This is a genomic window from Vibrio sp. V15_P4S5T153, assembly GCF_963874485.1.
GTDB classification, from domain to species: Bacteria; Pseudomonadota; Gammaproteobacteria; order Enterobacterales; family Vibrionaceae; genus Vibrio; species Vibrio anguillarum.
The window spans coordinates 653,595-879,837 of sequence record NZ_CAWNHR010000011.1 but is presented as its reverse complement, the minus strand read 5'-3'; the positions used below and the strand labels follow the sequence as shown (position 1 = coordinate 879,837).

Annotated in this window: 199 protein-coding genes, 2 pseudogenes and 1 riboswitch (1 of these 202 running past the window's edge); of the genes and pseudogenes, 102 read left to right on the top strand and 99 right to left on the bottom strand. The window is 43.9% G+C overall.

Going from position 1 to position 226,243, the window contains the following annotated elements; all coding sequences use genetic code 11:
* Positions 1-149: transposase (locus AACT42_RS05905; RefSeq protein ID WP_176432268.1), on the top strand; the 149-nt coding region annotated here is incomplete at its 5' end.
* A gap of 87 nt (positions 150-236) precedes the next feature.
* Here the strand turns inward: AACT42_RS05905 and AACT42_RS05900 are convergent.
* From AACT42_RS05900 to AACT42_RS05890, 3 genes are read right to left on the bottom strand one after another with little or no spacing between them, the layout of a single operon-like run.
* Entirely contained in the window at positions 237-2,876 is a 2,640-nt protein-coding gene (locus AACT42_RS05900) for an MlaD family protein (RefSeq protein ID WP_094134224.1), read from the bottom strand.
* Positions 2,869-4,128 carry a paraquat-inducible protein A gene (locus AACT42_RS05895; RefSeq protein ID WP_013856919.1) on the bottom strand — a complete coding sequence of 420 codons (1,260 nt, stop codon included), beginning with the start codon at positions 4,126-4,128 and terminating at the stop codon, positions 2,869-2,871. The genes AACT42_RS05900 and AACT42_RS05895 overlap by 8 nt, the downstream gene beginning before the upstream one ends.
* A gap of 31 nt (positions 4,129-4,159) precedes the next feature.
* Positions 4,160-5,956: an ABC transporter ATP-binding protein gene (locus tag AACT42_RS05890; RefSeq protein WP_013856918.1), complete on the bottom strand. Its 1,797-nt coding sequence runs from the start codon at positions 5,954-5,956 to the stop codon at positions 4,160-4,162.
* Between the two features lie 91 nt (positions 5,957-6,047).
* On the opposite strand from AACT42_RS05890, the gene AACT42_RS05885 reads away from it, so the two are divergent.
* The 14 genes from AACT42_RS05885 to rmf all read left to right on the top strand — a co-directional run bounded on the left by AACT42_RS05885 (position 6,048) and on the right by rmf (position 26,994).
* The gene (locus tag AACT42_RS05885; RefSeq protein WP_017041971.1) at positions 6,048-6,521 is read left to right on the top strand and encodes a GAF domain-containing protein; all 474 of its coding nucleotides are present in this window, start codon (positions 6,048-6,050) and stop codon (positions 6,519-6,521) included.
* 99 nt (positions 6,522-6,620) lie between these two features.
* Complete coding sequence (gene proQ / locus AACT42_RS05880) at positions 6,621-7,250, top strand: RNA chaperone ProQ (RefSeq protein ID WP_017047653.1); 630 nt, start codon at positions 6,621-6,623, stop codon at positions 7,248-7,250.
* Positions 7,251-7,267: 17 nt separating this feature from the next.
* On the top strand, positions 7,268-9,262 hold the full coding sequence (prc, locus tag AACT42_RS05875; protein ID WP_094133664.1) for a carboxy terminal-processing peptidase: 1,995 nt from the start codon (positions 7,268-7,270) through the stop codon (positions 9,260-9,262).
* Between the two features lie 141 nt (positions 9,263-9,403).
* The gene (locus AACT42_RS05870; protein ID WP_094133663.1) at positions 9,404-10,087 is read left to right on the top strand and encodes a hypothetical protein; all 684 of its coding nucleotides are present in this window, start codon (positions 9,404-9,406) and stop codon (positions 10,085-10,087) included.
* A gap of 210 nt (positions 10,088-10,297) precedes the next feature.
* Positions 10,298-12,904 carry an aminopeptidase N gene (pepN, locus tag AACT42_RS05865; protein WP_094183103.1) on the top strand — a complete coding sequence of 869 codons (2,607 nt, stop codon included), beginning with the start codon at positions 10,298-10,300 and terminating at the stop codon, positions 12,902-12,904.
* A gap of 65 nt (positions 12,905-12,969) precedes the next feature.
* Complete coding sequence (locus AACT42_RS05860) at positions 12,970-13,188, top strand: DUF2835 domain-containing protein (protein WP_013856912.1); 219 nt, start codon at positions 12,970-12,972, stop codon at positions 13,186-13,188.
* Positions 13,189-13,370: 182 nt separating this feature from the next.
* A complete protein-coding gene (locus tag AACT42_RS05855) occupies positions 13,371-18,212 on the top strand; it encodes an NAD-glutamate dehydrogenase (RefSeq protein WP_017041966.1) in 4,842 nt (1,613 codons plus the stop codon).
* A gap of 45 nt (positions 18,213-18,257) precedes the next feature.
* Entirely contained in the window at positions 18,258-19,268 is a 1,011-nt protein-coding gene (gene pyrD / locus AACT42_RS05850; protein WP_094132384.1) for a quinone-dependent dihydroorotate dehydrogenase, read from the top strand.
* Positions 19,269-19,457: 189 nt separating this feature from the next.
* Complete coding sequence (locus tag AACT42_RS05845) at positions 19,458-20,000, top strand: cell division protein ZapC (protein WP_010320557.1); 543 nt, start codon at positions 19,458-19,460, stop codon at positions 19,998-20,000.
* Between the two features lie 476 nt (positions 20,001-20,476).
* On the top strand, positions 20,477-22,606 hold the full coding sequence (gene rlmKL / locus AACT42_RS05840) for a bifunctional 23S rRNA (guanine(2069)-N(7))-methyltransferase RlmK/23S rRNA (guanine(2445)-N(2))-methyltransferase RlmL (RefSeq protein WP_094167904.1): 2,130 nt from the start codon (positions 20,477-20,479) through the stop codon (positions 22,604-22,606).
* Between the two features lie 3 nt (positions 22,607-22,609).
* The gene (locus AACT42_RS05835; protein ID WP_013856908.1) at positions 22,610-22,858 is read left to right on the top strand and encodes a glutaredoxin family protein; all 249 of its coding nucleotides are present in this window, start codon (positions 22,610-22,612) and stop codon (positions 22,856-22,858) included.
* Positions 22,836-24,752, top strand: a complete 1,917-nt coding sequence (locus tag AACT42_RS05830) for an ABC transporter ATP-binding protein (RefSeq protein ID WP_094133204.1) — start codon at positions 22,836-22,838, stop codon at positions 24,750-24,752. The genes AACT42_RS05835 and AACT42_RS05830 overlap by 23 nt, the downstream gene beginning before the upstream one ends.
* Positions 24,753-24,761: 9 nt before the next feature.
* The gene (locus AACT42_RS05825; RefSeq protein WP_094133203.1) at positions 24,762-26,651 is read left to right on the top strand and encodes a DUF3466 family protein; all 1,890 of its coding nucleotides are present in this window, start codon (positions 24,762-24,764) and stop codon (positions 26,649-26,651) included.
* A gap of 169 nt (positions 26,652-26,820) precedes the next feature.
* Positions 26,821-26,994 carry a ribosome modulation factor gene (gene rmf / locus AACT42_RS05820; protein WP_010320553.1) on the top strand — a complete coding sequence of 58 codons (174 nt, stop codon included), beginning with the start codon at positions 26,821-26,823 and terminating at the stop codon, positions 26,992-26,994.
* A 136-nt stretch (positions 26,995-27,130) separates the two neighbouring features.
* On the opposite strand, the gene fabA is transcribed toward rmf, so the two are convergent.
* Both fabA and AACT42_RS05810 read right to left on the bottom strand, forming a co-directional pair.
* Positions 27,131-27,649, bottom strand: coding sequence for a bifunctional 3-hydroxydecanoyl-ACP dehydratase/trans-2-decenoyl-ACP isomerase (gene fabA, locus AACT42_RS05815; RefSeq protein WP_013856904.1), 519 nt, complete (start codon positions 27,647-27,649; stop codon positions 27,131-27,133).
* Positions 27,650-27,720: 71 nt separating this feature from the next.
* Positions 27,721-29,364 (bottom strand): S16 family serine protease, encoded by a 1,644-nt coding sequence (locus tag AACT42_RS05810; RefSeq protein ID WP_013856903.1) that lies wholly within the window; start codon positions 29,362-29,364, stop codon positions 27,721-27,723.
* 164 nt (positions 29,365-29,528) lie between these two features.
* Between AACT42_RS05810 and matP the strand changes: the two genes are divergently transcribed.
* The 4 genes from matP (at position 29,529) to AACT42_RS05790 (ending at position 31,297) form a co-directional block, all read left to right on the top strand.
* Positions 29,529-29,978 carry a macrodomain Ter protein MatP gene (matP, locus tag AACT42_RS05805; RefSeq protein ID WP_026027109.1) on the top strand — a complete coding sequence of 150 codons (450 nt, stop codon included), beginning with the start codon at positions 29,529-29,531 and terminating at the stop codon, positions 29,976-29,978.
* A 14-nt stretch (positions 29,979-29,992) separates the two neighbouring features.
* Positions 29,993-30,310 carry a DUF3634 family protein gene (locus AACT42_RS05800; RefSeq protein WP_013856901.1) on the top strand — a complete coding sequence of 106 codons (318 nt, stop codon included), beginning with the start codon at positions 29,993-29,995 and terminating at the stop codon, positions 30,308-30,310.
* A 128-nt stretch (positions 30,311-30,438) separates the two neighbouring features.
* Positions 30,439-30,774, top strand: coding sequence for a hypothetical protein (locus AACT42_RS05795; protein ID WP_013856900.1), 336 nt, complete (start codon positions 30,439-30,441; stop codon positions 30,772-30,774).
* A 154-nt stretch (positions 30,775-30,928) separates the two neighbouring features.
* Entirely contained in the window at positions 30,929-31,297 is a 369-nt protein-coding gene (locus AACT42_RS05790; RefSeq protein WP_094133202.1) for a phage protein, read from the top strand.
* Between the two features lie 201 nt (positions 31,298-31,498).
* Here AACT42_RS05790 and AACT42_RS05785 read toward each other — a convergent pair whose 3' ends face one another.
* Positions 31,499-31,855 carry a hypothetical protein gene (locus AACT42_RS05785; protein ID WP_094133201.1) on the bottom strand — a complete coding sequence of 119 codons (357 nt, stop codon included), beginning with the start codon at positions 31,853-31,855 and terminating at the stop codon, positions 31,499-31,501.
* A 181-nt stretch (positions 31,856-32,036) separates the two neighbouring features.
* Entirely contained in the window at positions 32,037-32,747 is a 711-nt protein-coding gene (locus tag AACT42_RS05780) for a phospholipase D family protein (RefSeq protein WP_094133200.1), read from the bottom strand.
* A 271-nt stretch (positions 32,748-33,018) separates the two neighbouring features.
* Here AACT42_RS05780 and AACT42_RS05775 point away from each other — a divergent pair, with 271 nt between their 5' ends.
* Positions 33,019-33,165 carry a hypothetical protein gene (locus tag AACT42_RS05775; RefSeq protein WP_176432267.1) on the top strand — a complete coding sequence of 49 codons (147 nt, stop codon included), beginning with the start codon at positions 33,019-33,021 and terminating at the stop codon, positions 33,163-33,165.
* A 334-nt stretch (positions 33,166-33,499) separates the two neighbouring features.
* Here AACT42_RS05775 and AACT42_RS05770 read toward each other — a convergent pair whose 3' ends face one another.
* From AACT42_RS05770 to AACT42_RS05730, 9 genes are all read right to left on the bottom strand, one after another.
* The gene (locus AACT42_RS05770; protein WP_094183102.1) at positions 33,500-34,864 is read right to left on the bottom strand and encodes a zonular occludens toxin domain-containing protein; all 1,365 of its coding nucleotides are present in this window, start codon (positions 34,862-34,864) and stop codon (positions 33,500-33,502) included.
* A gap of 2 nt (positions 34,865-34,866) precedes the next feature.
* The gene (locus AACT42_RS05765; protein ID WP_094131635.1) at positions 34,867-35,211 is read right to left on the bottom strand and encodes a DUF2523 family protein; all 345 of its coding nucleotides are present in this window, start codon (positions 35,209-35,211) and stop codon (positions 34,867-34,869) included.
* Positions 35,211-36,545: a hypothetical protein gene (locus tag AACT42_RS05760; RefSeq protein ID WP_094183101.1), complete on the bottom strand. Its 1,335-nt coding sequence runs from the start codon at positions 36,543-36,545 to the stop codon at positions 35,211-35,213. Before AACT42_RS05760 ends, AACT42_RS05765 begins: the two co-directional genes overlap by 1 nt.
* Positions 36,546-36,679: 134 nt before the next feature.
* Positions 36,680-36,820 carry a hypothetical protein gene (locus AACT42_RS05755; RefSeq protein ID WP_176432264.1) on the bottom strand — a complete coding sequence of 47 codons (141 nt, stop codon included), beginning with the start codon at positions 36,818-36,820 and terminating at the stop codon, positions 36,680-36,682.
* A gap of 28 nt (positions 36,821-36,848) precedes the next feature.
* Positions 36,849-37,079, bottom strand: coding sequence for a hypothetical protein (locus AACT42_RS05750; RefSeq protein WP_176432266.1), 231 nt, complete (start codon positions 37,077-37,079; stop codon positions 36,849-36,851).
* 11 nt (positions 37,080-37,090) lie between these two features.
* Positions 37,091-37,399 (bottom strand): hypothetical protein, encoded by a 309-nt coding sequence (locus tag AACT42_RS05745; RefSeq protein ID WP_094134131.1) that lies wholly within the window; start codon positions 37,397-37,399, stop codon positions 37,091-37,093.
* A gap of 1 nt (position 37,400) precedes the next feature.
* Complete coding sequence (locus AACT42_RS05740) at positions 37,401-38,639, bottom strand: replication initiation factor domain-containing protein (RefSeq protein ID WP_094134130.1); 1,239 nt, start codon at positions 38,637-38,639, stop codon at positions 37,401-37,403.
* Positions 38,632-38,850: a hypothetical protein gene (locus tag AACT42_RS05735; protein ID WP_094134129.1), complete on the bottom strand. Its 219-nt coding sequence runs from the start codon at positions 38,848-38,850 to the stop codon at positions 38,632-38,634. Before AACT42_RS05735 ends, AACT42_RS05740 begins: the two co-directional genes overlap by 8 nt.
* A 2-nt stretch (positions 38,851-38,852) precedes the next feature.
* Positions 38,853-39,086 (bottom strand): hypothetical protein, encoded by a 234-nt coding sequence (locus AACT42_RS05730; protein ID WP_094134128.1) that lies wholly within the window; start codon positions 39,084-39,086, stop codon positions 38,853-38,855.
* Between the two features lie 174 nt (positions 39,087-39,260).
* On the opposite strand from AACT42_RS05730, the gene AACT42_RS05725 reads away from it, so the two are divergent.
* Complete coding sequence (locus tag AACT42_RS05725; RefSeq protein ID WP_094134127.1) at positions 39,261-39,629, top strand: DUF3693 domain-containing protein; 369 nt, start codon at positions 39,261-39,263, stop codon at positions 39,627-39,629.
* Positions 39,630-39,810: 181 nt separating this feature from the next.
* Here the strand turns inward: AACT42_RS05725 and AACT42_RS05720 are convergent, their stop codons facing one another.
* Positions 39,811-40,152, bottom strand: coding sequence for a hypothetical protein (locus AACT42_RS05720; RefSeq protein WP_088732413.1), 342 nt, complete (start codon positions 40,150-40,152; stop codon positions 39,811-39,813).
* Positions 40,153-40,409: 257 nt separating this feature from the next.
* On the opposite strand from AACT42_RS05720, the gene ccoN reads away from it, so the two are divergent.
* From ccoN to ttcA, 11 genes are all read left to right on the top strand, one after another.
* Entirely contained in the window at positions 40,410-41,837 is a 1,428-nt protein-coding gene (gene ccoN, locus AACT42_RS05715) for a cytochrome-c oxidase, cbb3-type subunit I (protein ID WP_026027333.1), read from the top strand.
* 12 nt (positions 41,838-41,849) lie between these two features.
* Positions 41,850-42,464 (top strand): cytochrome-c oxidase, cbb3-type subunit II, encoded by a 615-nt coding sequence (gene ccoO, locus AACT42_RS05710; protein WP_013856896.1) that lies wholly within the window; start codon positions 41,850-41,852, stop codon positions 42,462-42,464.
* A 9-nt stretch (positions 42,465-42,473) separates the two neighbouring features.
* Positions 42,474-42,650, top strand: coding sequence for a CcoQ/FixQ family Cbb3-type cytochrome c oxidase assembly chaperone (locus tag AACT42_RS05705; protein ID WP_010320252.1), 177 nt, complete (start codon positions 42,474-42,476; stop codon positions 42,648-42,650).
* Positions 42,647-43,624 carry a cytochrome-c oxidase, cbb3-type subunit III gene (gene ccoP / locus AACT42_RS05700; RefSeq protein WP_094134126.1) on the top strand — a complete coding sequence of 326 codons (978 nt, stop codon included), beginning with the start codon at positions 42,647-42,649 and terminating at the stop codon, positions 43,622-43,624. Before AACT42_RS05705 ends, ccoP begins: the two co-directional genes overlap by 4 nt.
* Positions 43,625-43,710: 86 nt before the next feature.
* Positions 43,711-44,190: a FixH family protein gene (locus AACT42_RS05695; protein WP_094134125.1), complete on the top strand. Its 480-nt coding sequence runs from the start codon at positions 43,711-43,713 to the stop codon at positions 44,188-44,190.
* Positions 44,191-44,193: 3 nt separating this feature from the next.
* Complete coding sequence (locus tag AACT42_RS05690) at positions 44,194-46,566, top strand: heavy metal translocating P-type ATPase (RefSeq protein ID WP_019282272.1); 2,373 nt, start codon at positions 44,194-44,196, stop codon at positions 46,564-46,566.
* Positions 46,567-46,737 carry a cbb3-type cytochrome oxidase assembly protein CcoS gene (gene ccoS, locus AACT42_RS05685; RefSeq protein ID WP_013856892.1) on the top strand — a complete coding sequence of 57 codons (171 nt, stop codon included), beginning with the start codon at positions 46,567-46,569 and terminating at the stop codon, positions 46,735-46,737. It begins immediately after the preceding gene.
* Positions 46,734-47,414 carry a sulfite exporter TauE/SafE family protein gene (locus tag AACT42_RS05680; protein ID WP_013856891.1) on the top strand — a complete coding sequence of 227 codons (681 nt, stop codon included), beginning with the start codon at positions 46,734-46,736 and terminating at the stop codon, positions 47,412-47,414. The genes ccoS and AACT42_RS05680 overlap by 4 nt, the downstream gene beginning before the upstream one ends.
* A gap of 88 nt (positions 47,415-47,502) precedes the next feature.
* Positions 47,503-48,255: an FNR family transcription factor gene (locus AACT42_RS05675; protein ID WP_010320258.1), complete on the top strand. Its 753-nt coding sequence runs from the start codon at positions 47,503-47,505 to the stop codon at positions 48,253-48,255.
* 127 nt (positions 48,256-48,382) lie between these two features.
* On the top strand, positions 48,383-49,330 hold the full coding sequence (uspE, locus tag AACT42_RS05670) for a universal stress protein UspE (protein WP_094134124.1): 948 nt from the start codon (positions 48,383-48,385) through the stop codon (positions 49,328-49,330).
* Between the two features lie 142 nt (positions 49,331-49,472).
* A complete protein-coding gene (ttcA, locus tag AACT42_RS05665; protein ID WP_013856889.1) occupies positions 49,473-50,405 on the top strand; it encodes a tRNA 2-thiocytidine(32) synthetase TtcA in 933 nt (310 codons plus the stop codon).
* A gap of 66 nt (positions 50,406-50,471) precedes the next feature.
* On the opposite strand, the gene AACT42_RS05660 is transcribed toward ttcA, so the two are convergent.
* The 3 genes from AACT42_RS05660 to AACT42_RS05650 are packed head-to-tail and all read right to left on the bottom strand — an operon-like array spanning position 50,472 to position 52,727.
* Positions 50,472-51,134 carry a DUF2987 domain-containing protein gene (locus AACT42_RS05660; protein ID WP_094134123.1) on the bottom strand — a complete coding sequence of 221 codons (663 nt, stop codon included), beginning with the start codon at positions 51,132-51,134 and terminating at the stop codon, positions 50,472-50,474.
* Positions 51,135-51,136: 2 nt separating this feature from the next.
* A complete protein-coding gene (locus AACT42_RS05655) occupies positions 51,137-51,943 on the bottom strand; it encodes a glucosaminidase domain-containing protein (RefSeq protein ID WP_017044710.1) in 807 nt (268 codons plus the stop codon).
* Positions 51,936-52,727 (bottom strand): membrane protein, encoded by a 792-nt coding sequence (locus AACT42_RS05650; RefSeq protein WP_026028002.1) that lies wholly within the window; start codon positions 52,725-52,727, stop codon positions 51,936-51,938. Before AACT42_RS05650 ends, AACT42_RS05655 begins: the two co-directional genes overlap by 8 nt.
* A 319-nt stretch (positions 52,728-53,046) precedes the next feature.
* On the opposite strand from AACT42_RS05650, the gene potA reads away from it, so the two are divergent.
* The 5 genes from potA (at position 53,047) to AACT42_RS05625 (ending at position 58,098) form a co-directional block, all read left to right on the top strand.
* The gene (potA, locus tag AACT42_RS05645) at positions 53,047-54,183 is read left to right on the top strand and encodes a spermidine/putrescine ABC transporter ATP-binding protein PotA (protein ID WP_010320264.1); all 1,137 of its coding nucleotides are present in this window, start codon (positions 53,047-53,049) and stop codon (positions 54,181-54,183) included.
* Positions 54,167-55,024, top strand: a complete 858-nt coding sequence (potB, locus tag AACT42_RS05640) for a spermidine/putrescine ABC transporter permease PotB (RefSeq protein WP_176429041.1) — start codon at positions 54,167-54,169, stop codon at positions 55,022-55,024. The genes potA and potB overlap by 17 nt, the downstream gene beginning before the upstream one ends.
* Positions 55,024-55,794, top strand: coding sequence for a spermidine/putrescine ABC transporter permease PotC (potC, locus tag AACT42_RS05635; RefSeq protein ID WP_013856883.1), 771 nt, complete (start codon positions 55,024-55,026; stop codon positions 55,792-55,794). Before potB ends, potC begins: the two co-directional genes overlap by 1 nt.
* Before the next feature lie 106 nt (positions 55,795-55,900).
* Positions 55,901-56,935 carry an extracellular solute-binding protein gene (locus AACT42_RS05630; protein WP_029388221.1) on the top strand — a complete coding sequence of 345 codons (1,035 nt, stop codon included), beginning with the start codon at positions 55,901-55,903 and terminating at the stop codon, positions 56,933-56,935.
* A 125-nt stretch (positions 56,936-57,060) separates the two neighbouring features.
* Positions 57,061-58,098 carry an extracellular solute-binding protein gene (locus AACT42_RS05625; RefSeq protein WP_013856881.1) on the top strand — a complete coding sequence of 346 codons (1,038 nt, stop codon included), beginning with the start codon at positions 57,061-57,063 and terminating at the stop codon, positions 58,096-58,098.
* Between the two features lie 31 nt (positions 58,099-58,129).
* Here the strand turns inward: AACT42_RS05625 and cobB are convergent, their stop codons facing one another.
* From cobB to AACT42_RS05610, 3 genes are all read right to left on the bottom strand, one after another.
* Positions 58,130-58,867: a Sir2 family NAD+-dependent deacetylase gene (cobB, locus tag AACT42_RS05620; protein ID WP_013856880.1), complete on the bottom strand. Its 738-nt coding sequence runs from the start codon at positions 58,865-58,867 to the stop codon at positions 58,130-58,132.
* A gap of 169 nt (positions 58,868-59,036) precedes the next feature.
* Positions 59,037-60,257 (bottom strand): ammonium transporter, encoded by a 1,221-nt coding sequence (locus tag AACT42_RS05615; RefSeq protein WP_019281009.1) that lies wholly within the window; start codon positions 60,255-60,257, stop codon positions 59,037-59,039.
* 346 nt (positions 60,258-60,603) lie between these two features.
* Positions 60,604-62,193 (bottom strand): ABC-F family ATPase, encoded by a 1,590-nt coding sequence (locus AACT42_RS05610; RefSeq protein ID WP_017042874.1) that lies wholly within the window; start codon positions 62,191-62,193, stop codon positions 60,604-60,606.
* 236 nt (positions 62,194-62,429) lie between these two features.
* On the opposite strand from AACT42_RS05610, the gene AACT42_RS05605 reads away from it, so the two are divergent.
* From AACT42_RS05605 to AACT42_RS05565, 9 genes and pseudogenes are all read left to right on the top strand, one after another.
* Entirely contained in the window at positions 62,430-63,065 is a 636-nt protein-coding gene (locus tag AACT42_RS05605; RefSeq protein ID WP_013856877.1) for a response regulator, read from the top strand.
* An 8-nt stretch (positions 63,066-63,073) separates the two neighbouring features.
* Positions 63,074-64,693 carry an MASE1 domain-containing sensor histidine kinase gene (locus AACT42_RS05600; protein ID WP_094132806.1) on the top strand — a complete coding sequence of 540 codons (1,620 nt, stop codon included), beginning with the start codon at positions 63,074-63,076 and terminating at the stop codon, positions 64,691-64,693.
* A gap of 87 nt (positions 64,694-64,780) precedes the next feature.
* Complete coding sequence (uhpC, locus tag AACT42_RS05595; protein WP_094132804.1) at positions 64,781-66,112, top strand: MFS transporter family glucose-6-phosphate receptor UhpC; 1,332 nt, start codon at positions 64,781-64,783, stop codon at positions 66,110-66,112.
* 126 nt (positions 66,113-66,238) lie between these two features.
* Positions 66,239-67,273, top strand: coding sequence for an ABC transporter substrate-binding protein (locus tag AACT42_RS05590; protein WP_013856874.1), 1,035 nt, complete (start codon positions 66,239-66,241; stop codon positions 67,271-67,273).
* 109 nt (positions 67,274-67,382) lie between these two features.
* A complete protein-coding gene (locus tag AACT42_RS05585; RefSeq protein ID WP_026027999.1) occupies positions 67,383-69,479 on the top strand; it encodes an ABC transporter permease in 2,097 nt (698 codons plus the stop codon).
* 17 nt (positions 69,480-69,496) lie between these two features.
* Positions 69,497-70,552 (top strand): ferric ABC transporter ATP-binding protein, encoded by a 1,056-nt coding sequence (fbpC, locus tag AACT42_RS05580; RefSeq protein ID WP_017044718.1) that lies wholly within the window; start codon positions 69,497-69,499, stop codon positions 70,550-70,552.
* A 268-nt stretch (positions 70,553-70,820) separates the two neighbouring features.
* A complete protein-coding gene (gene mobA / locus AACT42_RS05575) occupies positions 70,821-71,408 on the top strand; it encodes a molybdenum cofactor guanylyltransferase MobA (protein WP_094133589.1) in 588 nt (195 codons plus the stop codon).
* Positions 71,405-71,917: pseudogene (gene mobB / locus AACT42_RS05570) on the top strand (molybdopterin-guanine dinucleotide biosynthesis protein B); the annotation flags it as partial. The gene mobA and the pseudogene mobB, both read left to right, overlap by 4 nt.
* Before the next feature lie 198 nt (positions 71,918-72,115).
* A complete protein-coding gene (locus AACT42_RS05565; protein WP_026027239.1) occupies positions 72,116-72,391 on the top strand; it encodes a DUF2960 domain-containing protein in 276 nt (91 codons plus the stop codon).
* A gap of 77 nt (positions 72,392-72,468) precedes the next feature.
* On the opposite strand, the gene nagK is transcribed toward AACT42_RS05565, so the two are convergent.
* Positions 72,469-73,380 (bottom strand): N-acetylglucosamine kinase, encoded by a 912-nt coding sequence (nagK, locus tag AACT42_RS05560; RefSeq protein WP_017047631.1) that lies wholly within the window; start codon positions 73,378-73,380, stop codon positions 72,469-72,471.
* Between the two features lie 156 nt (positions 73,381-73,536).
* Positions 73,537-74,268: a tRNA-uridine aminocarboxypropyltransferase gene (locus AACT42_RS05555; RefSeq protein WP_094133590.1), complete on the bottom strand. Its 732-nt coding sequence runs from the start codon at positions 74,266-74,268 to the stop codon at positions 73,537-73,539.
* 92 nt (positions 74,269-74,360) lie between these two features.
* On the opposite strand from AACT42_RS05555, the gene AACT42_RS05550 reads away from it, so the two are divergent.
* A complete protein-coding gene (locus AACT42_RS05550; RefSeq protein WP_019282162.1) occupies positions 74,361-75,152 on the top strand; it encodes a sterol desaturase family protein in 792 nt (263 codons plus the stop codon).
* Positions 75,153-75,189: 37 nt separating this feature from the next.
* On the opposite strand, the gene AACT42_RS05545 is transcribed toward AACT42_RS05550, so the two are convergent.
* Positions 75,190-77,265, bottom strand: coding sequence for a methyl-accepting chemotaxis protein (locus tag AACT42_RS05545; protein WP_094133591.1), 2,076 nt, complete (start codon positions 77,263-77,265; stop codon positions 75,190-75,192).
* A 58-nt stretch (positions 77,266-77,323) separates the two neighbouring features.
* Between AACT42_RS05545 and AACT42_RS05540 the strand changes: the two genes are divergently transcribed.
* Positions 77,324-77,836: a C40 family peptidase gene (locus AACT42_RS05540; protein ID WP_017042506.1), complete on the top strand. Its 513-nt coding sequence runs from the start codon at positions 77,324-77,326 to the stop codon at positions 77,834-77,836.
* A gap of 11 nt (positions 77,837-77,847) precedes the next feature.
* Here AACT42_RS05540 and AACT42_RS05535 read toward each other — a convergent pair whose 3' ends face one another.
* A complete protein-coding gene (locus tag AACT42_RS05535) occupies positions 77,848-78,189 on the bottom strand; it encodes a DUF3802 family protein (protein WP_026027237.1) in 342 nt (113 codons plus the stop codon).
* A 404-nt stretch (positions 78,190-78,593) separates the two neighbouring features.
* Here AACT42_RS05535 and AACT42_RS05530 point away from each other — a divergent pair, with 404 nt between their 5' ends.
* The 3 genes from AACT42_RS05530 to AACT42_RS05520 all read left to right on the top strand — a co-directional run bounded on the left by AACT42_RS05530 (position 78,594) and on the right by AACT42_RS05520 (position 81,444).
* Positions 78,594-79,460, top strand: a complete 867-nt coding sequence (locus tag AACT42_RS05530; RefSeq protein WP_017042505.1) for a fructosamine kinase family protein — start codon at positions 78,594-78,596, stop codon at positions 79,458-79,460.
* Positions 79,461-79,617: 157 nt separating this feature from the next.
* Positions 79,618-79,821, top strand: coding sequence for a CPXCG motif-containing cysteine-rich protein (locus tag AACT42_RS05525; protein ID WP_010320526.1), 204 nt, complete (start codon positions 79,618-79,620; stop codon positions 79,819-79,821).
* Between the two features lie 252 nt (positions 79,822-80,073).
* The gene (locus AACT42_RS05520; RefSeq protein ID WP_026027236.1) at positions 80,074-81,444 is read left to right on the top strand and encodes an MATE family efflux transporter; all 1,371 of its coding nucleotides are present in this window, start codon (positions 80,074-80,076) and stop codon (positions 81,442-81,444) included.
* 78 nt (positions 81,445-81,522) lie between these two features.
* On the opposite strand, the gene AACT42_RS05515 is transcribed toward AACT42_RS05520, so the two are convergent.
* The 9 genes from AACT42_RS05515 to AACT42_RS05475 form a co-directional block, all read right to left on the bottom strand.
* Positions 81,523-82,365 carry a DNA ligase gene (locus tag AACT42_RS05515; protein WP_443084932.1) on the bottom strand — a complete coding sequence of 281 codons (843 nt, stop codon included), beginning with the start codon at positions 82,363-82,365 and terminating at the stop codon, positions 81,523-81,525.
* A 186-nt stretch (positions 82,366-82,551) separates the two neighbouring features.
* Positions 82,552-83,415, bottom strand: a complete 864-nt coding sequence (locus tag AACT42_RS05510) for a patatin-like phospholipase family protein (RefSeq protein ID WP_094133962.1) — start codon at positions 83,413-83,415, stop codon at positions 82,552-82,554.
* Between the two features lie 157 nt (positions 83,416-83,572).
* Complete coding sequence (locus AACT42_RS05505; protein ID WP_094133961.1) at positions 83,573-84,763, bottom strand: tetratricopeptide repeat protein; 1,191 nt, start codon at positions 84,761-84,763, stop codon at positions 83,573-83,575.
* Positions 84,760-85,380: an energy transducer TonB gene (locus AACT42_RS05500; protein WP_013856856.1), complete on the bottom strand. Its 621-nt coding sequence runs from the start codon at positions 85,378-85,380 to the stop codon at positions 84,760-84,762. Before AACT42_RS05500 ends, AACT42_RS05505 begins: the two co-directional genes overlap by 4 nt.
* Positions 85,380-85,784 carry an ExbD/TolR family protein gene (locus tag AACT42_RS05495; protein WP_013856855.1) on the bottom strand — a complete coding sequence of 135 codons (405 nt, stop codon included), beginning with the start codon at positions 85,782-85,784 and terminating at the stop codon, positions 85,380-85,382. The genes AACT42_RS05500 and AACT42_RS05495 overlap by 1 nt, the downstream gene beginning before the upstream one ends.
* Complete coding sequence (locus AACT42_RS05490) at positions 85,781-86,329, bottom strand: MotA/TolQ/ExbB proton channel family protein (protein WP_013856854.1); 549 nt, start codon at positions 86,327-86,329, stop codon at positions 85,781-85,783. Before AACT42_RS05490 ends, AACT42_RS05495 begins: the two co-directional genes overlap by 4 nt.
* Positions 86,329-87,669 (bottom strand): MotA/TolQ/ExbB proton channel family protein, encoded by a 1,341-nt coding sequence (locus AACT42_RS05485; RefSeq protein ID WP_064625229.1) that lies wholly within the window; start codon positions 87,667-87,669, stop codon positions 86,329-86,331. Before AACT42_RS05485 ends, AACT42_RS05490 begins: the two co-directional genes overlap by 1 nt.
* Positions 87,666-88,439 carry a DUF3450 domain-containing protein gene (locus tag AACT42_RS05480; RefSeq protein ID WP_019282153.1) on the bottom strand — a complete coding sequence of 258 codons (774 nt, stop codon included), beginning with the start codon at positions 88,437-88,439 and terminating at the stop codon, positions 87,666-87,668. Before AACT42_RS05480 ends, AACT42_RS05485 begins: the two co-directional genes overlap by 4 nt.
* 155 nt (positions 88,440-88,594) lie before the next feature.
* The gene (locus AACT42_RS05475) at positions 88,595-89,371 is read right to left on the bottom strand and encodes an MBL fold metallo-hydrolase (RefSeq protein ID WP_094133960.1); all 777 of its coding nucleotides are present in this window, start codon (positions 89,369-89,371) and stop codon (positions 88,595-88,597) included.
* Between the two features lie 165 nt (positions 89,372-89,536).
* Here AACT42_RS05475 and AACT42_RS05470 point away from each other — a divergent pair, with 165 nt between their 5' ends.
* The 3 genes from AACT42_RS05470 to AACT42_RS05460 all read left to right on the top strand — a co-directional run bounded on the left by AACT42_RS05470 (position 89,537) and on the right by AACT42_RS05460 (position 92,904).
* Complete coding sequence (locus tag AACT42_RS05470; protein ID WP_017044733.1) at positions 89,537-90,244, top strand: glycerophosphoryl diester phosphodiesterase; 708 nt, start codon at positions 89,537-89,539, stop codon at positions 90,242-90,244.
* Positions 90,245-90,370: 126 nt separating this feature from the next.
* The gene (locus AACT42_RS05465; RefSeq protein ID WP_094133959.1) at positions 90,371-91,204 is read left to right on the top strand and encodes a CPBP family intramembrane glutamic endopeptidase; all 834 of its coding nucleotides are present in this window, start codon (positions 90,371-90,373) and stop codon (positions 91,202-91,204) included.
* Positions 91,205-91,392: 188 nt separating this feature from the next.
* Positions 91,393-92,904, top strand: a complete 1,512-nt coding sequence (locus AACT42_RS05460; RefSeq protein ID WP_013856848.1) for a M28 family metallopeptidase — start codon at positions 91,393-91,395, stop codon at positions 92,902-92,904.
* A gap of 40 nt (positions 92,905-92,944) precedes the next feature.
* Here the strand turns inward: AACT42_RS05460 and maiA are convergent, their stop codons facing one another.
* From maiA to hppD, 4 genes are read right to left on the bottom strand one after another with little or no spacing between them, the layout of a single operon-like run.
* Positions 92,945-93,595, bottom strand: coding sequence for a maleylacetoacetate isomerase (maiA, locus tag AACT42_RS05455; protein WP_094133958.1), 651 nt, complete (start codon positions 93,593-93,595; stop codon positions 92,945-92,947).
* On the bottom strand, positions 93,592-94,605 hold the full coding sequence (locus AACT42_RS05450) for a fumarylacetoacetate hydrolase family protein (RefSeq protein WP_094133957.1): 1,014 nt from the start codon (positions 94,603-94,605) through the stop codon (positions 93,592-93,594). The genes maiA and AACT42_RS05450 overlap by 4 nt, the downstream gene beginning before the upstream one ends.
* A 23-nt stretch (positions 94,606-94,628) precedes the next feature.
* Positions 94,629-95,759, bottom strand: a complete 1,131-nt coding sequence (locus AACT42_RS05445) for a homogentisate 1,2-dioxygenase (protein WP_094133956.1) — start codon at positions 95,757-95,759, stop codon at positions 94,629-94,631.
* Entirely contained in the window at positions 95,752-96,825 is a 1,074-nt protein-coding gene (hppD, locus tag AACT42_RS05440) for a 4-hydroxyphenylpyruvate dioxygenase (RefSeq protein WP_013856844.1), read from the bottom strand. The genes AACT42_RS05445 and hppD overlap by 8 nt, the downstream gene beginning before the upstream one ends.
* 559 nt (positions 96,826-97,384) lie before the next feature.
* Here hppD and AACT42_RS05435 point away from each other — a divergent pair.
* Positions 97,385-98,491, top strand: coding sequence for a M20/M25/M40 family metallo-hydrolase (locus AACT42_RS05435; protein ID WP_026028848.1), 1,107 nt, complete (start codon positions 97,385-97,387; stop codon positions 98,489-98,491).
* Positions 98,492-98,559: 68 nt separating this feature from the next.
* On the opposite strand, the gene AACT42_RS05430 is transcribed toward AACT42_RS05435, so the two are convergent.
* Positions 98,560-99,294, bottom strand: a complete 735-nt coding sequence (locus tag AACT42_RS05430; RefSeq protein WP_017050909.1) for a hypothetical protein — start codon at positions 99,292-99,294, stop codon at positions 98,560-98,562.
* A gap of 19 nt (positions 99,295-99,313) precedes the next feature.
* Positions 99,314-99,472, bottom strand: a complete 159-nt coding sequence (locus tag AACT42_RS05425) for a hypothetical protein (RefSeq protein ID WP_010319274.1) — start codon at positions 99,470-99,472, stop codon at positions 99,314-99,316.
* A 358-nt stretch (positions 99,473-99,830) separates the two neighbouring features.
* A riboswitch (glycine riboswitch) is annotated at positions 99,831-99,924 on the top strand.
* A gap of 123 nt (positions 99,925-100,047) precedes the next feature.
* Here AACT42_RS05425 and AACT42_RS05420 point away from each other — a divergent pair.
* Positions 100,048-101,427 (top strand): alanine/glycine:cation symporter family protein, encoded by a 1,380-nt coding sequence (locus AACT42_RS05420; RefSeq protein ID WP_094133955.1) that lies wholly within the window; start codon positions 100,048-100,050, stop codon positions 101,425-101,427.
* Positions 101,428-101,494: 67 nt separating this feature from the next.
* On the opposite strand, the gene AACT42_RS05415 is transcribed toward AACT42_RS05420, so the two are convergent.
* Positions 101,495-102,133: a LysE family translocator gene (locus AACT42_RS05415; protein WP_017044740.1), complete on the bottom strand. Its 639-nt coding sequence runs from the start codon at positions 102,131-102,133 to the stop codon at positions 101,495-101,497.
* 220 nt (positions 102,134-102,353) lie between these two features.
* Between AACT42_RS05415 and AACT42_RS05410 the strand changes: the two genes are divergently transcribed.
* Positions 102,354-103,835 (top strand): carboxypeptidase M32, encoded by a 1,482-nt coding sequence (locus tag AACT42_RS05410; RefSeq protein ID WP_094167913.1) that lies wholly within the window; start codon positions 102,354-102,356, stop codon positions 103,833-103,835.
* Positions 103,836-103,906: 71 nt separating this feature from the next.
* Here the strand turns inward: AACT42_RS05410 and AACT42_RS05405 are convergent, their stop codons facing one another.
* Positions 103,907-105,310: an MDR family MFS transporter gene (locus AACT42_RS05405; RefSeq protein ID WP_013856812.1), complete on the bottom strand. Its 1,404-nt coding sequence runs from the start codon at positions 105,308-105,310 to the stop codon at positions 103,907-103,909.
* 98 nt (positions 105,311-105,408) lie between these two features.
* Here AACT42_RS05405 and AACT42_RS05400 point away from each other — a divergent pair, with 98 nt between their 5' ends.
* Complete coding sequence (locus tag AACT42_RS05400) at positions 105,409-106,320, top strand: LysR family transcriptional regulator (RefSeq protein WP_013856811.1); 912 nt, start codon at positions 105,409-105,411, stop codon at positions 106,318-106,320.
* An 89-nt stretch (positions 106,321-106,409) separates the two neighbouring features.
* Here the strand turns inward: AACT42_RS05400 and AACT42_RS05395 are convergent, their stop codons facing one another.
* Together AACT42_RS05395 and hrpA are read right to left on the bottom strand one after the other, a co-directional pair.
* Positions 106,410-106,892, bottom strand: a complete 483-nt coding sequence (locus AACT42_RS05395) for a porin family protein (protein WP_013856810.1) — start codon at positions 106,890-106,892, stop codon at positions 106,410-106,412.
* Positions 106,893-106,995: 103 nt separating this feature from the next.
* Positions 106,996-110,931 (bottom strand): ATP-dependent RNA helicase HrpA, encoded by a 3,936-nt coding sequence (gene hrpA / locus AACT42_RS05390; RefSeq protein ID WP_094133727.1) that lies wholly within the window; start codon positions 110,929-110,931, stop codon positions 106,996-106,998.
* Positions 110,932-111,171: 240 nt separating this feature from the next.
* Between hrpA and AACT42_RS05385 the strand changes: the two genes are divergently transcribed.
* Both AACT42_RS05385 and AACT42_RS05380 read left to right on the top strand, forming a co-directional pair.
* Positions 111,172-111,576: a hypothetical protein gene (locus AACT42_RS05385; protein WP_017050533.1), complete on the top strand. Its 405-nt coding sequence runs from the start codon at positions 111,172-111,174 to the stop codon at positions 111,574-111,576.
* Between the two features lie 84 nt (positions 111,577-111,660).
* Entirely contained in the window at positions 111,661-112,104 is a 444-nt protein-coding gene (locus AACT42_RS05380; RefSeq protein ID WP_026027231.1) for a tellurite resistance TerB family protein, read from the top strand.
* Between the two features lie 6 nt (positions 112,105-112,110).
* Here AACT42_RS05380 and AACT42_RS05375 read toward each other — a convergent pair whose 3' ends face one another.
* Positions 112,111-112,641, bottom strand: coding sequence for a 3'-5' exonuclease (locus AACT42_RS05375; protein WP_047689084.1), 531 nt, complete (start codon positions 112,639-112,641; stop codon positions 112,111-112,113).
* 94 nt (positions 112,642-112,735) lie between these two features.
* On the bottom strand, positions 112,736-114,259 hold the full coding sequence (locus AACT42_RS05370) for a sensor domain-containing diguanylate cyclase (RefSeq protein WP_094133728.1): 1,524 nt from the start codon (positions 114,257-114,259) through the stop codon (positions 112,736-112,738).
* A 301-nt stretch (positions 114,260-114,560) separates the two neighbouring features.
* Between AACT42_RS05370 and AACT42_RS05365 the strand changes: the two genes are divergently transcribed.
* The 3 genes from AACT42_RS05365 to AACT42_RS05355 are packed head-to-tail and all read left to right on the top strand — an operon-like array spanning position 114,561 to position 119,944.
* Positions 114,561-115,193, top strand: a complete 633-nt coding sequence (locus AACT42_RS05365) for a DUF2760 domain-containing protein (RefSeq protein WP_094133729.1) — start codon at positions 114,561-114,563, stop codon at positions 115,191-115,193.
* On the top strand, positions 115,193-117,091 hold the full coding sequence (locus tag AACT42_RS05360; RefSeq protein ID WP_094133730.1) for an Hsp70 family protein: 1,899 nt from the start codon (positions 115,193-115,195) through the stop codon (positions 117,089-117,091). Before AACT42_RS05365 ends, AACT42_RS05360 begins: the two co-directional genes overlap by 1 nt.
* 48 nt (positions 117,092-117,139) lie before the next feature.
* Complete coding sequence (locus AACT42_RS05355; protein ID WP_094133731.1) at positions 117,140-119,944, top strand: Hsp70 family protein; 2,805 nt, start codon at positions 117,140-117,142, stop codon at positions 119,942-119,944.
* A gap of 68 nt (positions 119,945-120,012) precedes the next feature.
* Here the strand turns inward: AACT42_RS05355 and AACT42_RS05350 are convergent, their stop codons facing one another.
* A complete protein-coding gene (locus AACT42_RS05350; RefSeq protein WP_017042476.1) occupies positions 120,013-121,215 on the bottom strand; it encodes an iron-containing alcohol dehydrogenase in 1,203 nt (400 codons plus the stop codon).
* A gap of 253 nt (positions 121,216-121,468) precedes the next feature.
* Here AACT42_RS05350 and AACT42_RS05345 point away from each other — a divergent pair, with 253 nt between their 5' ends.
* Positions 121,469-122,101, top strand: coding sequence for an MSHA operon transcriptional regulator (locus AACT42_RS05345; RefSeq protein ID WP_013856799.1), 633 nt, complete (start codon positions 121,469-121,471; stop codon positions 122,099-122,101).
* Positions 122,102-122,210: 109 nt separating this feature from the next.
* Here the strand turns inward: AACT42_RS05345 and AACT42_RS05340 are convergent, their stop codons facing one another.
* On the bottom strand, positions 122,211-122,549 hold the full coding sequence (locus AACT42_RS05340) for a YggL 50S ribosome-binding family protein (protein ID WP_026028717.1): 339 nt from the start codon (positions 122,547-122,549) through the stop codon (positions 122,211-122,213).
* A gap of 330 nt (positions 122,550-122,879) precedes the next feature.
* Between AACT42_RS05340 and AACT42_RS05335 the strand changes: the two genes are divergently transcribed.
* Positions 122,880-125,261 carry a glycoside hydrolase family 2 protein gene (locus tag AACT42_RS05335; protein WP_094133732.1) on the top strand — a complete coding sequence of 794 codons (2,382 nt, stop codon included), beginning with the start codon at positions 122,880-122,882 and terminating at the stop codon, positions 125,259-125,261.
* A gap of 117 nt (positions 125,262-125,378) precedes the next feature.
* Here the strand turns inward: AACT42_RS05335 and AACT42_RS05330 are convergent, their stop codons facing one another.
* From AACT42_RS05330 to AACT42_RS05320, 3 genes are all read right to left on the bottom strand, one after another.
* A complete protein-coding gene (locus AACT42_RS05330; protein ID WP_010319365.1) occupies positions 125,379-125,600 on the bottom strand; it encodes a hypothetical protein in 222 nt (73 codons plus the stop codon).
* A gap of 137 nt (positions 125,601-125,737) precedes the next feature.
* Positions 125,738-126,742 (bottom strand): LacI family DNA-binding transcriptional regulator, encoded by a 1,005-nt coding sequence (locus tag AACT42_RS05325; protein WP_094133733.1) that lies wholly within the window; start codon positions 126,740-126,742, stop codon positions 125,738-125,740.
* 107 nt (positions 126,743-126,849) lie between these two features.
* Positions 126,850-128,286 carry a 6-phospho-beta-glucosidase gene (locus AACT42_RS05320; protein WP_026028850.1) on the bottom strand — a complete coding sequence of 479 codons (1,437 nt, stop codon included), beginning with the start codon at positions 128,284-128,286 and terminating at the stop codon, positions 126,850-126,852.
* Between the two features lie 274 nt (positions 128,287-128,560).
* Here AACT42_RS05320 and AACT42_RS05315 point away from each other — a divergent pair, with 274 nt between their 5' ends.
* The gene (locus tag AACT42_RS05315) at positions 128,561-130,021 is read left to right on the top strand and encodes a DEAD/DEAH box helicase (RefSeq protein WP_094167950.1); all 1,461 of its coding nucleotides are present in this window, start codon (positions 128,561-128,563) and stop codon (positions 130,019-130,021) included.
* Between the two features lie 69 nt (positions 130,022-130,090).
* On the opposite strand, the gene AACT42_RS05310 is transcribed toward AACT42_RS05315, so the two are convergent.
* Positions 130,091-132,538, bottom strand: coding sequence for a molybdopterin guanine dinucleotide-containing S/N-oxide reductase (locus AACT42_RS05310; protein WP_088732484.1), 2,448 nt, complete (start codon positions 132,536-132,538; stop codon positions 130,091-130,093).
* Between the two features lie 22 nt (positions 132,539-132,560).
* On the bottom strand, positions 132,561-133,655 hold the full coding sequence (locus AACT42_RS05305; protein WP_017044754.1) for a NapC/NirT family cytochrome c: 1,095 nt from the start codon (positions 133,653-133,655) through the stop codon (positions 132,561-132,563).
* 566 nt (positions 133,656-134,221) lie between these two features.
* Between AACT42_RS05305 and cspE the strand changes: the two genes are divergently transcribed.
* Together cspE and AACT42_RS05295 are read left to right on the top strand one after the other, a co-directional pair.
* A complete protein-coding gene (cspE, locus tag AACT42_RS05300; RefSeq protein WP_010317961.1) occupies positions 134,222-134,434 on the top strand; it encodes a transcription antiterminator/RNA stability regulator CspE in 213 nt (70 codons plus the stop codon).
* Positions 134,435-134,713: 279 nt separating this feature from the next.
* Positions 134,714-134,923 (top strand): hypothetical protein, encoded by a 210-nt coding sequence (locus AACT42_RS05295; RefSeq protein WP_013856790.1) that lies wholly within the window; start codon positions 134,714-134,716, stop codon positions 134,921-134,923.
* A 50-nt stretch (positions 134,924-134,973) separates the two neighbouring features.
* Here AACT42_RS05295 and AACT42_RS05290 read toward each other — a convergent pair whose 3' ends face one another.
* From AACT42_RS05290 to AACT42_RS05280, 3 genes are read right to left on the bottom strand one after another with little or no spacing between them, the layout of a single operon-like run.
* Positions 134,974-135,447, bottom strand: coding sequence for a response regulator (locus AACT42_RS05290; protein WP_010317964.1), 474 nt, complete (start codon positions 135,445-135,447; stop codon positions 134,974-134,976).
* Positions 135,434-136,771, bottom strand: a complete 1,338-nt coding sequence (locus AACT42_RS05285) for an ATP-binding protein (RefSeq protein WP_017044755.1) — start codon at positions 136,769-136,771, stop codon at positions 135,434-135,436. Before AACT42_RS05285 ends, AACT42_RS05290 begins: the two co-directional genes overlap by 14 nt.
* Before the next feature lie 8 nt (positions 136,772-136,779).
* Positions 136,780-138,198 (bottom strand): SLC13 family permease, encoded by a 1,419-nt coding sequence (locus AACT42_RS05280; protein WP_026028719.1) that lies wholly within the window; start codon positions 138,196-138,198, stop codon positions 136,780-136,782.
* Positions 138,199-138,602: 404 nt separating this feature from the next.
* Between AACT42_RS05280 and AACT42_RS05275 the strand changes: the two genes are divergently transcribed.
* From AACT42_RS05275 to AACT42_RS05265, 3 genes are all read left to right on the top strand, one after another.
* Positions 138,603-140,234 carry a methyl-accepting chemotaxis protein gene (locus tag AACT42_RS05275; RefSeq protein WP_026028720.1) on the top strand — a complete coding sequence of 544 codons (1,632 nt, stop codon included), beginning with the start codon at positions 138,603-138,605 and terminating at the stop codon, positions 140,232-140,234.
* 54 nt (positions 140,235-140,288) lie between these two features.
* The gene (gene alr / locus AACT42_RS05270; protein ID WP_094131947.1) at positions 140,289-141,512 is read left to right on the top strand and encodes an alanine racemase; all 1,224 of its coding nucleotides are present in this window, start codon (positions 140,289-140,291) and stop codon (positions 141,510-141,512) included.
* Positions 141,513-141,654: 142 nt separating this feature from the next.
* Positions 141,655-142,509 carry an EamA family transporter gene (locus tag AACT42_RS05265; protein WP_094124802.1) on the top strand — a complete coding sequence of 285 codons (855 nt, stop codon included), beginning with the start codon at positions 141,655-141,657 and terminating at the stop codon, positions 142,507-142,509.
* A gap of 10 nt (positions 142,510-142,519) precedes the next feature.
* On the opposite strand, the gene AACT42_RS05260 is transcribed toward AACT42_RS05265, so the two are convergent.
* From AACT42_RS05260 to AACT42_RS05225, 8 genes are all read right to left on the bottom strand, one after another.
* Complete coding sequence (locus tag AACT42_RS05260; RefSeq protein ID WP_094131948.1) at positions 142,520-143,506, bottom strand: GGDEF domain-containing protein; 987 nt, start codon at positions 143,504-143,506, stop codon at positions 142,520-142,522.
* Positions 143,507-143,647: 141 nt separating this feature from the next.
* Positions 143,648-144,121: a DUF2947 domain-containing protein gene (locus AACT42_RS05255; RefSeq protein WP_010320690.1), complete on the bottom strand. Its 474-nt coding sequence runs from the start codon at positions 144,119-144,121 to the stop codon at positions 143,648-143,650.
* 65 nt (positions 144,122-144,186) lie between these two features.
* Complete coding sequence (gene rimJ / locus AACT42_RS05250; protein ID WP_017043610.1) at positions 144,187-144,768, bottom strand: ribosomal protein S5-alanine N-acetyltransferase; 582 nt, start codon at positions 144,766-144,768, stop codon at positions 144,187-144,189.
* On the bottom strand, positions 144,765-146,309 hold the full coding sequence (gene tyrR / locus AACT42_RS05245; RefSeq protein WP_013856782.1) for a transcriptional regulator TyrR: 1,545 nt from the start codon (positions 146,307-146,309) through the stop codon (positions 144,765-144,767). The genes rimJ and tyrR overlap by 4 nt, the downstream gene beginning before the upstream one ends.
* 122 nt (positions 146,310-146,431) lie before the next feature.
* Positions 146,432-147,457, bottom strand: a complete 1,026-nt coding sequence (locus AACT42_RS05240; RefSeq protein WP_088732490.1) for a YcjF family protein — start codon at positions 147,455-147,457, stop codon at positions 146,432-146,434.
* On the bottom strand, positions 147,454-148,833 hold the full coding sequence (locus AACT42_RS05235) for a YcjX family protein (protein WP_094134090.1): 1,380 nt from the start codon (positions 148,831-148,833) through the stop codon (positions 147,454-147,456). The genes AACT42_RS05240 and AACT42_RS05235 overlap by 4 nt, the downstream gene beginning before the upstream one ends.
* A 145-nt stretch (positions 148,834-148,978) precedes the next feature.
* The gene (locus tag AACT42_RS05230) at positions 148,979-149,164 is read right to left on the bottom strand and encodes a hypothetical protein (protein WP_010320694.1); all 186 of its coding nucleotides are present in this window, start codon (positions 149,162-149,164) and stop codon (positions 148,979-148,981) included.
* A gap of 103 nt (positions 149,165-149,267) precedes the next feature.
* Positions 149,268-150,788 carry a fumarate hydratase gene (locus AACT42_RS05225; protein WP_010320695.1) on the bottom strand — a complete coding sequence of 507 codons (1,521 nt, stop codon included), beginning with the start codon at positions 150,786-150,788 and terminating at the stop codon, positions 149,268-149,270.
* A gap of 176 nt (positions 150,789-150,964) precedes the next feature.
* Between AACT42_RS05225 and pabB the strand changes: the two genes are divergently transcribed.
* The 4 genes from pabB to AACT42_RS05205 all read left to right on the top strand — a co-directional run bounded on the left by pabB (position 150,965) and on the right by AACT42_RS05205 (position 156,067).
* Positions 150,965-152,356 (top strand): aminodeoxychorismate synthase component I, encoded by a 1,392-nt coding sequence (pabB, locus tag AACT42_RS05220; protein WP_094134089.1) that lies wholly within the window; start codon positions 150,965-150,967, stop codon positions 152,354-152,356.
* 65 nt (positions 152,357-152,421) lie between these two features.
* A complete protein-coding gene (locus AACT42_RS05215; RefSeq protein ID WP_017044764.1) occupies positions 152,422-153,051 on the top strand; it encodes a CoA pyrophosphatase in 630 nt (209 codons plus the stop codon).
* A 299-nt stretch (positions 153,052-153,350) separates the two neighbouring features.
* Positions 153,351-154,604: an aromatic amino acid transport family protein gene (locus tag AACT42_RS05210; RefSeq protein WP_017047579.1), complete on the top strand. Its 1,254-nt coding sequence runs from the start codon at positions 153,351-153,353 to the stop codon at positions 154,602-154,604.
* A gap of 101 nt (positions 154,605-154,705) precedes the next feature.
* The gene (locus tag AACT42_RS05205) at positions 154,706-156,067 is read left to right on the top strand and encodes an L-serine ammonia-lyase (RefSeq protein ID WP_013856773.1); all 1,362 of its coding nucleotides are present in this window, start codon (positions 154,706-154,708) and stop codon (positions 156,065-156,067) included.
* Positions 156,068-156,171: 104 nt separating this feature from the next.
* Here the strand turns inward: AACT42_RS05205 and AACT42_RS05200 are convergent, their stop codons facing one another.
* Positions 156,172-159,909 (bottom strand): M66 family metalloprotease, encoded by a 3,738-nt coding sequence (locus tag AACT42_RS05200; protein ID WP_161441923.1) that lies wholly within the window; start codon positions 159,907-159,909, stop codon positions 156,172-156,174.
* Positions 159,910-160,529: 620 nt separating this feature from the next.
* On the opposite strand from AACT42_RS05200, the gene AACT42_RS05195 reads away from it, so the two are divergent.
* Positions 160,530-161,729 carry an HNH endonuclease signature motif containing protein gene (locus tag AACT42_RS05195; protein WP_094134087.1) on the top strand — a complete coding sequence of 400 codons (1,200 nt, stop codon included), beginning with the start codon at positions 160,530-160,532 and terminating at the stop codon, positions 161,727-161,729.
* A gap of 96 nt (positions 161,730-161,825) precedes the next feature.
* On the opposite strand, the gene queD is transcribed toward AACT42_RS05195, so the two are convergent.
* Positions 161,826-162,185, bottom strand: coding sequence for a 6-carboxytetrahydropterin synthase QueD (queD, locus tag AACT42_RS05190; RefSeq protein ID WP_010320709.1), 360 nt, complete (start codon positions 162,183-162,185; stop codon positions 161,826-161,828).
* A 305-nt stretch (positions 162,186-162,490) separates the two neighbouring features.
* On the opposite strand from queD, the gene AACT42_RS05185 reads away from it, so the two are divergent.
* The 3 genes from AACT42_RS05185 to AACT42_RS05175 all read left to right on the top strand — a co-directional run bounded on the left by AACT42_RS05185 (position 162,491) and on the right by AACT42_RS05175 (position 166,223).
* Positions 162,491-164,122: a methyl-accepting chemotaxis protein gene (locus AACT42_RS05185; protein WP_017048608.1), complete on the top strand. Its 1,632-nt coding sequence runs from the start codon at positions 162,491-162,493 to the stop codon at positions 164,120-164,122.
* Between the two features lie 154 nt (positions 164,123-164,276).
* The gene (asnS, locus tag AACT42_RS05180) at positions 164,277-165,677 is read left to right on the top strand and encodes an asparagine--tRNA ligase (RefSeq protein ID WP_029189815.1); all 1,401 of its coding nucleotides are present in this window, start codon (positions 164,277-164,279) and stop codon (positions 165,675-165,677) included.
* A 246-nt stretch (positions 165,678-165,923) separates the two neighbouring features.
* Positions 165,924-166,223, top strand: a complete 300-nt coding sequence (locus tag AACT42_RS05175) for a hypothetical protein (RefSeq protein WP_017043621.1) — start codon at positions 165,924-165,926, stop codon at positions 166,221-166,223.
* 65 nt (positions 166,224-166,288) lie between these two features.
* On the opposite strand, the gene AACT42_RS05170 is transcribed toward AACT42_RS05175, so the two are convergent.
* From AACT42_RS05170 to queE, 12 genes and pseudogenes are all read right to left on the bottom strand, one after another.
* Complete coding sequence (locus AACT42_RS05170) at positions 166,289-167,362, bottom strand: protein-glutamate methylesterase/protein-glutamine glutaminase (protein WP_017044770.1); 1,074 nt, start codon at positions 167,360-167,362, stop codon at positions 166,289-166,291.
* A gap of 34 nt (positions 167,363-167,396) precedes the next feature.
* The gene (locus tag AACT42_RS05165) at positions 167,397-167,915 is read right to left on the bottom strand and encodes a chemotaxis protein CheD (RefSeq protein WP_094134086.1); all 519 of its coding nucleotides are present in this window, start codon (positions 167,913-167,915) and stop codon (positions 167,397-167,399) included.
* Positions 167,915-168,793 carry a CheR family methyltransferase gene (locus tag AACT42_RS05160; protein WP_094134085.1) on the bottom strand — a complete coding sequence of 293 codons (879 nt, stop codon included), beginning with the start codon at positions 168,791-168,793 and terminating at the stop codon, positions 167,915-167,917. Before AACT42_RS05160 ends, AACT42_RS05165 begins: the two co-directional genes overlap by 1 nt.
* Positions 168,777-169,325: a chemotaxis protein CheW gene (locus AACT42_RS05155; RefSeq protein ID WP_228209078.1), complete on the bottom strand. Its 549-nt coding sequence runs from the start codon at positions 169,323-169,325 to the stop codon at positions 168,777-168,779. Before AACT42_RS05155 ends, AACT42_RS05160 begins: the two co-directional genes overlap by 17 nt.
* A gap of 15 nt (positions 169,326-169,340) precedes the next feature.
* Entirely contained in the window at positions 169,341-170,960 is a 1,620-nt protein-coding gene (locus tag AACT42_RS05150) for a methyl-accepting chemotaxis protein (RefSeq protein WP_017044773.1), read from the bottom strand.
* 35 nt (positions 170,961-170,995) lie between these two features.
* Complete coding sequence (locus tag AACT42_RS05145) at positions 170,996-173,191, bottom strand: chemotaxis protein CheA (RefSeq protein WP_094134084.1); 2,196 nt, start codon at positions 173,189-173,191, stop codon at positions 170,996-170,998.
* A 17-nt stretch (positions 173,192-173,208) separates the two neighbouring features.
* On the bottom strand, positions 173,209-173,520 hold the full coding sequence (locus AACT42_RS05140) for an STAS domain-containing protein (RefSeq protein WP_017043625.1): 312 nt from the start codon (positions 173,518-173,520) through the stop codon (positions 173,209-173,211).
* Between the two features lie 9 nt (positions 173,521-173,529).
* The gene (locus AACT42_RS05135; protein WP_013856759.1) at positions 173,530-173,913 is read right to left on the bottom strand and encodes a response regulator; all 384 of its coding nucleotides are present in this window, start codon (positions 173,911-173,913) and stop codon (positions 173,530-173,532) included.
* A gap of 17 nt (positions 173,914-173,930) precedes the next feature.
* Complete coding sequence (locus tag AACT42_RS05130) at positions 173,931-175,103, bottom strand: methyl-accepting chemotaxis protein (RefSeq protein WP_013856758.1); 1,173 nt, start codon at positions 175,101-175,103, stop codon at positions 173,931-173,933.
* Positions 175,104-175,315: 212 nt separating this feature from the next.
* Positions 175,316-176,347 (bottom strand): annotated as a pseudogene (locus AACT42_RS05125) (IS481 family transposase).
* 288 nt (positions 176,348-176,635) lie between these two features.
* On the bottom strand, positions 176,636-177,331 hold the full coding sequence (queC, locus tag AACT42_RS05120) for a 7-cyano-7-deazaguanine synthase QueC (protein ID WP_176429046.1): 696 nt from the start codon (positions 177,329-177,331) through the stop codon (positions 176,636-176,638).
* Positions 177,332-177,341: 10 nt separating this feature from the next.
* Entirely contained in the window at positions 177,342-178,010 is a 669-nt protein-coding gene (queE, locus tag AACT42_RS05115; protein ID WP_094132065.1) for a 7-carboxy-7-deazaguanine synthase QueE, read from the bottom strand.
* 174 nt (positions 178,011-178,184) lie between these two features.
* Between queE and yidA the strand changes: the two genes are divergently transcribed.
* A complete protein-coding gene (yidA, locus tag AACT42_RS05110) occupies positions 178,185-179,003 on the top strand; it encodes a sugar-phosphatase (RefSeq protein ID WP_017046142.1) in 819 nt (272 codons plus the stop codon).
* Positions 179,004-179,061: 58 nt separating this feature from the next.
* Here the strand turns inward: yidA and AACT42_RS05105 are convergent, their stop codons facing one another.
* The 8 genes from AACT42_RS05105 to AACT42_RS05070 all read right to left on the bottom strand — a co-directional run bounded on the left by AACT42_RS05105 (position 179,062) and on the right by AACT42_RS05070 (position 189,915).
* Entirely contained in the window at positions 179,062-180,486 is a 1,425-nt protein-coding gene (locus AACT42_RS05105) for a bifunctional NUDIX hydrolase/phosphatase PAP2 family protein (protein ID WP_094132066.1), read from the bottom strand.
* 29 nt (positions 180,487-180,515) lie between these two features.
* Positions 180,516-180,998 carry a GNAT family N-acetyltransferase gene (locus AACT42_RS05100; RefSeq protein WP_017046144.1) on the bottom strand — a complete coding sequence of 161 codons (483 nt, stop codon included), beginning with the start codon at positions 180,996-180,998 and terminating at the stop codon, positions 180,516-180,518.
* A 224-nt stretch (positions 180,999-181,222) separates the two neighbouring features.
* On the bottom strand, positions 181,223-183,100 hold the full coding sequence (locus AACT42_RS05095; RefSeq protein ID WP_094125323.1) for a propionyl-CoA synthetase: 1,878 nt from the start codon (positions 183,098-183,100) through the stop codon (positions 181,223-181,225).
* A gap of 27 nt (positions 183,101-183,127) precedes the next feature.
* On the bottom strand, positions 183,128-184,318 hold the full coding sequence (gene prpF / locus AACT42_RS05090; protein ID WP_094132067.1) for a 2-methylaconitate cis-trans isomerase PrpF: 1,191 nt from the start codon (positions 184,316-184,318) through the stop codon (positions 183,128-183,130).
* Positions 184,315-186,921, bottom strand: coding sequence for a Fe/S-dependent 2-methylisocitrate dehydratase AcnD (gene acnD / locus AACT42_RS05085; RefSeq protein WP_094132068.1), 2,607 nt, complete (start codon positions 186,919-186,921; stop codon positions 184,315-184,317). The genes prpF and acnD overlap by 4 nt, the downstream gene beginning before the upstream one ends.
* Before the next feature lie 119 nt (positions 186,922-187,040).
* Positions 187,041-188,168, bottom strand: a complete 1,128-nt coding sequence (prpC, locus tag AACT42_RS05080; protein WP_094125326.1) for a bifunctional 2-methylcitrate synthase/citrate synthase — start codon at positions 188,166-188,168, stop codon at positions 187,041-187,043.
* A 26-nt stretch (positions 188,169-188,194) separates the two neighbouring features.
* The gene (prpB, locus tag AACT42_RS05075; RefSeq protein ID WP_017046149.1) at positions 188,195-189,091 is read right to left on the bottom strand and encodes a methylisocitrate lyase; all 897 of its coding nucleotides are present in this window, start codon (positions 189,089-189,091) and stop codon (positions 188,195-188,197) included.
* 113 nt (positions 189,092-189,204) lie between these two features.
* Positions 189,205-189,915 carry a GntR family transcriptional regulator gene (locus tag AACT42_RS05070; RefSeq protein ID WP_026028009.1) on the bottom strand — a complete coding sequence of 237 codons (711 nt, stop codon included), beginning with the start codon at positions 189,913-189,915 and terminating at the stop codon, positions 189,205-189,207.
* 273 nt (positions 189,916-190,188) lie between these two features.
* Between AACT42_RS05070 and AACT42_RS05065 the strand changes: the two genes are divergently transcribed.
* From AACT42_RS05065 to AACT42_RS05035, 7 genes are all read left to right on the top strand, one after another.
* Complete coding sequence (locus AACT42_RS05065; RefSeq protein WP_094132069.1) at positions 190,189-191,019, top strand: hypothetical protein; 831 nt, start codon at positions 190,189-190,191, stop codon at positions 191,017-191,019.
* A 250-nt stretch (positions 191,020-191,269) separates the two neighbouring features.
* The gene (locus AACT42_RS05060) at positions 191,270-192,241 is read left to right on the top strand and encodes a tripartite tricarboxylate transporter substrate binding protein (RefSeq protein WP_017047673.1); all 972 of its coding nucleotides are present in this window, start codon (positions 191,270-191,272) and stop codon (positions 192,239-192,241) included.
* A gap of 202 nt (positions 192,242-192,443) precedes the next feature.
* Positions 192,444-192,941, top strand: coding sequence for a tripartite tricarboxylate transporter TctB family protein (locus AACT42_RS05055; protein ID WP_010318351.1), 498 nt, complete (start codon positions 192,444-192,446; stop codon positions 192,939-192,941).
* A gap of 9 nt (positions 192,942-192,950) precedes the next feature.
* Positions 192,951-194,477, top strand: a complete 1,527-nt coding sequence (locus tag AACT42_RS05050; RefSeq protein ID WP_094132070.1) for a tripartite tricarboxylate transporter permease — start codon at positions 192,951-192,953, stop codon at positions 194,475-194,477.
* Positions 194,478-194,617: 140 nt separating this feature from the next.
* Positions 194,618-195,319, top strand: a complete 702-nt coding sequence (locus AACT42_RS05045; RefSeq protein ID WP_013856957.1) for a response regulator — start codon at positions 194,618-194,620, stop codon at positions 195,317-195,319.
* 27 nt (positions 195,320-195,346) lie between these two features.
* On the top strand, positions 195,347-196,648 hold the full coding sequence (locus AACT42_RS05040; RefSeq protein ID WP_094132071.1) for an ATP-binding protein: 1,302 nt from the start codon (positions 195,347-195,349) through the stop codon (positions 196,646-196,648).
* 145 nt (positions 196,649-196,793) lie between these two features.
* A complete protein-coding gene (locus AACT42_RS05035) occupies positions 196,794-197,162 on the top strand; it encodes a diacylglycerol kinase (RefSeq protein ID WP_017046154.1) in 369 nt (122 codons plus the stop codon).
* Positions 197,163-197,266: 104 nt separating this feature from the next.
* On the opposite strand, the gene AACT42_RS05030 is transcribed toward AACT42_RS05035, so the two are convergent.
* Entirely contained in the window at positions 197,267-198,358 is a 1,092-nt protein-coding gene (locus AACT42_RS05030; protein ID WP_202599624.1) for an alkene reductase, read from the bottom strand.
* A gap of 123 nt (positions 198,359-198,481) precedes the next feature.
* On the opposite strand from AACT42_RS05030, the gene AACT42_RS05025 reads away from it, so the two are divergent.
* On the top strand, positions 198,482-199,414 hold the full coding sequence (locus tag AACT42_RS05025) for a LysR family transcriptional regulator (protein ID WP_088732345.1): 933 nt from the start codon (positions 198,482-198,484) through the stop codon (positions 199,412-199,414).
* A 93-nt stretch (positions 199,415-199,507) separates the two neighbouring features.
* Here AACT42_RS05025 and mglC read toward each other — a convergent pair whose 3' ends face one another.
* The 3 genes from mglC to mglB all read right to left on the bottom strand — a co-directional run bounded on the left by mglC (position 199,508) and on the right by mglB (position 203,146).
* Positions 199,508-200,515 carry a galactose/methyl galactoside ABC transporter permease MglC gene (mglC, locus tag AACT42_RS05020; RefSeq protein ID WP_013856962.1) on the bottom strand — a complete coding sequence of 336 codons (1,008 nt, stop codon included), beginning with the start codon at positions 200,513-200,515 and terminating at the stop codon, positions 199,508-199,510.
* Positions 200,516-200,525: 10 nt separating this feature from the next.
* Positions 200,526-202,034, bottom strand: a complete 1,509-nt coding sequence (gene mglA / locus AACT42_RS05015) for a galactose/methyl galactoside ABC transporter ATP-binding protein MglA (RefSeq protein ID WP_013856963.1) — start codon at positions 202,032-202,034, stop codon at positions 200,526-200,528.
* 137 nt (positions 202,035-202,171) lie between these two features.
* Positions 202,172-203,146: a galactose/glucose ABC transporter substrate-binding protein MglB gene (gene mglB, locus AACT42_RS05010; RefSeq protein ID WP_026027227.1), complete on the bottom strand. Its 975-nt coding sequence runs from the start codon at positions 203,144-203,146 to the stop codon at positions 202,172-202,174.
* A gap of 551 nt (positions 203,147-203,697) precedes the next feature.
* Between mglB and AACT42_RS05005 the strand changes: the two genes are divergently transcribed.
* Positions 203,698-204,183 carry a NifB/NifX family molybdenum-iron cluster-binding protein gene (locus tag AACT42_RS05005; protein WP_237666833.1) on the top strand — a complete coding sequence of 162 codons (486 nt, stop codon included), beginning with the start codon at positions 203,698-203,700 and terminating at the stop codon, positions 204,181-204,183.
* Positions 204,183-204,386, top strand: a complete 204-nt coding sequence (gene nqrM, locus AACT42_RS05000) for a (Na+)-NQR maturation NqrM (RefSeq protein WP_094133074.1) — start codon at positions 204,183-204,185, stop codon at positions 204,384-204,386. The genes AACT42_RS05005 and nqrM overlap by 1 nt, the downstream gene beginning before the upstream one ends.
* Here nqrM and AACT42_RS04995 read toward each other — a convergent pair.
* Positions 204,383-204,661, bottom strand: coding sequence for a DUF134 domain-containing protein (locus AACT42_RS04995; RefSeq protein WP_026027228.1), 279 nt, complete (start codon positions 204,659-204,661; stop codon positions 204,383-204,385). The genes nqrM and AACT42_RS04995 overlap by 4 nt on opposite strands.
* A gap of 39 nt (positions 204,662-204,700) precedes the next feature.
* Between AACT42_RS04995 and AACT42_RS04990 the strand changes: the two genes are divergently transcribed.
* From AACT42_RS04990 to AACT42_RS04980, 3 genes are all read left to right on the top strand, one after another.
* Entirely contained in the window at positions 204,701-205,108 is a 408-nt protein-coding gene (locus AACT42_RS04990; RefSeq protein ID WP_017042460.1) for a PaaI family thioesterase, read from the top strand.
* Positions 205,109-205,212: 104 nt separating this feature from the next.
* Complete coding sequence (locus tag AACT42_RS04985) at positions 205,213-205,509, top strand: PTS fructose transporter subunit IIB (RefSeq protein WP_017042461.1); 297 nt, start codon at positions 205,213-205,215, stop codon at positions 205,507-205,509.
* A 6-nt stretch (positions 205,510-205,515) separates the two neighbouring features.
* Entirely contained in the window at positions 205,516-206,310 is a 795-nt protein-coding gene (locus tag AACT42_RS04980; RefSeq protein WP_094133075.1) for a PTS sugar transporter subunit IIA, read from the top strand.
* Positions 206,311-206,312: 2 nt separating this feature from the next.
* On the opposite strand, the gene AACT42_RS04975 is transcribed toward AACT42_RS04980, so the two are convergent.
* Complete coding sequence (locus AACT42_RS04975) at positions 206,313-207,215, bottom strand: helix-turn-helix transcriptional regulator (RefSeq protein WP_161441934.1); 903 nt, start codon at positions 207,213-207,215, stop codon at positions 206,313-206,315.
* 327 nt (positions 207,216-207,542) lie between these two features.
* On the opposite strand from AACT42_RS04975, the gene AACT42_RS04970 reads away from it, so the two are divergent.
* Both AACT42_RS04970 and manA read left to right on the top strand, forming a co-directional pair.
* Complete coding sequence (locus AACT42_RS04970) at positions 207,543-209,441, top strand: PTS fructose transporter subunit IIABC (protein WP_094133077.1); 1,899 nt, start codon at positions 207,543-207,545, stop codon at positions 209,439-209,441.
* A gap of 110 nt (positions 209,442-209,551) precedes the next feature.
* The gene (gene manA, locus AACT42_RS04965) at positions 209,552-210,760 is read left to right on the top strand and encodes a mannose-6-phosphate isomerase, class I (RefSeq protein ID WP_094133078.1); all 1,209 of its coding nucleotides are present in this window, start codon (positions 209,552-209,554) and stop codon (positions 210,758-210,760) included.
* Between the two features lie 95 nt (positions 210,761-210,855).
* On the opposite strand, the gene AACT42_RS04960 is transcribed toward manA, so the two are convergent.
* The 3 genes from AACT42_RS04960 to gyrA all read right to left on the bottom strand — a co-directional run bounded on the left by AACT42_RS04960 (position 210,856) and on the right by gyrA (position 215,963).
* Positions 210,856-211,032, bottom strand: a complete 177-nt coding sequence (locus AACT42_RS04960; protein ID WP_017042466.1) for a hypothetical protein — start codon at positions 211,030-211,032, stop codon at positions 210,856-210,858.
* 125 nt (positions 211,033-211,157) lie between these two features.
* Complete coding sequence (locus AACT42_RS04955) at positions 211,158-212,804, bottom strand: methyl-accepting chemotaxis protein (RefSeq protein WP_094133951.1); 1,647 nt, start codon at positions 212,802-212,804, stop codon at positions 211,158-211,160.
* Between the two features lie 357 nt (positions 212,805-213,161).
* Positions 213,162-215,963, bottom strand: a complete 2,802-nt coding sequence (gene gyrA / locus AACT42_RS04950) for a DNA gyrase subunit A (protein WP_094167975.1) — start codon at positions 215,961-215,963, stop codon at positions 213,162-213,164.
* A 294-nt stretch (positions 215,964-216,257) separates the two neighbouring features.
* Here gyrA and ubiG point away from each other — a divergent pair, with 294 nt between their 5' ends.
* From ubiG to yfaE, 4 genes are all read left to right on the top strand, one after another.
* A complete protein-coding gene (ubiG, locus tag AACT42_RS04945; RefSeq protein WP_017044298.1) occupies positions 216,258-216,965 on the top strand; it encodes a bifunctional 2-polyprenyl-6-hydroxyphenol methylase/3-demethylubiquinol 3-O-methyltransferase UbiG in 708 nt (235 codons plus the stop codon).
* Between the two features lie 480 nt (positions 216,966-217,445).
* Complete coding sequence (nrdA, locus tag AACT42_RS04940) at positions 217,446-219,728, top strand: class 1a ribonucleoside-diphosphate reductase subunit alpha (protein WP_017046168.1); 2,283 nt, start codon at positions 217,446-217,448, stop codon at positions 219,726-219,728.
* A 68-nt stretch (positions 219,729-219,796) separates the two neighbouring features.
* The gene (nrdB, locus tag AACT42_RS04935; RefSeq protein ID WP_010318364.1) at positions 219,797-220,930 is read left to right on the top strand and encodes a class Ia ribonucleoside-diphosphate reductase subunit beta; all 1,134 of its coding nucleotides are present in this window, start codon (positions 219,797-219,799) and stop codon (positions 220,928-220,930) included.
* Entirely contained in the window at positions 220,930-221,208 is a 279-nt protein-coding gene (yfaE, locus tag AACT42_RS04930; RefSeq protein WP_013857000.1) for a class I ribonucleotide reductase maintenance protein YfaE, read from the top strand. The genes nrdB and yfaE overlap by 1 nt, the downstream gene beginning before the upstream one ends.
* Positions 221,209-221,275: 67 nt before the next feature.
* Here yfaE and AACT42_RS04925 read toward each other — a convergent pair whose 3' ends face one another.
* Entirely contained in the window at positions 221,276-221,530 is a 255-nt protein-coding gene (locus AACT42_RS04925; protein WP_013857001.1) for a hypothetical protein, read from the bottom strand.
* A gap of 263 nt (positions 221,531-221,793) precedes the next feature.
* Complete coding sequence (locus tag AACT42_RS04920; protein ID WP_094133954.1) at positions 221,794-223,032, bottom strand: CinA family nicotinamide mononucleotide deamidase-related protein; 1,239 nt, start codon at positions 223,030-223,032, stop codon at positions 221,794-221,796.
* A 156-nt stretch (positions 223,033-223,188) separates the two neighbouring features.
* Between AACT42_RS04920 and AACT42_RS04915 the strand changes: the two genes are divergently transcribed.
* The 3 genes from AACT42_RS04915 to AACT42_RS04905 all read left to right on the top strand — a co-directional run.
* Entirely contained in the window at positions 223,189-224,127 is a 939-nt protein-coding gene (locus tag AACT42_RS04915; protein WP_240507690.1) for a DUF3943 domain-containing protein, read from the top strand.
* A 202-nt stretch (positions 224,128-224,329) separates the two neighbouring features.
* Positions 224,330-224,842: a glycine cleavage system protein R gene (locus tag AACT42_RS04910; RefSeq protein WP_013857004.1), complete on the top strand. Its 513-nt coding sequence runs from the start codon at positions 224,330-224,332 to the stop codon at positions 224,840-224,842.
* Positions 224,843-225,201: 359 nt separating this feature from the next.
* A protein-coding gene (locus tag AACT42_RS04905; protein ID WP_026027718.1) for a methyl-accepting chemotaxis protein crosses the window boundary here: on the top strand, positions 225,202-226,243 show its 5' portion. 569 nt of this gene lie beyond the right edge of the window; the window shows 1,042 of its 1,611 coding nt (coding positions 1-1,042); the start codon lies at positions 225,202-225,204; its stop codon lies off the right edge, out of view.

Sequence of the window (226,243 nt, the reverse complement as noted above, 5' to 3'; positions counted from 1 at the left end):
GAAAGAAACTGTGGGGTAATCATTTTTGGGCAAGGGGATACTTTGTTGACACAGTTGGTGTGAATGAAGAAATCATCAGGCGTTACGTAAGGCACCAAGACAAGAAAGATCAAGAATATGAGGCGCAGTTAGAGTTGAAGATAAACTAGCAGCGCAGGGATGCCCCCTTATAGGGGGCTATAAACCAAAGCCGCCTTCTAAGAAGGCGGATTTTTACAAGAATCAAGGTTAACCCTTTAAGGTTTTGGTATGGCTGTTCGCCATTGGCGCCATTCTGGTTTGGCTTCAGGATATAAGTAAAATGCTTGGCCTTGTTTAGCGATAGGCTGTAGCTGTTTTTGCTCTGGAGTGGCAAATGTAATTCCGCCTTTCATGATGCTATCTAACGTGCCTGCTTTTATATTTGCACCAGATAAACCGATGGATACATCGACGCCAGAAGTGTTCCAAAATACGCTATTGCTGCGAACCAGATAAGCGAACTCTTTTTGGATTTCAATGGTAAACATGACGCGGTCTGCAAAGTCTCCTAGAGCAACATGGGTTACTTTGCCTACTTCCATTTCACGGTAGAGAACAGGGCTGTCTTCAGCCACTGATCCTCGTGTTTCACTTTGTAAGGTGAATTCAATACCGAGTGCTTGTTGTGGCTGTTTTTCTAGTTCAAATTGATACTGCACATCGCCAAACCCGGGTTGGACCTCAATGCTGGAACTGAGTAAGTTTTGCAGATTTTCAACACCATTGAAGCCAATCTTAGTTTTCGCTACCCAAAAGTGAGAGCCATTTCTGGCAATGCCTAATGCGTAGCTAGGCTCAATTCTCGCTTGGAGTGTAACTTGGTTTGTCTTGAAATCGGGTGTTACAGAAACAACCTCTCCCACAGTGATATTGTTATATTTGATGGATGTTCCTAGCGTAATGCCAAAGGATGAATCGGCCGTTAAGATGATTTCTTGGCCCGCCTTGCGTGCTTGGTCGTAGTTGTCATAGAGCTTCCACAAATTCTGATCTTTGTTATCAATGCCTTGCAACGAATCAAATGCAATGCCTCCTTGAATTAAAGTTTTTAAAGGAGCGGCTTTGACTTTTACGCCTGCAAGTGTTGCATTAATTTCGATGCCAGAACGGTTCCAAAAAACAGTTTGATTCGTAATCAGATGGCGATATTGATTCTCTATTTTGACCTCGATTTTCACACCTTCTTTAGTAAGCTTAAAGCCAAAAACACTGCCTACTTGAAGGTTACGGTATAGGAGCGGGCTGCCCGGATTGATGGGAGGAAGCTCGTCGGCAAAAAGAGTCAGTGTCTGTGAGCCGCTTTGATTATATTTTGCAAGCTCAGCTAAGGATTTACTTTGATATAGCGGGTATTCATTACTCGCATTTTCAGCGCCTTCGCTGATGAAACTGATTGAGCCGGCGAGCAGTTGTTTGGCAGGAGGGATCGAAACATTAAGGCCTGATTCGGTGAGCTCCGCGGTGGCCGAGCCTGTAATGTAAAAACGATTCTGTGAGCGTATGAGTGATGAGTACTCTTCATCAATCAGCGTATTGAGCACAACACTGTCTTGCTGCAACTTTACGTCAATTACTGAACCTACCGCGATACCTCGATACAAAATCTGGCTGCCCACATCTAAGCCATATGAGCTTTCAGCTGTAAGTTTGATAGCAATCGATTTTGCTTGTGACTGATTAAATTCAAATTGGCGAATTGCAGTGAAACTTCTGGCCTTTTCGCCCTTACCAGGAATGAGTGTCAAGTAATTCCCTTTGATCAAATTACCGATGTTCTCAACTCCAGAGAGTGAGACTTTGGCCTCTTCCAACACAAAACGGCTTCCCGAATTGAGCATATCGCTAAAAGCCGGTTGGATAGCGGCAGAGGCGATGATCTGTTGGTGACTTTTACTGAGCTGCAATTCCGTGATTTGGCCGACTTCTATTCCTCGGTAAATGATGGGGGCACCAGTTTGGTTAATATTATGCTGATCGGGTAGGGTGATTTTCACAGGGATACCACGCCCTGCTGTTTTTAAATCGCGATAGAGACTAAATTGGGTATTTTGTTCAACAGGCTCTCCACCGTCCGGTGAATCGACGGCAATTGAACCACCGATTAATGCACTTAAACTTTCTAAGCGGACGTCAACACCTTCAAAGCCAATGCTTGCACCAACACCGCTGACATTCCAAAAACGGCTTTCATTGGTAATAATGTGGCGATACTCGTCTTTTATCGAGGCTTGAATGAGTACCGACTTTGCATCGTCATCGAGTTTGTAATTAAACACTTCACCAATCGGAATTTTTTTATAGACGATTTGTGAGCCAACAGAAATACCTCCGAGATCGCGAGCCTTTAGAGAAATGATAAGCCCTTGATTAGGCAGTAGATCAGAAGGTGCACCATCTAAAGCACTAAACACTTTATCGTGTTCAGCTGAACTATTTTCGTTACCCGGTTGAATCGCAATATAGTTTCCTGAAACCAACGCATCTAGACCTGAAACGCCAGATAAACTGGCCGTTGGCTTCACTAACCAAAATCGGGTATTGTCATTGAGTAACTGAGTAGCTTCTGGATAAATATCGGCTTCCACATAGATGTTTTCTAATCCTTCGGACAGTTTAATATCTCTTACCATGCCGACTTCGAGCCCTTGGTAGCGAATTGTTGTTCGCCCTGCGACTAAGCCTTGTGCGTCCGAAAAATAGATCTGGATTCGTTCGCCAGCATCGTGAATGGCTTTAACGACTAACCAACCTGCGAGCGCCATGGTGAGTATGGGCAGTATCCACAAAGGTGAGATGCCCCTGTTTCGCTTAACATCGGGAGTGTATGAGGGCTGGCTTGAAATTTGTTTACTCATGTGAAGGCTCGTTTTGGTCTGCGATTTCTGGGTAATTATCCCAGATGAGTCTTGGGTCCATACTTTCCGTGGCGAGCATGGTGAGTACAACCACCAAGCCAAAGGCAACGGCTCCATAACCGGGAGTGAAGTCGAGAATTTGACCGCGATCAACCAGTGTCAACATAATTGAGATGACAAACAGATCCATTACCGACCATTTGCCGATCCATTTAATCGCGAAATAAATGTTCATTCTCTGACGGTGGTAAACCGTTCGCTTAAATTTAATCGCCAGTAATAGATAGGTCAGGCCGAATATTTTTACAATAGGCACGATTATACTGGCCACAAAAATGATGATTGCAATTCCGACCATACCACTATTAATCAGTGACGCAACACCAGAGAAAATGGTGTCTTCTAATCGCTGTCCGTTGGTAATTAAAATCGATATTGGAATCAGGTTCGCGGGGAAAATAGCGACACTTGCTGCAATTAAATAGGCCCAAGTTCGTTGTATCGAGTTGGGTTTCCGGTGATATAATTTTTGCGCGCAACGCACGCAGTGCGTATTTTCTGGTTGTGAAAGATGGCAATGGTGGCAATGCACCTCTTTACGCTCGAAGGCATATTGATTCTCTGGCTGCCACGCTTGCCAATAGCGCCTTACGCTAACTCGAGTCGCTAGCAATACGGTTGCCAGTTGCAGCAAAACTAAACCATACAACCCCACACCGATAAAAATGTCGGAATAATCTTGAAGTTTAAAACAAGATACCGCCACGCTGACTAAAAAAACATCGAGCATTACCCATGCTTTTAATCGCTGAATAATGATCAGTGAGCCACGCAGTAGATGAAACCATCGATAACGCAAGGCGATATGAGCGGTCACTACGGAACCACACACTAAAAGTGGCGCAATAGAGCTGCAAAATAGCACCAATAAAGCGAGCGCTCCAAAGCCCTCTTCAGCCAGCGCAAAGACACCGGATGGCAAGGTGGCGGGGATCATCACCCCAACCAAGCGAATACTGATGAATTCAAAAAAATGAGAGGGGATAAACAGTAACAAGCAAGTGATGGCGACGGCTAAATCCCCAGATAAAGAGGGAGATCCACCGCGGTACAGTTGGGTACCGCAGCGTGGACAATAGGCACTTTTTCCATGCTCAACCTCGACGAGATCAACGGCCAATTCACAGCCGTGACACAACCTCACGCCGTTAGGTGATTGTGGATGTTGAATAAGCGCTGAATGTTGAGACAAACAATCATCCTAATTTATTGTTACCCAATCACTAAACGTACGATTGGAGATTTCCATAAAGGGTCTGATATAACCCATCTTGCTCGACTAATTCTCGATGCGTACCCATTTGGCTAACTTGACCATCTTCCAGCACGTAAATTATATCGGCTTGTTTCACTGCCGAAAGGCGGTGCGCAACAATTAAAGTAGTTCGACCTTTCAAAAATCCAGTCAGAGCATTGTGCAATGCCGCTTCAGTTACCGTATCTAACGCGGATGTTGCTTCATCCAAAATAACAAATTTAGGATTGCTCAGTACCATCCGAGCGATGGCTAAACGTTGACGTTGTCCGCCCGACAAGCGAATACCATTTCGGCCAACTAGCGTTTCTAAACCGTCACTGAGATTCGCAGTCACATCATCCAGTTGTGCAATATGCAGCGCTTGCCATAATTCCTCTTCTGCATATTGACCGCCGAGGGTCAAATTATGCCTTAAGGTGTCGTTGAATAGTATAGGTTGTTGTAATACCACGGCAATGTTATCGCGAATAATATCAAAACTTATCTCTTCAGTGGTCGCACCATTAAAACGGATCTGCCCGGAATTGGGTTGATACACACCAATTAACAGTTGGATCAACGTGGATTTCCCACCACCACTTGCGCCAACCAACGCAACTTTTTTACCCGCCGGAATCGTGAGCGAGAGATCGTTGAGCACACTCTTTTCACTATCGTAGGCAAAATTAACGTGAGAAACCTCAACATCGACCTGGCGGTTATCCGTGAATGGGTTAATTTTGCAAATAGGGCGAGGCTCTTCCTCCAGTGCAAGCAGATCATTAATGCGATGGAAGGCCGCCTTTGCACTGTACCAAGAAAATTGAATACTCAGCAGCTCTTGCACTGGGCCTAACATAAACCACAAATAACCGAAAACGGCGAAAATTTGCCCTATGGTCAAGTCGCTAAAGACCACCATCAGCATCGCGACCGCTCTAAATAGCTCAAAACCAAGTAAAAACAGGAGAAATGAGACGCGCCCTGCAGCCTCTGATTGCCATGCATATTTGTCTGCATTCTCTCGGACTTGGTTGGCTTGCTGTTTGAGTTCATTGAGAAACTCTCGCTCTTTATTAGCGGCACGCAATTGATAAATGCCATCTAATGTTTCGACTAGCCGATTTTGAAAGCGTTCATACGCTTGGTTTTCTCGCTTTTTCAGATGTTTGACTTTGCTTCCGAGTTTACGTGAAAAGTAAATTACAATCGGGTTGACCAATAAAATAAACAGCCCTAAACGCCACTCAAGCCAGAGTAGAACACCCGCTGTGCCTAACACGGTCAGTAGGCTGATGATAAATTTACTGAGTGTGCTACCTATGAATTGATCAATGGTTTCGATGTCGGTGATTAAGTGAGCATTAATACCACCACTGCCTTTGGTTTCGTACTGCCTGATACTGATCCGTCCTAATTTATCAATCATTTTGCAGCGCATTTGGTAAGTGATGGTTTTGGACACCAAAGTAAATTGACGGCTTTGAAGTATGTTGAGCGCTTGGCTGACGCTACGCATCAAGACCACTAGTAATAACGTGAGCGCAATATAGCCTGTTGGGTTTTGCATCGACGTCGGTAGAATAGTATTCATCATCGCCAAACCAGAAGCGGGTTTATTCAGCAGAACTTCGTCGACCATTAATGGCATTAATAGTGGAATAGGGACACTAACCAGCGTTGCAATAACCGCGATCGCATTGGCAAATAGAAGTGTAGGTCGATGTTTTTTTACTTGTTTTATTACCCAAGAGCGGCTAATAGTGTCATTGGAATTAGTCATTATGATGAGAATGCATCCTATTTATCGTGTGAGAAATTGTACGCTGTTCAAAAATAGATGTCTTCCGTTTTCAAAAGGTCGTTGAGTTTATATGAACATAGAAGAATACCGCCGTCTTACCAAGCAGGCGGTGGCACTGGTTGAATCTGAAACGGATTTAATCGCTAATCTTGCCAATTTGAGCGCCTTATTTAACATGGAGCTTGAAGATCTTAACTGGGTGGGTTTTTACCTAATAAAAGAAGAGCAACTGGTTCTCGGTCCCTTTCAAGGAAAACCAGCTTGTGTACGCATTCCCTTAGGAAAAGGTGTGTGTGGTACTGCGGCGGCGACTAACCGTATACAACGTGTTTATGATGTCCATGAGTTTGCTGGTCACATTGCTTGCGATGCTGCGAGCAATTCTGAGTTGGTGGTGCCATTTTCTATCAATGGTCAAGTGGTGGGAGTATTGGATATCGATAGCCCAACAATTGGCCGTTTTTCTGAAATTGATGAGAAAGGGATGGCAGAATTAATGATTGAGATAGAAAAGCTGCTCAATTCACACGCTAACAAGGCATAAATTGGTCATTGCCTGTGGTTTTTCGCATTTAGGTCACTATAATACCGAACATATTTATCTTAATGCCTCGCGGAAAGACCGCATAAACCAGGAATCCTCATGGAAAACACTGAAAAGTTAAAAAACAGCAAAGAAGTTATTGCGTACATTGCTGAATGTTTCCCTAAGTGCTTTACTTTAGAAGGTGAAGCAAAGCCTTTGAAAATTGGTATTTTTCAAGATCTTGCTGAACGCCTAAACGAAGACTCAAAAGTAAGTAAAACACAGCTGCGTGCTGCGTTAAGACAATACACGTCGTCATGGCGTTATCTACATGGTGTTAAACTAGGTGCAACTCGTGTTGACCTTGATGGCAACCCATGTGGAGAGTTAGAAGAAGAACATGTAGAGCACGCACAAGCCGCATTGGCAGAAAGTAAAGCTCGAGTACAGGCTCGTCGTAAAGAGCAAGGACAAAAAGCACGCGAAGAGGCAAAAGCGAAGCAGCCAAAAGCGAAAAAGCCTCAAGCACAAGCTCGTCGTCCTCAAGCGAAAGCGCCAAAATCTGAAAAACCTGTCGAGACGCGCGCTTTAAATGCTGATGAAATGATCACTGGTAAACAAGTGAACGTAAACATGGGTAAAGGAAACATGGCTGCGACCATTGTTGAAGTTAATAAGGAAGATGTGCGCGTTCAACTTGTCAACGGCCTACAAATGGTTGTGAAAGCGGAGCACTTGCGCGCATAAAGGAGAAATTCCTACGCATGAAATGCCGTTCAAAATTAACGTTGATCGCTGCTGGCCTATGGCTAGCAGCGTCATCCGTTCAGGCCTTAGAAGCCACTCTTAGCAAAGAAGATTTACCTCTTCTTGCCCCAGAAATGCAGCATGAAACGGCGAGTAAGCGTGTGACTTCCCGTTTTACTCGTTCTCATTACAAACACTTCAACTTGAATGACGATTTCTCGCAAGCTATCTTCCATCGTTATCTCGAACTGCTCGACTACAACCGCAATATCTTTACTCAGAGCGATATTGATTCCTTTGATACGTGGTCGACACAACTTGATGATCAACTCAAGGCTGGCAATAACCAAATTGCATTTGATGTTTATAACTTATCAATGCAAAAGCGCTTTGAGCGTTTTCAATATGCGCTTTCTCTGCTCGACAAAGAAATTACATTTGAAGCCGATGAATCGATGGAACTTGATCGCTCAAAAGCAGCTTGGCCGAAAGATAAAACCGAGCTCGATAAGTTATGGCAGCAACGTGTCAAATATGATGCACTGAACTTAAAGCTTACGGGTAAAGAGTGGCCGGAAATTAAAGAAACGCTAGGCAAGCGTTATAATAACGCGATCAAACGTCTGTCTCAGACCCACAGCGAAGATGTATTTCAGCTTTATATGAATGCTTTTGCGCGTGAAGTTGATCCGCATACTAGTTATCTCTCTCCACGTAATGCCGAGCAGTTCCAATCAGAAATGAATCTTTCATTGGAAGGGATTGGTGCTGTACTGCAAATGACCGACGACTACACCATCATTCGTTCGTTAGTTGCGGGTGGTCCTGCCTCAAATAGCAAGCAGTTGGGTGAAGGCGATCGTATCATTGGTGTGGGCCAAGATGGCAAAGAGATGGTTGATGTTATCGGCTGGCGTCTAGATGATGTCGTACAACTGATCAAAGGCCCGAAAGGCACTAAGGTGAAGTTGCAAGTTTTGCCGGAAGGTAAAGACGCTAAAAGTCACGTTGTCACTATTGTTCGAGACAAAATTCGTTTAGAAGATCGAGCGGTTAAATCAAAAATCATCGAGAAAAATGGCAAGAAAATCGGCGTGCTTGAAGTCCCTAGCTTCTATGTCGGTTTAGCGCAAGACACGGACAAATTGCTGACTGAACTGAAGCAGAAAAAAGTGGATGGCGTGATCGTCGATTTACGTAATAACGGTGGGGGTGCATTAACGGAAGCGACGGCATTATCCGGCTTATTTATTGAAAGCGGCCCGGTTGTGCAAGTTCGCGATAGCTATGGACGAGTAAACGTTAATAGTGACACGGATGGAAAAATCAGTTATCAGGGTCCTATGACGGTATTGGTGAATCGCTACAGCGCATCAGCCTCAGAAATTTTTGCAGCGGCAATGCAAGATTATGGACGAGCGATCATTGTTGGCGAAAACTCATTCGGTAAGGGAACGGTTCAACAGCATCGCTCGTTGAATCATATCTACGACTTGTTTGATAAAGAATTAGGCTACGTTCAATATACGATTCAGAAATTTTATCGTATTGATGGTGGTAGTACGCAGAATAAAGGTGTTGTGCCTGATATTGCGTTACCCACTGCGATTGAAGCAAAAGATACCGGTGAGAGCGTTGAACCTAATGCACTTCCTTGGGATCAAATTGAGCGAGCTAAATACGACAAGTTACAAGCTAATGAAAAACTGATTGCTAAGTTATCTGCGCAGCATCAAGCTCGTATTGCCAACGATATGGAGTTCGGCTTCATTAACGAGGATATTGCGAAGTATAAAGCGGAGAAAGATGACAACACAATTTCTCTCAATGAATCTGTGCGTAAGCAAGAAAGTGACAAGGCAGATGAATTGCGTTTGGCGCGGATTAACATGCGACAAGTCGCCAATGGTTTGAAGCCCTATAAAACCTTGCAAGATGTGCCTAAAGATTATGAAGCTCCAGATGTTTATTTAGAAGAAGCAGTGGCGATCACTGTTGATATGCTAAATTAGCAACCAGTAGCAATGAAAAGCGAGCCTTAGTGCTCGCTTTTTTGATCTTATTTAAACCAAATAAATAACGTGATATAGATCAAACATTTCGCTTTATCGTACAACCGGTTCTAAGCTTAAGAAAAAAGTGAGGAGCGTGTTATGAAATGGATAAGCATCATTTTTACCTGCATTGTTCTTATCAGCACCAGTGCGGCACAAAGTCAAAGTAGTGGTACGCAGACTCATCAAGACTTAACTCAGTTTGATCTCCCTTTTTTACTTGGTGATTGGTACCTACTTAACCCCAATCCTGACACTTCTTCCGATGATTTTCGTTCTATTAAACTGACCTTGGAATCGAATTATCGTTTCAAGATCGATATTCAAAAGAAAAATTATAATGTGGAGCACTGGGAAGGTGAATTTGACGCCAGCGATAACAGCTTGATTTTGGGGCTTAATTCATCGCAACCTCAAGTTTATCAATACCAAGTGAACCACAACATGCTCAACTTAAACGGCATTATGTTCACTAAAGCTTTACCAAATGCGTTGGCAGGGGTGTGGTCTAGCAAACGGATATTTGGTGAAGATGCGATAGCAACCGACATTAACCAACTTGATCTCGTTTTACAGCCGGATTTTGTATTTATGTTCAGAGTAAGTAGTGTTAATGGTAACGAATCGATCCATAAAGGAGTGTACTACACAGAAGGTGATCATTTGGTGCTCCTTTATGAAGACGGAGAACATGATACTCGCTATACGCTTGTTAGCGATATGTTAACTTTAGAAGTGGAGAATGGTTCCATGTCGGCTGTTTTAGCGCGAGTAAATCCGTAGTCTTGCAATCTTCTATCATAAGAAAGGCAATGAGTGAAATCTGTTGATATATGGGTAAATTGTCAGCGAAATAACGGGGTATTTGTCTTAAATGCCTCGTTTTTCGGTTTGAGGGGTTGTTATTAATGATAACAAGCCTTAGATCTATAGCCATCTTACTGAATGTTTATCAAAAACGTCACATTTCACTCCGTCAACAAGGATTCCGACATGGCTCATACACCCCAAGCCAAGTATCGCAAAGATTATCAATCTCCATCACATACCATTACGGATCTCGAATTAACATTCGATCTCTTTGATACCAACACCACAGTGACTGCCGTTTCTCACGTTAAGCAGCAAAAAGAGAATAACCAATTGGTGCTGGATGGTGAAAACCTTGAGCTGAAATCGCTCAAAGTGAATGGCACCGAATGGCAAGATTTTCAGCTGCTTGAAAGCGGGCTCTCGATCTCATCATTACCTCAAGAGTTTGAATTGGAGATCGTGACACTGATTAACCCTGAAGCGAATACCGCACTAGAAGGGTTATACAAATCGGGTGGTGCGTTCTGTACTCAGTGTGAAGCAGAAGGTTTCCGTCGCATTACTTACTTCCTCGATCGTCCAGACGTTCTTGCAAAATACACAACGACCGTGATTGCTGACAAAAAAGATTACCCATTTTTATTAAGTAACGGTAACCGTATCGAACATGGCGATCTTACAGAAGGGCGTCATTGGGTGAAGTGGCAAGATCCACATCCGAAACCTGCTTACTTATTTGCTCTCGTTGCGGGTGATTTTGACGTATTACGTGATCAATATAAAACCAAGGCCGGTCGCGATGTTGCCCTCGAGATTTTTGTTGATAAAGGTAACCTCGACCGCGCTTCTCATGCGATGACATCACTTATCAACGCAATGAAGTGGGACGAAGAACGCTTCGGCTTAGAGTATGATCTCGACATCTACATGATCGTTGCCGTTGACTTTTTCAACATGGGTGCGATGGAGAATAAAGGCCTCAATATTTTTAACTCTAAGTTTGTGCTAGCCAATGAAAAAACCGCTACCGATACTGATTATTTAGGTATTGAAGCGGTGATTGGCCACGAATATTTCCATAACTGGACTGGTAACCGCGTCACTTGTCGTGATTGGTTCCAATTAAGCTTAAAAGAAGGCCTAACGGTATTCCGTGACCAAGAATTTTCATCTGATTTAGGGTCGAGAGCCGTGAATCGCATTAATAATGTGCGCATTATTCGCGGGCCACAATTTGCTGAAGATGCCAGCCCAATGTCACACCCAATTCGTCCCGATAAAGTGATAGAAATGAATAACTTCTATACATTAACTGTCTATGAAAAGGGCAGTGAAGTGATTCGTATGATGCATACGTTATTGGGTGAAACGAATTTCCAAAAAGGGATGAAGCTCTATTTTGAGCGTCATGATGGCACTGCCGCTACCTGCGAAGATTTCGTGGCAGCGATGGAAGATGCTTCAGGCGTCGATCTTACCCAATTCCGTTTATGGTATAGCCAATCTGGTACACCGATTGTTTCAGTGAGCACTGAATATGACGCACAACAGAAAACCTATGCCTTAACCGTAGAGCAAACAACCGAACCAACGCACGAGCAAAAAGAGAAAGCAGCGCTGCATATTCCTTTTGATGTTGAGTTATACACCGCTCATGGTGATGTAATTGAGTTACAATGTAACGGAAAGCGAATCTCTAATGTACTGAACGTAACACAGGCCAAGCAGACCTTCGTGTTTGAAAATGTGCCAGAGAAACCGATCCCTTCCTTGTTGCGCGAATTTTCAGCACCAGTGAAACTGGAGTATGACTACAGTGATGATGAGCTTATCTTCTTGATGGTCAATGCTCGTAACGAATTTGCTCGCTGGGATGCAGGCCAAATGTTGTTAGCCAAATATATCCGTAGCAATGTGTTTGGAGTGCAGTCGGGTAAGGCGGCGGATTTGCCTGAATCGGTAGTTGATGCATTCCGTGGTGTGTTACTGAGTGAGGCTCTAGAGCCTGCTTTTATTGCGGAAATGCTCTCATTACCTAGCCATAATGAGGTTTCAGGTTGGTATAAACGTGTGGATGTTGATGCCATAGCGACCGTACTTAAAGCGATGAAAGTACAGCTTGCTAACGCATTACAAGACGAGCTCAATGCGGTTTACCACAGTTTAAAACAGACAACATACAGCATTGAACATAGTGCAATTGGTGAACGAGCATTACGCAATACTTGCCTTGCTTATTTAGCTTATACCGACCAAGGCAATGATTTGGTGCTGGCTCAGTATCACAGCGCCAACAACATGACTGACACCATCGCCGCTATGAGCGCTGCGAATAGTGCACAGCTTATGTGCCGTCAAGCACTGATGGATGATTACAGCAATAAATGGAAACACGATGGATTGGTGATGGATAAATGGTTTACATTGCAAGGGACTAACCCCGCGCCAAGTGTTTTGGATACCATTCAACAAACCATGAAACATGAAGCATTTAGCTTAAAAAATCCAAATCGTACTCGTAGTTTAATTGGTTCATTCCTCAGCGCAAACCCAGTTAATTTTCATGCAAAATCGGGTGAGGGATACCGTTTTGCAGGGCAGATACTGCGTGAACTCAATGATAGTAACCCCCAAGTTGCGTCGCGTTTAATTGATCCTTTACTTAAATTCAGGCTCTACGATGAAACTCGTCAAGCAATGATGAAATCGGAGTTGGAGACTTTGAAGTCAATGGATAATTTAGCTCGGGATCTCTTTGAAAAAGTAACAAAAGCGCTCGAATCTTAAGGATCTTAACTCTACTAAGAGCGAGGTGACAGATACGTCTCCTCGCTCTATTTTGGTTAACGGCTATGAAGCAATACTATTTTACTCTCAATATTTCTTATCAAACTTACTTAGCGCACTATTCTGGTGTAGCAAGCTCTGTACAAGTCTACACAGATCAAGGTTTACGCCTTCAGCTACCCGCATCTCGATTTCGTCCATTTCTTAGCCAAATTGGAGTAAAAGGTCGATTTCGGCTGACAACTGACCAAAATAACAAGTTTGTAAAGTTAGAAACTCTGTGAGCCGCTGATTTTCTAGATATTTAAATAGGAATCTTAATCACATTCTCAAACATTTCACCTCAGACCTGTCCTAAAACTGTTAACTATTTGTCAATAAAGCTTTTACAATAAAGCAAGCATTACCAATGGTAAGCGCTATGCTTACCGCATACCCTACAAAAATAATAATCTTGGAGTCTACTATGACTGCGCGTGAAACTTTAGTGCCAGTTCTGCTTGAAAAAGTGTACAAACTGATTCAAGACAAACTCGATCTTGCTCATCAACCGCTCGTGACCCAACTTGCTCAACATCTATTTAGTAACATTTCGAAAGATGATCTGACTGAACGTAATGAATCTGATTTATATGGTGCGATAGTTAGCCTATGGCATCATATTAACGAGAAAAACCCAGAGGAGCGTTCAGTACGGGTATTTAACCCGACAGTAAGCCGCCAAGGTTGGCAGTCAACGCACACGATTGTTGAAATAGTAATCCCTGATAGTCCGTTTCTTGTGGACTCCATTAAAATGGCGCTCAGCCGTTTGGATTTATCGTCACACCTTATGCTCAATGGGCCAACGCAAATCTCGCGCACCGATAACGGTGTTATTACTTCGGTAAACCAAGGTGAGGGTGTTCTGCAATCTCTTTTTCATATTGAAGTCGACCGCCTTAGCAGCAAAGAAGCGATGACACAGTTGAAAAATGAGTTGCTTAGTATTCTGAGCGATACAGCTTTAGTGGTGCAAGACTGGCAACCAATGTCAGAAAAACTGGTGCAAGTGATTGCGCAATTGGAGACACAAAAAGAGTTCATTCCTGTAGAAAGTGATCGTTACGAAGAAACCATCAAATTCTTAAAGTGGATGGGAAATCATAATTTCACTTTCATGGGATACAAAGAATACGACCTCGTGACGGTCGAAGGCGATACTGAACTGAGACCAACAGCAGAAAAAGGGTTGGGTTTATTTTCTGATTCAAAACGTGTGCGCAGCGTAAAATTATCTGACTTTCCTGATTCTGCGCGCCTTGAAGCCAAAAAACCTTTTTTATTGATTGTCACTAAAGGCAATACCCAATCACGTATCCACCGCCCAGCTTATACCGATTATATCGGCGTTAAAAAGTTCGACAAGGCAGGTAAAGTGATCGGTGAACATCGCTTCACTGGCTTGTATACCTCTGCTGTATATAACCAAAGCATCGAAACGATTCCGCTGATCCGCGAAAAAGTAGAACGTATCCTAAAAGCCAGCGGTTATCGTGCAGGCTCGTATTCCTATAAAGCGCTGCACAATATTCTAGAAAACTATCCTCGTGATGAGTTACTGCAAGCACGTGAAGAAGAGATGTTAGAAGTTGGGATGGGCGTAGTGCAAATGCAAGATAGGGATTTGCTGCGTCTGTTTGTTCGTAAAGACCCGTTTGGTCGTTTCTTCAGCTGCATGGTCTATGTGACCAAAGAGCGCTATAACACCGAGCTTCGCCGCCAAACGCAACGAATTTTCAAGCAGTACTTTGGTTGTGAGCAAGATGTTGAGTTCACCACTTATTTTTCAGAAAGCCCATTGGCAAGAACACACTACATCGTACGTGTTGATAATAACAATATGGATGTCGATGTAAAAACGGTAGAGCAGAATTTAATGGAAGCATCATCAACTTGGGATGATCGTTTATCAGATGCGATCGTAGCAAACTTTGGAGAGAGTAAAGGATTGCCATTATCGAAAGAATACATGCGTGCATTCCCTCGTTCTTACAAAGAAGACATGATGCCGGGTTCAGCGGTGGATGATATCCAGCGATTGGAAGCCTTAGATGAAGAGCACAAACTCGGCATGTTGTTCTATCGTCCACAAGAAGAAGCGGCCGATTCAAAAGCGGTGCGCTTAAAACTCTATCACCGTGACGAGCCAATCCATCTTTCTGATGTGATGCCGATGTTGGAAAACTTAGGGCTGAGGGTGATCGGAGAGTCACCTTATGAAGTACGCAAGTTAAATGGACAAACGTATTGGATCTTAGATTTCTCAATGCTGCATAAGAGCGATAAGAGTGTCGATCTTCGAGAAGCGAGAGATCGTTTTCAACAAGCATTTGCGGCTATTTGGGCTGGTGAATTAGAGAGTGATGGCTTCAACCGACTAGTACTCGGTGCTTCATTAACTGGGCGCGAAGTATCGATTCTTCGTGCTTATGCGCGTTACATGCGCCAAGTGGGTTTCCCATTCAGTCAACAATATATTGAAGATACGCTCAGCCATTATCCAGATGTAGCAAAAGGGCTGGTGGAACTATTCTTAAAGCGGTTTGATCCTAAACACAAAGGGGCTCAAAAAGGGCAAACGGATCTTATCAACGCTATTACTGAAGAGTTAGATCGTGTTGATAGCTTGGATGATGATCGTATTATTCGTCGTTATATGGAGATGATCAGTGCGACGATCCGTACTAACTACTTCCAGCTGGATGAAAACAATCAGATCAAACCTTGGCTTTCTTTAAAAATGAAACCGAAAGAGATTTCTGAAATTCCAGCTCCTGTGCCAGCTTTCGAAATCTTCGTTTATGCGCCTGATATTGAAGGTGTTCATTTACGTGGTGGTAAAGTAGCACGTGGCGGATTACGTTGGTCTGATCGCCAAGAAGATTTCCGTACCGAGATTCTAGGGTTAGTGAAAGCGCAACAGGTAAAAAATACTGTTATTGTTCCTGTGGGAGCAAAAGGTGGTTTTGTGTGTAAGAAACAGCACATGTTTACCACGCGTGATGAGATCTTTGCCGAGGGACAACGCTGCTATAAACGTTTTATTCGTGCATTACTCGATGTTTCCGACAATATTATTGAAGGTGAAGTCGTTCCACCTAAGAATGTCGTTCGTCATGATGAAGATGACCCTTACTTAGTTGTAGCCGCGGATAAAGGGACAGCAACATTTTCCGATTTGGCTAACTCAGTGTCAGCAGAATACAATTTCTGGCTAGGTGACGCTTTTGCTTCTGGTGGTTCAAATGGTTACGACCATAAAGCCATGGGGATTACAGCAAAAGGGGGATGGGAGTCAGTCAAGCGCCACTTCCGTGAGATGGGCATTAACTGCCAAACCACAGATTTCACAGCGATTGGCATCGGCGATATGGCTGGAGATGTGTTCGGTAATGGTATGCTGCTGTCTAAACACATCTGTTTGCAAGCAGCGTTTAACCATTTGCATATTTTCATCGATCCAACACCAAATTCAGCAAAAAGTTGGGAAGAGCGCAATCGCTTATTCAACACGCCACGATCTAGCTGGGAAGATTACAACGCAAAGTTGATCTCAAAAGGTGGTGGTATCTTCTCTCGCAAAGCGAAATCGATCACCTTAACGCCTGAAATTCAAAAAATGATCGGCACTAAGAAGGCTTCTGTTGCGCCTAATGAGCTGATTAAGATGATCTTGAAAATGGAAGTGGATCTTCTGTGGAACGGAGGCATCGGCACCTATGTTAAATCATCGAAAGAGAGCCATTCTGATGTAGGTGACCGTGCTAACGATGCTTTAAGAATTGATGGACGCGATCTTCGTACAAAAGTGATCGGTGAAGGTGGTAACTTAGGTATGACTCAACTTGGACGTGTTGAGTATGCATTAACTGGTGGTCGTGTTAATACCGACTTTGTTGATAACGTTGGCGGCGTCGATTGCTCGGATAATGAAGTTAATATTAAGATCTTCTTGAATGGCTTGGTGGCGAATGGTGATCTTACCGTCAAACAACGTAATCAGATCTTAGAGTCGATGGAAGACGAAGTAGGAGGCATCGTTATTGAAGATGCTTACGCTCAATCTGAAGCTATTTCTGTCACTGAGCAACAGGGTGTATCGTTAGTTAAAGAGCAGATTCGTTTCATCCATGCTATGGAAAAAGCAGGGCACCTTGACCGAGCATTGGAATACATTCCAGATGATGAAACTTTGCTTGAGCGTGAGAAGCAGGGATTTGCATTAACCCGTCCGGAGCTATCTGTATTAGTGGCATACGGCAAAATGGTGTTGAAAGAGGAATTGGCTTGTGAAGAGATTTCACACGATGAATTCCATTCGCAGCAGTTGATCAACTATTTCCCTACGGAGTTACGTCGTAACTATTCTCAGCACATGCAACAGCATCCACTTCGTGCAGAGATCATTGCTACGGCTCTGGCCAATCAGATGGTGAACGAAATGGGATGTAATTTCGTGACCCGTCTTCAAGAAGAGACTGGTGCGAATGTTGTCGATATTGCCAATGCTTACACTGCAGCAAGAGAAATCTATGGTTTAGGCCGTGTTCTTGAGCAGGTTCGTTTACTCGACAATAAAGCAGAAGCCGATGCACAGTACGATGTGATTTTCTTAGTACGCCGAACCTTACGCCGCTTATCTCGTTGGTTGCTGCGTAATCGTTCAGGCAAACAATCGGTCAAAGATTTGATTGCGCTTTATCAAACTGACGTCAATGCCGTTTCCGCTGAACTAGATAATATGCTCGTTGCTGAAGAGGTTGCAGAGCATAATGCCATGGCTCAAGTCTGGATTGATAAAGGCATTAACTCAGAACTGGCGAATTACGTTGCTCGTTTATCAAGCCTGTACTCAGCACTGGATATATCTACAGTGGCACGTGATAAAGGTAAGACCGTTGCTCAGACAGCTAAGCTTTACTTTAACTTAGGTGATCGTTTATCACTGCACTGGTTCTTAAAACAGATTAACGGTCAAGCGGTGGATAACAACTGGCAAGCACTAGCTCGCGCTGCATTCCGTGAAGATTTAGACTGGCAGCAGCGTCAACTCACTGCGCAAGTATTGAATTGTACTTGTGCGCCAGAAGAACTCGATGTAATGAAAGCACTGGATGAATGGATTGCTAGTAATGAAGTGTCCTTAATGCGCTGGGAGAGTATCCTCAACGAATTTAAAGTTGGTGCAGTACATGAATTTGCAAAATTCTCAGTAGCATTAAGAGAATTAGTACTTTTAAATTTGAATTGTGCGGCAAATGAGTAAATAATAACGCCCCGTTTATACGGGGCTTTTTATTTCGGAGGCACAATGCTCTACCGCTTAGCCAGGACTGGCTTTTTTCAACTTGATGCCGAAAAGGCACATGATCTCGCCATTGAAAACTTTAAACGTTTCACAGGCACTCCTCTTGATCTCTTCTATCGTCAACACTTACCCAATCGCCCAGTCGAATGCATGGGTTTAACTTTTAAAAACCCTGTAGGTTTGGCCGCTGGCCTAGATAAAAATGGGGAATGCATAGAAGCTTTTGGTGCAATGGGATTTGGTTTTGTCGAAGTTGGTACCGTGACTCCACGTCCTCAATCTGGTAACGATAAACCGCGTTTATTCCGTTTGATCCAAGCGGAAGGTATTATCAATCGAATGGGCTTTAACAACTTAGGTGTCGACAACCTGGTTGAGAACGTTAAGAAAGCTAAATATGACGGCATTATCGGTATCAACATTGGAAAGAATAAAGATACACCGATTGAAAATGGGGCAGATGACTATCTTATTTGTATGGAGAAAGTCTACCCATATGCTGGTTATATAGCAGTGAACATTTCATCCCCCAACACTCCTGGGTTACGAACGTTACAATATGGTGAGGCATTGGATGATTTGCTTGCCGTACTGAAAGCGAAGCAATCTGAATTGGCTAAGCTGCATAATAAATACGTTCCGCTAACATTAAAGATCGCTCCCGATCTTTCTGATGACGAACTTAAACAAATTTGCCAATCGTTACTCAAGCATAGTATTGATGGCGTTATCGCGACTAATACCACATTGGATCGGTCGCTGGTGGAAGGTATGAAATTCGCGAATGAAGCGGGTGGGTTAAGTGGCCGTCCTGTTCAATCAAGAAGTACTGAAGTGATTAAGTGCTTGTACCAAGAGTTGGGTGATAAGCTGCCCATTATTGGAGTGGGTGGTATTGATTCTTGCATCGCTGCAAAAGAAAAAATGTTGGCGGGCGCGAAACTAGTACAAGTCTATTCAGGATTCATTTACCACGGCCCAGGTTTAGTGAGAGATATTGTCAAGAACCTGTAAATAAGTGCGATTTAAAGGTATTTACTCAGAAAAATAAAAAGTGACTGGGTCAAAGTAAGAGGGAATGAGTTATTCATTTCCTCTTTTTTTTTATATTTCTGTTCTTAAAATTACATTCACTAGCTGGCAAAGGTAATTAAGCGTTTTACCTAATAGTTTGATAATTCATTAAAATTAGAGAGTGGAACGATGCTTAAACCAAGTGACAAATGGAGTTGGTATTATTCAGATAGCGAAAGCTGCCTGATGTTGTACCTTGGTGATGAGATGGTTTTTAAGACCAATCTTTACCGTAATCTGCTCGTCGATTGTGCTTTTGCTGAGAATCATTTTTCAGTCGATGATGCGAGTGCTTTCCAAACCTACAAAGAGCAAATTGCCTATTTAGGTTTAAGTGAGCCAAGACAAGCCGAATTAGCACTCTATTGTGTTGCCGCTAAGCGTTTTCATAAACCTGTCCAGCCTAAAAGTTGGTTTTTTGATCATCAAGGCTACGGTTTTGAACCGAGTGAAGGTGACATTGTTCGGTTGGTCAACGGCTACAGCCAAGGTTATTTCATCGTACTTGAGGTAGGGGACTGCGCTAGTCTTTGCGCCTTAGTCGATTTGGATGCGTTCATACTGAATGGTTCCAAACAGCTGGAATTCGGACAGGTCATTAAGGTTATGCATGACCGTATGGCTTGCGCCAATCATATTTTGCTCGAAGAGCACGTTGCTCTTGTGAGTTAACTTTTCCCTAATAGCACAACGTTTCGTTCCTTTGTTTCATTTCCCATCGGCTTAATAGCCGATTTTTTTTGCCTAGAGCTTTTCCCCAACTCAATCCTATCCGTCTGAATTCGATCTTAAATGTGAGATTTGTTCAGGATTCTGATGTTTTTTTCTTCAAAAGTGACGTTATAAACAGTGTCTACATTGCTAGAAATGGCCGACACATTCCCATTTTTAGCTCATTTGTAATTAATTTACACCACAAAAATCAATCTGGTATAGTCCAATTATGCAGTGAATAAATACTCACTTATCCCGTAGGTCTTGCTATATCTAGTGAGATGTTTTTGCAATGCTCGAAGCTTGTCTATTTGTAAAATTGGCGAGTAGTTAAGCAATTGAATGGTTGAGAAGGTGAAAGAGACACTTTGTTTTACTCAAGCGTGGGATTGTCAGGTATAATGCGTGGTCATTTTTATCAGTAAAAGAGCAGTATGAATCAATATCTAGCGGTTACCTCAAACGGTCTTGAGAACCTATTAGTTGAAGAACTAACCAAATTAGGGATTACGGACGCAAAACCCGTGCAGGCCGGGGTAAAATTTAAAGCGTCGAAAGAGCAGATTTATCGCTGTTGTTTGTGGAGCCGTCTAGCATCAAGATTTGTTCGCGTCCTCTCTGAATTTACCTGCCAAAATGATATGGATCTTTACTTGTCAGCAAGTTCAGTGAACTGGGTTAATCATTTTCATAGTTCGAAAAAGTTTGTTGTCGACTTCAACGGCACAAATAACGAAATCCGCAACAGTCAGTACGGCGCGATGAAAGTAAAGGATGCGGTTGTCGACTGTTTCACCAAAAAGAACTTACCGCGCCCTTCGATCGATAAAGATCATGCAGATCTTCGTGTCCATGTACGCTTGCATAAAGATAAAGCCATTTTAGGGATTGATATGGTGGGCGGTGGTTTACATCAGCGCGGTTACCGTACCGAAGCGGGGCGAGCACCACTTCGTGAAACATTAGCAGCGGCTATTATTTTGCGTAGTGGATGGAGTGAAGCGAAGCCACTGCTCGACCCAATGTGTGGTTCTGGTACTTTGCTCATTGAGGCGGCCATGATAGCTGCTGGTATGGCCCCCAGTCTCAAGCGTCCAAAGTGGAGTTTCGAAGCTTTAGAGGATTTTGATGCAGAACTGTGGGCGCAAATAAAATCAGAGGCCAATGTTCAAGCAAGACGTGGTGTCAAGAAAGTTGACTGTAAGTTCTTTGGTTTTGATAACGATGCACGAGTGCTGCAAACCGCGAAAGATAACGCTCGCCGCGCAGGGGTTGAAGAACTGATTACCTTCCAGCTAGGTGATGCGGCACTGATCAAACGTCCTGAAGGGTTTGAGGATGGTGTAGTTATCTGTAATCCACCCTATGGTGAACGTTTAGGTACACATCCTGGTTTGATTGCTTTATACACGGCATTTGGTGGGCAATTAAAGGCTGAATTTGGCGGTTGCCAAGCGTCGATTTTCTCAAGCTCTGACGAATTACTCAGTTGTTTGCGTATGCGCGCTGAAAAGCAGTTTAAGTTAAATAACGGTGCGTTACCTTGTCACCAAAAGAACTACTCAATTTCATTGCGCACGGTAGAGCCGGGAGCGTCTATTTCTCAAGAATCGGTGATTGCTCCTGATTTTTCGAATCGTTTAAAGAAAAATATTGCGAAAATTGGTAAGTGGGCGAAACGTGAATCACTCGATTGCTATCGTATTTATGACGCTGATTTGCCTGAATACAATGTTGCGATCGATGTTTATCTCGACCACCTAGTGATCCAAGAATACGCCGCACCTAAGGATATTCCAGAAGAAAAGGCGAAACGCCGTTTAACAGATATCATTCGTGCCGCGATTCAAGTCACCGGAACAGAAGCAAATAAAGTGGTACTCAAAGTTCGTGAAAAACAGAAAGGGCGCTCTCAATATCAAAAATTAGGGCAAATTTCTGAGACAATGGAAGTGAACGAGTATGGCGTTAAACTGATTGTCAATTTACATGATTATCTCGATACGGGTTTATTCCTTGATCATAAATTGACGCGTCGTCGCTTAGGGCAAATGGCAAAGGGTAAAGACTTCCTCAATCTATTTGCTTACACTGGCTCTGCAACCGTGCATGCCGCTTGCGGTGGAGCAAAATCAACCATGACGGTTGATATGTCTAAAACCTATTTAGAATGGGCTAAAGACAACTTAAAGCTCAACGATCAAGTTGGACACCAGCATCGCTTTGAACAAGCTGACTGTGTGCAATGGCTAGAGACTGCAAAAGAACAATTTGATTTGATATTTATCGATCCGCCGACATTCTCAAATTCCAAACGTATGGAACACACATTTGATGTACAACGCGATCATATTAAGTTGATGGAAAATTTAAAACGTATCCTACGTCCAGAAGGTACGATTGTGTTTTCAAACAATAAACGACATTTTAAAATGGATTTAGAAGCGTTAGCTGAGCTTGGTTTAGTTGCTCAAAATATTTCAGCGCAAACATTGCCACTGGATTTTGAACGCAATAAGCAGATCCACAACTGCTGGACCATTTCCCATGCACGCAGTGAATAGGGAATGAAGTTGTTCACGCTTTACAGTACTGAAGGATGCCATCTCTGTGAGATGGCATTTCAGCTTGTTCAGCAGGCAAACATTGCTGAACAAGTACAACTTGTTGATATTGCATTTGATGATGCGCTCTTCTCTCGTTACGGGGTCACCATTCCGGTTCTTAAATACCAAGAATCCGAACTGAGCTGGCCCTTTGACCAACAAACATTACTTCATTGGTTAGAAAATAATGGCATTAATTACCATCCATAACGGTCAATTAGCATTTGGTGACCACCCATTACTCGATCATGCAGATTTCGCATTACAAGAAAATGAACGAGTTTGTCTCGTCGGCCGAAACGGTGCAGGCAAGTCGACTATGATGAAAGTTCTTTCGAGAGAAATCATCATGGACGACGGAAAAATGCAGATAGAACAAGATGTTGTTGTTTCTCGATTAGAACAAGATCCGCCTAGAGATGAAGCTGGCACCGTTTTTGATTATGTTGCTGGTGGATTAGCGGAAGTTGGTGAGTATCTAAAGATCTATCAAGATCTTTTAGATCTCATCGTTATCGATCCAAGTGAAAGTAATATCAATAAGTTATCTCGTATTCAAGAGCAGCTAGAGCATACAGGGGCATGGCGTTTTGAAGAACGTATCCAAAATGTTCTGGCGGCGTTGAAACTGGATGGTCACACCAAACTAACGGATTTATCCGGTGGATGGCAGCGTAAAGCGGCTCTTGCAAGAGCACTAGTGTGTGATCCTGATGTCCTTTTGCTTGATGAACCGACTAACCACCTTGATGTAACCACCATCGAATGGCTCGAAGGCTTTTTGAAAGATTTTAGAGGCTCGATCATCTTTGTATCGCATGACCGGACGTTCATCCACTCAATGGCGACACGCATTGTTGATCTTGACCGCGGTAAACTCAGCTCGTTTCCTGGTGATTATGATCAGTACCTTGTCGCCAAGGAAGAAGCCTTGCGCGTAGAAGAGATGCAAAATGCCGAGTTTGATAAGAAATTGGCCCAAGAAGAAGTTTGGATTCGCCAAGGCATCAAAGCGCGTCGTACTCGTAACGAAGGGCGCGTAAGAGCACTCAAGAAGCTAAGAGAAGAGCGTAATGATCGCCGTGAGGTACAGGGCAAAGCAAACTTGCAAATCGATGACGCTGCGCGTTCAGGAAAAATTGTCTTCGAAGCGAAGGATATTAGCTATAGCATTGATGGCAAAAACATTGTCTCGAACTTCAGTTTCAATATCATGCGTGGTGATCGCATTGCACTTATTGGCCCTAACGGATGCGGTAAAAGTACGCTGCTGAAACTGCTGTTGGGTGATTTACAACCTCAGAGTGGCAAATTACATTGCGGTACCAAACTTGAAGTTGCTTATTTTGATCAGTACCGTGAGATCCTCGATCCTGAGAAGTCGGTAATTGACAACTTAGCTGACGGAAAACAAGAAGTGATGGTGGCTGGGCGCCCACGGCACGCATTAAGCTACTTACAAGATTTTTTGTTTGCCCCTAAACGTGCGAGAACGCCAGTAAAAGCGCTATCTGGTGGTGAGAAAAACAGACTGTTGCTTGCTCGTATTTTCCTCAAACCGAATAATTTATTGATTTTAGATGAACCAACCAACGATTTAGATATCGAAACTTTGGAACTTTTAGAAGATTTGCTTGCCAACTACCAAGGCACGTTGCTGCTTGTCAGCCACGATCGTCAATTTGTTGATAATACTGTAACAACGAGTTGGATTTTTGAAGGTGATGGCAAAATTGAAGAATTTGTTGGAGGCTATCACGATGCTCAGCAACAAAGAGCTCAAGTTTTGCAGTCACGAGTTGCTGAAAATGTCAGCAATAAAGAAAAAGTGGTTGAGGAAACTCTCAAAACAGCGCCAATTAAGACAAAACCTAAAAAGTTATCTTATAAACTGCAGCGAGAAATGGATGAGTTGCCCGCAATGTTAGAGCAACTTGAGAATGATATTGAAATGCTTCAACAGCAAGTGAACGATCCTGAGTTTTTCATGCAATCAGCAGACAAAACACAGCCCGTTTTAGATAAGTTAACTGCGAAAGAGCAGGAGCTTGAAATTGCTTTCGAGCGCTGGGAAGAGCTCGAAGCAATGCAACAGGAAAGTTAGAGATTATTAATGAGTAGTAAAACATTTAAAATCACCGTAATTGCGGCCAGCATTCTGGCTGCCACTCAAGCTCATGCTGCACTTTACCAAATTGTAGAAGTGACACCCGGTAACTTAGTCGCTAATGAATATTATGGAAGGGCAATACAAAAAGATAACCTTTCAGCAAATCCTCTTGGATGTTTTACGGCCGGAAATAGCTGTAATACTTTTGCGTTTGGTGGCGATACGCTCAATGGTTCTGATGGCATTTCCTATCATGATGAAGTGCCATTCAAAATGGATAATCGTTTTGTTTATCAGGATATTGATGATCTCAAAAACTATTGCTCTAACGAACTCGGTTATTCTACTTGTGAGGCATGGGCTGATAAGCAATGGCATGGTTTTGAGTACAACAATGTTGAAACTGGCGGTTTGAAACGTGAGCGTGATGCTTGGGATAATGGTAGTTATCTACAAAATGCAGCGGCCTTTGTTAATTCATCGCAAGTTGTTTTGACTTTTGGCTCTATTGCAAATACTCAGAATACCGTTTTAACTGGGTTAGACGGTACTTCTGCTTTTGGTATTACGAGCAGCGGTTACACCCAGTCTGGGAGTAATTACGCTCTAGGCTACCGTCAACGTGGTTTTTATCATGGCAATATTTTAAATCCACCAACAGACACCACAATTGTCAAAGACACAAATAATAAAATTGTTGAAAAAATGGGCCGGACGTTCGCTTATGATGTATTCAGTGACGGTACCCATAAGTTTGTGGTTGGTAGTGCATCAGTTAGCCCTTATTTAACGGGTAATGGTGATGATGATAACAAAGACTACAATGGCGATGTTAACACTTGTGTGAGTGATGGTCTCGATCCACAGTTAACTCGTCAGTGTCAAAATTTTGCATTTGCAACGCAAGCTTATATGTGGGATACAGCATCTATCTCGACGGGTTACCGTGTAACAGGGTGGGTCGGTGATGTTGAAGCAAACCGTAGCGGATACTCTGCACAAGCAAGTGTAAGAAGCGCAGCTGTTCCTACATCTGGCAGTTACGCTAACAAGCCAGTTATGGCTGGTTTTAATACCTATCGCGATGATAATGTGTTTAGAATGCAAGCAACAGTATTCTATCCTAATGCAAGTTACGACGTAACAACTCCTAAGCATGATATGTGGAGTAGTAAGGTTATTACTGGCACAGAACTGAAAGTGGATGGAGATGTGATTTACTCCAACTCATTAGCGACAGATATTAATAACCATTTAATCGTGATCGGTGAAACAAAACGTCGAGGCGATAAACCTGAAAGCGGCGCAGCAGCAAACCGTATTTTTGTGTCGGATGCCAATAGCGGAACGCCTGTAGCTAACTATCTATCAGGTGGAATTTTCTTTACTGGTGCTGGCGGTGAAGCGAAAGCGATCAACAATTTCAATGAAATTGTCGGTCAAATCGATGCAGAAAAAGGTCGTGAAGATGGAGGCAAACAACGTCGTCATCGTGGCTTTATCTATCCTTTCAACGGTACAGGGAGTAATGCAGCAAGAATGGCGTTGTTCCAGAACCAAGGTTGGTGGTTAGATGATCTAACCAATGGTGGGGCTTACTCACAACATAATAACCAGTTCCGTATTTTTGAAGCCTCAGATATCAATGATGATGGTGTGATTGCAGCAAGTGCATTTAAATGCACTGGTGGCTATGACGATTTCTCCCATAACTCATACTGTACTTCTGGAAGTGAAAGCGTTGTCGCGATTAAACTGATCCCGATTGCTGGCGCGGCGGCTAGCGATATTGAAGTCCGCAGCACGGCACTTCCACCCGTTGAACGTAAAGGCGGTAGTATGGGGTGGATTACTCTGACACTACTTGCTCTCTTTGGGTTCCGCAGAAAATAATTAAATAGTGTAAAGAATGGCGCAAGTTCACAATTTAGAATCTGCGCCTTTTTTGTAACTTGAGAAAGTCGAATTTTTGAGCAATTCTTAATTGTGGCGTAACAGATATGCCATGTAGATTTAATAGTTGTATGTAAGACACAAGTTACTGTATGAGGACTACACTATGATGAAGAGACAAAAGCGTGATCGCCTTGAAAGAGCACAGTCTCATGGGTATAAAGCTGGCTTAAACGGACGTTCCGTAGAGGCTTGCCCTTATCAACAAACGGACGCTCGTTCATATTGGCTAGGTGGTTGGCGCGATGCCAGAGATGACAAACAAGCTGGTCTCTACAAATAAACTCCCACATACATGCAAAAGGATTTAAGCCCCGGAAGGGGCTTTTTAGTATTTAAGCCACTCTAAAGCACTATAACTAAGTATTTTGATGAGAAAAAAGCGACTCATAGAGTCGCTTATGAATAGTTTAACGTCATTAAAAAGCAGAAGTATCTTGGAAAAGACCTACTTTTAAATCCTTTGCAACGTAAATCTCTTTGCCATCGACAAGAACGCGACCATCAGCTAGGCCCATTACAAGTTTACGGTTAACAACCCGTTTCATCGTGATTTCGTAAGTTACTTTTTTTGCTGTTGGTAGGATCTGACCTGTGAACTTAACTTCACCAACACCTAATGCTCGGCCTTTTCCTTTGCCACCAACCCAGCCAAGGAAGAAACCAACCAATTGCCACATCGCATCTAAACCTAAACAGCCAGGCATTACAGGATCGCCAGGGAAATGGCAATCGAAGAACCATAGATCAGGAGTAATATCTAACTCAGCAAGAATAAGGCCTTTACCATACTCGCCCTCGGTTTCTGACATTTTGGTGATGCGGTCCATCATCAACATATTTGGCGCTGGCAATTGAGGGTAGCCAGGCCCAAAAAGCTCACCTTGGCTAGAGGCTAGCAAGTCTTCACGATTATATGAATCTCGTTTATTCTGCATTATCAGTTACTCCAATTTTTGATAGGGTGCATATTAGGGAACACGTGTACGCTAAACAACTCCGATCAGTGCTACACAAACCAGTTTTTAATGCGCTCTGCAATACTGTGTGATTGGTCATGCCTTTCAAAGTTTTCAATACGTTGAGCAATTTTATTAATGATGCTTTCTTCGTCATCGCCTCTGAATGACGCACCCATAAGGATCGGTACGGCTTCATCAACTGTAGCGACTGGCCAAATATGAAATTCATCATTTTTAATGCTATTGACTACATCTTTATGAAGCGCAAGATGTTTTAGATTTGTTCTTGGTAGAATGACGCCTTGTCCACCCGTGAATCCCTGATGCTTACACACATGGTAGAAGCCTTCAATTTTTTCGTTTAGCCCGCCAACAGCTTGGACTCGCCCGAATTGATCAACCGCACCTGTCACAGCGATTTGTTGGTTAATGGGATGTTCAGATAAAGCGCTTACTAAAGAACATAACTCGGCTAGTGATGCACTGTCGCCATCCACTTCGCTGTATGATTGTTCGAAGACAACTGAAGCAGAATAGGGAAGCGGTGCGTCAAGGTTCATTGAACTGCTTACAAAGGCTTGCATTATCATCATGCCTTTTGCATGCAAATTACCACCGAGCTCGGCTTTGCGTTCGACATCGGTAATATCACCGTCACCAAAGTGCACAACGCATGAGATACGAGCTGGTTCACCATAGGAAAGAGGATGGCCAGCAACATCGATCACCGTTAATCCATTAACTTGGCCGACTTGTTCGCCTTGAGTTTCAATAATGACTTGTCCATCAAGTATGTCGTCGAGTGCTCGTTGCTGCAGATAAGACTCTCGATAATAGCGTTTGTCTAAGGCGCTTTCGATATGAGATTTAGTAATCGGATACTGATTTGACTCTAAGGCCGCTTCTTCTATGAGTGTTCTGTGCCATATTACACATAACGGTGTGTAATGTTGATCTTCCGTGAAACGGGCACCTGCGGTCATAAGAGCAGGAATGGCATCTTCAGTCAGTGTAGGGAGTTGGTATTCTTCAGATATCCAACGCAAATAAGCGAGGTAGGTCAATATCGATTGTTCATCAATTTTCAGGTCCAACTCTAATTCGGTGTAGAAACAAAAGCTTGAGCGGACGTCTGCATCCAAATAGTCGACATCGGCTAACTGGTTCCTATCACCTAAAATGATCAGTTTAACCTCATATCTTTTAGAGATTGGTGAGGGGTGTGGTGATTTAGCATCACAATTAATGGGGCTTACATCTTCGCCTAATACTGCCGCTTTTAATAATGGCCACATTTTAGGATTAGCCAACAGCATATTAGCGGAGATCAGAAGATAACCACCATTGGCTTTATCCAATAAACCAGGAATTTCGCTGGTGATAAGCCCATTTTCAGCGCGGTATTGGCCAAAGATAGTCCCCATATCGAGGGACTCCGTACAAATAACGTGCGATTTTGGCTTTATTACTTGAAGTTTTTGACTGACTAATTGACGATAAATTGAGTTATCTGGCGCGTTGATCAACATCACTCGTGTAAAACCTTTCAATTGAACAAACTGCTGAATAGCGGTTGCTAGTCTGGGCTGTGTGTCGAGTAATGTTACCGGAGATAGACTAGGGTACTGAGCTAGTTGCGAGTGGAATTGATCATACTGAGGTGTGACTGAACGCCAAATATTTTGAGTCATTGAAATCTAGTGTTTATTAAAAGAAGCCAGATTATATAGAAAAATAGCAATGTCTAACAGCTCCATTATTATGCTTGATCTTGTTCGCTTTTTTGAATCCAAAAATTGAACTCTGAACGATGGTGGGTTACGCTGTCACCCTAACTTGGCATGGATTTTACGTTATGAAATATCAACAGCTTGAAAATTTGGAATCGGGTTGGAAGTGGCAATACTTAATTAATAAGTGGAAGGATGGCGAAACAATCACTCGTTATGTAGACAAAAGTGAAGCTCTAGCTGCAATTGAACAGTTAAAAAAAATAGAGCATGAACCCAATCTGGTTCTTGGGTGGATTGATCAGCACATGTCACTTGAACTGAGTAATAAACTCAAGCAAGCAATTAGAGCCAAACGCAAACGCCACTTTAATGCCGAGCAACTACACACCAGAAAGAAATCTATCGATCTCGATTATCGAGTGTGGGAAAAACTATCATATCGAGCCAATGAGCTTGGTTGCACTTTGTCTGACGCGATTGAATACCTGTTAAGTGAAGCATCTCGTAGCGAAAAAGCGAGTAGAACCGTCTCAAGTTTAAAAGAAGATTTAAGTAAATTACTGTCTGAATAAGAAAGGAGATAAAAATGTTGTATGTCATTCTGGCTGCTGCTGCAGTTATCTTTTGGTTAGTCGCTGTTGATCGGCCTATATTGAGAGTTAAATTCAAAGATGGTGTCGTAGCACAAGTTAAAGGTCATTTCCCTCCAAGTTTTAAACATAATGTGACTGAGATTGCTGAAAAGACAGATTTGAGCGGCGAACTAAAAGTTTACCAGCAGAGAACGGGTGTTAAGTTGGTTTTTTCTAAAGACGTACCTAAAAAAATTCAACAGCGTATTCGCAATGTTTTTCCTCATCAGGGATTTCATACAAAAGAGCAACGAACCAAGAAGTCACATTGAGTCTGCCATTCTTAAGTTACAGATTGTTTTCATTAAAAAACGAACATCGTCGAAACGATTAACTTTACACATCGTCCATTTATAACTCGCTGATATCATGATGGAAATCTCTGTAAAGGTTCTCGACGATGAAAAAAATCTGTGTAGTTATCATTTCGTTAGTGATAGTAGTTTTCTGTTCAAAGGGTTATGCCGACGATTCAGAAAGTAATCCTGTCGCGAAATCAATAAAACAGCAAACGCTTAAAGCTCTTAAAAAATATAGATCTAAGCTTGATGGATATTGTGACGTGATGATCGAAATGAAGCATGTTCAAAGTTATGCAGAAATTGTAGGCGTTGGGACAAACGGTGATTACCAAATCTGCGCGAAAGCAAAATCTAAAATTAAGATAGGCAAAAAATTTAAATATAAAGTTCCAGAGAAATACATACGGATACAAATCAATGCAGCAGAGTTATGAGTAAGGTGTGATTTCACTGTGAAATGAAAATTTGGATGTATGGTTTCAATTGCTATGATGGTTTATAAATCAAAGTGCGTATTATTTGCGGTTATGGTTAATACAGTTGCATACGCATTAATTATAATATCTCTCGTTTCTGAGAGATATCACCATGAAGTATCACGAAATGACCAAAAACTTTGTTTTTCGTGAATTTGAGTGCAAATTAAGTGAAGAAGAGACCGCAAAACTTTGTTTTAAAAGTGTGACCGTGGTCAAGGGGTGGGATAAAGGAAAAGAGATACCAAGGGAGTGTAAGCGACTAATGAGGATGGCGAAAGGACGCGAACTCAGTTCATGCACAACCTGGGAGCAATTCAAAATGCACTATAACAGAATGGAATTGCCGACAGGGCAGCTTGTAACACCCCAAGAAATTTTAGCAGGTATAGCATTGTTAGAAATTGAGGCGGTCAACGATGTGAAAACACTATCTAAGCTGCTTAAATTTGCGAGAGCAATCAGCAAAATAAAGGAATAAATTAGCCCCGTAAGGGGCTTTATCTCAGCGTTTTTTCACAAAGAACTTGTCATAACACCGATGTAAAAATAAGCCCAAACCTACAGCTATAATCGGGTAAAAAGACCATTCACCCAAAAAATAGAAATAAGCATACGCGCTCAACGCACAAAGCAAACCGACGAGAAGCAGCAAGGCTTTATCTTTAAACCATCCCATAATTTAATTGCTCCGTAAAATTTGCGGAAAGTTATTAACAGCCTCATCAATCCAACCACCATAGAGCCCGAGCTGTTTCGCAGCTTGAATCAACTGCTTCTTATCACAGCGAGTCGCTCTATTGGCGGCCATAACCGCAGAACCTAGCACCGCACCAGCATAAAAAACAGATAACCCGACGGCGATGTTAGCCGGAGGCTTCCCACCAAAATGCAAAGCATGGTCAAGAGCCGAGTACGCTGCTATCGAAGAAGTAGCAGCACCAAAAGCCGAATCCATAACCGGAAGGCCCATAGAAGAAAGATTAGAATCAACATTGTAGGCAAATGTTTCAAAATTGAATCTACATAAATCAGACATGTTATACACCTATAGAAATCAACATTTTGACACTTATAACGCCTAAAATAGAAAAAGCAACTAATTGCCTATTCATACATGGCACGGTTCACTTTTTGAAAGGCTAGAAGCAAAGTGACCGCGATCCCTTATGGATTGCTGGAAAGTACCCCCGTAGGATTGTATTTAAATGTAAGCTAAATTACACAATGTCAAGTATCTCTGGCCAAATGAAATATGGACCGAATCGCTTGCTGTGCTTGAACTCGCCTCCTTGCTCTTTGCCAGAATCAGTCAAAATATGCTTCCCATTATCTAAAGCCAGATAGCCCTTAACCACGCACAGATTGAGAAAATCATCAGTTTTAAGTTTATATTTTTTAGCCAGTTTTGAAGAGGTAACTTTAGTTTGTTCATTTGAAGTAGCAAGTTCTTCATCATCTTCGGATTCTGATGAGATAGCTGAAACTTTTTCAAGAGAGATTCTCACTTCATCACTTATGCGAATGATACGTTGTGCTTCGTCATATGAATCTTTATAGAGCTCCGGATCCAATTCACGATTAATAAAAATACCCATTTCGTTGTTATTCACTTGGCTGAACTCGTACAGGTTTAAGCTTGTAATGATGCAAGAACTCTCATTTATATAGCATTTGGCGTGTAGATTCTTACAAAAGCTAGTGCGCACGAAAGATAGCCCTTTAAGCCAATTTATTTCATCGGGTTGTAACTCACTTTTACCATACACGATTCTTATATCAATTTTTAACCGGTCTTTATCTTCGAGGAGCTCCCTTATTCGATCATTCAATTTGAGAAACGGACTAATAAGAATAAGCCTCTCTGATGCGTTCTTAATCAGTTCTTCGAGATAGTAATTTGTAGCACTTGTATTTAAAAACTTAGCCATTTCAGATCCTTGACATATAAAACCTAGCACATAGAGGCTACGACCAATAGATTTTCAAATCAAGCTTTCTGATTCAGAAAGTAAACGCAATACATAGTTATTAACTGGGTGAGACTTTCACCCCGTATTACTATACGGGGTGCGCCTTGCGGCTCCACACAAAGGGCATTGCTCGACACTCGCAAAGCCCACACGCTTTAAATCCAATGTCTACGACTATAACCAACGCCTAACACGAAACAAAGCAGAAAGAGCGGCCTAGGAGGGCGAGATGTGGCGGCATGTCGAGAAGCATTGGCAGATACTAACCGCGCCGATTGAATCAAGAGAACCAATGAGCAGAGGCGAGCGGCTTGGTGCAGCGCTTGCACTACGTGCATTGCTTATATCTGCGATGCTCAGAACAGTGAGCGCTTGAATAATGCAAAAGCGCCTAAAGGGCGCAATGAATATTTTAGGCGTAAATGTTAAATAATTAATGTGCGCAATTTTAAGAGCGATAATTAAGACCCTTTATATTAGTAAAGGTATTTAATAAAATAGCTTAAAATAAAGCACAGGAACGAACATAAAATGCAAGATGTAATTACATGTAATTAATAATTTATTATTGCAATTCAAATCACAACATTAAAATGTCAAGACTTGTAATTATATTATTTTTAATTACTTGAAATAATATATAAACGCCATATTCCGTCCTCCTCCTCCTTAGTCTTCGTCGTCGTGCGTCCGTCATATTTGGCTATAAGCTAAAATAATGAATTTAACTTTACCTCAGCTCGCTCAATATTTGGAGCATCTAATGCGCGCGGTTTGCAAAATACGTTTAGATTCATGTTGTCTTTTGTCAGCTTGAGCAAGCAATCATCATAGTGAGCATATTTGATATCGTTGGCCGCGAGAAACGTATCATCAAAATAATACGTTCCCTCGGGTGTTTTGGCTTCCAACGTAATAAAGAACTTGAAACCGTTTGGCCCTCTCTTTGTTGTATGCCCCGTGTAGTACAAGTTTTGAATATCATACAAGCCAAGCATCGAACGCAAACCATCTAAACGCCCAGAAACAAGTGAATTATTGGAACCACCAGCAGCCTTATCGCTATCCCCACTGCGAGATACAGAAGAATTAGACGAAGAATCCGCTTTATTGCTGACACTGGACGATTGAGAAACGCTAGATTGAGTCGAGTTCGCTTGCGCGTCCTGAATCTCCGAAGAAGAACCAAAAACCAGACCGGATAAACCATAAATAAACCACCCCACACAAATTAAACCAAGCAACAAAGATAAAAATACTTTCGGGTTATATAACAAGAGATTCAAAGCACCAGCGCCGCGAGCAATACCAGTAGCCGTGGACTTATAAAGTAGAAACGCATCAATCGGGATTTTTTTATTAATTAGATTAGGGTCTTTGGCCTTAGGAACGACGGGAGTAGATGAGTTTTTAGGATGTTTATAAATGAGCGGGTTACGCTTTGCCCAAAAGAATTGATCACGTCCTTTATGTAGAAAACATTGTTCAGAACATGCGCGGATAGCAGTATCTATTTGACCCCAGTCAGGCGATAACAACTCAATATCCCAGTTGTATTTACGATGGCGCATAAAGCCCTCGTTAAACGAGAATGGGTAAATGATACGGCCTTGGTCGTCATATTCCGCTTGGCCTCGGTCGTCAACCTCAGCCGCGTCAAGTTGACTCATATCGGCCGGAGTATAACGAGAGTAAAAAAATGATTCGTAATCTTTAGGTAAATTAGGGAGAAACTCAGATAAAGGTCGATAGAAAACTTTATCCATCCTGAACCCAATGTTTTTAGAGAAAATATCCTGACACTCATCAATAACAATCAGTGCGCCAAGAGGACACCAGCAGAAAAAATGTTGCCAGAGTTCAATCCCTTTTGCATCCCTTGAGAAGATACGGATAAGACGAGTAGTAGACGGAAACTCAATATTAAGGCGCTTTTGAATAACATCGAGCGGTTGCATCCCTTCAATGTTAGTGACAACAACGCGCCCCGCCTTTAAGGCTTCAAAGATAACAAAATAGACAGTATAAGCGGATTTATAAGAGCCATTCGGGCCAGTTCTAATCGTGATAGCCATCGTTAAAACCTCGACACTGAAATAACAAACGCAGTGGTAAAGCCTGTAAATATGATGTTTATCGCCTGTGGTATCTTGAAAAGGAAAGCATAAAAGCGCAACTCGTCGGGCAAAGCATTAAACGTTAATATGATTATTTGAGTGAAGCCAATATCATTTAATAAATATGAGGCGGTTTTATAGGCAAAGACCAAAGAATAAACCATCCATTTCAACTTCAACTTAATATAATAAGCATTAATAAAAATGGTTAGTTGTTCGAAGTAATCTGGAATATTCAAAAAGAAATCAATGATAGTCTGAAAGAAATCACCGATTGATTGAACGATTAATAATAATGATTCCATTATTTACGACTCCCTAGAATTGCTTTGACTGCAATAACTGATGCAATAAACAAGATTACAGCAGCAATTAAATTAGCTTGGTCAATAAAAGCAGGCAATACGCCGGACTTTAAATTTAATTGTTTTCCGTTGGGTAATACAAAGTCTAATGAATGCTCTTTATATTGACCGCTGTTTAATTGCGATACATCAAAGCTAAATATCTTTTTAAACTCATCAATTTGTTGCTCATATTGCTGTTTTAACTCTTCAGTATCAGCAAGAACGGACTCAAGCAAATCAGGCTTATAAAGGCCAACAGTATCGAAGTCGACTTTTCCTTTGAACTCACGACTAACATAAGAGCCAGTGGAGAGCGCATCGTTAAGGCTGTCAATACCTTGACTAAGAGAGTTTAAACCACCTTTAAGCTCAGTAGTTTGATTGTTAAGCGCATTGATTACACCAGAATTATCACCACCACCATCACCATCACCATCACCACCGCCAGAACTACCAACAGCCGAGATTAGTTCGTCCATTTTTCTAGCAAAGAAATTAGTTTGTGAATTGTGGTTATTATCTAACGAGTTTTTTATATTATCCAATCGACCCGTCATTGTTTGAATATTGTTATTTAATATATAAGAGTTTGGAACCAATGAATTATCAATAGAATTTTTTATCGCTGTAACATCAACAGAACCACCGCCACCTGTACCGCCACCAGAATCAATACCATCAACAGCCTGTTTTACCTCTTGCATTTTAGAATATAATCCATCAACTTTTGTGTTCGTGGCATTGAGCTTGTTCTCTATATGTAAAAAACCAGAATCAATAATTCGAGTATTAGAAGAGACCGTATGAGAAGCGTTATTTAAATTACGATTGGTTACATTAAGAAACTCTTTAAATCTCTCAAGGTCAGCGCTAACAGTATCAACACCATCAGCAAAGTAATTTAATTTATATAAGTTTTGAGCAGTAAATACAGATGCGGAATCCGGATTAGTATTAGTAAACTTAGGGATTAATTCGGCAACTGGAGGCTCAGGAATATCGGGATACTCACCGCCGGAAACCATTCCGTTTGAATCGGGACACGCAGAACCATCAGTAATAAAATCAGACGAACATGAATCGGCGTCGGGCAAGCAAAGAACAAGAGAATCAGGAACAGACTTACAATTAGAAGAGCAAACGTAAGGGCGATTACCATATTTTGACCAAACCCAACTGACAGAAGTGTTAACAATACCGATAGGACAATCAGCAGCATGAGACGCGACGGAGGTCAGGAACGCGAGCAGTAAGAAGAGAATGAAAAGAGCGGTATTGATTGCGCTACGCATGTAACCCCCCAGAATTAAGAAAAACGCCCCCAATCAGGAGGCGTTGATACCAGTGTAGACCCCGTAAACGAACGCCCCACCAGTAGACAAAGCAATAAGAACAGTGATGACGTCCGAAACAAGCTCTAGCATGATTAGCCGTTCATGACGCGGATAATCGCACGAAGACCAAAGCCAATAGCAGCGAGTGCAATTAGCCCAACAACTACGATGGTATAGTTAGCTTGACCAGCAGTGATTGCTGCATTGATTGTATCTGTTACTGTAGTAGCCATAATATTTACTCACTTATTAAGTTAATGTTTAGCCTCTTCCGAGACTCTTTAAGATTCGACCCAAAATATGACCAGACACAAAAGACAACAATAAATAACCTGTTACGTCTGCATATAATTGAGGGTCGATAGTTAACGAACCTAGCGAATTGCTTTGTAATTGTTCCAACTCACTAGGCGTTAATATGACGTAAGTACAATCAAACCCTTGTGGGGCAAGCATTAAATAGCCGTTGTATTGTATTACGCAGTTAGACATAAATAAAAAACCTAAGCGTGAGGCTTAATATCGACAACAATATTACGCTGAGGATTGGACGGGTCAGCATCAAGCATTAAATCGCAAGTTAGCGGAAATTTACCCTGAAGTTTTTGAAACTCAGCAAGCAAACTGGGTTGAGGATTCATTGCAATTTGTTGTTGCGTTAAACCAAAAGCAAGACAAGAACCTTTATCAGAACTCCAACCCTCATTTGGTTTTAAATAATTAACCTGAGCGAAATCATAAGGCTTATTGGTTGCCTTAGCTAAACCCTTGGAATGTTCACAACCAATTACGACTACTGTTAATTTACCCATGTTATATATCTCCAGTTGATTCCGACCATAGCGGAATTTTTAAACGGTCGGGAATGTCAGTTATTAAGAATCCGTCAGTCATTAATTTAATAACGTGCTCAGAATCTTGATGCATTAAATTTAAAAAGTTAATAAATTTGCCGTACTGTTTTTTTGCGATTTCTGTATAGCGATGTATTTGCGCGTTAGCGATTACACGAGCAATTGGAATACGCTTAGGCTCAACATTTTCAAGAACGGAAGCTAGAGCAGGGTACGCACCCGTAAAATAAGCATCACTATCAATTAAAATATCAAGCGGAATAACGCGAGACTTATTGCCTATTTGAACCTCCAAGCGTACCCAATCAGGATACTCAATGGATTTCATTTGTTTGCCTTTCTCATAGCCGCGAAATAACTTGCCGTTTTGACGTTGGCCAACATAAAGCGTTCGGCCCTTATCGGGAACCACACCGTATTTTTTTGACTCATCGCGAGTAACCAAAGAACCCGACTCAAAATAGCTGTAACTAGGAGGAGCGCCACGAGTGATAAACTCACCGTTTTCGTATTGTTCGCGTAAGTAAGGGACCGTGATAGCACCCTGCAAATCATCATAAGCCACGTCAACACGTGTCAGCTTTACATAAGGCATTTGCTTTAATGCTTTATGTAAAACATCCATTTTGATTGCAGAGCAACCAGAGCCAGAGAACGAGACATAGAAACCAAAGTTAGCCGCGCCCCAAGCAACTAAACCCGCTTGAGAGCCGTTACAAAGCAATAGCGCACTGTGAGAATAACCAGAGAAACCGCCGCGACGCTCAAGCGTCCAATGGTTGTCTTTATAAGTGATCTCTTCATTAAGTAGCTCAACAAATGACTCAACTTCAAAGTGACAAAGCACGTCTAACATATCAATGCCAATGTTAGAAATGAGCTGTTGATAGCACTCATTAAAAGTACAATCCGTTGCGATTTCCATATCACACTCAACCAGCTTTTTATCCAGTGAGGCATAGTACAAATCACGATTAGCGAAGTTTTCCATTTCATTGCAACCAAGCACTTGAGCCAAGTTTTCAGCAAAGTAACGAATCTTTGTATTCTCACGACTAGCGACAGCTACAGTAGTTTGAGACTCAAACACGTTAGGCGCTTGAGATAGCGTAAAACGCTGCTTTGCCATTTCTTTACAACGCTCAAGAAGAAGCGGAGAGCCAGAGAAACTCAAATAGTCAATGATTGTCTTATTCATAATTAGGCTCAAAAGCACCAGAGGCGCGCAAAGTTCTTTCATTCTCATGAGTGATTTCAATGAGTTCACGAGATTCGTTACAAGCAAACATGTACATTTCGTGTTTGTTCTTAAAATACTCAGGAATACCGTCGACCGAGCACCAATAGCCCTCTTGGTGATGCTCAAAGTACACAGGGCGTTTTTTAAGTGGTTTGATTTGGATTGGCATGATTAACGAACCTCATAAGAGATTTGAGCTAGAGGAAATTCACGCTTAACTTGATGCAAAACAGAGTTAGCAGTAACAAGAGGAAGCTTAACGGCGTTAAGGCGACATGGAGTGATAGCAAAACGATTGGAGCCATAAGAGCCGTTTGAAGAAAGAAAGTGATTTGAAGTTAACTGAATAATCACAAACGGATTCATTGAGTTTGATAACTTAGCTTTCTTAACTGAAATTGCCATAACAACCACCTTGACTGATTGAGGGATTGACCACCAAGGGCGAGAGCGTCAAGAGCAAGCGCCCAAGGCAGTCAAATATCGATTTATCAGGATTGTAATATCGATTAATCAGGATTATCAATAGCGAAAAATCAGGATTAAACAGCTAGAATGAAGAAAAGAAAGGAGGTGCTCATGTATGCCAATGAACTGTTAGACGCTTATAAAAAGGCTAAAAACTACATACAAGACAAGCAAATTGCTCACGATTTGAATCTGTCACCACAGAAGATAAGCAATATAAGAAAAGGCATTCGCTATGTTACTGATGAAGAAGCGGTTTTTCTCGCAGAAAACGCAGGAATAGAGCCAGAACTGGCACTACTAGGATGTCACTCAGACCGCAACGAAAACCCAAGAATAAAACAGCTATGGGAACACATAGCAAAAAAGCACAACGGGCTAGGATTAAGAACAATATCAATGGGTTGCGGAGCATTGGCGCTAATGGTTAGCACCAAAACAGAAGCCATATCACAGTACGCATTATGCATATTATGTTAAATTACAAATGATCATATTTTAGTTCCTCTTTTCTATCTATCCTCATGACATTAAACATAAATCAGTATTTACCATAAAATACCTAATAACTAGTCTGATAATCGAAGATTTCATTCTAGTTATTATTTATGCTGATCAATCCAAGAACCAGATTGGGTTCATGTTTTATTTTTGTAAGAGTTTATATCGAGGATCTTTTTCCAATTATCTTGAAAGTTATAGGTTTATTGGGTGAATTTGGTTGGATTATCCAGTGGTCGGAATGTTGAATAAGTGTTCCATTTGTATGTATTTTTAGTTCAGGAATTCGTGGCCCAATTATGTATTGATTTGGGTTTTTATCATCTTTAATCACTATAATTTCCTGTTCATTTACAAATACAGAACAATTTGGTGTTGGAGTGCAGCTTGTCATGTCGACGTTTTGATAAGAAAAAGTCCTCCAGAAAAAAGCGACCAAAAGAATGAGTAATGTGATTAGTATTTGAGCAAACCTGTGTTTTGTAAGCTTTTCTGAAGCCATGATGCTTCCTTCCTCGTGTAACAAACTTCAAAGTTTTGAAATAAAAGGCCAAATCCTGAACAACTGTAAGGTTACTACTCTGTCATTGAATTGTTAATTGCAGTATAGTTGACGGTTGAAAATGCCACTTTTTTTAAAGTCAGCAATAGATAGTAACGTTCTGATAAAGCAGTATTTCTATTGTGGATTTGGGGGGCATTACGACATGTGTCGTGTTGGAAGTAAAGTGTAGTTAATTAGAAATTGGAAGCATGCAAATGAGCCAAGAAAAGCAGCTTGAACAAAACTACAACTATACAGTTGTTCGGCAATTTACCTTAGTGACTATTCTCTGGGGTATTGTTGGTATGGCTGTAGGTGTTTTGATTGCCGCTCAATTAGTTTGGCCACAGCTAAACTTTGATACGCCGTGGTTGACGTACAGTCGCTTACGTCCTCTGCATACTAATGCGGTTATTTTTGCGTTTGGTACAAGTGCCCTCTTTGCAACATCTTATTATGTTGTTCAGCGTACTTGTCAAACTCGTCTATTTGGTGGTCCTCTTGTGCCCTTCACCTTTTGGGGATGGCAAGCCATTATTTTATCTGCAGCAATAACTTTACCTTTGGGTTATACCTCCGGTAAAGAATACGCGGAATTAGAATGGCCAATTGATATCGCCATTGCTCTTGTATGGGTATCTTATGCGATAGTGTTTTTTGGAACACTCGTCAAACGTAAGACGGCACATATCTATGTGGCAAACTGGTTCTTCGGAGCTTTTATCCTTACTGTTGCTGTATTACATATTGTAAATAGCATGGCAATCCCTGTTTCTATGGGTAAATCGTATTCAGTTTACGCTGGGGCGGTGGATGCTATGGTTCAGTGGTGGTATGGTCATAATGCGGTGGGTTTCCTGCTTACTGCCGGCTTCCTTGGTATGATGTATTACTTTGTACCAAAACAAGCTGAACGCCCTGTTTATTCATACCGTTTATCGATTGTTCACTTTTGGGCTTTGATCTCTCTTTACATTTGGGCTGGTCCGCACCATTTACACTACACTGCTCTGCCTGACTGGACTCAGTCACTTGGCATGGTGATGTCGTTGGTGTTGTTTGCTCCTTCATGGGGCGGGATGATTAACGGGATTATGACGTTATCTGGTGCTTGGCATAAACTGCGCTATGACCCAATCTTACGATTCCTCATCGTTTCATTGTCATTCTACGGAATGTCTACGTTTGAAGGACCAATGATGTCGATTAAGACAGTTAACGCACTGTCACACTACACCGACTGGACTATTGGTCACGTGCATTCTGGAGCTCTAGGTTGGGTGGCAATGGTGTCGATTGGTTCGGTATACCATTTAATCCCTCGCCTATTTAACCAAGAGCGTATGTACTCTGTTGGTCTAATCAATGCTCACTTCTGGTTAGCGACTATTGGTACGGTGCTCTACATCGTTGCGATGTGGATTTCAGGTGTTATGCAGGGCCTGATGTGGCGTGCTGTTAACTCTGACGGTACGTTAACGTACAGTTTTGTTGAGTCTGTCCAAGCCTCTTACCCATTCTATACCGTTCGATTCATTGGTGGATTTATCTTCTTAGCAGGTATGTTCCTGATGGCTTACAACACGTATAAAACGGTTTTTGCACCAGATAATAGCTTAAAAGCTATTCCTCAACCGGCATAAGGAGATGAAAGAATGAGTTCTAATAATCGCCATGAAATCATCGAACGTAATGTCGGTTTACTGGCTATTTTCATTATTTTTGCCATCAGTTGGGGAGCCTTGGTTGAAATCACGCCATTGATTTTCCAAAAGCAAACTACTGAGCCTGTTGAAAATCTTAAGCCCTACACTGCGCTGCAACTTGAAGGCCGTGATATCTATATTCGCGAAGGTTGTAACGTTTGCCATAGCCAAATGATTCGCCCATTCCGTTCCGAAACGGAGCGTTATGGTCATTATTCGGTGGCTGGTGAAAGTGTTTGGGAGCATCCATTTGTGTGGGGTTCGAAGCGGACTGGGCCTGATTTGGCTCGTGTTGGTGGTCGTTATTCTGATGAATGGCATCGAGTTCACTTGACTAATCCTCGCGAACTGGTTCCTGAATCAAACATGCCCGGTTTTCCTTGGCTAGCAAAAAATGTGTTGGACGGCAAGCTTACGCAAAGCAAACTTGAATTATTCCGTAATCAGTTTGGTGTGCCGTATACCGATGAACAAATCGCGAATGCAGCAAAAGATGTCGAAGGGAAATCAGAAATGGATGCAATCATTTCTTATCTTCAATCTCTTGGTCACGCAATGAAGTAAGGGGTAGTTATGGATATCGGTACTATTCACAGTATTTGGACCATAGTGCTGTTCGTCTGTTTTATAGGCGTAGTGTGGTGGGCCTATGGCAAAAACCGTAAAGCTCGTTTCGATGAAGCGGCTAACCTCATTTTTGCCGATGAACAGCCCAAATCCTCTAAGGAACAAGGAGTGACTAAACAATGACGACATTTTGGAGTCTATGGGTCATCATCATTACGGTGGGAACTTTGCTGGGCTGTGCGATTCTGCTCGTTTGGTGTTTAAAAGACAAAATGGGAGTGGAAGAAGGCTCGGATATGGGCCATGAATACGATGGTATTCGTGAGCTCAACAACCCTCTGCCTAAATGGTGGACCTATCTTTTTATTAGTACGTTTATTTTTGCCGCTATCTATCTGACCCTCTATCCTGGGTTAGGTAGTTTTAAGGGCGTACTTGGTTGGCAAAGTTCAGATCAAACCATTCGCTCTCTTGATGAGTCCAAAGCCTCGATTGCAAATGCGCAAAACAATAAAGTGTTAGTACAGTATGCAAAAGAGTTAGATGACGCAAACACCTACTTTGGTGAAGCATTTAAACGCTTAGCTTATACTGGCGGCGGTTCGGATTTACGCCCTATTCCTGAAATTGCAGCAGATTCTGATGCATTGAAGGTTGGTCAGCGTTTATTCTTACAAAACTGCTCTCAGTGTCATGGTTCTGACGCTCGTGGTCAAAAAGGCTTTCCGAATCTAACCGATAATGCTTGGTTATATGGTGGTGAACCAGAAGCGATTGTGACCACTATCCGACATGGTCGTATTGGACAAATGCCAGCTTGGAAAGATGTCCTCGGTGAGCAAGGTGTGAAGGAAGTGGTGAGTTATACCCTAAGCCTTTCTGGGCGTTCTGTGAACGTTCGAGAAGCGGAAGCAGGTAAAGCTCGCTTCGTCGTTTGCGCCGCTTGTCATGGTACGGATGGTAAAGGTAACCCTGCGTTTGGAGCACCTGATCTTACTGATAACGATTGGTTATTTGGTGACTCAAGAGCCGATGTTACTCAAACGGTCATACATGGCCGATCAGGTGTTATGCCTGCTTGGAATGACATTCTCGGTGAAGATAAAGTTCAATTGGTTGCTGCTTACGTGTGGAGTTTAAGCAATACAGAGAACTAATTGCACAACAAAGGCAGCTCTTTATTAGGGCTGTCTTTCTTCTCTTTTTAATAAGCCTTCTTTATTTTGTTGTTGAGAACTTTTTTATGGTAACTCCTTGGTATAAACAATTCTGGCCGTGGTTTCTGATCATCTTACCGTTAACTGTGGTGATATGGACGATTGCAACGGTTATCGTCTTTTCTCAGAATTCAGTGTCATTGGTGACAGAGGATTACTACAAAAAAGGCAAAGGCATTAATATTGACCTATCAAAAATTAACGAAGCGAAAGCATTAAAGCTCAGCTCGAAAGTCTACTCTGAGGGTAATGATATTATCTTCAAATTTAATAAAGGTGAGCTTGAACACTACCCCGCGATTAAAATGATGTTTGCTCATCGGACACTGCCAGACCGTGATTTCACACAACTTGTCGCATCGGATGCACAAGGTATATATCGCATTACCCTGCCTGCCCCGTTACAAGGCCCTTGGTTCATCGAACTCACTCCTCACAATGAGGAGTGGTTAATCCAAGGTCGTGTAACGTTTCCAATGCCAACTTCTACTCAATTAATGAATTAAACTATGTGCAAAGCGTGTTACCACTGTGGTGAAGATGTACCAGCCAACACGGATTATAAAGTTGATATTCTAGGTGAAAGCAGAGATATGTGCTGTCCCGGTTGTGAAACCGTGGCTAAAACCATTGTAGAGAGTGGCCTAGTATCTTATTACCAATACCGAACGACCACTGCAGATAAAGTGGAGCTTGTGCCAGAGCAGCTCAAAGCACTCATTCATTATGATAATGACGATGTACAAGCAGAGTTCGTTCGTAACGACAACGAAACGTCCGAAGTAACGTTATCGTTAGAAGGTGTTTCCTGTGCGGCTTGTGCTTGGTTAATTGAAAAACAACTCTCTCATAAAAATGGGGTAATTTCGATAAGGGTCAATACCACTACCAACCGTGCTTTACTCAGTTGGGATAAGACACAAACACGACTCAGTGAATTACTCTCCACTATTCATAAATTAGGTTATAAGGCTGCCCCTTTTGAAGCAGACGCACATGAGGCAGCCTACCATCAATCAATGAAGCAATATCTTTATCGCTTGGGTATTGCAGGCCTAGCCACCATGCAAGTGATGATGCTTGCTGTGGCGCTCTATCTTGAGGTCTTCGGTGATCTTGATTCTGAGTTTCGCAATTATTTTCGTTGGGTTAGCTTGATCTTTGCAACCCCCGTACTTTTATACTCTGCCCTTCCCTTTTACCTCAATGCTTGGCGAAGCATTAGAGGCAGAACATTAGGTATGGATGTCCCTGTTTCTATTGCTCTTATTTTTGCGTACGTTGCGAGTCTGATAGCGACAGTGACTGAACAAGGCGAAGTCTTTTTTGAATCCATTTCAATGTTTACCTTTTTCTTATTGGTTGGACGATTTTTAGAGATGCGGGCGCGTAGAAAAGCCGCGGCGGCTAGCGGCAATTTACTGAAATTGATCCCTGCGGTTGCAACTACGTTGGATGGCCGTCAAGTGCCTGTAAAAACTCTAGCTCTTGGTGATCGAATTCGCGTGTTGCCTGGAGAACACGTCCCTGCTGATGGTCGAGTGTTGAATGGGCGTATTCATATTAATGAATCAATGTTGACCGGTGAATCAGTACCAGTTGTCAAAACAGTCGGTGATGCTGTTTTTGCTGGTACATTAAATGGCGATGAATCTTTCGAGTTGGAAGTCACTGCATCTAAAGCGGATTCCGTTATTTCCAATATTGTTAGACTGCAAGATGAAGCTCAAATGTCTAAGCCTAAGATTGCAGAAATTGCTGATATTGTCGCGAGATATTTTGTGGCTGTAATTTTGATTATTGCAGCAGCCACTTGGTTTTATTGGCACCAGACAAAACCTGAAGATGCATTTTGGATCATGTTAGCGGTCTTAGTGGCAACCTGCCCGTGCGCGCTTTCTCTTGCCACCCCCACAGCCATCACTTGCGCTACATCACGAATGGGTGACTTTGGTATTTTATTGAGAAAAAACCATGTCTTTGAAACACTTTGCAAAGTTAACCATTTGATTATTGATAAAACGGGAACGTTGACCCGTGGTGATATCGAAATTAGTGACGTTGAGTTGCATGGTGATATAGACGAAAACCATTGTTTGGCGCTAGCCGCTGCTTTGGAGCATCATGCCAATCACCCCATTGCCAGAGCGTTTGCGCAATATCGTAATGACGAGTTTCGTGTTGAGCATGTGCAGAATATGATTGGGTCTGGTATTCAAGGTAAATATTTAGGCGGCGATGTTCGTATCGGCAGCGCCGAATTTGTTTTGAACGACATCAGTGACGATCGAGCAAATCGTATTTATCTGTCGCTCAACGGGCAACACATTGCGACCTTCACGTACCGCGATCCTATCCGTAGTGAAGCGAAACAATTTATCGATCGTTTCCATCAGGAAGGAATTAAGATCACGCTATTAACGGGGGATTCTCAAGTCAATGCCCAAAGTGTGGCCGCTGAAATGGATATCGATATTGTCGTATCGAATGCCAAACCAGAAGATAAACTGAGTTACTTAAAGTCGTTACCAGATGATGATATCACCATGATGATTGGCGATGGCATTAATGATGCGCCAACGCTTGCTGGTGCGCACTTATCAGTCGCTATGGGTGGTGGAACCGATGTCGCAAAAGCATCCGCTGATATGGTTTTACTTGGTGATAAACTCGACAGATTATTGGAAGCCAGAAGCTTAGCGTTAAAAGCTCGCAAAATCATTCGGGAAAATTTAGCGTGGTCACTTGGATACAATATTATTGTTTTGCCACTCGCCGTTGCGGGGCTGGTTGCTCCTTACATTGCCGTTGTGGGCATGTCGGCGAGTTCGATTATTGTGGTATCTAATTCTCTTCGACTACTCAAAAAGAGGGATAAGTAGATGGAAAGTCTTTATATATTGATCCCCATAGCGATCGTTTTGGTTACGATCGCCGTCATCATCTTTTTATGGGCAGTAAAAAGCGAACAGTTTGAAGATTTAGAACGCCAAGGACACAATATTTTGTTTGATGAAGATGAACTTACCTCATCAAAAGAAGAGAAAAAATGACCGCAGATTGGATTGGTGCTTTCTTTATCGGTTTACTTGGAGCTGGCCACTGTATGGGAATGTGTGGCGGAATTGCTTCTCTTTTGACCTTAGGTGAAAAGCGCAGTGATCGACTCCCAATACTGCTTGTTTTTTACAACCTTGGGCGTATTGCCAGCTATATGCTGTTTGGCGGTTTATTAGGAGGCCTCGCCGCCTCGCTATCCGAATTCTCTACACTTAATCATGCGTTGATTTGGTTGAGGCTCATTGCGGCAGGCCTAATGATTGTACTTGGATTATATGTTGGGCGTTGGTGGTTTGGTCTGTTGAAGCTGGAGAAGGTTGGGCAAAAAATCTGGAGTTTTATTTCGCCTTTTGGGCAATCATTGCTCCCGCTTAGGAAAACGTGGTTCGCTCTCCCTTTTGGGTTTATCTGGGGATGGTTACCTTGTGGGCTAGTTTACTCGGTACTGACTTGGTCTGTGGTGTCCGGTAGTGCGCTGTCTGGGGCACTGGTTATGGCCTCTTTTGGTTTGGGAACCTTACCTGCGATGCTTCTTGTTGGTTACGGAGCGACCCGTTTGAAGAACATTCAACAATCATTCATATTTCGTCATTTTGCTGCGATTTTTATCATACTCTATGGTCTATACACGGGTTATGGAGCAGTGAGTATTTTATCATCTACGTGGTAGCTGTCTGATTTATGGCATCTTTTTTCGCTATCCTTTAGGGGTAATGGGTGCTAAAATATTGATGTACATCAAAAAGTGAAAGGTTGTTATGATTTCTGATAAGCCAGCGGCAAAGCGCATTCAATCTGGTGGTTGTGCAATTCACTGTCAAGATTGCAGCATTAGCCAGCTTTGTATTCCTTTTACTCTCAATGAATCTGAACTTGATCAACTTGATCAAATTATTGAGCGTAAAAAACCTATCCAAAAGGGCCAAGAGCTATTTAAAGCTGGTGACGACCTTAAGTCTCTCTACGCTATTCGCTCAGGTACAATTAAAAGTTATACCATTACTGAGCAAGGTGATGAACAAATCACTGCGTTTCATTTAGCGGGTGATTTAGTTGGTTTTGACGCGATCACTGATGATTCTCATCCTAGCTTTGCTCAGGCTCTAGAAACATCAATGGTATGCGAAATACCCTACGAAATTCTTGATGATCTTTCGGGTAAAATGCCTAAGTTACGTCAGCAAATTATGCGCTTGATGAGTAATGAAATTAAGGGTGACCAAGAGATGATTCTTCTGCTATCTAAAAAGAATGCAGAAGAAAGATTGGCGGCTTTTCTTTATAACTTGTCGACTCGTTTCTCTCAGCGCGGCTTTAGCCCTAGAGAGTTTCGTCTGACAATGACTCGTGGTGATATCGGTAATTACCTTGGTCTCACTGTTGAAACGATCAGTCGTCTACTCGGCCGTTTTCAGAAGTCTGAAATCCTTAGCGTTAAAGGCAAATACATCACAATCCTTGACCATGACCAACTGATGGAACTGGCAGGCGTATCTAAAGAAACTAAGTAACTTCAATGAGGTAGCTCTTAAATGAGCTACGTCATACTTCTGTTAAAAACTCTCTTTTTTTCTAAAATTCTCGCTGGTTATGAGCTAAAGTAACTCTAACGCCCTCCTCCATAATTAAGGAGTCGATATGAGTATTTATAGCAAGATTCTGGTGGTTGCTGACATCAACCACGATGAACAACCCGCCCTTGCCAGAGCCATACAGTTAGCGCAGCAAAGCACGTCTTCTAGCCACATTACATTTTTTCTATCTATTTATGATTTCTCTTATGACATGACGTCGATGCTCTCTGTTGATGAACGTGATGCTATGCGACGTGGTGTTATCCATCAGCGCGAGCAATGGATGAGGAAAGTAGCTGAATCGTATATTGATAGTTCGATTCAATTTGAAGTAAAAGTGGTGTGGCATAACCGCCCTTATGAAGCGATTATTGCTGAGATATTTTACGGAGAACATGACATTCTGATCAAAGGGACGCGCAAGCATGATGTCCTGGAATCCGTTATTTTTACACCGACAGATTGGCACTTATTGCGTAAATGCCCAACTCCAGTGCTATTGGTTAAAAATTCAGATTGGCCACAGAATGCGAATATAATCGCTTCGGTACATGTGGGGTCAGAAAATCCGGCTCATATTGATTTAAATGATTGCATGGTTGAACAACTAAAAAGCCTCACCACTCGTTTAGGTGCGACGCCTTATCTTGTGAATTCATACCCTATTACGCCTGCGAATATTACCATTGAGCTGCCCGAGTTTGATCCAATGACCTACACTGATGCTGTTCGTGGTCACCATTTGATGGCAATGAAAGCATTGCGACAAAAGCATGGTATAGATGAATCTCAAACACTTGTAGAACAAGGCTTGCCTGAAGACGTCATTCCTCAAGCAGCTGAAAAGCTCAATGCGGCGATGGTTATTCTTGGTACGACGGGGCGTACAGGGTTATCGGCAGTATTTATTGGCAACACGGCAGAACAAGTCATTGATAAAATTAACTGTGATGTTTTAGCATTAAAGCCGCATGGCTACGTGAGCCCTTTAGATCCTAAAACCTCTATTTAAAATGGCCCGATCTATCATCGATCCCCCTTGTCATAGACGAGGGGGATTTTTTATCTTCCTTACTTGTTAGATCTGGCATCTGCGCTATTTATCCGTATCATACGCACTCTATTTTGTTTTAAAGATTAAAGACCAGACACTGATGACTGAGCAAATTCAAGAGCGCACCAAAGCTCAACAATATAATTTCAATAAACTTCAGAAGCGTATCCGTCGTAATACGGGTCAAGCCATTGCTGACTTTAATATGATTGAAGATGGCGACCGTATTATGGTATGTCTTTCTGGCGGTAAAGATAGCTTTACCATGCTGGATATTCTAATGAGCCTTCAGAAAAGTGCCCCTGTTAGCTTTGAGCTTATTGCCGTGAATCTTGATCAAAAACAGCCCGGATTCCCTGAACACATTCTGCCGCAGTACTTAGAGCAGCTAGGCGTTGAATATAAAATTGTCGAAGAAGACACGTATTCTATTGTTCAAGATAAGATCCCTGAAGGGAAAACCACCTGCTCACTTTGTTCACGCTTACGCCGCGGTATTTTGTACCGTACAGCCAAAGAACTCGGTGCGACGAAAATTGCGTTAGGCCATCACCGTGACGACATTCTAGAAACGCTATTTTTGAACATGTTTTATGGTGGAAAGATCAAAGGAATGCCACCTAAACTTGTGTCTGATAACGGTGAACATGTGGTAATTCGCCCTCTAGCCTACTGTCGTGAAAAAGACATTATCAAATATGCGAACATGCGAGAGTATCCGATTATTCCATGTAATCTATGTGGCTCTCAGCCAAACATGCAACGTCAAAACATTAAGCAAATGCTAAATGGCTGGGATAAACAGTTCCCTGGGCGCATCGAGACCATGTTTAGTGCAATGCAAAATGTAGTGCCTAGCCATTTGGCTGATTTCAAGTTGTTTGACTTTAAGTCGATTAACCGTGATTCAGGCGTTATTAATGGCGGCGACATTGGTTTTGATAAAGAAGAGATGCCAATCCTAGCGCTCGAAGATGAGGATAGCGTGATGGAGTTTGATCCTAGTTTGAAGTTGGATGTCACCAATCTTTGATATTCCTACAAAGATAAAACGAGTAAGGGCTGCGAATGCAGCCCTATTGATATTAGCCCAACATGTCTAATGTTTCGCTTTGGGAAGATAAGGTAACACGCGAACCGTTTCTTGTGGTAACTGCATCGATCCACCTTCACCCAGTTGACTGAGATCCACTTGGGCTTTGCCATTTTCTATGTTAATGGTTTCGCCGTTACTCAACTGAATGATCGAATTCAAATTATTGGCAAATTCGAGTGTGACACCAGAAACATCGGGTGTGAACCAACTCGCAAACATCCCGCCGAGCTCTTCCAGTAATTTTTGCATCTGAGGTAATAAGATGGCGACCTGCTGGTAAGATATTTCTCCTTTGAACTGCTCTTTTGCCATAACAACAGTCGAAAAGTCACAACGCATATCTTGAGGAGTATCGACAAACACTAACGGATTCGCTTGCCGTAAATGATCGTCTAAAGGAAGTAGTAGCTCGTGGTTGCTACTGACTTTCAACGCTTCATAGTGCTTTTCTTTTTCCATCCAAGCCTTCTCTATTGGGCAGAGCTGCTTGGTATTGGCATTAAGGAAATAATAAGCGACTTTGACATTGGGGTACTCTTCTTTCACGTTATTTTTCATTGCTGAAAACAACTTGGAGTATGTAAACATATACTCTTGAGCGTTAACGGGAAATGCGTTAGCAAAGCATAACGTTGTCAGTAATAAGGTAAGCGTTCTTTTTTTCATTATTATTCTGTCCAGAAAGGCTGATTGTGACGCATCATAGATTGAAGATCTTGCACATAAGCTTCTCCGCGCTCTGAGTATTTCAGTAAGCCATTGGTCATCTCCATGGCACTGTCAGCACTCAATAAATCGGCATTATTTTTTCTTAATCGAAAACGAATCTCTCGTAAATCATGATAAGCGGAGTTGCGGTTAACATTCATGAAGTAACCGTGGATTGACTCTTGAACAGAACCAAAACTCGCCACTTCGTGAGTCATACCTTCCACTCGTTGCAAAGGTACCAACCCACACCCTACACTGTAACACCATTGACCGAAATAGTTGTTTCCTTCAGTTGCAAAGCGAGAGGTTCCCCAAGCCGATTCATTCGCTGCCTGGGTCAAGACTAACGCTTCGGGTAAAATGTCAACTCGATGCAGCATGTTTTCTAGCCATGCGCTAGTGATGCCTTCTGCAGGAATCGGTACTTCATATCGCTTAGAGAGTTTTTGCGCCTCACTATAGTCACTTTTGGCTATCTGATTGCTTAGATGATGTTGTGCAATCCTCTCTAATATTTCACGCTCTCGCAAAACACGTAAATTTTCCCAAGCTATCCCTGGTTTTAAGAAAGAAAAAAAAGCATGCTTTTTCTCATTCACATCATCGATGGCTGAGAAGTCAGGCGCTTTTCCAACAGCTCTAGCACCTTGCAAAGATGGAATGTCGCTTTTGTAAGTCGTCTCAGTTGAGGTTTGCTTGACGTAATAAACGCTGCAGCTCACAACCACGAGCGAGATGGCGGTAAGTAAGATTATTTTACGCATTGAACACCTGAGAATTTGGATTATTGTCGGATTGATTAGTCGCTATGATCTTTAGTTTGATGCCAAACATATTGCGATAAATAATCCCTTTAGCATGAAAGAAGAAAGGTAATACAAAAATGAAACCTATCCCATAAAAGAGCGCGGCGGCAACGAACATCAGCATGATCACGGAATAAATCACGGCAATAGGAACGATTTTTTTATTTACTGCGCGTAAGGATAATAGCAGTGATTGCATAGGTGGAACCCGTTTTTCGCAGATCAATAAGATGGATTGGCTAAACGCAATACTCAAATACATTGATAGCAATGGGAAAATCATTCCTGCTACACCTTGCAGTAATAAGCTGAATAGCGTTGCTAAAATCACTGGGATGGTGAACTGTAATCCCTTACCTATATGTCTTGGCTGTGTTCTTAACCCAGCGACATGACTCATCGCCATTAAGCTCACGCCAGCATAAATAGGTGCACTAACGACCTCATAGCTAAAATTAGCCACAAAAATAGCTTGTACAATATTGCCTGTGAAAGCTTCTGGTGTTTCTAACGCATCCAAGATTAGTGATGGATCACCCAGTTGCAATTTTAAAGCAATATAGAAGATCGCAAGCTGCACAAATAAAAGAATCACGATGGAAGGAGAAAAGGAGATAAATTGCTTGATCGTACAATCCCATGCCTCTTTGAGCACGGCGTTGACTTTTAGCTCGTAATCTCCCTTGAGCGCATGCTCTACACTACCGCCTAAATTGAAATCTTTTTCAATATCATTATTCATAAAATGTCCTAGGCAACGGAAAAGCAAGTTGCCTGTATTTGGGTCACAAAGTTATTGTCATTATACTGCAATACACTCTAGTCCAAAATCAGAAGCCTAAACTGATCTTGCATTATTATGTGTTTGGTTGATAATTAACCACTTGAAAGCATTGAACAGTTAGTTAGTTCTGTATGGTAATCAATCTTTACTGCTACCTACAAAACTTTTTCTGTATCAATATAAGAAAACGCTTTGAATTCACTCTTTTGGTGATTATGATGCGCGCCTCAATTGTGTATAGCGACAGGTCGTAAGATAGGCATCCCTATAGACCAAGGTGGGAGAAAAACAGACGTTGAACGTAAAAAAATCAGTAGGAAAACCAGTAGTTCGTCTTTCTGGTATCAGTAAAAGTTTCGATGGTAAGGAAATCATTGGCAACCTAAACCTTGATGTTAATCATGGCGAATTCTTAACGATACTTGGTCCTTCTGGCTGTGGTAAAACAACAGTACTAAGAATGATTGCAGGTTTTGAAACCGCAGATCAAGGTTCAATTACTCTTGATAATCAAGATGTTACGAAAGTTCCTGCTGAACAGAGACACGTTAACACCGTCTTTCAAAGCTATGCACTTTTCCCACATATGACAGTATTTGAAAATGTCGCGTTTGGTTTGCGTATGCAAAAAGTGCCAACGGCGGACATTGAACCCCGTGTGATGGAAGCACTGCGGATGGTACGTCTCGACGCGATGGCCCAGCGTAAACCAAGTCAACTTTCTGGTGGTCAACAACAACGTATCGCCATCGCGCGTGCCGTTGTTAATAAACCTAAGGTTCTGTTGCTAGACGAATCTTTATCCGCGCTTGACTATAAACTGCGTAAGCAGATGCAAATGGAGCTTAAGCAGCTTCAACGTCAGCTTGGGATCACCTTTATCTTCGTTACGCACGATCAAGAAGAAGCCTTATCAATGTCGGATCGCATTATTGTTATGCGTGAAGGGAAAATTGAGCAAGATGGCTCTCCACGTGAAATTTACGAAGACCCTAAAAACCTATTTGTTGCTCGCTTCATCGGTGAGATCAACGTATTTAATGCTGAAACGATTGAACGAATTGATGATAAGCGTATTCGTGCACATATCGAAGGTGTTGAAGCGGTGGTTTACCACGATCAAAATGTACAACCCGGACACAAACTACAAGTTTTGCTGCGTCCTGAAGATCTTCGCATCGAAGAGATTAAAGAGTCAGAAGAAAAAGGCATTGTTGGACACGTGACAGAACGTACCTACAAAGGCATGACTCTAGAATCTGTAGTCGAATTGGAAGAATCAGGCATGCGCGTGACGGTTAGCGAATTCTTTAACGAAGATGATCCTGATGTGGACCATTCTCTCGGCCAGAAAGTCGCTATCACTTGGGTTGAAAGCTGGGAGGTAGTACTCGATGATGAGCAAGAAGCTTAATCTTCAAAATGCTATTATCACATTGATTGTTGGGTGGTTAGTGCTGTTTGTGCTAATCCCTAACGTTATGATCATTGGTACTAGCTTTTTGACTCGCGATGAAGCCAACTTAATTGAAATGACCTTCACGTTTGATAACTATACACGCCTATTGGATCCACTTTACGCCAAAGTGCTCATGCACTCTTTCTATATGGCAATTGTGGCTACCCTTCTCTGCTTGGTTATTGGTTATCCATTTGCCTACATTGTCGCAAAAATGCCTCAAAAATGGCGTCCAATTATGCTGTTTTTGGTGATTGTTCCTTTTTGGACGAACTCTCTTATCCGTACCTACGGATTAAAAATAGTGCTGGGTACGCAAGGCATCCTAAACCAAGCTTTAATGGCTTTAGACATCATAGACAAACCACTGCGTATTATGTACACCGAGACAGCGGTAATGATTGGCTTGGTTTACATCTTGCTGCCTTTTATGATTCTTCCGCTCTATTCTGCTATTGAAAAATTGGACGATACCTACATTGAAGCCGCGCGAGATCTAGGGGCAAATAAGCTTCAAACTTTGCTGAAGGTAGTATTGCCATTGACCATGCCGGGTATCATCGGGGGCTGCTTATTGGTGTTACTGCCAGCATTAGGTATGTTCTACATTGCTGACTTACTCGGTGGCGCGAAAAACCTGCTGATTGGTAACGTGATTAAGAGTCAAGTATTGAATGCTCGTGATTGGCCATTTGGCGCCGCGACCAGCATTGCCTTGACTCTGGCGATGGCTGTAATGCTTTATGCATACTATCGTGCTGGTAAGTTATTGAATAAGAAAGTGGAGCTAGACTAATGGGCAAAACAGTTAGATTTAGCTTTATGAGTTTAGTGTATGTATTTCTATACCTACCGATCATAGTGCTGATTGTAAACTCATTTAATGACAACAAATTTGGTATTAAATGGGGCGGTTTCACTACGAAGTGGTACCACGCTCTAGTTGCAAACGACAGCTTAGTTCAGGCCGCATGGCACTCGCTGAATGTAGCGGTTTTTTCAGCCACAGCAGCGACGCTGATTGGCAGTTTAACTGCTGTAGCCCTTTTTCGTTATCAATTTAAAGGTAAACGTGCAGTTAATGGTATGTTGTTTGTTGTGATGATGTCCCCAGATATTGTCATGGCAATTTCGCTACTTGCGCTATTCTTAGTGTTAGGTGCTCAGCTAGGTTTTCTTACTTTGTTGATTGCACACATTACATTCTGCTTACCTTTCGTTGTTGTGACTGTTTACAGTCGCCTCAACGGATTTGATGTAAAGATGCTCGAAGCTGCCAAAGATCTCGGTGCTGGCGAATGGGTTATTTTGACCAAAATCATTTTGCCATTAGCGAAACCGGCGGTTGCGGCTGGTTGGTTGCTGAGTTTCACACTGTCATTAGATGATGTGATCATTAGCTCGTTTGTAACTGGCCCTACTTACGAAATTTTACCATTGAAGATTTATTCTATGGTTAAAGTTGGGATTTCCCCAGAAGTTAACGCTCTGGCGACCGTGATGTTAGTTGTTTCTTTAGCTCTAGTAATCACATCACAGTTGTTAGCAAGGGAAAAAGTGAAGTAGAATCGACATCTTGTAATACATTACGCGAAACAGAATGACAAATCGTCATTCTGTTTTTCTATCTAACGCCTAAAAATAGGCAACGTTTGGTTTGGAGCTAACGTCAATGAAAAAATGGGCTACTCTATTAGCTGGTAGTGCATGTGCGCTTTCTTTGTTCTCTGGAGCAGTAACAGCGGACGAAAACAAGGAACTAGTATTCATGAACTGGGGGCCGTACATTAACAGTGGTCTTCTAGAGCAGTTTACTAAAGAGACCGGCATCAAAGTGATTTATTCAACTTATGAGTCGAATGAAACTTTGTATGCAAAGCTAAAAACACACAACCAAGGTTATGATCTTGTTGTTCCATCCACCTACTTCGTTTCTAAAATGCGCGATGAAGGTATGTTACAAAAGATTGATAAGTCTAAATTAAGCAACTTTAAAAACCTTGATAACAACTATTTGAATAAACCTTACGATCCAAATAATGATTATTCAATTCCACATGTGGTTGCTATCACTGGGCTTGCGGTTAATACCGATATGTACGATCCCAATGATTTCCAAAGCTGGGGTGACCTATGGAACCCAGAGTTGAAAGGCCAGCTAATGTTGATGGATGATACTCGTGAGGTATTCCACATTGCCCTTCGTAAGTTAGGTTACTCAGGTAACACTACGGATGAAAAGCAAATTGATGAGGCCTACGCTGAGCTGCAAAAACTAATGCCTAATGTATTGGTTTTTAACTCAGATAACCCTGCCGCTCCTTACCTCTCTGGTGAAGTTGGCTTAGGTATGCTGTGGAATGGCTCTGCAGCAGCGGCGCAAAAAGAAGGTTTGCCAATTAAGCTTGTTTTCCCTAAAGAAGGCGGTATCGGTTGGGTTGACAACTTTGCTATCAGTTCTGGTGCCAAAAACGTAGAAGCCGCACATAAGATGATCGACTTCTTGCTACGTCCAGAAATTGCAGAACAAATTTCTCGCGACACGGGTTATTTAACCGGCGTGAAAGCGTCTAATGAGAAATTTAAAGACAGCCCTGCTCTTTTCCCATCTCAAGACGATTTAGATCGTGTTGAATGGCAATCTGCCGTTGGTGAAAAAACCGTGCAATATGAAGATTACTTTATGAAGTTAAAAGCGGGTCAATAATTCCGCAAAAAGTATGAAATAGGCAGCACTAGCTGCCTATTTTCGTTAAAACTGGTATACTTTGCACTTTCGTATCACGCACCCTTGCCTAGTTAAGCTTTGGCACCGACTAAAATGGAAACGTAATGAAAAGCACACTGTATGCTGGCGCTATTTGCGCAGCAACTCTATTCACTACGCCTGCAATGGCTGCAGATCAAGAGCTTTATTTTTATAACTGGTCTGAATATATCCCCCACGACGTTCTCGAAGATTTCACCAAAGAGACAGGAATTAAAGTCATTTACTCAACCTATGAGTCTAATGAAAGCATGTATGCCAAGTTAAAGACTCAAGGTTCCGGCTACGATCTTGTCGTGCCATCCACCTACTTTGTTTCTAAAATGCGTAAAGAAGGCATGTTGCAGGAGATTGACCACGCTAAGCTTTCTCATTTTGCTGATCTTGATTCTAACTATCTCAATAAATCGTTCGACCCAAACAACAAATTTTCTATCCCTTATATCTGGGGCGCCACGGGGATTGGTATTAATACCGATATGCTTGATAAATCACTGATCAAAAACTGGGGCGACTTATGGGATGCCAAATGGGAAGGTCAGTTGATGATGATGGACGATGCTCGTGAGGTGTTCCATATTGCACTGAGTAAGCTTGGTTACTCACCTAATACGACGGATCCTGACGAAATTAAAGCGGCCTATGAAGAGCTTAAAAAACTGATTCCAAACGTGTTAGTGTTCAACTCCGACTTTCCCGCAAACCCTTTTTTAGCGGGTGAAGTTTCTTTAGGTATGTTATGGAATGGCTCGGCGTATATGGCCCGCCAAGAAGGCGCTTCAATTGACATTATTTGGCCAGAAAAAGGCGCGATTTTCTGGATGGATAGCATATCCATTCCGGCCGGGGCCAAAAACGTTGATGCGGCTCATAAGATGATTGATTTCTTATTGCGCCCTGAGAATGCAGCAAAAATCGCATTAGAAATTGGTTACCCAACTCCCGTTAAAACAGCCTATTCACTGTTACCCAAATCTTTCGCCAATGATCCTAATATCTTCCCTCCACAATCTGTTATGGACAGCGGGTTTTGGCAAGATGAGGTGGGAGAAGCGAATGTGTTGTACGACGAATACTTCCAGAAGCTCAAAGTAAATAATTGATCATATTCAATGTTTAGATAACACGCCTACTCTAGGCGTGTTTCTTTTTTGGCATTTCTAACCCTAATATCTCTTCCACTAACCGCGGAACTTCAATACTGGCTTTACCGTAGCGTTTTTCCTCAAACTCACTTTCAACGGCACTCGGTTCTAAGTTGATCTCAATGGTGTGCGCACCATGCATTCTGGCATCATGAACAAAGCCTGCAGCAGGATAAACAACGCCCGATGTACCGATAGAGATAAAAAGATCAGCCGTCTCGAGTGCTGAATAAATATCGCCCATGCGCAGTGGCATTTCGCCAAACCAAACAATATGAGGTCGCATTTGAGCTGGAATTTGACAGCAATGGCAAAGCTCTCCGCTCAGAATGTCGTCTTTATGCTCTATTACTTGGTTAGAAACGCTGCAGCGTGCTTTAAGCAGCTCACCGTGCATATGAATCACCTGTTTGCTACCACCCCGTTCATGAAGGTTATCGATATTCTGCGTAATAATCGTTACGTTTCCCTCTAGCTCTTGCTCTAATTTACCAAGCGCGATGTGGGCGGCATTAGGTTGTATTGATTCAGATTGGAGTTTTCGACGACGCTGATTATAGAAATCCTGTACGAGATCGGGATCACGTGCGAAACCTTCAGGGGTCGCGACATCCTCTATTTTATGGTTTTCCCATAACCCATCTTGGGCACGAAATGTTTTAATGCCTGATTCCGCTGAAATGCCTGCTCCCGTGAGGATCACGATATTCTTGTAAGGGAAATTCATACTATGTCCTTATTGCACGCTTTTTTGCTAGCTTAGCACCGATGCAATAACAACAGTAGTTTTGAGGGTTAGACCATAGTATAAAATGGCCATTGATTGCTTATTTTCTGTGACATAAACCGAGCTATGAAATGGACCGAAGTACCCCGCGACTTCGGTCTATATGTAATCAATCTTCGTTAATGGCGGAGATTTTATGGATAGCCAAATCCGCGCCGTTAAATTCGTCTTCTTCAGATAAACGCAATCCAGTCAATACATTGAGAGAGCCATAAACGATTGCAGCGCCTAATACTGCCACTGAAATACCCAATAAGGTTCCTAGTAGTTGAACGGCGAGGCTGACACCACCTAGGCCGCCGAGTGATGATTGGCCAAAAATCCCAGCGGCAATCCCGCCCCATGCACCACAAACACCATGTAATGGCCATACACCTAATACATCGTCTATTCTCGTTCGGTTTTGCAGTTGAGTGAACAACCAAACAAATAAAGCACCCGCAACTACTCCCGTCACTAAGGCACCCAGTGGGTGCATCAAGTCCGATCCTGCACACACCGCGACTAATCCTGCTAGAGGACCATTGTGGATAAAGCCAGGGTCATTTTTTCCGACAATTAACGCTGCTAAAATACCACCAGTCATGGCCATTAAAGAGTTCATCGCGACTAATCCACTAATTCCATTTAATGTTTGCGCTGACATGACGTTAAAACCAAACCAGCCCACACAAAGGATCCACGCGCCCAGTGCTAGGAACGGAATGTTGGATGGAGCAAAGTTGGTGTGCTTTCCTGCACGTACTCTTCCCTTACGCATTCCTAGAAACATGACAGCGATGAGTGCAATCCATCCGCCGACCGCATGCACGACCACCGAACCAGCGAAATCGTGAAAAGCAGCACCGAATTGAGCTTCAAACCAGCTTTGCACGCCATAATTGCCATTCCAAATCATTCCCTCAAACAGCGGATAAACAAACCCGACGGTGAAAAAAGTAGCAATGAGAATGGGGTAAAACCGAGCGCGCTCGGCAATGCCTCCAGAAACGATAGCAGGAATAGCGGCGGCAAACGTCAATAGGAAAAAAAACTTAACTAGATGATAGCCGTTCCCTTGGGCAAGGGTTTGGGCATCAGCAAAGAAATGAGCGCCGTAGGCTATCCAGTAACCGATAAAAAAATAGGCGATCGTAGAAATACCGAAATCGGCGAGAATTTTTACCAGCGCGTTCACTTGGTTCTTTTTACGCACTGTCCCCACCTCAAGAAAGGCAAATCCAGCGTGCATTAAAAACACCATGATTGCACCGAGCAGCAAAAATAGCGTATCAGAACTTTGAGTCAGGGCTTGTACGGCACCTTGAACCTGACTTACGGTTTGAGTCATCTTAGTGATTCTCCATTGAAATGTTGTGCACCAATCCTGTGCTACTTGATTGTTTTCTCACCAATATAGTGAGTTATTGGTATTGAACAGCCTTAAAGCAAAATACATTCCAAAATAAACAAATGAATCAATAACTTTTCAATATCAAATAACTTATTGAAATAGAGTGAATTATATAAATATCAAGGGAGTTGTTGCATGATGGAAGAATAAACGTATTCATAAAAAGCGCACCAAATTGGAACGTGCGCTCCATTTTAATGCACTCTATTTTTTGGCTCGTTCCAGATTGCAGGCATTAAAAAGGCCTCCCGCAGGAAGCCTTTTCTTAAGAGTAAACTGTGGATTAGTTTACGCCACGAGATTTCAAGAATTCAGCATAAGTGCCTTTGAAATCGGTCAGTTTGTTATCACGGATTTCAATGATGCGCGTTGCCAGTGAGTCCACAAATACGCGGTCGTGAGATACGAAGAACAGAGTCCCTTTGTAGTTCTCCAAAGCCGTGTTGAGTGATTCGATCGATTCCATGTCCATGTGGTTGGTTGGCTCATCCATCAACAGCATGTTTGGCTTATGCATCATTAGTTTACCAAGCAACATACGACCTTGTTCACCACCAGAGATGACCTTAACGGATTTCTTGATGTCATCTTGGCCAAACAACATGCGCCCTAAGAAGCTGCGGATCACTTGCTCGTCATCCCCTTCTTGACGCCATTGGCTCATCCAGTCAAACAGGTTCATATCTTCGGCAAAATCGTGCGCGTGATCTTGAGCGTAGTAACCAATGTTCGCGTTTTCAGACCATTTATAGCTGCCGCTACGAGGCTCAAGTACACCCGCTAAGGTGTTAAGCAGTGTTGTTTTACCGACGCCGTTTTCACCAATGATCGCTACGCGTTCACCCACTTCAAAAATGGCGTTGAAGTTACTGAACAGATCGTTTTCAAAACCTTGGCTAAGGTTTTCAACTTCTAACGCGTTACGGAACAACTCTTTCGATTGTTCAAAACGAATGAAAGGGTTTTGGCGGCTAGACGCTTTAACTTCGTCCAATTGGATCTTGTCAATCTGCTTAGCTCGTGACGTCGCCTGCTTCGCTTTAGATGCGTTCGCAGAAAAGCGTGCAACGAAAGTTTGCAGTTCAGCAATCTGTGCTTTCTTCTTGGCATTATCAGAGAGCAGACGCGCACGCGCTTGCGATGCCGCTGTCATGTACTCGTCATAGTTACCCGCGTACAGACGCAGTTCACCGTAATCCAAGTCAGCCATATGTGTACATACGCTGTTTAAGAAGTGACGGTCGTGCGAGATGATGATCATGGTGCAGTTACGTTGGTTTAGCGTATCTTCTAGCCAGCGAATGGTATCCATATCCAAGTTGTTGGTTGGTTCGTCAAGCAGCATGATGTGTGGTTCAGCAAACAAAACTTGCGCCAGTAGCACACGCAGTTTCCAACCTGGTGCCACTTCGCTCATCAAACCAAAGTGCTGTTCAAGAGGAATGCCTACCGCAAGCAACAATTCACCGGCTTTAGACTCGGCCATGTAGCCGTCCATTTCCGCGAATTCAGTTTCGAGATCCGCAACCTTCATGCCATCTTCTTCGGTCATTTCAGGCAGAGAATAGATACGGTCACGTTCTTGTTTAACTTTCCACAACTCTTTGTGGCCCATGATTACCGTGTCGATAACCGTGAACTCTTCGTAAGCGAATTGATCCTGATTCAGTTTCGCCACACGTTCGTTAGGATCATAGCTAACGTTACCACTCGAAGGTTCAAGCTCTCCGCTTAGAATCTTCATAAATGTTGACTTACCACAACCGTTAGCGCCAATCAGGCCATAGCGATTACCTTCGCCAAACTTAACGGAAATGTTTTCAAACAGAGGCTTTGCGCCAAATTGTTGAGTGATATTCGCGGTGGAGATCAAAACCAGTACCTTAATAAATGTGAATTGTATAAAAAACTGCGCAACGTTACTTGTTCAAGGCTCGAACTGCAAGCGATGTTTTTGTTTCACTGCCCTCGTAGTGCGAGTAACTCGCTCATTTAATGCCTACCTGCCACTGATCATAAGTTTCGAGAGAGCAATCACATCCCCTGCGCTGGTTTTTGATACTTATTGATACATCTGCGACTATCACTGCAAACCTATAGGATACCCGTATGATTTCAGTTGCTTTGGTGGATGACCACCTCATGGTTCGCTCTGGTTTTGCACAACTGTTATCGGTTGAACCAGACATTCATGTCCACAGTGAGTATGGTAGCGCGCGCGAAGCATTTCGTGCGCTGGTGAACGCTTCTATCGATGTGGCAGTTATCGACATTTCAATGCCCGACGAAAGTGGGCTTGTGTTGTTAGAGAAACTGCGCCGCGCTCAGCCGGACTTTAAAGCCATCATTCTCTCTATTTATGATTCAGCGTCCTTTGTCAGTAAAGCGCTAGAAGCTGGCGCTTGTGGTTATTTATCAAAACGTTGTGGGCCTGGGGAGTTAGTGAGCGCCATTCGTACCGTGGCTAATGGTGATCGCTATTTGTGTGCCGATGCCTTAATTAACCTAAGCAATGCTTCAGGTACGCCATCTGTCCTTGAAGGGTTAACTAAACGCGAAAGAGAGGTGTTTGATCACCTGATTTTAGGCAAAGACGTCAAAGAGATTGGTTACGATTTATCAATTAGCCACAAAACGATTCACGTGCATCGGGCAAATATTTTAAGCAAACTGGGGCTTACCAACAATGTGGATCTCATCCGCTTTGCTATTACTCACCAACTGTTGGTTAACGAGACGTTATAGAAGCGACTATGCATTTTCATCACCGATTTTCTGAAGCTTTACCTCGGTTGTCTCTCTCCTCTGGCTTTAGCTATGCATTTGCATGCGTTTTGTATTCAATTGGTTGGTTTTGTTTATGGAACATCAGCCGCTACTTAACTCCTGATTTATTGCTGGCTGGTCTGTTTTTGCCCACAGGCTTAAAGCTGGCCACACTCGCTCTTGCACCGCGTCGTTTTTGGCTTGGGATCACTTTATGCGAAATGGCTATAGTGGCGTTGCTCGGGCATGTGTTGGCTATCGCTGCTCATGAATATCTATTACTGCTGTTTGCATTGATCGCTTATTGGCTGGCGATTGCCTTTCAATCTCTCTGGACATCACTGCACGTTTATTGGAAAAAACTGTTGGCGCTTACCGGGTTGACGGTCGTTTACGGCATCTTATGTGGGAGCTCGGTTTTGCTGTTGGTCAAACCACTCAACCTCGAACTGCATTACGTGGCACAAGCGACCGTTTCAGCTCTGACCGGCGGTATACTGCTCACTCCGTTCTTATTTCTCCTGTACGATTACCTACATCAGCAGATCTGGAGACCACTGTCACCCGATCTTATTCATCAGGACGTAACACTTCGCCCCTCTGCGTTGCTGTGGTGTTTGCTTTTTTTTAGTGGCGGATTGATCGCGGAGTTAACCTTGCTAGAGCAGCTCAAACCGATCGCCCTGCTCATTTTCCTGCTTCCCAATATTTTTATGGCTTATAAATACGGTTGGCAAGGCGGCGTATTGGCTAGTCTAATGAACAGTATTTTGCTTGCTACGGCACGGCAAATGACAGGTTCATTTGAATCCGATATTGAACTACAAAGTTTTATAGCGACGCAGGCTTTTGTTGGTTTAGGGCTTGGTATTGCGATTAGCCGTCAATATTTCTTGGCGCAACGCTTAGCTAAAATTAACCAAAAGCTGGCAATCGAACTCGCGAACAAACAGCAACTGGCTCGGCAATTAGTCAAGGTTGAAGAGCAAATCCGAAAATCAGTTGCACGCGAACTGCATGATGAAATTGGCCAAAATATCACCGCGATACAGATCCAATCCATGCTCGCTAGTCGCTTGGCACAAAATGAAAAACAAACCAACATCGCTGAGACGATCAACACGCTCGCGCTACGAATTCACTCATCGACACGTCAATTATTAACCGATCTTCGCCCTCATGCGCTTGATGAGTTGGGGCTTGAGAGCGCAATTCGGCAGCTTGCAAGTGAAATGAAATTTGCGGAACGACACGTCGATTTTCGTCTGAATTTCGGAATTTTTGCAGAGCGTTTAGATGACATTACGGCCGTTACACTGTATCGAATTATTCAAGAGCTGCTTAATAACGTGTGCAAACATGCACAAGCATCAGCCGTGCAATTAAGCCTTGTTCCCGGTGACATGTTCAGTGTCGAGCTGCGTGATAATGGCATTGGTTTAGCTTCCGATTGGCGCAGCAAAGGCCAAGGCTTACTCGGCATCGAAGAACGCGTCAGCGCACTGGGTGGCACATTTTTAATTGAATCGCAGCGTAACCAAATACCGCTTGGGACGCGCATAACTGTTAACTTGCCCACAAAACCGCTCACAATATCAACAAACTAGGAAAATCTCCTAGTCACTTATAACTTTGTCTCATTCATTTGGTGAATCACTCCGATACCATCTCTTAGCACTAGGGAGAAACATAGCATGCTGGGTTTTCTGATTTCAAAACCGACATCAGCACCTATAGAACCACAGGACATTGATGCAACCTATCGTTACTGGCGCTTGCATTTAATGTTATCGATGTACGTCGGCTATGGGGTGTTTTATTTCACGCGCAAAAGTCTCAATTTTGCCATGCCTGCGATGCTCACTGATCTCGGGCTTGAACATTCCGATGTGGGTCTGCTTGGTACGCTCTTTTACATGACCTACGGTTTGTCAAAGTTTGTTTCTGGCATGGTCAGCGACCAATCAAAACCGAGTTACTTCATGGGTTTGGGGTTGGTTGCAACGGGTGTGATTAATGTGCTGTTTGGTTTGAGCTCTTCCCTAGCCGCATTTACCGTGCTTTGGACATTGAACGCTTTTTTCCAAGGTTGGGGATGGCCGCCGTGCGCTAAATTGCTCACCACTTGGTATTCCCGATCTGAACGTGGGTTTTGGTGGTCTATCTGGAACACTTGCCACAATTTAAGTGGCGCACTCATTCCGATCAGCATTGGTTTTATCGCTGTGACTTTTGGTTGGCGGTACGGATTTATTGCACCGGGTTGCTTGGCGATCATCGTTGGTTTAGTGCTCTGCTTTCGCATGCAAGATAAGCCCACAACGTTAGGGTTACCCCCAGTGGGTGAGTGGCGTAACGATGAATTAGAAAAGCGCCATGAGTCTGAAGGTAAAGGGCTGCCATTTCGCCAAATTTTACGTCGTTACGTCCTAGGGAATAAGTACATTTGGCTGTTATGTAGCTCCTATCTACTGGTGTATGTGGTGCGTATCGCGCTAAATGATTGGGGTAATTTATACCTCACTGAACGGCATGGTTATGAGCTTTTTTCGGCCAACGCTGCCGTATCAATGTTTGAAGTCGGAGGATTCTTAGGATCGCTATTTGGTGGTTGGGGCTCGGACAAATTTTTTAAAGGCAATCGAGCGCCGATGAACTTGATTTTTGCGCTAGGCATTTTCATTTCAGTGGCCGCGTTATGGCTAACACCGATTGACAACTTTGTGGTGTTGTCGGGCTGCTTCTTTTCCATCGGATTTTTTATTTTTGGTCCGCAAATGATGATAGGAATGGCCGCCGCTGAATGTTCGCACAAGGATGCGGCTGGAACCGCGACCGGTTTTGTCGGCTTATTTGGCTATCTTGGTGCAGCGTTAGCCAGTTACCCATTGGCTGTCATTATTGAACAATTTAGTTGGGAAGGATTTTTCAGTGTCATTACCCTCTCAGCCGCACTGATTGGATTACTGATTTTGCCCTTTTTAAAAGCACAACAGCGTGCAGGGAATGCCGTCACTATGTCATAACCTTTCCTCACGTTGTTTTCTGATTTCGCTGTGTCATGCAGCAAAAACGAAATCACAGGAATGTGATGAAACTTAACGCTGCCCTACGTCTACGTTAAGTAATGAAAATAACAAGAGGAAACAGACATGAAAGATAGATTACCTCGCAGTGTACTTGCTACCTGCATTCTCGGTGCTTCGCTTGCCGCGCCTCAAGCATTTGCTGAAGGCCGACTCGTGGTTTATTGCAGTGCCACTAACGCCATGTGCGAGACAGCGACTAAAGCCTTTTCTGATAAATATGACGTAAAAACCTCTTTTGTTCGCAATGGCTCGGGCAGCACGCTGGCCAAAATCGAAGCAGAGAAGAAGAACCCACGCGCGGATGTTTGGTATGGCGGCACGTTGGATCCTCAATCACAGGCGGGTGAAATGGATCTCTTACACGCTTACCAATCCCCGCAGCTTGAATTCATTATGGATGGATTTAAAGATCCAGCGAAACGCAAAGGGAACTACTCTTCGGCCGTTTATATGGGTATTTTAGGTTTTGGGGTGAACACTCAACGTTTGGCTGAAAAAGGATTACCGATCCCGCGCTGCTGGAATGATTTAACCAAACCTGAATACAAAGGAGAGATTCAAATCTCTGACCCACAAAGTTCAGGAACAGCCTACACCGCATTAGCCACCTTCATTCAACTTTGGGATGAAGATAAAGCCTTTGATTATTTCAAAGCACTCGACAAAAACGTCTCTCAATACACCAAATCAGGTGTTACCCCTTCACGTAACTCAGCGCGTGGTGAAATTGCGATTGGTATTGGTTTTTTGCATGACTACTCACTCGAACAATCGAAAGGAGCACCGTTGGAGCTGATTTCGCCTTGTGAAGGTACAGGTTATGAAATTGGTGGTGTGAGCATTATCAAAGGGTCGCGTAACCTTGATAACGCGAAACGGTTTGTTGACTGGGTCATGTCAAAAGAAGGACAAGAGCTGGCATGGAAAGAAGGTCAATCTTTCCAAATTTTAACTAACACTCAAGCGGAACAATCCCCCAACGCCCTCGACCCTAAAAAGTTAACCTTGATCGATTATGACATGGATACCTATGGATCATCTGATGAACGTAAGCGATTGATTAATAAGTGGGTTAATGTTGTAAAAATGGGCGAATAGCCAGCGCATTCCCTTGTCTTAGCCTCGATGGGCAGTGCCTACTGCCCTTTTTATAAAGCCAATACCAGGCTTATCACCGTGTGGCTACAAATAACTTTGGTACAGAAAAATGAATGAATTTACAGCAGGCACTGCACCACATCGGCCGCTAAAAACCTCGCATAGGGACCCGATTTTTTATTGGATCCTGACGTTATTGTGTGCGTTTGTGCTGTTGCCCTCTTTTGCACTTGATTACGGAGTGTTTGATTCAACATCGCAAGAGTTTTATGCCGCTATGGGTTGGAGCCGTGCCAATATTTCTTGGTTATGGTTTGCACTTCCGGGTGTACTTCTCATTCGCCCTTGCTATGCAGGTAATAAGTACGCCAAACACCGTCACTATTTTGATATCGGTTATTCAGCGGCATGCATGTTTTTCGTGTTGGTCAGCTCTTGGTATACCCAGCAAGGTTTAGGTTATTCAACCATTGCACTATTTATTGCCTTAAGTGCTGTCATGACATTGGCATTGGCTCGTCTTGAGTTTTTGGGCGGTGACAGCTTCGTGATTGGTGCTCTGATCTCGATTATTCTCTTGATCACGATTTTTATTATCTTTCCGAGTATCGCCATCTTTGTACCGATGTTCCAAGATGAAATGGGGAACTTTGTTGCGTGGCAATTCATTGAAATTTTGAGCCGAGCGCAGATCATACAAATTGTTTGGAACTCCGTACTGCTTGGCGTATCTGTGGGTATAGGTGCCACTTTCTTTGGTTTGATCTTTGCTATCTATACCACACGCATTGCCACTCGCTCCGCTTTCATTGCGCGAATTTTTTCTATTCTTCCCATTGTGACTCCCCCTTTTGTCGTTGGGCTTGGGGTGACTTTAATGCTTGGGCGCTCCGGTTATATCACCGAACTCATGGTGGATTGGTTTGGGTTGCAACAGACAAACTGGTTGTATGGTTTTACAGGCATTTGGATGGCACAAGTGCTCGCCTTTGCACCTATGTCATTCATGATTTTAGATGGCGCGATGAAATCCCTACATCCATCACTGGAAGAGGCGTCCTACACGCTGCGTGCCAATCGTTATCAAACTTTTTTTAAAATTGTCATGCCATTGCTAAAACCTGCTTTGGCCAACAGTTTCTTAATCATCTTTGTCCAATCACTGGCCGACTTCAGTAACCCGCTTGTACTTGGGGGCAGTTTCGATGTGTTAGCCACTCAGATTTACTTCTACATCGCAGGAGCTCAATTAGATTACGCTTCCGCCAGCACACTTGGGGCCGTCTTGCTGCTATTTTCGTTGGCGATCTTTGTTGTCCAATATCTGTGGATAGGAAAGCGTTCATACGTCACCATTTCCGGCAAATCATATCGTGGCGATGTGCAAGCGCTGCCTACCTTACTTAAACATACGGTTTCGGCACTGCTCTATTTTTGGATGGCATTTAACATCTTGCTTTATGGCAGCATCATCTTCGGCAGCTTCACCGTGAACTGGGGTGTAGATTACAGTTTAACGCTTAAAAACTATATTCATCTGTTTGGCATGGGAATGAGTGAAGGTGCTTGGCCATCACTTATCACGACGATGATTTATGCCGGCGTTGCAGCGCCATTAACCGCCTTCTTTGGTCTGTTGATTGCGTATATCGTTGTCCGTCAGCAATTTTACGGTAAGAAAGTGATTGAGTTTGCAACCATGCTTTGCTTCGCCGTTCCGGGTACCGTGGCGGGGGTATCTTACATTCTTGCATTTAATGATGCGCCTATTTACCTCACCGGTACCGCGGCCATTGTTGTGATTTCCATGGTGATGCGTAACGTGCCAGTAGGCATTCGCGCAGGTATTGCAGGGCTAGGCCAGCTTGATAAATCGCTCGATGAAGCGTCACTTAGTTTGCGGGCTAACTCCTTTAAAACCATTACTCATATTCTGTTGCCGTTATTACGACCAGCAATTCTCTCAACACTGATTTACAGCTTTGTTCGAGCAATGACGACCGTCAGCGCCATTATTTTCTTGGTGACGCCAGAAACACGGGTGGCAACGTCTTACATCCTGAATCGTGTAGAAGATGGTGAGTATGGCGTTGCGATCGCATATGGCTCGATTTTGATTGTTGTGATGTTGGCTATTATTTTAATTTTTGATTTTATCGTTGGCGAGGCACGTGTTTCTCGTTCTAAAGCCAATAACCAAGAATAACCGTTGGAGATATCACCATGGAAAATGAAAACTTTGTTGTTTTAAAGAATGTCTGCAAGCGTTTTGGCGATAAAACCGTCATTGGTAATTTGGATTTAGAAATCAAAAAAGGCAGCCTTGTAACACTGCTCGGCCCTTCAGGATGTGGAAAAACGACCGTGCTGCGTTTGGTCGCAGGGCTCGAAAAACCAACCAGCGGCCAAATTTTTATTGATGGTGAAGATGTCACGAGTACCTCCATCCAGCAACGTGACATCTGCATGGTGTTTCAATCTTACGCTCTGTTTCCTCACCTTTCTTTACATGACAACGTAGGTTATGGCCTAAGAATGATTGGCTTGAGTAAAGATGAAGTGAAACAGCGAGTGGATGAAGCCTTGAAATTGGTTGATTTAGAAGGCTTTGGGGAACGTTACGTTGACCAAATTTCCGGAGGTCAGCAACAGCGAGTAGCACTCGCTCGCGCGTTGGTGCTTAAGCCTAAGGTATTGCTATTCGATGAGCCGCTCAGTAACTTGGACGCCAATTTAAGACGCAGCATGCGTGAAACTATTCGAGAGTTGCAACAGCGTTTTAATATCACCTCTTTGTATGTGACGCACGATCAGGCTGAGGCCTTTGCCGTTTCTGATACTGTGATTGTGATGAAAGATGGCGACATCATGCAGCAGGGCTCACCAACTCAACTGTATAAGCACCCAACCTCGATGTTCATGGCCAACTTCATGGGCGAAGCCAATATTTTTGAGGGTCAATATGATGGTGAATACCTGATCATCAATGGCTATAAGATCCCCGCTAATGATGACAGTGTCACGGCTTTGCCTGCGGGGAATTATCAAATTGGTGTTCGACCAGAAGCTATTTTGCTCTGCGCGGACGGTGATGCCTGCCAACAGTGTCAAATTACCAGTATTGCTTACATGGGGTCGATGTATGAAGTGTTGGTTAAATGGCACAACAAAGAGCTGTTACTGCAACTCAACTCGTCACAATTTGACCCCAGTTACGCTGATCACCCTTACCTGACGATCAACCCCGTGGGGTTATTCCTACTACCTGAAGATGCATAATACTGCCTAGCTTGACCAAACGCCTCCAAACTAATGGAGGCGTTTGTGTCTTAGTGAGAGCAATGAACAACTTAACGAGAGCAATGAAAAAGATCCACCCGCGCAAGTGAGATTGGTTATAATCATCAGCCAGTTAGCACCAAGGCATGAGTTGGGTTATCATCCTTACCTTGGTTTGTCGCCACTAAAAATGGGCGAGTGATGCTCAATCAATGAGTTTAACTTGTCTGTACGGCGCTCTTCTCATCGCACAATTAAGAGACATTTCATGTTACTTCCCACACAAACAAGTTGGGTTATTTTAGCGGGTGGGCAAGCCAGCCGTATGGGTGGACAAGACAAAGGGCTGATTGAACTCAATGGCCAACCTTTGATTCAACATGTCATGAATAAGCTTAAGCCGCAATCTACTAGCCTGACGATTAACGCTAATCGTAACCATGCACAGTATCGTCAGTTTGCGCCTGTCATTTCCGATACCATGGCTGATTACCCTGGGCCACTCGCTGGAATTCAGGCAGGGTTAACCCATGCACAAACCGATTGGGTCGGATTTGTCCCTTGCGATTGCCCGTTGATCAATGACGATCTTGTTGCGCGTTTTTGTCATGCTGCTCTAGACTCGCATGATATTTTAGTCGCCCATGATGGTCACTTCGCTCAACCCGTATTCACCCTTATTCACCAACGTGTGCTGCCAACACTGACTGCATTTTTAGAACGTGGCGAGAGAAAAATCACCCGTCTTTATCAAGAATGCCACACAGATTACGTTGACTTTAGCGACTCGCCAAACTGCTTTTTGAACCTCAACACGCCTCAAGATCTGGCACAATTTGGAACTTTGACATCATGAAATATCAAGCGCCTTCATGCCCTTTACTTGGTTTTGCGGCCTACTCTGGCACAGGAAAAACGACCCTGCTTGAAGCCTTATTGCCCAAGTTAAGGGCAGCAGGCCTAACATTAGGCGTACTTAAGCACGCGCACCACGATTTTGATATTGATAAACCAGGTAAAGATAGCCATCGGCTGCGTAAAGCGGGGGCAAGCCAGATGTTAGTTGCATCGCGCTATCGTCATGCCATGATGACTGAGACGCCAGAAGCCGAACCCGATTTCGAATATCTTTTGTCTCGCTTTGATTGCGATAAACTCGACGTAATTTTAATTGAAGGGTGTAAAAACCTCACCTTTCCAAAAATTGAATTGCACCGTGCTGAAGTGGGTAAACCTTGGCTATATCCAAATGATGAAAATATCATCGCTATCGCCGCGGATGAAGTTGTGAAAAGTGCTTTACCACAGATGAACATCAATGATCTCGATGCAATAACGGCGTTTGTGATTGAATATGTACAGCGTTGTAAATGAAATATCCTGCGCTATTTCGGTGGTGAAAGCGTGACAATTATCCCACTTAAAGGCAAAATCTAGCTCATTACATGTTGGTTAGTCATGTTTCAGCGCTGCCAACGCCCCCATTTTCAATTGGTTGATAGTAAGCGATCAGCCTTTGTTTATTTTCCCGAAATTGGGAATGACGATTTTAGAGAGATGATCATGGCTCGCACCATTTTGTACACTTACAAAAATGAAGATAAAACGCTGACTTTTTCTTACGAAAAGCATCACAACATTCAAGAAGCAGTAGCTGAAGCAGAAGGTATTGATATTACAGATTTTTTAAAAATGGAACAGCAGCTGGAAATGATTTCTGACGCAAAAGCGGTACGCAATTACCGCGATAACCACTTTAAAAAGTTAGGTTTTAGCAAGCTAACACTGCAACAAAAAGAAAACGTAGGTGTGGGTAAAAAAGGCGCTAACACCAAATAAACAGAACTTAGGTTAAAGAGTTAACTTTTGACTGATATAAAAAGGGCCCGTTTGATTATAGGCCCTTTTTGTTGATTTTATGATTTGATATTAAGGAAAGCCGCACCACGTACGCCGCCTGAATCACCATGTTTTGCTTTGATGATCTTCGGACATTTCGCGACAGAAAGCAGGTATTTCGGTACGCGTTTAGGCATCTCTTGGTAGATCAATTCAAAGTTTGATAAACCGCCACCGAGTGCAACAACGTGTGGGTCATTGGCTGTGAAAATGTTGGCAAAACAGATGGCAAGTAGTTCCATAAAGCGCTCAACATGCTCAACGGCTTTCGCTTCACCTGCTTCATTGGCGTGAATGATATCAATCGCTTTTTTGTGCTCGCCATAATAGTGCTCGTACAATAGCTCAAAACCGCGGCCAGAGAGATAACTGTCTAAGCATCCTTTCTTGCCACAACCACAGCCGAGCATCGGCGCGTTATCACCAAGATGTAACCATGCATCAAGAGGCAGACGCATATGACCAAACTCCCCTGCGACGTGGTTACGACCAGAGAACACTTTCCCTTCATAGATAAGGCCGCCACCAAAACCTGTGCCGAGAATTAGGCCCATAACCGAAGGCTCATTTTTCAGCTCATCGTCCCATGCTTCAGAAAGCGCAAAGCAGTTTGCATCGTTTTCAATCTTCACGCTGCGGCCAATTTTTGCTTCTAAATCAGCGCGTAATGGTTTGCCTTTTGCAGCAGGAACGTTGACGGTTAATACCGTAGCATCATCAGCGTCTTCCATACCTGGTAAGCCAAGTCCTATTTTACCTTCCACACCCAATTGCGCGTCATATTTACTCACCAATTGCGCAATGGTTTCAACTAGCAGATTGTAGTCGTTTGTTGGGGTAGGAACGCGCTCCGTTGCTACGCGTTCTAATTTCTCATTAAACGCACCAAACTCAATTTTAGTGCCACCGACATCAAAGCCGTAGTACATGCAATCTCTCCTAAAATTTGCTCATCAATGAGCTAAAAATAAAACTTTGGGCATTATCCACAGAGCTCAGCCTACAATCCGTGACCGAGTACCAATTTATCTGGTCTATAGGTTCGATTGAGCAATTACTCATCACCGAATCGATCAACTTTGGAGTCACGTCTCGCTTTGCTGCTGGTCGATGAAACGTTTCAAGACTGGCCTGCTCAAATCATGCTTTAGGCGGGTTTTACTCAGCAAGTAACTTTCTCGAAACACTTCAAACCATTGGCTTAATAGCAGAGAGGCTTGATGCTCACCCACTTCAGCCAATACAAATGACGCCACTTCAGCCGTTGATAAATGCTGCTCATTATCAGATTTACGCATCATATATTGCGATACGCTTTTAGGTGCGATAGACATCACCGGAAGCGCATCCAAATAAAGTGATTTGCGAAACATTCGTCTTGCCTCGCGCCAGCTTCCATCAAGCAATATCAACAGTGGTTTGCGTTTATCGTGCGCGCTAGGAGGGCTTTGCATTACTCGAGGCTTTTCATCCACATACTCTTCGGGAAAAATGACGACTGGTTGATAGGCGGGGTTATTCAACAGTGCTAGCATTTCCGTGTGAGGTTCGGTGCGATTCCACTGATAAACGTAAGTTTCTTTAATCACATCGGCAATTAGTCGACCAGTATTACTGGGTTTAAATACTTCATTTTCAGAAACCAGCAGTAATACTGCGATATCCGTATCCATATCCGGTTGATGGCTGCATAAGCAGTATTGCGTGGCGACCTGACAATAGGCGCAACGTTCAACTTTCGCACCACGAGCTTGAAAAGGTTTGGTCGATAACGCTAAGCGATGTTGGAACAAATGGTTAAATGCGTGGATTCTCATAAATCAGGGCGGCAAGCTGGAAAGTGCTGCCGATTGTACTTACAGTACAAGCAGATTCCTAGTACAAGACCATTGAATATGAGCCATTAAGCATGAACCTGAACCCTGAATTGATCCGTTTGAGCGTATTTTTCGCTGTATTTATGCTTTGTGCGCTGTGGGAATGGTCTTGCCCACGTAAAACACTCACCCAAAGTAAAGCCACTCGCTGGCTGAATAATTTAGGTTTGGTTGGTTTAAATAGTGTGTGCTTATCGCTATTGATGCCAGTGTTAGCCATTGAAGCGGCTTATTGGGCGCAGCAAGACTCGGTTGGCCTTTTTAATTGGGTGGATTTACCACAAGTGGCTGAAATTACACTGTCAGTTATTATTCTTGATGGCGTGATTTACGCCCAGCATGTGCTTTTTCACTTCTCTCCTTGGTTATGGCGTTTACATCGCATGCACCACGCTGACCAAGATATTGATGTGACCACTGGCTCGCGCTTTCACCCACTTGAGATGATCCTCTCTTTGTGGATCAAAATCACTTGCGTGATCATTTTGGGTGTCAGCCCATTCGCGGTATTGATATTTGAGGTTGTGCTCAATGCGAGCGCGATGTTTAACCACAGTAACGCAAAATTACCGTTGAAAATGGACCGTTGGCTTCGCTGGTTGGTGGTGACACCTGACATGCATCGGGTACATCATTCAGTCATTGTGCGAGAAACTCACTCCAATTTTGGTTTTTTCTTGTCATGTTGGGATCGGCTATTTCGTACTTATCGTGCGCAGCCAGAATTGGGCCATAAGCAGGTCATTATCGGCCTACCACTCTTTCGAGAGAAGCGTGAGCAGTGGTTGGATAAAATGCTTACCCAACCATTTAGAAAAAAGTGACAACGTCATGAAAATACAGAAATTCGCACTGGATAAGCTAGTTGAGCGTATATTTATGCAACATAGCCTGCTGTTCACCCGCAACTTCAGCCACCTGCTCTGAACTTTCGACCATGGCTTCAAGCTGTAATTTGGTTTGCTCGCCTTGCGATGAAACTTGGCTGATAGATTGACTTACATCGGCCGTCGCTCGTTCTTGTTCTTCTGTTGCAACGCTTATCTGCTCAACTCGAGCACGAATCTGTTCCACTGCTTTTTCTATCTGCTCAAATGTTGTTTTGACTTCTTGACTCGATTGCAGCGCATTACTCATCTCTTGCCGCGAATCCGATACCGCTTGACGAGAGCGCTGCGTTGCATTGGTGAGTTCATTCATCATGTCTCGGATATTGGTGGTTTGCTGTGATGTATCGCTGGCCAATTTGCGTACTTCATCGGCTACAACCGCAAAACCACGCCCTTGTTCGCCAGCTCTTGCTGCTTCAATCGCGGCGTTCAACGCCAGTAAGTTGGTGCTGTCAGCAATACCGCTGATCATATCCACCATCTCGCGAATTTTCTTCACGCGCTGGTCAAGCTCGTGCATTGCTTCATCGTTTAAATGCAGTGTATTTTCAAGAGATTCCAAGCGAACACGGTTTTGTTCCACCACTTTCACCCCTTGCGTAGAAAACTGGCTGGCAGCCACTGATTCTTCATAAGATTCACTGGTCACAAGCGTGATATTCCGAATCGCCGATTCCAACTCACTCACGGTGGAAACCATGTTAACCAACGAATCATTTTGTGCGGCTAAACTGCGGTTGGATTTATCGGCTGCATCGTGACTGGTTTCGGCATTTTGGTAGAGCATTTCACAATTGCGCGTTACGGTAGAAATTGAATATTTTGTTGATTCAATAACTTGGTTTAGTTGTAGAGCAACTTCTTTAAATTCACTCGGGCCAATCAAGCGAGCGGGTTGAGAAAAATCGTGTTGAGTTAATAATGCAAGCTTGGCCAATAAGTTATTCAGCCCCAGCTTTAGCCAGTGGCGTAACCCTAGCCATGCAAGTAAAACCAAAGCGACCAGAATAATGCCGCCAGTATATTGTACTTGCTTAACCATTAGCATTGCGTCATGAACCACGTTCTCACTGTGTTTGATCAACTCACTTGCAGTGGCAGAAATCGTATTTAGCAGTGCTACCGTGTCTTTGGCTAGCTGCGCAGCTTGTGCCATTTCTTGTCGCTGCTGCTGTGCTTGCCCAATTTTATTTAAGATCAGTGCCAAAATGCCATGCTCAACAAAACCCGCTTTAACCATTTCATAAGGTGCCGTCAGGCTCGCAAACTCCATAACATCAGGATGCCACTCTTTGAAATCATCAAAGGCTAGCTCAATTCCCGCCATGCGATTACGGATTTCTTTAAATTGCACTTTGGCCTGTTCAGGATCGTTTTGCATCATTAACAGTAAGAAGGTACTTTCCATCGAACTTGCACTGGCAATAAAGCGGTTAGCCGCATCCATCGATTCCGGGTTATCTAATGCGAGAAATGAACTGATCCGGTTCATCTCCGGTCCAATGGAGCTTAATCCGTAACGAAACGCGGTGGCGGCGTTATCGATAGCATTCTGCTGTTCAAGCAAAGAGGCCTGCGTTGATAAAATAGAATAGGTGAGCTGCTGAAATGCCGCACTTTTGCTGCGTAACGACACTTGATGATCTTGAGTAATCGCGTTACCGATACGAGTAGCGATGGAGAAAAGCTGGTCAGTAAGTTGGTCAGTCTGCTGGTTTAAGTGGCTTAATTGCTGGTTTACCGCTTCTAATTCTGCCGATTCCGCTGTGCGAATGCCATCTCCGAGAGATTGTACTTGTTCTAATATATTTTGCGTCAACCTTGCATTATTTAATGCCAAAGGTAGTGTTTGTTCAGACAATCCAGAAAACTGTAGCCCTACCTTATCGATGCTTTTTAAACTGGTGATGGATAAAAGGACCACCAGTAACGTCATCGTGATGAAAATGGCACTGATGGTTTGAATCAACGACAGTGAATGTCGATTATTGATTGAGGAATTCATGATAAATGCAACTAAGTGATTAGAGAATGTGTTAAGGCTCAACCATAGTAGGAATGCAATATTTCAAAAATGTTTCAGTTACATTTCATTAGGATGATAAATGATTAAAAGTCCAATACTCTTCGCATTATCAATAACTAGTGTGCTAACGGGTTGCGTAGGATCGCCTATTTCGTCCAATTCTGGCCCTACTTATGTTACTCAAGAAGAGATTCTGTCAATTGTCCAAGATAAAGACGATGGGTTAGGCACGGTTTTTCAGCGCTGGCAAGGAGTGCCGTACCGATTAGGTGGTGAAACGTTGAACGGAGTCGACTGCTCAGCATTTGTGCAAATAGCGTTTAAAGATGTATGGCAGATCCCTCTACCACGAACCACACGCTCACAGAGTCAAACGGGTTTTGAGGTAAATTATCAAAATGCGCAGCGCGGGGATTTGGTCTTTTTTAGAACATCAAGGACGAGCAATCATGTTGGAGTCTATCTAGGAGACAAAAAATTCATGCACGCCTCTACGTCTAAAGGTGTGATGATCTCAAGAATCGATAACCCCTATTGGGCTTCTAAATTCTGGCAATTTAGGCGGATTATAAGCCCGCCTAACTCTGATTAGTCATACTTCAATTAGTCGTACTTCGCAACGGCAGTATCGAACAGATTCTTCACTAAGGCTATGTATTCATCAAGAAAAAGGATCTGTTCATTGGTCGCAGGTTTACTCCAAACACCCGCCAATACTTCACCAAGATCTTCCACTACAGAATCGGCTTCTTTGAGCAACTGGAATCGAACACTGGAATGTAGCTCAGGGTTTTGTTCAAAAATAGCCATGATGTTGCTTGAAACCATGTCGGTCACAACATCTTCTACACTTTCAGCGCCAATATCTCCGCCTGATGTGAACACATCCATATTAAAAGAGAGATGCTCTATCAGAGCCAAATAACCATCGGTTTCTACAACCACTTTAATTCTCCGCTTTACCGCTAAATTGCTAGTAATCACTGTACCTTCAATAATACTAAGCCATGTCAGCCCATTTTCACAGATTTGATAGTTTAGACGTTCAAATTTCCCGCGATTTCTTGATAAGCATCTATTTCACGAGCATTTATTTTCCCCAAAGTAGGATACGCCATCCTATAAATTGGGTTACTAGCACCTAAGCAAGATCAACTTATGGAAAATATAGCGTTATTTTTAATACTATTTCTGTATTCGCATCTGCAAATTCTTGCACTTAATCACATTTATGAGCATTGGTGCTCCCTCAAAAGGAAAGTGGCTAAATTATGTGTCACGCACTTCTGAAATATTCGTAACCATGACCTAAACTACGAATTATTAAGTAAATCAAGGCAGAGGTCGTTATGTGGCAAACTCTCATTCAGCAGTTATCCGATACGCTCATGTTTGAATTTAACCCTGTTGAAAAAGAAAAAGTCAGCGGTGGTGACATTAGTGATTGCTACATGATCAGCGATGGTGAGCAACGCTATTTTGTTAAAGTGAACACACGAGACTTTTTAGCTAAGTTTGAGATTGAGGGTGAAAACCTACGTTCGCTTCGTGAAACGTCAACAGTACAGGTTCCCGAGCTAGTGATGATTGGAACCAGTAAAAATCATGCTTTCATTGTTCTAAACTATCTACCAACCAAACCCCTAGATAACGCGACGAACAGCTATGAGTTCGGTGTACAACTGGCCAAACTGCATCAATGGGGAGAACAAAAAGAGTATGGGTTTGATGCAGACAATTATATTGGTTCCACTTTGCAGCCAAATCCGTGGGACAAAAAATGGGGTCGTTTTTTTGCGGAACAACGTATCGGCTGGCAATTGCAATTGTTGCGTGAAAAAGGAATTGAGTTGTTCAATATCAGCGAGTTGGTCGACGTTGTCCAATCTCGCTTAGCTAACCATAGCCCTCGCCCATCTCTGCTGCATGGAGATTTGTGGCATGGGAATGTGGCAAACTCTGTATTTGGTCCAATTTGCTACGATCCTGCCTGTTATTGGGGTGATCGTGAATGCGATATCGCAATGACAGAATTATTTGAAGGTTTTCAACCTGAGTTTTACCAAGGCTATGAGAGCATCTTACCTTTGAGTTTGGACTATGTGGAACGTAAAAATATTTATAACCTCTATCATGTCCTCAATCACTACAATCAATTTGGTGGCCACTATCTGGTCGAAGCGGAAAGTTTGATCAAGAAAATCCTCTCCTTTTAACGGTGTAAATAACCGAGCTGTATAGACAACAAATGAGCCTTAATAAATGGCTCTTTTGTTGTTTTATGGGCCAATTCAAAGTTTGAACTTAATTTGCCGCTTAAAGGAACTTAGCGACTTAGTATTAAGGTATCTCCAAGGATGTAAGGAAAGAGATATGAAAAATTATACGGAAAGAATGGTCAACTGCCCTCACTGCGGTCATTCCATTAGGATAACCCTAGATGCATCAAATGGTAGCCAAGAGTTTTATGACGATTGCCCCGCCTGTTGCCATGCGATTCATCTCAATATGATGGTCGATGAACGTTTAGACAAAATAGAGTTGTTTGTTGATGCCGATGATGAACAAATCTTTTAAAAAGTGAGCGCTTGGCAAGCGCTCTTCTTAATGGTTACGTGCAACACGCCAAGCCCCCCTATCTAGCCTAATCAAGCTTTGTCTGAAATAGATTTCACCGCATATAGCGCGACGAGCAACCTTCCAAATAAACATTAGGTAATTTCATCAGTTTTTCATGGAGCTTAGTGTGACATTTCTTTATCATCCATGCCTACGCGATAAGTTGATTATTGGTCGCGATTTTTGCTTGTCCTTCCTCTGGAGATATTTGTGCATCGTTATAAACAAGAAGCTTCAAATTTAATCAAATTGGCAACACCTGTGTTGATTGCCTCTATTGCTCAAACTGGAATGGGCTTTGTAGATACCGTCATGGCAGGTGGTGTGAGTGCGATTGATATGGCTGCGGTATCGATCGCGGCAAGTATTTGGCTACCTTCGATTCTGTTTGGTGTTGGGTTGTTAATGGCGTTGGTTCCTGTGGTAGCGCAACTCAACGGATCAGGGCGGCAAAAGAAAATTCCTTTTGAAATACAGCAAGGCGCAGCGCTAGCGTTGTTTGTCTCTATTCCCATTATTGGTGTTCTTTTTCAAACTCAATGGATTTTGGGGTGGATGGATATTGAGCCGTTGATGGCTGAAAAAACTAACGGGTACATGTACGCCGTGATGTTTGCCGTACCTTCTTATTTACTATTTCAAGCATTGCGCAGTTTCACGGATGGTATCTCACTGACGAAACCCGCTATGGTGATCGGTTTCGCGGGCTTATTAGTTAACATTCCACTTAACTGGATTTTCGTATACGGAAAATTTGGCGCACCAGAGCTAGGCGGTGTGGGTTGTGGTGTGGCGACGGCAATTGTCTATTGGTTGATGTTTTTTATGCTGCTGTTTTATGTCGTCACTTCTAAACGCATGGCGCACATTAATATCTTTGGTGAATTCCATAAACCACAATTGAAGGCGCAAATTCGCTTATTTAAGCTTGGTTTTCCTGTGGCGGCAGCGATATTTTTTGAAGTTACTCTATTTGCTGTGGTCGCATTGTTGGTCGCTCCACTCGGTTCATTGGTGGTGGCGGCTCACCAAGTCGCTTTGAATTTCTCATCATTAATTTTTATGTTACCGATGAGTATCGGCGCTGCAGTGAGCATCCGTGTTGGCCATAAGCTGGGCGAAAAAAATATTGAAGGGGCAACCATCGCTTCGCAGGTTGGCTTGTTAGTCGGTTTATCTACTGCAATTATCACAGCGACGTTAACGGTCCTATTTCGTGAATATGTGGCTTTGCTTTATACGGAAAACCAAGCCGTTGTAGCCATGGCGATGCAGTTGCTTATTTTTGCGGCTATTTATCAATGTATGGATGCGATTCAAGTCGTTGCAGCAGGAGCGCTACGTGGTTATAAAGACATGACGGCTATTTTTAATCGTACCTTTATCGCTTATTGGATGATTGGCTTGCCAACCGGCTATGTATTAGCAATGACAGATTTCATTGTCGAACCTATGGGTGCCAGTGGGTTCTGGATAGGATTTATCGTTGGCTTATCCTCTGCTGCTTTAATGCTGGGTATCCGCTTACACTGGATGCATCAACAAGCCGATAGCGTGCAACTCGATTTTGCATCGAAATAACGGCTTGATTCTCTGAATTTCAACGTGGCGAAAAGGCGTTGCGATGAAATAATAAGGTCAGACATTGTCTGGCCTTATTTATATTGCTGGCCTTTCTCTCATAAAACGTGCAAATCTTGGTTTTCCTTCTGCAGTGAGATCATTAAAACGAAAAGTAATAATGGATCCGATCTTTGGCGGATTATTTCTGATCTCATCAGAAAAACCGCTGCCGATATAGAACTCACCACCGTTTTCTAAGCGCACTAGCACTGATCCCATCATACCTTGGTACTTGCCAGACCCCAGTTTATAACCAATGACCGTAGCTTCAGCATCTTGGTGTTTTTTAAGCTTAAGTAAATCGTTACTGCGGCCGGCTTGGTAATGGGCATTAATTTTTCGCAGCATCACCCCTTCACCCTGCCCATCACTTACGTTGTCTAAATACCCAAGCAGCTCTTTTTCTGAGTGAATTGATGAATGTTCAATATAGGTAATGTGCGGAGCATTCATGAGTGAGGATAAGTGGATAAGATTGCGGTATCGCTTTTGGTAGTCACCGATCGCTTCGGGCATATCAAACAGCATAAAGCGGATGCTTTGCCACGCTTCATCGGTTGGTATGGTATCCAATACCGTTTGTTGAACGTGATGAAACTGACCTCGTCCAGCCCAAAGCTCTCCTTCTAATGCTTTATTAGGTAATGGTGCAGTAAACCAAGCAGGCGCATTGATCTTATTACCATTACGCGTATGAAGATATTGTCCATTCCAGACGGCGCGAATTCCATCCAGTTTTTCACTTTTCCAGTACTCAGCAACATCAATGCCATGTTGGTAACTATTGGCTGCTGTGACCGGAATAAACATCTGAGAGTTTTCCGTTGCAGTGACAGGAATTGTGTTCAATAAAGCGATGGAGAGTAGCGATAGTTTCAGTTGCATGCCATCAGGCTCGATCAATCAAAATGTGGTACATACTTAACACGTGCCACTCATATGAAAACCATAAACAAGATAAATTGCGATGAAATTCATACTCAATCATCTCTAAAAAACAGCTTATTACATAGACAGCTACGACATGTAGATAGTGTTTTATCAGCCTTTTGAACCTAAGCGTTTTTAGGCTGCACGTGTGTATTCAAGCCACTCCAAATGATTTTGCCCTGCTTTTAAGCCCATGTCATAGCCTATGTTGAGCAACGGTAACTTCATCGTCAATCTCTTAACGGGAAACCCTTCAGGTGGCGCGATTACTCGAATGATGGCATCAGAAGGTGGATTGCGAATAAATTCAAGTGATTGGTTGTAATGTTTCGCACGAAATAGCATTGATTTAGCCATATTTGGATGGCGTGAAAAGAGTTTTTTCATCATCCACTTACTTTTAGGGGGCGACATGATATAGCTAAGTGGATGTGATAAAACAACCGTAATATCTCGTGCTCCACGGCGATACGCTTCTTTAACAGGGATCGAGTCAGCAACACCTCCATCAGTGTAGCAACCACCATGGAAACAAGGCGTGTGCTTATAAACTATCGGTAGAGCGGATGTGGCTTCAATGGCCGTGCTCAAGTTTTCTTGAGTCACTCGATAATAATCGGCTTTACCCGTTTCGATATTGGTTGCAACGGCAAAGAAAGGGACTGAGTTAAACAGTTTGTCTTCATCAATCGGATAACGTCGGTTGGACTCATCGATTAGCCAACGCACATCGACGAGATTTCCCCCCTTAATAAAGCGAATTGGGTTAAAAAAAAGACGGTCGGTGGCAAGCTGAGTTACAACGTGATAACTGCGTCTCGGTTGCTTCGCAAGGTAGCCGATTAAGTTTGAAGCTCCAGCTGAAACACCTAATACAAAATCAAATGGGTTGTGCTGATGTTGTAAAAAACTATCCAAGACTCCACTGGCAAAAATGCCGCGCATCGCACCACCTTCAACCACTAACGCTTTCATCATGACTCTCTCTCTGTACTTCATCGTTAAACGTTATGGTACGGAAAAAATCAGAAAGACAATAATAGGTTCTCTTTATCACTAAGATAGGCAAAACCGAACCAATGTCAGTCTTGATAATGACGATTCAAAAATCGTAAAAGGTCAGACGCCTCATCATCGGGCAGATGAGGCGCTATGATCAGATATTAGCCGTTTGCGCTTGCTGAACTTTTTGTAAACGAGAAAGGAATTTGATCCATCCTTTGGCATGGCTTGATGGGTTTAGGTTTTCAGCTTGCTTGGCTTGGTATAGAGCATTATCGAGTTGATTGAGTTTGTACAGCGCATGAACTCGCGCTAACGCGACATCTGCTTTTTTCTCGCGCGTGGTGACTTTATCCAACGCCTGTAACGCTTCTTTAAATTGCCCTTGCTGGTTGTACAGCAGCGCCACTTGCCAATAATATTGCTCATCCTGTTCAGCTGCTTTTGTCCACGTTCTGATCGCGGCTTGCCACTCTTTGGCTTGCTGCCAGTAAGTGGCTTGCTCTTTCAGTAAAGTTAAGTCTTGATCAGCATCAGATTCAGATAATGTTTGCAGAACTTGCGCCGCACGTTCTGGAATGCCATTTTGCGCATACAACTGCGCGAGCAAGTGTTTATCCTTATCGGTTAATTCCACACCTTGTAATTTGGCTAACGCTAGACTGTTTAATGCTTGACGACGCTGATCTAAACGCAGATGTAAACCGACTAACTGTCGCCACCAACTGGCTTGGTCAGGCTCCAGCATGATCAGTTTTTCTAAAGTTGGAATGGCCGCCTTCCATTGTTCTAGCTGAAGCTGCGCACCTAATTTAAGTGATAATGGATTTTTAGTATTGAGTGGCGTCACGGTTTGGTATTTATCCAACGCATGCAGCACTTTTTTCCATTGTGCGATTTGGTAGTGAGTCTGTGCGATACGCAACCACAGATCGTCTACTTTTTGTGAAGCCGGAACGGATTTCAATAATTGATAATAGTGCGGTAACGCCTGTTCAAATTGTTGTTCATTGACATACAGATCAGCCAGCATACGTTCGGTGGTCCATGCCTGCTCATCTTGCAGCTCTCCACTCTCTACAGCGTGCTTGATCTGTTTGATAGCCGCTTTGGGCTGACCACTTTGCCAATAAAACACACCAAGCATCCGGGCGACAAATGCTTTATCGTAAAGACGTGACGTTTCAACACTGCTCAGTACCTCAATGGCTTGAGTGAGGTTCTCTTCTAATGCAAATTGCTGTGCTTTTTGCACTTTCAGGACTGTTGTCGCACTTAATTCGCTCGCATTTAGAGAGAGCGAGCCGATAACAAGTGATAAGCCAATCAATATACGTTTCATCATTTGGCAATTTTAAACTCCACAGTCACGGTTTGTCCCGGCTGCTCAATGGCTTTGCCGTCAACAATCTGAGGTTGATACTTCCATTTTTTCAGCGCTTGCATCGCTTCACGCTCAAACATACGTTTAGGATTGGCATCGACGACATTGATGTCGACGGCTTTTCCTGTTGTATCAATGGTAAAGCTTAATGTAACGAAACCTTCTACGCCTCGCTTTAGAGCTCGGCTTGGATAAACTGGCTCGACACGATATAACGGCATTGCTTGCTGGTTTGAGCCAAAATCACCAAAAGTTGGTGCGCTAATCGCCACCCCATTAAGCGCGGTATCCAAACCCAAAGCAGGTAAACTAGTGAGTGATGTAGCGGCCGTAGCGGTAGTTTGTGACTGTGTCACTTGTGCTTGCGGTGGCGGCTCAGGCAACTTTAAAGGTTCCGGAACGCTACGTTGGCGACGCTGTAAATCGTGTTCTTGTTCCATCATCACCATGTTAAATCGCAGTGCTTGAGTTGGTTTTACAGCGCGTTGGTTACCGTTATCCACCATCCACGCCATAAAACTGAACAACGCCAGCGAAATCGCTCCTGCAATTGGCAAAGCAAGCAGTAAACGTCCCATTAACGCTTCTCCGCCGCCAATGCGATATTTTTCACTCCGGCCCCTTTGGCCGCATCCATCACTTTAACAACCGTACCGTTATAAGCATGTTCATCCGCCTGAATCACTAACGCCGCGTCTGGTTGTTCGAGCAACAGATGTTCTAGGGTGGCCTCTACACGTTCAACATCAATCAAGCGTTTGTCGATGTAAATATCATTGGATGCATTGATAGCGACAAAAATACCCGCATCTTTCTGACTCACCGCGTGAGAAGCTTGAGGACGGTTAACCTCAACACCTGATTCACGAACAAATGAGCTGGTAACAATGAAAAAAATCAGCATGATAAAGACGATGTCGAGCATCGATGTTAAGTCTATCTGCGCCTCATCATTTCTTGGTTGGCGTCTGCCTAATCTCATCGCAAACTCCTTAACGATTTTTCTAATTTTAATTCAAGTAGATGACACTTTTTTGCAAGACGAGCATGCACAAACATGCCCGCAAGGGCCGCGACCATTCCGGCCATTGTCGGTAATGTGGCCAATGAAATGCCAGATGCCATCAATTTAGGATCGCTACTGCCTTGATTTGCCATCACATCAAACACAGAGATCATTCCGGTGACTGTGCCGAGCAGCCCTAACATTGGGCAAAGTGTGACGAGCAGTTTGATCATGTTAAGGTTGTGGCGCAGCATCTGCTGTGCTTCACCAAGCCAACCCTCGCGAATGGCATGGGCATACCATGAATGGTGTTCCGCGCGTTGATGCCATTGCTCTAACCACCCTTTTCGATATTTAGGAAAGCTCAATACCACAAACAGTACGCGTTCGATGATCAACAACCAATAAAGCGCCACCACCCCAGCTAGCCACCATAAGACGATACCCCCTTGCTGCATAAACTGCTGCAAGGTTGTTAGCCAGTCATTGCTGAGCAGTGCGCTTGGCAATACGCTGTTCATTACGCCGCATTCCTCATTGAAGCTTGGCATTCTTGTTCTGCTTGCGCAGCAACGAGGCCAATCCCCTGTTTTTCTAAAATAGAGCGAATATTTTCGGCTTGAGAGCTTAAGATATTATGAGCTAATAATAGTGGAATCGCAGAGACTAAACCCAGAACGGTAGTCACCAAGGCCATTGAAATACCGCCCGCCATTACTTTTGGATCACCGTTACCAAATTGTGTGATCACTTGGAAGGTTTCAATCATGCCAGTCACCGTACCCAATAGCCCAAGCATCGGCGCAATCGCAGCTAATAACTTCAGCATCGATAAACCTTTTTCCAAATGCGCTTGTTCATCGACCACCGCTTCCAGCAAGCGCAGCTCCAACGCTTCTACGCTGCGATTTTGCTCTTTGTTATAGACGCTGAGTACACGCCCCAATGGGTTATTACCAATTTTCTGTACATCTTTAAGCTGCGCTTTGATCTTGTGGTGAGTCATCACCAATGCGAAGCCGCGATAGAAAGCAATGATTAAACCAATACCAAGCAGTACCAAAATGATGTTACCAACCGCACCACCCATTTGTAGCCGTTCGGCTAACGTTGGCGTAAGGGCTAGCTGTTCAAGCATGATGCCACGCGAAGGATCGACCACTAAGCTTTCGATTTCTCCCGTATTTAGGCCAGAGAAAATAGGCCCATTGTCCGGTTGTTTCAAATAAGCGGTGGCGGCTTGTTTATCCCCGTTCCATTTGACATAACCTTGCTCTGTCACCAAACCAAAGGTTCCAATACGATAAGCGGCCACATTTTTCGTGACACCGTCACCATTGATAAATGCGATCTGAACGCGGCTTAGCTCACCACTGGCGATGATCTGTTCAACATAGCTGTGCCATAACCCCGTCAGCTGCGGCATCGAGGGTAAAGATTTTGCGGCGACAATTTCTTGTACCCGCGATGTATACTGATGGCGATCAACCGCAGTGATGGAAGATTCCAATTCACTGCTTAATGCTTTGGCATTTTGGCGTACCACACCAAACAGCTCTCCAAGGCTTCCTGTTTCTAAGCGAAGCTGCTCTTCTAAACGTGCTAGTCGGTTTTCATTATTACTGAATTGTGTGCTTAGCTTATCCGCTTGCGCTTGTAAATCTTGGCGCTGAGCTTCTAGCTCTGCTTTGGCGCGGCGTAGCTGCTGTTCGGTTTGTTTAAAACCCGCTTCGCGTTCGATATTGTGCTGCTGTTGCTGTTTGTTTTCCACTTTGGCGTTGCTGACTAATTCCGTAGAAGCAAAGCTGTTGAAAGCCAATAGTGTTAAACAGAGTGATGAGAGAGAGAAAACCATCTTCATTTGCTTTGCTCCTCTACTAACTCAAGTGAAACAGGAATCGTCATTAAGTTTGGTGTAATTAAATTGTTGGCCATTTTGAAAGCGGTATCTAAATCGGCATATAGCCCACTATCGACATCGGTCCATTGGTGCGAGTTTTGGCTCCAGCTCCAATACTGTTTGCCATTTAAGCTACGAGCCACCAGCGATAAACGGCCAACGTATAAAATGTCAGCTTCAATGGTTTTGTTTTCATTGAGCACCACTGCGCCTTGATAAACACCCAGTTTAGTGCCGTAGTCAATTTCGATTTGGTACGCTTCAAGAATACGGCGGTATTTTTCAGCATCGCTGACATCCGATCGCACCATCATCGATTCCAGCTTTTCTAAACGCTCTAAACGCGTTTCGCGCTTTAATGGTTTGTCGTTTTCGATTAGGGTACGTAGCCCGTCGATCATCTGATACATCAAAGGAACGATGCCTTGGCGAGTCAGTTTTATCTCATCAATTTGTGACGATAGACTTTGCGCTTCCTGATTCTGGTTTTCCACCAGCGATGCCAAGTGATTACGATAAATAGTGAGATTTTTCACTTCTTCTTTTAACTGATCGATGTCAGCTTGCATCAGCAACGCTGATTGAGAACTGTGATTGATGTTCTGTTGGCTGGCGACTGAAGCCGAATTGGTTTTATTTTGGATGGCATTCGCGTCACTGAGTGTAGAAGCATTTACTGCGAACAAACTGGTAGTCGCCACCAAGGACAAGCTGATTTTTAAAAGATTCATAGACGTTATTCATTACCTTCAACGAAGTGTTATCATCTTGTTGATAAAAGCTCTCATTATCATCAAGGATCGCATTCTAACGATTTTTTCCGGTGCAAACAACCACAGTATGCGGCGAACACTCTTTGCTGATGAGTTTTAAAGCCACCTACCCTTTATTTACCTTTGCTGACCCCAAATTGCCAAACAGACTTCATTAAACTTTTGACTTTTATTTTGACCACTCGCCAATGTGTAATGGGCCGTATAGGTGCGGTATTTAGCAGGTGTTGGTAGGTTTTTTCGCTCAAACGCCCCTCTTTGCCGTGTGCAAGAAGCAGTGTTTCAGGGTTGAGCTTGAAGATCCGTTCAAGTGACTGGCGATATTGATTGGGATGGAAAATAGGAAAAGGGGCAATCAACTGCTTTTTCACTTCAACCATTAAATCAGCAACATACACAATGCCTTGCTGTGCATGGTAGACAGACAAATCTCGGTCGGTATGCCCTGGAGTTTCTAAGATTTGCCATTCGTTAAAATGAGGAATAGTGTCGCCATCGTTGAGCTTAATGTCAGGCTTTAAGACACGTGAATACCATAAATTCTGCCGCGGGCGGCCTAGGCGATTCGCCATCCAACGCGCAAGCGCAAGATCGGCTAAATGCATACAAAATCCGTCCAAACCACAATACCAATCATGATCTTTATTGGCAGAGATAATTTTACAACCCGTTAATGCACGCAATTGATGAGCCGCCCCAGCGTGATCTGGATGCATGTGAGTTACCACAACGGTATGAAGATGAGAAAAAGGACGGTTCAGTTCATTCTCAATGAAGTGCTGCAACGTAGGTATGTCTGCTCGACTTGCACCGTCTAGCAGTAATAATCGTTCTGGATATTCAGCCAGATACATATTCTGAATATAGCCTTTGATCGTATGTAGCTTCACCGTTATCCCTACTTGACAGATCAGACCTCCTGCCTGATGTTGGATAAGCATAGCATTAGCGAAAGTGATGTCCAAAGCGTGTCGTCTCTCATTTCCATCAATTTGAAGACAAAATAGAAGGCGCGCGCTATGCTGAGCCGGTTTTAATTGTGTGGAGATAACGCTATGAAGCCTATGATTATTGGCCACCGCGGAGTGGCCGGCCATTACCCTGAAAATACGCAAGTGAGTGTGCAAGCCGCTATTGATTTAGGCCTAAAGTGGGTTGAAGTGGATGTGCAACCGACTCAAGATCACATATTGGTTGTTTGCCACGATCACACCATTGATCGTTGCAGTAATGGTAAAGGGCGCATTGATTCTTATACGCTTGAGCAATTACAACAGTTCGATTTTGGCGGTTGGTTTGATCCTCAATTTGCAGGCGAACCCATCATGACATTAGAGACGTTGCTGACACTCGCAAAGCAGCACAGCCTTGGTTTAAACATTGAAGTCAAAGTGGATAAACACGATGTTGCTCAAGTCGCTGCTCAGCTTAAAGCGCAACTGGATCAATGTGGATTACCAAATGAACAGATTGTTCTCTCCAGTTTTAGCCACGCTATCATGCGCGAGCTTTATCAGCATTGTCCGGGTTATAAATTGGCGGTTTTGAGCGAGCGATTAACGCGTAAAGATAAGCAAGTGTTAGCCGAAATTGACGCCTTTGGCTGTAACCTTAACTATCAATGGATCAGTGCAAAGCACATTGCCGAGTTACATCAAGCGGGTTACCAAATTTGGTGCTACACGGTGAATAATCCGAAAAAGTTCAAACATCTCAACTCAGTTGACGCCATTTTTAGTGACGATCCACAGTGCTTTTTGTAAGCCTGCAAGCGTTTAGCTGACTGGTAGAATCTCTTTATTGAGAATGATTCTTCATAATGCGCCACTCTTCCACTCTTCCACTCTGTCATCACTCAATAATATGGATGATTTCCTAAGGTACTCTCTATGATACTTGACTCATCGTTATGGATTTGGATCCCGCTGCTTTTTGCCGTTATCTTCAGTTTTCAAAAGCAGTTACGTCCAGCATTCACCTTGCTAGCACTGTCGTTAGTGGGCGGATGGTTCACAGACCGATTATCGGTAATGGCCCTGCTGTATGTCGCCATTGGATTATGTGGTGCTTATTACATCCCACAACTGAAAGGCCGCTGGAAATGGTTTGCTCATGGTGCGTTGCTATTATGGGCAATTGCACTGCTGCTGCATGCTATTCCTGGTTTTAATAACCCTAAAGTGCTGGATAATGTGGTTGCTGGTGCCAATAGTGCCCCCTTTCGTCTCTACTTGAACCTAGATAAACCTATGGTATTTTTTGCTTTGCTACTCGCTTGGCCGCCACTCCTTGGCAACCATCAAACCATTTGTTGGGCCGCGATCGGTAAAGTGTCGATTCCTCTTTTTGCTTTGCTTTTTGTCGCATGGGCGCTTGGGGCGATTAAGCCCGAGTTATCTTTACCGACTTGGTGGTGGCTCTTTGCTCTCAATAATTTGCTTTTAACCTGTGTGGTGGAAGAAGCATTTTTCCGGGGCTATTTACAAAAAGCCGTTAGTGAAAAATTCGGTCTATGGCTAGGTATTGCGCTCGCTAGTATCCTATTTGGTCTTGCGCATTTTTCTGGCGGCGTGACTTTGGCGCTATTTGCCACATTAGCTGGTATTGGCTACGGCGCGATCTATCATCTAAGCGGGCGTTTATGGACGGCTGTACTCTTCCACTTTCTCTTTAATTTTTCCCACCTTATTTTCTTCACTTATCCAGTATGGGTACAGCGTTAAAACCTTTAAGCCAGCTGAAGTTTTCGCTGGCTTTTTTCTTTTTTCAGTCGATGAAATACCTTATTGATAGTTTAGTGACAACCGTTATGAACAACTGAGTATAAAACGAATTGTTCTCATTATTCCTATTTTTGGCCTAGGGTTTATGGTCAACGTCATGTTGATAATAATACTCCAGGGAGGAGAGAATGAACCAGAAACAAACGTTATTGGCGATTGCGCTAGCAGGCTGTTTCAGTACCGCTTATGCAGAAGAAAAGGTGTGGATTTCCATTGGTGGTGACGCGACGCAAACGGCGCTTCGCTCTGGAGCCCAAAGCCTATTACCTGAAAATCTTATCAATCAAACATCAGTATGGGTTGGGCAAGTACCAGTAAGCGAGTTGGCGACGCTTTCACATGAAATGCACGAAAATCATCAGCGATGTGGTGGTTATATGGTGCACCCTTCTGCACAAAGTGCGATGAGTGTCAGCGCAATGCCGCTGAATCTAAACGCTTTCAGTGCACCGGAGATCACTCAGCAAACCACCGTTAATGCTTGGTTGCCATCAGTATCAGCGCAACAAATCACCAGTACCATCACCACCTTAACCCAGTTTAAAAATCGCTTTTATACTACCTCGACTGGTGCTCAAGCATCGAATTGGATTGCAGATCATTGGCGCTCACTCTCTGCGTCACTGCCCGCAAGCAAAGTAGAACAAATCACACATTCAGGCTACAACCAGAAATCGGTAATGCTCACAATTACAGGCTCTGAAAAACCTGACGAATGGGTGGTGATTGGCGGGCATTTAGACTCGACACTTGGCTCTCGAACCAACGAAAGCAGCATTGCGCCGGGTGCGGATGACGATGCATCAGGTATCGCGGGCGTGACAGAAATCATTCGTTTGTTGTCTGAGCAAAATTTTCGTCCTAAACGCAGCATCGCTTTTATGGCTTACGCTGCCGAAGAAGTGGGCCTTCGAGGTTCACAAGACTTAGCCAATCGTTTTAAAGCCGAAGGTAAAAAAGTAATGTCTGTGATGCAGTTAGACATGACTAACTACCAAGGTTCACGCGAAGATATTGTCTTCATAACCGATTACACTGACAGTAATTTTACCCAGTATTTGACACAACTATTGGATGAATATTTACCGTCATTAACCTATGGATTTGATACCTGTGGCTATGCCTGCTCTGATCATGCCTCTTGGCATGCGGTTGGTTACCCAGCTGCGATGCCTTTTGAATCCAAATTTAATGATTACAACCCTAATATTCATAGCCCGCAAGACACTCTGCAAAATTCCGACCCAACAGGATTTCATGCGGTGAAATTTACTAAACTTGGATTGGCTTATGTGGTTGAAATGGGTAACGCCTCAACACCGCCTACACCAAGCAATCAACTGAAAAATGGCGTACCTGTGAACGGTTTATCGGCCAGCAGAAATAGCAAAACCTGGTACCAATTCGAACTGCAGGAAGCGGGCAACTTGAGTATTGTATTGTCAGGGGGAAGCGGCGATGCCGATTTATACGTTAAGTATCAAACTGATGCCGATCTACAGCAATACGACTGCCGTCCTTATCGCAGTGGCAATAATGAAACGTGTCAGTTCTCCAATGCTCAACCGGGCCGCTATTCTATTTTGCTGCATGGATACAACAATTACAGCAATGCAAGTTTAGTGGCAAATGCTCAATAAACAGCGCAAAGAAAAGCCAGCCGCAAGGCTGGCTAATCGATTAACTCTCAGCATCGGGCTGGTTTTCTGGTGCGGCGGCAATAAACGCAGGATGAGCACGAAGCTCAGCAACGATTCGTTTGATGATCGGAAACTGCGCCATATCAAGATTAAAGCGCTCCGCGTTATACACTTGTGGTACTAAACAAACATCCACTAAGCTCAGTTGATCACCAACACAGTATTCTCCTGATACTGTGGCCAATTTCTTTTCCAAGGCATGAAACCCCGTGGCTATCCAATGCCGATACCAGTCTCCTTTTTGACTTTCATCCACGGCCAGTTCACGCGTTAAATATTGTAAAACTCGGAGATTGTTCAGTGGATGAATATCAATAGCAATGTCTTGCGCCAGTGCTTTAATCTGATATTTCTCTTTACCTGATAGCGGAACCAAACGTACTTGGGGATACTGGTCATCCAAATATTCGATGATGGTTAACGACTGAGTAATGCAATGCCCGTTATCTTCTAGTACCGGAATTAACTCACTCGGGTTGAGAGCGCTAAACTCGGCTGAATGTTGCACTCCGCCCTCCTTAACTAAATGGATAGCAATCGACTGGTAATCGAGCGCCTTGAGGTGAAGTGCGATGCGTACTCGGTAAGCGGCTGAAGAGCGCCAATACCCATATAACTTGAGGCTACTCATGACCCTTTCACCACGCGTTGATCGATTAAACCAAACAGGCTGTTCCCTTTATCATCACGCATTTCTAACGTTATCCTGTCACCAAATTTCATAAATTCGGTGCTTGGTTTACCGTCCCGAATGGTTTCAATCATCCGCACTTCTGCAATGCATGAATAGCCGACTCCCCCTTCAGCAATCGCACTGCCAAAATCGGTTCCCTGTTTATTGGAAACTGTACCAGAGCCAATAATAGTGCCCGCGCACAAGGGGCGCGTTTTTGCTGCGTGAGCAATTAACTGTGGAAATTCAAACGTCATGTCCACGCCAGCATTGGGGCAACCAAATGGTTTATTGTTATAGGTTGATAGCAATGGCAGGTTGAGTTTTCCGCCGTCCCAATGGCAGCCTAGCTCATCGGGTGTCACAGCGACAGGAGAGAATGCTGAAGACGGTTTGGATTGAAAAAACCCAAATCCTTTAGCAAGCTCTTGAGGGATCAAACCACGCAGCGACACATCGTTAACCAACATCACCAATCGAATCGCTTGCGCAGTTTCACTTGGGGTTGCACCCATTCTGACATCATCGGTGATCACGGCCACTTCGGCTTCAAAATCAATTCCCCATGCTTCATCTTGCATTTGAATATCATCACGCGGTCCAAGAAAAGCATCCGAACCACCTTGATATATTAACGGATCACTCCAGAAGCTTTCAGGGATCTCCGCACCTCGTGCTTTTCGTACTAACTCGACATGGTTGACGTAAGCAGAACCGTCGGCCCATTGATACGCTCTAGGCAGCGGCGAATGACACAAGGTTTGATCAAACTGCATCTCTTGCAGCAATTCGCCTTCATTAAGCGCCGTGTAAATTTCGCTGAGCATCGGTGCGGTTTCCTGCCAACGGTCTAAGGCTTGCTGTAAATGCTCGGCAATCTCAGGCACAGCAACGCATTTTGATAAGTCATGGCTGACCACTACCAATAAACCATCTCTTGTGCCGTTTTTTAGCGTAGCTAACTTCATGTCACTTCCTTATTCTTATTCGTTTATTCGCTCTTCCAACTGTAGACGTACTGTTGATTTTCAACCTGCTGCGCCGCCTCACTAAAGTGTAATGCATGCCGCGTATCAATCATCACAGCCACTTCATCGGTAAATTTTTTCTTATACTCTTGCCCAGCTTGGAACGCTTTCGGATGTGGGCCATGGGTAAACCCGGCAGGATGAAAAGTGACCATGCCAGCTTCAATATTATCGCGGCTAAAGAAATCACCCGCATGGTAGAAGAGCACTTCATCGTAATCATCATTGTTATGATAAAACGGAACCTTTAAAGCGCCGGGGTCACTCTCAATCGGCCGAGGCACAAAGGTGCAGACCACAAAACCTTGGCCAACAAACGTTGTGTGAGCGGAGGGCGGCAAATGATAGCGATGCGACATCAACGGCCGAATGTCTCGCCAGTTGAGTTTCACCACGGAAAGATCACCGTGCCAACCTACTGCATCCAATGGGTTAAATGGATAAGTAATGACGCTGATTTTCTCATGACGTTTTAAATGAACTTGGGTGGTCTTTTCTGAATACTGCGCTTTAAACTCTGGATTAATCGACGGGACTTGCAAAACCGCAGGATCGAATATGGCGTGGTTCCCTACTAGCCCTTTTTCTGGCAAAGCATACGCCGCATCCGTATTCTCTATCATTAGAATGAACATCGGCTCACTTGGCTCAAATCGCCAATTGGTTGAGCGCGGGATCAACACATAATCCCCTTGTGAAACGCTCAAGTGTCCGTAATCGCAATAAAAATCAGCGCTTCCTTGATGAATAAAAAGTAACTCATCACCATCGGCGTTACGCACTAAATGATCCATCGCTTGAGCCAGCTTCCATACTCGTACTTTACATTGTGCATTATGCAATAGGTGCGGCACGCTCCACGGTGAACTTTGTTTGGCTTGCTCGATCAAATTAAAATTAAAGGCTCTCGGCCTTAACTCACCTTGCCATTCACTCCACCCAGTCGGTGCATGTTGGTGATGGAAATGGGCCGCAGGGCCAAAAAAGCCACTGCGTCCTGCTTCTCTTTCATAGATGGCCTCTTGCGGGAAGTCGGCATGAGCTTGGTTTGAACATACCCCTTCTCGATGAGGAAATGTGATCCATTTATGCATCGCTGAGTACTCCTCGTCGAATTTGATCTTCTTCAATCGACTCAAATAACGCTTTGAAATTACCTTCCCCGAACCCTTCATTGCCTTTGCGTTGAATGATCTCAAAAAAGACTGGGCCAATGACGGTTTGAGTAAATATTTGCAGCAAAATTCCATCTTTCATCGGTGCACCATCAATCAGGATCCGCAGCGCTTTTAACTGATCAACATCTTCTTGATGCCCTTCAACTCGATCACTGACTTTTTCGTAGTAAGTATCCGGTGTCGGCATGAAATCCATCCCTCGCTCGCGCAGAGTACGTACCGTCTGGTAGATATCATCAGTGGATAAAGCGATGTGTTGGATCCCCTCACCATTGTATTCACGAATAAACTCTTCTATTTGTGATTTATCGTCAGACGATTCATTGATTGGGATGCGAATTTTGCCGCAAGGCGCTGTCATTGCGCGGCTAACTAACCCCGTTAGCTTCCCTTCAATATCAAAATAGCGAATTTCACGGAAGTTACCAATCCGCTCATAAAAGCCAGACCAAATGTCCATGTGGCCTTGTTTGACGTTATGCGTTAAGTGGTCAATTTCGAACAAGCCAACATTGGCGTCGGTCATTCGTTGATTAGCATCGGCATAGAACTTGAAATCCACATCATAAATGCTCTGGCTACCATAACGATCGACAAAATAAAGCAAGCTATCGCCAATTCCATAAATCGCAGGAATGCTCAGTTCCATTGGGCCAATTTGTGTTTTGTATTCTCGCCCGCCATTTGCCTGCACATGCTGCATGGCGACAGATGCATCATGAACGCGAAACGCCATCCCACACACTGAAGGTCCATGCACTTTGGCAAACGCTGCAGCTTGGCTATGGGGTTGAGAGTTAACGATAAAATTGATATCCCCTTGACGATATAACCACGCCTCTTTTGAGCGATGTTTGGCTATCTCAGCAAAGCCAAGAGAAGTAAACAGCTCTTTTAACTGCGCGATTCCAGCGGGATCAGCCGCGGTGTACTCCACAAATTCAAAACCGTCTGTTCCCAATGGGTTAAATGTTGAGGTCATCTCACGCTCCTTTTTTGTTAACGCTTGTGTTGAGTATTGCGAACATGGCGTAATTTTCAGCAAAAATGAACCCTATAACAAAAAACGGTTTAGCGGAGAACAAATAGTGTCAATGTAATTAAAATGTTACACAAATCTATTAATGAGCAGTAGGATAGTAAATTAGCGAATTTCACAGAGATTATTTGTTTTTATTTGACTGAATACTAAGCACTTTTACTTAATTGGCCACGTTAATCACAAGTCAATCATAACCAGTTGCTCAGTAAGATAAATAGCACGGCGTAACATTTTAGCTACATTTATCAAAAGCCGACACTGCCTCCGGCAAAAAACACACAATCGGGCGAGGTGTTAGGCGCACATGATTTTTATATGTCGAGCTACACGAACAAAACATTAGGCCAACACAAGTGAATCATTAAGTTAAAAACAATAGCCATTGGCTATATATAAGCGAAAAATTCGGTTGTTTTGTCGTGCTTCTTTGATTTATCGCAGAACATCGCGTCATCCACACGCGATATGGTATGGCTTCTGTTTCCTACGAGATAACAAAATGACCATGATAAATGAACAGCGCTTGGTTGAGCACTTTCTACAACTAATTCAAATTGACAGCGAATCGGGTAACGAAAAACAGATTGCAGAAACGCTGTCTGAACAATTGGGTGAGCTTGGTTTTTCAGTCCAAAAACTGCCCGTACCTGAACATGTTTCCAATGGCTTTAACCTTTATGCTCGCCTAGCAGGACAACTCGATGACAGTGTCGTACTGAGCTGTCACATGGATACCGTCAAACCGGGGATTGGCATTACACCCGTCATTGAAAATGGCGTCATTCGCTCTAACGGTGAAACTATTTTAGGCGGCGATGACAAATCGGGTATTGCGGCCATTATGGAGGCGATCCGAACGATTAAAGCGCAAAAACAACCTCATAAAACCATTGAAATTGCATTCACCGTCCATGAAGAAGGCGGGCTACAAGGCTCCAAACACTTTGATATGTCTCATATTCAATCGGCTAAGGCGATTGTACTCGACACTGGTGGTCCAATAGGAACCATCGTTAAAGCCGCCCCAGGGCAGCAAAAAATCATCGTTAATATCAAAGGCAAACCCGCACACGCAGGCCTTGCTCCTGAAGAAGGTATTAGCGCTATCGCCGTCGCAGCCGATGCGATTACCCAAATGAAATTGCTGCGTATTGATGAGGAAACCACGGCGAATATCGGCCTTGTTCATGGCGGTGGCGCAACGAATATCGTCATGCCTGATCTTAGAATTGTCGCTGAAGCCCGCTCATTGAATGATGATAAGTTGAGCCTACAAGTTGAACATATGGTGTCAACCTTTCAGGCCGCGGCGCACAAGCATGGCGCGCAGGTTGAGATTGAATCTACTCGTGCTTACAACGCCTTTGTATTGGATGAAGAGCATCCGCATATCGCTGCGATCAAAAAGAGCTTTGAATCGGTTGGGATTGCACCAAAAACCAAACGTACTGGTGGAGGCAGTGATGCAAACAACTTTAACGAAAAAGGATTAGTGACCGTCAATTTGTCAACGGGTATGGCGAAAGTTCACACCACCGAAGAGTATATTGCGATCAGTGATATGGTGAAGATTGCAGAATTCCTAACAACGTATTTGACCGAATAAGCCTTACGATAAAACAGGCCTCATTTTCGCGAGGCCTGCTAAAGAAACATTGGTGGGATTTATATAAATTATAAGCCTATATTTTCCGTTAACGCTTTGATTTGTTCTAAATCCATGCGGTGAACTTGGATCATCTGATCGATTTGGCTAATTCTTGAATTCGCTTCATCTTGCTTATCACATGCGTCTGATTTTGCATCCCACGACTTACCTTCTAGGTAGACATCACAATCGGTTTTGAGCGTTTTGAGCTTCGGTACTAAACTTTCTTTCTCTTTTTGCAGCGCTTCTAACTCTTGCTTAATTTTCAATTCACGTTGGAACAGTTCGCGTGAACGTTCAAAAATCGTTGCCTGCATATCGGCTTGCCGATTTAATTTAGAATTTTTGTTCTCAACTTGCGCTAGTGCATTTTCCTGTGTATTAAGTTTCGCTTGCAGCGCTTTATTTTCTGCCATTAATGCTTGGTATTGGCTTTGCGCTTGATCCAGCTCTTGTTGATACTGCTTTTGTTGCTCTTCTAATGCTTGTTGAAGTTTATTTGCTACTTCAGCGTCGACACTGGCGACTTTTAATTGCACTTTTTCAGCTAATTGGCTTTTATCTTGGGTGAGCTGTTCATATTTTTCTTCTAGCTGATGGTATGTTTTTTGCCAGTTATTCGTGGTGATACTTGAACCGATTAAGCCACCTAATGCTAACCCCAACACCCCTGCTAACGCGATGTAGACGTAGGTGCGCTTGTCTCGTTCTTCAATCACTACGACATCGTCTTGTGCATCAATGTCCGTCTGTTTGTTCACTCTTTCGCTCCTATCTATCTCAGCGAGTTAATTCAGTAATCACAATTGAGGCAGCATAAATGACAAAAGCAGTGAGTAAAGAAACCACCACACCTTTTTGCAACTTTTCGTTGGTACGATAACGAATAAAAATAAAAGCAATGGCGATCAATAAAATAATGGTGATGAGTCGTGTCATAAGCCTATCCTCCAACGTAGTGTATATCATTTATAACATGCGATAAGTCAGAAAAAAGTAGAACAATCGACAACAAGCGTAAAGTTTTCACCGCTCATCCTACATTTACGTCCAACAGTGGTTAACAAACCATCAAACGGCAGTAAATTGAGATCAAAAGCACAATTTTCCTTGTCTTGAAAAACGCTTTATGTAACATATCTCGCCTTGATGGTAAGCACACTTACCATCAGTTCCGATGAAGACTGCAGGAGAGTAGCCTTAGTTTATTCAAAGTATGAGTAAACAGGCTCGCCGAAGAAGTAAATCTTTCAGGTGCTAATGCTCTCTCTTATGAGAGCTGGCGAGGACTGTAGTTGGAGGAACCTCTGGAGAGAACCGTTTAATCGGTCGCCGAAGGAGCAAACCCTATTTGGGGTGAAACTCTCAGGCAAAAGGACAGAGGAGTGGAAAGTTACAATCATAAATAGGTGTGGTTTCTTCACCACTGGCCTGCTGTGATCTTTTTGTGGGATCTTTTCAGATTACTGCCCTTTCCCTCTTCTCCTTAACTGTCGTTTTATTAAGGGGAACAAATGAACAACCTGCAATCTATTCTTGAATCTATAGACAACTTTGTCTGGGGACCACCACTTTTAATTTTATTGGTCGGTACAGGCATCTATTTTACGTTGCGTCTCGGTCTTATCCAATTTCGACATTTACCTACCGCACTTAAGATGGTGTTTAGTAAAGACAAAGACGCCGGTAAACAAGGCGATGTATCAAGCTTTGCCGCCTTATGTACCGCACTTTCCGCGACGATTGGAACCGGTAATATCGTTGGCGTAGCGACAGCGATTAAGCTCGGTGGGCCAGGCGCGCTATTTTGGATGTGGTTAGCCGCGCTGTTTGGTATGGCGACCAAATACGCTGAATGTTTACTGGCAGTAAAGTATCGTCAAGTGGATGACAAAGGCCAAATGGTTGGTGGCCCGATGTATTACCTGCAATATGGCGTGGGCTCGCGAACTTTGGCGGTTTTATTCGCCCTATTTGCCATCGGTGTCGCTTGTTTCGGCATCGGTACATTCCCACAAGTCAACGCGATTTTAGATGCTACTGAAATCTCTTTTGGTGTGTCACGCGAAATATCAGCAGTGGTTTTAACGCTGTTAGTCGCATTTGTCACGGTCGGTGGTATTCAATCAATTGCTAAAGTGGCTGGGAAAGTGGTACCTGCCATGGCCCTTTTTTACATCCTTGCGTGTTTGAGTGTGATCATCAGCAACAGCGATCAATTACTCACGGCCATCAGTTTAGTTACCACTTCTGCTTTCACTTCCACAGCCGCTACTGGTGGTTTCTTAGGAGCGAGCATCATGCTGGCGATTCAATCAGGGATTGCGCGCGGTGTATTTTCTAATGAATCTGGTCTTGGCAGCGCGCCAATGGCCGCGGCGGCAGCGAAAACTGACTCTTGCGTAAAACAAGGGTTGATTTCAATGACTGGTACTTTCTTTGACACCATCATTATTTGCACCATGACCGGGCTTGCGCTGATCTTAACTGGCGCATGGCAAAGTGATTTTTCTGGTGCCGCTATGACAACCTATGCATTTGCCGTGGGCTTAAATGCGGAAACCTTGGGCCCGATGATGGTCTCCATTGGTTTGATGTTTTTTGCCTTTACGACGATTTTAGGCTGGAACTATTACGGTGAGCGCTGCGTGGTATTTTTGTTTGGTACCAAAGCAGTAATGCCTTATAAGCTGATTTTTATCGGTTTGGTGGCATCAGGTGCGTTCTTGCACCTTGATATGATTTGGATTATTGCTGATATCGTTAACGGTTTAATGGCTATCCCTAATCTGATCGGATTAATCGCATTACGTCATATTGTGCTTGAAGAGACCAAGCTATTTTTTGAAAAACAGTCAGCGCCTTTTACCCGTGGTGCTCAAACCCAACATTAATCGTTTGCCAGCCGATAAGCATGTGGCAATGCTTATCGGCAACTTTAGGCGACTAAAGAGCAACTTCTTAAGCCGCTTCATCTTCTAGTAGCAATTTCACCCCAAGCGCGACTAGCACAACGCCTGTTGTCCCTTCCATCCATTTCATAAACGACGCATTTTTGAGTAAGTTTTTTGCAAAACTCAATGCGCCCGCTAAACCGCACTGCCAGCACATAGCGATAACAAAATGAATGGCAGCCATCAAAAGCGATTGCAACAACGGAGAATATTCTGGGTTAATAAATTGCGGCAAAAATGCGAGATAAAATACTGCCGTTTTAGGGTTCAACACATTGGAAAGAAAGCCTTCACGCAATGACCGCTTCAGCGTAAATTCACTGTGTGAAATCGCCGTAACCTGCATACCTTGGCTATTTTTCAGCAACGCTTTTAAGCTGGATAGTCCCAGCCAAATTAAATACGCCGCACCAATCATTTTAACCACATGAAACAGCTCGGCCGATTGTGCCAAAATCGCCGAAATACCAACGGCGGAAAAGGTCGCATGCACAAATAGCCCCATGCAAATACCCAAACTTGTTATGCTGCCGTCAGTGAACCCAGCTCGTGATGTGTTACGAATCACCAGCGCCGTATCTAGCCCTGGAGTTAGCGTTAATATAGTAATTGCGATCAGAAAGGCTTCAACGTTTTGGATATACATACCCGTCCTTGTATAAAAGAAATGTCATCGTTTGCCTTTTTATACCTGAGCTCTTTTATAAAGTCTTTAACAGTTTTCACTGGATAAGAAAATAATGAAATACTCATAGCCTTGTCGGTTTGGGTCACGCTCTTTCACCTTAATTGACTTTGATGGCCTTGGTTAGACACTTAATGGTTGCTACACTAACTCTTCTTTTACGTCACGGAAGGCTAATTCCATGGATGCATTCAATCAATTAGTTCAACACTCTAAGAAAATTTCACATTTCAATCATTTAGCGGCTATTTGTGGCTGGGATCAAGCCGCAGTAATGCCTGCTGGCGGCGCTCAAGCTCGCTCGGAAGCGATGGCGCAATTGTCCGTTCATATTCATAGTTTACATACTCAACCTCAATTAGCTGAATGGTTCGATAAAGCACAAAATGAGTCATTGGACGATGAGCAAAAAGCAACTCTGCGTGAACTTAAACGCCACTGGCAGCAGGCAAACATACTGCCTGAAGCTTTGGTGCAAGCGAAATCTCTTGCTGGTTCAAAGTGTGAACATGCTTGGCGTACCCAACGCAAAAACAATGATTGGGTCGGTTTTGAGAAAAACTGGGCTGAGGTGGTCACACTCTCACAGCAAGAAGCGCAGATCCGCGCTGATGCTACAGGTTTAACGCCTTATGATGCGATGCTCGACCTTTACGAACCGGGTACAACCACTCAATCATTGGACGCTGTTTTCAGCGATGTTAAAACTTGGCTGCCAACGTTAATCGATCAAGTCATAGAGAAGCAGCGCGCCGAAGAGATCATCATGCCAACTGGGTATTACCCTGCTGAAAAGCAAAAGGCGCTAGGCTTAGAAGTCATGAAACTGCTTCAGTTTGATTTTGAACACGGTCGCCTTGATGAAAGCGTTCACCCTTTTTGCGGCGGTGTTCCAACCGATGTTCGGATCACCACTCGTTATAATGAGTCGGAGTTTATTCAGTCTCTAATGGGCATTGTCCATGAAACGGGCCACGCACGTTACGAGCAAGGCTTGCCTAAACATCTTGCTGGTACACCAGCAGGAGAAGCGCGTTCGATGGGTATTCATGAATCTCAATCGCTCTTCTTTGAAATGCAGATGGGGCGCAGTGAACCCTTTATTGAGCACTTAGCCACCCTAGCCGCCCGCTATTTTTCAGGTAGTGAAGATAAAGTATTTGCACAAGCGAATTTCCAGAAGATCTACACTCGCGCTGAAAAAGGCTTTATTCGTGTCGATGCCGACGAGCTGACTTATCCAGCGCATGTCATTTTACGTTATGAAATTGAACGTGATTTGATCAATGGTCATATCAAACATACCGATGTGCCTGAGCTATGGGATCAAAAAATGCAGGCTTACCTCGGCCTTTCTACCCAAGGAAATAACCAAAACGGCTGTATGCAAGACATCCACTGGACAGATGGAAGCTTTGGCTACTTCCCTAGTTACACGCTGGGTGCTATGTATGCGGCCCAGTTTATGGCAGCGATGAAGAAAACGGTGGATGTTGATGCCGCCATTCGCAGTGGTGATTTATCACCAATATTTACTTGGCTTGCCGATAATATTTGGCGGAAAGGTAGCTTATTAACAACCGATGAATTGGTGAAACAAGCGACTGGGGATGTGCTTAACGCTCAATATTTCCAAGACCACCTAAAGCATAGATACCTTTAGCGCTAAACTTAAAAAGCAGCTTAAATCGCTGCTTTTTTACACTTAGTTAACGCTCAATAACACGCAGGAATTCATGATGAACTTTTCATCAATGCATCTTTACGCAAGCGCCATACTGTCAGTAACATCGCCAGTAACGCTAGTACGCTCATGCCAATATAAACCAAGCTAAAACCTTGTGATAATACCTGTGTGGAAACGCCAGCCTGCTCGGCACCGTGTTCAGCAACCATGACTTCGCTCGGCACTCTCAGATAAAAGAGCGCGGAACAGAACGCAACACCGAGTGCACCGCCGAGTTCTCGTCCAAAATTAAACAGTGACATGCCAATGCCGCGATCGCGTGCGGGTAAGACACTTTGTACAACAACGCCTAAGGCCGGTAAGGTTAAACCAATACCTATACCCGCAAAACCCAATGCAAATTTCACCCACATATCGTAGTGAACTTGCCACAATGCAGCCATAGCCAAAGCAAAACCGACGATCACTAACATCTTATAACGACCAAACTTCGCGATGAGCTTCCCACCCACATAAGCGCCAGAGGTAATACAGACCATGAAGATCACCATAATGGCACCGCTTTCTGACGGAGTGAGTCCTTTTTGCCACTGAAACTGCAGTGGTAAATAGACCAAAAGCGCAAACATCAGCATTTGCGATCCCATAATAAGAACAATCGCGGTCAGATAATTCGGAAGACGTGCTAAACGCGCCGGTAAAATAGGATCACTCACTCTGCGTTCAACAACCACCAAAGCAACTAAACACGCCAGTAATGCAAACGCGCCCCAGCCAGTAGGGATAAATGAATGTGAAGAAAGTAATAACAGCAGCAAAGTCGTCGCACTCATGAGTAACGCTGCTCCCACCCAATCAAAGCGACTATCTCTGCGTTTATTGAGATGCTTCAAATAGCGGTTAACCATGTAAAGTGCCACCAACCCTAGCGGTAAATTAATACCGAATACCCACCGCCAACTGAGGTAGTCAGCAAAATAGCCGCCAAGTAGTGGCCCTGCAATACTGGACACCGCATAAACCGCTGAAATATAACCTTGGTACTTGCCCACTTCGCGCGCAGGAATTGAATCGGCGATAACGGTAAATGCCAGAGCTATTAAGCCTCCACCGCCAATCCCTTGAATCACACGAGCACCAATTAAACTGGGTAGATCAAAAGCAAAGGTACACAGCGCGGAACCCAACATAAAGATCACGATACTGACATTTAGCATCCGAACTCGTCCGAACAAGTCGCTCAGTTTACCGTAGACGGGTAATACAGCGGTCGATGCTAATAGATAAGCAGTAATCACCCATGTTAATGCTTGTCCTGCCGAGAGATCTTGCCCAATAAGAGCCAATGGAGTGGTAACGATGCTTTTTTCAAGCGAGCCTAAAGCGATGACTAAAGCAACGCTGGCAAAAATAATTTTCGGATTAGCCGAATAAGTTGAATCGGTAGGCATGTGCCCCTCATATGAACTTGATTAGAATGCGCGACCGACACGATAACGTAATAGTGCACATCCTAAAATAGGATAGAATGGGATGGCTTATTGCATAAATGGGATTAATGATGAAACTTGATGATTTATCACTCTTTTTAACGGTAGTGAAATGTGGCAATTTTACGCTGGCAGCAAAACAAAAAGCCTTGTCCACCAGCACGTTGAGCCGCAGAATTCAGCAGTTGGAGCAAGATATTGGCAGCATTCTACTGATCAGAAACAGTAAAGAAGTGGTACTAACGAAAGAAGGCGAGCATTTGTTTGAAACCTATGCCAACCTATTTAGCCAAATAGAAGATAAACAAGCACAAGCTCTAAAAGCCAAACAAGAGTTTAGAGGCGAGATCGTCATTAACGCGCCAATCCTACCCATTCGGCATCAGCTAAGTCCATTAGCACTGGAATTTTGTCAGCAACATCCTAAAGTCAACATTCGTATTCAAGTCGGTGCGGGGCTGGATTATCATACCCAGCACGACCTTGATATAGCGCTACGTTTTGGTCCACAACCGCAATCCGATTGGGTTGCGCGCAAACTAGCTAATAACCCTTCCGTGTTGTGCACAAGCCCTGACTACTCGGCCTCTTTGCTGCTAAAACATCCAGAGCAATTACTTTCTCTGCCACTACTCACTTTAAATACCAAACAAGCGTGGATATTTGAACATCAGCAAAGCAAAGAACGTTTTCAATTTATCCCTCAGGCACGTATTAGCTCTGAGGAAATTGATACGATTTTGCAAGCCACATTCATGAATATGGGTATTGCAAGGTTACCTAAAGGATTAATTGATAAGGAGTTAGAGGAGAAACGATTAGTGCCATTATTGCCTAACTGGCAGATTGAAGGAGCGGATGTTTATTTGCTGCACCCTCAGAGACGTTTTCTTCCTGAGCGAACTCAGGCATTTATTGACTACATCATCAATCACTGGTCACGCTTTGCTTTCAGTTACTGGCGTACTTGAGAATGTACACCACACTATACTGCTCAAATAAAAAACCACTTCTTGCTACTAACGAGCAAGAAGTGGTTGAAAGCGATTGAGTGACTAGATTAAAGAAAGTGGAAGGTCGCGTTGAATGAAACCGTACCAATATCGTCATCGCCCAAAGTGTAATTCATGTAACTTGCACCAACTGAAATTGGCCCCATCAGGAAGTATTCAGCGCCTACACCGTACATGATGTCAAAACCATCATCTATTTTATTGCTGTTTAATTTTTTATCCCAAGAATGCAAACCACCCTTGGCATACACATGCAGAGGGCCAAAATCAATGCTTGGCTTTACCGCAAAATAAACAGAAGAGGCCGCGATTTCATTCGTGGCACTGACTTCAAATTTGCCATGGTCGGTGTAACCCGCTTCGAGGCCAATCAGAGGAAGAATACCAGTACCGGCATGAATGTTGTACGAAGTACCGCTTTTACCATTCAAATCCGATTGGCCTACTGATGCGCCGCCATAAATCCAAGAGTCAGCAAACGCCATTGAAGATGTACTGATCAGCGCCAGTGCGATTAAAGTCTTTTTCATGATGAACCTTCTTTATTTAATTTGGCAGTGGCCTCAAAACGGCGACCGATTGCCACATAGCGTCAAATTATAGTGAACTGTTGGTTAGATGCAAATCTTATACCTAACAAGCATCAATCGCATTTTTTATACGTTTATCTGAAACTGGATAAGGAGTGCCAAGTTGCTGAGCAAATAAACTCACGCGAAGCTCTTCAATCATCCAACGGATCTCTTTAACATTTTCAGGTACTTCTGCACCGCGAGGTATCTTGTTTAGTAGCGCTTTGTAATCATTGGTTACCGCTTCAATTTTCAACATGTGCAAACGATCCTTATTTGGCTCAATGGGTAACTTCTCCATCCGACGTTCAATCGCGCGCATGTAACGCAGAATATCCGGCAAACGCTTCCAGCCGCACTCGGTGGCAAAGCCTTTAAAGATCAAACCTTCGATCTGCGCTTTGATATCCGATAACGCAAAAGCCATCGTAAAATCGATTTTCCCTTTCAGCTTTTTATTAATGTTGAATGCCGTGGTAAGAATCGTCTCCACTTGTTGGGCGATATCGACCACAGTATCGCCCAATTCAGCGCGCACAAACTCTTTCAGTGCCTCAAACTGCTCCGGCTCCCACACTAAACCGCCTTGCTGCTCAATTAACTTATCAATCCCACAAGCAATACAGTCATCAATCAGGTCCAATACTTTGCCATACGGGTTAAAGTAGAGCCCCAATTTTGACTTGTTCGGTAAATTGGTGTGCAGATATTTAATCGGTGAAGGAACGTTCAGCAAAATCAGACGCCTTTGCCCTGCTTTCATTGCATTGAGTTGTTCTTGCTCAGTCTCAAAAAGCTTAATTTCAACACTTTCTTTACTATCCACTAACGCTGGATAGGCTTTAACCTCGAAACCGCCGCGCTTTTGTTGGTACACTTTCGGTAATTCACCAAAGCTCCACGTATGCAAACCTTGCTGTTCAATATCATCGTCTGCCACTTGAGAGAGTGTTTCTTGTACTTTCTCTTTCAAACTCTCTTTCAGCTGATATAAATCTTTATGCTCATTGAGTTTGCGATTTTTATGATCCACCGCGCGAAAAGTGATTTTTAAATGATCCGGAACTTGCTCTAACTTCCAATCTTCACGCTTCACCTCGACGCCCGTCATGCGTCTTAACTCTTTTTCCATCGCATCCAATAAAGGCAATTCCATCGGTGTGACACGAGCTAAAAACGCATCCGCATAGTTAGGTGCCGGTACAAAGTTTTTGCGCAGTGTTTTAGGCAACGACTTGATCAGGCTAACAACCAATTCATGACGTAACCCGGGGATCTGCCAATCAAACCCTGTCGGTTCAATTTGATTTAGAATCGGCAATGGCAAATGTACCGTGACACCGTCACTATCTACTCCAGGTTCAAATTGATAGCTGAGCTTCAGTTTAATACCGTTTTGGTGCCAAAAGTTGGGATAATCTAAATCAGTGATGTGGCTAGCATCACCTTTAAATAGCATCTCTTTTTCAAAGTTGAGTAGATCTGGGGTGGCTTTGCTGGCTTTTCGCCACCACGCATCAAAATGACGCCCAGAGACCACATCCGTTGCTACTCGCTGATCGTAGAACTCAAAAAGCTGTTCATCATCAATCAAAATATCGCGGCGGCGAGATTTATGCTCAAGCTCCTCGACTTCAAGTAATAAGCGACGGTTTTGCTTGAAAAACGCATGTTTGGTTTCCCAATCACCTTCAACTAATGCGCTGCGAATGAAAATCTCACGACATAGTGGCTCGTCAATGGTGCTGTAGTTAATCAAACGTTTAGGCACAATAGGAATGCCATATAACATCACTTTTTCATAGGCCATGACGGCGGCTTGTTTTTTTGACCAATGCGGTTCGCTGTAGCTACGCTTAATCAAATGCTGTGCCAGCGGTTCCACCCATTCAGGCTGGATTTTAGCTGCAATACGCCCCCACAGTTTAGAGGTTTCCACCAATTCGGCGACCATCACCCACTTGGGCTGCTTTTTAAACAGACCAGAAGCGGGAAAAATATTAAAGCGGGCGTTACGAGCCCCTTGGTATTCATTTTTCTCTTGGTCTTTGATACCGATGTGCGACAGTAAACCAACCAAAATTGCACTGTGGATACTTTGGTAATTGCCCGGTTCGTCGTTCAATTTGCAATCCATTTCACGCATCGACTGGTGAATTTGGAAGTAGACATCCTGCCATTCGCGTACCCGCAAATAATTGAGGTAATCTTGTTTACACTGCTTACGAAATTGGCTGCTGCTTAACGCTTTTTGCTCAGTTTGAATGTGGTTCCACAAATTCACTAGGCTCAGGAAATCGGACTCTTCATCAAAAAATCGGCGATGTTTCTCATCTGAGGCTTGTTGCTTATCTGATGGGCGTTCACGTGGGTCTTGAATCGAAAGTGCAGCGGCAATCACCATCAGCTCTTTTACGCAGCCAAGCTTTGGCGCTTCGAGCACCATACGCGCCAAACGGGGATCAATCGGCAAGCGTGCTAATTTGCGCCCCATATCCGTCAACTGCTTTTTGCTGTCGTGACCATTTTTATTGGTATCAGGAACAATCGCACCAAGCTCTTCAAGCAAACGCACACCATCTTGAATGTTGCGTTTATCCGGCGCTTCCACAAACGGGAATGCTTCAATATCACCCAGCCCAAGTGCGGTCATTTGTAAAATAACCGAGGCTAAGTTGGTACGCAGTATTTCCGGATCGGTAAATTCTGGGCGTGAAAGAAAATCCTCTTCGGAATAGAGGCGTATGCAGATCCCTTCTTCAACACGGCCACAACGTCCTTTACGCTGATTTGCACTCGCTTGAGAAATTGGTTCAATCGGCAAACGTTGGACTTTGGTGCGGTAGCTATAACGGCTGATACGCGCCGTACCTGGGTCAATGACATATTTGATACCCGGAACGGTAAGGGATGTTTCTGCCACGTTGGTGGCTAAAACAATGCGCCGCCCTATATGGGGCTGAAAGATTTTATTCTGCTCTCCGGCGGATAATCGTGCATAAAGCGGCACAATTTCAGTATCACGTAAGTTACGTTTACTGAGCGCATCGGCCGTATCACGAATTTCTCGTTCACCATTCATGAAGATCAGAATATCGCCAAGCCCTTCAGCACAGAGTTCATCGACGGCTTCAAAAATACCTTCAAGTTGATCGCGGTCTGCTTCCTCTTCACCAAGCAGTGGTCGATAACGCGTATCGACCGGATAAGTACGACCCGACACTTCAATGATAGGCGCACCACTAAAATGGTTAGAGAAGCGTTCAGGATCGATGGTGGCCGAAGTAATGATGACTTTGAGATCCGGACGACGCGGCAGCAGTTCTTTCAAATAACCTAAGATAAAATCGATATTTAAGCTGCGCTCATGCGCTTCATCGATAATGATGGTGTCGTACTGATTGAGAAAACGATCATGCTGTATTTCGGCCAACAATATCCCGTCAGTCATCAATTTGATCTGAGTCTGCTCGGAAATTTGATCGTTAAAACGAACTTTATAGCCAACAAAGCCACCCAGTTCTGTTTCCATCTCTTGCGCTATTCGGCTCGCGACCGAACGCGCAGCAAGACGACGTGGTTGCGTATGGCCAATCAGGCCATATTTACCGCGCCCAAGTTCTGCGCAAATTTTGGGTAACTGAGTCGTTTTTCCTGAGCCTGTTTCACCCGCCACAATTACCACTTGGTTTTCAGCAATCGCTTTGGCGATATCATCGCGTTTTTGGCTTACGGGCAATAAATCAGGGTAGTCGATGGTAACGCGGCTGTTGAGACGCTGCTGCGCCACCATCATTGACTGAGCAATATCGAGCGCAATTTGATCAAAAACGGCATGTTTGGCTTGCTCATTTTTTATTTTGCTCGCACCAGAGATGCGTTTACTCAGACGAAAACGATCACGCATCATGCATTCTTTCAATGCATTGCGCAGAGATGCCGCACTGTTGCTGCTAGCGTTCATTGACTTGTGTTGATTGGGCTGTGACGAGGTCAAAGCATTTCCTATTCATTTCATTACATAAAACTGAGCGGATTGTAGCATAATCAACGCTCCTGCAATCAGTTATCCTTTCACAAACGGCGAGCATTTATTCGCTTCCTCCTCGATTCCGGTATGTTTTGCCATCGTTCGTATAATTAAGCGATTTAAAATTGGGCAATCGGATCAGGATTTCTTATGTTTATAAGAAAATCGCCGCTACAATAGCGACATGATTACTGAAACGATAAAACTGTGAAAGCATCTGAACTGAAACACATACTCGATTCACTACCCGATAACACCGATCCAGAATTGGTGATGGGTGAGGCTTGGTTGCCTGAACGTCTTATTGACACACAATTGGACGGCCATTTTCTGTTTCTGGAGTTTGATAATGCGCCCGAAGAAGGTGAAGGAGAGGAAGAAGGTCGCGGTTTTGTTGAACATGAGATTGCCATGATACGGCGACGCTTTGAAGAAATTTTGCTAGAAAAAGCGGACAATAAATCCAAAGCCGATGCCATGTTAGCGCTTTTCCTGATGGGGCATGAATACTCAAGTTCAGAAGTCATTGAAATACTAGAAGACCCTAGCGTTCCTCAAGATCCGAATGATTTTTATCACGAGAACGATGAAGATGAATCTCTTGATATTTAGAATCTCACTTTATTCTGACTTGTGTTTTGCTCAATACGTCACTATTTAAACAATAATGACTCGAAATTTTCAGTAGGTTTTTTTATGTTTAATGCCATTACATCGCTATTCAAGCAACTCTTGGACGGAGAAGATTTAGGCCAGCGTTCCAACACTAACCCCAACCTAGCGATTGCTTGTTTGCTCAGAGAAGTGGCAGGAGCCGATCATCAAATTGACACACGAGAAAATGACGCTAAGTTTCAATTAGTTAAACGACTATTAGCGTTAGATGATACAGAAACCACGGAACTGCTCATTCGGGCAGAACAAAGCGTCAAACAATCAGCTTCATTGTATGATTTCACTTCACAATTACGCGAGCTCTCGCAAGATACGCGATATGAACTTATCAAGGCGATGTGGCAAGTGGCGCACGCGGACGGTGAGATAGACCCACTCGAAGAGGCGGTGATCCGCAAAGCGGCAGAATTATTGTATGTCGACCACAGTGAATTTATCCGCGCTAAACTTTCCGCTCAAAAATAGAGCGGATTACAACATCGTTAACGCCAATTTCGCAAGGTTGTAGGCATCAACATAAGCGGAGTGCTGTCGCCCTTCCCACTCAATACCTTGCGCTTCTTGTGCGGCGCGGTGACCAATACGTTTTTCTTTCATTCTCTGCTGAATACGGTAGAGCGTTGCTAGGTTGATGAACTCGCTAAAAGGCATAACGATCCCCTTCTGCTCACACTCTTTAGCTAAAATTTGGTCATCACGCCCCCACGAAACATAAATCTTGTTTGGGCCGCCAAAATTTTTGACCATTGATTGAACGACACCTGCAAGTGGTCGCCCCTGTTTTTCAATCTTACGCGGAGTTATCCCGGTTAACTCACTACAAAACAGCGAAATTTCGTCTTGCTCTGGCCTGACATAATATTGAGCACGCTTCACAATCGTGCCCAACTGTACATCAATTTCAGCTAAACCCACTTCAATGATTTCACCCGTTGTCCCAACCCCATTTTCATTCCAGCAGCACATTTCTAAATCGAAGCAGACAACTCGGTTATAGTTCATTGTTCAGGCGTATCCTTTAAATATAAGTGGTCAAAGAACGCTATCTTACTCGACTCCTCTCAAAAACTCGACTCTCGCCCTTTCGTTCGGACAGTTATTGGGTGATTGAAACTCGGTTGCGACCATTTTCTTTGCTTTCGTATAACTTGCTGTCTGCCAAATGTAATAAAGACTCTTGATCATAAGTATGATTGATCGCCGCCCCAATACTGAGCGTGCAATACAGCACCTCATCCATGAACTCATATCCGGTTGATTCAACAGCCGCTCGTAACGTTTCTAAATAACACTGCAAAGGTTGAAGTTCTGACAATTCACAAATAATGCAAAATTCGTCCCCACCTAACCGAGCTAAAACATCATTATTTCCCATATGACGTGAAATAACCGTTGCGATATGTATTAGCATCTCATCGCCTGCAATGTGGCTATGCTTGTCATTAATCAGTTTAAAATCATCGACATCAAACATTACCAACGAAAAAGCTTTTTTCTGTAAGACGTTCTCTTGCAGTAAACGTCCGAATGCACGTCGGTTATACAACCCAGTCAAACTATCGTGGTCCGCTAAAAAGCGCAGTTCTTCAGTACGTTCTTCTAGCATCTCGCTAAGATGAAGTTTTTCTCTCATCAACAAATAGACAACATAACCTAACAAGATCGAAATAATTAAACCACCGACGCTGAGCGCCACTAAAATCCACTGTATGTTGCTCGCTATTGGTTCTGAGAACTTAAAATCAATTTTCCAATCACGGTTAGGCAGAGATAAGCGTTTCTCTATTTCTATGCCTTTGATTGAATCCCAATCTGGGCTTTGAAATAGAATCGGATCATCTTCGGCATCAAATCCGAGATCGGTTACTTTCATATACAATCGATGATCGGATGCCGTGCGGCTCACCAATCCATCAAAATAAGTAGAGAGTCGAATAACACCCACTACCACACCAATCATTTCCTGTTTGTTGTAGTTAAAAACAGGATGATATACCAATAATCCATCCTTTTTGTGGTGTGCTTCTATGCCATCTTGCAATAGGCGGACCTTATCGGATATAGCAGGTAGCCCCGTTCTCTCAATATGTGCAGCAATTCTTTGAAAGCGAGGGCGTAGCGAATAGAAGCCGAGCAATTCAAGGTTACTTTTGGTTTGAGGATAAATATCACTCAGAACATAAACGGGTTGTTCATTCTCTTCAGAAAATCCAATCACCTTTTGACCCGCTTTAGGTACTGTAAATAACTCAAATTGAGGCAAACGATCCCTCATTAATGTTACAAATTCGTCAGCATCATCTTTCGTTACTTTCGCTAACCATTGCAAACCGATAAGGCTGTAGGATGTTGACATAACACCATGAGCAAAAACGTCAAATCCTTGCACATTACCCCCCTCGGTAGCATGCAAAAAATTGGCAGCCGAACCAATAAAACTGACATCATTTCCAACCAACGTGTCTAATATGCTTGCTTGATGTTCAGCGTGGCTATCAAACAACATGACAATATGATTCTTTTGATTAATGTAGAGTAATGAGATGACTGACGCTGTCATCATTAAGGTAATAATTGAAATACATAAAGGGTAGATCACCTTTTTGTCGCTCTCTAACATAACAGCCTCTCCGTGGCTCAGGACTCAGGACTCAGGACTCAAATTACTCTTATAAAAGTAGGTAAATCAATAGCCAGTCACCAATTTATTAACCAATTAATCTTAAAGTTGAACCAGAATAGAGAATTAATGATTGATACTGCTCAAAACGCAAGCAATCACTTTAGCTTAAACGTGATGATGCGGACTTTCTATCCTGTATTCGCCTTGAATATGGTAAGCTGCGCCCCTATTTTTAAGTCTATTCACCGTAGGCTCACGAGAATTCCCACGCCTACTTCATTGTGTAAAGAGAATTGTGATGAACTTCGATTTAAATATGATCCCTACCACCTTTGATATGCTGCATGCTGGGCTCAGTGCATCAAGCCTTTTGCTACTTCTCATTGTGGTATCACGCAAATCAAAAGTCGTTGAGAAAGTTGTTGAAAAACCTGTCGAGAAAATTGTCGAAGTCGAAAAGCCGGTTGAAACGATTGTTGAAGTCGAAAAAATCGTAGAAGTAGAAAAAGTGATTGAGCGCGTAGTTGAAGTCGAATCTAAATTAGCGACAGCGCCAACCGATTCCGCCCTACAACTTTTGTCGTTAATGCAGCAAGAAGCTCGTCTGATTGACTTCTTAAATGAAGATGTCACCGCTTTTTCAGATGAGGAAGTTGGAGCCGCGGCGCGCGTGATCCACGCAGGTGGCAAAAAAGTCCTACAAGATTACATTCAGCTCACGCCCATTCGCGGCGAAGATGAAGAAAGCCGAATTACCATTGAAGCTGGTTTCAACCCGCAAGAAGTTCGCTTAACGGGTAATGTGACAGGTTCAGCACCCTTTAATGGCACCTTAGTCCATAAAGGCTGGAAAGCAACAGCTATCACTTTGCCTAAATTGGTTGAACAGTATGATGCTTCAATTATCGCACCTGCCGAGGTTGAATTGTAATGGAACAGACAGCGCCAAAATTTAGTATTGGTATTGACTTAGGCACAACACATTGCGTGCTCTCTTATGTTGATACACAGGATGAAAACGCTCGCGTTTCAGTAATGAGCATCCCTCAACTTACCGCGCCCGGTACGGTTGAAAGCCGTCATCAATTAGGCTCGTTTTTATACCAGCCTCATGAACATGAGATGAGCCCTGCCGCACGCGTTTTGCCTTGGTCGGCCGAGCCAAAAGCTTTAGTCGGTGCCATTGCGCGCAACCTTGGCAGTAAGACACCGATTCGTTTAGTCGCCAGTGCCAAATCATGGCTATGTCATGGTGGCGTCAATCGACGTGATGCATTTTTACCCGTGGGTAGCAGCGATGAAGTGGAAAAGATCTCCCCATTAAAAGCCACTGAGTGCTATCTAGAGCATTTAAAAAGTGCTTGGGATCACGCTCACCCTGACTTCCCCTTAGCTACACAAGATGTCACGTTAACAGTACCCGCTTCATTTGATCCAGCCGCCCGAGATTTAACCGCTGAAGCAGCACGCAACGTCGGTTTTGAGCAATTAACGCTGCTTGAAGAGCCACAAGCGGCTTTATACAGTTGGATAGATAATAGCCACGATGCGTGGCGCGATGAAGTCAAAGTGGGTGACATTGTTCTCGTGGTTGATATTGGTGGGGGAACCACTGATTTATCCTTAGTGGAAGTGACTGAAGACGCTGGTAACTTAACGCTCAATCGGATTGCGGTTGGTGAGCACATTTTGCTCGGCGGCGACAACATGGACCTTGCCCTTGCTTACCGTTTAAAAATGAAATTGGTGCAAGAAGGTAAAGAATTAGCCCCTTGGCAAGTGCAAGCAATGACGCACGCTTGCCGAGATGCCAAAGAGGCGCTTCTTAATGACAGTGCCCTAAATTCCGTACCGATTGTGGTACCAAGTCGCGGTTCAAAACTACTCGGTACAACGCTTAAAACCGAATTGACTCAACAAGAAGTGCAACAAACCTTGGTCGATGGTTTTTTCCCACAAGTGAATATCACTGATCATCCCGTACAAAAAGCACGTGGCGCATTAACGCAAATGGGCCTTCCCTACGCGCAAGACGCTGGAATTACCCGCCATATCGCCGCGTTCTTGGCAAAACAAGCCCATGCAATGGGTGGTGAAATATCCGCTCTAGAAAAATCCGCTCTGAATGATAACCCATTTGCTGGCATGCCCGGTATGGGCGAAGCTCCGGAGATGGATTTTATCAAACCGACCGCCATCTTACTAAACGGTGGCGTGTTAAAATCCGATTTATTAGCAAACCGTCTTCTCAGCACTATTAATGCTTGGTTGAGCACTGTGGGAGCACCACAGATGAAGCGCTTAACAGGCTTAGACCTTGATTTAGCCGTCGCATGTGGCGCAGCGTATTACGGCGCAGTTCGTCGTGGACAAGGTGTGCGTATTCGCGGGGGCATTGCCTCGAGTTATTACGTCGGTATTGAAAGTGCTATGCCTGCCATTCCGGGGATCACACCGCCGATGGAAGCCTTGTGCGTCGCCCCATTTGGCATGGAAGAAGGAACCAGTGTCCGCGTACCAAGCCAAGAGTTTGGATTGGTCATTGGTGAGCCTGTACATTTTCAATTCTTTGGTTCAACAATACGCCGCGATGACGAAGCTGGCATGCACTTAGATTATTGGGCTCCAGAAGAACTTGTAGAGCTGCCCGAGATCCACGTCACCTTGCCTGTTTCTGAAGGACGTCGACAAGGCGAAGTCGTTCCGGTTCACTTAGCCTCAACGATCACAGAACTCGGGACACTTCACTTAGAAGCCATTGCGACCGACAACGGCCAAACATGGCACGTTGAGTTCGATGTGCGTGAAGATCCTCAAGTCACTCAATAATCCCCACACGGCATCTTCGGATGCCGTTTTTGAAATTCAGGAGCCTCCATGTCTTCTCCTCGCTTTCTCGTCGGTATCGATTTAGGCACCACCAATACTGTGGTGGCATTTTGTGAAATCACCGAATCGTTAGAAGACTCACCCGTGCATCTTTTTGAGGTCGACCAATTAATTGGCCCAGGTGAAGTGGTTCGAAAACCACTCCTTCCATCATTTCGTTATCACCCAGCCGACGGGCAGATCGCACCTGATGCCCTATCGCTCCCTTGGCAAATTGAACCGGTTATGGGCGATAGCAAAGAGGTAATTATTGGCCAATGGGCAAGAGATTTAGGTGCAAAAGTAGAAGGGCGACAAGTATCCAGCGCGAAAAGTTGGCTCTCACACCAAGGGGTTGATCGCAAGCAAGCCATCTTACCGTGGGCAGGCGCTCACGATGTAGCGAAAGTTTCCCCTGTGATTGCCAGCGCCAGTTATCTCAATCACATCCGGCAAGCATGGAACTACCGTCATCCAAGTCATCGACTTGAAGATCAAAATGTCATTATCACCGTACCGGCATCATTTGATGAAACGGCTCGTAAGCTCACCATCGAAGCTGCAACGCTGGCTGGCTTAAGCTCAATTGTACTACTTGAAGAGCCACAAGCCGTTTGCTATGACTGGTACGCACGTCACCGCCATTGTGCCTCACAGCAACTACAGTCACTCCCTTTGATCTTGGTTTGTGATGTGGGCGGAGGTACGACAGACCTCAGTTTAATTGAAGCGAAACACAGCGCAGACAGCCAACTTTCTCTTGACCGAATTGGCGTGGGCGAGCACTTAATGCTCGGAGGTGACAACCTTGATTTAGCATTAGCTCATCTAGCTGAGCAACGCTTTGACGGTTCGAAAAAATTAACCGCCGCCAGTTTGAGCAAACTAATTCAGCAAACTCGCCAAGTCAAAGAGCAACTCTTATCAAACCAAGCCCCAGAGCAGCTAAAAATTACGCTCCTTGGCAGTGGTTCAAAGCTATTAGGCGCAGCAAAAAGCATTTCCCTGACGAAACAAGAGGTGCATGACATTGCACTGGAAGGCTTTTTCCCACTTTGCTCGGTACAAGAACGTCCAACTAAACGCCGCAGTGCTGTGGTGGAATTCGGTTTGCCCTACGCAGCCGACCCTGCCGTGAGTAAACACATTGCTGAATTTTTAGCTGAACACCAAGCCGTTTCTCGTCTTGCGCTCAAGCAAGAGTCAAACGCAACGGCAATTCCCGCTGGGTTGCTGCTCAATGGCGGCGTATTTAATAGTGAGCTTATCACAAAGCGCATCACTCAATTATTGACCGATTGGCGAGGTTCGCCGATCACCCTGCTTGATAATCCTCACCCTGATTGGGCAGTCGCACTCGGTGCTGTTGCCTATGGTAAAGCTCGCCAAGGTGCACAGCTTAAAATCGGCGGCGGATCGGCACGCTCTTATTTTTTACACCTGCCTGAAAAAAACAGTGCGGGACATGCTCTGTGTGTCTTGGCTAAAGGCACCGAAGAAGGACAAGAGATACGCTTAACCAGCCGTCGATTTTCACTGACGTTAGGTGAACCAGTACGCTTCAACATCCTGACCTCGACTCACGATATGTTTGCTGATCGCCGCGTTCAAAATGGTCTGTTATTGGCTGTTGAACATGAGCTTTTTACGCCACTGCCTCCTTATATAACGGCGTTAAAAGGAAATGATGATGCTCTATTGCACGCTAACCAAAAGCAACGAGTGGAAGTTCAACTGGCTTGTCAATTAACTGAAGTCGGCACGCTTAAGATTGAATGTGTCAGTGTTGAGGACGAAAAAAACCGATGGCAACTTGAGTTTGAAGTTCGCAAGCACAGTGAGTCAGACAGTGAAATCCAACGTCATCCTCGCTTGTCAGAGGCGATTTCGCTCATCACACACCTTTATAGTGGCAATAAAAAAGCCTCTGATAACCAAGCCATAAAAACGCTTGGCAAAGATTTAGATAAGCTTTTAGGGCCACGTGATGAATGGGATTTCACCACGCTACGACCGCTCTTTGATGCATTTTCTCAAGGCCGTAAACGTCGACGTCGCTCAGAGCAACACGAGAAAAACTGGTTGCGTCTGGCTGGGTTTGCCCTGCGACCAGGATTTGGCGACCCAACTGATCCTTGGCGTATGGAACAGATGTGGAATCTGTATCAACAAGGTATTCAATTCCAAAATCATCAAGGCTGGAGCGATTGGTGGGTATTTTGGCGGCGTATTGCTGGCGGACTGAGGCAGGAACAACAAGAAACGATTCTGGCAGATATCGCTAAGTATCTTCACCCTAGCGCAATCAAAAATCCAAAATCAGCTCAAGAAGCGCACGACAAAGGGTACGAAGCAATGGTGCGGCTTGCCGCTTCGCTGGAACATCTAGAAGTGGAAGATAAAGTATTACTTGCCACGTGGTTTTTGAACAAAGCTATTAATCAAACTCAATGTGAACAAGCACACTGGTGGGCCCTTGGGCGGTTAGCCTCTCGGACGCTACTGTATGGTAGTCAACATTCAGTCATCCCAAGAGCGCAAGTGGAACAATGGTTACCGAAGTTGCTTGATCAAAACTGGCAAAAAGAACCGATGATTGCCTTTGCCTCGGTAATGATGTGTCGCAAGACAGGAGATCGTCTTTTTGATATTAGCGATGATGTTCGTCAGCTCGTTTTAGCCAAGATAAAGCAGAGTAAGGTTCCAGAAACTTGGTTTACTTTGGTTAATGAAGTGCATGACCTGTCTGACACAGAATCCAAACGTGTCTTCGGTGATACTCTGCCAAGTGGGTTGATACTGCTTAAAAAATGAATCGACCTAATTTGACCACTCTCGTTGCTATGATGACGAGAGCGGTCAAAGATAACGCTGAATGTAGATTACAATTTCCTAAAAATCGCTTCGCAATCCGTTTGCTGCATGTATTTTGGCGCAGGATAATTCCAAAACGCTTCACGAAAAGCTTGTTTGGCCAATTCTGGAATATGCTCTGGCATGACCCCCTGTAACTGTTTAGGGATATGCAGTGTGTGATTGAGCTCTTTCACATACCCAATGAAGGCGTCCGCTTTCATTGAATCGGTCAAATGTGGATCGGTTATTTTGAGTACGTCAGCCAGTTTAGCCAGCTTATCTTTCGCCGCCTCTTTGGAGTATTCCAATACATGTGGCAACACAACTGCATTCGCTAAGCCGTGCGGGAAATGGTATTTCGCCCCAACCGCATGGGCGATGGCATGTGTATACCCTAAACTGGCTTTGGTAAAAGCAAGTCCAGCGTAATAAGAGGCCAGAGCCATGTTTTGTCTCGCCGTCAAATTTTGGCCAAAGAACGCCGCTTTTTCCAAGTTATCGTGGATCAGTTTAACCGCAGCGATGGCATAGCGATCAGTCTCTGGCGTGGCATTACGTGATATAAAGGCTTCCACTGCATGCGTGAGTGCATCCAACCCCGTTTGCGCAGTAATATGAGTAGGCAAGGCCATCATCAGCATCGGATCTAACGCTGCAATAAGTGGCACAAGTTTCGGGTCAGTAATCGGTGTTTTTTGCTGAGTTTGAGGGTCAGAAACCACCGCAATGACGGTCACTTCAGAGCCCGTTCCTGCCGTGGTTGGGATCACAAACAGCGGCGCAGGTGTTTTCCATACTTTTAACAACCCCACTAAACGTTTGATCGACTTGCGGTTAGTAGCACAAGCGGCGATCACTTTTGCACAATCGATTGAAGAGCCGCCACCAATAGCGACAACGCCTTGGCACTTCTCCAATCGGTACTGATGGAGGCCGGCTTCAACTTGATCATAAGTAGGATCAGGCAATACATGGTTAAACACCACACAACTGACACCAACGCGCTCAAACTCAAAGGTTAGTTTTTTTACATAACCAAGCTTTTCAATGCCTTGGTCTGTTACGACAAGCACGCGTTCAATACCCATCAAAGAAACCGAATAACAGAGTTGCTTGAGCGATTCTTTACCAATAAACAAGGTTGGCTTGGAGATGGGCAGAATCGCTGCGGCCAATTTGAGCACTTTCATGTATAGCTTATGCTGCCACTGCTGGTACTTGATCTCCATGATTGGTCTCGAGTTGTGAAGTTCTATTAACTAGACTAGGCAATACAACGAGTTATCTCTACCTAGAAAGTCAAATTTTGCAAGATAAGGCAAATAATCGCTGATCATTATTAGATTTAACGCCAACTTAAGCTCGCATTTTAATGCAAACCTTGTAAAATCCACCTCGCTCACTTTTTATACTTATAATTGAAATCATTAGCTGAGTACTCTGCACATAATTTTATGTGTCATAAAATAATCGACACGTCGTTTGGCTTTCGTCTTTGAGGTGCATTCCCTGCACTCAAATGGCATTCAAAAATTGTATTTTATTCAACCAATTACTGTAGAAGTCATGAACGAAGATAAGTTTACCAATGTCTATCGCTTGCCTGGTTCATTGCAAATTCGCATAGCCACATGGCAGCAAACCTTTAAAGGCACTTCTGATTTAGTGCTTCATCAAGTATTAACCGCTAGAAATAATCAGTATAAACAGGCTGACTTTTGGCCTAAGGGTTGGTGTGTGAATCTGTTTGATGAGAGCGATATTTCCATTACGCAGCACGGTACCTACATTCAAACCAGTATGCGAACGATGATTGATCGCAAAATCTCGTATAAGCGTGTTTATCTCTCTCGACTACCTTTAGAAAAAGCCGAGCCCGCCTTGCTTCGCTTTAAGAAAGAGTGGATCCGCAACTACAATAATGTCGCCCAAGAGTATAACAAGAGGAAAAAGAAAGAGTTTATGGCCTTTGCCAGAGAAGAGGTCGAAACACTTTATCCTGCCATTCCTAAAGAACCTTTTGATAAAGCGCTATGGAACCGTTTAGTGGTTTCGATTGTTGGTCACGCCAATAAATTCAACAATCCTTACTTTGTTAAACATGCTGATTTTTAACGTAATAAAATTTAGCGTAATAAAAAAGCCAGAGTGGTTTCACTCCGGCTTTTTTGTCAGACATCGCAAATGAAAAGCACTAGCTGAATAACGTAGAATAGAAGAGCAATTAAGCGTAATTGGCATCCACTAATTCACCAGCAACAACTTTGCTTACTTCAGCACGATTTTCTAACCATTTTACAACCAACGCTTTATCTTCTTCTGTTGCTGAACGGTAGCGATCGGCTGCGCATACAAAGCCGTCAAAGATCTCTAATCCACCACCACCGAAACAAAGACCGATGTTATCAACGTAATCAATAAACTCATCAACGAAGAGATCGTATTGTTCAAAGTCTTTGATAGACGTTGTACAGCTAACTTCAAAACCGAGGATCGCAAATTCACCTAAAAACAGTTTCTTACGGATACGGCGGTTTTTATTTTCTAGCTTGTCGATTTTCATCATATTTTCTCTCTCTGTTTGAATGCGGCATTTATACACCTTTCAGCACCATTTCCAAAATGATTCTTTATATAAACCGCCACAAGCGGACACTTTCACAACAAATTGTTTCAAGATGTGCCAAGGCAAAACAAGTTAAAACAAGCCGCTCGTCAAGCTTAGTGACGTCAAATTAAAGTCAAGAAAATCATAATTATTGACTGCTTCGCAACTTAATCTAAAAACTTCGCACAACTTTTGAGCCTGCCACCCATGCACATTTTTATTTCATAGTGCATGGTTAAATCAGCTCATTTAGCCCTTGTAAATCGTATTTTTTGAGGTGGATTTATGTTTGATTTAAACGGTGAATGGCGATTGAGCTCACCCGAATATCCCGATATCCAAATCGCGATGACACTGCCCGGCGACCAGTATCATGCATTACTGCAAGCGGGTTTGATCCCTCATCCCTATTATGCATCCAATGAGTCTCAGGTTCAGTGGGCTGGTTTATGTCATTGGGTATTAACAAAAGCGATCACTTTAAATGCGGCAGATCTTCAGTGCCCAAACCACTTACTGGAGCTGAATAAGGTCGATACGTTTGCTGATCTATGGATCAACGGACAGAAGGTTTTACAGTGCCATAATGCTTTTCAAACCTATACCGTTAATATTCGCCCTTATCTGCAAATTGGTGTAAATCATTTTGAATGGCGATTTGAACCTGCCGCTTCGGTAGCCAAGCAAAGAGCCGATGAGCTGCCCTTTCCCATTCCGTGGGCGCAAGGGAATAATCAACTTCCTCACATGAACACCGTGCGAAAACCTCAATGCCACAGTGGTTGGGATTGGGGTATATGCCTTGCTGTTTGTGGTATTTTTGCACCAATGCAATTAAAAACGGTACAAGAATATTCACTGCTGGGTGTAGATATTGAACAAGTTTGGCATGCTTTAACACACGTTACGCTGCACGTGAGAATACGGCATAGCGAATCGCTCTCCACACCCATCACACTTACTTTTGGCGATCAAACTATTACGATCGATAGTGAGGCATTTTGCAACCAAAGCAGTGTGGATATTGATGTTCACCATCCGCATCTCTGGTGGCCAAACGGTTACGGTGACCCTTATTTATACACACTGTCTATTGCCATGGCACAGCAGCAGATCAACCGCCAAGTTGGCTTAAGACGTCTCACGTTGCGCACTGAGCAAGATTCCATCGGCAGTGAAATGACCTTTATCGTGAATGAGGTCTCGATATCAGTGAAGGGCGCGAATTGGATACCAATGGACGCCATGCCAAGCAAAGTCAATTTTTCCCGTTATCAACAGCTGCTACGAGCCGCACAAGAAGCTCACATGAATATGATTCGTGTGTGGGGAGGAGGTGATTATGAACACGATCATTTTTATCAACTTTGCGACCAACTCGGATTATTAGTCTGGCAAGATCTGATGTTTTCCTGCGCACAATACCCTTCAACACCGAGTTTCTTAGAAGAGGTAAAGCAAGAAGTCACACAACAAATACAACGTTTGAAGCACCATGCTTGCCTTGCCATTTGGTGTGGTGATAATGAGGTGATTGGTTCATTAACTTGGTATCCAGAATCTCGAGAAAACCGTGAAAAATACCTAGTCAATTACGACCGACTCAATCGTTTTTTAGAGATCCTCGTCAATGAACAAGATCCAAGTCGCCGTTTTTGGGCAAGCTCACCTTGCAATGGTGAATTAGATTTTGGTGACGCTTGGCATGATGATAATAAAGGTGACATGCATTTTTGGGATGTGTGGCATTCAGGTAAATCCTTTGACGCTTACCATTCAATATCCCCACGATTTTGTTCAGAATTCGGTTATCAGTCTTGGCCTTCATTTAGTGAAGTGAAGCAGATTATCCCAGAAAGCGACTGGAATATCAGTGCGCCTCATTTTGAACATCACCAAAAGAATGCTCGTGGTAATAGCATCATCACCGAAATGTTTACTCGCTATTTCCGTTTCCCGAATGGCTTCCAGCAGATGCTTTATTTGAGCCAAGTTCAGCAAGCCATGGCGATTAAAACGGCTGTCGAAGCGTGGCGGGCAACCTCACCGATTTGCCGTGGCATATTATATTGGCAACTCAATGACAACTGGCCCGTCGCGTCTTGGTCAAGCATTGAGTATTCTGGACGCTGGAAGCAATTACATTATCACGCCAAACGGTTTTATAACCCGCTTTTGGCCTGTTTTTCTGAAGATGAGAAATACCTATCATTGAGAGCCATTAATGATGCACCCAGTGAGCAATACCTTGTGGGTGACATATATTGGTTTGGATGGGAAGGAGAATTGCGAAAGCATTGGTCAATCAATGAACGACTGCCCCAAGAGAGTAACCAAATCGTGTGGCAACACACAATAAAGGATTTCACACCAGAAAAAGGCGCGATCTACTTTGTCAGTACAGATGGCCAACGGGATAATTTTTGGCTGCCGGATGTACCCAAACGCTTGCCCTTAAAATCGGCTCGCATATTGAGTGAATATCGTGCGGGCAGTCTCTGTTTGACTACTGACCGACCTGCACTTTACGTTCACCTAGAACATGACAACGTACTACAATTTTCTGATTCCAGCTTCTTTTTGCTCCCCAACCAAATGCGGACAATCGCCTTTAGCTCAGACGATAAATCTCACTTAAACTGTACTATTTATCAACTTGCTGAATGAAGACAAACGCTCAGCCTTAAGGAAGGAAACGAAAAAGAGCTGCGTATCAAGCAGCTCTTTGCAAGCTAAACCATTTTTGCTAATGCATGTTCAACATTGGCTCATGTCAAACACTGACTAATGTTGAACACCAGATGGATTTTCACCAAATTCAGTCTGTTGATAAATATCCGCAAGGGTTTTTGCACGTTTTGCTGCCTTGCGTCGTTTCGTTGGTTCAAAGTATTGCTCGACCTGCTTCAATGTCTCTTCATGGTCTTGCGCGGATTGGACAAAGTCTGGGTTGGCTAACGCTTCTTGGCGAAGGCGGTTAACTCGTTCTAGCGTTTCCCACAACATATTTCACCTCCAACTTCACTGTGCATACATACAGCTTAGTAAAGAGTGACATAATGTCAAGCAATTAACTGTGGATTTATACAGTTAATTAAAATAAATGCTCATTATTTCAATGAGTCATTAATCTACGAGGCCTCTTAAGGTGCACACGTTGATTCTCGAAGCACCAGCTTACCTAGATAGCGATGTATCTTGGCATCATCCGAGCTCTTCCCTTCAGCCAATTGTAGGGCCAAGGCTACTGCGTCCTTCGTCAGTTGCTCAATGGGAAGCGATATTGTTGAGAGATTGGGCACCGAATACGCAGCAGCAGGCTCATCATCAATCCCCATCACAGAGACCTGATTGGGTACCAAAATGGCATGTTCGTAAAGTGCGCGCATTGCTCCTAGTGCCATATCATCGTTACAGGCAAAAATAGCGCTGAACTCACTCTGTTGTTCTAATAACCGTTGAACCGCGACATAACCCGCCAGCATAGAATTATCACCTTCAACAACGAGCGTGTGATTGAGCTCAATACAAGCCTGCTGTAAGCCTGACTGGTAAGCAGCAAATCGCTGTTGTCCTGTATCACTGTCCAAAGGGCTAGTGATGCAAGCAATGCGACGATGGCCAAGTTCAAGCAAGTGATTAATCGCTAAAGAAGCGGCTTGATGCTGCTCAAAACCAAAACTATGCAAACCGACTTCTTCCAAGGTTCGATTGAGTACAATCAGTGGCACTGAAACATCAGATTGCAATGATGCCAGCTCATGATTCGACAAATGGCGGCTGTAAAGCATGATGGCGTCACAACGCTGAGTGAGCAATGAGCGCACTGCTGCTAATTCGCCTGCCGCGTTATCGTGACTGTCCATGACAAGTAAGGTCTTACGTGCTTGCTCGGCACCTTGTGCTGCTTGATGCAACAAGCTGCCAAAATAACTCCCTTGAAACTGAGGAAGTATCAGCCCAATCGCATTTGCACTGTTTGTGGCTAATGCTTGCGCCAACACATTAGGCTGATAACCCAAGGTGGACATGGCTTGTAAAACGGCTTCTCGCGTACTTGCTTTTACTTGGCCAGTTTGATTGAGTACGCGCGATACGGTGGCTTTAGACACGCCCGCTGCTTTACAAACGTCATTGATTGTCGCCATGGTGACTCCTAATAAAAACCCCCGACTCTTGGAAGCCGAGGGAGTTTACCTAATTTCCTAAGCTGGATGAACGCTCTCAATCAACAATTATTATCGTTATTCTACGTTTATAATTGTTCGCCATTGGTTTTGATCACGGACTGATACCAGTAAAAGCTTTTCTTTTTACTGCGAGCCATTGAACCAGAACCATCATCGTGTTTGTCTACATAGATGAAACCGTAACGTTTTTTATATTCACCAGTGGTGAACGACACACAATCGATGCAGCCCCAAGGGGTGTAGCCCATGACATCAACGCCGTCTATAGCAATGGCCTTCTTCACTTCTCGTATATGTGCTTGTAAATACTCAATCCGATAATCGTCTTGCACTTGGCCTTGTTCATCGACTTCATCGATCGCCCCAAAACCATTTTCGACAATAAAAATCGGTTTCTGGTAGCGTTCATACAATTCAGAAAGCGCGTAGCGAAGCCCTACCGGGTCAATTTGCCATCCCCAATCAGACGCTGTGAGATAAGGGTTTAAGCGACTTTGTTTAAATAAACTGGTTGTTTCACCTTCAGCGTTGCGATCATCAGAGACAATATTCGTCATGTAATAGCTGATCGCAAGGTAGTCGGCACAACCCTTACGCAGTATCGCTTCATCGCCATCGAGCATATCAACGGTTATCGATTTTCGCTCCCATTCACGCCAAATATAGCTTGGGTAATAGCCACGAACTTGCACATCGCTGAACAAGTACTTCTCTCTCATCATTTCTTGAGAGCGGATCATATCTTCTGGACGACACGACGCGGGATAAAGCGGCATCATATGAATCATGCTACCCATTTGAAATTGAGGGTTGATCTTATGACCGAGATCGACCACTAAAGCACTGGCAATAAATTGGTGATGCATGACTTGGTACATCACCTGCTCTGGGTTGTCATGTTCAGTGAAGATCACCCCTGAGTTACAGTAGCCAAACAGTGGGAATTCCCAATTTCGCTGGTTATTGATCTCATTGAAGGTAATCCAGTATTTCACTTTCTGTTTATAACGCTCCATCACCACTTGGCTAAAGTTAACGAAGAAATCCACAAGCTTGCGATTTGCCCATCCCCCGTATTGTTGTACAAGGTGGAATGGCATCTCAAAATGCGAAAGCGTAATAACTGGCTCAATGCCGTATTTCAGCAATTCATCAAAAAGATCATCATAAAATTGTAGCCCTGCTTCATTGGGCGAGACTTCGTCACCTTGTGGAAAAATACGAGTCCAAGCAATTGAGGTTCTAAAACATTTAAAACCCATCTCAGCAAAAAGTGCAATGTCACCTTTGTAATGACTATAAAAATCAACGGCTTCATGATTAGGATAGAAATAATTTGCATCCACACCGGAGGTCATCACCCTAGGTACTTCATGCGCTCCTTTTGAGAGCACATCGACAATGCTGACTCCTTTTCCACCTTGGTTCCATCCACCTTCAACTTGATGTGCTGCTACAGCCCCACCCCATAAAAAATCTTTTGGAAAACCATTCGTTGCCATCGTCATCTACCTCGTCTTCATTTGCTGACTCAATGTACCCTTATGTCGATCTAATATGCTATTTCACGCCATGTGGACACGTTGTATAGAAATACATCATCGCTTTGCTACTTTGCGTGACATCATAAACGATTATCGTAAAAATGTAACCGGTTTCGGAAACCGGTTACATTGAAATTAATAATTCTAATGTTCTCGGAAGAAAATACGCACTATTTGTTACTGACAAGTGGCAAACAGAGACATTCCGTAGCACTTTTGCTGTGACTACTGTATGCTTGCGCCTTTCCGCAACGTGATGCGGATCACTTCCTTATTTACATATCGAGACATTTTAATGAGTTTTGCCTCTCTGGGTTTATCCCATGCCATCCTGAAAGCCGTTGCTTCTCAAGGTTACGAAACACCATCGCCAATTCAGGCGCAAGCTATTCCAGCCGTTCTTGAAGGCAAAGATGTGATGGCAGCGGCCCAGACAGGTACCGGGAAAACAGCAGGATTTACCCTGCCCATTTTGGATCTATTAGTTAAAGGCCCAAAAGTAGGCCCCAACCAAGTGCGTGCATTAATTCTGACGCCGACACGTGAATTAGCCGCGCAAGTTGCCGACAACGTGGCAACTTACGGACAAAACCTTCCACTACGCTCTGAAGTTATTTTCGGCGGTGTGAAAGTTAACCCACAGATGATGAAAATGCGTCGTGGGGTAGATATTTTAGTCGCGACACCGGGTCGACTGTTGGATTTATACAACCAAAATGCGATTAAATTTAACCAATTAGAAATTTTGGTCTTAGACGAAGCGGATCGCATGTTAGACATGGGCTTCATTCGTGACATTAAAAAGATCCTTGCACTGCTGCCAGCAAAACGTCAAAACCTACTCTTTTCGGCCACTTTCTCTGATGAAATTCGCCAACTTGCGAAAGGGTTAGTTAACAACCCAGTCGAGATTTCGGTTACGCCACGCAATAGTACCGCCAAAACTGTCAAACAGTGGGTACATCCTGTAGATAAAGCGAAAAAACCAGCACTATTGATTCAACTAATCAAAGAAAATAATTGGCAACAAGCGTTGGTATTTACACGAACTAAACACGGCGCTAATCGCTTAACCGCACAACTTGAAGGCAGTGGCATCAGCGCCGCCGCTATTCATGGCAATAAAAGTCAAGGCGCACGTACTAAGGCATTGGCCAATTTTAAAAGTGGTGAGATCCGCATTTTAGTAGCAACGGATATTGCCGCTCGCGGCATTGATATTGACCAATTACCACAAGTGGTAAACTTTGAATTGCCTAACGTCCCTGAAGATTATGTTCACCGAATTGGCCGTACAGGCCGTGCAGGCGCTGAAGGAAATGCGATCTCTTTGGTCTGCGCCGATGAAGCAAAAGACATGTTTGCCATTGAGCGCCTTACCCAAAATTTACTAGAACGAATTGAGGTTGAAGGCTTTGCGCCAGTGAACAAATTACCGGCATCTCCTTCGCTACAACCGATTAAAGCGAAAAAGCCGAAAAAGAACAAACCAGAACATAATGACGGACAGCGCTCTGGTGATGTAGCAAAAGGTCACAGCATAAGCGCAAATACCAAAACTAACGACAGAAAGCCGAAAGCGGCCAATTCCACTCGTTCAAACAGCAACAAACCAAGTGCAAACCAACCCACGAGAAGCGGATCGGCTGGACAAAATAGACCTCGTAGAGCAAAAAAAATCGCGGCGAGCTGATATTACTCACTGACTACGACTCTCTGATTAAAAAGTAAAGGCCACTCTCATCTAGTGGCCTTTTTGCTTTTACGCGCCTTTGGGCGGTGTGAATGCAGTTAGAGGAAGTGGCTCTCCTACATATTTCTCTATTTTCACAATTGAAGAGTTACCAGCACAGCCATTGGCTAACCTTGAAGTAGGTATGTCAGCGGTCAGTACGTTGCATCCTCCGTTTTTACATAAACCATGAGGTTTATCAAAATCAGGCCATGCCCCTTCATGAATACAGACCGAACCTTGCTTAATTCCATCCGTGATCAGCGCGCCAACTAAGACTTGGCCACGTTGATTATAAGCACGAACAAGATCGCCATCTTTGATCCCTCGAACTTTTGCATCTTCTGGATGAATCCAGATCGGTTCACGGTTTGCTATCGCATATTGCTCGCGTAGTGCCGCGTAGTTTAACTGGCTATGGAGACGATGAGCCGCATGCGATGTCATCAATTGCAGTTCATCGGCTTGAGCATTCCCTACCCACTCCGTTGGCGGCATCCACATAGGATGTGGCGGGCAATCGCTATATTTGAAGCCTTCGATGGTTTTGGAGAAGATCTCAATCTTGCCACTTGGTGTACCAAGAGGGTTCAGGATAGGATCCTCTCTGAAAGAGGAATAACGAACAAACTTCGCGTTCGCTTCGTTCCATTTCATCTCAATGAGCTGATTTTGTTTCCAAAAATAGCTGAAGTTAGGCATTGCAATCCGATTCTGGCGACCGATAGCTTGAGCTCCTTTATAGAAACCAGCCAACCATTCCATTTCGGATTTATTTTCCGTATACACTGCACGTCCGCCCGGTTTTAACAGCTCCGCCATATCAGCAAATACATCAAAATCATTTCGCGCTTCAAATTGAGGCTCAATTGCTTGTTTCATCGGCACTAAATGTTGATTGCTATAATCCCCTGTCATGGTGAGATCATTACGCTCAAATGACGTCGTGATGGGCAGTACAATATCAGCGTGTTTTGCGGCCGCAGTCCAATAAGGCTCAGAGATAACGATGAGTTCCGGCTTTTGCCACGCTTTAATCAAACGGTTGGTATCTTGGTGATGAGTAAAGTTTGCACCGCCTGCCCACCAGATCATTTTGATGTTAGGAAATGTTTTCTCATGCCCGTTGTGTTGATATTGACCGGATGGGTTTTCCAACGCTTCAACAATACGAGCCACAGGAAAACTATTTACTGCTCCAGAAACGGCCCAATCATTACCCGCAGATGAACCACCATCAATAGCCGCTGATATAGCAGGTAAAACACCCGCAGTTCGCGTTGGGTTACCGCCATTGGAATAGTGATATGAAAAACCAAACCCACCACCGGGTAAACCGATCTGCCCTAGCATTGCAGCCAGAGTGACAAGCATCCAGTGTTTTTGTTCACCATATTGCTGACGTTGGATTCCCCAACCAGCCATGATCATGGTTCTATTTTTGCTAAAAATATCAGCCAATAGCTCTAGTTGTTTGGCAGGAACGCCACAAATTGCCTCAGCCCATTGTGCTGTCTTTGGCGTGCCATCAGAATGACCTAGCAGATAAGCTTCAAACTTGTCGTAACCAGCGGTGTATTTATTCAAAAATTCGAGGTTATGTTGGCCCTTTTCAACTAGTGAGTGGGCGATCCCCAACATCATCGCAACGTCAGTACCAGGATGCGGTGCAATCCACTGAGCGTTTTCACCAAAAAATTCGATGGTTTCCGAACGCATAGGATCGATAGCGATAATGGTTTTTTTAGAATGTTTGAGTTGATTAAAAAACTCAAGCCCCGCGCCGTCGGTACTGCTCCATGCTATTTTCAGTGTATTAATAGGGTTGAGCCCCCAAAGCACCACAACATCACTACTTTCAAGTACAACAGGGTAAGTTGTTTGTTGTTCATACACTTCTATTGAGCCTACAACGTAAGGCATGATGACTTGCGCAGCCCCCGTAGAATAATCACCTAAATGACCCGAATAGCCTCCCGCCATACTCATATAGCGTTGCAGTAGGGTTTGGGCTTTATGTAAAATTCCACTGGATCGCCAGCCGTAAGAGCCCGCAAAAATTGACTCGGCTCCATAAGCAGTGCGAATACGAGCATGCTGTTGGTGGATTAATTGCAGCGCTTTTTCCCAACTAACGCGGACGAACTCATCGTCTCCTCGTTTACCATCTGGCATATGGGGATTGGCTAGAAAACCTTTACGCACCATCGGGTATTTGACCCGAGCTTGAGTATGCACTTGATCTGGCGCTGAGGTTTGTAGACTATTGGGTACGGTTTGCGGCAATGCATTCTTTGAGGAAATAATTTTCCCATCCTTAACTTCAACCAGCATAGCGCCCCAACGCCCAGCAGTCAGTACACCAGCTCCTCGCGGTGCGGAAGCGAGAACTGGCATGGGTTTAACCGAAAAAATAGCGACCGCACCTGCAGTTGCACCAGCGCTTTTTAGAAAACTTCGACGTGTGAGAGTAGTCATCACTGAATCCTTATTTCATTTTTTATTGGGCAACAACATCTTTCGCATTGTATTGGAAATATTTCGTGAGGATTTCTAGATCCTCTGCGGAAATAGAGGTACGGTCCCCCATACTTTTTGCCACAGAAGGCCACGCGTTAACCGTAAAATGGTTACTCGGAATTTTGGCATGACATGTTGAACAGTAAACATTGTCCAATTGCTCAGCGTATGCCCAAAGCGAATCCATTTTACCCAACACTGGCGTGTCGATGTCCCCGGCAAGTGTTACTTGACGCCACTGATTTCCGTAGGCATCTTCGTTATACTCTTTTACGCTCAATGCTTTTTGCCCTGCTTCAGTTAACATAGCAATCACAGCACGCTTACCTTCACCCATATACAAGACTTGTTCTGCACCTTGCATCTGATAACCACTCAATTCAACGGTGCGTTTGCCATCGCTTTCATTCAATACTTTCAACGGCGTCGCTGGATTGATCGTTCCGAAATCAGAAATGGGCGTAGATTGCATCGCATAAACAATAGAAGTGCCCACAGGGGTTAACTTAGCCTCTTCGACTAAATGGGCTAATGCTTGGCTGTCCATTTTGACTTCAGGAAGCATGTGCGCCACACCTTTATGGCAATCAATACAGGTTTGATTATTGTCGATACCGTACTGATGCATTTTTTGTGCTTGCACCGTTTGGTCGTAAATCTCCATCGCATCTTCACTGTGACATGAACGACAGGTCGCAGAATCGTTCGCTTTTAATTGCGCCCAGACAGTTTCAGCCATCTCGGCTCGATGCGCTTCATACTTTTCAGGTGTGCTGATCTTCTTGGTAATGAACTCATGATAGATATCTTTGGACGCCCTGATTTTAGTGACTAAATAATCCATAGTATCAGTGGGGATATGGCAATCAGCACATTCTGCGCGGATGCCTTTGGCATTGCTGAAGTGTACCGAGCCTTGATACTCCTGAAAGGGTGCTTGCATAGTATGACAAGAGAGACAAAATTCCGTACTCGACGTTTTTTCTAAGATGACATGAGTCCCTCCAAGGCTTAACCAACCGAGCAGCACCCCAATAGCAAGAACTCCCACTATCATTCTTTTTTTAATATTCATTATTCCTCACAAATCTCAACGGATGTGGTTTTGACAGAACACGTTGCATTTATGTGATGCGCATCGTATTCCATAAGGAAATCATACCCCCAAAGAGGGATGTCAACTTGACAGTAGTCAATTTAGACAAGGAACAGGCGTGACCTATGTCACCTTTCCTATAAATTGATAAAATAGAAAATAAATAGCCACACAAATTATAGAAATTAAAAACACATGAAACATAACTGATTGATATTAAAAATAAAAGACAAAAACCCCAAAGATAGGCAGAGCCTTATCACTGATAATGTTGACTAAAAATGGTTTGAAAAGTAACAAAAATCACGAATAACCTGCTCAGATTCCTAATGCTCAATTATTTTAAAATAAATGCTTTACTTTGATTGAGGACCATGCGATTATGTGTCCGCTCTGTTGAACAGGGTTATTAATGTAACAAGTAAGCCAAAGTTCCCTTTCAGATTCAATTCAAAGTGTCCTCTAGTTTCATGGTCTCATTTAAATAATTCGTCTCAAAGCAACACCTGTATTTTAAAATTTTTTATTTTTATAAGGGACATAACATGTCTAACACTACTACTGGCACTGTAAAATGGTTCAACGAAACTAAAGGTTTTGGTTTCATTTCTCAAAGCAACGGCGGTCCAGATGTATTCGTACACTTCCGCGCTATCGCTTCTGAAGGTTTCAAAACTTTAGCAGAAGGCCAAAAAGTATCTTTTGTTGTAGAACAAGGTGCTAAAGGTCCTCAAGCTGCTAACGTACGTGCTGAATAATTTCGCATGAATGTGTGAGCGTTGGCACCACGCCAGCGCTCTTATTTTTACCTAGATTATAAATTATAGTTATCAACGTTATCGCTCAAACTTCTGCTCCGTTCCCTCTGCTTATCCCGTTCGAACATTCAGCCATTTTTGCATAAACCGTTTTGACAATCCTATTTCTATCTATGTAATATTTTCATTTTTACAAAGGAGATCTACTATGTCTCGTACAACTGGTAGAAAGCGTTTTTGGTTTGCTAAATCTAAAGCAACACAAAAATTACGCTCACTATGAATATTCATTTTAATATTAAACATTGCTCTTGGAATGCGACTATTCATCAACTTAATAGTGACATATTGACACGTCATATATTAAGTCAGATAAATTGCAATTTAGACACTCTTCATCTCAATTTTATTTATGATGAAGAATCTTCTCAAGGACAAATATTGAATGCTGATGACAAGCTTATTGGCCATTTTAATATCATCGATTAATACCCAAACACTTTAATAGCCGCCGTTAAAGTTATTTGGGCATTATTCACTTATCTCAGTTTTGCTAGCACTATTTTCTGATCTAATTCGTTGTGATAGTCTTTATAATCTAAACCTACTTCAAAGATGAATTCTGTCACTAAAGTGCGAACACAATCTACCAGCTCTTTCGCATTCCATGGTTTCTCAAAATACCTATTTACACCTGCAGTGTTAATCGCATTGATCGTATCTGTGTGTGTTGCTTGCCCTGTTAACAGAATTTTCTTTGTTTTCTTAAATCTGGAATCTGCTGCGACCTCGGTTAATAATTCGACTCCTGTCTTTCCTGGCATCACATGATCTGACATCAGCAGCGCAATATGCTCACCTTGTTCGTCAAACTCATCCATTAGATCCAATACTTCATAAGCCGATTCACAATCTTCAATATTCAGCCAAGAAGTGAGTGGTTGAAGATCTTGCAGTATCGCACTTAATACTTCCCTTTGATCATCGACACAAATGATATTAAGCTTCTCCATAATCGCTCTCCGTGGGTAATTTAATTCTAAATATTGTTCTTTCATTGTCACTTTTGAGTACGACATTTCCACCATACCCAGAAACAATGCGTTTCACTATTGATAACCCTAGTCCCAAACCAAACGACAACCCTCCTTTTTTGGTGGTGAAGCTTGGTTGGAATATTTTCCGTCTAGTGGCTTCGTTAATTTCAGGACCGTTATTAGCAATGGTTACCAATATACGTTGTTTACTTAATTTGGTTTGTATCTCTATCATTGGCTCTGCTATGTTAGCCATCGCATCACAGGCATTTTTGATGATGTTTACCCAAATTTGTACCAGCTCTGTCTGAGATCCTTTAAATAAGGGTAATGCAGCAGGCCTAATACGGACACTGACACGTCGTAAATCACTCTGTAATAGTGCCAATGCTCGATTGATCGTATCGTTAATATCGAACTCTTCATCTTGAGTAATTTCAGTTCGGCCCAGTTGTTTTACTGATTTAACAATGCCAACAGTATGTTTAGAGGCCAAACGTAAATCATGCAAGTCACGGCCCATTTGCCAATAACGGATAGCTAAATGTGGATTTTTCAGCCAGTGCGAAGATAAGTAGTCTTCTGGAACCGCTTTTGCTAAATCTCTTGCCACATTTTTAGGCAGGGCGTATTGCTTTTCGAAAAGAGCACCTCGCCTTCTAGCTTCGTTTGACGATACTTTCTGACCATACATCAAGCCAAAATCGAAAAAGAGGCTCGCTTCAGGATGAACCTCTTCGAGCAGCTCCATAAACAGTACTTCTAATCGCTCAGATTTGCTACTCACTACCCCGATGGCATTGTTCAATTCATGGGCAATGCCCGCCGCTAACTGGCCCAAGGTCGTCATTTGCTCAGCCGAATATAACCTTTCTAATGCTTTTTCTTTTGCCACTGATTCTTGAGTTGCGCGTCGTTGACGGCGGGATAATTCATTCACAATAACGGGGGTAAACTGGGCGGTTAAAGGTCCATATTGATCTTCTTCTAAGACGGCCGTAGTTCGGTCGATCCAGGCAAGCTCTACCGTAGATTCAGCCACCACTGTTGAAGAAGCTATCCATTCACCAGAAAAAAAACTGTGTACGCCAATAAAAGCACCCGCACCGGCTGAAAAAACTTTTATCGGTTTATCGCCTTTTTCATTGTAATAGCCACTCAATTCTCCCGACCATACGAAATAGAGTCGATCATTATAACCTTCTTGCTCAATGACAATACTTCCCGAAGGCAGTTTCACCATCCGTTCAGGATGGCGAAAATAACGATCAATGAGTGCAACAAGTCTTTTATCCGACATAATGCTACCTAACCGATATGACCAACCGCATGAAGTAACCAAACCATAACAAAACTGAGCAGCACCCCAATCACACCGAGGACAACCCCTACTTTAGCCATTTGGTTACTTTGAACGTGCCCGGTAGCATGCGCCAACGCATTAGGTGGTGTACTGATAGGTAATGACATACCAAGTGATGCAGCAAAGGTAACCACGAGAATCAACGTAATTTCTCCACCTAATGGAGTAAGCGAAGTCATTGAAGCGCCAAGCGCGGCCATAATCGGCATTAATAAGTTCGCGGTGGCGGTATGTGACATAAAATTGGCCATAATGAGGCACAAAAATGCCGCACCAAATAAAACAACGTAAGGTGAATACTGTGCAAAAGGAATGCTGTTCACCACTAGTTGCGCTAACCCCGTTTTGTCTAATGCAAGTCCTAGCGCAATACCACCAGACACTAACCACAGCACATCCCAAGAAATTTTCTTTAGATCTTCTTTGTTGATGATGCCAGTAAGAGAAAAGACAGCCACAGGTATCAGTGCAACAGTATAAGAGTTCATACCATGGGTTGAGCCCATCAACCAAAGAAGAATGGTCAGAGCAAAGGTGACATACACAATAATGGCTTTTGGTGTTTTTAAAAATTTACCTTTAATGGTCAATTCAATTTTTTGTTGCTCTGCTTTAAACATGGCGCTAATCAATACCCATGCGAGTGCCATCATTATGATCACAAACGGCACCCCAAAGGCCATCCATTCACCAAAGGTAATTAAATTTTCACCGACCAGATATTTCAATGCGATCGCATTGGGAGGAGTACCTATTGGCGTACCTATACCGCCAATATTAGCGGCGACCGGAATACACAAAGCAAAAGCAATTCGCCCTGGATCTTTTGGGCCAAACACTGCGATGACTGGCGTTAAGATGGAAAGCATCATCGCTGTTGTTGCGGTATTGGACATAAACATCGAGAAGATACCAGTAATTAACATCAAGCCTAACATGACATACTTGGGATTCTGGCCAAATGGTTTGAGCAGCACTCGTGCAAGGTTGACATCCAAGCGATACTTAGTGGCGGCCATGGCTAAGAAAAAGCCACCCAAAAACAACATAATAATTGGGCTGGCAAACGTCGCCATGATATCAGTATGTTTTAGCAAGCCACCAAAATGAGCTTCTCCCTCAGCAAGCCTCATAAACCAGATACCTTTATCCGATACCATTAGGAGCTCTAGCACGATCACGACTACCGATGTGGCATAGATTGGGATCGGTTCAAATACCCAACAAAGAGCGGCGAGCAAAAAGATGGCAATCACTCGCTGCTGTATTACGGTCATCCCTTCAAAAGGGAAAGCGGTCATAGGCAACAATAAAATAAGTAATGGAACTAAAATAGGGATGATAAATTTTAAGTAAGGACGCACCATATAAACTCTTCCTGAGTACTCATAGAAACGATAATTAGAGGTGTACTTGAATCTCGAACAACGTTGCCATTATGTTACAGTTACTCAGCAAAAAGTTTGGTGTTAGATCAATGAACAACGATTACCACTAAGGCAAATACTCAGAATGAGGGGTCGCTTGCAAATCCTCTCACCACTCTTAGGTGTTAAACCAATAATCAACCACCCTCACATCATTAAAATTAATCAATCGTTTTATCTTTGCACAATCAAACATCTGCTACTTTAATAGTATAGGTATCGTCAATTTATAGATAACATGATAATATCCGCGACCAATTAGGATGTAGATCACATTGTCGGTAAATGGATGTTGTTCGCTCAAGCGACTTTTGACAAAAACAATCAAAGGTAACTCATTCATGTTTTTAAAAAATCTATCCATCAGACAGAAAATTGCAGGCTCATTTAGCCTCATCGCTTTAATCAACATCCTCTTCGCTTGGTTTTTATATAGCGAACTCCAAGAAGTCAAAAGTCAGTTGGTGAATTTTGCCGACGATACACTGCCTGCACTACAACACGTAGATTCAATGGGAGATAAACTCTCCTATTGGCGTCGTACGCAGTTTGCTTCCTTGCTCACCGATGATATAAACGAAGTGAAACAACGCCTAGTGACTAGCCGTCAATTACAACAAGAGGTTGATGCAGGTTTAAAACAGTATGGAAAAAGTGTTTGGCCAGGAGAAGAGGAGCAAACATTCAAGAGTTTGATGGCTAATTGGGATAGTTACACAACGATCATGACTCAGTTTAATCAGGCTTTAGCGAACAATGACAAAAATAGTGCGCATAAACTGCTAAACCAATCTCTCGATAATTTTCGTCATATTGAAGCCGACATAAAAACGCTGATTGGCATCTTGCAAAAAGCAATGGATGGCAACAAAAGCTATATTCTTAAAGCAGTTGACACACTGAACACTTCATCAAGTATCAGTAATGTTTCCATTATCGTCGTCATGGTCATTATCACCCTCTTCTTGACTCGCATAATTTGTGGACCTTTACGATTAGTTGTTGACCAAGCAAACGCGATTGCAGAAGGTAACTTAGCAAAACAGATCGATCGTAATGCTATTGGCAATGACGAATTAGGTGAACTTGCCGATGCCTCACAAAAGATGCAGAACAATTTACGTCAACTGATCGAAGAGATCATCTCCGCTGTAACACAACTAAGCAGTGCTGTGGAAGAGATGAGTCAAATCTCCAATATCTCAGCTCAAGGTATGAAAGAGCAGCAATATCAGATCACACAAGTCGCAACAGCGATGACGCAAATGAAAGCCGCAGTGGCCGATGTAGCACGCAACACGGAAGACTCAGCATCACAAGCAAGTAGTGCCAACACTAAAGCCAAAGAGGGTGCGACAGACAATGCCGCGATGGTGAGCTCCATTCAACAAGTGGCTACAATTATTGGTCAGGCTGGCGAAACCGTTGCAAATTTAGAACAACAATCCACACAAATTAACGTGGTACTTGACGTTATTCGTAACATCGCTGAGCAAACAAACCTATTGGCACTGAACGCTGCGATTGAAGCAGCCCGCGCTGGTGAATCTGGTCGAGGCTTTGCTGTTGTTGCCGATGAAGTGCGCACCCTTGCGGGAAGAACTCAAGCTTCAACTGGTGAAATCACAACCATTATTGAAAAATTACAAACCATGGCAGGCGAAGCAAAAGAAGCAACCGAACGTTCGCGCGTCAGCATTGACTCTTGCGTCGTTCAAGGAACTCACTCGCAGCAATTGATGGTTTCAATTGAAAACTCAGTAGCTCAAATTGCGGATATGGGAACACAAATCGCCAGTGCTTGTAGTGAACAAGATTCCGTTGCCGATGAACTAAGCCGCAACATTGAAAATATCCATACGGCTTCACAAGAAGTCGCGCAGGGTTCAGAACAAACGGCGCAAGCTTGCCACGAACTCAGTCAATTATCGGTCACATTGCAAGACGCAATGGGGCGTTTCAAACTTAACTAAAATAGAGTCAGCCCCTAACGGGGCTTTCTTGTTTTTACTTACCTAGGAGATAGAATGAATTTCAAAGCCTCTTTTCTTACACTGTCAATTGCCATGGCTTTACCCTCTTTTTCAGCGACTTCTGCACCTTTAAGCCTTAACGTCAGTGAGCCTTCTATACAAGAAATTCAGCAATCCAATACTTGGCTTGAGATCGATCTTGGCCAATTCAAACAAAATATTGAGCAGTTTAAGAGCCACATCAACAGCCAAACTAAAATTTGCGCCGTGATGAAGGCAGATGCTTACGGCAACGGTATTCGCGGTTTAATGCCAACTATTCTCGCGCAAGGGATCCCTTGTATCGCAATTACCAGTAATGCAGAGGCTAGAGCCGTACGTGAGAGCGGGTTTAAAGGCCAATTGATGCGTGTTCGCTCTGCGAGCATTGATGAAATCGCACAAAGTGTCGAGTTAGATATCGAAGAGCTCATCGGTAGTAAAATACAAGCTGAGCAACTCGCTCAGCTAAACCAGCAAAAAGGTAAAACGATAAGAGTACATTTGGCATTAAATGATGGCGGTATGGGACGCAATGGTATCGATATGTCAACCGATGCAGGAAAACAAGAATCGATTGCGATTGCTACTCAAAGTGGCATACAAATTGTTGGGATAATGACGCATTTCCCCAATTACAACCCAGACGAAATCCGCAGCAAGTTGGCCAGTTTTAATACCAATTCAGCTTGGTTGATTCAGCAAGCAAACCTAAAACGCGATGAACTGATTTTGCATGTTGCCAACTCCTACACTGCTCTCAATGTACCGGAAGCACAACTTGATATGGTACGTCCTGGCGGCGTCCTATATGGCGACTTACCAACTAACCCGGAATATCCGTCAATCGTCTCATTCAAAACACGTATTGCGTCATTGCATCATCTTCCTAAAGGAAGCACCGTTGGCTATGACAGTACATACCGCGTAACCAAAGAGAGTGTTTTGGCAAATCTGCCTGTTGGCTATTCAGATGGTTACCCAAGAAAAATGGGCAATCGCGGTGACGTATTGATTAACGGTCAACGAGCAAAGGTGGTTGGAGTAACTTCAATGAACACCACATTGGTTGACGTAACCGATGTGAAAGGCGTCCTTCCTAATCAGGAAGTCACCTTGTTTGGCGCGCAAAAGCAAGGCCGAATCACTGTCAGTGAGCTGGAAGAAAATGCAGAGCTCATATTCCCTGAACTGTATACGATTTGGGGAACGGCAAACCCTCGTTTCTACATCCACTAAGCCAAGCCCACTTATTTATCTTTTGGTCCGTGAGTGTTTTGCACTCACGGTATCCCCTTTTAATTCACCGCTCGTTGTTCCTATTAACCCCTTTATTTTTCAGGCATAATCGGCCCGTTCCTCTTATTTCATATGGATGCGCATGCGACCGATTAAATCCCCTATATTCTTGGCTGTGTTAACTCTACTCTTGGCCATGACCACCATTCAATCTGGCGCGTCACTAGCCAAGCAGCTATTTCCTATTGTTGGTCCAGGTGGAACAATTGCACTGCGCGTTGGTCTCTCTGCATTAATACTGTTAATGATTTTTCGCCCATGGCAGTTACGACTTTCTCTTTCACAATGGCGCTCAATGATCATTTACGGAGCAAGCCTAGGTGGCATGCAACTGATGTTCTATTTTGCTATTGAACGAATTCCTCTTGGTATTGGGGTTGCGTTGGAGTTTTCTGGGCCATTACTCATTGCATTTCTCTCATCTAAACGCAAAAAAGATCTGATTTGGGTTGCGCTTGCTATTTTGGGCATTGTTTTTTTATTGCCCGATCTAACGGGTGTCGATGCACTTGATCCGATTGGCGTTGCACTGGCTTTAGCGGCCGGCGGATGCTGGGCAGCCTACATATGGTTTGGTCAAAGGGCGGGGAGTGTCGGTTCTGGAGGCGCAACCGTTGCGATAGGGATGACGATTGCGGCCCTGTTTGCGTTTCCAATCGGCGTTGTATTATCAGAGGCGTCTATTTTTACGTGGTCAATACTGCCTATGGCGTTATCTGTCGCGATTCTTTCAAGCGCGGTACCTTATTGCCTAGAAATGTCGGCTTTAAAGCGTTTGTCTACGCAACACTTTAGTGTGTTAATGAGCTTAGAGCCCGCCATCGCCGCATTAGCTGGATTAATTATTCTTCAAGAACAATTAAGCTTAATGCAATGGATCGCCATTACGATGATCATCACGGCCTCAATGGGTAGCACGCTATCGGCGAAGAAATAAGGTGAACCGTTCAAAATAGTTCGGCACTACTATCCCCCTCTTCGTTTTCAATGAATACACCACTACGCAACAAGTCTTCATAACATTGTACTTGATTGCGGCCGTGGTTTTTGGCGAAGTAGAGTGCTTTGTCTGCTCTATCTAAAATCGTTGAGAGATATTCTCTTGGAGAGATAGAGCAGATACCAATGCTAAGCGTGATATGTTGAACCTGAGGAAAACGAAACTGCTCGATGTGCTGTCTAAACCTCTCGGTTCTGTTTAGCACCACCTCATACTCACTGGCAGGAAAAATAATGACGAACTCTTCTCCTCCAAACCGAAACAGTTGTTCTTGATTAAGAAAAAAATTCTGCATTTGCTGAGCCACCAAGAGCAAAACTTCATCGCCAATCAGATGGCCAAAATTATCATTGATCCGTTTAAAATGGTCGAGATCAATGATGGCAACCCAAGGCATCACTGAGCCTACTGTCGTCGTTTCAGGAAGCACATCAAAGCTAAGGCGCAACCTATCCTCTAACGTCCTTCGATTCAACAACCCTGTCAGCTTGTCACGCTCATTTTCATGCAATAATAAAACGTAATTTTGGTAAATTTTAACAAAGCCTTCAATAAGCATTCGATATTGTTTGGGCGGAACTTTTAGAATCAGAGACAACCTAGCAGAAAAACTATCGTTGATCGCAATAGGGTAAATGCAATGGTATCCGTTTGTACCTAAATCTTCTATTTTGGGCTCGATATCAGAATGGTTATGTTCATAACTTGGAACCGTCTCGCCCTCATATTCCCAGTTAATTTCAAATTTTCCAGGTATACGGCTACAGATAGTAGCTTTTGCAATGACATAGGAATGAGGTCCAATATAATGTTCTAAGCAGGCCGATTTCAGAGGCAACATCTCGACTAGAGCGCTGATGACACAATAACCCAATGACACCGCATTTTTCTGCCCCGTAATTTCAACAACAGATTGGAGAATTTTATCGTCCATGCGCCCTCCCGAACATCTCTTATGATCAGTATAGGAAAGAATGGATAGCGTGATGTTATAAAGTTTGTATCAATTAAATAACTCTCGAGTACTGTAGAACGAATAAAAAGCAGCCTAAGCTGCTTTTTATTCGTTTATTCGTTACTTTCTATTACCCAATTTGACTTTGCCATTTGAACCAAACCATAACGCTTGAGCACGGCGACGCCCCAATAAGATTGGTCCATCATCGTAAAATAAGAAATTTTTCCAGTATTTTTTAAATACCGACCATTGGGTTTCGATAATATTGTACTTTTCATAACAAAAATAAACGGTCACGTCATTTTGCCAATCAATATGGGCCAAAATATCAACGGGTAATGATTCATCGTCACTTTCCCATTCTTTCATCCAACTGATTTCATTGATCCAACTGCCTGCTTTACGAGGCCAATCTTGAGAACTTAACCTCTCTGAATCTGGGCTTTGAGCACTGATATTTTCCAGCCAAAACTGAGCCGCTCTGGCTTGAGACATGGGTTTAATATGCACCAGATCTTGCTCAGGAACTGGCATTGATTGGTGAGTGAAAATCCATTTTCTTTGGTATTGATCCAAAGGCAAATACGACATTGAATTTCCTTAATGTTTTAGCTGACTTGTGAATATAGCCGCTTTACTTTTAAAACGATAACCCATTAGCTTGGGCGCCAATCAGCATTAACCAATGCTGTTAGGTTGTGATCTTCCCATTGGCCATCAATGAGCAAATAATTTTTAGCGTGACCTTCGGCCTGAAAGCCCATTTTCATCAACACCGCTTCACTGCGTTTGTTGATTGGCATATAACCAGCCATGATACGGTGTAGGTTTTGTACCTTAAACATGTAGTGGCACGCCATTTTTAATGCACGGCCCATGATGCCTTTACCTTGTGCATTCTTCGCTAACGAATAGCCGAGATTACAAGCATAAAATGGAAAGCGTGAGAGGTTACTAAACGAAATGGTGCCAAGCATGTCACCACTGTTAATATCGATGATGAGCAAATAATAGCCTAATTGCATTTTATGCAGCTCACCAAGTTTAATCAGCCGCTGTGCCCAACCGTGAGCCTCAAAAAACGCCGCTTCTCGCTTAGGTTCCCAAGGCCGTAAATGTTCACGATTACTCGTAAAATAGGCGGCGATCATCTCCGCATCTTCAAGTTTTGCGGTTCGCACTAAAATATCATTGTCCACTTCATACACTTGGGACAAGGTGCTGCATGACTGCATCAATTTTTCCTAATTCCGTAGTCGCGTAGCTTATTGGCGATAGAGGTGTGTGATACGTTTAAACGCTTAGCCAACTTACGGCTTGAAGGGAAAGACTGATATAAACGTTCCAAAATTTGAGATTCATACTCTTTCATGATGTCATCTAATGAGCCATCAAGATTGACATGGGTATTGCCAGTATGAACGGTTTCAAGCTGCGGCAGATGGAAGAGGTCCACTGTTAACTGATTATCAGACATCTCCGTTAGCGCCCTGAGCACCATGTTGTCCAACTGTCGTACGTTGCCTGGCCATTGGTAATGAGAGAGCTGATCCGCCAAATCTTCCGCTAGTAGTGGTTTGACCATACCCATTTTCTTAATGTGTTTCGCCACGAACAGCTCAAGCAATGGCTGAATGTCGTTAGACCGCTCACGCAAAGTAGGAATACGGAGAGTTAACACATTCAGACGATAAAAAAGATCTTCACGAAATGCGCCTGATTCGGCTAAATCTGCCAACTTGTGACGCGTCGAGGCAATCACACGAACATTAACATGAACTTCATGCTCCTCACCAACGCGGCGGAATGTACCATCTTGCAAGAAGCGCAGTAGTTTAATTTGTAAATGAGGGCTCATCTCCCCGATTTCATCGAGAAAAACGGTGCCGCCATTCGCCTGTTCAAAAATACCTTTATGGCCTTGTTGATGATTAAATGACCCTGGCGCATGACCAAACAACTCCGTTTCCGCAACATCATCCGGCATTGAAGCACAACTCAGAACTAAGAAAGGAAAGGAGGCACGGTGAGAGCGATTATGACAAGCCTTGGCCAACATCTCTTTACCCGTTCCGGTTTCGCCTTCTATAAGCAAAGGTTGATCAAGCATTGACAGCTTCTTAGCTTGGCTAATGAGCGCTTTATGGCGGTTAGAAACTCCGACAAAATGTTCAAAACCAAGGTTATTGTGTAAGGGCAAAGCATCATCGACGACGCCGCTAGGGCTTTTAGAACGAATCATCATCATGGTACTCGCCAAGGTGGATTCTTTCGACTCACCCGTAATATAAACAGGCATCATCTCCATCAGATAATCGAGACCATCGTGCACGATCTCCTCACGTTGTCGTGCTTTGTTGCCTTCAAGCCAGCGTGATAGGTTAAAGAAAGGTAATAATGCAGAAATCGGCTGCCCTATCACCTCTTTCTCTGTTTTGTTAAACAGCGATAACGCTGAATAGTTTGCCATATCAACAAACCCTTTCAGATCAATCGCCAGCACCGCATCAGGCACGTTGTTGAGTAATGAAATTAACTCGGTGTTATGCCGCTCCATGGGCATGAATTGAATTTTCCGAACATCTTTTACGCCAGAAATTCGGCGAATTTCAGCCATCAATTCACTGAATGTTTCAAAATCAATGTCAGGGCAGTTGAGGTAAATAATGCCGATGACATCGATTTCAATCCCACGTAAATCAATGTTTCTCGATGCAAGAATATCGAGCAGTTCTCGGGTTAGGCCGAGTCTATCTTCACAAGAGACTTCAAGACGCACTTAAAAATCCTAATAAAAAGTGTCAGGAAAAGTTGACAGTAGTTTCTATCAAGCCTTGTATGGCGTCAAGTTATCTCATGTTTTGAGGTTCACATTCGGGCATATTATTTGATAAATGTTGCTTATTTCACCGTAAGCGCGGCGATTCTTGCGACGATCTGTTTGCGAATCGCCCCTAATTTTACTTTTCTGTCTGGCTGCCATGTCATCGGCCTGAGCAGTGCCATGGCTTTCAAACCAAGACGAGCGGTCAATATTCCCACTCCTAAACCTTGCCCTGCCCGCGCGGATACTTTTCCGGCTAAATCCATAGACAGGAGATCCATGCTGGCGTCGATGGCGAGTTCGCTGGCACCTGCCGCAGCCATATTAATCAATACGGACTTAAATAAAGAGAGACGAGACCAGTAACCCAATGGCACTCCATACAGTTTTGCCAGTTGATCAATCATAGTGAAATTACGCCATGCCACTAACAACATATCTGCGATGGCTAAAGGGCTAATTGCCACTAGTGCTGCCGCTTCTGTTGAATATTGTGAGACGATTTTGGTTGCTTGTTTATCTTGTTCACTCACCACCATAGCATCGTACATATCGAGTATTTCAGCATCGCTGTGTGAAGCATTAACGCTGTTTAACCAACGATCATAGGCTGGGCTTTCGGTTTTTATGCCACTTTGTTTAGCTAGAGCTTGGCAGAACGCGAGCCCATGGCCAACGCTGTCGGTTTGCATAAGCTGTTCGCTTTGCTCTTGAATACTAAAATGATGGCGAAGTGCTCGTAACTTCCACAACTCTTTGATTAAGGTACTTAAGCCTAACGATGCCAAACCAGCAATAAATCCCGCCCAGCCTAATGCTAACCAGTCCGCTGATTGAATCGCCGTGATAACTGAATCGATAGCTTGCCAACCGATTAAACCTGCAAAGCTTATAACTAATGCCGCAGCTCGCCATTTCCGACCTTGTGGTGGGCGAATAATTTGCTCTAACTCTTTTTCCGCAGCACTCTCTTCATTGCTGATCGGCATTGGAATGAAGGCTTCATTATTTTGAAACTGCTGTTGAGCCGTAAGCTCTGGCGTACTCTTCTGTTGTGGTTCTAATCTTTGATTAAAGATTTGCTTGGTTTTTAAATCACTCATTTCAGCTTATCTCCAATTAAATATTCCAACGCTTTATCTAAACGGATATGAGGGCAAGGTTCATCACAGCTAAATGCTCTTGGTTTAAAACTGGTGAATTCAAACCCTTGATGCTGCCAATACTCTTTGTTAGGTAACTTTTTCGGCACATCGCCGGGAAAAATGGTCAAAGTTTCGCCATCGAGAGTCACGCCTTGTAAGGCTGGAATGGTGCGCTCACCGCTATCAATAAAACCCGCTTGTGTGGCCTGTATCGATGCCATACTGATGCAACTCATCTCAATATTCTCATAGGCGGCGCTTTGCCAAGCAGGATGAACCATCTGCTGCAGTAACGACACCAAATGCGGGTGTTGTTCAGGGGTGACATGATCCGCTTTGGTTGCGGCAAACAGCACTTTGTCTATCTTGGGTGCAAACAGACGCTTGAGTAAGCCATTACGACCATAACGAAAGCTATGCATAATCTGCTCAAGCGCACGACGCATATCCAAAAAGGAGCCGTAGCCATCATTGAGTGGAGATAAGCAATCGACTAACACAATCTGCCGATCAAACGTGGCAAAATAATTTTTGTAAAAAGCTTTCACAACCTTGTTTTGGTATTCTTCATAGCGTGCTTTTAACATGCTGTAATTACTATTGGGAGCCGGCTTCTCTTCACCGTACGGATTACGGCATGGAAAAAACTGCAGTACAGGCGCACCTTCTAGCTCTCCCGGCAACACAAAACGCCCCGGTTGCACCCAATGCAAACCGGCATTTTTACACGCGTGCAAATACTCCGTAAACAGCATCGACAGTGAAGCTAGCTTTTGCTCATTGGCGTCTTGTGTTACATCGAGTTTAGCTAACCCCTCAAGCCACGGCTCGGCTAATGAGGAACGTAGTTCACTTAGCGCTGAAAACTGCTGTTCTGACCACTGTTCATAGGTCATTTCGAGCAGAGGCAGATCCAACAGCCATTCCCCCGGATAATCGATGATATCGAGATAAAGTGTGGCCGTGTGACCAAATAATTTTTTACTGCGCTTTTTAGGTTTGTATTTGATCGCTAGGCGAATCTCGCTGACGTCACGAGTGGGCACAGGCCAATGTGGCGGTTCGCTGTGTAACTGTGACATCGCTTCATCGTAAGCAAAGCGTGGAACCATTAAGTTAGTTTGAGGGACACGTTTTGCACCCACAATACGTCGGTCACGCGTTGCGGAAAATAGCGGTAAATTATCATGGGTAGAGGTGTGCAGTAATTGGTTCACTAAGGAGGTAATAAAAGCCGTTTTCCCCGCTCGCGATAGCCCCGTGACAGCAATTCGAACGTGCGAATCTAATCCACGGTTAATTAAATCAGTCATTTCTCGACGAATGTGCTTCATTCACTCACTCCACTTCATTTGATGACGCTACTTTATGTGTATTCACCTTAATCAGAGATGAACAAAAAGCCCCTGACAAGAATCAGAGGCTTAGGCTTTTTTGGCCAAAAAATTCGCTGTTCTGTGTTGAGCCGCTCACATCGGCTCAATCATCTTCTATTAATTTATAAATCACAAACAATGCAGCCTCAAGCATCACCCATAACACGCAGGTGATTGTGACGTACTTATCATCGAAGATACTGATGCCATGTAGAATAAGGTCATAGCCGAGGAAAACCCCAACCACAATAGCGATAATAATTTGTAATATTTTAATAAAACGAGGCATCTACCCTCCTAGTTTTGCAAATGAGCATTTCAATTATCTACTGATTTATAGACGATAACTGCAGCCTAAGCTGCAGTTATCGTGAGAACGCGATGAGATCAGATTAAGCTTTCTTTTGAGCTTCGGCAATCTTCACTTTCCATGTGTCCGGGCCTATTTGGTGAGCATTCGCGCCACGCGAGTCCACCGCAACCGTGACTGGCATGTCTTCAACTTCGAATTCATAAATGGCTTCCATACCTAAATCTTCGAATGCCACCACGCGTGCTTTCTTAATCGCTTTCGCCACTAAGTAAGCCGCGCCACCCACCGCCATCAAGTAGACCGCTTTGTGGTTTTTGATTGACTCCACCGTCGCAGGGCCACGCTCTGCTTTGCCTATCATCCCCATAATGCCCGTTTCATCAAGCATCATGTCGGTAAATTTGTCCATGCGAGTCGATGTGGTCGGGCCTGCTGGACCAACAACTTCATCACCCACCGCATCAACGGGGCCAACGTAATAGATAAATTTACCTTTAAGATCGACACCTTTAGGCAGCCCTTCGCCATTTTGCAACATTGCTTGGAGTCGTTTATGTGCGGCATCGCGGCCGGTTAAAATCTTACCGGAAAGAAGAAGTGTTTCACCGGTTTTCCACTCTTGAACCTCTTCTTTAGTGACCGCATCAAGGTTGACGCGGCGCGCGCTTGCTCCTGCGTCCCACACAATTTGTGGCCAATCTTCTAGCTTTGGTGGTGTAAGTTCAGCAGGGCCCGTGCCGTCTAGCGTAAAGTGAACATGGCGGGTTGCCGCGCAGTTAGGGATCATACAAACAGGTTTAGACGCGGCGTGAGTCGGCGCTGTTTTGATTTTTACATCCACAACGGTGGTTAAGCCACCAAGCCCTTGCGCACCAATGCCTAAACGATTCACGCGGTTAAAAATATCTAAACGCAGTTCTTCTTCCGCATTTTGTGGACCACGATCAATCAGTTCTTGAATATCGATATGCTCCATCAGTGATTCTTTAGCAAGCACAGCCGCCTTTTCCGCGGTGCCGCCAATACCAATGCCGAGCATACCCGGAGGACACCAACCCGCCCCCATCAAGGGTACGGTTTTTTCTACCCATTCAGCAATGTCATCGGAAGGATTGAGCATTACCATCTTGGTTTTGTTCTCACTGCCGCCGCCTTTGGCTGCGATTTGAATGTCGACTTTATTTCCTGGCACCATATTGATATGAACGACAGCAGGCGTATTGTCTTTAGTATTAATACGCTTACCAGCAGGATCCATTAATATAGAAGCGCGCAATGGGTTATCTGGATTGGTGTACGCTTGACGAACTCCTTCATCAATCATTTCTTGCACCGTGAGATCAGACTCCCATTGCACATTCATACCAATGTTGACAAAACAGGTTACGATGCCGGTATCTTGGCAAATGGGTCGATGCCCTTCTGCTGACATGCGCGAGTTAATGAGAATTTGTGCGATCGCATCTTTCGCAGCTTGACTCTCTTCTCGATGATAAGCCTTTTCTAGCGCTTGAATGAAATCTAGAGGGTGGTAGTAAGAGATATATTGAAGAGCGTCAGCGACACTGCTGATCACATCCTGCTTGCGAATTACCGTCATTGCGTGCCTCGTTATTGTTATGCTTCCCTTGACTGTTGCGTGTTCCTCATTCAATAAGCGGTAAGCTTCTCAGCAAAAAATCAACTTATTGATGTGATTCAATCAAGTAGCAGCTTTTAATTTGCATTTTATGATACTCTTGCTTTACTCAACACGCCATGCAGTGATCGGTCTCTTTGTCACAAATTACGCAAATGAACAACAACGAATTCAATCATATCCAAGTTAACGCACTGACTTACCATGTCGATCTCGCTCACCAATTGTTTTCTAAAATCGAAGACTGCCCGTGGGCTATGCTGCTGCGCTCCGCCTCTAAGACGCATATCGATAGCCGTTTTGATATTTTAGTCGCTGAACCACTGGTCACCTTAGTGACACAAGGGGATAAAACGACGGTATGCGAACCGCAGTCTCGTTATGATTCTCAGTTAGACCCATTCCAACTGCTCAAACAGTTGCAGCAGCAGTATTTACCCGATGTTCAAAGCGATATAGACCTTCCTTTCGTGGGCGGTGCACTCGGTTATTTTGCCTATGACTTAGGGCGGCAGATAGAACGAATTCCAACGCTCGCTGAGCACGATCTATCCACACCTGATATGGCGATTGGTCTCTATCAATGGGCTGTGGTCGTTGATCATTTGCACCAAGCCGCCTATGTGGTGGGCAATCATATTGATGAGGCATGGCAATGGCTCAACACTCAGAACCCCAAAAACAACGGCCATTTTGCATTACGCTCTGATTGGCAATCCAACATGAGTAAAGAGAGCTACCAACGGAAATTTGAGCAAATCCAGCACTATTTGCTCAATGGTGATTGTTATCAAATCAACCTTGCACAGCGTTTTCAAGCGCATTATGAAGGCAGTGAATGGCAAGCTTATCAAAAACTGGAAGCGTTTAATTGCGCACCATTTTCGGCTTTTATTCGCTTAGAGGAGTCAGCGATTTTGAGTGTCTCCCCCGAGCGTTTTATGCAGGTCAAACACAACATCATCGAAACTAAGCCGATAAAAGGCACCCGACCAAGAAGCGATAACCCCAGCATTGACGCCGCTAACGCGGCAGACCTTGCTTGCGCAGAAAAAGATCAAGCAGAAAACTTGATGATCGTTGACCTATTACGAAACGATGTTGGCCGTGTGGCAAAACCGGGGTCAGTACATGTGCCTAAGCTGTTCGATATTGAAAGTTTTCCTGCCGTGCATCACCTTGTGAGTACCATTCGCGCAGAACTTGATTCCGCCTATTGCGCGGCCGATCTATTAAGAGCCAGCTTCCCCGGAGGCTCAATTACTGGCGCACCAAAAGTACGTGCAATGGAAATTATTGAGGAGTTAGAGCCTCACCGCCGTAGCGCTTACTGTGGCAGCATCGCCTATATTAGCCGCCACGGGACAATGGACAGCAGTATTACTATCCGAACTTTGGTGGCAGAGAAGCAACAACTGCACGTTTGGGCTGGTGGCGGTATTGTTGCCGATAGTCAGTGTGAGCTTGAATATCAGGAGACACTGGATAAACTGAGCCGAATTTTACCTGTGCTCGAACAACCTCGTTAACCTTTCCAAGGTTTATTGAACTAGGCTAAAAAGAGGTAGACGCAAAATCCGAATAGGTAACGAAAATGAAGAGAAACAGCGTACAGACTGCGACCCCCTTGACAAAAGATCGGCTTATCCAGCGCTTTCAGTTGCAACAACCTGTGCCTTATCATGAAGAATCTATCCGTCGTGTGGCACACCTTGCTCCTCAAACCTTACGCAAGGCTTCAGTGTTAATTGGTTTTGTTGAGCGGAAGAATGGTTTAAATGTGGTATTAACCAAGAGAGCTGCGCACCTTAAACATCATCCGGGACAAATCAGTTTTCCTGGCGGGAAATATGAGGAAGTCGATGGCTCGCTGCAGATCACTGCGCTTCGTGAAGTAAGAGAAGAAATTGGAATTTTAGCAAACGACATTACTATTTTTGGGCAACTGCCTGAATTGGTTACCGTCAGTAAATTTGTAGTGACGCCCTTTCTTGCTTTTATCAACCCCAATTACAAGGCCATTATTGATACCAATGAAGTGGACGAAATATTTGAAGTTCCCGCCCACCATCTGTTTGATCGAAACAAACTCTATAGCGAATTATTTCAAGTAAAAAATCAACGACATCGCGTTTTCGCCATCCCTTATCAACATCATTTTATTTGGGGGATGACAGCGCAGATCATCCATGTTTTACAAAAACAAGTTATTCAACCTCATTAATATTCAAACTATCCAAACATAAGTTTAAATAACACGGATGATTATTTTTCCTTATCCCACCCAAAAGCAAACGTTTGGCATGAATAAATGTTAATCGAAGCATTATATTGATAACTTTTACTAATCCAAATCATTAACATTACTCACATGTAGCACGCCATTTTCGTGATCAAAAATGGGTTTTTGACATATCATTCAATAAGCCAGAACGTTACATGATTTAGATCTAGTTTTCGAATGAGAAAATTATGCAAAATGCGCTCGACTTATTTCCTGTTCCCAAAAATGAGTAATACAATATGAACACAACAACTTCGTCGGCATCTGCCGTACAATCCTCTAGCAAGTGGACTTATAAAGATTTCACTTGGTGTCTTTCACTTTTTGGTACAGCCGTTGGTGCCGGTGTACTTTTCCTTCCAATTAAAGCTGGTGCGGGTGGTTTTTGGCCATTAGTAATGTTAGCCCTAATTGCGGCGCCAATGACTTGGTTCGCACATAAAGGCTTAGCTCGCTTTGTTCTTTCTTCAAAAAATGTTGATTCTGATATTACTGACACAGTAGAAGAGCATTTTGGTAAAACTGGCGCAAACCTTATTACGTTCGCATACTTTTTCGCCATCTACCCTATCGTTCTTATCTACGGCGTTGGTATCACAAACACCGTTGATTCCTTCCTTGTTAACCAAGTTGGCATGGAATCGATTCCTCGTTGGTTACTTTCTGGTGCGCTGATTGTGGCAATGACGGCTGGCGTAGTATTTGGTAAAGAGCTGATGCTAAAAGCAACGTCTGCCATGGTGTATCCATTGGTTTTCATTTTATTAGCACTTTCTTTCTACCTTATTCCAGAGTGGAACACCTCTATGATTGAAGTCGCACCTGATTGGTCTGCGATGCCAACCATCGTTTGGCTTGCAATTCCTATCATCGTGTTTTCATTCAACCACAGCCCAATCATTAGCCAGTTCTCTAAAGAGCAACGCCTACAACATGGTGACAACGCGGTTAAGAAAACCGATATGATCACTGGTGGCTCGGCCATGATGCTGATGGGTTTTGTGATGTTCTTCGTGTTCTCTGTTGTGCTGTCTCTGTCGCCAGAGCAACTCGCGTTAGCAAAAGAGCAAAACATTTCTGTGCTTTCTTACCTAGCAAACATCCATGAATCACCAATCATCTCTTACATGGGTCCTCTTGTTGCCTTTGCAGCGATTACCTCTAGCTACTTTGGTCACTTTTTAGGGGCACATGAAGGCCTAGTTGGTTTGATTAAATCTCGCTCAAATAGCTCAGTAAGCAAGATTGAAAAAATGTCACTGATCTTCATCGTGTTGACAACTTGGATCGTAACGATTGTAAACCCAAGCATCCTAGGCATGATTGAAACCATGGGCGCACCTATGATTGCTGGCATCTTGTTCCTGCTGCCTGTATTTGCAATGCACAAGATCCCTGCAATGGCTAAGTTCAAGACTTCAGCACCAGTACAGATTTTCACAACTATCTGTGGTCTTGCTGCTATTACTTCTGTAATCTACGGCGCTCTTTAATCTGGTGGTTATATCAACCGTCATGAATACTGCATACAGAACATAACTATAATAATGAGCCTCCCTCTTAGCTAGGGGGGCTTACTTTTGAGGTAATCGATATGATTAGTGTATTTGATATCTATAAAATCGGTGTTGGTCCTTCAAGCTCACACACAGTGGGACCAATGAAAGCGGGTAAAGAGTTTATTGATGATTTACGTTCAATGGGAAAATTGCGCGACATCACTAAAATCACCGTGGACGTTTATGGTTCATTATCACTGACAGGGAAAGGTCACCACACAGATATCGCTATCATCATGGGTCTTGCTGGTAATACCCCTGAGAAAGTTGATATCGATGCTATTCCAGGCTTTATCGCACGCGTTGAAGAAACCGAGCGTCTTCCCGTTGGTATGCACTGTCATACCGTATCGTTTCCTAAAGAAGGTGGAATGAATTTCCACAAAACGAATTTGTCCTTGCACGAAAACGGCATGCAGATCCACGCGTGGATCGATGATGAAGTCGTTTACTCAAAAACCTACTACTCTATCGGCGGTGGTTTTATCGTTGATGAAGAGAACTTTGGTAAAGAAAAAGAGAACCCAATTAAAGTTCCTTATGTCTTCACTAGCGCTGACGAGATGATGAACCAATGCAAAGAGAGTGGTCTTTCCATCAGTACGCTGGTTATGGCTAACGAAAAAGCACTACATTCTGATGAAGAAGTTCGTACTTACTTTGCCAATATTTGGAAAACCATGCGCGAATGTATGGACCGCGGTATGAATACTGAAGGTATCTTACCAGGGCCTCTTCGTGTTCCACGCCGAGCAGCAGCACTTCGTCAACAATTAATGACCTCAGAAAAAACCACTAATGATCCAATGGCGGTCGTTGACTGGGTAAACATGTACGCTTTTGCAGTGAACGAAGAAAATGCCGCGGGTGGGCGTGTAGTGACGGCACCTACTAATGGCGCATGCGGTATTATTCCTGCAGTGTTAGCCTATTACGATAAATTCATTCAGACCGTTACTGAAAAAGACTATATCCGTTACTTTGCTGCCTCTGGCGCTATCGGTGGGCTTTACAAACGTAACGCTTCTATTTCTGGTGCGGAAGTGGGTTGTCAAGGTGAAGTAGGTGTTGCCTGTTCGATGGCAGCCGCGGGCCTTGCAGAACTGATGGGTGGAAGCCCTGAACAAGTTTGCATGGCCGCTGAAATTGCGATGGAACATAACTTGGGCTTAACCTGTGACCCTGTCGCGGGACAAGTACAAGTGCCTTGTATCGAGCGCAATGGTATTGCTGCAGTGAAAGCGATCAACGCAACGCGTATGGCGTTACGTCGCTCATCGGCACCTCGTGTTTCGCTCGATAAAGTGATCGAAACCATGCTTGAGACAGGTAAAGATATGAACGCCAAATATCGTGAAACGTCCCAAGGTGGTTTAGCGATTAAAGTCGTTTGCTAACGAACACCTATCTATTTAAAAACCTCGTTCATTAAAACTTAACGCCACTCGCTTAACAGCGAGTGGCGCATTTTACGACTTTACCTCACGATCCAGCGAGGAACTTAAAACTGACCGAGATATTCCCAACTGCTGTTGGTTGGATTGGGATCGGTTGGGTAAGGGAAATAACCGTACTTAGTCACTTTCAAGCGGTAGTAATGATAGCCGCCACGGAAAGCGTATTGATAAATATCGTTCACTTGACCACGCTGGCCATCACTGCCCCACACGCCCATCGCATCTTGTTGATACCACTCCAGTAACGAACGTTCAAAGCTTGCTAAATCACGATTTAATTCCGCAAGATAAGCTTGAATGGTGCTGTCGCTGCCGAGGTAAACCCAATCTAGGTTTGACTCTCCAAGCATCGGGAAAGCTTCCCCCTCTCCTGGGCGTTTTTGGATAAAGTAATGGTTTTCACCATCGATTTGCCCAACAAACACCGCATTTTGCGCCTTATCCCAAGTGGTTGAGGTACGCTCATCCCATGTCAATAAGCGAGATACACCAAAATAGCTTTGTACACGCGCTTCAATGCTCACACCAGCCGCTCTATTGAGCTTGATTGGGTTGAAAGCAAAGTTCACATAGCGATCTGCCGAACCTAGGTATTTCCAACCTTGATTACTGGTTTGATCGGCCGGGAATGCGCCAGCATCTACCATACGCATTACAAAGTAATCACGCATGCCCGTTTCTGGGTTCGGGTAGACATACAATGCCCCCGCTCGGCGCTCCGCTTTCGTCACGCCATTGTTTAGAACGCCACGCCCATAGTGTTCGGCCACAAAAGCATCAAACTCAGCGATCGTTGCAAAATCCGTGTTCAGCAGAGTTTCATTCTGTGCGAAGGTTGGTGTCATATCGACCACTTGGCTGTAACCGTACTCTTGGCCAATGATGATTGGGCCTTTGAGCTTATCCAGCGGCGGGTTCTGATCTGGCGTCATTCGAGTCAGTTCCGTATCCCCCTCTCGATCTGAACAGTGCAGACTCACTTGAGTGGGAACCCCATGCTCCATCGATAAATTGATGTGGAACTTGTTACTTTCATTGCCAGCGTGGCGAGAGGTACTCAATCGCACTTGTTCGCGGATCCCATCTGCAAATTCAACATCCAACTGACACTGGCCCTGAACCTGGTAAGTAGGACGCAACACTTCATCGCCACGAATAGCATAGCGCCACGTTTGGCCATTTTTATGCATCACACCTGCAACCTGTTCACAGTGATTACCAACGACAAATCCAGCTCCATCGTGATCATTTCCAGACTTATTGAGTGTACATAGGCTCACTTCACCGACATCGGCCGTCGGTGTGTAAGTCACCATTCCGCGACCATACTTGGAAAGCAATTCATACTCACCTTGTGCAGAAGTCATGTTCACGTTGATGTTCCATGTCACATCGCGTCCAACAGAACAACGGTCGGTACTGGGTTCAACCCCACCGACAAACTGCGATCTATCGCCATTGGCCGCTTGGAAAGTAAACTTACACAAACGTTGCTGCTCACCATCTATGCGTAATGTTTGCCAAATATCGCTATCGAGCTGTGCCTGAGTCAGGTTCGCCACCGCTTGCCAACCTTCCAACTGATAATCCCCTTGCTCTGGCTGCGGCAGCTCAAACACGTTGCCATAATTCGAGTAAATCAGAGGATAGATTTGGCTAGGGTTCTCATTCTGCGGATCGTAAATCCCCAATAAAGTAACTACGGGTACGCCCACTTGCTGCGGTTTCGGTGTATCGGTTTCTACCGCTTTATAACGTTGGGTACTCTGATCCCACTGCACATAACCGCTTGGGCTGTTGCTATCAAGGTTAAAACCGTTGTTCATCCAACGCTGTGCTTTGCGCGACTGAGCCGGATGCTCCAAGGTAAAGCGGCTGATGGTGCCAACGTACTCTTGTTCACCGCCATTTTGCGCATCACGCAGGAAACGGAACGCATCTTTAAACGGCGGTACAATATCGTCACCTTGCTGTTGGGTGTAAACGTCGCTTTTCCAGTGCAAGTTACCAATAAAACGTTGCTGGAACGCATCCCAACCCCAGCCAGATTCCATATCGTGAATCGACGCCATATATGGGTAGTGGCCAAGCCCATAGTTATGGCCCAGTTCATGGGACCATTCATTGCCGGTAGTATTTTGCAGGGTTACTTTACCGCCACCGCCACTGCCGCCATGAACCACAACTTGAGCTAAATCTGTACCTTCTTTGGTATACACCCCGACGTTGGTGTGTGCGGTAATGTGGTTGTAGCGGCGGTTGTATTGCTGCGAATAACCCGCACTACTCACAATGCCGACGTTGGCGTTGTTAACACCTGTAGAGACCAACGCTTTACCGATCGCTTCACGCATATCGCCGCTGTGCCAACCACCCGTACTCGCACTCTTATCGGTGTACACCACACCATTTGGCATAGTGACAACAGGGAAATAGGCAGGAGTGTAGTCAGCCATCACCAATTTAGACGCGGGTATTTTTTGGAAATAATCCGCGGCCAAAGTTGGAAGATTTTGAATCATCGTATTGCGGTTACGCGGTTGAGTCAGCATGCCCATGTCGATATTTTGAATCACCAACTCAGGCGCACCACCAAACTGGATGTCTCCTTGGCTGAGCACACCTTCACGGCCTAAGTTGTCGGTCAAGCGCAGTGAGAGCTCCGGCTTCATCCAATTCCATTGCAGCGGCAGTGACCAAGCGTGATGAGAGAACACCACCTTCATACGACCATTGTCCGGCTGATCCGAGGCTGCTAATGCACTAGGTGGTAGCATCAATGCGCTGTGAACTAATTCGCCATCGAGGAACACTTCGGCGCGAACTTGGTTAATTTCTTCCCCTTGTTGCGGGGTAAACAGCAGCATCGCTTCACGGTTCATGATCACGTCCAAATGACCTTGACCAGTTAACTCATTGCTATTCGGCGCGACTGATGTATGAGTTTGCGTAATACCCAACCCACCCTCTAAACTGCCTTGCAAATGGTTCGGGGTTGGGATCTCATCAGCAAAGCCGACTCGATCATCTTGAGCAGTAAAGCGCACTACCTTGGGCTCAGCACAATCCACTGGATTACACGAGTTCAACACCATCTCATATGATGTGCCTGGCTTAAGGTCACCGATAAAAAAGCCCGCAGAAACCGAATCATAGCGGCGAACATCCTTCGCATCACTCAAATTGGTTAAGGTGAGCTGAGTCTTATCGGCTTCATTTTGCCCAAGCCAGTCAAACGACACACCGACATCAGACAAACTCGAAACGGTTAACGAGGTAATCTCTGGCTTCACTAACGCACCACAATCAGAGGTTTCGGTACGATAGATGACATCACGTTGCCAGATGTAGCTACCATCGGCGCGCTTAGACCCGTGTGCCGCAGGAATGTATTCCACAAAGCATCCTTGCTCGTCCGATTCGTAAACACCAAATTCGCGGCTCATCAGATAAAAACCGCCGTCGTACACCATGAATTCCCAACTCTGATCGACAAAATCGATCACATTGCGATAAGGTGTATCATCGCCACTTTGATAAGGTATAAAGGGGAATTGCAGATCATTTTCGTAACTAAGCCGATAATCGAAGCCTTTATAGTGGATCCAACGCTCACCGTTGCGTTCAAACACCCCTTCTCCACGTTCGGCGGTCGCTTTAATCGATTCTAACCGCTCGACGATTTTTTCCCCGATCTGGATCAAGGTGAGCTCATTTTGCGCCCAAACGGGTGCGCTTCCCAGTAGCCCTGCTACCAGAAGCGTTAATGGTTTCTTATTCATCATTGGATTGCTCATTTTAGTTTATAGTGACGTGCCTGAATTTCAGCAGCAGCAACCCACGAAATCTGCGCTGGTTAAGCAACAATCGATTCCGGATATAGACAACTGGGTTACCGATTCATTATTAGTTACCTAATTTCATTTCGATAGAATCACTATGTCCGTAACGAGATAAGGGTTCCAACCCAATGAGGTTGACGTCTTGAAAGTGAGAATTCACGCGAAAAAGTGTGCAACAAAAATGCATGCAAACAATAAATAATTTTATTAAAATCAATCAGAAACAATGATACTTAAGAATATAACACGCACACCGAAAGAGAATGATTACGATTGTTCATGAGCATTGAGAGGATTAAGCGATCAACTTTTTTGGCAATTTTATCGCACAGATATTGACTAAACGGCAGCGTGTCAGTCGCGGTAAGAAAAGAGATTGTATATATGCAGACTGCGTAGGTTTTTATGAACACCTTTTTGCACAGCCTTCTGAACGTGAGATCTCCTGCATAAATAATGAAACATCACATACATAACAAATTAAAATGCGATATAGGTTTAATTTATTGACTGAGCAAATGGTTATCTTAGTTGCGATTTAACTATCCAATGAGAAAATTATGACACCGAAAATTTCATACCTTACCCTACTGGCACTGCTTTGCTCTCCCCTTACCAGTGCGCAGACAGAAAATAGTAACGCTGAGCAACCATCAAGCCATGTGACATGTCGCGCTCACAACCTGACTCTGAATTTAACCACCGATCAATATGCTTCTGAAACAAGTTGGGAAATAAAAAACAGCCTCTCACAGGTTATTTATGCGGGTAATAATTACTCAGACTCCACATCTTATAGCCAAGAAATATGCTTATCGGATGGTGAATATCAATTCACCATCCATGACAGTTATGGTGATGGTATTTGCTGTGGCTCTGGCAATGGTCTTTATTCCTTAGCCAAAGGCTCGGAAATACTGGCCTCTGGTGGAGAATTTCAATACAACCAATCAAACAGCTTATTACTTGGTGAATCAACACCTCCCGCTAACCATGACTATTATCAAGCCGCGATAGGAAAAACAGGTTTTGAACTAAAAACGGCCTTATACAACATCATAAAGAATCATAATAGCCGCGGTTATTCCGCAATTTGGACACTATTACAAAATGCAGACATAGATAACTACTATGAGAATGACGGTTCAATGTTAGATATCTATTCTGAGAAACCTGACAACAACGACAGTGTTAGTTTTACTAAAGTCAGCGATCAGTGTGGTCAGTATCGACGAGAAGGCGATTGTTACAATAGGGAACACTCATTTCCTAAAAGTTGGTTTGGGGGCAGCGTTGAGCCAATGAATTCCGACGGTCACCACTTGTTTGCCACTGATGGTTTTGTTAATGCAAAACGCAGTAACTGGCCATTTGGCGAAGTTGGTCATATCACTTATACCTCAAGTAATGGTTCAAAACTTGGCAGTGCAAGCAATACGCTAGGTTATAATGGCACCGTATTTGAGCCTATTGATGAATTTAAAGGTGATCTAGCGCGCGCCTATTTTTACATGGCAACCCGCTACGAGAACCGTATCGGCAGCTGGCAAGGAAATACTGACAACGCTGATGCCATACTTGATGGTACTAGTACCGTGGTTTTTGAAGCTTGGGCTCTGGCTATGCTAAAGCGTTGGCACCAAGAAGATCCTGTGAGTGCTAAAGAACGCCAGCGCAATGACGCCGTTTATCAATTTCAAGGTAACCGAAATCCCTATATCGATCATCCTGAATATGTAAGCCAAATTTGGGGTTATTAGGCTCTTTATTTTGGGTAAGTAGATAGGCGCGATAGTAGTGCCTATCTACTTGTTATTTATTGTTTATTGTTTATTGTTGGGAATTATCTGCTGGTATTAGCCTTTATAAATACAACCCGCCGTGCAGGTTTCTTTAATTTCAACTTTGCTGAGCAGTGGTAAGCTTGGCTTTAATTGTTGCCAAATCCATTTCGCAAGCACTTCACTGGTTGGGTTCTCTAACCCTTCAATGTCATTCAAGTAATAGTGATCTAAACGATCATAAATAGGTTTAAATATCGCTTTAATTTCAGAAAAATCAATCACCCAACCAGTATGAGGATCGACCTCACCTTCTACATACAGACGAACTAAAAAAGAGTGCCCATGTAAACGGCCGCACTTATGCCCTGCAGGTACATGAGGTAAGCGATGCGCGGCTTCAAACATAAACTCTTTGTATAATTCTGTTTTCATCTTGGTTCTCAAGCTTTTAAAAGAGAGGCAATACTAAGGAATATAGACTCACGAAACAAGTTTCTAGACAGCTTTGTTTACATTGCAAGACAGATGAAACAGTACAATTTATCACGGTGATACAACGGAAAATCCCACGCCTTTGAGTGATATTTTAAGCATTAATAGGGAATCATGACGTGCCACATCACATTTGTTAAACCTATAATATGTATAGGGTCACACTCCAAAGACTACAACTTTTGCACTAGTGCATATTAACGCTATATTTACACTGTCACCCTCTCAATAATAATAAAATTATCATGAACTCAACAATTACGTCTAAATTGCTACTTACGCTCATCACCGTTTTTGCTTTTGTATTAACGGTGTCAACGAGCTATCAATATATACAACAACGTGACCTTCTCAATTCGGTGTTGAGCGAGCAGTTACACGATAAAGCGAGTAACTACTTTGATAGCCTCAATATGATGATGTTGACTGGTACCATGGCTCAGAAAGAGACCTTACGCCAAAAGGCACTCGCGCAAGATGGTATTGAACAGGTGCGAGTATTACGTTCAGAGGCGGTCAGTAAACTTTATGGTCCTGGAAAAGAAAATCAACAGCCAATGGACGAGATAGATAAACGCGCACTGGCCGGGGAAACCGTCATTGAACCATTCAATGCTTCCTGGGGGAAAGGATTAGTCGTCGCCTTACCGATGAAATCAAGCCTAGATTACCGAGGCACAAACTGCGTATCTTGTCATATGGCGGAAGAAGGAACCGTTTTAGGAGCTATTCGTCTTGAATATAACCTGAGCCATGTAAACCAAATGATCAGTACTCACACTGTCATTGCCGTTATTATTATGGCTTCCATTGCCTTTATCGGATTTATGATCACGCTTTTTTTGATCCGCAAGATGATTGTTCGCCCTATCCAGCATACGTCACGATTCATGTGTGAAATCAGTAAGAGCAAAGATTTATCAAAACGGCTTATCAGCACCAAAAAAGATGAACTCGGACAACTCGCGGTCTCCATCAACTCTTTAATGGACACGGTTTCGGACAGTTTGGCAAAAGTGCAAGAGACCTCTCATTCGCTTGCCGATTCAGCAAACCAGTTAACCGACGTAGCACAAACAACCAACCAAGCGGCAAAAAATCAGCAGCGTGAAACCTCTGACGTTCAGCTCAATATTGAAGAGATGCAATCTCAACAACAGACGGTTAATCAAGCTACCGTTGATGCGTCAAAGCTTATCAAACATACCGCTAATGTCGCTCAACAAAGTGCACAGCAAGCACATACAGCTAGCGCAGATATCAAAGGTTTGGTAAGCGATATCGAGTCCGTGAAAGATAAAATTTCTGAACTTAATAATCAGACAGGGCTGGTTTCCTCCATTCTTGAAACGATTAAAAGTATCGCCGAACAAACTAATTTGCTGGCTTTAAACGCGGCGATTGAAGCAGCACGAGCGGGTGAACAAGGAAGAGGCTTTGCGGTCGTGGCCGATGAAGTGCGAAAACTCGCCTCACGAACAGCAGAAGCGACTGGAAACATTGAGAAAATCATCGCTCAATTCCAACGTGACAGTGAAACATCGCTCGCCTCAGTTGATTTGGTTTGCTCACATGCGCATCAACGTTCAAATGAAGTCGAAGTTTTATCTTCCGCAATGAGTAATGCCGTACAAGAGATGCAGCAGGTGCTTGATCATGCAAACAATATTCAAGATCAAACACGAACGACCACACAAGTCAGCCAAGAAATTCAAGGGAAGATCGAAGTCATTACTCGACATGCTGATGATACGTCTCAATCGGCAACGCAAACCCGAGAAATCAGCGTCAATTTAAAACAGCTATCGCAGCGCTTAGAAACATTGATGAATCAATTTACGCTTTCTGCTAAGAATTCGGCCACGAATCGACAATAAAGGTTGATGCGAACGAATTGACAGGTAATATGTGCCATTGAATTAAAAAGTAATAAGCAACCCAATGTTTCGCTTGTTTTTTGTCCACTTTATAGAGTGAGAATACCTTTGAACATTGGGTTGAATTTTTACCTCAATGGAGACTATATCAAACATGACTTACGCGCCTGTAACAGACGTATTGAGCGGTAAGCTGGCCGTTGACAGTAAAGTGACTGTCCGAGGCTGGATTCGTTCTCGTCGTGATTCCAAAGCTGGAATCTCTTTTCTTGCCATTTATGACGGCTCTTGTTTCGACCCGATTCAGGCCGTGGTCCCTAATAATCTGAATAATTACAATGACGAAGTGCTAAAGCTCACTACTGGCTGCTCTGTCGAAGTAACAGGTAAGATTGTTGAGTCCCCTGCTTCTGGTCAAGCATTTGAACTTGCAGCAACTGAGGTGAAGGTTGTTGGCTGGGTTGAAGATGCTGAAACCTACCCAATGGCAAAAACTCGCCATTCAATTGAATATCTTCGTGAAGTGGCGCATCTTCGCCCACGCACCAACGTGATTGGCGCAGTGGCTCGTGTACGCAACTCCCTTTCTCAAGCCATCCACCGCTTTTACCACGAGCAAGGTTATTTCTGGATGTCAGCGCCGCTGATTACCGCTTCTGATGCAGAAGGTGCGGGTGAAATGTTCCGTGTTTCAACGCTGGATTTCGCTAACCTTCCTCGTACTGAGCAAGGCAATGTCGATTTCAATGAAGACTTCTTCGGCAAAGAGACATTTCTTACAGTTTCAGGACAGTTAAATGCCGAAGCGTATGCTTGTGCATTAAGCAAAGTGTACACTTTTGGCCCAACGTTCCGTGCTGAAAATTCAAACACGAGCCGCCACCTTGCAGAATTTTGGATGGTAGAGCCAGAAGTCGCGTTTGCTGATCTAAACGATGTCGCGAAACTGGCTGAAGATATGCTGAAGTATGTCTTCAAAGCTGTTCTTGAAGAACGTCGTGATGACCTTGAGTTTTTTGCTTCGCGTATCGACAAAGAGGCAATTACTCGTCTTGAGCAGTTCGTTAATTCAGATTTTGCGCAAGTAGACTATACCGATGCGGTGAAGATCCTAATCGATTCAGGTCGTAAGTTTGAATTTGATGTTGAATGGGGCATTGATCTTTCTTCTGAACACGAGCGCTTCCTTGCTGAAGAGCACTTCAAAGCGCCTGTGATCGTCAAGAACTACCCTAAAGACATCAAAGCATTTTACATGCGTCTAAACGACGATGGTAAAACTGTCGCTGCAATGGATGTTCTTGCCCCAGGTATTGGTGAAATCATCGGTGGCTCTCAACGTGAAGAACGTTTAGATGTTCTTGATGCGCGTATGATTGAAATGGGCATAGATCCTGAACACATGAGTTGGTATCGCGACTTACGTCGTTACGGTACTGTACCGCACGCGGGTTTCGGCCTTGGCTTTGAGCGCTTAGTATCCTACGTGACTGGTATGGGCAACGTGCGTGATGTAATTCCTTTCCCACGTACACCACGCTCTGCAAACTTCTAAAAATCAAACACGATTTTTGTAAAAACCACCGACGTTAAACCCGGTGGTTTTTTTATTTCCCCAACAATCAGTGTTCACTCTCAATAACAATAGAGTGAATTTCAAATAAACATGAGATCAAAATCACCTCAATTTCATCTTCCTTTGTTACATTTAGTTCAATTACATGATCATGTTCACTCTATTGTGCTATGCAACCGAGTTACATTAACCACGTATTCAGATCGATCCATGGCGAGAACTTATATGAAAAAAAATGATGTAGATAATTTGCAGTACAATGGTGAAACAAACGGTGTTCATGGCTGGATGACTCCTTCTGGTCAACCTTACTACTGGCATCCTGATTGGCTTCATATCGCAGAAGATGCTACTGGCTTAAAGCCTAAACAAGCGTTAGATGTGGCAGAAAATGAGCAAGCAACAAAAAAACATGCCGTGTCGGCTATTTTGAAGCATATCAATCAATGGGCTTCAGAAAAGCTCGCCGAACACCCTGAAATAGAAACCGAAGCCATCGAATCTCAAATTGGCTTAAAAAAGTAACTACTACGACTTGTTGGGAGCGTCTCAACAAGTCGGTTTCAACTAAAAATAAATGAAGATCTGATCTATAAGTGCCTCGATGAAGCTCGTTGCAATATTTCCTGCGCTATTTGATTGAGTGGTAGCACCGAACAAGCACCACCACGTTCGATTGCCTCTTTGGGCATACCAAAAACGATACAGCTTGCTTCATCTTGTGCAACTGTATAGGCACCGCTCTCTTTCAACTCATGCAAACCTCGTGCGCCATCATCTCCCATTCCCGTCAAAATAAAACCGACAGCGTTAGGGCCTACATGTTTTGCCGCTGAGCGAAAAAGTACATCGACTGATGGTTTATGCCTGTTAACTGCGGGGCCATCTTTGATTTCAACTTGATAATGTGCACCACTTCGATTCAGTTGCATGTGACGGCCACCTGGAGCGATCAATGCCAACCCCGGAAGAACTCGGTCGCCATTCTTTGCTTCCCTGACCTCTATTTGACAAAGCCCATTGAGCCGGTCAGCAAACATCGCAGTAAATTTTTCGGGCATATGTTGCACGATAACAATCCCCGGAGAGACTGCTGGCAATGCTGTTAAGATCGCTTCTAAAGCTTGTGTCCCACCTGTAGATGTGCCGATCACTACCACTTTTTGTGTGGTTTTCAATGTTAATGTCGGGTGATTCGGATTCGGCATTGTTTGCTGTACTTTCTTGAGTACATGAGGTTTGGGTTTAACAATATTTTCTAGCTTTGCTTGTGCAGCGGCGCGCACCGCACTTAACATTTCCTGCCGACTTTCTTGTAGAAAATCTTTCAACCCTGCTTTGGGTTTAGTGATAATCGTCAACGCACCCGCTTGCAATGCTTGCATAGTCACTTCCGCGCCACGTTCCGTCAGTGTAGAACAAATGATGACTGGCGTCGGATGCTCCGCCATCAGTTGCTTAAGAAACGTAATACCATCCATACGAGGCATTTCTACATCTAAAATAATCACATCTGGCCATTGAACAGCCATTTTTTTTTGAGCGAATATAGGATCAGAAGCGGGAGTAAGCACTTCAATATCAGGTTCATTACTCAACAAAGCGCTGATCACTTGCCGAACAACCGCGGAGTCATCCACGATTAATACTTTTATTTTTTTCATGTAATGCCTCTATAATTCGACACTCAATGGCTGATTAATAAGCTACCTCTCTTGCAGAAGATCGCCCATATTGAACCCAAACATCACCATTTTGGACATCAAAAAATACTTTACGATAACGCTTTCCACCCACATCATTGCGGCTTACTTGAAAACCGTGCTCTTTCAGTAACTGCATACCCAGTCGCACATTTTGTTGTGCAACATTTATCGAAGCGACTTTGCTGTAGTGATCTGCAAACATAGTGCTACCTCCAAATACTTTAACAACACATTCCTTAGGATTGATTTGATGTCGTCGGCACTGAAGGGAAAAGTACGCCACAACATCGCTAGCATAATAGCCTTCAGGTTGTTTGGCCTCTTCACCTAGGGCGGATCGCTGGCTCAACAGATAATGGCACATACCCACTAACTGCGTTTTTGGATGCCATAACGTAATGGCAACGCACGAACCCAGTAGCGTATGAATCCAACCTCTGTGATGACCAAAGAATATCTCGCCAGGCATCAAGTTCAGAGCCTCTGTTTTAGGTAAAAATTCGTTCGCCATTAATCACGAATCCCTCGTTTTTGATAGATAGACGGCTGCAGTAATTGTAAGTCATCGCAGTTGAGTCCATTTAATGTTTCTGAGTGGCCTATTAATAAAATACCGCCATTTTTTAATCGGTTCGTAACGTTACTGATGACTCTTTGTTTGGTATTTTGATCAAAATAAATCATCACATTACGTAAAAAAATAAGATCAAAGTGACCAAGTTCATCCAACTGATTTTGTAAGTTCGCTAATCCGAATTTCACTTTTTTCCTTAATGAATTAACGATTTTCAATGTGTCATGCTTGGTATCGATGCCTTTTCGGCAATACGTTTTGAGATAGGCTTTCGGTATATGTTCATGGCGTAGCATCGGATAAATACCCTGTGATGCAATTTGCAACACTTGACTATTGATATCGGTACCAACTATTTGCCATTCTCCTTGGTAACGGCTGTCTAATAACATTGCCAGAGAATAAGCCTCTTCACCTGTCGAGCTTGCTGCGCTCCAGCAACGGATCTGTTTTTTCCCCCATACAGTAAAGAGATGGTGCTGGATGTAAGCAAAATGGGCCTCTTCTCTGAAAAAGTACGTTTCATTGGTGGTCAGCAAATTGATGACTCGTTGCCGCTCAAGTTTGCGTACTTGCTGATCGCTAAATTTCGTCAAATACTCAAAATACTCCCGATATGAACTTATACCGAGCTCTCTTAAGCGCCCGCTTAAACGCCCAACCACCAACGCTTTCTTACTGGGTGTTAGTGCGATACCTGCAGATTGATATATCCAGCCACGATACAACTCAAAGTCTGCATCACTGATGATGGGCATTTGCTCCATGGCTGAATTCCCAAGTTGCTGAGATTTGTGCTTAACTTGCAAGTTCATTCTGCTCTTTGACCTGTTCCATCATGGCCAACTCTTCAACAGATAGGACTTTATCCTCCGCTAAAATAATGACAAACTCTTCATCGAATTGAGCCATACCACAAATAAATTCGGTCCGGATCTTGGTACCAAAATTAGGGGCAGGTCTCATAAACTTACTTGATATTTCAATGACTTCAGAAACACTGTCAACCATAACACCTAGGTCTTGACGCTGTTCTTCATTCGTCACTTCGATAATGACAACACAAGTCTTTTTATTCACTTCTTGCGGTTTAAGATAAAAACGCCGAGCTAGGTTGACGACAGGTACCACTTCACCACGCAAGTTAATAATGCCTTGAATGTAGTCAGGCATCATTGGCACCTGAGTTACTTTGCCATACTCTAATATTTCCTTAACATGCAAAATCGCAAAGGCGTACATTTCACCATTGAGCTGAAATGTTAAGTACTGTTGATCTTGTGCTAATTCTGTATTGGACTTAGCCAATATCATCGAGTTAGCCTCAACCGGGATAAGATTAGCCACATTCACCTCCAGCCACTAAAAGCGCACATACTCAGGTTCATCGTCCATAGAGACAAACTCAACATCTTTCTTCTGTTTAGGGCGTTGCTGCTCGTGGTGAACTGAAGATTTATTTGCTGCTTCACGGCGATTATTTTCTGTTTTGAAGAAGGTCATTAGTTGCTGGAGCTGCTGTGCTTGGCTACTCATCTCTTCAGAGGTCGACGCAAGCTCTTCTGATGCGGAAGCACTTTGTTGCGTGATACTGTTGAGCTGTTCCATCGCTTGGTTAATTTGTGTTGCTCCGGTCGCTTGTTCCATTGAAGCTGCGTTGATCTCTTGTACTAAATCGGATGTTCTTTGAATAGAAGGCACCATTTCATCCAGCAGTTTTCCGGCTTGTTCCGCTAAACCAACGCTATTTTTAGCGACCTCACCAATTTCTTGAGAAGCAACCTGACTGCGCTCTGCCAATTTTCGGACTTCTGCAGCCACCACTGCAAAACCTTTACCATGCTCGCCAGCTCTAGCAGCTTCGATTGCGGCGTTGAGCGCAAGTAAGTTAGTTTGATAAGCGATATCATCAATAATACCAATTTTCTCAGCTATCGATTTCATCGCTAACACGGTTTTAGCTACCGCTTCTCCACCTTCTTTCGCTTCTTTAGCCGCTTTACCTGCCATGCTATCGGTCACTTTCGCATTTTCAGTGTTTTGCGCGATTGAGGCTGACATTTGCTCTACCGACGAGGTAGTCTGTTCAACACTGGCCGCTTGTTCGCTCGCACCTTGACTTAAGTTCTGAGCGGTAGCTGAAACTTCTTCGGATGCCGAAGCCAATGCATTACTTGAGCTATTCACTTCACCTACGATGTCTGACAACTTGGCCACCATTTTTTGCATGGCTTCAAGCAAGCGACCCAATTCATCGCCTGACGTCGCTTCAATTTTACCTGTTAAATCACCCACAGCGAGTCGGTTAGCCAGCGACACTGCTTGCTCTAAAGGATTACAGATCCCACGGATCAAGGTAACCGCAAATCCAATACCAAACAGTAGCCCCAATATAATTGATCCAATGGCTATCATTTGTAGGTTGTCATAAAGCTCAACCTCATGGTTATAAACATTCTGCGCTTCATTAGATTGCAGCTGAATTAATGCATTTACTGTTTTTTCAACGGGTGCATAGAGTGGGCGTACTTTATCAACTGCAAGGCGAGTCGCTTCATCAATGTCTAAACGTCGCAAAGCATCAATGGTGGGCTGTAGAGCTTGCTCAACAAAGACTTTATTTTGTTCTTCAAATTGTGTTGCTAATTCAGCCTCCTCCTTGGTTAATTTAGTTAACTTGTATTTGCCCCATTTGTCATCAATCACTTTGAGGTGGTTCTCAACCGTCTCAATCTGAGCACGAATAATATCCGCTTCTGGGTACAGTTGTGAGAAAGCCAGCGCTATACGATTGCTCAGAAGACGAGATTTAATGTCACCGATAGACAGTGCTGGTACGGTTCGGTCATAGTAGACCGTTTCTAGCCCATGCAGTGTTTTTTGCATGCCATAAAGCCCGAGTGATCCGACCACAATGAGTAACAAACTTAAGATGCCAACTAGCATACTTAGTTTGAATTTAACTGAAATATTTTTAAACATAGCCTATTCCTTTCTGACGATGTAATTGAGCCAAATTAGTGCATTGCCAATAAGCGATGCTTCGACTCTTCCTTCATAATATGTTGCGATAAACTGGCGATATCTAAGATAAGAGCAATATCCCCGCTGCCCAAAATAGTCGAACCGCTGATTCCTTTAACCCGTGAAAATATCGGCCCAAGTGGCTTAATTACGGTTTGTAATTCCCCCAACAAATTATCCACGATCAAACCAGCACTTTGCCCTGCACTACTGACCACCACCACATTTTGGCGTTTTGAGCGACGCGCAGTGAGGTTAAATTGCACTCTTAAATCAATTAAAGGCAGCACTTGTCCCCTGAGATTAATATAAGGTTTGCCTTGGCCATCTTTGAGCCACTGGTCATCAAGTTCGACGCATTCTTGAACGGCATCCAATGGCACAACGAAGGTTTCGCTACTCACTTCAATTAGGAAACCATCAATGATCGCGAGTGTGAGCGGCAATACAATGCGGATAGTTGTTCCTCGATTAAGTAGGCTGTGAATCTCTACTCGACCTCGCAAATCAGTAATATTTCGCTTCACTACGTCCATACCGACACCGCGTCCTGAAATATTGGAAACCTGCTGGGCCGTTGAAAAGCCGGGCTCAAAAATGAGCTGAAAAATCTCGTCATCGCTCACGAGTTGGTTTTCATCAAGTAGCCCTTTTTCAATCGCTTTTGCGCGCAATTTTTCGCTGTTGAGCCCTTTTCCGTCATCGCTCACATCGATCACTATATTGCCTGAGTCATGGTAAGCATTGAGCGTGATGGTGCCGTGAGAAGGTTTACCATTTGCGACACGCTCTTCCTCTGTTTCAATGCCGTGGTCAATCGCATTGCGCACTAAATGCATTAAAGGATCGCCAATTTTTTCAATCACTGATTTATCTAATTCGGTATCCGCACCGGTAATCGTGAGATGAATACTTTTGTTTAGCTCCTTCGCCATATCACGAACAACGCGTTGAAAACGGGCAAATGTCGCACCGATAGCCACCATTCTAAGCTGTAGTGCCGCGTCTCTGACTTCTTCGAGAAGGCCATTGAGCCGTGCAACAGATTCAATCATTACATTTTCGCCAATTAGCTCCGCCTGTAATGCACTGCCGGCACCTGCGGTGACCAATTCCCCGACTAAATTAATTAAGGTATCTAACTTTTCAGCATCCACTCGCAAGCTTTTTTGCTCTTTGGTTAGCGCCTCTCGGGCTTTACTTTGTTTATCGACCGCCGCATTGAGTACGGGTGCTAATTGAGCATCAGCCTGAGTGATAATTTCGCCTATGGGTATCGCGTCCGAACTCGCTTCTCGCCGCTCACTTTGTTGCTGCAATGCACGCTTCAATTCAGTCTCAGTGAGCGCGCCACAACGAACTAATATTTCGCCAATTCTATAATTTTCATCGGGCATTGATTGAATGTGATCAATGAAGTCACCCACTTTGGCGCTGGGTGGAAAGATGCGAACGTCACCTTCTTCACGAATGAATTCAAACACGTCTTCGATTTGTTGTTTAGATGCCGGCGAATAGAAACGCAGTTCAAAACCCAAATAACAACATTCCGGATCAAAGTTGTGCCAATCAGGTAATTTTCGGTCGACAGCCTCGATATAAATAACCTCTCCCAGCGTAGTTAAATAAGAAAGAAAAGAGAGCGGATCCATACCATCTTGGAATGCATGAAGCGGGAAAGTTAAAGAGATATGCCAGCAGAAATTATCGAGTGCGGTGTGATCAGGTTCAGATTCCGTGGTTGGTGAATGACTTTCTGGTTCAGATTGACCTAAAAACTCAGACAATCGGGCCCCTAAGCGCTGTCCGGTAACGTCATCTTCTGATGACTCTTGCCCCGTTTGAGCATCATCAATCAAGCTCACCATGTGATCGCGGCACTCAAGCAACAAGGAAATATGCTTTTCATGCAGCTTAAGTTGTTCTGAGCGCAATAAATCAAGCAAGCTTTCTACTTTATGAGTAAAACGAACGATCTCATTTAAGTTAAATATCCCTGCTGAGCCTTTTACAGTATGCGCTGCTCGGAAAATTGCGTTTAATCGCTCATTTAAGCCATCAAGATTCCCGCTATCCAGTTCAAGAAGGTCAGATTCCATCCCTTCAAGCAACTCCCTACTCTCATTAAAATAAGTTTGGAGCGCCGCAGCCATCATTTCGTCCATAGTATCTCCCTGGGGCTTCGTCATTAGCTTGTCACTTTGTCTTATTGTGAACTAGAAAGAACGATAGGGTCATGAAACCATCCCACTAGCCCCAGTTTACCCAGCACATCCACCACGACTTCACTGTGATGAATCAGTTCACATCCCTGCTCTATTCTTGCTTTTTTAAATGCCATCAACACTTGTACGCAGCTGCTGTCCAGAGCAGTGACTTGGGAAAGTTCAATGGCGATCTTCTCGCTATGAGACACAAAAGGGGTCAGCTGCTCAAACAAATTTCGAGCCTCATAAATCGTCAGTTCACCGTCAAGTTTTAACATTAATTGCTCAGCGGTTTGGTGTGGAGTCAGCATAATCCCCCCTTAGGCTTGGATCAGTTTTGCTACGGCGGCAAGCATCTGTTCAGGTGCAAAGGGTTTCACAACCCAAGCTTTCGCACCCGCAGCACGACCCTGTTCTTTCTTCGATGCCTCAGATTCAGTTGTGAGCATAATCACCGGCGTAAATTTTGTGTCTGGCCTTTGCTTCAGCTCTTTAAGTAAGGTAATGCCATCCATATTCGGCATATTTACGTCGCTGATGACCAAATGAACACGATTCCCGGCCAATTTGGATAATGCATCTTTACCATCATGAGCTTCGATCGTCTGATAGCCTGCTCCTTTTAAGGTCATACTCACAACCTGCCGAATTGAAGCCGAATCATCTACAACAAGTACCGTTTTGTTCATCACAGAGTTCCTCATTTATTCATTTACGGTTCTCAAAAGAAAGTAATGTCCGTGCTAGTCACCTTGCTTTTCACCTCAGTAACCTTGCCTTTGTGGCTTTCATGTTGTTCTATCATGGTGTAGTTCTTGGTCATTTTTTCCAGCCATTTTTGCGGGGATAATTCGCCTGCGATCGCATGATTGCTGTCTTGTTTGAGCAGCTCTAATGAGTCACTGAGTTCTTTGAGATTGGTGCTGATTTGCTCTAATATTTGGCTTACTCGGTCTTGAAATTGCAATTTCACAATCACACTACTGATTGTTTCCTTCACCGAAAATGCATCTTCTTTTAACCGCTCAGACTGTTGCTGTAAGGTTTGTGCCATATCTTGGAAGTGGTTAATGACATAATCGATACGCTGCTCGGTTTGTTCCATTTGTTCACTCTCAGCCGCAATAGCCATTTCAGCCGTCTTAAATGTAGTATTAATCGCATCACTGACAACGTTCACTTTCTCCGTCATGCTGCTAGCGATTTCCCTTGAACGCTGTGAAAGGTTACGCACTTCATCGGCCACCACTGCAAAACCTCGACCTGCCTCTCCTGCTCTGGCTGACTCAATGGCAGCATTAAGTGCTAATAAGTTGGTTTTTTCAGCAATGCCCACCACATCGGTTGCCATTTTTTTTAAATCGACTGTGTATTGATCAAGGCTGCGCATTTCATCAAGCATATGCTCTCTTGTCTTTTGGCTTTCTCTAAGCTCATCAACCGCTTTAGAAAGCATGGCTCGACAACGCTCAATTTCGCTCATTAAATTACGCTCATCTTTTAAGGTTGAACCTTGCGAGAAGGAGAGTGCTTGTGAAAGCTGCGTGACAAGATCACCAAATTGCTGGCTCAGTTGAGTAACAGAATCGGTAAGTTGCACATTAGCTAAATCAATATGACGAGACCACACTGGCAGAGATTGAGCAAAGAGAGGCTCTAAAGAATGATATCCATCCAGTTGGATCTCTTGTGTTTGAGAAAGGTGTTCAATCGTCTTTTTTTGAGCTTTGACTTGGGAAATGAAGGATTCGTAATTCCAAATGGCATAGCTAACACTAGCAAAAGTAACAAATAATAGAGCCCAAACACCAAAATGTGTTGGCTGTGGCATAAGAGCAACTATCGACAATAGCACTAAGGGCACGTAAACACGTACCAGCCTAATGAGGAGCATGATTTATTATCCTTTAGCCATAAAACACTGACGAAAGCTATGACGTTATGTAAGAAGTTGTTATGCAACGCCTGGAGCTCATAACTAAAGATAGGAAAGCTTGGAGGAATCTGCAATGTAGTCGGTAGATGTAATTTTACTTTTGTTGTGTTAGGTGTACTAATTCAGACCTGATCTGACAGTTACCCATATTTGACTCGGTGCCTGTCAGATTATATCTGGGCTAGATTCTTTTCAGCCCAGATTGATTTCCCATCTTCTAATGTCTCTATTGGCGTTCTGCCACAGCACATTTTTCCTTGATGAGTACGATGATTGTTGTAGTAGTTCGTCCAGATCTTTCTGCAACTCTTCCACCGAGCATATAGTTTCTTTCTGAAGGTGACTTGGTAAAACTCATTTAATATCGTCTTGTGGAAGCGTTCGCAGATGCCATTCGTTTGCGGAGACATCGCTTTGGTTTTCGTATGATCGATATCGTTTATAGCGAGGTAAAGCTGATAGTCATGTTGCTCAATTCAGCCGCAGTATTCGGTACCTCTGTCTGTGTGTATTCGCAGCATTGGTAGCTCATGCGCTTCGAAGAACGGTAGCACTTTGTCATTCAGCATATCGGCAGCGGTAATAGGGGTTTTCGTGGTGTATAGCTTAGCGAAGGCAACTTTACTATAGGTATCCACGAAGGTTTGTTGGTAAATACGTCCAACGCCCTTCAGGTTACCCACATAGAAAGTATCCTGAGAGCCTAAACAGCCTGGATGAGCCGTTTCTATCTCACCACACGCTTCATCGTCATGCTTTTTACGCTCTAGAGCAGCCACTTGCTCATCGGTTAAAATGATTCCGTCCTCATTAACCTTTTTCTCCAAAGCGATAAGTCTCTTTTTGAAGTTCTCAAGATCGTTCCTAAGCCAGATCGACCGGACACCACTTGGCGAGATAAATACGCCTAGCTTACGCAGTTCATTCCTTGTTCTCACTTGCCCGTGTGCAGGGAAATCAAGAGCGTACTTTAAAACCGCTTGCTCAGTTTGACTGTCGACTCGATTCTTAAGGTTTGGTGCTCTTCGGCTTTGGTTAATGAGTGCATCAACTCCACCAGTTTCAACCAATTCCTGATAACGGTAGAAAGTGTCACGTGATACGCCCATAACCTTACAGGCTCTAGATACATTGCCAAGTTCTTCTGCAAGATTGAGAAGACCAGCTTTGTGTTTAATGATTGGATTGCTAGTATGAAGCATGAGAGTTACCTCTTAGTTTCTTTGATTTCGGATTAAGCACCTTTAATCAAAGTGGGTAACTCTCTTCATTTCAAATCGAAGTGTCAGATCTAGTCGGAACTAATACATGTTAGGTAATTTTAAACAGTCCACTCTTATCAGTCAGAGTAACGATTGACTTTCGTTAAGTTCGGCTCAGTTAGTACCTTGAGCTAAATAATGGGTGTTCTATTTGCACGCTATTCCATTCGCAAACACTAGAACACCCGTTTAAATTTCACTTGATCTATACGTTGATTATTAGATACATCATAAAGTTACAGTTTGCTTTTGGTGAAGCGCATTCATCACCAACGCTTTGTTTACTAAATAATCGTTTAAACCCGCTTTACGTAGCTCACATGATGGGCAATCGCCACAACCATCACCAATAATACCGTTATAACAAGTCAGTGTTTCGTGTCTTATGAGTTCGAGAGCATCATGTTGATCCGCCAATGCCCAAGTTTCTGCTTTGTTTAGCCACATTAAAGGAGTACGAATGTTGAATGGGCGATCCATCCCTTGCACCAAAGCACTGTTCATCGCTTTAACAAAATCATTTCGGCAATCCGGATAGCCAGAAAAGTCTGTTTCACAAACACCAGTAATCACCTCATCTGCACCTATTTGATACGCGTAAATACCCGCAAGGGTCAAAAACAGAATGTTACGCCCCGGCACAAACGAGTTCGGTAACCCATTCTCTTGTAACTCGTGTGATACTGGAATATCGTCACGAGTGAGTGAACTGATCGCCAACTCATTGAGTAAGCTTACATCCATGACTTTATGTGCAACTACACCTAACTTTTTCGCTAAGGTGCTGGCAACCTCAATCTCGAGTTTATGGCGTTGGCCATAATCAAAGGTGATAGCGTGCACTTCATCAAACTCTTTTAATGCCTGAACCAAACAGGTTGTTGAATCTTGGCCACCACTAAATACCACAACGGCTTTTTTCATTTTTCTCTCCTCAGGCAATACTTAAATATTTATGCGTTTGAATCGATAAACGCCAGTTCCTCGCAATGCATGTTTCAATGCACAATTGGGTTGCCCGCTCTTTCTGACTAATAGGCTGTAAAGCAATCACTGTTGAATCAGGAACTTGCGCTCGCAGCAATAACGCATCTAGCTGTTCAATATCTTTAGCCGTTGCGACGGGGTGCTTGATCTCATTTGCTCTTAACAGAGCTGAATCGAGTACAGGCAGTTTGCCCTTCATTGCAATTTTTGGTGACACTGTCACCCATGTATTTGCCGAGGTTTGAACCGGGAATGTGCCGCTGGTTTCAATTTGAATGTGACATCCGATTGCCTCAAATGCTTGCGCAAGTGGACGCAGATCATAAATACATGGTTCACCGCCCGTAATTACAATATGTTTAGCATGATAACCCTGTGTTTTATAGAGCGACACTATCTCTTCTGCACTGACTGAGCACCAAGTTGGGCTATCTTGGGTTTTGGCTAGCACGTCATTGATTGGGCGTTCATCTTGCGGCGTTGCATCCCACGTCTGCTTTGTATCGCACCAAGCGCATCCCACTGGGCATTCTTGCAAACGAATAAAAACCGCAGGAACGCCGGTATGCACGCCTTCACCTTGAATGGTCTCAAACATTTCATTAATTTTGTACAACGTAAACTCAGCCTAACTCAATATCAAAAAATGCAGGTCGCTGACCTTAATAGATGCCTTGCCTTAGGTCAAACTAAACCCATCACGTGCGTAAAAATTTGACTAAATCAGTGGCGATCATATCTCAACTTGCATAAGCTGCTGGCTTTCTTCTTCACTTAATTTAGGTAAGTCATGTATAAACTCATCGCTTTAGATATGGACGGTACTCTTCTCAATAGCCAAAAACAGATCACAGCCAGAACAAAACAGGCTATAGCCAAAGCTCGTGAAAAAGGCGTAAAAGTGGTGCTGGCGTCTGGACGTCCCATTGATGGCATGCGCGATAAGTTGCAAGAACTGCATTTAAACTCAAATGAGGATTTTGTCCTTTACTACAACGGCTCAATGGTTCAAAACATTGGCAGTGGTGAAATTATTCATCACAAAATTATCGATGGCCGCTCTGCAAAATTAGTCGCTAACCTTGCTAACCAACTTAACGTGAATACGCACGCCTTTAGCCAAGTTCATGGTCTGATCACGCCTAAAATCAGTGAATATACCGAGCTTGAAGCAAGAATCAACGGACTGCCGATCACGGAAATGGATTTTGAACAGCTTGAAGATGATCATCCCATCATCAAAGCAATGATTGTGGCAGAGCCGAGCTTGCTACAGAAAGCCATTGAACAACTTCCTCCGGAACTTTATCAGCAGTTTACTATTGTACAAAGTGCACCATTCTTTCTTGAATTCTTAAACACACAGAGTAATAAAGGCGTCGGTGTCAAAGCGATTGCCGAGCACTTGGGGATCGAGGCTAAACACATTATTTGTATGGGAGATGCTGAAAATGATCATCACATGCTGCAATACGCAGGACTTGGAATTGCAATGGCAAATGCGATGGAACAAACGAAGCAGCTAGCCGACTATATTACACTCAGTAACGACGACGATGGTGTGGCAGTTGCTATAGAAAAATTTGTACTCGGTGAGTCTCACGAATAGGCATTAAAGACGCCTCAGTCGAGGCGTCTTTAATCGGGATGTTGACTAAACAACCAGGTTAAGCACGGCATTTTCTCATGGACCATGCAAAGATGAGCATGAGTATTGGCAAGCGGAGCGTCTCAACCATCAAAGAGAAAATACTGCTGTATGAAACGAGCGTGGCACCAAATAACACCACTTGATTGAGTGCTAATAACAAAATGATCAGCAGCCACATTCGTTGAAGAGTGATGTGTAGTGGTTCAGTGCTCTTTGTCATAACTAAAGCCGATGCCGTCAGCAAAATGGCTAACCAAGCGGTGAAACTAGGCAAGGGCCAGATCATAGCCAGCAGTGCAACCGTGATCGTTAAACCCCACCATACCCCACGCGAACCCAGCAGTGTTCTGACGTCGGTATAAGATTGTTCATCTAAACGAACAATATGCCACGCGACCAGAGCGCCCAACAATCCACCTATCACCATATCGCTGATGAAGGCTTCCCCAATATAGAATTTGGCCAACATTAATAGCCCCATCAACACGATAAAACCCACAAACATTCGGTTGAAATCGAGATGATCAAAAGCTCGCAATAGTGATATCCCTACACCAAACCAAACTGCAATCGGTAAACTTGGAAAACCGTACCCGTAACTTTGGCAAAGTTCCAACAATGGTATATAGGCATGGGGTCTTGGTAATGCAAATCCTTGCTGAGCGACTAATGACAACAATGAACTCACGGTAACCACAAAAAATATCTTATAAACAGACTCTTTACCCAGATAACAGGCAATCACTGGAAACAAAACTATCAGCAATAAAGGATCCGTCAATTTGGTGATCCATACTGCGATTTGATAAATCGACGAACTCAGCGTATACGGCCATTCCGCGACCGTATTCTGCAATTTCATCATCCAGCCTAATTCGATTTGGTGAAACCGAGGCGCAGCAGAAACCAGATTCTCTACATAAATCACGGGTTGGCTATCCGCTTCTTGATACATGGTTTTGATCCGATCCCATTGCTCAGGGTAACGATACTGACTTGCATCAATACGATACGGATCGATCAGCATTGCGCTAGCAACCTCGACACCATAATGAGGAGCAAACCAAATAGGCAACTCATGTCCATTACGGCTATTTTTTGACTCAAAAGCAATCACATCGGAATCACTGCGACAGCTGTAAACGACAGCCGTATCCGTATACCCCAACATGCGCCCTACCGTTACAACAAGGCCCGTTTCTTCCCATGTTTCTCTTTGCGCGGCCAATTCTGGAGATTCACCGGGAGATATCGTCCCTCCTGGCAATGAAATCTGCTTGGTGATCACCTCGTTAACGAGCACGATCTTATGATCGGCTTTAACTAGGCATAGAGCACCACGAATATTATCTGGTAGCGTTACGGGTTGTTGAGCGACACCAACACTTGACCAGAACAACGACAGCAAACAGACACTCAACAATGAAAACTGTTTTAACACATTAAAAATCCATGATTATTATTATCGAATTACTTGCTATCGATTGACTTTCTTAACCAATGTATATGCGATGAAAAACCAGAACGTTGATAAAAAGATTGCGCTCCTTGGTTAAAATCCCACACTTCGACAAATACTTGGGTAATACCGTACTCTTTTAATGTCTGTTCCATTTTTTGAAACAGCTGCTGTGCGATATGCTGCTGACGATATTGTGGCTCAACGTAAAGCTCATCAATACTGCCCATTGGTACCGCTTTGCTCACGCTTGAAATTAACTCGCAAAAGTGACCCGATATAAATCCCACAATTTGACTGTCTATTTTGGCAACGTAAACCAAACATTCCGGATCATCTAAATAACGAGCAATACTTTTTTCTTGTTCAATCTCTTCTGCTGTTTTGAAATGCTCAGGGCAAGCAAGGTGATGCTCATGATGAAGGTCATACATCAACTGATTCAGTTGCGGTAAATCACGATCACAAGCAGGAGTTATGATAACTAACGACATATTTCGCGCTCTGAATGAATAAAGCTTTGGCCGTGATTCTATAAGATAGTGATTAAAAAATATATCTTCATGCGTAGTGTTTTTGGTCGATTGAGCGCTAATCTCGTCTTAGAACTAAGACAGATGAACTAAGAGAAACAAATAAAATGCGGATTGCAAATTGGCAATAAAAACGCCTCATTCATCTGAGGCGCCTCGATTAATCGTCAACTATAGGGTAGCCGCTAGTGATGGAGCGCTTTTTCTAACTCACTCAAGCTCATTGGGTCATCAATTGTTGAAGGGACTGCATACTCTTCGCCATCGGCAATTTGTCGAATGACTCGACGCAGAATTTTACCAGAGCGCGTTTTGGGTAAACGATCAACAATTAACGCATGCTTAAAGCACGCTACCGCACCAATTTCACTGCGCACTTTGTTAACAAGTTCTTGTTCCAAGTCGCGCTCATCCACCTTAACGCCATCTTTAAGCACCACCAACCCTAGCGGCAACTGCCCTTTAAGCTCGTCATACACTCCAACTACAGCACATTCGGCAACCGCAGGATGAGCACCGACGATTTCTTCCATCTCCCCCGTAGATAAACGATGGCCTGCAACGTTTATCACATCATCAATTCGCCCCATGATGAAGAGATAACCTTCTTCATCCAAATAGCCACCATCACCAGAAACATAGTAACCGTCAAATTGAGCAAGGTAACCGGACTCAAATCGTTCGTGATCACGCCATACCGTCGCTAAACAACTTGGTGGTAAGGGGCGTTTCAACGCCACAAACCCTTGTTGATTGGCGGGCATCACTTCACCTAGCTCATTGAGAATCTCGACCTGATAACCGGGAATCGGTTTCGTTGCTGACCCCGCTTTAATTGGCATTGACTCAAGCCCTATCGGATTTCCAGCAATCGCCCAACCGGTTTCGGTTTGCCACCAATGGTCAACTACTGGCTTTTGAGTGTGCTGTTCTACCCATTCAAGTGTCGGCGGGTCAAGACGTTCTCCGGCCATAAAAATAGTGGTTAAAGTGGATAAATCATAATGTTTGAGTAGATCGCCATTGGGATCTTCTTTTTTGATGGCGCGAAAGGCGGTAGGCGCAGAAAAAAGTACGTCCACCTTATACTCTTGGCACACTCGCCAAAATGCAGCCGGATCGGGTGTGCGCACCGGTTTACCTTCATACAAAATAGTGGTGCAACCGTGAATCAAGGGTGCATAAACAATGTAAGAGTGACCGACTACCCACCCCACGTCCGACGCAGCCCAAAAAACACCTTGTTGAGGCATATTGTAGATGGTTGACATGGAGTACTTCATCGCGACTGCATGACCACCGTTGTCGCGCACCACCCCTTTGGGTTTGCCTGTTGTACCTGATGTGTAAAGAATATAAAGCGGATCGGTCGCCAAAACCGGCACGCAATCATGCGGCGGCGCTTCTTTAACGGCTCGATTCCACTCTAGATCTCGCTCATTATTTAAGTCAGCCACATGCTCCGAGCGTTGTAACACCACCACTTTTTCCGGCTTCCATTTGCTGTCTAAAATGGCACGGTCAACTAAGGGTTTGTAGGGTAAAATCTTATTGATTTCGATACCGCAAGATGCCGTCATGATCACTTTCGGTTCAGCATCTTCAATACGCACCGCTAATTCATTGGGTGCAAAACCGCCAAAAACGACAGAGTGAATCGCGCCAAGCCGTGCACAAGCGAGCATCGCCATCACTGCTTCCGGGATCATTGGCATATAAATGATCACCCGATCGCCTTTAGCAACACCTTGCATTGCCAGCATTCCCGCTACTTTCGCTACCTGATCTCGTAATTGTGTATAGCTATATTGACGCTTTCTTCCGGTCACTGGGGAATCATAAATCAGCGCGGTTTGCTCACCTCGCCCCTGTTCACAATGGAAATCTAGCGCCAACCAACAGGTATTGAGTACACCATCGGTAAACCAGCGTTCAATGCCATGCTCATCTTTTTGTAAGATAGTTTGGGGAAACTCAAACCACTCAATCTGCCGAGCTTGAGCCTGCCAAAATGATTCAGGTTCAGATTGAGCCCATTGATATTCCTTTAAATATGCCGACATAACATTTCCCTTAACATGATTTGAGGCTTAACGATGGACTCGCACCCAACCTTCCATTAACACCCGCGCGCTACGGCTCATACTGGCTTTCTCTATTCCCCAATGACCCTCTCGTAAAACGGCTTTAGCGCCCACTTTCAGCGTACCGGATGGATGACCAAAAGTGACCGATTCTTTTGCTCCACCGCCCGCCAACATATTCACTAACGTTCCAGGGACACTGGCCGCTGAAGCGATGGCCACGGCGGCCGTTCCCATCATCGCATGATGCAGTTTTCCCATAGACAGCGCGCGCACCACAATATCGACATCGTTCGCCGATACCGCTTTACCACTGGATGACAAATAGGATTGCGCTTTTGCTACAAACGCTACTTTAGGCGTATGTTGGCGCAGTTGGGCTTGTTCAATATGCTCAATCAAACCCATTTTCACAGCGCCATAAGCGCGAATTGCTTCAAACATCGCCAAGGCATGATCATCATTGTTGATCGCCTCTTGCAGTTCAGTACCTTGATAACCGATGTCGTGAGCATCGATAAAAATCGTCGGAATGCCCGCATTAATGAGCGTTGCATTCAAGGTTCCCATGCCGGGGATTTGCAGTTGGTCGAGCACATTTCCGGTTGGGAACATCACACCGCTATCATCGGCAGGATCGAGAAAATCAACCGCAATTTCAGCGGCGGGAAAGGTCACCCCATCGAGTTCGAAATCACCACACTCTTGCACTTCACCCTGCTCAATTGGCACATGAATAAGAATGGTTTTGCCAATGTTGGCTTGCCAAACGCGAACCGTCACTACACCGTTATTAGGGATCTGTTCTGGGTCGAGAAAACCGCTGTGAATCGCAAATGGCCCTACTGCCGCAGAAAGGTTACCGCAGTTGCCGCTCCAGTCTACAAACGCTTTGTCTATCGAAACTTGGCCGAATAGATAATCGACATCGTGATCGGCTTGCTCACTTTTGGAGAGAATCACGGCTTTGCTGGTGCTAGAACTTGCGCCGCCCATGCCATCAATTTGTTTGCCATAAGGATCGGGGCTACCAATGACACGCAACAGCAGTTGATCTCGTGCCTCTCCCGCTTGCTGAGCCTCTTTGGGTAAATCTTCAAGCCGAAAAAATACGCCCTTACTGGTGCCGCCTCGCATATACATCGCCGGAATTTTTAATGAGTTACTCACGTGATACTCCTTTATCCTTAGCGTCATTGAGCCAGAAAATCTTGCGCAAAACGCTGCAATACGCCACCAGCCTGATACACACTGACTTCATCAGCCGTGTCTAAACGACAAGTCACCGTAACCTTCTGCTGTTCGCCCTTATTTGCGCCTTGCGTACGAGTGATCACCAAGCTTAAGTCGACGCTCGGCTTAATATCTCCCACCACATCATAAAGCTCAGTACCATCGAGTTGCAGTGTGTGGCGGTCTGTTCCCGTTTTAAATTGCAGTGGCAGAACACCCATCCCGACTAAATTCGTGCGATGGATCCGTTCAAACCCCTCGGCAACAATGGCTTCAACTCCCGCCAAACGTACACCTTTCGCCGCCCAATCACGTGACGAACCTTGCCCATAATCGGCTCCAGCAATAATGATCAATGGCTGCTTACGATCCATATAAGTCTCTATCACTTCCCACATGCGGGTAACCAAGCCTTCAGGTTCAATACGCGCTAACGAACCTTGCTTTACTTTACCCTCCTCTTGCACCATCTCATTAAACAGTTTGGGGTTAGCAAAAGTGGCACGTTGCGCGGTCAGATGGTCACCACGATGCGTGGCATAGGAGTTAAAATCTTGCTCCGGAACGCCCATTTTGAGCAAATATTCCCCAGCGGCACTGGTCGCTAAAATTGCGTTCGATGGCGATAAATGATCCGTAGTGATGTTGTCACCTAAAATAGCCAAAGGTCGCATGGCTGACAACCGACGTTCACCCGCTAACGCACCTTCCCAATAAGGCGGACGACGGATATAAGTGCTCATGGGGCGCCAAGCATAAAGTGGCTTTTGTTTGGCCATGTGCTCATCTAATTTAAACATCTGAATGTAAATTTGTTTGAACTGTTCGGGCTTAACATGGCGCACCACCACATCATCGATTTCTTCATCGGTTGGCCATAAGTCATTGAGGTAAATAGGCTTGCCTTGCGCATCTATTCCCAACGCGTCTTTTTCAATATCAAAACGAATCGTACCCGCAAGTGCATACGCCACCACCAATGGCGGAGAGGCAAGAAAAGCCTGTTTCGCATAGGGATGAATGCGGCCATCAAAGTTTCGGTTACCTGATAGCACAGCCGTCGTATAGAGATCGCGTTCAATGATTTGCTGCTCAATCATAGGATCAAGCGCGCCACTCATACCATTACAGGTAGTGCATGCATAAGCGACAATGCCAAAACCGAGCTGTTCTAGTTCAGGCAGCAGGCCAGCTTCCTCTAAATAAAGTTTGGCTACTTTTGAGCCCGGTGCAAAGGAGGTTTTGACCCAAGGTTTGCGAACCAAACCCAATTGATTAGCCTTTTTCGCCAGCAACGCGGCGGCCACGACATTGCGCGGATTACTGGTATTGGTGCACGAAGTAATGGCGGCGATGATCACTGCGCCATCAGGTAATTCGCCTTCTTTGGTTTGCCACGCCCCCGCAATACCGCGCTCGGTCAGTTCGCTTGTCGGCAGACGGCGATGAGGATTCGAAGGCCCGGCTAAATTGCGCTGTACACTTGAGAGATCAAACTCCAGCACCCGTTCGTATTGCGCTTCAATCAAATCATCGGCCCATAAGCCGGTTTGCTTAGCGTATTGTTCAACCAAGGCTACTTGCTGTGCGTCTCGACCCGTGAGTTTGAGGTAGTTGATGGTTTGCTCATCAATATAGAACATACCTGCGGTTGCACCATATTCAGGTGTCATATTGGAAAGCGTTGCACGATCGCCAATCGTCAATGCGCGAGCGCCTTCTCCGAAAAACTCCAGATAACAAGACACCACGCGCTGATTTCGCAAGAACTCCGTAATGGCAAGCACAATGTCGGTCGCGGTGATCCCCGCTTGGCGTTGACCGGTTAGTTTAACGCCGACAATATCGGGCAGACGCATCATCGAAGGGCGACCTAACATCACCGTTTCGGCTTCTAACCCACCGACACCAATCGCCAGCACGCCTAATGAATCGACATGAGGAGTATGGCTGTCAGTACCGACACAAGTATCTGGAAATGCTAAACCGCTTTTCACTTGGATGACGGGCGACATTTTTTCTAAGTTAATCTGGTGCATGATGCCATTACCCGCCGGAATAACGCTGACATTTTCAAAGGCGGTTTTGCACCATTCGATGAAGTGAAAGCGATCTTCATTGCGGCGATCTTCAATCGCACGGTTTTTTTCAAACGCGTCCGCTTCAAAGCCGGCATGTTCAACCGCGAGTGAGTGATCGACAATCAGTTGCGTTTCCACCACAGGGTTTACTTTGGATGGATCACCGCCTTGCTGAGCGATCGCGTCTCTTAACCCCGCCAAGTCCACTAAAGCGGTTTGTCCTAAAATGTCGTGGCACACCACACGCGCCGGATACCACGGGAAGTCGAGATCGCGCTTACGCTCAATCAGCTGTTTCAGCGAATCAACCAATGTGTGCGGCTCACAGCGGCGGACTAAGTTTTCCGCCAGTATCCGTGAGGTATAAGGCAGCCGATCATACGCTCCGGCTTGGATATCATTGACCGCTTGTCGTGCATCAAAATACTCCAGCGCGGTCGCTGGTAATACTTTTTTGTATTGGCTGTTGATCGTTTGATGACTCATCAATTCCACCCATAAAACTGTCTATTCGAAACATTGTCTATTCAAAACATCGTCTAGCGAGCTAGGTTTTACCTGCCATCAAACCATACACCAAAGGAGCATGGCTTGATTTCATCCCATTAACGCTGCTCTATTGGTATCCACTCTTGATGTTCAGGACCGTCATAATCGGCACTTGGGCGAATAATTCGGTTATTAGCGCGCTGCTCAAACACATGAGCGGCCCAGCCGGTTAATCGACTCATCACAAAAATAGGGGTAAATAATGGCGTAGGAATACCCATAAAATGGTAGGCCGAAGCGTGGAAGAAATCCGCATTACAAAATAGGTCTTTCTCACGTTTCATCACCGCTTCAACACGTTCTGATACCGCGTACAAATGCGTATCACCCACCGCTTCAGATAACGCTTTTGACCAACGTTTGATCAATGCGTTACGCGGGTCACTTTCACGATAAATAGCATGACCAAAACCCATTATTTTGTCTTTATTAGCCAACATTTGCAGAATATTGGCCTCAGCTTCGTCCGGTGTTTGCCAGCGTTCGATCATCGCCATCGCCGCTTCATTGGCTCCACCATGCAACGGGCCACGCAGTGTGCCAATCGCCCCGGTTACGCAAGAGTGAATATCTGACAGCGTAGAAGCACAGACGCGCGCGGCAAACGTTGATGCATTAAACTCGTGCTCTGCGTACAGAATCAATGAGCAATGCATCACCTGCTTATGCAGCTCGCTCGGTGCTTTTCCTGTCAGCATTTTTAAGAAGTAGCCACCAATGCATGCTTCGCTTTGATCTTCAGTGTCAATCCGGATGCCTTGGTGGCTGAAACGATACCAATAACAGATAATAGCGGGGAAAAGTGCCAACATCCGTTCGGTCGCACTCAACTGCTCAGCAAAACTGTGCTCAGTTTCAAGGTTGCCTAAAACTGAACAGCCAGTGCGCATTACGTCCATTGGATGTGTACTGGCTGGCAGCAGCTCTAGCGCGGCTTTTAACGGCTGCGGTAAACCTCGTAATCCCATTAAGCGGGTTTTGTACTGGTCAAGTTCACTTTGATTAGGTAAATGGCCAATCAATAACAGATGAGCGACCTCTTCAAACTGTGCATGGTTGGCAAGATCGGTGATGTCATAACCTCGATAAGTTAGACCCGTCCCCGTTTTTCCGACAGTACATAAAGCGGTGACTCCCGCGCTTTGACCGCGCAGACCTGCGCCGCCCAGTGGTGCGTTTGACATGTTGAACTCCTTTTCCTTTGTTTTTATTATTCCTTTGATGAAAAAAGCTCGTCGAGCTTATCTTCGTAATCGTGGTAATTGAGATAGTCATACAGCTCGCTACGGGTTTGCATGCTATCGAGCAAAGCTTGTTGGTTGCCCTGCTCTAATAAATGGCGATAGACATTCTCAGCCGCTTTATTCATCGCACGAAACGCACTCAATGGGTAAAGCACCATATCCACTTTCACTTGAGCAAGTTCTGCACATGGGTAGAGCGGCGTCTGCCCAAACTCAGTAATGTTGGCTAAAATCGGTACTGACTTACCACAAGCTGCGCTTAACGCGGTGGAGAAACGATCGTACTGCTCAAGAGTGGTCATCGCTTCGGGGAAAATCATATCGGCTCCGGCCTGCACGCAAGCAATGGCACGTTCAATGGCGCTATCAATGCCTTCCACCGCTAACGCATCGGTGCGCGCCATGATCACAAACTCTGGGTTCACTCGTGCATCTACCGCAGCTTTAACGCGGTCAACCATCTCTTGCTGGCTGACGATCGCTTTATTAGGGCGGTGCCCGCAGCGTTTCTGCGCAACTTGATCTTCCATATGCACGGCAGCAGCGCCCGCTTTTTCCATCGCTTTGATAGTGCGAGCAATGCTAAATGCGCCGCCAAAACCGGTATCAATATCCACCAGCAAAGGCAAATCACACGCATTGGTGATGCGCTCAACATCCACCAGCACATCATTTAATGTGGTGATACCTAAATCGGGCAAACCATACGAAGCGTTAGCGATGCCACCACCCGACAGATAAATGGCTTGGTGGCCTAAACGTTTGGCCATCATTGCGCAATAGGGATTGATCGTGCCGACAATCTGCAGTGGATCATTTTGTTGAACAGCGAGTCTAAATTTCGCCCCCTGACTTAAGCTCATGAGATTCTCCTAATCAGTCGTTTGGTTATCGCCCTTATTCAAGGCCGCTCTATGCGTGGTTCTTGGTTTGTTTCATTGCAGGCATGATTATTTTCTGCCTACCGCCCTGTGGCTTACTCTTTTACTATCTGCTGTTCAATCAAGATTCGACTGCCCGAAATATGGCGTCGCATCAACATCTCAGCCAGTTCTTCATCGCCGTTTTTGATCGCTTGTAGAATGTATTTGTGCTCATCCAACGCCTCCTTCGGACGTGAATGTGAGCGTGGCGATTGATAACGATACATGCGCAGTAAGTGATAGAGCTCATCACACAATAAAGTCACTAATTTATGATTACGGCTGGCTTTGATGATGCGGTAATGAAAGTCAAAATCACCGTGTTGATGAAAATAGGAAGCCCCTTCGACTTGCTCAATATGATTCGAATGTGTCGACAATAATGCCTCTAGCCCTTGTAATTCAGAGGGCGAAATGTTGCGTGCCGCTAACCTTGCCGCCATACCCTCTAACGCTTCGCGTACTGCATAAAGCTCTACCAACTTACCGGGTGACAACTCAATGACTCGCGCGCCCACATGTGAAACACGTTCGATCAACCCCAAGCCTTCCACACGCATTATCGCTTCACGCAGTGGCCCACGGCTGACTTGAAAACGTTTGGCGAGTTCGGGTTCTGAAATCTTGCTGCCCGGTGCTATACGCCCTTCAACAATCGCCTCAATCAGATACTCCGTAAGGTTTTCCGATTTGGTGTTCTCTTTTTCTCGTTCAACAGCGTGTGATTTTGTATCAGTACTGTTTAGTGTTAGTGCACTATTCATCTTGTTATCGCTCACAGGTTGGATTCATGCTGAGACGCAAAGCACTCACACACTTATATGTGTTAACAATTATTAAAACTTATTGTTAAAATAGACCATAAAACCATCGATAATCAATAAAATTGTCGACACATTAGACTAATGTATAAGAAACTTAATGATTAAATTTGAACCAGAAGAAGATAAAACTCTGTGAGCTTGAAAAGAGAAAAGTGTCGATTTCGCAGATAGAATAAGCAGTGCAACCCATTACCGATGACACGGCCGTCACTTATGAATCTTTGCAAGAGAATCACGCACTCTCCTTTTGGTTACGCTCTCGCCTGCTCGTTGCTCTTATCTGGATGCATTGCTTACAACAGTAAACCGAAAAATCCGCGCAGCTACCCACTACTGAGTGAGGCGATCTATTCTGAAGATGATCTTTCATTGGCAGACAACCCAAATATTATTCGCACGGCAATAGAGCAGAATCAATCGGTTACGATCAATGACCTCAACGCGCTAACAAGCCAGTTACCTATTGTTTTTCCTGAATTAAATTTACACCTTGAGCAAGAACACTCATTTGATGCTCGCTTATTTCAAAGCGCAGTACAGCAACTTGTTGCTCAATTTGCTTGTGAATTGTACAGCAGCCAGCAAATGCCCGATTCGGTTCAAATGTGTGCAAACGATGGCCGTGTAACACCGAACAACTTAGGTTATTTGCCTTTCCAGCAAGGCAAGTATTCGGGTGAGCGTTTAACGGTTCATCGACATTCTCAACCGCAAGGTTCTCAATCGCAAAGTTTAGCGGTTGATCTCTATCTTAAAAGCACATCGGAGCGACCACTGAGTTCAATATGGGGCTCGACGCATACTTTAGGGCGGTTCCATGGATCGCACTTTTCATCGGACAGTGTGGTACTCACCGTCTACTTCGAAGGGCATGTGTTAGATGAGCGCCATCAATGGCAAGCCCAATATCCCGAACCTTTGATCTTTTTCTTGCTGCTGCCCAGTATCACGACCTTACTTCAACAAGGTAATGACGCCTCAGCTGCGCAATTTGCAATGAATAACACCCGATTGCTGCTCGTAGATAGTGAGACAAGACGCTAACGAAGACTCGTCACACAACGCAGCAAAATAACGCCGTGAACTTTATGAACAAAAACGTTTTTATGCCCTATATTGTTTTTATCTACGCATTAGAGACAAACCTGTAACAGGTTATTAACTTAACGTATCTGCATTGGATCATTGATGCAGTCATGATAACAATGATAAGCACCCTATCTCCGCCTGTAGCATTCAATCACAAACGCTCCAAGGTAAAGATGAAGATGCGCCCTACATAAGGAACGTGAATATGTTTAAGCAGTTCAAACCAACCCTCACTGCATCCATTCTGGCTGCAACCTTTTCTATTAGCAGCTTCGCCGCTGATATTGAGAAACTTCACATTTTAGTACCCGGTGGCGCGGGTGGTGGTTGGGACATGACGGCTCGTGGTACAGGTGATGTACTGATGAAAACCGACATTGTCGGCAATGTGTCTTACCAAAACTTATCCGGTGGTGGTGGTGGTAAAGCGATTGCACACCTAATTGAAACCGCAGACCGCCAAGAAGATACCTTGATGGTCAACTCTACACCGATTGTTGTTCGTTCTTTATCCGGTGTTTTTCCACAATCCTTCCGCGATTTAACACCGATTGCCGCCACCGTTTCTGATTATGGCGCTATCGTTGCTGCGGGCGATTCAAAATACAAAACGTGGGAAGATGCGGTTGCCGATTTCAAAGACAACCCGCGTAAAGTGAAAGTCGCTGGCGGTTCTGCTCGTGGCAGTATGGATCACTTAGTCGCCGCAGCCGCTTTCAAAGGGCAAGGGTTGGATCCAAAAGAAGTTCGCTACATCGCCTATGACGCGGGTGGCAAAGCCATGGCGGCACTACTTTCTGGTGAAACACAACTGCTTTCAACAGGCTTAGGTGAAGTGCTTGAAATGTCCAAGTCTGGCCAAGTGAAAATTTTGGCGATCACCGCCCCTAAACGTTTGGAATCTGCCCCGAATATTCCAACATTAACTGACTATGGCAACCCAACAGTCTTTGCTAACTGGCGTGGCTTCTTCGCTGCCCCTGGGATCAGCCAAGAGAAGATTGATCAGTGGAACGCAGCATTAGCGAAAATGTACACCACCGATGAATGGAAAATCGTCCGCGACCGTAATGGTTGGATCGATAACTATCAAGCGGATAAAGAGTTTTACGCCTTCTTAGAAGCCCAAGAGAAAGAGATGGGTGATCTGATGCGTGAGCTCGGTTTCCTGAAGTAAGGTCGCTAAGGGGACAGTTCCTTGCCTTGTCCCCGCTAGCAACACTTTTGCCGTGTGCAGTTATGCTCAATACTCCTTTGTTTATCAGGCAAATATGAATAGGAAAACCTCCGTACACCTATCCCTTTGCCCTTAGTTAATCAATTCATTAACTCGCTGCTACACGGCTCTTTTCTCCCCTATTTTTACCATGGAGTTGGATATGTCGGATCTGCCAACCAAATTTTTCAGCAAAGAATATTTACTGTGCCGCGATCGCGTTGGCGCGTTGATCTTCCTTGTTCTTAGCCTTTGCTACGGCTATCAAACGACTCAAATACCGATGTTTCCCGGTGATGAATATGAACCGTTTAACGCCCAAACCTTGCCGACTCTGCTGACTTACGCTGGAATTGGCCTCTCTTTGTTGATGCTGGTGTTAGGGCAGCCCGATAAACAAAGCGGCGCGGTATTGCACTTCAACTGGAAATTGTTGATTGGTTTTTTAGTGTTGATGGCGCTGTACGGACTTGGCCTAACCTATTTAGGCTTCGTACTGGCCACCAGTTTCTTTCTACTCGCTGGCTTTTATATTTTGGGTGAAAGACGCAAATCAGTGTTATTTGGTGCTTCTTTTCCCTTTGTCATCGCGTTTTATCTGCTGCTTACTCAAGGTTTGGACATTTACCTTGAGCCCGGCGTTATTTTCACACTCTGGTAGGAACTGATTATGTTAGATGGAATTTTACAAGGGCTTTCTACCGCCATGATGCCAATGAACATCTTCATGGTGATTGTGGGCTGTTTCGTCGGTACTTTTATCGGCATGTTACCCGGGCTTGGCCCGATTTCGGCCATCGCGTTGATGATCCCGATCACCTATGGCCTTGAGCCATCTTCAGGTTTGATTTTAATGGCCGGCGTTTATTACGGCGCTATTTTTGGCGGCTCCACTTCCTCCATTTTGATTAATGCTCCCGGATGCTCGGCAACCGTGGTCACCGCGTTTGATGGCTACCCCATGGCGCAAAAAGGCCAAGCTGGTAAAGCGTTAGCCATCGCCGCTTACGCCTCTTTTACAGGCGGAACCTTGTCAGCGATTATGCTCTTGGTCGCAGCGCCTGCACTGGCCAGCGTGTCACTGAGTTTTCAATCCTCTGACTATTTTGCGTTGATGCTACTCGGTCTATCGGCGGTCGCCGCCTTTGCTGGAAAAGGACAAGTCCTTAAAGCATGGATGATGGTTGTTCTTGGCTTGATGCTCTCTACCGTTGGTATTGATAAAGGCGTAGGTGTGGAACGTTTTACCTTTGGCTTAACTGATTTAATGGACGGTTTTAGCTTCCTCTTGTTGGCGATGGCGACATTCGCTTTAGGCGAGACATTAATGGGTATTTTAAAACCAGAAAACGACACGCGTACAGATGAACAGAATAAAATCAGCAACTTGGGCAGTATGAAAATCACCAAGGCAGAATTTAAAGAAGCGGCTCCCGTTTCAATTCGTGCTTCCATTTTAGGTTTTTTCACCGGCGTGTTGCCCGGCGCTGGCGCAACCATCGCCGCATTTTTGAGTTATGGTATGGAGCGCAGCTTAGCGCCCAAAGATAAAAAAGAAGAGTTCGGTAAAGGGTCTTTGCGTGGGCTTGTTGCACCAGAGTCAGCCAATAACGCCGCCTCTAGCGGATCTTTTGTTCCGCTGTTGACACTCGGCATTCCCGGCTCTGGCACCACAGCGATCATGCTTGGAGCCCTGCTTTCTTACGGCATTCAACCTGGTCCTCGTTTATTTGTTGATCACCCTGATGTCTTTTGGTCTGTCATCATCTCAATGTATCTCGGTAATATTGTACTTATCATCCTTAACTTACCGCTTATTCCTTATATTTCAAGGCTATTGGCAGTGCCAAGAACCGTATTGCTGCCGATGATTTTGTTCTTCTCAATCACCGGTGTTTATTTGGTTTCGTTTAACACTATGGATGTTTACGTAATGTTGATCGTCGCGATGGGGGCGATTGCTCTGCGGTTAGCCAACTTCCCACTGGCACCGCTGCTGCTTGGCTTTATTTTGGGTGGATTAATGGAAGAGAACCTTCGCCGCGCGTTGATGATCAGCGATGGGGAGTTAAGCTTCTTGTGGGAACGTCCGATCACTTTCGTGTTTACCGTGCTTGCAGTCGTGATGTTGACTAGCCCGTTTGTGGTGATGCTGGCGAACAAACTTCGCTCTTCACCGACCAAAGCAGTTGAATAACAAGAGATTGTATCAATAGAAACTCATCCAACCATACAAAGACCTAGCGAAAATGCTGGGTCTTTGCTTTACTATGCACTTCAAATTTTTCCAATGTCAGCGATTGTCATGTCGTTCATCGTACCTATCTAGGAGTCTCCATGACGGATAGACACTCTTTAATCATCGTTGAAGATGATCTAAAACTCAGAGAAATGTTAACAGAATACTTTGAAAGTCAAGATATTAGCGTCATTGCCCTTGCTGAAGGTGCCAAAGCGAGCGCGGTCATTTTAGAGCAACAACCAGATATCGTGTTACTGGATTTAATGCTACCCGGTGAAGATGGGCTGACAATTTGTAGACAGATCCGTCCTATGTACAACGGTAAGATATTGATGCTGACCGCCAGTGATGACGATTTTGATCACGTTGCAGCACTGGAAATTGGTGCCGATGATTTTGTGACAAAGCCGATTAAACCACGCGTCTTGCTTGCAAGAATGCGTATGCTACTGCGCAGAGTCGACAACGAGCCAATTCAAACCGCGAAAACCGTGCTTGAATTTGGGGCCTTGTCTCTCAATCAATCTCGACATCTGTGTGAAATGAATGGTGAGGCCGTAGCGATGACCGACAGCGAATTCGACTTGCTGTGGCTACTGGCATCAACACCAGATCAAGTCCTATCACGGGATGTATTAACCAAAGCGTTACGCGGGATTGAATACGATGGGCTTGATAGAACCGTCGATAACAAGATTGTCATTTTGCGTAAAAAACTCGGTGATGATTCTTCCACACCGAAACGCATTATTACGGTCCGAGGGAAAGGATACCTTTTTGTACCAGACACGTGGTAATGACCACGTATTTTAGAAGAAACCTGTATGCGTCGTATCTACGTTGAATCTTTTGTTGGTTTATTGCTCTTTTTTTTAGCGACACTCATTACCATTGAACTGGTCGTTTACCAGCTTGGTACTGACTACGATTATGTACTTGAAGATTATCAAGCTGAAGCATTTCATGACTTGGTCACTCGTATTTATCAGCATGAGGGTGAAGCCAGCACCTTAAATGTACTAAAAGAATATGCCGATAAAACACGACAACTGATAGAGACGCATACTGAAAAGACCTTACCTACGGATGTACGAGCGTTTTTCTTTACCACCGCCCCCAATGCCTACACCTACTACGATGATGACCGTTTTTTATGGCTGCGCCTGACGTCCACCTCACCAATTTACAGCTTTAAACCCGATGAAGAATCACCACTGAGGCAAGCCATTTTCTTCGCAGATAATCTCTCACTTTTGCTGCTTGTCGTCGGCTTTGCACTGTACTGTGTGTTGCTGATCTGGTTCATCAGTCGGCGAGTGCGTGAATTGGAAAAAGTGACCTTAGCCTTTGCCGCTGGTGATCTAACCGCTCGCGCCTCCATCAAAAGCGGCGATAAAGTCGGCTCTTTAAACAAAAGCTTTAACTACATGGCAAGCAAAATTTCCGCTTTGGTGCTCAGCAATAAAGCGCTGAGTAATGCCGTAGCTCATGAGTTACGCACCCCTATCTTTCGGATCCAATGGCAAGCAGAAATGTTGGCCGATGAATCTCTGACACCAAAACAAGCGGCGAAAGTCGCCAGTATCATCGAAGATACCGAAGAGATGGAAACGATGGTCGATGAGCTTCTTTACTACGCGAAAGTTGAAAGGCCAGAAAACGAACTCAATATGCAGACAATTCAGCTCAATTACTGGCTCGAACCGATACTAGGTAAATGGCGTAGCAACAGCGTAGTCGAGATCCAGTTGCTACCATTAGCACAAGTCGCCACCTTACAAGTCGATCCATACCTTCTCAAAAGAGCTCTGGATAATTTATTGGGTAATGCTCAGAAATACGCCAAAAGCAAAATAGCCGTTGAAACCTCCGTGATCAACGCAGGTCAAGCAGTGCAAATTGATATCCATGATGATGGAGAAGGGATTGACCCGCAGCACTGGCCATTCATTTTTGATGCTTTTTACAGCGCGGATCTCTCACGTGGAGAGCGACAATCAGGCTTCGGGTTAGGCTTGGCCATCGTCAAACAGATCGTTTTACGCCACAACGGCCAAGTATCGGTGGCTAAAAGTGTGTTCGGAGGCGCTTGCTTTACTCTTGTACTACCCGTGGTGGGCGTTTAATATCGGGCCACTTAAGAGAATCAGTGAACTGACGTCATTGATTCTCTTTTTTAACATGAGGGTGCGGGGCGAAGGCTATTTTACGTCTACACGTAATTCACTCATGCCCATTGTCATAGTTATTCATTATTAGGTTGTTCATTTTATGAAACCAGGTCGTACGGGTATAAAGCGTCTGTTTTATGCCACAGGTTATTCAATACAAGGGCTGAAAGCCGCGTGGCTAAACGAAGCCGCTATTCGACAAGAAACTGTCACTTCAATTTTGTTGATTACCATTACTTTCTTTTTGCCTGTCACTAAAATTGAGCAAATCATGATGATTGGTTGCTTAGTCTTAGTTGTGATTGTGGAGTTGATGAATTCCGCTGTGGAAGCCGTGGTTGACCGCGTCGGTAGCGAATGGCACGAACTCAGTGGCCGCGCCAAAGACATCGGTTCAGCTGCCGTACTGATCGCGTTGATATTTTCAGCATTCACATGGATGTTTATTCTGTGGCCTTATTACTTTTAGCGTATCATTTTGGTGCGCGTTAATGGCTCATTGTTTTATAACGGCCAACCAGTTGTAAAAAAGCCAGCAGAATCATAAAACAAACGACTGCTGGCTATGTCGATTTAGGAATGGTTTGGATAATCTGTATATCCCTTAGTACCTCCACCAAATAAGCAACTTGGATCAAATGCCGATAATGTACGGTTCATTTTCAAACGCTCGACTAAGTCTGGATTCGCAATAAAGGGACGCCCAAATGCGACTAAGTCGGCGTAGCCATTTTCCAAGATTTGGTTTGCTCGCTCAACGTCATATCGGCCTGCAACAATAATGGTATTGGTGAACAGCTCACGTAAATGTTGGCGAAAATCTTCAGGGATTTGTGGAGCATCATCCCAATCAGCTTCTGACAAATGCAGATACGCAATACCGAGTTTCTGTAATTGCTCCGCCGCTTGTAAAATCGTTGGGACGATATCTGGGCAGTTCATATCTTTAAATGTGATGTAAGGCGCCAAGCGAACTCCAACTTTGTCAGCGCCAACCTTATCAATGATTGCACTCACAACTTCCATAAGAAAACGTAAGCGGTTTTCTCTGCTGCCACCATATTGATCAGTGCGATGATTCGAATTGGTTCGTAAAAACTGATCGATCAGATAGCCATTACCACCATGAATTTCGACGCCATCAAAGCCAGCCGCAATCGCATTGTGTGCAGCATTAGCAAAATCGCGTACCACTTGGTTAATCTCTTGCAATGTCATTGCTCTTGGTTCAACGCATTCCATCATCTCACCGGCACTCCCCGGCTGTGCAATCCAGACTTTGGTATCGACTGGAGCAATAGCTGAAGGAGCCATCGGCTTTTGACCTTGTTGAAAAACAGGATGCGATACTCGCCCTACATGCCATAGCTGATTCACTATTTTTCCTCCGCGGTCATGCACGGCTTGAGTGACCTGCTGCCAACCCACAATTTGTTCTGGCGTGTATATGCCAGGAGTAAATGAGTATCCTTGGCTATCGTCTGATATTTGTGTTGCTTCAGTAATAATCAGACCAGCACTCGCTCGCTGAGCATAATATTGCGCCATGATGTCGTTGGGAACATTACCCGGTTGACTTGTCCGAGCACGCGTCATCGGGGCCATTACCAGCCGGTTATTCAAAGAAAGTGGACCGATTTGTATCGGGGAAAATAAGCTACTCATCATTCAATCGCTCTGTATTGGGTTGTTATCCATAGGCTATAACAAAAGAATCACTAAATAATCTAGCTATAATTAAAAAGAGTATTTAGGATTACTTAACAATAACTGCGATATAGAATCTTAATGAACAAATTATTGAACATGGAGGTCTTTGTTGCCATTGTTGAGCAACAAGGGTTGGCGGCCGCCGCAAAAGCCATCAATATGTCCGCCGCTTCAGTCACACTAAAACTGCAAGAGCTTGAACGCCACTATGGCGTGAAATTGCTGCAAAGAACCACACGTAAAATTGCATTGACGGAAGCCGGCGAACGTTTCTATCCATTATGTTTACAAACCTTAGCCAACATCACTGAAGTCGAGTCTTCGCTATTCGCCGAGAAAACACACTTGGAAGGCAATATAAAAATTTCAGCACCCAAAGATCTCGGGCGACAACATTTGATGCCACTGCTCGACTCCTTCTTAGCAAGACATCCTAAAATTGTGCCTCAGATTACCTTTAGTGACAGTGTGTTAGGGATATATGAAACAAAACTTGATTTGGTATTGCGTTACGGCACACTCAAAGATAGTCAATTGGTTTCCAGAAAATTAGCAACAAGTCGCCGCGTTCTTTGTGCCTCACCCGCATATTTAGCGTGTCATGGTCAACCGACGCACCCAGAGGATCTCAAACAGCATGCTTGCTTGGGTATGCTACGCAAAAGTGAATCATTAACGCGTTGGTCTTTTCTTAAAGGAGATGTCGTTCAAGATATTCTGATCAAACCATCACGTTTGTCTAATGATGGCGAAGTGATTCGCCAGTGGGCACTCGAAGGCGCAGGTATTGCACTCAAATCACAACTCGATATTCAACCCGACCTCAATGCTGGGAAACTCGTTCTTCTCTTGGAAGATTATCGGCAAAGTTTTAGTTCACACGATTTGGCCACAGGATCGGACTTGCATCTGCTCTATCCCAATCGTGATCACCAACCGTCACGTATCAAAATATTGATCGAGGAGATTGTGCGCTATTTTGAAAAACGTACGCTTCCTACTGGGCAATAGCAAAAGAGCGCCGATAAAAGCGCTCTTTGTTTATTTTATTTCGACAATTTTCGGCGATTAAATGTCGAAAATTGTATTTCTGCTCTTAGGCGGCTATTTCTTATTCGCGTACTTCATTGAGTCCAACGCGACAGCGAAAATAATAATGCCGCCTTTAATGATGTACTGCCAGTAAGGGCTCACGCCAATGTAGGTCATACCATAGTTGATCACAGTGAAGATAAGCACACCCGTGACCACACCCGCAATGCTTCCGACGCCGCCAGCAAATGACACGCCACCCACAACACAGGCTGCAATCGCATCCAACTCGTACAGGAAGCCAAGGTTATTGGTCGCACTGCCGATACGGCCAGCTTCCAACATACCGCCAAACGCATAGAACACACCCGATAGAGCATACACTTTCAGTAGCGTCAATGGCACATTAACACCAGAAACTTTTGCAGCTTCTGGGTTACCACCGACCGCGAAAATGTTCTTACCAAAAACGGTCTTATTCCACAAAATCCATGTAAAGATAATCGCGATAATGGCGTAGAAGGTTATGTACGAAAACCTAAAATCTCCAAATCGAATAAAACCTTGAGTGAATGAAGAGAAACGCTCATCAAAACCTGCAATTGGAGATGCACCCACCGAATCGTAGTAGAGAGAGTTAATCCCGTAGACGATGATCATGGTGCCTAATGTGGCGATAAACGGCGTTACTTTTAAATAAGCAACAATCACACCGTTCACTAAGCCGATGATTGCGCCGATCGCGCACACACAAAGAATCACAGCCACAATCGGCACGTCACCAATGCTAGGGAATACTTTGTTGACGTTATCAATTGATTGTAAAAGTGTTGCCGAAATTACAGCGGCTAAACCCACTTGACGTCCAGCAGAAAGGTCGGTTCCTTGCGTTACAATCAGCCCCGCCACACCCAATGCAATAATAACGCGCACTGAAGATTGCGTTAATATATTACTAAAGTTGCGTAAACTTAAAAATGATGGCTCCTGAATAATAATAATTGCCAGAAGAATAAATAGAACCGCATAGATCGCACCTTCCTTTAGGTGCTTCATTGCAAATGTTTTAACTGAATCCATAATAATTTCCCTAGAGGTAACGAGAGGCCAGCTCTAATATTTCATTCTGTGAAGTGTCTTTAGTATTAACGATTCCCGCAGCTCGGCCATTACTCATCACCAATATTCTATCGGTAATGCCTAACAACTCTGGCATTTCGGAAGAGATAATAATAATCCCTTTATTCTTTTTCGCTAATTCCAATATCAATTGATAAATTTCAAACTTTGCTCCGACATCAATACCCCGAGTCGGCTCATCAAGCATTAATATTTCTGGCTGAGTTAACAACCAACGGCCAATAATGACTTTCTGCTGATTACCACCAGACAAAGAACCGATTGATGTTTCATGAGAAGGTGTTTTTACACTCATGGAGTCGATTACCCACTGTGTATCACTCCTCATTTTTTTATTACTCAGTAAACCTAATTTGGTTTTGTATTCATCCACATTGGCAACCAAAGAGTTAAAGGTAATATCTAAATTACTGTAAATGCCGGTTGAACGACGTTCTTCTGTCACCAACGCAAAACCACTATTGATCGCTTCATGTGCATCACGGTTTTTCATCTCTCGGCCATGTAACATAATGTGGCCGTTACTACGCTCACGAACCCCAAAAATGGTTTCCACAATATCAGTGCGTCTTGAACCGACGAGCCCAGCCACACCTAAGATTTCACCTTCTCTGAGATCAAACGAAATATCCTGAATAGAGGGTTGGTTCAGTGCTGTTAAATTTTTGATTTCGAGGATAATTTCTTTTGGCACATTGGTCTTTGTGGGAAAGCGCTGTGTTAATTCACGGCCAACCATCATCGAAATGATTTTGTCCATATCAAGCCCTTTCAACGGCCTCGTATCAACCCATTGCCCATCACGCAAGATGGTTATCTCATCACAAATAGTAAATATTTCTTCCATTTTGTGAGAGATGTACACCACGCCACAGCCTTTTTCTTTCAACTTGTTAATGATAGTAAAAAGATGCGATACCTCTTTTTCAGTCAAAGAGGACGTGGGTTCATCCATGATCACAATGCGCGCGTTATAAGAAAACGCTTTCGCTATTTCGACCATCTGCCTTTGTGATACCGATAATTTAGCCACTTTAATTTTCGGGTCTATATCAATATCGAGTTCATCAAAGATCTCTTTGGTATCACGATACATTTTATCGTGATCGACAAAGAGTCCTTTCTTTGGGTAACGCCCTAGCCAAATATTATCCATTACAGAACATTGTAATACTTGGTTAAGCTCTTGGTGGACCATGGAAACACCCGCCTCCAAAGCTTGCTTAGACGATTGAAAATTCACATGTTCGCCTAAAAATATAATATCACCTTCGTTTTTATCATAAATTCCAAAAAGGCATTTTAATAGCGTCGACTTACCTGCACCATTCTCTCCCATTAATGCATGAATAGAGTGTGGTCGAACTTTCAAATTAACTTTATCTAATGCCTTAACCCCGGGAAACTCTTTACTCACTCCTGTCATTTCTAACAGAAATTCATGCTCTTGATTTACCATGGCATCACTTATTTATTCTTTGATTAATACCATTCAATATTAAATAAAATTTAATCAGCAATTATTTATTATTGATTGTATAAACACCCTATAAGTTAGGGAGTAAAGGGGGAATGACTTCCCCCTTGAACTTTAGGTTACTCGAGTGTCGATTTATCCACACCAACATAAGGAACACGAACAATCTTATTGGCCATTTCCCATTGAGTGCCTTCGGTTGCAGCTTTGCCGTTGGCTAAATTACGTGCAAGTTCAAATGTCGCTTTCGCTTGTGAATCTGCATCATTAAGCACAGTGCCTGCCATGTCGCCAGATTTAACTAATGCTAATGCTTCTGCTAACGCATCAACACCGAATACTGGTACTTTCGCACCCGCACCGCGTAACGCTTCAATCGCACCCATCGCCATACCATCATTATTGGCAATCACAACTTCGATTTTGCTGCCGTTGGGTCCAGATAACCAAGCATCCATTTTATCTTTTGCCATGGCGGTATCCCACATACCAGTATCCATGTGTAGCTCTTCTGTTTTGATGCCATTTTCGTTAATGGTTTTCACAGAATAAGAAGTACGAGCTTCCGCATCTGGGTGACCTGGTTCGCCTTTCAGCATTACATATTGCAGTACACCGTCACCGTTTTTATCCCAAGCAGGATTGGCTTTCCAGTGTTGCGCAATGAGATCGCCTTGGATGATGCCCGACTCTTTTGAATCTGTACCCACATAATAGGCTTTGTCATATGAAGCGAGCGCTTTAGCACTCGGTTCTTTGTTGTAAAAAACGATAGGAACATCATCCATTTTCGCTTTTTGAATAATACTTGGTGCAGCTGCAGGGTCGACAAGGTTGATCGCCAGTGCTTTCACGCCACGAGCCAACATGACATCCACTTGGTCATTTTGCATTGATTGGCTGTTTTGTGAGTCATTCATCAAAACCTTGGTGTTGCCGTCATTATTTGCCTGTTTTTCAATCGCTTGGCGAACAACTGACATAAAGTTATCATCGTACTTATAAACGGTCACACCGATCGTTGTGTCAGCCATGACTTGAGTGCCGAAACTCATACCAGCCGCAAGCATGGCTAAAGTAGTTAACTTTCTCATTGAACAAGTCCTATTTGTTAGTGTTGTTATTACGTTGTGTAGGGGGAGAAACGTTAACTCTGAGAAACAGCAGTGAAAACGTTTACCTTTCAAAGTATAGTAGTAAAACAAACAATTAATGTGAACCAGTTAAAATTTCAGTTTTGAAATCGCATTTTCATGCAGTTTCTTGTGAAGAGTTTGATAACTATTGCAAAACTAAGTAATCATACGTAACGCAATGTAACATCGAGACCTATTTCTCTTTTTAAAAGTGCGATCCACCACGAAAGAGATCATACCTCTCAAAACACCAGATGTTAACGTTTACAATTGCAGGTTTCCAATATGCAATAGATTTAACTTTCATTTGACTGCTCACAAAGTGTAGATGAGGCTTGTTACATACGCCTGCAATTTATTCGCGTATTTTTACGCCATATCGGGTCTCGATTTACCAAACAGCACCACGACTTTTAATTAATGAACTCTTAAATTGTCATTTTTATTATTGGCATATGCCAATAATAAGGTGTATTTTAAATACAAGAACCCGATAAACTTTAGGAGCCATGATGATTTATGCCATCCCTTGTGATCAAAACTCGCTTTTTAATCACTTTGCCAAAGCGCCTCAATTGATGATTGTGGACGATACCACCGCCACTAGCCAACGTATTGACGTTACGAAAACCGAGGGCAGTTGTGGCCACAAAAAACAGCTACTGGCACTGCTAAGAGAGAATAGAGTGGACGCTGTTATCGTCCGCAATATCGGACAAAATATGTTAGCAGCAATTTTAGAAAAGAAGATTGAGGTATATTACGCACCAAGAGGCAGCCAATTAACATCACTTCATCCAAACCATCTTCTGCCCGTCACCGACGTCTCTTTTGGCAAGCCTTCAGCCAATAAATCGAAGAAACGTTGTGCTAGTCAATGTGGATCGAAGAAAGTGGGTAAACATAACAAACTGGCACCCAGAATGCTGTCACCAACTACCATAGAAGCGTTGAAGAAAGTGCTGAAAGTAAAAGAGATTGTCGAGGGGAAATAATGACTTATGTTATAACCTTTGCGTTTTTTATTGGCATTATTGTCTTGATGGCGATCGGTGTTTTGTTTCGCCGCCGCTCGCTGCAAGGCAGTTGTGGTGGGTTAGCAAATATCGATATTGAAAGAGAATGTAACTGCGTAGACGTTTGTAATGAGCATCAGAAGGTGTTGTATCAAATTCAAGAACCTGATCACGAGCGTTAGCGCTCAACCAACATCAACGCATGACCTTCCACCAAGCAAGTCGCGACTTTCGCTCTTGCTTGGTTAACGATATTACCAAAGGTTTGTCGCGATATGCCCATCTGCGTAGCCGCTTGTAATTGGCTAAGCCCCTCTTTATCAGCCAAACGCAACGCTTCAAGTTCTTCTGGCAGTAAATCTACTGTGTTCAATTCAGATAATTTGACACCGTTGGGTTTGAAGCATGCATACGCCGCTTGACCACAAACACGACGAATTTTTTTGGGTCTTGCCATTTTCTTCTCCTAATCATTTAAAAACAGTTTGGTGAACTTATGAACATTCAGCCTCCCCTACAACATTGCCACTGCGCGGTGTGTTGTGCCCCGTTCTTTTCTGAAACGCACACACTGCAATTTAACCAAACAGAAACGGGGAGAGTATGCGCACAGATTGTAGCAACAGAAAAGATGCAAGGCTATCAAGGGGTCATGCAGGGTGGACTTATCAGCACCTTGCATGACGCTGCCATGACACATTGTCTGTTTGCACAGTGCATTTATGCGATGACGGCAGAGCTAAACGTACGTTATCTGCACCCTATTCCACTGAATGTACCGTTACAAGTCGAAGCGCATCTTATCAAACAAAAACGTCACATTTACTATCTGTGCAGCACCATTTTTTATGATGGGCTTCCCTATTCTACGGCCAGTGCAAAGTTTATGTGCAAAGCCGAGTAGCCTGAGTGCTACAGTCATTAGGGTACTGGCTTAGCGTAAACTTCGGTTGAGTCACGCTTTCATCCTCCTTATACTCACTCATCATTTCTCTATTATCTTTCGTTATGAAAATTATCGCAGTAACCGCTTGTCCAACAGGCATCGCGCACACCTATATGGCCGCAGACGCACTCAAAAAAGAAGCGAATAAGCGTAATATCTCAATTAAAGTCGAAACCCAAGGAGCAATGGGTGTCGAGAACCCACTGACAGTGGCAGATATTGTCAACGCGGATCTGATCCTCATCGCTTCAGATATCGACATTGAACAGCGTGAACGTTTTGTTGGTTGCAAAACGGTTCAGGTGTCCATTGAAGAAGTGTTGACGAACGTGCAATCTGTTTTAGATCGTTATTTGTAACCGCCGATGATCACAACGCGCATCACCTTTGTTTTAAAAGCAGGCGGTCTGGTCAGCTGGCAATTAAATGAATTGAAAGATCTCAACCGCCATTTTCGCTCGGTGGTGGTGCTGTTTAACATCACGCGTGACAACAAGGCAATGCTCAACCATACACTGCAAGTGTTAAGCCTTGGTTCAAACCCGGGAGATGTATGCCAAATTGCCATTGAAGGGCTCGACGCCGAGTTGGCCTGCATGGTGATGACAGAGTATTTACGCGAGCACACACTGCTTATTTCAACATCGCACAAACAAAATGCTAAAGCGGAATTGGCGTTTGCCACCCACTCTGCTTTTCAACTGCCCTTTTCGCTACAGTGGCATTACGCCACATTAGGCCCAGTGGTTAGCAAATTAGAGGCACTCGACACGATTGCTAAGCAGATCATGCCCACGCATTGTCATGATATTTTGCATGCGCTGGAAAAAAGAGAAGCCATCTCCCCGACCATTATTGGCCATGGAATAGCGCTACCCCATATCATTCACGCACGAATTGCCCAGCCAACACTGGCGGTTCACTGGTTAGCAAACCCGCTATCATGGTCAGAAAAATCCGGCGATGTGTCGCTGATCATCACCTTATTACTGCCGACATCAGCGCCGCGAACCGTGATTAAACCGGTCACGCAGTTAACTCGTTGGTTGCTGAAAGAGGAACATCGTCAATGGCTACTTACGGCAAAAAGAGAAGAAACCCTTAAAGCCATTTTGCTGCACGTGATGGCTAAGCCGTGCGACCCAATACAAAATGAATAGCTTTATTGCGACAGAGTTCGATATTCAGATGGAGTCATACCCGCTTTGCTTTTAAATACGCGGAAAAAATAATTCACATCTTGAAATCCACAGCGCGTGGCCACTTCGGCTAAACGAAAGGTGTATTTCTTCAACATAAATTTTGCCCGTTCAATTCTTACCCAAGTGATGTAATCAGCAAGAGTCATGTGTCCTTGTTGGCGAAACATGCGCGATAAATGGTTGGCGGAAATGTTAAACCGCTGTGCGATGCTGTCACGGCAAATATTGCGATGAAAATTTTCTTGGATATAGATGCAGATACCTTGGTATAAATCTTCACTGCGCTTTTTAGGAGAAGCGGTCGGTTGATCAAGCATTGTGGCGCTGTAACTCAACAGAGCCAACAACAAATGTTCGTCCATTGGGCTTTTCTGAGGCTCACGTGCTAATGCATTTAGCCCTTCGAGCATGTGATCAATCGCGTGCCCAGTACGCGTTGGGATACTGTGTTTCTGAACATCATAAAAACCACTCTCGCCTTTGTGTGTACTGACCAAACTAAACCCCATTTGACGACGGCCAAATAGCAAACTCAAGACCGAACAGCTCTCTTGCCAATCGGGTTTATTCCAGCAGTTCGGGGGTATATAAAGCGCATCACCAGATAAGATGTTGACCTTACTAATACCGTGTTCAATCTCTTCGATTTCGTTGCTATACACGCCGCTTAAGACCAATTCTAGACGAGGGAAATTGACTTGGTAACTGAACGCTGGCGGCGTTATTTTGTCCCCAGCAAACCATATTCGATTAAAACTTTCTCGCTCCGAGAGCAGCACTTCAATCACATTTTTAAATACTGGGATCACAAAACTCACCCTATACCCATCAATAAACGAGGCAACTATAATCCAATGCCTCATGAATCACCAACCATTACGCATTCGATAACTCCGCTCGAAAAAGCAAAATAATCAATTTATCCAATTGAATTAAAATATAAAATTAATCATAAGTTCAAATTATCACCCTAAAACCAAAATAAGAGCCTGATCACGTTTGCAGCCACAGGTTACAATAATCCAGTAAATGCCAGTTTCTTACACTACCACTGCTCACCCGAGGCGCTCACAATATCTCCAACAAAAAGCGCGGTGCGCAATAACAATATCCCCAAACAGTTTGAAGTTGCAGCCAACATGGCTCAGCTTCAAGTGCGAAGGGGATAAAAACCATATAGGGGACGAAACATGATCACTCAACTCATTAATGAGAACTTGATCCGGCTTGATTTGAAAGCAACATCAAAAGATGGCGTTTTCTCAGAGCTGGTCGATGTACTGTTAGAACAAGGACGCATCAGCGATAAATCGCAGTTTTTAGCCGATATCTATGCTCGTGAAGAGCTTGGTAACACTGGATTTGAAGATGGTGTCGCGCTGCCTCATGCCAAAAGTTCCGCCGTTATCTCGCCTGCAGTTGTTATAGGCATCAGCAAAAGCGGTATCGAATATGGCGCGGAAGATGGCTTGCCTTCTAAATTATTTTTCATGATAGCCTCACCTGATGGTGGTTCAAATCATCATATTGAAGTGCTGGCAGAGCTCTCTTCTAAGCTGATTGAAGAAGGGTTCATTGAACGTTTCTTAGACGCCAAAACAGAGCAAGCAGCGCTAGATTTGTTGCTACAAAAAACCGAAAAAACAACCGATGTTGAAGCCAATAAAGGCTTTTTGATTGGCGTAACGGGCTGCCCAGCGGGTGTTGCACACACTTATCTTGCCGCTGAAGCGCTGGAAAAAGGGGCCGCCGCGATGGGTTATCAAATAAAAGTCGAAACCAACGGTTCGATTGGGGTGAAAAATAGCCCAACGGATGAAGAGATCGCTAAAGCTGATGCGATCATCGTGGCTTGCGACAAGCAAGTTGACATGGTGCGCTTTGCGGGTAAAAAACTGATTGAAACTGGCGTTAAAGCGCCGATTCGTGATGCAAAAGGGTTGATTGAAAAAGCCCTCAGCGCACCAAAATATCAAGCCGATGCCAGTACCAAGACTTTAGATGGGAAAGGCAAAGCGGCGCAAGCTCGCTCCGATTTATACCGCTATTTGATGAATGGTGTATCGCATATGATCCCATTCGTTGTTACTGGCGGCTTGTTGATTGCTTTAGCTCTCGCTATTGGCGGCGAGCCAACCGAAGCGGGTATGGCCATTCCTGACGGCAGTATGTGGAACCAAGTGCTGAACGTCGGTGTGGTTGCTTTTACATTGATGATCCCCATTCTTGCAGGTTACATCGCGTACGCGATCGCCGATCGCCCTGCTCTGACTCCTGGCTTAATTGGTGGTTGGATCGCTAACAACGGGTCATTCTACGGCGCAGATGCCGGTACAGGTTTTATCGGTGCCATTATTGCTGGCCTTTTAGTCGGTTATTTCATCAAATGGTTAACAAGCATCCATTTTCACAAGTTTATTCAACCACTTGTGCCAATCATGATTGCACCCATCGCAGGCTCACTCTTTATCTCTGGGCTCTTTATTTTTGTTATCGGCGCGCCGATTGCAAGCTTGATGGATGGTTTAACCGCACTACTTACGAGCATGAGCTCAGGTAACGTGATACTGCTCGGTATTGTGCTCGGCGGCATGGCTGGCTTTGATATGGGTGGCCCATTTAACAAAGTGGCATTCCTCTTCTCTGTTGGTATGATTGCCAGCGGTCAAACTCAATTTATGGGTGCAATGGCGTGTGCCATTCCAGTCGCGCCACTCGGTATGGCTTTAGCAACCGTTCTGGGCCGTAAACTGAACTTGTTTGAAGCCTCTGAAATTGAAGCAGGGAAAGCTTCCGGTGCAATGGGCTTGGTTGGTATCTCTGAAGGGGCGATTCCATTTGCCGCGCAAGATCCGATGTCAGTCATTCCAGCAAACATCTTGGGGTCGATGGTTGCAGCGGTTATGGCGTTCACTTTTGGCATTACAAACAGTGTTGCCCACGGCGGTCCTGTAGTAGCATTGCTCGGTGCCATGAATAAGCCTTTGCTAGCTTTGCTTTGCATGGCAACCGGTGCTGTAGTAACAGGTGTTGTTTGTATCACTCTGAAAAAAATGCGCCAAGCGAAATTACAACAAACAACGGCTTAATGTTCATCAACGCTGAGCTTCTGACTTTATGTTGTACTCCCGCTTTAACTCGGGAGTTTTTTATTTCTCTTACTCTGTGTACTGCTACTTTGTTTTTATTTTGATTTTTTGTGAGATGTACTATGACCAATAACAAACAACCTTTCTTTTTGATGGACAATGTCATCCAAAACTATGCGTGGGGAAGCACGACTTCGATTCAGCACTTGTTTGATATTGCTAACCCAACCAAGGCTCCACAAGCAGAAATTTGGATGGGAGCACACCCAAATGGATGCTCACAAATTCATGTGAATGGCGAACCTGTTTCGTTGCTTGAGATGATCAACCAAGATAAAACAGCGTTTCTTTCTGCGGCTACCGCGGCAACCTTTGGTGAGTTACCTTATCTTTTCAAAGTACTTGCCGCAGCGAACGCCCTTTCGATTCAAGTTCACCCAAGTAAGCAAGAAGCGGAAATTGGCTTTGAGAAAGAAAATCAAGCGGGGATCCCACTCAACGCCGGACATCGCAACTACAAAGATCCTAACCACAAGCCGGAATTGGTTTACGCCCTTACCCCTTATCAAGCGATGAATGGGTTTCGCCCAATCACAGAGACAGTTGAACAATTTCAAACGCTGAATATCAATGCGATTTCAACCCTGGTCGATGCCTTTGCACACAGCCCAACATCACAAGGTTTAAAAACCTTTTTTAGTGCATTGCTATCATTAACTGGCGAGCAAAAAGAACATGCGGTGAATGCATTATTAGCGTATGCCCACCATCATTCAGATGATGATCTTTTTGAGCTTATTTTAGAGCTGGCACAACAGTACCCCGGTGATATTGGTCTATTTTCTCCATTAATGCTCAATGTACTCACTTTAGCTCCGGGTGAGGCCATGTTTTTAGACGCCAGAACGCCACACGCCTACTTGAAAGGTACCGGGCTTGAAATCATGGCCAACTCAGACAACGTGTTGCGCGCTGGCCTAACACCCAAACACATGGATATTGAAGAGCTCGCATCATGCACGCTATTTGAAGAAAAACCAGCTTCAAGCCTGTTATTGAAACCAATCGAAGAAAATGGAGCATTATTGTTCCCTGTCCCAGTCCGCGATTTTAAGTTTGCGATTTACTTCAATACCGCGCAAGTTAACGTGAAAATCAACAGTGCTGAAATTATCTTTGCCATTGATGCTGATGCGACCTTAACCCATGACAATGGTGAGTCTCTAACCGTGAAAAAAGGTCACTCAATCTTCATCCCCGCATACGCTGAACATTATCAACTGTCATCACTTGGACGTGTCGCACGCGCGTATAATTAACAGCCGACGTGATAAACAAAAAAAGCCAGCATCTGTTCTGCTGGCTTTTTATTTGGGATTATTACGAAAATTTGCGCTAATCAATTTGTGGGCAGTTAGATATTCTGCGACTGCTTCCAAACAGCCAGTTCAACCCACATTTGTTCGAGTTGTTGCAACTCTTCTTCTGTGAGCAGTGCTAAGGTCGTTTGAGATTCAGATGTCGGACCGTCTTTGAGAGAGCGAATCTGCGCATAAAAATCCTTCTTTAATTGCGATATCACAGGGTCCACAACCGATTCCTATAAAAATACTAAAATTCTCAAAAATAATACCATTTTTCATAGACATGTCTTATGTCGTGTTAAGTTATGGAATAGTTATCACATTTCTAATATCTAAGCCTAAAGTATCAAAATTACAATTTAAAATTGTTCACTAGGCTATCGAGTTGCTTAGAAACTTTTTTCAAATGTTCGCTACTAACAGTGAGCTCCTCAGCTACTGTTGTTGTTTCCATGGTGAGATGATTAATATCTTCAACGGTGCGGTTGATTTCACTGACCACACTTGACTGCTCTTCCGTTGCCGTCGCCACTTGAATATTCTGATCACTAATATTCTCTATATAAACGCGGATCTGTTTTAGCGAGCTATTGGCATTTTCAGCTTGTTCAACCACCAACAAACTCTGCTCTCGGCCTTGGGACATTGCCCCAACCGCCCGTTTCGATTCTTCTTGTAAGTTATTAATGACTCTTTGAATTTCTTCGGTTGATGCAGCAGAACGGCTTGCTAAATTTCGCACCTCATCGGCAACGACCGCAAAGCCTCGACCTTGCTCTCCCGCTCGCGCCGCCTCAATCGCTGCGTTCAATGCAAGTAAGTTCGTTTGCTCGGAAATGCTACGAATAGTCTCAAGTATCGAGCTGATGTTAACCACTTGACCAGCCAAAGAGCCTACGACTTGTGCAGCTTGCTCTAATTCAGTGATCAAATCTGCAATTTGCACTTGTGCTTTCTCTACTACAGTGGTGCCATTTTCCGCCTGATGAGTGGCCTGTTTCGCAACGTCGGCAGCTTGAGCTGCGTTGTTTGCAATTTCGCCTACCGTTGCACCTAGTTCATGAATGGCAGTGGCCACTTGGACTGTTCTATCACGTTGCGAAGTGCAGTTGTTTTTGGTTAATAGCGCCCGAGCTGAAACTTGGTTAGCCGTATTCGCTAATTCATAAGAACTCGAAGCCACTTGCTTGATCGCTACATGTACTTTCTCAATGAAGTCGTTAAAACTATCGCTAATTTTCGATAACTCATCTTGACCACCTAAATCAATGCGAGCATCTAGCGCCATATTTTCAGCGGCCAAAGCAATCGATTTTTGTAGGCTGGCCACTCGCGTTTTTAGGCCGATAACAATAAAGAATGAAGTGACAAACGAAATTAGCACACCAATACCAATAATGATAAACATGTGATTTTGCCCTTGGGCATAACTCTTTTGGCTATTGACGTTCTGCTGTTTGGCCTGCTCTAGTAGCGAATCGAGGATCACATTGGCTTTTTTACGCAGTTCACCATAGGTAACCGCGTATTGATCTCGGTATATGTTGCGCGCCGTATCTAGATCGTCCTTTTCAAATGCTGCCAACATAGGATTAAGTTGAGTACTGACCATTTTTTCAAAGTCAGTCAACAGTTGCTGAACTTGTCTCCGCTGTTCTGGATCCACTTGTGACTGAACTGCGTGCTCGACAGACTGCCTCATTTCAGGGATATCTTCGTCACGTGTCTCTTTCACGCGTGTGAGGACACCCTTTTTATCTCTTAACGACGTCTCTTGAAGTAACATCATATCGATACCAACCCGCATACGGGGAATTCGAGAGGCAACTTCAGCCATTGAACGCATTGGCGCGGCCGTATTGAGATAGAGCTGTTCTGCCTGTCGTTGAATCGTCGACATGCTATTGAAGCTCGCCATTCCAACAATAATCAACGCAACGCAAGGTAATAACACCGCAAAAATTAATCGCGATTGTAAGGTAAACCGATTAGCAAACATCTTTTATATCCTTTTTAGTTGTAGCGCCATTATGTGATGGGGACAGATCTTAACCAATGAATGGTTTCTTATTTATTAAAAAGTTATCTTTTCTAGAACGTTTAAAATTAAATTAATGACTTTTATGACGTTAACTCAATAGCTAAGTATAGGCAATTTTAGGTTGAATGAGAGATGTGGAGTCAGCCGTATTTGTGGCACAGATGATCTTTTCAAAAAGACCACCACGATTTCAACGCTGAATGAAAATCCTTCACTTGTCAGATGGGCTGCTCGCTAGAAGTAAAAAGCCGAAGCAATCAATGCTCCGGCTTTTATTCTTTATCAGCTTAGAATAAAGGTGGATACGTGAAACGATTACTCGTCTTCAGAATCGCTGCTCGGTTCAGAGTCAGCCTCTTCTGCGTCACTTTGTACTTCTAAAATTGCGACGCTCGCTTCACCTTCTGGCAATTCCTCTCCTTCAGGTAGCTCAACATCTTCAATTTCTTCAATACGCTGTAAACCTACGACGTTTTCATCTTCAGCGGTGCGAATCAAGGTCACACCTTGAGTATTACGCCCCACTTGGCTCACTTCCGCGACGCGAGTACGAACGAGCGTACCGGCATCGGTGATCATCATGAACTCATCGCCTTCTTCAGTTTGCACTGCGCCGACAACTTGACCATTACGCTCAGACACCTTGATAGACACAACACCCTGAGTGCCGCGGCCTTTGGTTGGGTACTCTGACAGCACAGTACGCTTACCATAACCATTTTCGGTTACAGTCAGTACATCGCCTTCTACACTAGTACGAAATGCAGGTGTTGACAGAGGGTTAGTACCAATAAAGTTGTTTACTTTATTAGGCTTAGGCACAGATCGTCTTGGAACAATCAAAGATACTACTTGGTCATTTTCCGCCAACTTCATGCCACGAACACCTGCCGCGGTACGGCCCATCGGTCTTACGCCTTTGAACTTGATCTCTGGCTGGCCATGTTCATCAAGAACAGGCTGACCATTTTCATCCAATACTGTCGTTTCTTCTGATTCTTTAAAGCGAACCACTTTACCAAATTTAGAAAACAGCATAATTTCACTGTTGCCATCGGTAATGTCCACACCAATCAAAGAGTCATCTTCACGCAAGTTAACCGCGATCAAACCGTTAGAACGCACGTTGGCAAAGCTTGAAAGTGATGTTTTCTTCACTGTACCGTCACCGGTCGCCATAAAGATAAACTTATCATCACTAAACTCAGTGACTGGCAAAATCGCAGTAATACGTTCCCCTTCTTCCAGAGGAAGAATGTTAACGATAGGTTTACCACGCGCTGTACGGCTCGCTAGCGGTAATTGATAGACTTTCAAACGGTATGTCTTACCACGAGTCGAGAAGCAAAGAATGTGGTCATGAGTATTCGCCACAAGAAGACGCTCAATGTAGTCTTCTTCTTTCATCTTCGTCGCGCTCTTACCTTTACCACCACGGCGTTGTGCTTCGTAATCGCTGAGGATCTGGTATTTCACATAACCTGCATGAGAAAGTGTAACGACCACATCTTCACGAGCAATCAGCTCTTCCATGTCGATATCGTGAGTTGCCGCGGTAATTTCAGTGCGTCGTGCGTCACCAAAAGCATCACGAACAGTTTCAAGCTCTTCGCGGATAACTTCCATCAAACGTTCAGTGCTGGCAAGGATATGCATCAGTTCAGCGATTTCTTCCAGAAGAGCTTTGTACTCATCAAGAATTTTTTCGTGCTCTAAACCTGTCAATCTGTGCAGACGAAGTTCAAGAATTGCTTGGGCTTGTTGCTCAGTTAAGAAATATTTGCCATCACGGATACCGTATTCTGGTTCAAGCCATTCAGGACGAGCGGCATCGGTTCCAGCACGTTCAAGCATTGACGCTACGTTGCCAAGATCCCAACCACGAGCAATCAAGCCTTCTTTTGCTTCTGCTGGCGTTGCTGCGCGGCGAATCAATTCGATGATTTCATCAATGTTGGCTAACGCGAGAGCCAGTGCTTCTAGAATGTGGGCACGATCACGAGCTTTACGCAGTTCAAAAATAGTACGACGCGTCACCACTTCACGGCGGTGATCAACAAAGCATTTCAACATTTCTTTCAAGTTGAATAGCTTAGGTTGACCATTATCCAGCGCAACCATGTTGATGCCGAATGTCGTTTGTAACTGTGTTTGAGCGTAGAGGTTGTTCAGAACTACTTCACCAACCGCATCACGTTTACATTCGATAACAATACGCATGCCGTCTTTATCAGACTCATCACGCAGTGCACTGATGCCTTCGACTTTTTTCTCTTTAACCAACTCAGCAATTTTTTCAATCAAGCGTGCTTTGTTCACTTGATAAGGGATTTCTCTGACGATAATGGTTTCTTTACCATTCTTCTCGACTTCGATATCCGCTTTAGAGCGCATGTAGACTTTACCGCGCCCTGTTTTATAAGCGTCGATAATTCCTTTGCGGCCACTGATTAATGCTGCTGTTGGGAAATCTGGGCCCGGAATGTAGTCCATCAACTCATCAATGGTGATGTCTTCATTATTTATATAGGCCAAGCAACCCTCAACCACTTCCGTTAGGTTATGGGGTGGAATGTTGGTTGCCATACCTACTGCAATACCGGATGAGCCATTCACCAGTAGGTTAGGAATTTTCGTAGGAAGAACCGCAGGGATCTGTTCTGTACCGTCATAGTTCGGTACATAATCGACCGTTTCTTTGTCGAGATCGGCAAGCAGTTCGTGGGCAATTTTTGACATGCGTACTTCGGTGTAACGCATTGCTGCCGCAGAGTCACCATCGATCGAGCCAAAGTTACCTTGGCCATCGACCAACATGTAACGCAATGAGAACGGCTGCGCCATACGAACAATCGTATCGTATACAGCACTATCACCATGCGGGTGATATTTACCAATCACATCGCCCACAACACGGGCAGATTTTTTATATGGTTTATTCCAATCGTTACCAAGCACATTCATCGCGAATAGAACGCGACGGTGTACTGGTTTTAGGCCATCACGCACATCTGGAAGAGCACGACCCACGATAACGGACATCGCGTAGTCTAGGTATGAACCTCTTAGCTCATCTTCAATGTTTACGGGCGTGATCTCTCTAGCTAGATCGCTCATAGAGCCATTATCCCTCTATCTTTTGATCGTATATTCGATACGTACAAGGCCGAAAAATATAACACATAATTCACTACTTCGGCATCCCTTTCCCTTTCCTTTTATCAGGTTGTGACCTTTGTTGTGTATCAAGTGCCGAGAAATTGCACATTCATTCCATACCCGGCTGATTAATGGCCAAATTTTAGCCAAAAATTAATGAAATAAAGATAACCTGTAGCCTGTGATAATCAACTGGTTATAATACCCCACACAACTAAAGATGCCTATTTTGACAGCAAGAGCGAATCTAACATGACTAAAGCACAAAACGTTGATCTTAATGAAATTAAAAAGTTTGAAGAGATGGCGTCACGCTGGTGGGATCTGGATGGTGAATTTAAGCCACTGCATCAAATTAACCCGTTAAGATTGAACTATGTGTTGGTCAATGCCAACGGCCTATTTGGCAAGAAGGTGCTCGATGTTGGATGTGGTGGCGGAATTTTAGCCGAAAGCATGGCGCGAGAAGGTGCACAAGTGACTGGCTTAGACATGGGCAAAGAACCGCTTGAAGTCGCTCGTTTACATGCTTTAGAAACCGGAACAAAGCTCACTTATATTCAAAGTACGATTGAAGATCACGCCGCTGACAACCCACACACATATGATGTTGTCACTTGCATGGAAATGCTTGAGCATGTTCCAGATCCATTGTCCGTTGTTCAAGCCTGCTCTGCGTTGGTCAAACCCGGCGGTCATGTTTTCTTTTCTACGCTCAATCGTAATTTTAAGTCTTACCTGTTTGCCATCGTGGGCGCAGAAAAGTTGCTACGCATTGTTCCAGAAGGCACACATGATCATGAAAAATTCATCCGCCCATCGGAACTGATTAAGATGATTGATAAAACAAACCTGCAAGAGCAAGGAATAACAGGCCTACTTTATAACCCGTTAACCGATACTTACCGTTTAGGGCGCAATGTTGATGTCAATTACATCGTTCATACTCAGCTTTTTTAAAGTCAGTGGTCATCTAATATGCCATTATCGATAGCGTATTGCTCACGTTAAAAATTAAGCCGAATAGCACATTTTTTCTCGGTTTCTAGGCTGTTTTTTGTGCTCTAGATTCCATTTTAACCACATCGAAAATCGCTCCCTTTTTTCCTCAAAGATCAAGAAGTTTTTTTTTGATTGTGGTTACATCTAAACCAAACTCAAAACGGTAATTTTCTACAATCAAATCGGCTCTTTGATCATCAGTAAGTGGGTACTAACTGTTTTTTTTATTTTTGCTAGTTATCCACAAGCTGTCCCAGATCTGTAACTTGAAATGAGCTTCAGATAGCACTATCTTGTAACTCGCAAAGCAAAGAACCCCTATATGTTGTGTTTGCACTACAATATATAGATAAATTCAGATCACAAAGCCGCGATGAAATTTACAACAATTCTACAAAAATACGGCCTTAATCAGTTTTGTTAGGGAAATGAAGCAGAATGAACCAAAAACTTACTGTCACCAAGCGTGATGGACGCAAAGAAACAATTGATCTTGAGAAAATCCACCGTGTAATCGCGTGGGCTGCGGAAGACCTGCACAATGTCTCTGTATCACAAGTAGAACTGAAAGCTCACATTCAGTTTTACGATGGTATTACGACCTCTGACATCCATGAGACTATCATCAAATCCGCTGCCGATTTGATTTCAGAAGAGACGCCAGATTACCAATATCTAGCTGCTCGTCTTTCGGTGTTCCATTTGCGTAAAAAAGCCTACGGACAATACGAGCCACCCACTTTGTACAACCATGTCTCTCGTTTGGTTGAAATGGGCAAATACGATAAGCACCTTATCGAAGATTATACTCGCGCAGAATTTGAAGAACTCGACACTTATATCGATCACGCACGTGACCTTAATTTTTCTTACGCCGCGGTAAAACAGCTTGAAGGTAAGTACTTCGTGCAAAACCGTGTGACGAAACAAATTTATGAGAGTGCCCAGTTCCTCTACATTTTGGTCGCCGCTTGCTTATTCGCGAAATATCCAAAAGAAAACCGTCTCGATTACATTAAGCGTTTTTACGACGCAACATCAATGTTCAAAATCTCGCTGCCAACGCCAATCATGTCGGGCGTGCGCACGCCTACCCGTCAATTTAGCTCATGTGTGTTGATTGAATGTGGTGACAGCTTAGATTCAATCAATGCCACAGCAAGCTCTATCGTACGTTATGTATCACAGCGTGCGGGTATTGGTATTAACGCGGGCCGCATTCGTGCATTAGGCTCGGAAATTCGCGGTGGTGAAGCGTTCCACACGGGTTGTATTCCTTTTTATAAATATTTCCAAACCGCAGTGAAGTGCTGTTCTCAAGGTGGTGTACGTGGTGGCGCAGCCACTGTCTTCTACCCTTTGTGGCACGGTGAAGTGCAGTCGCTACTGGTATTGAAAAATAATCGCGGCGTTGAAGAGAACCGTGTTCGTCATATGGACTATGGTGTTCAGCTCAATAAGTTGATGTATTCTCGCTTAGTTCAAGGCGGTAATATCACCCTATTCTCCCCTTCTGATGTGCCTGGATTGTATGACGCATTCTTCGAAAACCAAGACGAATTCGAACGTTTGTATGTTCAATATGAGAATGACACTTCGATTAAAAAAGAGACGGTGAAAGCGGTAGAACTGTTCTCCCTATTGATGCAAGAACGTGCCTCCACTGGCCGTATCTACATCCAGAACGTTGACCACTGCAATACGCACAGCCCGTTTGATGCGTCTGTAGCGCCTGTTCGCCAATCCAATCTCTGTTTGGAGATCGCACTGCCGACGAAACCGCTGTCTAATGTTGAAGATAATGAAGGTGAGATTGCGCTATGTACGCTTTCGGCATTCAACTTAGGTTCAATTCAATCTCTGGATGATTTCGAAGAGTTGTCTGATCTTGTGGTTCGTGCGCTAGATGCACTGTTGGATTATCAAGATTACCCACTGCCTGCCGCTTATAAGTCAACCATGAATCGCCGTACATTGGGTGTAGGCGTGATTAACTACGCTTACTATCTGGCGAAAAATGGCGTGAAATATTCGGACGGTAGTGCAAATGGTTTGACACACCGCACTTTTGAAGCGATGCAATATTACCTGTTGAAGGCTTCAGTCGCGTTAGCCAAAGAACAAGGCCGATGCCCTCTATTCCATGAAACAAATTATGCCAAAGGCTTGCTGCCTATCGACACCTATAAAAAAGATGTCGACCAAATTTGCGCAGAACCTTTGCATTATGATTGGGATGCGCTGCGCGCAGAGATCATGGAATTTGGCTTACGTAACTCAACGTTAACAGCGTTAATGCCTTCAGAAACCTCTTCGCAAATTTCCAATGCCACCAACGGTATTGAGCCTCCTCGCGGTTATGTTTCAGTAAAAGCCTCAAAAGATGGCATCTTGAAACAAGTCGTGCCGGATTTCATTAATTTGAAAGAGAACTATGAGTTATTGTGGAATATTGGTTCTAACAACGGCTATCTGCACCTAGTCGGCATCATGCAGAAATTTGTTGACCAAGCGATTTCCGCTAATACCAACTACGACCCCAGCGCGTATGAAAGTGGTAAAGTGCCAATGAAACAGTTGCTGCAAGATCTGCTGACGGCATATAAATTTGGTGTGAAAACCTTGTACTATCACAACACTCGTGATGGCGCGAAGGACGATCAAAAAGACGCAGTACAGGCACAAGATGATGATTGTGCGGGCGGCGGTTGTAAGATCTAACTCTATTTCACTCAACGTATTCAATAATGCTCCCCACGCAGGGGAGCTTAAAAGGGATTGAGGCATTTATGGCTTACAGTACTTTTTCTCAAAAAAAGAATGATCAACTCAAAGAACCGATGTTTCTTGGCCAATCGGTTAACGTGGCTCGTTACGACCAGCAAAAGTTTGAAATTTTTGAAAAACTGATAGAAAAACAGCTCTCGTTCTTCTGGCGTCCAGAAGAAGTCGACGTATCGAGTGATCGCATTGATTACAACAAGCTTCCGGATCATGAAAAGCACATTTTCATCTCGAACTTGAAATATCAAACGCTACTGGATTCAATCCAAGGTCGCAGCCCTAACGTGGCACTACTACCGCTGGTTTCGCTTCCTGAAGTGGAAACATGGATTGAAACCTGGTCATTTTCAGAAACGATCCACTCACGCTCATACACTCATATTATTCGTAATATTGTGAATGATCCGGGTATTGTGTTTGATGACATCGTCGAAAATGAACATATATTGAAACGCGCAAAAGACATTGCACACTATTACGATGATCTGATCCAACTGTCTAATGACTACCACCGTTTTGGTGAAGGAACACATCAGATTAATGGTGAGAGCGTCAAAATTAGCTTGGGTGACCTGAAACGCAAACTTTATCTTTGCTTGATGTCAGTCAATGCGTTGGAAGCGATTCGTTTCTATGTCAGCTTCGCCTGCTCATTTGCCTTTGCAGAGCGCGAATTGATGGAAGGTAACGCCAAAATCATCAAGTTGATTGCACGTGATGAAGCTTTGCACCTGACTGGCACACAGCATATGATCAACTTGCTGCGTAATGGACAAGACGATTTCGCTTTCTTACAAATCGCTGAAGAGTGCAAGCAAGAGTGTTTTGATTTGTTCAAAGCGGCTGCTGAACAAGAAAAAGAGTGGGCTGAATATCTGTTTAAAGATGGTTCGATGATTGGTTTAAACAAAGACATTCTGTGCCAATACGTTGAATACATCACCAACGTTCGTATGCAAGCGGTTGGTTTAGATATCGCCTACCCCGGCGCAACATCAAACCCAATTCCTTGGATTAATGCGTGGTTGTCTTCAGACAACGTACAAGTTGCACCTCAAGAAGCAGAAATCAGCTCCTACCTTGTAGGCCAAATTGACAATGAAGTTCGTGCCAATGACTTCGAGGACTTTGAGCTGTAATGGCGACCATTAAAATCAACAAAGTTACAACCATAGAATCAAACTCTTCCAATACTTTATTGGAAAGTATGGAGAGTGCGGGGCTAGAGCCAGAGTACAACTGTCGCGATGGTCACTGCGGTGCCTGTCGCTGCACGCTCGTTAAAGGCGAAGTGGAATATGTTGGTTTTGCGATGGCTTACACAGAGCGCAATGAAATATTGCCCTGTATTTGTAAAGCCAAAAGCCACGTGGAACTTGCTGGTGTTAATTATCGACCCAAAGCAAGGCGAGCCTAATCTCGATCTGCCAATAGTGCACTGTTAACGCATCACACATTGGCGCGTTAAAAAGGTAAAGCCAGAGCTATGCTCTGGCTTTATACATTCCTAGAAGAATGCCATCAGCTGTACCCATTGATACGGATTTGTTAGCGATTTCTCTGCCATCCCCATCAAACAATGAAAGTCTATATCCTTGATAGCTAGGCGTATCTAAGTCTGATGGAGCGTTGAGCCACAAAGAAACAACATCACTCATTTCATTACTCAATGCCTCACCTAAGATCACTTTTTGACTTGCAACTTTATACCAAACTAAAATTTTCGATTGGTTAAACATGTCAGCCTCCTGCTGAATTTCATCGAGCGGACTGACAGTGTACAGAGAAAAGGTGTGCAAAAAAGACCCAATTTTGAAACAATTTTATCTGATGCGTGAAATCATGAGCTTAGTCTTTAGACGAAATAATCATAAGCTAAGCACCTCACCGAACCTACGGAATAAGCTAAAAAATCATGCAGTTACCACCCGATACAATTTAAATACAAAGCACTTAATTATCAACAGCTTAGGCTTAAAAATACGCTAACACATTGAGTTAATTAGCCAATGGCGCTCGCAGGTAAAAACATCTCTTTGACGGAGATTAGTGCCCCATACTGAGCAAAAATAGGCTTATTCGATAAATAGCGGCGTAACATATCAGCCGCGATGGTCCCCATTAACTCCCTCTGCTCATCGGCGCTGTAACGACGCTTGAATTTGAGGATCTGTCCCCACTCTCCCTGCGGAGCCGATAAAGCTAGGCTAAATTGATCATCATTTAATACACCAGTCACGAGCGATAACGAAGTAGAACACTTTTCCTTCGTTGCGCCAGCAAGCGCTAATGACGCCGCGAGTGGATCTTGATCGCCTAAGCCCGATTCAACGTTGCGGCTCAAAATCCAGCAGTGACCGCTCAACGCTTCCACCTGCTCGTTACTTAACAACCAACTGGCGAGCCAACCTTTGGTCGCTTGTTCTGCAATAGAGATCGATAATCCTTTGTCTTGCATTAAATGACCGATATGCGTGAGCATAGGTTCATCGACACTCACAACATGTTGTTCCAAATGCTGGTAGATGATCTGTAGTAGTTTTACTCGGCGTTCTAAATCACTTTTCGGACCAAACAATTTCACCTCAATAAAAGGCAGATAAGAACGATACCCCAGCATATACCTTTCCGGTAAGACTAATTGATCCAACTTATCTGAAATGGCCGATTCCGATGAACCCAGAGTGAATAAACGGCTGCACTCTAATCCCGTTTGTTGTGGGTATGTCGCTAGCAAGTCAGGTAAAATCTGTTCAGAGACCATCAGCTTAAACTCTTTGGGTACTCCGGGGGTGAAATAACAAACACAATCATTAATCTGAACTTTAAAGCCGCAAGCCGTCCCTATTGGGTTATCAATGATGTCAGAGAACTCAGGTAACATCGCTTGTTTGAGGTTACTTTCTGGCATCACAACACCACGCTGCGCAAAAAATTCGTCCAGTTTTTGCTTCCACAGCACAGACAACACCAACTTTTGGTCCGCCGCTTGAGCCGCCGCCGCCGCACTTAAATCATCAGACGTTGGGCCGAGCCCGCCATTTACGATCAATACATCATTATTGAAACTAAGCATCAGTAACTCTTCAACCAAGGCTTGCTGGCTATCGCCTACCGTTGATCGTTTTACTAACGAAAAACCCTGCTGGAAGAACTCACTGGATAACCAAGCAGCATTGGTATCGACAATATCGCCATGGAGCACTTCCTCACCCGTGCTTAACATTGCTATTTTCAACATATCATGGTGTCCTTTTGTGTACGCTTACAGGTGTGCTATCAATCAATACGGCAGAGAATAAAGTGCAATATATAACGCTTTGAATGCTATTTTTCTCATAAGTTTCCTTATTTACATAATTTGCTGTTTTCATCACCGCCGCTTTAATAGATAATTGTGATTCTGATCATTAAAAACAAAACTTTGGAGCCCTCCGTGTCAAAGAAAAGCATCATACCATTGATGTTATCGTTTTCGGCTTGTGCTAGTGCCACTGCATACGATTTCAACCAACACATTGAGTTTTCCTATACGGTCGACTGCAATCAAATTTCTTGTTTTAATGACGATCCGAATATTTACCAATCGAACTCTCCATTTTTAGCAAGCTTAGCAGAGTCGCAACCGCTAAACCTTGAAGAGCCCACGCTGCCTAAATATCTTACCGTGCAAGATACAAAAGACTGGGACTATCTCAAAGGCCAAACCTATACCATCTTAGGATTAAGCGTAGCAACCGTTGGCTTAATGACATTTTTGCCTGCATCCATTACCAAATGGGATGAAGAGGATCGCAGCATAAGCGGCATAGGCAGCAAATGGAAAGATAACGTATCATCCGGCCCCACTTGGGATAGAGATGAGCATTATCTCAACTACATTATGCACCCCTACTTTGGCGGCGTTTACTACACAGCCGCAAGACATGCTGGATTTAATGAGTTTGAATCTTTTCTTTACTCCGGTGTTATGTCGACTTTCTTTTGGGAATATGGCGTAGAATCGTTTGCCGAGATACCGTCATGGCAAGACTTGTTTATTACGCCCTTTTTCGGTGCGGTTGTCGGTGAACTGATGTTTGAAGCGGAACAAGATATTGTTACCACAGGTGGTGAAGTGTTGGGTTCATCGACTCTGGGTGATGTCACACTTTTCTTCCTCAACCCTGTTGGACATATCCATGGCTGGGTATCAAATGCTTGGGGAGGCAATGCCGAAGTAGAATTTAATGGCACACCTTGGTTTGGTAACCAAGATGCCGCAAAGTTTGCTTTGGACTCAGGCGCTAGCTATGATTCGCAATTTTATGGCCTTAATCTCAAAGTCAGTTTTTAAAACACAGGGCTAAGCACAAGGCCAATGCCTAAAGCCGAGGCTATTTTTGTGGCCCAAGTATGAATACTGACAAGCAAGAGACTGCGTAAATGTAAAAAATTGACTCTCATCAAGTCTTATCTAAGATAGGCCTCTACACTGAAGTGAAAGGAATTCAAGATCAACGATTTATCTTTCGTTAGCTTGCTATGGGAGGCCTATTATGAACAGTACTTTTATCGTCAATTTCGTCGGCAGTGCAACACCAGCCACAATTAAACATCTTGCCGCTATCACTCATGAAAATGGTGGAAAATGGTTAATAAGTAAAGTGAACTTTATTGAAAACCAAGTAGCTGCCGTCATTAAAATAGAGTTACCGACCTCAAATGCCGTTATCGTTCAACAAGCATTTAGAGAACAACCCGATCTTCTGGTGCAGATTGTTGATTCTGACGTACATCAACACGAAAAAGAAACGATTTACCAACTGCGGATTGATGCAAACGACCGTGCAGGCATCGTCAACGAAATCACCCACCTTCTTGATAATCAAGGTATCAATATTTTAGATATGGATTGCCAACGCGTTTTTATTGCGGGTGGTGGCGGTGTCAGCTCAAGTTTATTTACCGCCAACCTAGCCATCAAGCTCCCAGCTGCGATACAAATTGAAGACGTAGCCGATGAGCTTGAAGCGCTCAGTGAAGATACGCGCGTGATATTAGAAGTGTAATCTCGTTTACGCCCCCGAAAAAAGGAAGCTGATGCTTCCTTTTTTATCGATCTCACTATCTATTAAGTAAGATTAAAGTTGTGATTCAGTTAACAAAATCAACTAATTGCATTCGCGAAATGACGACCATATTCCAATATTAGAGAGCGGGTAACCATAATTAATCTAAGCCTGCAAATCCTAGATGCCGAATAACTTGAAGACGCCGTCAGATGGATAAACGGATGATTACTAATGAGCATTAACAAACCTTGTGACTCTGGCAATCAAACGTAACCAACATCACGGTAACCTCAAGTACAACAGGTAAACCAATATGCCCAGCAATAAGGTTGGGTTGTTTTAATGGTGGTAACGTCATGTTGAAGCTTGAAAATATTAAGGTCAGCTACAAGCTGACCGCTATTATCGCGGTTGCAATTGTTGGCTTATTGAGCTTACTGTTCATTGCAACTAGCGCGCTGAGAAGTAACTTAGTCGTAGAGCGTGAAGCGAGGTTGAACGCAGTTATCGATACTCTCCTCTCACAAATCTCACACCTTCAGAAAACACTCCCCGAAGACGAAGCTAAATCACAAGCGAAGATACTCATCAACAACACACGTTTTGACAGCAACAACTATCTTTTTGCTATCGATGAGTCTCGTTACACCATTGCCCATCCGATTCGCACTGATTTGGTTGGCAAACAGATGGGAAGCCCAGGAAAAGATACACAAGGCGAGTTTTGGTTCACTATGGTTGAACTTGGCAAAAATGGTCAACAAGGCACGTTGACATATCCTTGGCAGACTAACAGTGGAACACCCGCAGAGAAATTATCGGCAGTCCACGGGTTTGCGCCGTGGCATTGGATTATCGGCTCAGGCATGCTCATCAATGACATTGAAGAGGCGATCAACAAACAGATCCTCAAGATGGGAGGAGCGACATTGGCAGTTGTGTTTGTGATGGCAACGCTTGGGGTGGTCATCAGCCGAGCCATCATTATGCCGTTAGAGTCAATTAAAGAAGTCATGAAAAAAGTGGCAAGCGGCGATTTAACCGCACAAGTCCCAGTAATGGGAGAAGATGAGATTGGCATTGTGGCATGTCGTATCAATGACAGTGTAAGCGCAGTGCGTTTAGCATTAACCGAGTCGGTCACCTCAGCAAACCTGCTTGCAGAGGCCGCCATTCGCATCGCTTCTTCTGCGGAAGAAACTAGCCAAGCGGTGACCAGCCAACGTGACCAATTAAGCCAGCTCGCAACCGCGATGAATGAAATGAGTGCGACAGTTGCCGATGTTGCAGGCCATGCAGAAGAGACAGCAAGAGACACATTGGATGCCAGCAAAGAAGCCGGCTTAGGCGATAAAGACGTACATTCCAGTGTGGACAGCATTAAAGCGCTCTCAAAAG

Coding starts and splice junctions, on each gene's coding strand:
- AACT42_RS05900 (WP_094134224.1), bottom strand. CDS start 2,876: ATGAGTAAACAAATTTCAAGCCAGCCCTCATACACTCCCGATGTTAAG.
- AACT42_RS05890 (WP_013856918.1), bottom strand. CDS start 5,956: ATGACTAATTCCAATGACACTATTAGCCGCTCTTGGGTAATAAAACAA.
- AACT42_RS05885 (WP_017041971.1), top strand. CDS start 6,048: ATGAACATAGAAGAATACCGCCGTCTTACCAAGCAGGCGGTGGCACTG.
- proQ (WP_017047653.1), top strand. CDS start 6,621: ATGGAAAACACTGAAAAGTTAAAAAACAGCAAAGAAGTTATTGCGTAC.
- prc (WP_094133664.1), top strand. CDS start 7,268: ATGAAATGCCGTTCAAAATTAACGTTGATCGCTGCTGGCCTATGGCTA.
- AACT42_RS05870 (WP_094133663.1), top strand. CDS start 9,404: ATGAAATGGATAAGCATCATTTTTACCTGCATTGTTCTTATCAGCACC.
- pepN (WP_094183103.1), top strand. CDS start 10,298: ATGGCTCATACACCCCAAGCCAAGTATCGCAAAGATTATCAATCTCCA.
- AACT42_RS05860 (WP_013856912.1), top strand. CDS start 12,970: ATGAAGCAATACTATTTTACTCTCAATATTTCTTATCAAACTTACTTA.
- AACT42_RS05855 (WP_017041966.1), top strand. CDS start 13,371: ATGACTGCGCGTGAAACTTTAGTGCCAGTTCTGCTTGAAAAAGTGTAC.
- pyrD (WP_094132384.1), top strand. CDS start 18,258: ATGCTCTACCGCTTAGCCAGGACTGGCTTTTTTCAACTTGATGCCGAA.
- AACT42_RS05845 (WP_010320557.1), top strand. CDS start 19,458: ATGCTTAAACCAAGTGACAAATGGAGTTGGTATTATTCAGATAGCGAA.
- rlmKL (WP_094167904.1), top strand. CDS start 20,477: ATGAATCAATATCTAGCGGTTACCTCAAACGGTCTTGAGAACCTATTA.
- AACT42_RS05835 (WP_013856908.1), top strand. CDS start 22,610: ATGAAGTTGTTCACGCTTTACAGTACTGAAGGATGCCATCTCTGTGAG.
- AACT42_RS05830 (WP_094133204.1), top strand. CDS start 22,836: ATGGCATTAATTACCATCCATAACGGTCAATTAGCATTTGGTGACCAC.
- AACT42_RS05825 (WP_094133203.1), top strand. CDS start 24,762: ATGAGTAGTAAAACATTTAAAATCACCGTAATTGCGGCCAGCATTCTG.
- rmf (WP_010320553.1), top strand. CDS start 26,821: ATGAAGAGACAAAAGCGTGATCGCCTTGAAAGAGCACAGTCTCATGGG.
- fabA (WP_013856904.1), bottom strand. CDS start 27,649: ATGCAGAATAAACGAGATTCATATAATCGTGAAGACTTGCTAGCCTCT.
- AACT42_RS05810 (WP_013856903.1), bottom strand. CDS start 29,364: ATGACTCAAAATATTTGGCGTTCAGTCACACCTCAGTATGATCAATTC.
- matP (WP_026027109.1), top strand. CDS start 29,529: ATGAAATATCAACAGCTTGAAAATTTGGAATCGGGTTGGAAGTGGCAA.
- AACT42_RS05800 (WP_013856901.1), top strand. CDS start 29,993: ATGTTGTATGTCATTCTGGCTGCTGCTGCAGTTATCTTTTGGTTAGTC.
- AACT42_RS05795 (WP_013856900.1), top strand. CDS start 30,439: ATGAAAAAAATCTGTGTAGTTATCATTTCGTTAGTGATAGTAGTTTTC.
- AACT42_RS05790 (WP_094133202.1), top strand. CDS start 30,929: ATGAAGTATCACGAAATGACCAAAAACTTTGTTTTTCGTGAATTTGAG.
- AACT42_RS05785 (WP_094133201.1), bottom strand. CDS start 31,855: ATGTCTGATTTATGTAGATTCAATTTTGAAACATTTGCCTACAATGTT.
- AACT42_RS05780 (WP_094133200.1), bottom strand. CDS start 32,747: ATGGCTAAGTTTTTAAATACAAGTGCTACAAATTACTATCTCGAAGAA.
- AACT42_RS05775 (WP_176432267.1), top strand. CDS start 33,019: ATGTGGCGGCATGTCGAGAAGCATTGGCAGATACTAACCGCGCCGATT.
- AACT42_RS05770 (WP_094183102.1), bottom strand. CDS start 34,864: ATGGCTATCACGATTAGAACTGGCCCGAATGGCTCTTATAAATCCGCT.
- AACT42_RS05765 (WP_094131635.1), bottom strand. CDS start 35,211: ATGGAATCATTATTATTAATCGTTCAATCAATCGGTGATTTCTTTCAG.
- AACT42_RS05760 (WP_094183101.1), bottom strand. CDS start 36,545: ATGCGTAGCGCAATCAATACCGCTCTTTTCATTCTCTTCTTACTGCTC.
- AACT42_RS05755 (WP_176432264.1), bottom strand. CDS start 36,820: ATGGCTACTACAGTAACAGATACAATCAATGCAGCAATCACTGCTGGT.
- AACT42_RS05750 (WP_176432266.1), bottom strand. CDS start 37,079: ATGTCTAACTGCGTAATACAATACAACGGCTATTTAATGCTTGCCCCA.
- AACT42_RS05745 (WP_094134131.1), bottom strand. CDS start 37,399: ATGGGTAAATTAACAGTAGTCGTAATTGGTTGTGAACATTCCAAGGGT.
- AACT42_RS05740 (WP_094134130.1), bottom strand. CDS start 38,639: ATGAATAAGACAATCATTGACTATTTGAGTTTCTCTGGCTCTCCGCTT.
- AACT42_RS05735 (WP_094134129.1), bottom strand. CDS start 38,850: ATGCCAATCCAAATCAAACCACTTAAAAAACGCCCTGTGTACTTTGAG.
- AACT42_RS05730 (WP_094134128.1), bottom strand. CDS start 39,086: ATGGCAATTTCAGTTAAGAAAGCTAAGTTATCAAACTCAATGAATCCG.
- AACT42_RS05725 (WP_094134127.1), top strand. CDS start 39,261: ATGTATGCCAATGAACTGTTAGACGCTTATAAAAAGGCTAAAAACTAC.
- AACT42_RS05720 (WP_088732413.1), bottom strand. CDS start 40,152: ATGGCTTCAGAAAAGCTTACAAAACACAGGTTTGCTCAAATACTAATC.
- ccoN (WP_026027333.1), top strand. CDS start 40,410: ATGAGCCAAGAAAAGCAGCTTGAACAAAACTACAACTATACAGTTGTT.
- ccoO (WP_013856896.1), top strand. CDS start 41,850: ATGAGTTCTAATAATCGCCATGAAATCATCGAACGTAATGTCGGTTTA.
- AACT42_RS05705 (WP_010320252.1), top strand. CDS start 42,474: ATGGATATCGGTACTATTCACAGTATTTGGACCATAGTGCTGTTCGTC.
- ccoP (WP_094134126.1), top strand. CDS start 42,647: ATGACGACATTTTGGAGTCTATGGGTCATCATCATTACGGTGGGAACT.
- AACT42_RS05695 (WP_094134125.1), top strand. CDS start 43,711: ATGGTAACTCCTTGGTATAAACAATTCTGGCCGTGGTTTCTGATCATC.
- AACT42_RS05690 (WP_019282272.1), top strand. CDS start 44,194: ATGTGCAAAGCGTGTTACCACTGTGGTGAAGATGTACCAGCCAACACG.
- ccoS (WP_013856892.1), top strand. CDS start 46,567: ATGGAAAGTCTTTATATATTGATCCCCATAGCGATCGTTTTGGTTACG.
- AACT42_RS05680 (WP_013856891.1), top strand. CDS start 46,734: ATGACCGCAGATTGGATTGGTGCTTTCTTTATCGGTTTACTTGGAGCT.
- AACT42_RS05675 (WP_010320258.1), top strand. CDS start 47,503: ATGATTTCTGATAAGCCAGCGGCAAAGCGCATTCAATCTGGTGGTTGT.
- uspE (WP_094134124.1), top strand. CDS start 48,383: ATGAGTATTTATAGCAAGATTCTGGTGGTTGCTGACATCAACCACGAT.
- ttcA (WP_013856889.1), top strand. CDS start 49,473: ATGACTGAGCAAATTCAAGAGCGCACCAAAGCTCAACAATATAATTTC.
- AACT42_RS05660 (WP_094134123.1), bottom strand. CDS start 51,134: ATGAAAAAAAGAACGCTTACCTTATTACTGACAACGTTATGCTTTGCT.
- AACT42_RS05655 (WP_017044710.1), bottom strand. CDS start 51,943: ATGCGTAAAATAATCTTACTTACCGCCATCTCGCTCGTGGTTGTGAGC.
- AACT42_RS05650 (WP_026028002.1), bottom strand. CDS start 52,727: ATGAATAATGATATTGAAAAAGATTTCAATTTAGGCGGTAGTGTAGAG.
- potB (WP_176429041.1), top strand. CDS start 54,167: ATGAGCAAGAAGCTTAATCTTCAAAATGCTATTATCACATTGATTGTT.
- potC (WP_013856883.1), top strand. CDS start 55,024: ATGGGCAAAACAGTTAGATTTAGCTTTATGAGTTTAGTGTATGTATTT.
- AACT42_RS05630 (WP_029388221.1), top strand. CDS start 55,901: ATGAAAAAATGGGCTACTCTATTAGCTGGTAGTGCATGTGCGCTTTCT.
- AACT42_RS05625 (WP_013856881.1), top strand. CDS start 57,061: ATGAAAAGCACACTGTATGCTGGCGCTATTTGCGCAGCAACTCTATTC.
- cobB (WP_013856880.1), bottom strand. CDS start 58,867: ATGAATTTCCCTTACAAGAATATCGTGATCCTCACGGGAGCAGGCATT.
- AACT42_RS05615 (WP_019281009.1), bottom strand. CDS start 60,257: ATGACTCAAACCGTAAGTCAGGTTCAAGGTGCCGTACAAGCCCTGACT.
- AACT42_RS05605 (WP_013856877.1), top strand. CDS start 62,430: ATGATTTCAGTTGCTTTGGTGGATGACCACCTCATGGTTCGCTCTGGT.
- AACT42_RS05600 (WP_094132806.1), top strand. CDS start 63,074: ATGCATTTTCATCACCGATTTTCTGAAGCTTTACCTCGGTTGTCTCTC.
- uhpC (WP_094132804.1), top strand. CDS start 64,781: ATGCTGGGTTTTCTGATTTCAAAACCGACATCAGCACCTATAGAACCA.
- AACT42_RS05590 (WP_013856874.1), top strand. CDS start 66,239: ATGAAAGATAGATTACCTCGCAGTGTACTTGCTACCTGCATTCTCGGT.
- AACT42_RS05585 (WP_026027999.1), top strand. CDS start 67,383: ATGAATGAATTTACAGCAGGCACTGCACCACATCGGCCGCTAAAAACC.
- fbpC (WP_017044718.1), top strand. CDS start 69,497: ATGGAAAATGAAAACTTTGTTGTTTTAAAGAATGTCTGCAAGCGTTTT.
- mobA (WP_094133589.1), top strand. CDS start 70,821: ATGTTACTTCCCACACAAACAAGTTGGGTTATTTTAGCGGGTGGGCAA.
- AACT42_RS05565 (WP_026027239.1), top strand. CDS start 72,116: ATGGCTCGCACCATTTTGTACACTTACAAAAATGAAGATAAAACGCTG.
- nagK (WP_017047631.1), bottom strand. CDS start 73,380: ATGTACTACGGCTTTGATGTCGGTGGCACTAAAATTGAGTTTGGTGCG.
- AACT42_RS05555 (WP_094133590.1), bottom strand. CDS start 74,268: ATGAGAATCCACGCATTTAACCATTTGTTCCAACATCGCTTAGCGTTA.
- AACT42_RS05550 (WP_019282162.1), top strand. CDS start 74,361: ATGAACCTGAACCCTGAATTGATCCGTTTGAGCGTATTTTTCGCTGTA.
- AACT42_RS05540 (WP_017042506.1), top strand. CDS start 77,324: ATGATTAAAAGTCCAATACTCTTCGCATTATCAATAACTAGTGTGCTA.
- AACT42_RS05530 (WP_017042505.1), top strand. CDS start 78,594: ATGTGGCAAACTCTCATTCAGCAGTTATCCGATACGCTCATGTTTGAA.
- AACT42_RS05525 (WP_010320526.1), top strand. CDS start 79,618: ATGAAAAATTATACGGAAAGAATGGTCAACTGCCCTCACTGCGGTCAT.
- AACT42_RS05510 (WP_094133962.1), bottom strand. CDS start 83,415: ATGAAGTACAGAGAGAGAGTCATGATGAAAGCGTTAGTGGTTGAAGGT.
- AACT42_RS05505 (WP_094133961.1), bottom strand. CDS start 84,763: ATGATGAAACGTATATTGATTGGCTTATCACTTGTTATCGGCTCGCTC.
- AACT42_RS05500 (WP_013856856.1), bottom strand. CDS start 85,380: ATGGGACGTTTACTGCTTGCTTTGCCAATTGCAGGAGCGATTTCGCTG.
- AACT42_RS05495 (WP_013856855.1), bottom strand. CDS start 85,784: ATGAGATTAGGCAGACGCCAACCAAGAAATGATGAGGCGCAGATAGAC.
- AACT42_RS05490 (WP_013856854.1), bottom strand. CDS start 86,329: ATGAACAGCGTATTGCCAAGCGCACTGCTCAGCAATGACTGGCTAACA.
- AACT42_RS05485 (WP_064625229.1), bottom strand. CDS start 87,669: ATGAAGATGGTTTTCTCTCTCTCATCACTCTGTTTAACACTATTGGCT.
- AACT42_RS05480 (WP_019282153.1), bottom strand. CDS start 88,439: ATGAATCTTTTAAAAATCAGCTTGTCCTTGGTGGCGACTACCAGTTTG.
- AACT42_RS05470 (WP_017044733.1), top strand. CDS start 89,537: ATGAAGCCTATGATTATTGGCCACCGCGGAGTGGCCGGCCATTACCCT.
- AACT42_RS05465 (WP_094133959.1), top strand. CDS start 90,371: ATGATACTTGACTCATCGTTATGGATTTGGATCCCGCTGCTTTTTGCC.
- AACT42_RS05460 (WP_013856848.1), top strand. CDS start 91,393: ATGAACCAGAAACAAACGTTATTGGCGATTGCGCTAGCAGGCTGTTTC.
- maiA (WP_094133958.1), bottom strand. CDS start 93,595: ATGAGTAGCCTCAAGTTATATGGGTATTGGCGCTCTTCAGCCGCTTAC.
- AACT42_RS05450 (WP_094133957.1), bottom strand. CDS start 94,605: ATGAAGTTAGCTACGCTAAAAAACGGCACAAGAGATGGTTTATTGGTA.
- AACT42_RS05445 (WP_094133956.1), bottom strand. CDS start 95,759: ATGCATAAATGGATCACATTTCCTCATCGAGAAGGGGTATGTTCAAAC.
- hppD (WP_013856844.1), bottom strand. CDS start 96,825: ATGACCTCAACATTTAACCCATTGGGAACAGACGGTTTTGAATTTGTG.
- AACT42_RS05435 (WP_026028848.1), top strand. CDS start 97,385: ATGACCATGATAAATGAACAGCGCTTGGTTGAGCACTTTCTACAACTA.
- AACT42_RS05425 (WP_010319274.1), bottom strand. CDS start 99,472: ATGACACGACTCATCACCATTATTTTATTGATCGCCATTGCTTTTATT.
- AACT42_RS05420 (WP_094133955.1), top strand. CDS start 100,048: ATGAACAACCTGCAATCTATTCTTGAATCTATAGACAACTTTGTCTGG.
- AACT42_RS05415 (WP_017044740.1), bottom strand. CDS start 102,133: ATGTATATCCAAAACGTTGAAGCCTTTCTGATCGCAATTACTATATTA.
- AACT42_RS05410 (WP_094167913.1), top strand. CDS start 102,354: ATGGATGCATTCAATCAATTAGTTCAACACTCTAAGAAAATTTCACAT.
- AACT42_RS05405 (WP_013856812.1), bottom strand. CDS start 105,310: ATGCCTACCGATTCAACTTATTCGGCTAATCCGAAAATTATTTTTGCC.
- AACT42_RS05400 (WP_013856811.1), top strand. CDS start 105,409: ATGGGATTAATGATGAAACTTGATGATTTATCACTCTTTTTAACGGTA.
- AACT42_RS05395 (WP_013856810.1), bottom strand. CDS start 106,892: ATGAAAAAGACTTTAATCGCACTGGCGCTGATCAGTACATCTTCAATG.
- AACT42_RS05380 (WP_026027231.1), top strand. CDS start 111,661: ATGTTTAATGCCATTACATCGCTATTCAAGCAACTCTTGGACGGAGAA.
- AACT42_RS05375 (WP_047689084.1), bottom strand. CDS start 112,641: ATGAACTATAACCGAGTTGTCTGCTTCGATTTAGAAATGTGCTGCTGG.
- AACT42_RS05370 (WP_094133728.1), bottom strand. CDS start 114,259: ATGTTAGAGAGCGACAAAAAGGTGATCTACCCTTTATGTATTTCAATT.
- AACT42_RS05365 (WP_094133729.1), top strand. CDS start 114,561: ATGAACTTCGATTTAAATATGATCCCTACCACCTTTGATATGCTGCAT.
- AACT42_RS05360 (WP_094133730.1), top strand. CDS start 115,193: ATGGAACAGACAGCGCCAAAATTTAGTATTGGTATTGACTTAGGCACA.
- AACT42_RS05355 (WP_094133731.1), top strand. CDS start 117,140: ATGTCTTCTCCTCGCTTTCTCGTCGGTATCGATTTAGGCACCACCAAT.
- AACT42_RS05350 (WP_017042476.1), bottom strand. CDS start 121,215: ATGGAGATCAAGTACCAGCAGTGGCAGCATAAGCTATACATGAAAGTG.
- AACT42_RS05340 (WP_026028717.1), bottom strand. CDS start 122,549: ATGAAAATCGACAAGCTAGAAAATAAAAACCGCCGTATCCGTAAGAAA.
- AACT42_RS05335 (WP_094133732.1), top strand. CDS start 122,880: ATGTTTGATTTAAACGGTGAATGGCGATTGAGCTCACCCGAATATCCC.
- AACT42_RS05330 (WP_010319365.1), bottom strand. CDS start 125,600: ATGTTGTGGGAAACGCTAGAACGAGTTAACCGCCTTCGCCAAGAAGCG.
- AACT42_RS05325 (WP_094133733.1), bottom strand. CDS start 126,742: ATGGCGACAATCAATGACGTTTGTAAAGCAGCGGGCGTGTCTAAAGCC.
- AACT42_RS05320 (WP_026028850.1), bottom strand. CDS start 128,286: ATGGCAACGAATGGTTTTCCAAAAGATTTTTTATGGGGTGGGGCTGTA.
- AACT42_RS05315 (WP_094167950.1), top strand. CDS start 128,561: ATGCTTGCGCCTTTCCGCAACGTGATGCGGATCACTTCCTTATTTACA.
- AACT42_RS05310 (WP_088732484.1), bottom strand. CDS start 132,538: ATGACTACTCTCACACGTCGAAGTTTTCTAAAAAGCGCTGGTGCAACT.
- AACT42_RS05305 (WP_017044754.1), bottom strand. CDS start 133,655: ATGAATATTAAAAAAAGAATGATAGTGGGAGTTCTTGCTATTGGGGTG.
- cspE (WP_010317961.1), top strand. CDS start 134,222: ATGTCTAACACTACTACTGGCACTGTAAAATGGTTCAACGAAACTAAA.
- AACT42_RS05295 (WP_013856790.1), top strand. CDS start 134,714: ATGAATATTCATTTTAATATTAAACATTGCTCTTGGAATGCGACTATT.
- AACT42_RS05290 (WP_010317964.1), bottom strand. CDS start 135,447: ATGGAGAAGCTTAATATCATTTGTGTCGATGATCAAAGGGAAGTATTA.
- AACT42_RS05285 (WP_017044755.1), bottom strand. CDS start 136,771: ATGTCGGATAAAAGACTTGTTGCACTCATTGATCGTTATTTTCGCCAT.
- AACT42_RS05275 (WP_026028720.1), top strand. CDS start 138,603: ATGTTTTTAAAAAATCTATCCATCAGACAGAAAATTGCAGGCTCATTT.
- alr (WP_094131947.1), top strand. CDS start 140,289: ATGAATTTCAAAGCCTCTTTTCTTACACTGTCAATTGCCATGGCTTTA.
- AACT42_RS05265 (WP_094124802.1), top strand. CDS start 141,655: ATGCGACCGATTAAATCCCCTATATTCTTGGCTGTGTTAACTCTACTC.
- AACT42_RS05260 (WP_094131948.1), bottom strand. CDS start 143,506: ATGGACGATAAAATTCTCCAATCTGTTGTTGAAATTACGGGGCAGAAA.
- AACT42_RS05255 (WP_010320690.1), bottom strand. CDS start 144,121: ATGTCGTATTTGCCTTTGGATCAATACCAAAGAAAATGGATTTTCACT.
- AACT42_RS05240 (WP_088732490.1), bottom strand. CDS start 147,457: ATGAGTGATTTAAAAACCAAGCAAATCTTTAATCAAAGATTAGAACCA.
- AACT42_RS05235 (WP_094134090.1), bottom strand. CDS start 148,833: ATGAAGCACATTCGTCGAGAAATGACTGATTTAATTAACCGTGGATTA.
- AACT42_RS05230 (WP_010320694.1), bottom strand. CDS start 149,164: ATGCCTCGTTTTATTAAAATATTACAAATTATTATCGCTATTGTGGTT.
- AACT42_RS05225 (WP_010320695.1), bottom strand. CDS start 150,788: ATGACGGTAATTCGCAAGCAGGATGTGATCAGCAGTGTCGCTGACGCT.
- AACT42_RS05215 (WP_017044764.1), top strand. CDS start 152,422: ATGAAGAGAAACAGCGTACAGACTGCGACCCCCTTGACAAAAGATCGG.
- AACT42_RS05210 (WP_017047579.1), top strand. CDS start 153,351: ATGAACACAACAACTTCGTCGGCATCTGCCGTACAATCCTCTAGCAAG.
- AACT42_RS05205 (WP_013856773.1), top strand. CDS start 154,706: ATGATTAGTGTATTTGATATCTATAAAATCGGTGTTGGTCCTTCAAGC.
- AACT42_RS05200 (WP_161441923.1), bottom strand. CDS start 159,909: ATGAATAAGAAACCATTAACGCTTCTGGTAGCAGGGCTACTGGGAAGC.
- AACT42_RS05195 (WP_094134087.1), top strand. CDS start 160,530: ATGACACCGAAAATTTCATACCTTACCCTACTGGCACTGCTTTGCTCT.
- queD (WP_010320709.1), bottom strand. CDS start 162,185: ATGAAAACAGAATTATACAAAGAGTTTATGTTTGAAGCCGCGCATCGC.
- AACT42_RS05185 (WP_017048608.1), top strand. CDS start 162,491: ATGAACTCAACAATTACGTCTAAATTGCTACTTACGCTCATCACCGTT.
- asnS (WP_029189815.1), top strand. CDS start 164,277: ATGACTTACGCGCCTGTAACAGACGTATTGAGCGGTAAGCTGGCCGTT.
- AACT42_RS05175 (WP_017043621.1), top strand. CDS start 165,924: ATGAAAAAAAATGATGTAGATAATTTGCAGTACAATGGTGAAACAAAC.
- AACT42_RS05170 (WP_017044770.1), bottom strand. CDS start 167,362: ATGAAAAAAATAAAAGTATTAATCGTGGATGACTCCGCGGTTGTTCGG.
- AACT42_RS05165 (WP_094134086.1), bottom strand. CDS start 167,915: ATGGCGAACGAATTTTTACCTAAAACAGAGGCTCTGAACTTGATGCCT.
- AACT42_RS05160 (WP_094134085.1), bottom strand. CDS start 168,793: ATGAACTTGCAAGTTAAGCACAAATCTCAGCAACTTGGGAATTCAGCC.
- AACT42_RS05150 (WP_017044773.1), bottom strand. CDS start 170,960: ATGTTTAAAAATATTTCAGTTAAATTCAAACTAAGTATGCTAGTTGGC.
- AACT42_RS05145 (WP_094134084.1), bottom strand. CDS start 173,191: ATGACGAAGCCCCAGGGAGATACTATGGACGAAATGATGGCTGCGGCG.
- AACT42_RS05140 (WP_017043625.1), bottom strand. CDS start 173,520: ATGCTGACTCCACACCAAACCGCTGAGCAATTAATGTTAAAACTTGAC.
- AACT42_RS05135 (WP_013856759.1), bottom strand. CDS start 173,913: ATGAGGAACTCTGTGATGAACAAAACGGTACTTGTTGTAGATGATTCG.
- AACT42_RS05130 (WP_013856758.1), bottom strand. CDS start 175,103: ATGCTCCTCATTAGGCTGGTACGTGTTTACGTGCCCTTAGTGCTATTG.
- queC (WP_176429046.1), bottom strand. CDS start 177,331: ATGAAAAAAGCCGTTGTGGTATTTAGTGGTGGCCAAGATTCAACAACC.
- yidA (WP_017046142.1), top strand. CDS start 178,185: ATGTATAAACTCATCGCTTTAGATATGGACGGTACTCTTCTCAATAGC.
- AACT42_RS05100 (WP_017046144.1), bottom strand. CDS start 180,998: ATGTCGTTAGTTATCATAACTCCTGCTTGTGATCGTGATTTACCGCAA.
- AACT42_RS05095 (WP_094125323.1), bottom strand. CDS start 183,100: ATGTCGGCATATTTAAAGGAATATCAATGGGCTCAATCTGAACCTGAA.
- prpF (WP_094132067.1), bottom strand. CDS start 184,318: ATGACGCTAAGGATAAAGGAGTATCACGTGAGTAACTCATTAAAAATT.
- acnD (WP_094132068.1), bottom strand. CDS start 186,921: ATGAGTCATCAAACGATCAACAGCCAATACAAAAAAGTATTACCAGCG.
- prpC (WP_094125326.1), bottom strand. CDS start 188,168: ATGTCAAACGCACCACTGGGCGGCGCAGGTCTGCGCGGTCAAAGCGCG.
- prpB (WP_017046149.1), bottom strand. CDS start 189,091: ATGAGCTTAAGTCAGGGGGCGAAATTTAGACTCGCTGTTCAACAAAAT.
- AACT42_RS05070 (WP_026028009.1), bottom strand. CDS start 189,915: ATGAATAGTGCACTAACACTAAACAGTACTGATACAAAATCACACGCT.
- AACT42_RS05065 (WP_094132069.1), top strand. CDS start 190,189: ATGAATCTTTGCAAGAGAATCACGCACTCTCCTTTTGGTTACGCTCTC.
- AACT42_RS05060 (WP_017047673.1), top strand. CDS start 191,270: ATGTTTAAGCAGTTCAAACCAACCCTCACTGCATCCATTCTGGCTGCA.
- AACT42_RS05055 (WP_010318351.1), top strand. CDS start 192,444: ATGTCGGATCTGCCAACCAAATTTTTCAGCAAAGAATATTTACTGTGC.
- AACT42_RS05050 (WP_094132070.1), top strand. CDS start 192,951: ATGTTAGATGGAATTTTACAAGGGCTTTCTACCGCCATGATGCCAATG.
- AACT42_RS05045 (WP_013856957.1), top strand. CDS start 194,618: ATGACGGATAGACACTCTTTAATCATCGTTGAAGATGATCTAAAACTC.
- AACT42_RS05040 (WP_094132071.1), top strand. CDS start 195,347: ATGCGTCGTATCTACGTTGAATCTTTTGTTGGTTTATTGCTCTTTTTT.
- AACT42_RS05035 (WP_017046154.1), top strand. CDS start 196,794: ATGAAACCAGGTCGTACGGGTATAAAGCGTCTGTTTTATGCCACAGGT.
- AACT42_RS05030 (WP_202599624.1), bottom strand. CDS start 198,358: ATGAGTAGCTTATTTTCCCCGATACAAATCGGTCCACTTTCTTTGAAT.
- AACT42_RS05025 (WP_088732345.1), top strand. CDS start 198,482: ATGAACAAATTATTGAACATGGAGGTCTTTGTTGCCATTGTTGAGCAA.
- mglC (WP_013856962.1), bottom strand. CDS start 200,515: ATGGATTCAGTTAAAACATTTGCAATGAAGCACCTAAAGGAAGGTGCG.
- mglA (WP_013856963.1), bottom strand. CDS start 202,034: ATGGTAAATCAAGAGCATGAATTTCTGTTAGAAATGACAGGAGTGAGT.
- mglB (WP_026027227.1), bottom strand. CDS start 203,146: ATGAGAAAGTTAACTACTTTAGCCATGCTTGCGGCTGGTATGAGTTTC.
- AACT42_RS05005 (WP_237666833.1), top strand. CDS start 203,698: ATGATGATTTATGCCATCCCTTGTGATCAAAACTCGCTTTTTAATCAC.
- nqrM (WP_094133074.1), top strand. CDS start 204,183: ATGACTTATGTTATAACCTTTGCGTTTTTTATTGGCATTATTGTCTTG.
- AACT42_RS04995 (WP_026027228.1), bottom strand. CDS start 204,661: ATGGCAAGACCCAAAAAAATTCGTCGTGTTTGTGGTCAAGCGGCGTAT.
- AACT42_RS04990 (WP_017042460.1), top strand. CDS start 204,701: ATGAACATTCAGCCTCCCCTACAACATTGCCACTGCGCGGTGTGTTGT.
- AACT42_RS04985 (WP_017042461.1), top strand. CDS start 205,213: ATGAAAATTATCGCAGTAACCGCTTGTCCAACAGGCATCGCGCACACC.
- AACT42_RS04980 (WP_094133075.1), top strand. CDS start 205,516: ATGATCACAACGCGCATCACCTTTGTTTTAAAAGCAGGCGGTCTGGTC.
- AACT42_RS04975 (WP_161441934.1), bottom strand. CDS start 207,215: ATGAGGCATTGGATTATAGTTGCCTCGTTTATTGATGGGTATAGGGTG.
- AACT42_RS04970 (WP_094133077.1), top strand. CDS start 207,543: ATGATCACTCAACTCATTAATGAGAACTTGATCCGGCTTGATTTGAAA.
- AACT42_RS04955 (WP_094133951.1), bottom strand. CDS start 212,804: ATGTTTGCTAATCGGTTTACCTTACAATCGCGATTAATTTTTGCGGTG.
- gyrA (WP_094167975.1), bottom strand. CDS start 215,963: ATGAGCGATCTAGCTAGAGAGATCACGCCCGTAAACATTGAAGATGAG.
- ubiG (WP_017044298.1), top strand. CDS start 216,258: ATGACTAAAGCACAAAACGTTGATCTTAATGAAATTAAAAAGTTTGAA.
- nrdA (WP_017046168.1), top strand. CDS start 217,446: ATGAACCAAAAACTTACTGTCACCAAGCGTGATGGACGCAAAGAAACA.
- nrdB (WP_010318364.1), top strand. CDS start 219,797: ATGGCTTACAGTACTTTTTCTCAAAAAAAGAATGATCAACTCAAAGAA.
- yfaE (WP_013857000.1), top strand. CDS start 220,930: ATGGCGACCATTAAAATCAACAAAGTTACAACCATAGAATCAAACTCT.
- AACT42_RS04925 (WP_013857001.1), bottom strand. CDS start 221,530: ATGTTTAACCAATCGAAAATTTTAGTTTGGTATAAAGTTGCAAGTCAA.
- AACT42_RS04920 (WP_094133954.1), bottom strand. CDS start 223,032: ATGTTGAAAATAGCAATGTTAAGCACGGGTGAGGAAGTGCTCCATGGC.
- AACT42_RS04910 (WP_013857004.1), top strand. CDS start 224,330: ATGAACAGTACTTTTATCGTCAATTTCGTCGGCAGTGCAACACCAGCC.